General features: G+C 69.2%; 189 protein-coding genes (2 of these 189 only partly in view). 94 read left to right on the top strand and 95 right to left on the bottom strand.

What is annotated here, in order from left to right; genetic code table 11:
* Window positions 1-199, top strand: the 3' end of a protein-coding gene (locus tag ACG04Q_RS00475; RefSeq protein WP_394508820.1) for a type III pantothenate kinase. It extends 566 nt beyond the left edge of the window; only the last 199 of its 765 coding nucleotides appear in the window; its start codon lies beyond the left edge, outside the window; the stop codon is at window positions 197-199.
* 2 nt (window positions 200-201) lie between these two features.
* Here the strand turns inward: ACG04Q_RS00475 and ACG04Q_RS00480 are convergent, their stop codons facing one another.
* A complete protein-coding gene (locus ACG04Q_RS00480) occupies window positions 202-576 on the bottom strand; it encodes a hypothetical protein (RefSeq protein ID WP_394508821.1) in 375 nt (124 codons plus the stop codon).
* 164 nt (window positions 577-740) lie between these two features.
* Between ACG04Q_RS00480 and ACG04Q_RS00485 the strand changes: the two genes are divergently transcribed.
* The gene (locus ACG04Q_RS00485) at window positions 741-2,837 is read left to right on the top strand and encodes a winged helix-turn-helix domain-containing protein (RefSeq protein ID WP_394508822.1); all 2,097 of its coding nucleotides are present in this window, start codon (window positions 741-743) and stop codon (window positions 2,835-2,837) included.
* Window positions 2,838-2,872: 35 nt separating this feature from the next.
* A complete protein-coding gene (locus ACG04Q_RS00490) occupies window positions 2,873-4,246 on the top strand; it encodes a phosphatase PAP2 family protein (protein WP_394508823.1) in 1,374 nt (457 codons plus the stop codon).
* A gap of 63 nt (window positions 4,247-4,309) precedes the next feature.
* Here the strand turns inward: ACG04Q_RS00490 and ACG04Q_RS00495 are convergent, their stop codons facing one another.
* Window positions 4,310-7,087 carry a hypothetical protein gene (locus tag ACG04Q_RS00495; RefSeq protein ID WP_394508824.1) on the bottom strand — a complete coding sequence of 926 codons (2,778 nt, stop codon included), beginning with the start codon at window positions 7,085-7,087 and terminating at the stop codon, window positions 4,310-4,312.
* Window positions 7,088-7,292: 205 nt separating this feature from the next.
* Between ACG04Q_RS00495 and ACG04Q_RS00500 the strand changes: the two genes are divergently transcribed.
* A complete protein-coding gene (locus ACG04Q_RS00500; protein ID WP_394508825.1) occupies window positions 7,293-7,943 on the top strand; it encodes a helix-turn-helix transcriptional regulator in 651 nt (216 codons plus the stop codon).
* Window positions 7,944-8,024: 81 nt separating this feature from the next.
* Window positions 8,025-8,657: a helix-turn-helix transcriptional regulator gene (locus tag ACG04Q_RS00505; RefSeq protein ID WP_394508826.1), complete on the top strand. Its 633-nt coding sequence runs from the start codon at window positions 8,025-8,027 to the stop codon at window positions 8,655-8,657.
* Window positions 8,658-8,663: 6 nt separating this feature from the next.
* Here the strand turns inward: ACG04Q_RS00505 and ACG04Q_RS00510 are convergent, their stop codons facing one another.
* The 6 genes from ACG04Q_RS00510 to ACG04Q_RS00535 all read right to left on the bottom strand — a co-directional run bounded on the left by ACG04Q_RS00510 (window position 8,664) and on the right by ACG04Q_RS00535 (window position 15,163).
* Window positions 8,664-9,464, bottom strand: a complete 801-nt coding sequence (locus ACG04Q_RS00510) for a potassium channel family protein (RefSeq protein WP_394508827.1) — start codon at window positions 9,462-9,464, stop codon at window positions 8,664-8,666.
* A gap of 44 nt (window positions 9,465-9,508) precedes the next feature.
* Window positions 9,509-10,822, bottom strand: coding sequence for an ATP-dependent protease ATPase subunit HslU (hslU, locus tag ACG04Q_RS00515; RefSeq protein WP_394508828.1), 1,314 nt, complete (start codon window positions 10,820-10,822; stop codon window positions 9,509-9,511).
* Window positions 10,823-10,904: 82 nt separating this feature from the next.
* Window positions 10,905-11,474 carry an ATP-dependent protease subunit HslV gene (gene hslV / locus ACG04Q_RS00520; RefSeq protein ID WP_394508829.1) on the bottom strand — a complete coding sequence of 190 codons (570 nt, stop codon included), beginning with the start codon at window positions 11,472-11,474 and terminating at the stop codon, window positions 10,905-10,907.
* A gap of 43 nt (window positions 11,475-11,517) precedes the next feature.
* Complete coding sequence (locus ACG04Q_RS00525; RefSeq protein WP_394508830.1) at window positions 11,518-13,284, bottom strand: hypothetical protein; 1,767 nt, start codon at window positions 13,282-13,284, stop codon at window positions 11,518-11,520.
* A gap of 17 nt (window positions 13,285-13,301) precedes the next feature.
* The gene (gene dksA / locus ACG04Q_RS00530) at window positions 13,302-13,946 is read right to left on the bottom strand and encodes an RNA polymerase-binding protein DksA (protein WP_394508831.1); all 645 of its coding nucleotides are present in this window, start codon (window positions 13,944-13,946) and stop codon (window positions 13,302-13,304) included.
* Window positions 13,947-14,101: 155 nt separating this feature from the next.
* A complete protein-coding gene (locus ACG04Q_RS00535; protein ID WP_394508832.1) occupies window positions 14,102-15,163 on the bottom strand; it encodes a CobW family GTP-binding protein in 1,062 nt (353 codons plus the stop codon).
* 114 nt (window positions 15,164-15,277) lie between these two features.
* Here ACG04Q_RS00535 and ACG04Q_RS00540 point away from each other — a divergent pair, with 114 nt between their 5' ends.
* From ACG04Q_RS00540 to ACG04Q_RS00570, 7 genes are read left to right on the top strand one after another with little or no spacing between them, the layout of a single operon-like run.
* Complete coding sequence (locus ACG04Q_RS00540) at window positions 15,278-16,159, top strand: HlyC/CorC family transporter (RefSeq protein WP_394508833.1); 882 nt, start codon at window positions 15,278-15,280, stop codon at window positions 16,157-16,159.
* Window positions 16,156-17,598, top strand: a complete 1,443-nt coding sequence (gene lnt / locus ACG04Q_RS00545; protein ID WP_394508834.1) for an apolipoprotein N-acyltransferase — start codon at window positions 16,156-16,158, stop codon at window positions 17,596-17,598. The genes ACG04Q_RS00540 and lnt overlap by 4 nt, the downstream gene beginning before the upstream one ends.
* A 30-nt stretch (window positions 17,599-17,628) precedes the next feature.
* Window positions 17,629-18,555, top strand: coding sequence for a glycine--tRNA ligase subunit alpha (gene glyQ / locus ACG04Q_RS00550; RefSeq protein ID WP_394508835.1), 927 nt, complete (start codon window positions 17,629-17,631; stop codon window positions 18,553-18,555).
* A 3-nt stretch (window positions 18,556-18,558) separates the two neighbouring features.
* Entirely contained in the window at window positions 18,559-20,706 is a 2,148-nt protein-coding gene (gene glyS / locus ACG04Q_RS00555) for a glycine--tRNA ligase subunit beta (protein WP_394508836.1), read from the top strand.
* A gap of 13 nt (window positions 20,707-20,719) precedes the next feature.
* A complete protein-coding gene (gmhB, locus tag ACG04Q_RS00560; RefSeq protein ID WP_394509659.1) occupies window positions 20,720-21,364 on the top strand; it encodes a D-glycero-beta-D-manno-heptose 1,7-bisphosphate 7-phosphatase in 645 nt (214 codons plus the stop codon).
* On the top strand, window positions 21,364-22,158 hold the full coding sequence (locus tag ACG04Q_RS00565; protein ID WP_394508837.1) for a lysophospholipid acyltransferase family protein: 795 nt from the start codon (window positions 21,364-21,366) through the stop codon (window positions 22,156-22,158). The genes gmhB and ACG04Q_RS00565 overlap by 1 nt, the downstream gene beginning before the upstream one ends.
* 2 nt (window positions 22,159-22,160) lie before the next feature.
* Window positions 22,161-22,970 (top strand): M48 family metallopeptidase, encoded by an 810-nt coding sequence (locus ACG04Q_RS00570; protein WP_394508838.1) that lies wholly within the window; start codon window positions 22,161-22,163, stop codon window positions 22,968-22,970.
* 212 nt (window positions 22,971-23,182) lie between these two features.
* Here the strand turns inward: ACG04Q_RS00570 and ACG04Q_RS00575 are convergent, their stop codons facing one another.
* A complete protein-coding gene (locus ACG04Q_RS00575; protein ID WP_394508839.1) occupies window positions 23,183-24,244 on the bottom strand; it encodes an MBL fold metallo-hydrolase in 1,062 nt (353 codons plus the stop codon).
* Window positions 24,245-24,284: 40 nt separating this feature from the next.
* Between ACG04Q_RS00575 and ACG04Q_RS00580 the strand changes: the two genes are divergently transcribed.
* Together ACG04Q_RS00580 and ACG04Q_RS00585 are read left to right on the top strand one after the other, a co-directional pair.
* Complete coding sequence (locus ACG04Q_RS00580) at window positions 24,285-24,698, top strand: MerR family transcriptional regulator (protein WP_394508840.1); 414 nt, start codon at window positions 24,285-24,287, stop codon at window positions 24,696-24,698.
* A 154-nt stretch (window positions 24,699-24,852) separates the two neighbouring features.
* Window positions 24,853-25,554 carry a TonB family protein gene (locus tag ACG04Q_RS00585; RefSeq protein ID WP_394508841.1) on the top strand — a complete coding sequence of 234 codons (702 nt, stop codon included), beginning with the start codon at window positions 24,853-24,855 and terminating at the stop codon, window positions 25,552-25,554.
* Window positions 25,555-25,575: 21 nt separating this feature from the next.
* Here the strand turns inward: ACG04Q_RS00585 and ACG04Q_RS00590 are convergent, their stop codons facing one another.
* A complete protein-coding gene (locus tag ACG04Q_RS00590) occupies window positions 25,576-26,490 on the bottom strand; it encodes a LysR family transcriptional regulator (RefSeq protein ID WP_394508842.1) in 915 nt (304 codons plus the stop codon).
* A 250-nt stretch (window positions 26,491-26,740) separates the two neighbouring features.
* Between ACG04Q_RS00590 and ACG04Q_RS00595 the strand changes: the two genes are divergently transcribed.
* From ACG04Q_RS00595 to ACG04Q_RS00605, 3 genes are all read left to right on the top strand, one after another.
* The gene (locus tag ACG04Q_RS00595) at window positions 26,741-27,346 is read left to right on the top strand and encodes an FMN-dependent NADH-azoreductase (protein WP_394508843.1); all 606 of its coding nucleotides are present in this window, start codon (window positions 26,741-26,743) and stop codon (window positions 27,344-27,346) included.
* A 149-nt stretch (window positions 27,347-27,495) separates the two neighbouring features.
* Complete coding sequence (locus ACG04Q_RS00600; protein ID WP_394508845.1) at window positions 27,496-28,365, top strand: pirin family protein; 870 nt, start codon at window positions 27,496-27,498, stop codon at window positions 28,363-28,365.
* Between the two features lie 77 nt (window positions 28,366-28,442).
* Complete coding sequence (locus ACG04Q_RS00605) at window positions 28,443-29,051, top strand: DUF938 domain-containing protein (RefSeq protein ID WP_394508846.1); 609 nt, start codon at window positions 28,443-28,445, stop codon at window positions 29,049-29,051.
* Window positions 29,052-29,054: 3 nt separating this feature from the next.
* Here ACG04Q_RS00605 and ACG04Q_RS00610 read toward each other — a convergent pair whose 3' ends face one another.
* Complete coding sequence (locus ACG04Q_RS00610; RefSeq protein WP_394508847.1) at window positions 29,055-29,972, bottom strand: LysR family transcriptional regulator; 918 nt, start codon at window positions 29,970-29,972, stop codon at window positions 29,055-29,057.
* 115 nt (window positions 29,973-30,087) lie between these two features.
* Here ACG04Q_RS00610 and ACG04Q_RS00615 point away from each other — a divergent pair, with 115 nt between their 5' ends.
* Window positions 30,088-30,843, top strand: coding sequence for a glucose 1-dehydrogenase (locus ACG04Q_RS00615; RefSeq protein WP_394508848.1), 756 nt, complete (start codon window positions 30,088-30,090; stop codon window positions 30,841-30,843).
* 391 nt (window positions 30,844-31,234) lie between these two features.
* Here ACG04Q_RS00615 and ACG04Q_RS00620 read toward each other — a convergent pair whose 3' ends face one another.
* From ACG04Q_RS00620 to ACG04Q_RS00640, 5 genes are all read right to left on the bottom strand, one after another.
* Window positions 31,235-31,564 (bottom strand): hypothetical protein, encoded by a 330-nt coding sequence (locus ACG04Q_RS00620; protein WP_394508849.1) that lies wholly within the window; start codon window positions 31,562-31,564, stop codon window positions 31,235-31,237.
* Window positions 31,565-31,567: 3 nt separating this feature from the next.
* On the bottom strand, window positions 31,568-32,305 hold the full coding sequence (locus ACG04Q_RS00625) for an ABC transporter ATP-binding protein (protein ID WP_394508850.1): 738 nt from the start codon (window positions 32,303-32,305) through the stop codon (window positions 31,568-31,570).
* Window positions 32,302-34,098 (bottom strand): branched-chain amino acid ABC transporter ATP-binding protein/permease, encoded by a 1,797-nt coding sequence (locus ACG04Q_RS00630; protein ID WP_394508851.1) that lies wholly within the window; start codon window positions 34,096-34,098, stop codon window positions 32,302-32,304. Before ACG04Q_RS00630 ends, ACG04Q_RS00625 begins: the two co-directional genes overlap by 4 nt.
* A gap of 8 nt (window positions 34,099-34,106) precedes the next feature.
* Window positions 34,107-35,144, bottom strand: a complete 1,038-nt coding sequence (locus ACG04Q_RS00635; protein WP_394508852.1) for a branched-chain amino acid ABC transporter permease — start codon at window positions 35,142-35,144, stop codon at window positions 34,107-34,109.
* A 122-nt stretch (window positions 35,145-35,266) separates the two neighbouring features.
* Window positions 35,267-35,713 (bottom strand): BON domain-containing protein, encoded by a 447-nt coding sequence (locus ACG04Q_RS00640; RefSeq protein ID WP_394508853.1) that lies wholly within the window; start codon window positions 35,711-35,713, stop codon window positions 35,267-35,269.
* A 212-nt stretch (window positions 35,714-35,925) separates the two neighbouring features.
* Between ACG04Q_RS00640 and ACG04Q_RS00645 the strand changes: the two genes are divergently transcribed.
* Window positions 35,926-37,869, top strand: coding sequence for an AsmA family protein (locus ACG04Q_RS00645; RefSeq protein WP_394508854.1), 1,944 nt, complete (start codon window positions 35,926-35,928; stop codon window positions 37,867-37,869).
* A 153-nt stretch (window positions 37,870-38,022) separates the two neighbouring features.
* On the opposite strand, the gene ACG04Q_RS00650 is transcribed toward ACG04Q_RS00645, so the two are convergent.
* The 14 genes from ACG04Q_RS00650 to ACG04Q_RS00715 all read right to left on the bottom strand — a co-directional run bounded on the left by ACG04Q_RS00650 (window position 38,023) and on the right by ACG04Q_RS00715 (window position 56,429).
* Complete coding sequence (locus ACG04Q_RS00650) at window positions 38,023-38,487, bottom strand: hypothetical protein (protein ID WP_394508855.1); 465 nt, start codon at window positions 38,485-38,487, stop codon at window positions 38,023-38,025.
* Window positions 38,488-38,589: 102 nt separating this feature from the next.
* Complete coding sequence (locus tag ACG04Q_RS00655) at window positions 38,590-39,537, bottom strand: LysR family transcriptional regulator (protein ID WP_394508856.1); 948 nt, start codon at window positions 39,535-39,537, stop codon at window positions 38,590-38,592.
* A gap of 16 nt (window positions 39,538-39,553) precedes the next feature.
* Entirely contained in the window at window positions 39,554-40,327 is a 774-nt protein-coding gene (locus ACG04Q_RS00660; RefSeq protein ID WP_394508857.1) for an SDR family oxidoreductase, read from the bottom strand.
* The gene (locus ACG04Q_RS00665; protein WP_394508858.1) at window positions 40,324-41,487 is read right to left on the bottom strand and encodes a glycosyl hydrolase 53 family protein; all 1,164 of its coding nucleotides are present in this window, start codon (window positions 41,485-41,487) and stop codon (window positions 40,324-40,326) included. The genes ACG04Q_RS00660 and ACG04Q_RS00665 overlap by 4 nt, the downstream gene beginning before the upstream one ends.
* A 146-nt stretch (window positions 41,488-41,633) precedes the next feature.
* The gene (araH, locus tag ACG04Q_RS00670) at window positions 41,634-42,626 is read right to left on the bottom strand and encodes an L-arabinose ABC transporter permease AraH (RefSeq protein WP_394508859.1); all 993 of its coding nucleotides are present in this window, start codon (window positions 42,624-42,626) and stop codon (window positions 41,634-41,636) included.
* A gap of 163 nt (window positions 42,627-42,789) precedes the next feature.
* Entirely contained in the window at window positions 42,790-44,304 is a 1,515-nt protein-coding gene (gene araG, locus ACG04Q_RS00675) for an L-arabinose ABC transporter ATP-binding protein AraG (protein ID WP_394508861.1), read from the bottom strand.
* The gene (locus ACG04Q_RS00680; RefSeq protein ID WP_394509660.1) at window positions 44,301-45,272 is read right to left on the bottom strand and encodes an arabinose ABC transporter substrate-binding protein; all 972 of its coding nucleotides are present in this window, start codon (window positions 45,270-45,272) and stop codon (window positions 44,301-44,303) included. The genes araG and ACG04Q_RS00680 overlap by 4 nt, the downstream gene beginning before the upstream one ends.
* 18 nt (window positions 45,273-45,290) lie before the next feature.
* Window positions 45,291-46,187 carry an SMP-30/gluconolactonase/LRE family protein gene (locus ACG04Q_RS00685; RefSeq protein WP_394508862.1) on the bottom strand — a complete coding sequence of 299 codons (897 nt, stop codon included), beginning with the start codon at window positions 46,185-46,187 and terminating at the stop codon, window positions 45,291-45,293.
* Window positions 46,187-48,832 carry a TonB-dependent receptor gene (locus ACG04Q_RS00690; protein ID WP_394508863.1) on the bottom strand — a complete coding sequence of 882 codons (2,646 nt, stop codon included), beginning with the start codon at window positions 48,830-48,832 and terminating at the stop codon, window positions 46,187-46,189. Before ACG04Q_RS00690 ends, ACG04Q_RS00685 begins: the two co-directional genes overlap by 1 nt.
* Before the next feature lie 136 nt (window positions 48,833-48,968).
* Entirely contained in the window at window positions 48,969-51,365 is a 2,397-nt protein-coding gene (locus tag ACG04Q_RS00695; protein ID WP_394508864.1) for a beta-galactosidase, read from the bottom strand.
* Between the two features lie 25 nt (window positions 51,366-51,390).
* Entirely contained in the window at window positions 51,391-52,008 is a 618-nt protein-coding gene (locus ACG04Q_RS00700; protein ID WP_394508865.1) for a 2-dehydro-3-deoxy-6-phosphogalactonate aldolase, read from the bottom strand.
* Window position 52,009: 1 nt separating this feature from the next.
* Window positions 52,010-52,915 carry a 2-dehydro-3-deoxygalactonokinase gene (locus tag ACG04Q_RS00705; protein ID WP_394508866.1) on the bottom strand — a complete coding sequence of 302 codons (906 nt, stop codon included), beginning with the start codon at window positions 52,913-52,915 and terminating at the stop codon, window positions 52,010-52,012.
* Window positions 52,915-54,063, bottom strand: a complete 1,149-nt coding sequence (dgoD, locus tag ACG04Q_RS00710) for a galactonate dehydratase (protein ID WP_394508867.1) — start codon at window positions 54,061-54,063, stop codon at window positions 52,915-52,917. Before dgoD ends, ACG04Q_RS00705 begins: the two co-directional genes overlap by 1 nt.
* 485 nt (window positions 54,064-54,548) lie before the next feature.
* The gene (locus ACG04Q_RS00715) at window positions 54,549-56,429 is read right to left on the bottom strand and encodes a S8 family serine peptidase (RefSeq protein WP_394508868.1); all 1,881 of its coding nucleotides are present in this window, start codon (window positions 56,427-56,429) and stop codon (window positions 54,549-54,551) included.
* A gap of 122 nt (window positions 56,430-56,551) precedes the next feature.
* Between ACG04Q_RS00715 and gspG the strand changes: the two genes are divergently transcribed.
* The 22 genes from gspG (at window position 56,552) to ACG04Q_RS00825 (ending at window position 91,247) form a co-directional block, all read left to right on the top strand.
* Entirely contained in the window at window positions 56,552-56,977 is a 426-nt protein-coding gene (gspG, locus tag ACG04Q_RS00720; RefSeq protein ID WP_394508869.1) for a type II secretion system major pseudopilin GspG, read from the top strand.
* A complete protein-coding gene (locus tag ACG04Q_RS00725; RefSeq protein ID WP_394508870.1) occupies window positions 56,974-58,170 on the top strand; it encodes a type II secretion system F family protein in 1,197 nt (398 codons plus the stop codon). The genes gspG and ACG04Q_RS00725 overlap by 4 nt, the downstream gene beginning before the upstream one ends.
* Window positions 58,171-58,798: 628 nt before the next feature.
* On the top strand, window positions 58,799-60,337 hold the full coding sequence (locus ACG04Q_RS00730) for a GspE/PulE family protein (RefSeq protein ID WP_394508871.1): 1,539 nt from the start codon (window positions 58,799-58,801) through the stop codon (window positions 60,335-60,337).
* A complete protein-coding gene (locus tag ACG04Q_RS00735; RefSeq protein WP_394508872.1) occupies window positions 60,318-61,382 on the top strand; it encodes a PilN domain-containing protein in 1,065 nt (354 codons plus the stop codon). The genes ACG04Q_RS00730 and ACG04Q_RS00735 overlap by 20 nt, the downstream gene beginning before the upstream one ends.
* Complete coding sequence (locus ACG04Q_RS00740) at window positions 61,379-61,894, top strand: hypothetical protein (RefSeq protein ID WP_394508873.1); 516 nt, start codon at window positions 61,379-61,381, stop codon at window positions 61,892-61,894. The genes ACG04Q_RS00735 and ACG04Q_RS00740 overlap by 4 nt, the downstream gene beginning before the upstream one ends.
* A 133-nt stretch (window positions 61,895-62,027) precedes the next feature.
* Window positions 62,028-62,552 (top strand): hypothetical protein, encoded by a 525-nt coding sequence (locus ACG04Q_RS00745; protein ID WP_394508874.1) that lies wholly within the window; start codon window positions 62,028-62,030, stop codon window positions 62,550-62,552.
* The gene (locus ACG04Q_RS00750; RefSeq protein WP_394508875.1) at window positions 62,549-64,696 is read left to right on the top strand and encodes a secretin N-terminal domain-containing protein; all 2,148 of its coding nucleotides are present in this window, start codon (window positions 62,549-62,551) and stop codon (window positions 64,694-64,696) included. Before ACG04Q_RS00745 ends, ACG04Q_RS00750 begins: the two co-directional genes overlap by 4 nt.
* Window positions 64,680-65,159, top strand: coding sequence for a type II secretion system protein (locus tag ACG04Q_RS00755; protein ID WP_394508876.1), 480 nt, complete (start codon window positions 64,680-64,682; stop codon window positions 65,157-65,159). The genes ACG04Q_RS00750 and ACG04Q_RS00755 overlap by 17 nt, the downstream gene beginning before the upstream one ends.
* Window positions 65,159-65,536 (top strand): type II secretion system protein, encoded by a 378-nt coding sequence (locus ACG04Q_RS00760; RefSeq protein WP_394508877.1) that lies wholly within the window; start codon window positions 65,159-65,161, stop codon window positions 65,534-65,536. The genes ACG04Q_RS00755 and ACG04Q_RS00760 overlap by 1 nt, the downstream gene beginning before the upstream one ends.
* Window positions 65,523-66,035: a type II secretion system protein gene (locus tag ACG04Q_RS00765; RefSeq protein ID WP_394508878.1), complete on the top strand. Its 513-nt coding sequence runs from the start codon at window positions 65,523-65,525 to the stop codon at window positions 66,033-66,035. The genes ACG04Q_RS00760 and ACG04Q_RS00765 overlap by 14 nt, the downstream gene beginning before the upstream one ends.
* Before the next feature lie 131 nt (window positions 66,036-66,166).
* The gene (locus ACG04Q_RS00770) at window positions 66,167-67,021 is read left to right on the top strand and encodes a response regulator transcription factor (protein WP_394508879.1); all 855 of its coding nucleotides are present in this window, start codon (window positions 66,167-66,169) and stop codon (window positions 67,019-67,021) included.
* 294 nt (window positions 67,022-67,315) lie between these two features.
* The gene (locus ACG04Q_RS00775; RefSeq protein WP_394508880.1) at window positions 67,316-68,047 is read left to right on the top strand and encodes a PEP-CTERM sorting domain-containing protein; all 732 of its coding nucleotides are present in this window, start codon (window positions 67,316-67,318) and stop codon (window positions 68,045-68,047) included.
* A gap of 131 nt (window positions 68,048-68,178) precedes the next feature.
* Window positions 68,179-69,621: a hypothetical protein gene (locus ACG04Q_RS00780; protein WP_394508881.1), complete on the top strand. Its 1,443-nt coding sequence runs from the start codon at window positions 68,179-68,181 to the stop codon at window positions 69,619-69,621.
* A gap of 179 nt (window positions 69,622-69,800) precedes the next feature.
* The gene (locus ACG04Q_RS00785) at window positions 69,801-70,922 is read left to right on the top strand and encodes a PEP-CTERM sorting domain-containing protein (RefSeq protein ID WP_394508882.1); all 1,122 of its coding nucleotides are present in this window, start codon (window positions 69,801-69,803) and stop codon (window positions 70,920-70,922) included.
* Window positions 70,923-70,983: 61 nt separating this feature from the next.
* Window positions 70,984-72,633 (top strand): ShlB/FhaC/HecB family hemolysin secretion/activation protein, encoded by a 1,650-nt coding sequence (locus ACG04Q_RS00790; protein WP_394508883.1) that lies wholly within the window; start codon window positions 70,984-70,986, stop codon window positions 72,631-72,633.
* Between the two features lie 9 nt (window positions 72,634-72,642).
* Entirely contained in the window at window positions 72,643-85,098 is a 12,456-nt protein-coding gene (locus tag ACG04Q_RS00795) for a filamentous haemagglutinin family protein (RefSeq protein ID WP_394508884.1), read from the top strand.
* Window positions 85,099-85,115: 17 nt separating this feature from the next.
* Window positions 85,116-86,801, top strand: coding sequence for a DUF2341 domain-containing protein (locus tag ACG04Q_RS00800; RefSeq protein WP_394508885.1), 1,686 nt, complete (start codon window positions 85,116-85,118; stop codon window positions 86,799-86,801).
* A gap of 7 nt (window positions 86,802-86,808) precedes the next feature.
* Window positions 86,809-87,219 (top strand): ExbD/TolR family protein, encoded by a 411-nt coding sequence (locus tag ACG04Q_RS00805; protein ID WP_394508886.1) that lies wholly within the window; start codon window positions 86,809-86,811, stop codon window positions 87,217-87,219.
* 644 nt (window positions 87,220-87,863) lie between these two features.
* Entirely contained in the window at window positions 87,864-88,265 is a 402-nt protein-coding gene (locus ACG04Q_RS00810) for an ExbD/TolR family protein (RefSeq protein ID WP_394508887.1), read from the top strand.
* Window positions 88,262-88,939, top strand: a complete 678-nt coding sequence (locus ACG04Q_RS00815; protein ID WP_394508888.1) for a TonB C-terminal domain-containing protein — start codon at window positions 88,262-88,264, stop codon at window positions 88,937-88,939. Before ACG04Q_RS00810 ends, ACG04Q_RS00815 begins: the two co-directional genes overlap by 4 nt.
* A gap of 5 nt (window positions 88,940-88,944) precedes the next feature.
* Window positions 88,945-90,612 carry a putative porin gene (locus ACG04Q_RS00820; protein ID WP_394508889.1) on the top strand — a complete coding sequence of 556 codons (1,668 nt, stop codon included), beginning with the start codon at window positions 88,945-88,947 and terminating at the stop codon, window positions 90,610-90,612.
* Window positions 90,612-91,247 (top strand): hypothetical protein, encoded by a 636-nt coding sequence (locus tag ACG04Q_RS00825; RefSeq protein WP_394508890.1) that lies wholly within the window; start codon window positions 90,612-90,614, stop codon window positions 91,245-91,247. Before ACG04Q_RS00820 ends, ACG04Q_RS00825 begins: the two co-directional genes overlap by 1 nt.
* 326 nt (window positions 91,248-91,573) lie before the next feature.
* On the opposite strand, the gene ACG04Q_RS00830 is transcribed toward ACG04Q_RS00825, so the two are convergent.
* The 6 genes from ACG04Q_RS00830 to ACG04Q_RS00855 all read right to left on the bottom strand — a co-directional run bounded on the left by ACG04Q_RS00830 (window position 91,574) and on the right by ACG04Q_RS00855 (window position 110,176).
* A complete protein-coding gene (locus ACG04Q_RS00830) occupies window positions 91,574-104,128 on the bottom strand; it encodes a calcium-binding protein (RefSeq protein WP_394508891.1) in 12,555 nt (4,184 codons plus the stop codon).
* Window positions 104,125-104,520 carry a hypothetical protein gene (locus ACG04Q_RS00835; protein ID WP_394508892.1) on the bottom strand — a complete coding sequence of 132 codons (396 nt, stop codon included), beginning with the start codon at window positions 104,518-104,520 and terminating at the stop codon, window positions 104,125-104,127. Before ACG04Q_RS00835 ends, ACG04Q_RS00830 begins: the two co-directional genes overlap by 4 nt.
* 282 nt (window positions 104,521-104,802) lie before the next feature.
* Window positions 104,803-106,155, bottom strand: a complete 1,353-nt coding sequence (locus ACG04Q_RS00840) for a glycosyltransferase family 4 protein (RefSeq protein WP_394508893.1) — start codon at window positions 106,153-106,155, stop codon at window positions 104,803-104,805.
* A gap of 17 nt (window positions 106,156-106,172) precedes the next feature.
* Entirely contained in the window at window positions 106,173-107,633 is a 1,461-nt protein-coding gene (locus ACG04Q_RS00845) for an HlyD family type I secretion periplasmic adaptor subunit (RefSeq protein WP_394508894.1), read from the bottom strand.
* The gene (locus ACG04Q_RS00850; protein WP_394508895.1) at window positions 107,630-109,879 is read right to left on the bottom strand and encodes a type I secretion system permease/ATPase; all 2,250 of its coding nucleotides are present in this window, start codon (window positions 109,877-109,879) and stop codon (window positions 107,630-107,632) included. The genes ACG04Q_RS00845 and ACG04Q_RS00850 overlap by 4 nt, the downstream gene beginning before the upstream one ends.
* A 54-nt stretch (window positions 109,880-109,933) precedes the next feature.
* Window positions 109,934-110,176, bottom strand: coding sequence for a hypothetical protein (locus ACG04Q_RS00855; RefSeq protein ID WP_394508896.1), 243 nt, complete (start codon window positions 110,174-110,176; stop codon window positions 109,934-109,936).
* Window positions 110,177-110,291: 115 nt separating this feature from the next.
* On the opposite strand from ACG04Q_RS00855, the gene ACG04Q_RS00860 reads away from it, so the two are divergent.
* On the top strand, window positions 110,292-110,990 hold the full coding sequence (locus ACG04Q_RS00860; protein ID WP_394508897.1) for a hypothetical protein: 699 nt from the start codon (window positions 110,292-110,294) through the stop codon (window positions 110,988-110,990).
* 197 nt (window positions 110,991-111,187) lie between these two features.
* Window positions 111,188-115,111, top strand: coding sequence for a DUF4365 domain-containing protein (locus ACG04Q_RS00865; protein WP_394508898.1), 3,924 nt, complete (start codon window positions 111,188-111,190; stop codon window positions 115,109-115,111).
* 506 nt (window positions 115,112-115,617) lie between these two features.
* On the opposite strand, the gene ACG04Q_RS00870 is transcribed toward ACG04Q_RS00865, so the two are convergent.
* Together ACG04Q_RS00870 and ACG04Q_RS00875 are read right to left on the bottom strand one after the other, a co-directional pair.
* Window positions 115,618-116,094: an H-NS histone family protein gene (locus tag ACG04Q_RS00870; protein WP_394508899.1), complete on the bottom strand. Its 477-nt coding sequence runs from the start codon at window positions 116,092-116,094 to the stop codon at window positions 115,618-115,620.
* A 135-nt stretch (window positions 116,095-116,229) separates the two neighbouring features.
* Window positions 116,230-116,466, bottom strand: a complete 237-nt coding sequence (locus tag ACG04Q_RS00875) for a hypothetical protein (protein ID WP_394508900.1) — start codon at window positions 116,464-116,466, stop codon at window positions 116,230-116,232.
* A 59-nt stretch (window positions 116,467-116,525) separates the two neighbouring features.
* Here ACG04Q_RS00875 and ACG04Q_RS00880 point away from each other — a divergent pair, with 59 nt between their 5' ends.
* On the top strand, window positions 116,526-116,825 hold the full coding sequence (locus tag ACG04Q_RS00880; protein ID WP_394508901.1) for a hypothetical protein: 300 nt from the start codon (window positions 116,526-116,528) through the stop codon (window positions 116,823-116,825).
* A gap of 69 nt (window positions 116,826-116,894) precedes the next feature.
* On the opposite strand, the gene ACG04Q_RS00885 is transcribed toward ACG04Q_RS00880, so the two are convergent.
* A protein-coding gene (locus tag ACG04Q_RS00885) for an IS3 family transposase (RefSeq protein WP_394508902.1) occupies window positions 116,895-118,024 on the bottom strand; the annotation gives its coding sequence in 2 pieces (ribosomal slippage) (window positions 116,895-117,766 and window positions 117,766-118,024; 1,131 coding nt in all).
* A 419-nt stretch (window positions 118,025-118,443) separates the two neighbouring features.
* Between ACG04Q_RS00885 and ACG04Q_RS00890 the strand changes: the two genes are divergently transcribed.
* Window positions 118,444-119,013, top strand: a complete 570-nt coding sequence (locus ACG04Q_RS00890) for a hypothetical protein (RefSeq protein ID WP_394508903.1) — start codon at window positions 118,444-118,446, stop codon at window positions 119,011-119,013.
* A gap of 177 nt (window positions 119,014-119,190) precedes the next feature.
* On the opposite strand, the gene ACG04Q_RS00895 is transcribed toward ACG04Q_RS00890, so the two are convergent.
* The 5 genes from ACG04Q_RS00895 to ACG04Q_RS00915 form a co-directional block, all read right to left on the bottom strand.
* Window positions 119,191-119,970 carry a hypothetical protein gene (locus ACG04Q_RS00895; protein WP_394508904.1) on the bottom strand — a complete coding sequence of 260 codons (780 nt, stop codon included), beginning with the start codon at window positions 119,968-119,970 and terminating at the stop codon, window positions 119,191-119,193.
* 299 nt (window positions 119,971-120,269) lie between these two features.
* Window positions 120,270-121,589: an AAA family ATPase gene (locus ACG04Q_RS00900; RefSeq protein ID WP_394508905.1), complete on the bottom strand. Its 1,320-nt coding sequence runs from the start codon at window positions 121,587-121,589 to the stop codon at window positions 120,270-120,272.
* A gap of 56 nt (window positions 121,590-121,645) precedes the next feature.
* Window positions 121,646-123,736, bottom strand: a complete 2,091-nt coding sequence (locus ACG04Q_RS00905) for a hypothetical protein (protein ID WP_394508906.1) — start codon at window positions 123,734-123,736, stop codon at window positions 121,646-121,648.
* Window positions 123,733-124,710 carry a PDDEXK family nuclease gene (locus ACG04Q_RS00910; RefSeq protein ID WP_394508907.1) on the bottom strand — a complete coding sequence of 326 codons (978 nt, stop codon included), beginning with the start codon at window positions 124,708-124,710 and terminating at the stop codon, window positions 123,733-123,735. The genes ACG04Q_RS00905 and ACG04Q_RS00910 overlap by 4 nt, the downstream gene beginning before the upstream one ends.
* Window positions 124,711-124,934: 224 nt before the next feature.
* A complete protein-coding gene (locus ACG04Q_RS00915) occupies window positions 124,935-125,207 on the bottom strand; it encodes a DNA-binding protein (RefSeq protein WP_394508908.1) in 273 nt (90 codons plus the stop codon).
* A 114-nt stretch (window positions 125,208-125,321) separates the two neighbouring features.
* On the opposite strand from ACG04Q_RS00915, the gene ACG04Q_RS00920 reads away from it, so the two are divergent.
* From ACG04Q_RS00920 to ACG04Q_RS00935, 4 genes are all read left to right on the top strand, one after another.
* Complete coding sequence (locus ACG04Q_RS00920; protein ID WP_394508909.1) at window positions 125,322-125,717, top strand: helix-turn-helix domain-containing protein; 396 nt, start codon at window positions 125,322-125,324, stop codon at window positions 125,715-125,717.
* Between the two features lie 15 nt (window positions 125,718-125,732).
* Window positions 125,733-126,344, top strand: a complete 612-nt coding sequence (locus tag ACG04Q_RS00925) for a hypothetical protein (RefSeq protein ID WP_394508910.1) — start codon at window positions 125,733-125,735, stop codon at window positions 126,342-126,344.
* Between the two features lie 21 nt (window positions 126,345-126,365).
* Window positions 126,366-128,066, top strand: coding sequence for a TnsD family Tn7-like transposition protein (locus tag ACG04Q_RS00930; RefSeq protein WP_394508911.1), 1,701 nt, complete (start codon window positions 126,366-126,368; stop codon window positions 128,064-128,066).
* 147 nt (window positions 128,067-128,213) lie between these two features.
* A complete protein-coding gene (locus ACG04Q_RS00935) occupies window positions 128,214-128,762 on the top strand; it encodes a hypothetical protein (protein ID WP_394508913.1) in 549 nt (182 codons plus the stop codon).
* 171 nt (window positions 128,763-128,933) lie between these two features.
* Here the strand turns inward: ACG04Q_RS00935 and ACG04Q_RS00940 are convergent, their stop codons facing one another.
* Window positions 128,934-130,418 (bottom strand): RES family NAD+ phosphorylase, encoded by a 1,485-nt coding sequence (locus ACG04Q_RS00940; RefSeq protein ID WP_394508914.1) that lies wholly within the window; start codon window positions 130,416-130,418, stop codon window positions 128,934-128,936.
* Window positions 130,419-130,639: 221 nt separating this feature from the next.
* Here ACG04Q_RS00940 and ACG04Q_RS00945 point away from each other — a divergent pair, with 221 nt between their 5' ends.
* The 11 genes from ACG04Q_RS00945 (at window position 130,640) to ACG04Q_RS00995 (ending at window position 137,657) form a co-directional block, all read left to right on the top strand.
* Window positions 130,640-131,956, top strand: coding sequence for a YiiX/YebB-like N1pC/P60 family cysteine hydrolase (locus ACG04Q_RS00945; protein WP_394508915.1), 1,317 nt, complete (start codon window positions 130,640-130,642; stop codon window positions 131,954-131,956).
* The gene (locus ACG04Q_RS00950; RefSeq protein WP_394508916.1) at window positions 131,953-132,489 is read left to right on the top strand and encodes a hypothetical protein; all 537 of its coding nucleotides are present in this window, start codon (window positions 131,953-131,955) and stop codon (window positions 132,487-132,489) included. The genes ACG04Q_RS00945 and ACG04Q_RS00950 overlap by 4 nt, the downstream gene beginning before the upstream one ends.
* Before the next feature lie 36 nt (window positions 132,490-132,525).
* A complete protein-coding gene (locus ACG04Q_RS00955; protein ID WP_394509661.1) occupies window positions 132,526-132,750 on the top strand; it encodes an abortive infection family protein in 225 nt (74 codons plus the stop codon).
* Between the two features lie 63 nt (window positions 132,751-132,813).
* Window positions 132,814-132,951, top strand: coding sequence for a hypothetical protein (locus ACG04Q_RS00960; protein ID WP_394508917.1), 138 nt, complete (start codon window positions 132,814-132,816; stop codon window positions 132,949-132,951).
* Between the two features lie 239 nt (window positions 132,952-133,190).
* Complete coding sequence (locus ACG04Q_RS00965) at window positions 133,191-133,772, top strand: TetR/AcrR family transcriptional regulator (RefSeq protein ID WP_394508919.1); 582 nt, start codon at window positions 133,191-133,193, stop codon at window positions 133,770-133,772.
* Window positions 133,773-133,985: 213 nt separating this feature from the next.
* Window positions 133,986-134,351, top strand: a complete 366-nt coding sequence (gene tnpA / locus ACG04Q_RS00970; protein ID WP_394508921.1) for an IS66-like element accessory protein TnpA — start codon at window positions 133,986-133,988, stop codon at window positions 134,349-134,351.
* Window positions 134,348-134,683 carry an IS66 family insertion sequence element accessory protein TnpB gene (gene tnpB, locus ACG04Q_RS00975; RefSeq protein WP_394508923.1) on the top strand — a complete coding sequence of 112 codons (336 nt, stop codon included), beginning with the start codon at window positions 134,348-134,350 and terminating at the stop codon, window positions 134,681-134,683. Before tnpA ends, tnpB begins: the two co-directional genes overlap by 4 nt.
* Before the next feature lie 55 nt (window positions 134,684-134,738).
* On the top strand, window positions 134,739-136,346 hold the full coding sequence (gene tnpC / locus ACG04Q_RS00980; RefSeq protein WP_474103958.1) for an IS66 family transposase: 1,608 nt from the start codon (window positions 134,739-134,741) through the stop codon (window positions 136,344-136,346).
* The gene (locus tag ACG04Q_RS00985) at window positions 136,336-136,725 is read left to right on the top strand and encodes a DUF7674 family protein (RefSeq protein WP_394508925.1); all 390 of its coding nucleotides are present in this window, start codon (window positions 136,336-136,338) and stop codon (window positions 136,723-136,725) included. The genes tnpC and ACG04Q_RS00985 overlap by 11 nt, the downstream gene beginning before the upstream one ends.
* 24 nt (window positions 136,726-136,749) lie before the next feature.
* Window positions 136,750-137,430 carry a hypothetical protein gene (locus ACG04Q_RS00990; RefSeq protein ID WP_394508927.1) on the top strand — a complete coding sequence of 227 codons (681 nt, stop codon included), beginning with the start codon at window positions 136,750-136,752 and terminating at the stop codon, window positions 137,428-137,430.
* Entirely contained in the window at window positions 137,430-137,657 is a 228-nt protein-coding gene (locus ACG04Q_RS00995) for a hypothetical protein (protein WP_394508929.1), read from the top strand. Before ACG04Q_RS00990 ends, ACG04Q_RS00995 begins: the two co-directional genes overlap by 1 nt.
* Window positions 137,658-137,805: 148 nt before the next feature.
* On the opposite strand, the gene ACG04Q_RS01000 is transcribed toward ACG04Q_RS00995, so the two are convergent.
* A complete protein-coding gene (locus ACG04Q_RS01000; RefSeq protein ID WP_394508931.1) occupies window positions 137,806-138,180 on the bottom strand; it encodes an XRE family transcriptional regulator in 375 nt (124 codons plus the stop codon).
* 143 nt (window positions 138,181-138,323) lie between these two features.
* Here ACG04Q_RS01000 and ACG04Q_RS01005 point away from each other — a divergent pair, with 143 nt between their 5' ends.
* From ACG04Q_RS01005 to ACG04Q_RS01015, 3 genes are all read left to right on the top strand, one after another.
* Window positions 138,324-141,449, top strand: a complete 3,126-nt coding sequence (locus ACG04Q_RS01005; protein ID WP_394508933.1) for an HsdM family class I SAM-dependent methyltransferase — start codon at window positions 138,324-138,326, stop codon at window positions 141,447-141,449.
* The gene (locus ACG04Q_RS01010; RefSeq protein ID WP_394508935.1) at window positions 141,446-142,165 is read left to right on the top strand and encodes a hypothetical protein; all 720 of its coding nucleotides are present in this window, start codon (window positions 141,446-141,448) and stop codon (window positions 142,163-142,165) included. Before ACG04Q_RS01005 ends, ACG04Q_RS01010 begins: the two co-directional genes overlap by 4 nt.
* A 194-nt stretch (window positions 142,166-142,359) precedes the next feature.
* Window positions 142,360-143,415: a hypothetical protein gene (locus tag ACG04Q_RS01015; protein ID WP_394508937.1), complete on the top strand. Its 1,056-nt coding sequence runs from the start codon at window positions 142,360-142,362 to the stop codon at window positions 143,413-143,415.
* Between the two features lie 288 nt (window positions 143,416-143,703).
* On the opposite strand, the gene glmS is transcribed toward ACG04Q_RS01015, so the two are convergent.
* Window positions 143,704-145,569 (bottom strand): glutamine--fructose-6-phosphate transaminase (isomerizing), encoded by a 1,866-nt coding sequence (glmS, locus tag ACG04Q_RS01020; protein ID WP_394508939.1) that lies wholly within the window; start codon window positions 145,567-145,569, stop codon window positions 143,704-143,706.
* A gap of 136 nt (window positions 145,570-145,705) precedes the next feature.
* Here glmS and ACG04Q_RS01025 point away from each other — a divergent pair, with 136 nt between their 5' ends.
* On the top strand, window positions 145,706-146,185 hold the full coding sequence (locus ACG04Q_RS01025) for an Lrp/AsnC family transcriptional regulator (RefSeq protein WP_394508941.1): 480 nt from the start codon (window positions 145,706-145,708) through the stop codon (window positions 146,183-146,185).
* Between the two features lie 77 nt (window positions 146,186-146,262).
* On the top strand, window positions 146,263-147,333 hold the full coding sequence (locus ACG04Q_RS01030; protein WP_394508943.1) for an NF038122 family metalloprotease: 1,071 nt from the start codon (window positions 146,263-146,265) through the stop codon (window positions 147,331-147,333).
* On the opposite strand, the gene ACG04Q_RS01035 is transcribed toward ACG04Q_RS01030, so the two are convergent.
* Genes ACG04Q_RS01035 through ACG04Q_RS01065 form a run of 7 tightly spaced genes read right to left on the bottom strand, consistent with a single transcriptional unit; the run spans window position 147,323 to window position 154,076 of the window.
* A complete protein-coding gene (locus ACG04Q_RS01035) occupies window positions 147,323-148,504 on the bottom strand; it encodes a class I SAM-dependent rRNA methyltransferase (protein ID WP_394508945.1) in 1,182 nt (393 codons plus the stop codon). The two genes, ACG04Q_RS01030 and ACG04Q_RS01035, sit on opposite strands and share 11 nt — an antisense overlap.
* On the bottom strand, window positions 148,501-150,024 hold the full coding sequence (locus ACG04Q_RS01040) for a hypothetical protein (RefSeq protein WP_394508947.1): 1,524 nt from the start codon (window positions 150,022-150,024) through the stop codon (window positions 148,501-148,503). Before ACG04Q_RS01040 ends, ACG04Q_RS01035 begins: the two co-directional genes overlap by 4 nt.
* Window positions 150,021-150,944 (bottom strand): tyrosine recombinase XerC, encoded by a 924-nt coding sequence (locus tag ACG04Q_RS01045; RefSeq protein WP_394508948.1) that lies wholly within the window; start codon window positions 150,942-150,944, stop codon window positions 150,021-150,023. The genes ACG04Q_RS01040 and ACG04Q_RS01045 overlap by 4 nt, the downstream gene beginning before the upstream one ends.
* A complete protein-coding gene (locus ACG04Q_RS01050) occupies window positions 150,941-151,654 on the bottom strand; it encodes a DUF484 family protein (RefSeq protein ID WP_394508949.1) in 714 nt (237 codons plus the stop codon). Before ACG04Q_RS01050 ends, ACG04Q_RS01045 begins: the two co-directional genes overlap by 4 nt.
* Window positions 151,651-152,490, bottom strand: coding sequence for a diaminopimelate epimerase (dapF, locus tag ACG04Q_RS01055; RefSeq protein WP_394508950.1), 840 nt, complete (start codon window positions 152,488-152,490; stop codon window positions 151,651-151,653). Before dapF ends, ACG04Q_RS01050 begins: the two co-directional genes overlap by 4 nt.
* A gap of 9 nt (window positions 152,491-152,499) precedes the next feature.
* A complete protein-coding gene (locus ACG04Q_RS01060) occupies window positions 152,500-153,636 on the bottom strand; it encodes a cytochrome c biogenesis protein/redoxin (RefSeq protein ID WP_394508951.1) in 1,137 nt (378 codons plus the stop codon).
* Window positions 153,633-154,076: a DUF2147 domain-containing protein gene (locus ACG04Q_RS01065; protein ID WP_394508952.1), complete on the bottom strand. Its 444-nt coding sequence runs from the start codon at window positions 154,074-154,076 to the stop codon at window positions 153,633-153,635. Before ACG04Q_RS01065 ends, ACG04Q_RS01060 begins: the two co-directional genes overlap by 4 nt.
* A 145-nt stretch (window positions 154,077-154,221) precedes the next feature.
* Here ACG04Q_RS01065 and ACG04Q_RS01070 point away from each other — a divergent pair, with 145 nt between their 5' ends.
* Both ACG04Q_RS01070 and ACG04Q_RS01075 read left to right on the top strand, forming a co-directional pair.
* Window positions 154,222-154,956, top strand: coding sequence for a response regulator (locus tag ACG04Q_RS01070; protein WP_394508953.1), 735 nt, complete (start codon window positions 154,222-154,224; stop codon window positions 154,954-154,956).
* A 46-nt stretch (window positions 154,957-155,002) separates the two neighbouring features.
* Window positions 155,003-156,271, top strand: a complete 1,269-nt coding sequence (locus tag ACG04Q_RS01075) for an ATP-binding protein (RefSeq protein WP_394508954.1) — start codon at window positions 155,003-155,005, stop codon at window positions 156,269-156,271.
* Here ACG04Q_RS01075 and ACG04Q_RS01080 read toward each other — a convergent pair.
* Window positions 156,255-157,133, bottom strand: a complete 879-nt coding sequence (locus ACG04Q_RS01080; RefSeq protein WP_394508955.1) for a lysophospholipid acyltransferase family protein — start codon at window positions 157,131-157,133, stop codon at window positions 156,255-156,257. The genes ACG04Q_RS01075 and ACG04Q_RS01080 overlap by 17 nt on opposite strands.
* Before the next feature lie 130 nt (window positions 157,134-157,263).
* On the opposite strand from ACG04Q_RS01080, the gene metK reads away from it, so the two are divergent.
* Together metK and ACG04Q_RS01090 are read left to right on the top strand one after the other, a co-directional pair.
* Window positions 157,264-158,445, top strand: coding sequence for a methionine adenosyltransferase (gene metK / locus ACG04Q_RS01085; RefSeq protein ID WP_394508956.1), 1,182 nt, complete (start codon window positions 157,264-157,266; stop codon window positions 158,443-158,445).
* A 259-nt stretch (window positions 158,446-158,704) separates the two neighbouring features.
* Window positions 158,705-160,246 carry a methyl-accepting chemotaxis protein gene (locus tag ACG04Q_RS01090; protein ID WP_394508957.1) on the top strand — a complete coding sequence of 514 codons (1,542 nt, stop codon included), beginning with the start codon at window positions 158,705-158,707 and terminating at the stop codon, window positions 160,244-160,246.
* A gap of 11 nt (window positions 160,247-160,257) precedes the next feature.
* Here the strand turns inward: ACG04Q_RS01090 and glcF are convergent, their stop codons facing one another.
* The 10 genes from glcF to ACG04Q_RS01140 form a co-directional block, all read right to left on the bottom strand.
* Window positions 160,258-161,505 (bottom strand): glycolate oxidase subunit GlcF, encoded by a 1,248-nt coding sequence (gene glcF, locus ACG04Q_RS01095; RefSeq protein ID WP_394508958.1) that lies wholly within the window; start codon window positions 161,503-161,505, stop codon window positions 160,258-160,260.
* On the bottom strand, window positions 161,505-162,584 hold the full coding sequence (glcE, locus tag ACG04Q_RS01100; RefSeq protein ID WP_394508959.1) for a glycolate oxidase subunit GlcE: 1,080 nt from the start codon (window positions 162,582-162,584) through the stop codon (window positions 161,505-161,507). Before glcE ends, glcF begins: the two co-directional genes overlap by 1 nt.
* On the bottom strand, window positions 162,581-163,684 hold the full coding sequence (locus ACG04Q_RS01105) for a DUF4919 domain-containing protein (RefSeq protein WP_394508960.1): 1,104 nt from the start codon (window positions 163,682-163,684) through the stop codon (window positions 162,581-162,583). The genes glcE and ACG04Q_RS01105 overlap by 4 nt, the downstream gene beginning before the upstream one ends.
* A gap of 116 nt (window positions 163,685-163,800) precedes the next feature.
* Window positions 163,801-165,294 (bottom strand): FAD-linked oxidase C-terminal domain-containing protein, encoded by a 1,494-nt coding sequence (locus ACG04Q_RS01110; RefSeq protein ID WP_394508961.1) that lies wholly within the window; start codon window positions 165,292-165,294, stop codon window positions 163,801-163,803.
* A 21-nt stretch (window positions 165,295-165,315) separates the two neighbouring features.
* Window positions 165,316-166,974, bottom strand: coding sequence for an L-lactate permease (locus tag ACG04Q_RS01115; protein WP_394509663.1), 1,659 nt, complete (start codon window positions 166,972-166,974; stop codon window positions 165,316-165,318).
* 276 nt (window positions 166,975-167,250) lie between these two features.
* A complete protein-coding gene (locus ACG04Q_RS01120) occupies window positions 167,251-168,132 on the bottom strand; it encodes a LysR substrate-binding domain-containing protein (RefSeq protein ID WP_394508962.1) in 882 nt (293 codons plus the stop codon).
* Between the two features lie 12 nt (window positions 168,133-168,144).
* On the bottom strand, window positions 168,145-168,999 hold the full coding sequence (locus ACG04Q_RS01125) for a substrate-binding periplasmic protein (protein WP_394508963.1): 855 nt from the start codon (window positions 168,997-168,999) through the stop codon (window positions 168,145-168,147).
* Complete coding sequence (locus tag ACG04Q_RS01130; protein WP_394508964.1) at window positions 168,996-169,763, bottom strand: PhaM family polyhydroxyalkanoate granule multifunctional regulatory protein; 768 nt, start codon at window positions 169,761-169,763, stop codon at window positions 168,996-168,998. Before ACG04Q_RS01130 ends, ACG04Q_RS01125 begins: the two co-directional genes overlap by 4 nt.
* Window positions 169,764-169,792: 29 nt before the next feature.
* Window positions 169,793-170,707, bottom strand: a complete 915-nt coding sequence (locus ACG04Q_RS01135) for a TraB/GumN family protein (RefSeq protein ID WP_394508965.1) — start codon at window positions 170,705-170,707, stop codon at window positions 169,793-169,795.
* Window positions 170,704-171,189, bottom strand: coding sequence for a retropepsin-like aspartic protease family protein (locus ACG04Q_RS01140; RefSeq protein ID WP_394508966.1), 486 nt, complete (start codon window positions 171,187-171,189; stop codon window positions 170,704-170,706). The genes ACG04Q_RS01135 and ACG04Q_RS01140 overlap by 4 nt, the downstream gene beginning before the upstream one ends.
* A 62-nt stretch (window positions 171,190-171,251) precedes the next feature.
* Here ACG04Q_RS01140 and ACG04Q_RS01145 point away from each other — a divergent pair, with 62 nt between their 5' ends.
* Together ACG04Q_RS01145 and ACG04Q_RS01150 are read left to right on the top strand one after the other, a co-directional pair.
* Complete coding sequence (locus ACG04Q_RS01145) at window positions 171,252-171,707, top strand: DUF6265 family protein (protein ID WP_394508967.1); 456 nt, start codon at window positions 171,252-171,254, stop codon at window positions 171,705-171,707.
* Window positions 171,708-171,746: 39 nt separating this feature from the next.
* Window positions 171,747-172,565: a DUF6279 family lipoprotein gene (locus ACG04Q_RS01150; RefSeq protein ID WP_394508968.1), complete on the top strand. Its 819-nt coding sequence runs from the start codon at window positions 171,747-171,749 to the stop codon at window positions 172,563-172,565.
* Window positions 172,566-172,952: 387 nt separating this feature from the next.
* On the opposite strand, the gene ACG04Q_RS01155 is transcribed toward ACG04Q_RS01150, so the two are convergent.
* The 13 genes from ACG04Q_RS01155 to ACG04Q_RS01215 form a co-directional block, all read right to left on the bottom strand.
* A complete protein-coding gene (locus ACG04Q_RS01155; RefSeq protein WP_394508969.1) occupies window positions 172,953-174,203 on the bottom strand; it encodes an ABC transporter permease in 1,251 nt (416 codons plus the stop codon).
* Complete coding sequence (locus ACG04Q_RS01160) at window positions 174,203-175,510, bottom strand: ABC transporter permease (protein ID WP_394508970.1); 1,308 nt, start codon at window positions 175,508-175,510, stop codon at window positions 174,203-174,205. The genes ACG04Q_RS01155 and ACG04Q_RS01160 overlap by 1 nt, the downstream gene beginning before the upstream one ends.
* Entirely contained in the window at window positions 175,510-176,781 is a 1,272-nt protein-coding gene (locus ACG04Q_RS01165; RefSeq protein WP_394508971.1) for a TolC family outer membrane protein, read from the bottom strand. The genes ACG04Q_RS01160 and ACG04Q_RS01165 overlap by 1 nt, the downstream gene beginning before the upstream one ends.
* Window positions 176,782-176,786: 5 nt before the next feature.
* Complete coding sequence (locus tag ACG04Q_RS01170; protein ID WP_394508972.1) at window positions 176,787-177,470, bottom strand: ABC transporter ATP-binding protein; 684 nt, start codon at window positions 177,468-177,470, stop codon at window positions 176,787-176,789.
* A gap of 17 nt (window positions 177,471-177,487) precedes the next feature.
* Entirely contained in the window at window positions 177,488-178,774 is a 1,287-nt protein-coding gene (locus ACG04Q_RS01175) for an efflux RND transporter periplasmic adaptor subunit (protein WP_394508973.1), read from the bottom strand.
* 109 nt (window positions 178,775-178,883) lie between these two features.
* Window positions 178,884-179,543 carry an N-acyl amino acid synthase FeeM domain-containing protein gene (locus ACG04Q_RS01180; protein ID WP_394508974.1) on the bottom strand — a complete coding sequence of 220 codons (660 nt, stop codon included), beginning with the start codon at window positions 179,541-179,543 and terminating at the stop codon, window positions 178,884-178,886.
* 68 nt (window positions 179,544-179,611) lie between these two features.
* Window positions 179,612-179,740 (bottom strand): hypothetical protein, encoded by a 129-nt coding sequence (locus ACG04Q_RS01185; RefSeq protein WP_394508975.1) that lies wholly within the window; start codon window positions 179,738-179,740, stop codon window positions 179,612-179,614.
* Between the two features lie 479 nt (window positions 179,741-180,219).
* Window positions 180,220-181,860, bottom strand: coding sequence for a trypsin-like peptidase domain-containing protein (locus tag ACG04Q_RS01190; protein ID WP_394508976.1), 1,641 nt, complete (start codon window positions 181,858-181,860; stop codon window positions 180,220-180,222).
* A gap of 589 nt (window positions 181,861-182,449) precedes the next feature.
* A complete protein-coding gene (locus ACG04Q_RS01195; RefSeq protein WP_394508977.1) occupies window positions 182,450-183,682 on the bottom strand; it encodes a DUF1501 domain-containing protein in 1,233 nt (410 codons plus the stop codon).
* Window positions 183,683-183,687: 5 nt separating this feature from the next.
* Window positions 183,688-185,190 carry a DUF1800 domain-containing protein gene (locus ACG04Q_RS01200; RefSeq protein WP_394508978.1) on the bottom strand — a complete coding sequence of 501 codons (1,503 nt, stop codon included), beginning with the start codon at window positions 185,188-185,190 and terminating at the stop codon, window positions 183,688-183,690.
* A 131-nt stretch (window positions 185,191-185,321) separates the two neighbouring features.
* On the bottom strand, window positions 185,322-185,708 hold the full coding sequence (locus ACG04Q_RS01205; RefSeq protein ID WP_394508979.1) for a response regulator: 387 nt from the start codon (window positions 185,706-185,708) through the stop codon (window positions 185,322-185,324).
* Window positions 185,709-185,874: 166 nt separating this feature from the next.
* The gene (locus ACG04Q_RS01210) at window positions 185,875-186,624 is read right to left on the bottom strand and encodes an Hpt domain-containing protein (protein ID WP_394508980.1); all 750 of its coding nucleotides are present in this window, start codon (window positions 186,622-186,624) and stop codon (window positions 185,875-185,877) included.
* Window positions 186,625-186,639: 15 nt separating this feature from the next.
* Window positions 186,640-187,266, bottom strand: coding sequence for a helix-turn-helix domain-containing protein (locus ACG04Q_RS01215; protein WP_394508981.1), 627 nt, complete (start codon window positions 187,264-187,266; stop codon window positions 186,640-186,642).
* Window positions 187,267-187,353: 87 nt separating this feature from the next.
* On the opposite strand from ACG04Q_RS01215, the gene ACG04Q_RS01220 reads away from it, so the two are divergent.
* The 13 genes from ACG04Q_RS01220 to ACG04Q_RS01280 all read left to right on the top strand — a co-directional run bounded on the left by ACG04Q_RS01220 (window position 187,354) and on the right by ACG04Q_RS01280 (window position 201,444).
* Window positions 187,354-187,977: an HD-GYP domain-containing protein gene (locus ACG04Q_RS01220; RefSeq protein ID WP_394508982.1), complete on the top strand. Its 624-nt coding sequence runs from the start codon at window positions 187,354-187,356 to the stop codon at window positions 187,975-187,977.
* Complete coding sequence (locus tag ACG04Q_RS01225; RefSeq protein ID WP_394508983.1) at window positions 187,974-188,759, top strand: ABC transporter substrate-binding protein; 786 nt, start codon at window positions 187,974-187,976, stop codon at window positions 188,757-188,759. Before ACG04Q_RS01220 ends, ACG04Q_RS01225 begins: the two co-directional genes overlap by 4 nt.
* Window positions 188,760-188,780: 21 nt before the next feature.
* Window positions 188,781-191,264: a sensor histidine kinase gene (locus ACG04Q_RS01230; RefSeq protein WP_394508984.1), complete on the top strand. Its 2,484-nt coding sequence runs from the start codon at window positions 188,781-188,783 to the stop codon at window positions 191,262-191,264.
* 51 nt (window positions 191,265-191,315) lie between these two features.
* Window positions 191,316-194,081, top strand: a complete 2,766-nt coding sequence (locus ACG04Q_RS01235; RefSeq protein WP_394508985.1) for a hypothetical protein — start codon at window positions 191,316-191,318, stop codon at window positions 194,079-194,081.
* Between the two features lie 52 nt (window positions 194,082-194,133).
* Window positions 194,134-194,751 (top strand): HD domain-containing protein, encoded by a 618-nt coding sequence (locus ACG04Q_RS01240; RefSeq protein WP_394508986.1) that lies wholly within the window; start codon window positions 194,134-194,136, stop codon window positions 194,749-194,751.
* Window positions 194,752-194,814: 63 nt separating this feature from the next.
* Window positions 194,815-195,288, top strand: coding sequence for an Rrf2 family transcriptional regulator (locus ACG04Q_RS01245; RefSeq protein WP_394508987.1), 474 nt, complete (start codon window positions 194,815-194,817; stop codon window positions 195,286-195,288).
* Window positions 195,278-196,171 (top strand): NAD(P)/FAD-dependent oxidoreductase, encoded by an 894-nt coding sequence (locus ACG04Q_RS01250; protein WP_394508989.1) that lies wholly within the window; start codon window positions 195,278-195,280, stop codon window positions 196,169-196,171. Before ACG04Q_RS01245 ends, ACG04Q_RS01250 begins: the two co-directional genes overlap by 11 nt.
* A 17-nt stretch (window positions 196,172-196,188) precedes the next feature.
* Window positions 196,189-196,728 (top strand): cysteine hydrolase family protein, encoded by a 540-nt coding sequence (locus ACG04Q_RS01255; RefSeq protein WP_394508990.1) that lies wholly within the window; start codon window positions 196,189-196,191, stop codon window positions 196,726-196,728.
* 47 nt (window positions 196,729-196,775) lie between these two features.
* Window positions 196,776-197,444: a response regulator transcription factor gene (locus ACG04Q_RS01260; RefSeq protein ID WP_394508991.1), complete on the top strand. Its 669-nt coding sequence runs from the start codon at window positions 196,776-196,778 to the stop codon at window positions 197,442-197,444.
* Window positions 197,441-198,745, top strand: coding sequence for an ATP-binding protein (locus tag ACG04Q_RS01265; RefSeq protein WP_394508992.1), 1,305 nt, complete (start codon window positions 197,441-197,443; stop codon window positions 198,743-198,745). The genes ACG04Q_RS01260 and ACG04Q_RS01265 overlap by 4 nt, the downstream gene beginning before the upstream one ends.
* Entirely contained in the window at window positions 198,739-199,242 is a 504-nt protein-coding gene (locus ACG04Q_RS01270) for a hypothetical protein (protein ID WP_394508993.1), read from the top strand. The genes ACG04Q_RS01265 and ACG04Q_RS01270 overlap by 7 nt, the downstream gene beginning before the upstream one ends.
* A gap of 112 nt (window positions 199,243-199,354) precedes the next feature.
* Window positions 199,355-199,939 (top strand): LysE family translocator, encoded by a 585-nt coding sequence (locus tag ACG04Q_RS01275; RefSeq protein ID WP_394508994.1) that lies wholly within the window; start codon window positions 199,355-199,357, stop codon window positions 199,937-199,939.
* Window positions 199,939-201,444 (top strand): aminotransferase-like domain-containing protein, encoded by a 1,506-nt coding sequence (locus ACG04Q_RS01280; protein WP_394508995.1) that lies wholly within the window; start codon window positions 199,939-199,941, stop codon window positions 201,442-201,444. Before ACG04Q_RS01275 ends, ACG04Q_RS01280 begins: the two co-directional genes overlap by 1 nt.
* On the opposite strand, the gene ACG04Q_RS01285 is transcribed toward ACG04Q_RS01280, so the two are convergent.
* The 3 genes from ACG04Q_RS01285 to ACG04Q_RS01295 form a co-directional block, all read right to left on the bottom strand.
* Window positions 201,392-201,775: a hypothetical protein gene (locus ACG04Q_RS01285; RefSeq protein ID WP_394508996.1), complete on the bottom strand. Its 384-nt coding sequence runs from the start codon at window positions 201,773-201,775 to the stop codon at window positions 201,392-201,394. The genes ACG04Q_RS01280 and ACG04Q_RS01285 overlap by 53 nt on opposite strands.
* Window positions 201,776-201,895: 120 nt before the next feature.
* The gene (locus tag ACG04Q_RS01290) at window positions 201,896-202,399 is read right to left on the bottom strand and encodes an MOSC domain-containing protein (RefSeq protein ID WP_394508997.1); all 504 of its coding nucleotides are present in this window, start codon (window positions 202,397-202,399) and stop codon (window positions 201,896-201,898) included.
* A gap of 18 nt (window positions 202,400-202,417) precedes the next feature.
* Window positions 202,418-203,299: an AraC family transcriptional regulator gene (locus ACG04Q_RS01295; protein WP_394508998.1), complete on the bottom strand. Its 882-nt coding sequence runs from the start codon at window positions 203,297-203,299 to the stop codon at window positions 202,418-202,420.
* 222 nt (window positions 203,300-203,521) lie between these two features.
* Between ACG04Q_RS01295 and ACG04Q_RS01300 the strand changes: the two genes are divergently transcribed.
* The 3 genes from ACG04Q_RS01300 (at window position 203,522) to ACG04Q_RS01310 (ending at window position 206,279) form a co-directional block, all read left to right on the top strand.
* The gene (locus ACG04Q_RS01300; RefSeq protein WP_394508999.1) at window positions 203,522-204,283 is read left to right on the top strand and encodes an SDR family NAD(P)-dependent oxidoreductase; all 762 of its coding nucleotides are present in this window, start codon (window positions 203,522-203,524) and stop codon (window positions 204,281-204,283) included.
* Between the two features lie 108 nt (window positions 204,284-204,391).
* Window positions 204,392-205,924 carry a Do family serine endopeptidase gene (locus ACG04Q_RS01305; protein WP_394509000.1) on the top strand — a complete coding sequence of 511 codons (1,533 nt, stop codon included), beginning with the start codon at window positions 204,392-204,394 and terminating at the stop codon, window positions 205,922-205,924.
* 46 nt (window positions 205,925-205,970) lie between these two features.
* The gene (locus ACG04Q_RS01310; protein ID WP_394509001.1) at window positions 205,971-206,279 is read left to right on the top strand and encodes a hypothetical protein; all 309 of its coding nucleotides are present in this window, start codon (window positions 205,971-205,973) and stop codon (window positions 206,277-206,279) included.
* Window positions 206,280-206,313: 34 nt separating this feature from the next.
* On the opposite strand, the gene ACG04Q_RS01315 is transcribed toward ACG04Q_RS01310, so the two are convergent.
* The 3 genes from ACG04Q_RS01315 to ACG04Q_RS01325 are packed head-to-tail and all read right to left on the bottom strand — an operon-like array spanning window position 206,314 to window position 208,542.
* Window positions 206,314-206,928, bottom strand: coding sequence for a glutathione S-transferase family protein (locus ACG04Q_RS01315; RefSeq protein ID WP_394509002.1), 615 nt, complete (start codon window positions 206,926-206,928; stop codon window positions 206,314-206,316).
* Window positions 206,925-207,782 carry a bile acid:sodium symporter family protein gene (locus ACG04Q_RS01320; protein ID WP_394509003.1) on the bottom strand — a complete coding sequence of 286 codons (858 nt, stop codon included), beginning with the start codon at window positions 207,780-207,782 and terminating at the stop codon, window positions 206,925-206,927. Before ACG04Q_RS01320 ends, ACG04Q_RS01315 begins: the two co-directional genes overlap by 4 nt.
* A gap of 4 nt (window positions 207,783-207,786) precedes the next feature.
* Window positions 207,787-208,542: a class II aldolase/adducin family protein gene (locus ACG04Q_RS01325; RefSeq protein WP_394509004.1), complete on the bottom strand. Its 756-nt coding sequence runs from the start codon at window positions 208,540-208,542 to the stop codon at window positions 207,787-207,789.
* An 82-nt stretch (window positions 208,543-208,624) separates the two neighbouring features.
* Here ACG04Q_RS01325 and ACG04Q_RS01330 point away from each other — a divergent pair, with 82 nt between their 5' ends.
* On the top strand, window positions 208,625-209,299 hold the full coding sequence (locus tag ACG04Q_RS01330; RefSeq protein WP_394509005.1) for a Crp/Fnr family transcriptional regulator: 675 nt from the start codon (window positions 208,625-208,627) through the stop codon (window positions 209,297-209,299).
* Here ACG04Q_RS01330 and ACG04Q_RS01335 read toward each other — a convergent pair.
* Window positions 209,276-209,506: a hypothetical protein gene (locus ACG04Q_RS01335; protein ID WP_394509006.1), complete on the bottom strand. Its 231-nt coding sequence runs from the start codon at window positions 209,504-209,506 to the stop codon at window positions 209,276-209,278. The two genes, ACG04Q_RS01330 and ACG04Q_RS01335, sit on opposite strands and share 24 nt — an antisense overlap.
* Window positions 209,496-211,778 (bottom strand): FdhF/YdeP family oxidoreductase, encoded by a 2,283-nt coding sequence (locus tag ACG04Q_RS01340; RefSeq protein ID WP_394509007.1) that lies wholly within the window; start codon window positions 211,776-211,778, stop codon window positions 209,496-209,498. Before ACG04Q_RS01340 ends, ACG04Q_RS01335 begins: the two co-directional genes overlap by 11 nt.
* Before the next feature lie 28 nt (window positions 211,779-211,806).
* On the opposite strand from ACG04Q_RS01340, the gene ACG04Q_RS01345 reads away from it, so the two are divergent.
* Both ACG04Q_RS01345 and ACG04Q_RS01350 read left to right on the top strand, forming a co-directional pair.
* Window positions 211,807-213,147 carry a sigma-54-dependent transcriptional regulator gene (locus ACG04Q_RS01345; RefSeq protein ID WP_394509008.1) on the top strand — a complete coding sequence of 447 codons (1,341 nt, stop codon included), beginning with the start codon at window positions 211,807-211,809 and terminating at the stop codon, window positions 213,145-213,147.
* The gene (locus ACG04Q_RS01350) at window positions 213,144-214,502 is read left to right on the top strand and encodes a sensor histidine kinase (RefSeq protein WP_394509009.1); all 1,359 of its coding nucleotides are present in this window, start codon (window positions 213,144-213,146) and stop codon (window positions 214,500-214,502) included. The genes ACG04Q_RS01345 and ACG04Q_RS01350 overlap by 4 nt, the downstream gene beginning before the upstream one ends.
* Here ACG04Q_RS01350 and ACG04Q_RS01355 read toward each other — a convergent pair.
* Window positions 214,465-215,433, bottom strand: a complete 969-nt coding sequence (locus tag ACG04Q_RS01355; RefSeq protein ID WP_394509010.1) for an AEC family transporter — start codon at window positions 215,431-215,433, stop codon at window positions 214,465-214,467. The two genes, ACG04Q_RS01350 and ACG04Q_RS01355, sit on opposite strands and share 38 nt — an antisense overlap.
* 180 nt (window positions 215,434-215,613) lie before the next feature.
* Here ACG04Q_RS01355 and ACG04Q_RS01360 point away from each other — a divergent pair, with 180 nt between their 5' ends.
* The 4 genes from ACG04Q_RS01360 to ACG04Q_RS01375 all read left to right on the top strand — a co-directional run bounded on the left by ACG04Q_RS01360 (window position 215,614) and on the right by ACG04Q_RS01375 (window position 221,846).
* The gene (locus ACG04Q_RS01360; protein WP_394509011.1) at window positions 215,614-216,558 is read left to right on the top strand and encodes a serine/threonine protein kinase; all 945 of its coding nucleotides are present in this window, start codon (window positions 215,614-215,616) and stop codon (window positions 216,556-216,558) included.
* A 142-nt stretch (window positions 216,559-216,700) separates the two neighbouring features.
* Window positions 216,701-219,304: an O-antigen ligase family protein gene (locus ACG04Q_RS01365; protein ID WP_394509012.1), complete on the top strand. Its 2,604-nt coding sequence runs from the start codon at window positions 216,701-216,703 to the stop codon at window positions 219,302-219,304.
* A 10-nt stretch (window positions 219,305-219,314) separates the two neighbouring features.
* A complete protein-coding gene (locus tag ACG04Q_RS01370) occupies window positions 219,315-221,375 on the top strand; it encodes an ATP-dependent helicase (protein WP_394509013.1) in 2,061 nt (686 codons plus the stop codon).
* Between the two features lie 111 nt (window positions 221,376-221,486).
* Window positions 221,487-221,846 carry a hypothetical protein gene (locus tag ACG04Q_RS01375; RefSeq protein ID WP_394509014.1) on the top strand — a complete coding sequence of 120 codons (360 nt, stop codon included), beginning with the start codon at window positions 221,487-221,489 and terminating at the stop codon, window positions 221,844-221,846.
* Between the two features lie 7 nt (window positions 221,847-221,853).
* On the opposite strand, the gene ACG04Q_RS01380 is transcribed toward ACG04Q_RS01375, so the two are convergent.
* The 8 genes from ACG04Q_RS01380 to atpD all read right to left on the bottom strand — a co-directional run.
* A complete protein-coding gene (locus ACG04Q_RS01380; RefSeq protein ID WP_394509664.1) occupies window positions 221,854-223,917 on the bottom strand; it encodes a primosomal protein N' in 2,064 nt (687 codons plus the stop codon).
* Window positions 223,918-224,244: 327 nt separating this feature from the next.
* On the bottom strand, window positions 224,245-225,324 hold the full coding sequence (gene hemE / locus ACG04Q_RS01385) for a uroporphyrinogen decarboxylase (RefSeq protein ID WP_394509015.1): 1,080 nt from the start codon (window positions 225,322-225,324) through the stop codon (window positions 224,245-224,247).
* A 39-nt stretch (window positions 225,325-225,363) separates the two neighbouring features.
* Entirely contained in the window at window positions 225,364-226,188 is an 825-nt protein-coding gene (locus tag ACG04Q_RS01390; protein ID WP_394509016.1) for a D-hexose-6-phosphate mutarotase, read from the bottom strand.
* 2 nt (window positions 226,189-226,190) lie between these two features.
* Window positions 226,191-226,871, bottom strand: a complete 681-nt coding sequence (locus ACG04Q_RS01395) for a DUF799 domain-containing protein (RefSeq protein ID WP_394509017.1) — start codon at window positions 226,869-226,871, stop codon at window positions 226,191-226,193.
* 13 nt (window positions 226,872-226,884) lie between these two features.
* On the bottom strand, window positions 226,885-227,286 hold the full coding sequence (locus ACG04Q_RS01400; RefSeq protein WP_394509018.1) for a DUF4810 domain-containing protein: 402 nt from the start codon (window positions 227,284-227,286) through the stop codon (window positions 226,885-226,887).
* Between the two features lie 11 nt (window positions 227,287-227,297).
* On the bottom strand, window positions 227,298-227,984 hold the full coding sequence (locus ACG04Q_RS01405; RefSeq protein ID WP_394509019.1) for a CsgG/HfaB family protein: 687 nt from the start codon (window positions 227,982-227,984) through the stop codon (window positions 227,298-227,300).
* A 152-nt stretch (window positions 227,985-228,136) separates the two neighbouring features.
* Window positions 228,137-228,550: a F0F1 ATP synthase subunit epsilon gene (locus ACG04Q_RS01410; RefSeq protein ID WP_394509020.1), complete on the bottom strand. Its 414-nt coding sequence runs from the start codon at window positions 228,548-228,550 to the stop codon at window positions 228,137-228,139.
* Between the two features lie 70 nt (window positions 228,551-228,620).
* On the bottom strand, window positions 228,621-228,774 hold the 3' portion of the coding sequence (gene atpD, locus ACG04Q_RS01415) for a F0F1 ATP synthase subunit beta (protein ID WP_394509021.1). The gene runs 1,259 nt beyond the window's last position; 154 of the gene's 1,413 nt are visible here — the last part of the coding sequence; its start codon lies beyond the right edge, outside the window; its stop codon occupies window positions 228,621-228,623.

Genomic DNA, 228,774 nt, shown 5'->3' on the forward strand with positions numbered 1-228,774 from the left:
GACGGGCGGCACCTTCGCCATCACCGGCGCCATCGAGCGCATGCACCGCCTGCTGCGCCAGCGTGAAGGCCGCGAGCCGCTGCTGCTGATGACTGGCGGCGCCGGCTGGAAGGTCGCGCCGGCGCTGGATGCGCCGCATGAACTGGTCGAAGGGTTGATCTTTGACGGGTTGCTGGCGGTGGATGCGGCGCGTGGCTGACGCTATTCGACGTTGAGCAAGGCCGCCAGGCTGCCCTGCTGCATCTCCAGCCGCAGCAGCCGGTCGGCCAGCGCCACCTCCCATAGGCGCTCGCCGGCCAGCGCATCGACGTCGTCCGGCTCGCTGGCACGCCCCTCACCGAAGACGCTCAGCACCAGCGCCTCGTCGAGCCGCCGGAACTGGCCGTTGCGGCGATAGCCTCTCACGAGCGCAAAGCCCACCGGACCCTCCGGGTCCAGACCCAGCCCGAGGTCTCCGCGCGGCGACAGGTCCGTGATGCACACACCGTACAGGCAGACGCTGCGGTTCAGCGACAGCACGTCGGTCATCGTGATGCCGGCGGCGCCCGTGGGGTCCTGCAAGGGTACTCGGGCCATGTCTCGCTCCTCTCCTGATGTTGTGGTTGCTTCTGCCACGCTGCCGTCAGCGCGATGGCCTAAGCTAGGCGGGCCGAACTGGCGCGTCATCCGCATCGCTGATGACGCGCGCCTGTCCGCGCTGCGGCAGGCCACAACGAACAAGAGCTTTGAGGAGCCGTCGGGTGACACAGGTGAGGGTGTTCCAGCAATTCGAGATCCGGCCGGAGGCGCGCCAGCTGATCGTGGGTGGCGCGCCAGTGGGCATCGGCGCGCGCGCCTTTGACGTGCTGCTGGCGCTGACCGAGCGCGCCGAGCGCGTCGTCAGCAAAGCCGAACTGCTGGACCTGGCCTGGCCCGGCGTGGTGGTGGAAGAGAACAACCTGACGGTGCAGATCTCCGCGCTGCGGCGCGTGCTGGGCCACGAAACCATCGTCACCGTCACCGGCCGCGGCTACCGGCTCAAGGCCACGCCCGTGGACACGCCAGCCCCCGAGCAACCCACACCCGGCGGGCGCGACGACACGGCGCCCCGCCTGCAGCGGCGGCTGGCCGTCATCGTGCAGGCCGAGGTGGTGGGCTGGCCGCGCCTGGTGTCGCGTGACCCCACCCGCGCAGCGACCACGTGGAAGCGCATCCGCGTCGACCTGATCGAGCGCAGCCTGCCGCAGTTCGGCGGCCGCGCGATTGAGCTCACGGCCGAGCGGCTGCAGTTGGAGTTCGGCAGCGCCGTGGAGGCGGTGGCCTGGGCCGTCGAGCTGCAGGAAGCGCTGGCGGAACGCCGCCAGGCCGCGGACCCGGCAGAGAACCCGGCTTTCCATGTGCGCATCGGCATTGCTGTGGATGACGTGATCGTGGACGACGGCAAACTGGTCGGCGACGGCGTCAACGTGGCGGCCGACCTTCAACTCAGCGCCGTGCACGACGAGATCCTGACCACCCAGAAGGTGTGCGACTTTGTCGCCGACAAGATCGCGGTGAGCTTCGAGCCGCTGGGCCAGCGCGTCATGCAGAAATCGCAGCGGCCGGTGAATGTGCTGCGCATCTCGGCCGGCGCGCGGCGCCACATCGTCACGGCGCTGCGCCCGGCCGGCGTGCGGGTGGCGTCGCTGGCGGTGCTGCCGTTCGCCACGGAAGGCCCGGCTGCCGACGCCTACTTCGGCGAGGGTGTCACCGAGGAGATCATCGCCACGCTGTCCCTGAACCGCGCGCTGTTCGTCATTGCCCACGGCTCCACCCTGCGCTATCGCGGCCACGACCTGAACCCCGCTGCGATAGCTGCCGAACTGGGCGTGCGCTACCTGGTGACGGGCCGTGTGCGACGCGCCGGCTCGCATGTGCGCATCCACGTCAGCCTGATCCACGCCGCCGACCAGCGGGTACTGTGGCAGCAGCCTTTCGACGGCGTCGTCGAAGACCTGTTCGCCTTCCAGACCGACATTGCCGCCAAGGTGGCCGCTGCCGCGGCCCCCCAGGTGCAGGACGAGGAAGTGGCCCAGGCTCGCCAGCGCCCCACCGACAGCCATGACGCCTACGACTGCGTGTTGCGCGCGCTGGCCGGGATGCACAAGCTTGGCGCACCTGAGTTCGATGCTGCGGGCAGCCTGCTGCTGCGCGCCGTCGAGCTGGACCCCGGCTATGCCCAGGCCCATGCCCATCTGGCCTGGTGGTACAGCCTGCGGCAGTTCGACGGCCAGTCCAGCCCCAATGGCCGGGAAGGTCATCTGGCGCTGGAGCATGCGCTGCAGGCGGTCCGGCTGGACGGGCGCGACGCCTGGGTGCTCTCGGTGGCGGGCTACATGCTGTCGCTGCAGAGGCAGCATGACGAGGCGCTGGACTTGTTCGAGAAGGCCCTGACGCTGAACCCCAGCTGCGCGGCCGCCTGGGCGCGTAGCGCGGCCACGTTGTTTTATGTCGGCCGCGCCGAGGAGGCACTGGAGCGCCTGGACCGCGCGATGCGCCTGAGCCCGTTCGACCAGCACCTGTTCTGGCATCTCACCATCTGCGGCGGCGCCAGTTTCGTGGCCCGCCGCTACGACGAGGCCGCCGGCTGGCTCGGCAAGGCGCTGCGGCTGAACCCCGGCTTCAACGGCGCGCGCCGGCTGCAGATCGCCGCACTGGCCAGGACCGGTGAACTCGCCGAGGCGCGCGCGCTGGCCGATCAGTTGCTCATCGACTGCCCGGGCTTCTCGGTGGAGGAGTTCGGGCGCTGGTCACCGCTTCAGCGCCCGCATCTGGCCGACCTGCTGTCCGCGCTGCGCCTGGCCGGGCTGCCGGGCTGACGTCAGCACCGCTTCATTCACCCCAGGAGGAAGACATGGTTTGGAATGCCCAGAACAGTCCCTACAGCTTCAACGTGTCACCCAACGTCTCGCCGAACGTCTCTCCCAACGTGTCGCCAAACGTTTCCCCGAACGTGTCGCCCAACGTCTCCCCCAACGTTTCGCCGAACGTCTCTCCCAATGTGTCACCCAATGTGTCGCCGAATGTGTCGGCGAACGTTGGCGCCTTTGTGATGCCCTCCATGGCGGCCACCGCGGTCGCGGTGCCGGTGGCCGTGGCGGCGCACAACACGGGTGCCGGCGGCGCCACGGGCAGCGGCTTCATCGGCGGCTACGGGCAGGTGGCCCGCTTCGAGTACGCGACGCCGGCTGGCCTGTCGCCGCTGCCCTGGGTGATGGATTTCGCCGAGGGCGACGGCTGGCCATCGTTCCCCGATGCGCTGCGCATCAACCCTTACGCGTACCCTGACAAGCCGCTGGAATGGCAGCCCGGCGACTGGGACCCCGCGCTGCGCTTCTGGTCCCTGGACTTCGACCCCCAACTCACCGAATGGCTGCAGGATCTGAACCTTGGCGCCCCGTCGGTGATGGCCGCCCGCGAGTTCGCGCGCTTTCACGAGCATTGGCGGGCAAAGCCGACATCCACCGATCGCTACGCGCCGTCCGAGCCTTCGGAGATGCAACTGGAGTTCGAGCGAGACGAGGGCCTGTTGATGTGGCGCCCCGCGAAGCCTGGAGGCCGCGACGAATGCGTTGCCGCGGCACTGGTGGTCAGGCGAGAACTCGACGAGATGGTCGATCTGATGCGCGACGACCGCATGCGCTACCTGGAGGAACTGGCCCAGCAGTCGGGCCAGATCGTGCCCTACTTCGTGCACCTGATGGGCATCAACCCGGTCAACAAGCCGTGGACGATGGAGCTGATGAACTGCGCCAGCGCCATCGGCAACCTGGTGAAGATGCAATACAAGTCGCACTATCGGCGCGTGCGTCCTTCCTTCCTGTGTCCGGGGCTGACCCCGCCCTGGGGCCCGCCGCAGCATCCGTCCTTCCCCAGCGGCCACTCGACGGTGGCGCACCTGACGGCACTGCTTCTGTTGGAGGTGAAAGGCATCGCCCAGCGTTTCGGTGTGTTCGCGCCGAACGGCGGCCGAGGCGACAAGCCCACCAAGAGTGATTTCCTGGCGCTGCACTACGGCGAGAACCAGCGATCGCCGCTGCTGTGGCTGGCCTGGCGCATCGCCAAGGGCCGCGAACGCCTGGGCGTCCACTACGCCAGCGACAGCGCCGCTGGCCGCCGCCTGGCGGCGCTGGTCTGGGATCGCTGCGCCCCCGCAGATGCCGCGTTTCCCGTGCCCGCATTGCAAGCGGTGCTGGCACGCGCCAAGGCCGAGTGGCCTGAGCTGTAGCCAAGCGGCGCGATGAAAAACGGGCCCGCGGGCCCGTTGGTCGTTCTGCCGGTACCGCCCTAGCTAGAGCGGTGCCAGCGCCAAGTTGTTGTCGTGCGCCACCAGTTCCAGCACCTCGGCCCACGTCGACGGCGGCGCTTCGGCGGTGAGGTTGGACGGGTCGGCGGGCGCATGGACGCTCACCAGCACCCACGCGGCATCAGCGGTTCCAGATGGGGCCTGCAGCCTGAATTCCACATTGCCACCGCCGGCGACGGACTGCGGCCTGACGGCGCTCTTCGCGGCCACCCAGCGCACGCGGCTGGCTGAAGGGGTGTCCGACGTCCACCACCACTGCACGACCGTGCCAGCAGCGGGCTGCGCCCCGCGATTGCCCACTCTCACGAGGAGCTGCGCGCCAGCCCGCTTGATCCAATCACGGTGCGCATGCCAGCGTTCGTTTGCACCGACGCGCAGCGGCACCGGTGCATAGCCGCCATCGCCAGCGCGGCCATCGTCGCCCCGGCGGTCGGCGATGAAGACGTCCACGCGTGGCGGCTTGCCGGGCCCCTCAGCGGTGTCGCGCGGATCGTCGGTGGCATACAACCCCTGCTGCTCGAAGGCCCACCGGATGACCTTGTGCACGCGCCCGCCCTGGCGCCGCACGCTGCGAGCATTGAGGTTGAAGGGCCAGGCGGCCTCGACGTTCCAGGCCCCCGTGCCCAGATCGGCGTCGATCAGCGCACCGACGAACTGATCGGCCGTCCGCGCCGGCGCCAGTGTGTCTGGGCCCAGCAGCGAGATGCCGTGCATGATCAGGTAGACGCAGTAGTCCGATGCCGACAGGCGCGTCAGCTCGTCCTCGAGCGCCTGCGCATCAGATGCGTCCTGATCGCGCGTGTCCCCACCCAGGCTGCGGTACAGCCGGAACAGCGACGACGACATCAACTGCTCGCCGAAGTAACTGTGGTGATACCGCTCCAGTGACGCGGTGAAGTCCAGCCGCGTCAGGTTACGGCAGCCGCACCACGCGTAGCTGCCCAGCGGCGAGCGGCCATGGCTGCGACCAGGCACCTCGACCCACGGGTAGGTGACGTAACGGATCGGCGCGTCGGGATCTGCGCCGGCAGCAAGCCGCGAGATCGGGTCGGCCACGATGGCGGCCAGTGCGTCGCCAGCACTGTGAGCGAACGGAAACTCCAGCTCGCCGGTGCTGGCGAAGTTCAGCACATGGCCGAACTCGTGCCAGGCCCAGCGCGGGTCGCTGGCGACGCTGAGGTACTGGGCCTTCAGCCGGCCGACCATTGGGCCTTGGTGGCCGTCGTCGGCCGTCAAGTGCAGCTTGCGGCGGTGCACGGGATCGGCCGATCCGTAGTTCACCAGCAACTGCAAGGGATCACTTGGCAGTGGATGCCCATCGGTGCCGTTGAGGTCGCCCAGGAAAGGGCGTACTTCGGCGCTGGGCAATTCGCCGTCGGGCGCCCAGCGCATAGCCGGCCGCACCCGGTGCACCAGCGGCAGGCGTGCAAACCGAAAGTACTCACCCGGACTGAGCCCGTAGGCCAGCATGCGGCTGAACAGTTCGGCCGCCCGCAGATGGGCGTCGATCGCTGCCTGCTGGTCGGACCTGACCGGCGGTTCGGTATCGTCGCCAGCCGTGACCACCTCGCCCTTGGAGGCGACCGTGCAACCGCCCAGCCTGGCCGTGCTGCGGGCGCTGGCCGCCCGGACTTCGAAGAGCCCGGCATGATCTGCGTCGCTGAACTTCAGCAGGTCGCCCGCCACCAGCTCGGCGTCCACGGCATCCCTGAAGCTGCCGAGCTCATCGTCGCTCAAGGTGGTACGCCGCCGAGCCAGCGAATCTCGAGGGCGTTGCAGATATGGCAGGTCCGGCACCAACTTCCCGGCAGGGAGTGGCGACTCCCGGGACGCGGCATCCTGGACGAAGCAGCTCAACGTCCTCGGCTTCGTCTCGGCGACGCCGGCACCGATCACCAGGTCGCGATGAATCTCCACGAGCTTCACGGTGCGCGAGCCCGAGTCGACCGCGAGCTCGACGCGAAAGTCGTAGGTGAGCGCCCGGGCGGCGCGCTTCGAAGGCCGCCCCTTTGCCGACTGCGGCCACCGCAACGCATAGCCCGATGCAGTCAAGCGGTTGGGCGGCGCATCGGCACGGTCGGTCTTCTCGATGTTGGCAACCCAGACCGCACCCTCGCAGTCCAGCCCGCGCCCGATCTCCTTGCGTACATCGCTCACGAGGTTGAAGTCCGGCTCGCCCGCCAAGCTCTGCCACGGCACAACCTCCAGGGCACGGCGCGTGGTCAGCCCCGCCAAAGTGACACCATGGATGCGAACCTCGTTGCCCTCGTGCAACTGCATCACGATGCGCAACCCCATGTCACTGCCCACCTGCAATTGCGTCTTCGTGTCCACCGAGCCTGCCAGCAGCACCAGCAGACTGGGCGTGACGGCCGGCGCACCTGCCGCGGCACGGCGCTCGACCAAGAACGAACCTAGGGGACGACGGATGCTCTTAGGCGGCGCCAGCTCGGTGCATGGCAGCCAGCCGAAGCCACTTCGCTCGGCACTGCCCGTCTGCTCAAGCGCCTTCCGAATTTCGGGATGCAGCCACTCCCCCGGCCTGAACTGAAGCGCTGCCTGCAGAGCATCCAGGTACTCAAGCCCGATGCGACAACAACCCTCGTTGAAATCGCCAAGGACGTTGTGGACAACGTAGGGCCAGCCAGGATGGCGCACCATGCCCACCACGTCCCGCAGCGTGAATGGGTCGACGATGGTCTCGACGTGAAACGCGTCGAACGGTGGCGGACTGCTCTTGCTGTCCCATTGGCATGCGGGCATGGACTCCCTCCCTCGGTTTCACTTAGCAACGTTTAGAGCTTCCTTAGCAAGCGCGTAAGGATTATTTCGGCGCGTCGCCAGAGACTGCATGCACAACTGGTAGGAGAACTGCATGCTTGATTCGCCGACACGAACCGATGGCACCGCCCCCGCCACGACCGGCTTGCGCCCTGCCCGTCCGCTTCCAAGCGCCACCACGCCCTTGGTGCGACCAGCCGGCCTGGACACGTCCGAGTTCGCCGAGATCCTGGAAGAGCTGGACACCGGCGTCATCGTCTGCAGCGAGACCGGCCGGCTGGCCCTGGCCAACAACGTGGCGCGGCGCGAACTGCTGAGCGGGCGACCGCTGGCGGTCGACAACACTGGGCTCATCTATCTCGCGGCAGACGCCCAACCCGCCTTGCGCCAGTGGCAGGCCGCGCTGCATGCAGCCACGCTGAGCCGCCAGCGTCAGATGCTGGCCCTGAGCGACGGCACCCAACGGCTGATGGTCTCGGTGATGCCGCTGGGGCAGCAGCCCCGTTGGGCTCTGGTGATGCTGGGCCGCCGCCAGCCCGCGCCGACGCTGGCGTTGGAAATGCTGGGCAGCCTCTACGCCCTGACCGGCGCCGAACAGCAGGTGCTCGTCGGCCTTCTGGCCGGCCAGCGCGTGGAAGCGATTGCCTGCGAACGCGGCGTCGCGGTGGCCACGCTGCGCTCCCAGGTGGGGTCCATCCGCGAGAAGCTGGGCGCCGGCCGGCTTGAAGACCTGGTGCGGCTGGCCGCGGGTCTGCCGCCCATGAGCAGCGTGCTGCGCAGCCCGCCGATATGGGCAGCCGGCGTGCCTCGCGACTGCACCGAACCTCGGGCCGCCTGAGCGGCGCACCTGGCCCCGTTCAGGCGCCGCCTCATCTCAATGGACCGGAACAGGCCCAATACCCTCCTCCATGGTGGTCCCATGCTGCAAGCTCTCTACACCGACATCTCCGATCAACACCCGGCCATCCAGGCCCGGGCCCATGTCGTGCTGGGCGCCTTACCCCAGCCGCTGCTGGTACTGCTGCGCGACCGCCGCCTGCTGTTCGCCAACACCAGCGCCGAGCGCCTGCTGGCCGAACAGCTGGGCCAGGTCCGCGCCGACCACCTGATGAGCCTGGGCCAGCTCGGCGCCGCCCAGCTCGGCGAGGTGCTGACCCAGGCCGTGCAGGGCACGTCGTCCCGCACAGGCCTGTGGTTCACCCCCAGCCTCGCTACCGGCTGGCTGCATGCGGCGCCGCTGGCGCCGGCCATCGCGCAGGCCTGCGACTGGCCGCTGCAAAGCGTGCTGCTGGCCGTGCACCTGGACCAGCCCGCGCTCACGCAGGCGGCGCGCATTGATGCGCTGACCCGCCAGTGCCGCCTCAGCCAGGCCGAACGCCATGTGCTGCTGCTGTTGGCCGACGGCGAACCCGTGGACGCGACGTCGCGCCACCTGGGGCTGTGCGTCAGCACCGTGCGCAGCCATGTGCGCAGTCTGCTGGGCAAGACGCAGGCACCCAACCTGATGCAGTTGCTGCGCTGGACCGGCAGCGCAGCCCCGCTGCCGCACTGAAGCCGTCTACCGGCCGCCGGCACCGGGCGGCCCACCGCGCAGCGCCGCGATCTCGCGCCGCAGCGCACCGACCTCGGCATGCAGTTCACGCAGGATGTCGTGCTCCACGCGCCGCTCGGTGGTTTCGACGCGCGTCTCGACCCACATGGCCGCGATGGCCGCCGTGACCAGCGACAGCACCGCGTAGCCCAGCAGCACGACGAAGACAGAGAAGATCTTGGCCGCCGGTGTGCTGGGCACGATGTCACCGTAGCCCACCGTGGCCGCGGTCGTGAACGCCAGCCACAGCCCGTCGCCCAGCGTCAGGACGCGTGGTTCCAGCGCCCAGAACCCGACGCCGCAGAAACACAGCACGGCAAACGCCAGCAACAGCAGATAGACCAGGCCGCCCCGTGTCAGCCATGGGCGCAGCATCCAGGCCATGCGCACCACGCTGAGCAATGCAACAGCCAGACGCACCGCCAGGCTCAGCGGAGACGCCACGCTGGCCGGCAGCAGTGCCGAGAGCACGAAGCCGCCGATCAGCGCCAGGTCCAGCGCATTGCGTCGCAGGTGCTGGCGCGGATGGTCCAGCAGGCGGCACACCCGCCACAACGCCAACCCCAGCAGGCCGGCGGCCAGCAGGTAGATCGCCGTGGCCAGCGGCGTCGGCAACTGCTCCAGCAGCTCGATGTAGAAGGCCGGGATGGTGCACAGCAGCGCCGCCAGCACGGGCCAACGCCAGCGCTGCATCTCGCGGCTGGCGCCCGCGCTGGCCCCCGGGGGGCGCGACAACCCCCAGGCACGGGAGGGGGCTGGCCTGGTCATGCGCCCAGCCTAGCGCCGGCCGCCGTGCGACGGCTTGCGCCAGCTCAAAGGATGAAGCGCGACAAGTCCTCGTTGGCCGCCAGCGCGCCCAGCTTGGCCTCCACGGCGGCCGCGTCCAGCGACAGCGTCTGGCCCGAGCGGTTGGGAGCGTCGAAGCTGATCTCGTCCAGCAGCCGCTCCATGACCGTGGCGAGGCGCCGCGCGCCGATGTTCTCGGTGCGCTCATTCACCTCGAACGCGATCTGTGCGATGCGGCGGATGGCGTCGTCCTGCAGGTCCAGCGCGACGCCCTCGGTGGCCAGCAATGCCTGGTACTGCTTGACCAGGCTGGCATGCGTGCTCTTCAGGATGGCCTCGAAATCGGCCACCGACAGCGAGTCCAGCTCCACCCGGATGGGCAGCCGGCCCTGCAGCTCGGGAATCAAGTCGCTGGGCTTGCTGAGGTGGAAGGCGCCGCTGGCGATGAAGAGGATGTGGTCGGTCTTCACGAGGCCATACTTGGTCGAGACGGTCGTGCCCTCAACCAGCGGCAGCAGGTCGCGCTGCACGCCCTGGCGCGACACCTCCGCGCCGCCATGCTCCTGACGCGACGCCACCTTGTCGATCTCGTCGATGAAGACGATGCCCATTTCCTGCGCGTTGGCGAGCGCGGTCGAGCGGATCTCCTCCTCGTTGACGAGCTTGGCGGCTTCCTCGTCCACCAGCAGCTTCATCGCCTCGCCGATCTTCAGCTTGCGTGTCTTCTTCTGGCCGGCGCCGAACTGGCTGAACATGCCCTTGAGCTGCTCGGCCATGTCCTCCATGCCGGGCTGGTTGCCGAACGGCGTCAGCACCTCCAGGCTGGGCTTGGGCGCCAGCAGGTCCAGCTCGATGTCCTTGTCGTCGAGCTGGCCCTCACGCAGCTTCTTGCGGAAGGACTGGCGCGTCGCGTTGTCGGCGTCGGAGCCGGGCAGCAGCACGTCGAGGATGCGCTCCTCGGCGGCGTCCTCGGCGCGCGTCTGGCAGCGGCGCATGGCCACCTCGCGCTCCTGCTTGACGGCCACCTCGACGAGATCGCGGATGATGGAGTCCACGTCCTTGCCGACATAGCCCACCTCGGTGAACTTGGTCGCCTCCACCTTGATGAAGGGCGCGCCGGCCAGCCGGGCGAGGCGGCGGGCGATTTCGGTCTTGCCGACACCGGTCGGCCCGATCATCAGGATGTTCTTGGGCGTGATCTCTCCACGCAGCTTGTCGTCCACCTGCTGGCGGCGCCAGCGGTTGCGCATCGCGATGGCGACGGCGCGCTTGGCGGCGTTCTGGCCGACGATGTGGCGGTCCAGCTCGGAGACGATTTCCTGAGGCGTCATGCTGCTCATTGGAGCCCCTCGTTCGATGAGACCTTCGACCGATCCCCCAGCGGGAGGGTCACCTGCTTGGGGCGGGCCGGCGCTGCGTGACTCATTCGAGCACCTCGAGGGTGTGGTTCTGGTTGGTGTAGATGCAGATCTCGCCGGCGATCTCCAGCGACTTCTTGACGATGTCGGCGGCGCTCAACTCGGTGTTGGCCAGCAACGCCTTGGCAGCGGCCTGCGCAAAGGCGCCGCCCGATCCGATGGCGACGATGCCCTGCTCGGGCTCCAGCACGTCGCCGTTGCCGGTGATGATCAGCGAAGCGGTCTTGTCGGCCACGGCCAGCATGGCCTCCAGGCGGCGCAGCACGCGGTCGGTACGCCAGTCGCGCGTCAGCTCGACGGCAGCCCGAACGAGGTGGCCCTGGTGCTTCTCCAGCTTGGCCTCGAAGCGCTCGAACAGCGTGAACGCATCGGCCGTGGCGCCGGCGAAACCGGCCAGCACCTGGTCCCGGTAGAGCTTGCGCACCTTGCGCGCGCTGGCCTTGACGACGGTGTTGCCCAGCGTCACCTGGCCGTCGCCGCCGATGGCAACCTGCCAGCCGGTCGGCGTCTGGCGGCGCACCGAGACGATGGTGGTGCCGTGGTAGACGGCAGCAGAGGAGGAATCAGAAGACATAGGCCGTTCCAGATGAGGTTCGGCCCGAGTTTCGCAAGACCGGTCAGTTGATTCTGACTTTCACCTTGGCGTGCTCATTGATGCCCATCGCACCGAAGAACAACGCGACCAGCCGATGGGCGTCGTTAAAGACCACCGTGCGGTTCTCGCTGCGGCGCTGCAGCACCCAGTTCAGCAGATCACCGGCAGCCATGAAGTCCAGGCGGATCAGCTTGGTGCAGGAAATGTTGACAAGCGTCGCCTCGCCCACCTCGCCACCCATGACGCGCAGCGTCTCCGAGATGTCGCCGCTGAGCTGGCCCAGCAGCTCCAGCTGCGCCGCCACGTTGGCCGGCTCGTGCACGCTGGTATCGAGGAACGAAGACTGCGCCTCGGCCTGCATGGTGCTGGTGGCCGGGCTGTTCGTCGAAGAGCCCTCACCGCCGATGCGCACGCGGCACTTGGCACGCTCCCAGGACGGCGGCGAGACCTCGTAGGTCACGCAGTAGTCGATGGCGGCCTCATCGAACTGGTCCGGCCGGTTGGCCAGGCGCAGCGCCTCCAGGCGCAGCATCCACTGCGCGGGGTCGGTGTCGCGCTCGCCGACGGGGGCCAGTTCCTTGAGCTGGTTCAGGAAGTGATCGCCGCCCATCCAGCGCTGGTCGACCTGCTGCTGGGCCCAGTGGCGGAACAGCTGGCGCAGCTGGATGGCGGCCTCGATCTCGATGTCGTCCAGCGGGCTCCAGTCGAACACCCACGGCATGGGCAACGTCTCGCTGCGCTTTTGCAGCAGCGCCACGTCCTCGGCCGTCAGCAACGACGGCGCCGTCCAGCTGACCTGGCCCGCCTTGCCCATGGGCGTGCGGTTGGCCTGGCGGGTGGACTCGGCCACCAGCTTGGGCATGGAAAACCACTGTGGCGCCGACAGGCCGAACTGCTGCGCGTACTCGACGGCCAGCACCTCAAACTTGCCCTGGGCGCCAGTGGCCCGGTAGTGGTCGAACAACACCAGCCACGTCTCGCCGTGCAGGTTGCGGCTGCCGCCCGGGCGCACCAGCTCGGTCAGCGCGCGCTCGCTGCTGTCGTAGTCGGCGTTCGCGAAGGCGATGACGGCCTCGTCCAGCTCCGGGTCGTGCACGACCTCCTGCACCTCCAGCGGCGCACCACCAGGCTCGGCCAGCGTGAAGGACAGCGGCATGTCCAGCGGCGGCAGGTCGGGCAGGCGGCTGGCCGGCGAGTCGGACAGCGGCGAGATGGCTGCCCCCATCGTCACGGCCGCGGGTGGCGTGGGCGCAGACAGGCGCTGCACCTCCTGCGGCGTGGAGAACTCGCTGACGCGACCGCCGGACGCATCCATGGCCGGCGCCGCCGCCACGGTGGACGCGAACGCCACCGGGCGCGTGCTGGTCTCGAAGAAGCCGGGCTGCTGCTTGGGCACCGCCTGCGTCGTCGCAAAGCTCTCGCCCACCATCTGCTGCTCGATCTCGTCGATCTTGGCCTTCACGCCGAGGTCGATCTTGGAGCTGGGTTCGCTGATGCGCTCGTCGTCACCCATGCGCGACGGCGACGACGCCAGCGCGGCCAACTGCTCCGGCGTCAGGCCTTCGCGGCGGATGCGGCGCAGCATGTCGAGCTCGCGCTTGCGCACGAAGTCGTTGCGGCGCTTGCGCTCCACCATGGCGCGCAACTCGGCCTTGGCGAGGTCGCCCTCGGGGTCGTCCTGGCGCGAGTTAATCTCGGACCAGTCCGTCGTCGGGTTGGCAACGAAGCGCGCAACCTTGCGGAAGAAGCTGTCGCCTTCCTTGGGATCTGCGGGCTTGGACTCGGTCATGAGATGTGCTGAGGGTATCAGTCCCCGAACATCTTCTGCTTGAGCTCGCGGCGCTGTTGCGCTTCGAGCGACAGCGTCGCCGTCGGGCGGGCGATCAGGCGACCCAGACCGATGGGCTCACCGGTCTCGTCGCAGTAGCCGTAGTCGCCGCTGTCAAGGCGGGCGATGGACTGCACGATCTTCTTCAGCAGCTTGCGCTCGCGGTCGCGCGTGCGCAGTTCGAGGGCGTGTTCTTCCTCGATGGTCGCGCGATCGGCCGGGTCGGGGACGATGGTCGTGTCTTCACGCAGGTGCTCGGTCGTCTCGCCGGCGTTGGACAGCACCTCGTTCTTGAGGCCTTCCAGCTTGGCGCGGAAGAACTCGACCTGCTTGGCGTTCATGTACTCCGAGTCCGGCATGGCCATGACTTCGGCGTCGCTCAGCTCGGCACCCGGCTTGGTCTTCCAGGCATTGGCCAGCTTGGGGTCGCCCTTGGCGGCCACGCGGGGCGTTTCGTCGGCGTGGTTGGCGCCGCGCGCTGGCGGTTTCGGCGGAGCGAAGCGGTCGGCGAAGCGGTTGGCCGGAGCGGGCGCGTCCAGCGTGGCGACGTCGGCGCCGGCATCGGTCTTCTTCGCGCCCTTGGCGGGTGCGGCGGCGGTTTTGGGGGCCGGGGTCTTGCTCACAGTCTTCTCCTCGCTCTGGGGTTGCATCGGCGCGGTGTCAGACCTTGATCCCACTGCTTTTCAGCCGGCTGCCCGATTTTGAGCGCGGCGGATTGTAGCCATGTGGATTCCAGCGCCAACGCACCCCAGAAAAGTGGCCCGCGAGGGCCAATAAATCACGCCAAACAGCCTTCCAGGCCCTGCATCAGCACGTCCTTGGGCAGGTCGATGCCGATGAACACCATCTTGCTCTGTTTTTTCTCTCCCGGCATCCAGCGCGGGCCGAGATCGGAGCCCATCATCTGGTGCACACCCTGGAAGATGACCTTCTTCTCCGTGCCTTTCATGTGTAGGACACCCTTGTATCGCAGCATCTTGGGGCCGTAGACCTGCACGATGGCGCCCAGGAAGTCCTCCAGCTTGGCTGGGTTGAAGGGCTTGTCCGAGCGGAACACGAAGCTCTTCACGTCGTCATCGTGATGATGGTGGTGCGGGTGGTCGCAGTGCTCGCCATGCTCATGGTCGTGGTGATCATGGCCATGGTGGTGGTGGTGATGGTCGTGGCTGTCTGCCTTCAGGAAGTCGGGGTCGATCTCCAGCTTGGCGTTGAGGTTGAAGCCGCGCAGGTCGAACACCTTGCTCAGCGCCACTTCGCCGAAGTGCGCCGTCTGGATGGGCGCGCGCGGGTTCATGTGCTTGATGCGGTGGATCAGCGCCTCGACAGCGGCGGGCTCGACCAGATCGCTCTTGCTGATGAAGATCTGATCGGCGAAACCCACCTGCATGCGGGCTTCCTGGCGCATGTTGAGTTGCTCGTCGGCGTGCTTGGCGTCCACCAGCGTCAGCACGGAGTCCAGCAGGTAGGCCTCGGCGATCTCGTCGTCCATGAAGAAGGTCTGCGCGACGGGGCCCGGGTCGGCCAGGCCGGTGGTCTCGATGATCACGCGGTCGAACTGCAGTTCGCCCTTGCGGCGCTTGGCGGCCAGGTCGGAGAGCGTCGTGCGCAGGTCTTCGCGGATGGTGCAGCAGACGCAGCCGTTGCTCATCTGGATGATCTGCTCGTTGGTGTCCGACACGAGGATGTCGGTGTCGATGTTCTCCTCGCCGAACTCGTTCTCGATGACGGCGATCTTCTGGCCGTGGGCTTCGGTCAGCACGCGCTTGAGCAGCGTGGTCTTGCCGGCGCCGAGAAAGCCCGTGAGGATGGTTGCGGGGATGAGGCCGTTGTTGCTGGACATGGCGGGGACCGTTTCGAAGGAAGGCGACGCAGATAGGGGTTTGACGCCGGACTACAAGGGTTTGTCAAACCAATCGGCTATTCTGTCCCTTCCGCAATACCCTGACAGCTCCCCTTGAGCGAACCGCATTCAGGCCGGCCCCCAGTTCGCGGGGCCGCCAAACCACCGCCCGAGGCCCGCGGCCTGCTGGAGCGCATGCTGGAGTTCCTGCACCCCGGCCCCGACTCCAAGACCGAACTCATCGAAACGCTGGCCGAGGCCGAACAGCGCGAGCTGATCGAGCCGGAATCGCGCCAGATGCTGGAAGGCGTGCTGCGCATGGCCGAGCTGTCGGCCGGCGACGCCATGGTGGCCGCGCCGCGCATGGACCTGCTGGACATCGACGCGCCGTACGAGGAACTGCTGGGCATCGTCATCGACAGCGGCCACTCGCGCTTCCCCGTCTACGACGGCAGCCGCGACAACATCATCGGCATCCTGCTCGCCAAGGACCTGCTGAAGATGCAGCGCGCGCCGGAGCTCAACATCCGCGCGCTGCTGCGGCCCACCGTGTTCGTGCCCGAGAGCAAGGGGCTGAACGAGTTGCTGCGCGACTTCCGATCCAACCGCAACCACCTGGCCATCGTCATCGACGAGTTCGGCAACACGGCCGGCCTCATCACCATCGAGGACGTGCTGGAAGAGATCGTCGGCGAGATCGAGGACGAGTTCGACGAGCAGAGTTCCGACACCGGCATCTACACGCTGGCCGACGGCACGCAGCGCGTGGCGGGCGACGCGACCATCGCCGCCGTCAACGGCGCTTTCAGCCTGGCGCTGCCGGACGACGACTTCGACACCATTGGCGGCCTCGTGGCGCATGAGCATGGCCGCGTGCCACGACGCGGCGAGTCCGTGCGCGTGGCAGGCCTGAACTTCGCCGTCATGCTGACGCGCGGCGGCGCCGTGCGCTGGTTCAAGGTCACGCGCGCGCCCGACGACGAGTCCGGCGCGTGAGGCCCGCGGTTGCCGCGGCCACCGCGCTGGCCGCCGGGCTGCTGCACACGGCAGCTTTCGCCCCCACTGACGCCTGGTGGGCCCAGATCGCCGCGCAGGCGCTGCTGTTCAGCGTCGTCGCCCGTGCCACGCCCAAGGCGGCCGCGCTGTGCGGTGCGCTGTTCGGCTGGTGCTGGCTGGCCTCGGGCCTGTGGTGGCTGCACATCAGCATGCACCAGTTCGGCGGCATCCCGTGGCTCGCCGCGGCGCTGGCCGTGGCCCTGCTGGCTGCCTTCCTCAGCAGCTACTACGCGCTGGCGCTGGGCCTGACGGCCCGGTTCATCGCGCCGGGGCGCTGGCGGCTGCTGGCACTCGTGCCGGCCTGGCTGCTGGCGGAGCTGGCGCGGGCGACGTGGTTCAGCGGCTTCCCGTGGATCGCGTCGGGCTATGCGCACACGGCAGGCCCGCTGGCGGGCTGGGCGCCGTGGGTGGGCGTCTATGGCATCGCCGCGCTGGCCGCGCTGGCTGCCGCGGGGCTGGTGCTGCTGAAGGAGCGCGCCTGGCGCTGGGCCGCGCCGGCGCTGTTGCTGCCGCTGGCCGGCGCGCTGCTGCCGCAGGACTTCACGACATCCAGCGGCCGCGTCGCGCTGTCGCTGGTGCAGCCCAGCATCCCGCAGGACCAGAAGTTCGACGCCGCGCGCTTCAGCGCCAACCTGGACATCCTGACCCGCCTCATCGAGTCGTCGCAGGGCCAGGTCGTCATCACGCCCGAATCCGTCGTGCCGCTGCCTCTGGCCGAGTTGGACCGGGCCACGCTGGTGCGGCTGTCCCGCCCCGAGCGGCCGGCGCTGCTGGGCACCTTTCTGGGCAATGCGGACGAGGGCTTCGTCAACTCCGTCGTGGGCCTGGGCACGGACTACCACTACGGCAAACGCCACCTGCTGCCGTTCGGCGAGTTCATCCCGCCGGGCTTCGGCTGGTTCGTGCGCGCGATGAACATCCCGCTGGACGACCAGGCCCGCGGCCAGCACCAGCGCCCCTGGGCCGTCGCCGGCCAGAAGCTGCGGCCGCTGATCTGCTACGAGGACTTGTTCGGCGAGGACGTCGTGCAGAGCGCCGTCGGCCCCGAGGCGGCGACGATGTTCATCAACGTCAGCAACCTGGCTTGGTTCGGCACCGTGATGATCCAGGACCAGCACCTGCAGTTCTCGCAGATGCGCGCGCTGGAGTTCCAGCGCCCCGTCGCGCGCTCCACCAACACCGGCGCCACCGCCGTCGTCGATCACCGGGGCCACGTCACCGCGCGCCTGCCGGCGCTGCAGCGCGGCGTGCTGGAGGCCACGGTGGAGGGCCGCAGCGGTGCCACGCCCTATGCGCGCTGGCTGGCGGCGCTGGGCCTGTGGCCGCTGTGGCTCTTGTCCCTGTTGGCACTGACGGCCGTGCGCAGAGTCGCCCAATAGAATCGGCCACCCCCTGTTCTCCCCTGCCCCATGCTGACCTTCCAGCAAATCATCCTGACGCTGCAGGACTACTGGTCCAAACAGGGCTGTGCCCTGCTCCAACCCTACGACATGGAAGTCGGCGCCGGCACCAGCCACACCGCCACCTTCCTGCGCGCCCTCGGCCCCGAGCCCTGGAAGGCCGCCTACGTGCAGCCCAGCCGCCGCCCCAAGGACGGCCGCTACGGCGAGAACCCCAACCGCCTGCAGCACTACTACCAGTACCAGGTCGTGCTCAAGCCCGCGCCGGCCAACATCCTGGAGCTGTACCTCGGCTCGCTGGAGGCGCTGGGCTTCGACCTGAAGAAGAACGACGTCCGCTTCGTCGAGGACGACTGGGAGAACCCCACGCTGGGCTGCTGGGGCCTGGGCTGGGAGGTGTGGCTGAACGGCATGGAGGTGACGCAGTTCACCTACTTCCAGCAGGTGGGCGGCATCGACTGCAAACCCATCACCGGCGAGATCACCTACGGGCTGGAGCGCCTGGCCATGTATCTGCAGGGCAAGGAGTCGGTCTACGACCTCGTCTACACCGACGGCCTGACCTACGGCGACGTGTTCCATCAGAACGAGGTCGAGCAGAGCACCTACAACTTCGAGCACAGCGACGTGGATTTCCTGCTGTCGGCCTTCGCCGCGCACGAGAAGACCAGCCAGGCGCTGATGGCCGAAAAGCTTGCCCTGCCCGCCTACGAACAGTTGCTGAAGGCCGGGCACAGCTTCAACCTGCTGGACGCCCGCGGCGCCATCTCGGTGACGGAGCGCGCGGCCTACATCGGCCGCATCCGCAACCTCGCGCGCGCCGTCGCTCAGAGCTATGTCGACAGCCGCGCGCGCCTCGGGTTCCCGATGGCGCCCAAGGCCTGGGCGGATGAAGTCGTCGCCCAGATCGAACTGAAGAACAAGAAGGCGGCCTGATCGATGAGCGCAAACCTCCTCGTTGAACTGTTTGTCGAAGAGCTGCCCCCGAAGGCGCTGAAGAAGCTGGGCGAGTCCTTCGCCACCGTGCTGGCCGACAGCCTGAAGGCGCAAGGCCTCGCTGCCGCGGATGCCGCCGTCACGTCGTTCGCGTCGCCGCGCCGGCTGGGCGTGCACGTGACCAACGTCGCCGCCAGGGCCGCCGACAAGGCGGTGCAGCAGAAGCTGATGCCCGTCGCCGTTGCGCTCACCGCCGACGGCCAGGCGACGCCGGCGCTGCTGAAGAAGCTCGCGGCCATCGGCGTCGGCGCCGAGGTGCTGCCGCAGCTCAAGCGCCAGCCCGACGGCAAGGCCGAAGCGGTGTTCTGGGACAGCGTGCAGCCCGGCGCGACGCTCGCCCAAGGCCTGCAGAAGGCGCTGGACGAGACGCTGGCCAAGCTGCCCATCCCCAAGGTCATGACCTACCAGCTGAGCGACGGCTGGACCGACGTGAAGTTCGTGCGCCCGGCGCACGGCCTCATCGCGCTGCACGGCAGCGACGTCGTGTCGGTTCAGGCCCTGGGCCTGACCTCCGGCCGCACGACGCAGGGCCACCGCTTCGAGGCGGCGCAGGCCACGGTCAGCATCGACTCCGCCGACAGCTACGCCGCTCAACTGTGCGACCAGGGCGCAGTCATCGCCAGCTTCGCCGAGCGCCGCGCCGAGATCTCGCGCCAGCTCAAGGGTGCCGCTGACGCGCTGAGCCTCACGCCCATCGACGACGACGCACTTCTCGATGAAGTGACCGCCCTCGTCGAGCGCCCCAACGTGCTGACCTGCGCGTTCGAGGCCGAGTTCCTGGCCGTGCCGCAGGAATGCCTCATCCTGACGATGAAGGCCAACCAGAAGTACTTCCCGCTGCTGGACGCGCAAGGCAAGCTGACGCGCCACTTCCTCGTCGTCAGCAACATCGCACCGGCCGACGCCTCCGCCGTGACCGGCGGCAACGAGCGCGTCGTGCGCCCGCGCCTGGCGGATGCCAAGTTCTTCTTCGACCAGGACCGCAAGAAGAAGCTGGCCGACCGCCTGCCGGGTCTGGCCAAGGTGGTGTACCACGGCAAGCTGGGCTCGCAGGGCGAGCGCGCCGAGCGCGTCACGGCCATCGCACACGCCATCGTCAACCAGCTCAGCATGGCGACGCTGCCCTACACGGTCGAGGCCGACGATGAGTTCAAGGTGCTCGACAGCAAGGTCAGGCAGGCCGCCCAACTGGCCAAGTGCGACCTGCTGACCGACATGGTCGGCGAGTTCCCCGAGCTGCAAGGCATCATGGGCGGCTACTACGCCCGCCACGAGGGCCTGCGCGACGGCGTCGCCATCGCGATTGAAGACCACTACAAGCCGCGCTTCGCCGGCGACGCGCTGCCGCGCAACCACACCGGCACGGTCGTCGCGCTGGCCGACAAGCTGGAGACGCTGGTGGGCCTGTTCGGCATCGGCCAGCTCCCCACCGGCGACAAGGACCCGTTCGCGCTGCGCCGCCACGCGCTGGGCGTCATCCGCATCCTCGTCGAGAAGAACCTGCCGCTGGAACTGCCGGCGCTCATCGACGCCGCCCTGCCGACCTTCGGCGAGCTGGTGGCCAACCCCTCCGACACCCGCCAGGCGCTGCTGGGCTTCTTCGCCGACCGCCTCGCCGTCTCCTTGCGCGATCAGGGCTACAGCGCCCAGGAAGTCGACGCCGTGCTGGCGCTGGCACCTACCCGCCTGGGCGACGTGCCCAAGCGCCTGGTGGCCGTGCGGGCCTTCGCTGCGCTGCCGGAAGCCGCCTCGCTGGCCGCTGCCAACAAGCGTGTCGGCAACATCCTGAAGAAGGTCGAGGGCGAGCTGCCGACCGAGGTGAAGCCCGAGCTGCTGCAGGAAGCGGCCGAGCAGGCGCTGGCCGCTGCGATCGCCGAGGTGCAGCCCGCCGCCGACCTGCTGTTCGAGCAGCATGACTACACCGGCTCTCTGCAACGCCTGGCCGCGCTGAAGGCGCCGGTCGACGCCTTCTTCGACGGCGTCATGGTCAACGCCGAGGACCCGGCCCTGCGCGCCAACCGCCTGGCGCTGCTGGGCCGCCTGCACGCGGCGATGAACCGCGTGGCCGACCTGTCGCGGCTGGCGGCCTGAGCCCGTGCCCACGATGCGCGCCGACCACGCCCACGGCATGAAGCTGGTCATCCTCGGTCGCGACGGCACGATCAACCGCTACCGCGACGACCACGTCAAGGCGCCCGAGGAGCTGGACCCGCTGCCCGGTGCACTGGAGGCCGTCGCGCGCCTGAACCACAACGGCTGGCACACCGTGCTGGCCACCAACCAGGCCGGCATCGGCCGCGGCCTGCTGGACATGGCGTCGCTGAACGCCGTGCACCTGCGGCTGAACCAACTGCTGGCGGAGAAAGGCGGGCGGCTGGACGCGGCCTTCTTCTGCCCGCACACGCCCGAGGAAGGCTGCGATTGCCGCAAGCCGCTGCCCGGGCTGATCCAGCAGATCGGCGAGCGTTTCGACGTGGAGCTGCCCGACGTGCACATGGTCGGCGCGTCGCTGACCGACCTGCTGACGGCGCAGAACGCCGGCTGCATCCCGCACCTGGTGCTGACCGGCCCGTTCGGCAGCCTCAACACCGACGAACTCGCCAACCTGCTGGTGCAGGTGCCGGGCGCCCGCGTGCACGACGACCTGATGAGCTTCGCCGAGACCCTCATCCAGGAAGAACGTCGCCGCGTCGCCGAGCAGCGCGGCCAGGCGCTCACCCCCGATACCCAGGCCGGAGACCTGCTCTGATGTCCAACTTGCTGAGCGCCATCCGCTCGCTGATCTTCGTCCTCGTTCTCATCGTCACGGTCATCCCGTGGGCCACCGCGGTGGTCATCCTGTCCATCTTCCGCCGCGGCGATCCCATCTACTGGGCCTGCGCCGGCTGGCTGAAGCTCGCCATCTGGAGCGCGCGCATCATCTGCGGCATCCGCTGGCGCATCCACGGCATGGAGAACCTGCCGCCTGCGTCGGACCGCAAGGCCGGCGTCGTGCTGCTGTCCAAGCACCAGAGCACGTGGGAAACCTTCGCCTACCCGGCGCTGTTCAGCCACCCGCTGGCCTACGTCTTCAAGCGCGAGCTGCTCTACGTGCCGTTCTTCGGCTGGGCGATGGCGCGCATGGACATGATCCACATCGACCGCGGCCGCCGCACCGAGGCCTGGAACAAGGTGCTCACGCAGGGCAAGCGCCTGGGCGGCCAGGGCAACTGGGTCATCATGTTCCCCGAGGGCACGCGCATCGCGCGCGGCGAGGTGGGCGAGTACAAGACCGGCGGCACGCGCCTGGCCATCGAGGCGGGCCTGCCCGTCGTGCCCATCGCCGCCACGGCCGCACGCTGCTGGCCGCGCAAGAGCTTCCTGCTCAAGCCCGGCGTCGTCGACATCTCCATCGGCAAGCAGATCCGCCCCGAGGGCCGCCAGCCGGGCGAGCTGATGACGGAGGTCAAGGACTGGATCGAGTCGGAGATGCGCCGCCTCGACCCGGAGGCCTACCGCAACCCTCCGCCCGCCGGCGTGGCCGGCACCGCCAACCAGCACTAGACATGCCGCCCAAGCGCCCGGCTCCGCTCCTGCAGGACAGCCAGCTGTCGCTGTTCGAGGCCGTGGCCGACGTCGAACCGGCCGACCCCGGCGCGGCGCGTTCGCGCCGCGAGCTCTACCTGGGCCAGCACCGCATCGGCTACGAGCTCAAGCGCGCGCGGCGGCGCTCCATCGGCTTCGTCGTCGGCCCGCAGGGGCTGCGCGTCAGCGCGCCGCGCTGGGTGCCCATCCCCGAGATTGAACGCGCGCTGCACCACAAGGGCGACTGGATCCTGCGCAAGCTCGTCGAGCAGCGCGAACGCCAGCAGCGCATGCAGGCCGCCCGCATCGAATGGGTGGACGGCGGCCGCCTGCCCTACCTGGGCCAGCCGCTGACCCTGGTTGTCGCGCCCGCCGGGCGCGAGGTCATCTGGGACGAGACGACGCGGGAGCTGCGCCTGCCGCTGCCGCACGGTGCCGCGGCCGAGCAGATCCGCGACCTGACGCAGGCCTGGCTGCAAGCCCGCGCGCGGGAAGACTTCCTGCCGCGCTGCCGGCATTTCGCAGAGCAGTTGGGCGTGGCGATGAAGTCGCTGCGGCTGTCATCCGCGCAGACCCGCTGGGGCAGCGCCAGCGCCGACGGCTCCATCCGGCTGAACTGGCGGCTCATCCACTTCGCGCCGGCGATCATCGACTACGTGGTCGCCCACGAACTGGCCCACCTGCGCGAGATGAACCACAGCCCGGCGTTCTGGGACACGGTGCGCTCCGTGCTGCCGGACTTCGAGCGCTCGCGCGAGGCGCTGCGGGAAGAATCCATCGTGGTCCAGTGAGCCTCGCTTCGGGCCTGCAATTGATTGCAAGTGAATATTCCCTCGCTGGCAAGGCAATGGAGCATTCACGTTCAGCAACACTTCGGCCCGACGCTGTCACCACGGGTACCCGCCAGCTGGCCTGACGCCAGCAGCACAGAGGGAGAGAAGGTACCGGGCATGAAACAAACGCCGCCGCCGGAGCATCCGGGGCGGCGTTTTTCTTGGGGCGCTCAGTCGGCGGCCGAGAAGCGGTAGACGCCATCGTCGCCCCGCATGCGCTTCAGGCCGCCCTGCAGCCACAGCGCGTGCAGGTGGGCGATGGCCTCGCCCATCGCGAACGTGGTCTGGTGCAGGTCCAGCTTGCGCTTGAACAGCACGCCCAGCAGCCCGGCGGCATGCGTGGGCTCGGTCCGGCAGGCGGCCGCCACCTCGGCCAGCCGCTCGTCGTGGTGCTCGCGCAGTTGGTCAATGCGCTGGTGCAGGCCGGTGAAGGGCTTGCCGTGCGACGGCAGCACCAGCGTGTCGGCGGGCAGGTCCAGGTAGCGGGTCAGCGACTGCAGGTACAGCGTCAGCGGGTCGGCCTCGGGCTCCACGTCGACGACGGACACGTTGGTCGAGATGCGCGGCAGCACCATGTCGCCGGAGATCAGCAGCTTGGCCTCCTCGCAGAACAGGCTGATGTGCTCCGGTGCGTGGCCGTAGCCGGCGATGCAGCGCCAGCTGCGCCCACCGATCTCGACCTCGGTGCCGTCCATCAGCCGCCGGTAGGCAGCCGGCACGACCGGCACCATCTTCGGGTAGTAGTCGGCGCGGGCGCGGATCTTGTCGAGCGAGTCCGGGTCGGTCAGCCCGTGGCTGCCGAAGAAGGCCGCCGCGCTGGCGCCGCCCATGCCCACCGTGGAGCTGCTGGCCAGCCGGGCGAGGTTGAAGTCGGTCGCGCTCACCCACAGACGGCAGCCCCATCGCTCGGTCAGCCAGTGCGCCAGCCCCAGGTGATCGGGGTGGAAATGCGTGGCCATCACGCGCAGCACCGGCAGGCCGTCCAGCCGCTCGGCGAACACCTTCTCCCAGTTGGCCCGCGTGTCGTCGCTGGCGATGCCGCAGTCGACGATGGTCCAGCCCTCGCGGCCGTCGATGCGGTCGCGCAGCAGCCACAGGTTGATGTGGTCCAGCGCGAACGGCAGACCCATGCGCACCCAGCGCACGCCGGGCGCCAGGTCCAGCGCCTCGCCGGGAGCGGGCAGGGTTTCGCCCAGGGGGTAATGGAGTTCCGATTCGCGAGGGTTGCCCATAGCCGACTTAGACTGACGTTTACGTCAATTGAGTGTAGCCATGCCTCCCCGCAAGTCTGTCTCCGCCGCGACCGAGCCGCAGCAGTCGACCTTCACGATCACCGAGCTCGCCGCCGAGTTCGACATCACGCCGCGCGCCATCCGCTTCTACGAGGAAGCCGGCCTGCTGGAGCCGGGCCGCAAGGGCCGCAACCGCGTCTACACGCCGCGCGACCGCACGCGGCTGAAGCTGACGCTGCGCGGCAAGCGCCTGGGGCTGGCGTTGCAGGAGATCAAGCAGCTCGTCGACATGTACGACAGCCAGGCCAGCGCCGCGCCGCAGTTGCGCGCCTTCCTGGCCATCCTGGCGCGGCACCGCGAGCAGCTGGAACAGCAGCGCGACGACATCGAGGTCACGCTCGCCGAGATTCGCCAGCACGAGAAGCGTTGCCGCGCGCTGCTCGGGCCGGCGTGACGGTTTGCCGCAAACGCGCAGGAAAATGCGCGTGTCGCGGGGCAAACCCCGCTGTCACGACGCCCGGGCTTGACTAGAGTCAGCGGCCGCCCTCCCCACTCGCCTTTGTCAATCTGCCATGCGCTCCGGAACGCGTACCGCCCTAACGCTAGAGTTGACCGCCATTGCCACCGCCCTGCTGATGCTGGGCCAGCCGGCCGTTGCCCAGACGCCGGAGCCGGCCAAGCCGGGCAACGGGCTGGAGCGGGCGCAGAAGGCGGCGGATGCCGTCTTTCACTGGATCAAGCTGAACGGCGACAAGGGCGCCAACCGCCAGCCGGCCAACGCACCGCCTCCGCCGCCGCCCGCGCCGCCGCCCGCGCCGGCACCCGTCGCGCGCAAGCCTGCGGCGGCTCCGGTGGCCGCTGCGCCCAAGCCGGCTGCCACGGTGCAGGCCGCCGCAGCCCCGGTGGCTGCTGCGCCGCAGCCCGAGCCGGAACCGGCCCCGGTGCTGGTGGCCGCCGCATCGCCTACCCCGGCGCCGGCGGCGCCGATACCCACGGCCGTCGCCGCCGTGGAGCCCCCGCCCCCGCCGCCACCCGCGGTCGAGGAGGAAGAGGTGCCGCTGAAGTTGCTGTCCAAGGTCAACCCCGGCATCCCGCGGGCCATGCAGCAGACCGCCTTCCGCGACGGCTATGCCCGCGTGAAGTTCACGGTCGCGCCCAACGGCACGGTCAGCAAGGCCGAGACCATCGCCGCCAGCCACAGCCGCCTGGGCATCTCGGCCGTCGAGGCCGTGCGGCAATGGCGCTTCGAACCCATCAAGGCGCCCCGCGAGGTGGCCATCGAGTTCGCGTTCAACAACACCGACGAGTAGGGCGGCCCTGCTCCTTCGGGCTCAGGCGCCCGGCGCCGGGCACGACTGCAACAGCGCCGACATCGCCTCCAGAAACACCCGGGTGCGCAGCGGCATCAGCCGCCGCTCCGGGAACACGGCCCAGCAGCTGGAACCGGGCAGTTCCCACTCGGGCAGCAGGCGCTGCAACCGGCCCAGCTCCACCGAGTGACGCACCAGCAGCCGGTCCACGCCGGCAATGCCCACGCCGTCCAGCGCCAGTTGCGCCAGCAGGCTGGGTGAATTGGCGAGCGTGCGCTGCACCGGGTTGGCCACATAAGGCTCGGCACCGTCGCGCTGCAGATGCCAGGGCACCGGCTCGCCCGTGCGGCTGCGCAGCATCAGGCCGTGCATCGCGTCCAGCGCCTGCGGCAGCAGCGGCTCACCCACACGCGCCAGGTAGTCGGTGGACGCGTACAGCCCCCAGTGCGTCGTGGCCAGCTTGCGCGCGGCGAGCTGGCTGTCGTCGTCCAGCTGACCCATGCGGATGGCCAGATCGAACCCCTCGCCGATGACGTCCACGCGCCGCGGCGTCAGGTCCAGCTCCAGCTGCACCTCGGGATAGGTCCGCACGAACTCGGCCAGCATGCCGGTGGCCACGCGCTCGGCGAAGTCGGCCGGCATGCTCACGCGCAGCCGGCCGCTCGGCTTGCGCTGCCGGTGCAGGGCCAGCGCCAGTGCGCCGTCCACCTCGGCGGCCACGATGCGTGCATGCTCCAGCACGCCGGCGCCAAAGTCGGTCAGCGCGAGGCGCCGCGTGGAGCGCTGCAGCAGCTTCTCGCCCAGCCGCGCCTCCAGCGCCGCGATGCGCCGGGAGACGGTGCTCTTGGGCCAGTGCACGCGCTCGGCGGCCCGGCTGAAGCTGCCGGCCTCCATGACGCGGGCGAACAGCAGCAAGTCATCGGCATCGGGTTCCATACACGTTCCAAGGTTCAGTTTGCGGGCCGAGCGCTGGGCCGCTCCCGAGCCGGCCCGTCTGGCGATGTGCTCGCCGGTCGATCCGGCGAGCATCGCCGTCCCCTCGGGGGACCGGCCAAGGTATTGCCTTGGACGAGGGGCTTGATTGATCCATCAATGGAACAATCTTATGCAAATCAACAACTTCTGGTGCTGATCTAGCAATCCTAGAGTTCATCCCATCGCAACCGACCGTTTCCCGGAGCTTCAGATGAACATCCTGCAGATCAACGCCAGCGCCCGCCGTGCCACCGATGCCGAGGGCTCCGTCTCCACCCGCCTGGCCAGCGAACTGACCGCCGGCCTGCGCGCCGCCAACCCCACCGCCACGGTCACCGTGCGCGACCTGACCGTGACGCCGCAGCCCGTACTGGACGAAGCCGCGCTGGGCGCCCTCTTCACGCCGGCCGACAAGCGCACGCCCGAACAGGCTGCCCGCGTCGCGCTGGACGATGCGCTGATCGCCGAGCTGCAGGCCGCCGACACCCTCGTCATCGGCGTGCCCATGTACAACTTCAACGTCACCGCCCAGTTCAAGAACTGGATCGACGCGGTGGCCCGCGCCGGCGTCACGTTCAAGTACAGCGAGAAGGGGCCCGTCGGTCTGGTCACTGGCAAGAAGGTCTACATCGTCACCAGCCGCGGCGGCGTCCACCGCGGCCAGCCCAGCGACCAGATGACGCCCTACCTGCGCACCGTGCTGGCCTTCCTGGGCATGACGGACGTGGAGTTCGTCTACGCCGAGGGCATGGCTTTCGCGGCCGAGCAAGGCCTGGCCCAGGCCCGCGCGCAGATCTCCGAACTGCTGGCCGCCTGAACCTGAAACCCCTCGTCCAAGGCAATACCTTGGTCGGTCCCCCGAGGTGACGGCGATGCTTGCGGCATTGAGCCGCAAGCACATCGCCATGGCGGGCCGGCTCGGGAGCGGCCCAGCGCTCGGCCCGAATTCAACTGAAAGGAAGCATCGTGAGCACCGTCGCCACATCCCTGTTGAACCAACCGCGCGAGGTTGAACGCCTCGTCGCCGGTCAGCCGACCAGCGACGGTGCCGGTGTCAAGCTCAACCGCGTGCTGACGAACAACCTGCAGCGCCGGCTGGACCCGTTCCTGATGCTGGACCACTTCGGCACGGACAACCCGGACGACTACATCGCCGGCTTCCCGGACCACCCGCACCGCGGCTTCGAGACCATCACCTACATGCTTCAGGGCCGCATCCGCCATCGCGACTCGGCCGGCAACGAGGGCCTGGTGTCGGACGGCGGCGTGCAATGGATGACGGCCGGCCGCGGCGTCATCCACAGCGAGACGCCCGAGCAGACGGCGGGCCGCATGGCCGGCTTCCAGCTGTGGCTGAACCTGCCGGCCAGAGACAAGCTGCGCGAGCCCTGGTACCGGGACGTGCAGGGTGCGGACGTGCCCAAGTTCCAGCGCGACGGCGTCACCGTGCGCGTCATCGCCGGCGCCAGCCACGGCGTGCCGGGCGCCGTGCAGCGCGACGTGACCGAGCCGCTGTACCTGGACGTGCACCTGCCCGCCGGTGCGAGCTTCGAGCAGCCGCTGCCGGCCACGCACAACGCCTTCGTCTACGTGTACGAAGGCGCGCTGAAGTTCGCCAGCGGCTGCCTGCAGCCCGCGGGCCGCATGGCCATCCTCGCCAACACGGCGGGCAGCGACGGCGTGCGCCTGACGGCCGGCGAGCAGCCGACGCGCGCCCTCCTCGTGGCCGGCAGGCCGCTGGGCGAACCCATCGCGCAGTACGGTCCGTTCGTCATGAACACCGAGGCCGAGCTGGTACAGGCCGTGCGGGACTTCCAGGCGGGACGACTGGCGTGAAGTCAACAGCTCGGCGGCAACCGGGGATCAGCTCGTCGAGCTGAACCGGCGCGGCGGCGGCAGGGCAAGATGCCGCCATGGACACCCCCGCACGCCGCCACAGCCCCGCCGCCGAACGCAACGGCCCGCCCATCCTCGCCCAGCTGCAGCAGCTGCTGCCAACCGGTGGCGTGATGCTGGAGATCGCCAGCGGCACCGGCCAGCACGCGGCCTTCCTCAGCGAAGGCCTGGCCGGCTGGCAATGGCAGCCCAGCGACTTCGACGCCGCCACCCTGCCCTCCATCGCCGCGTGGTGCCAGGGTTTGCCCCGGGTGCGCCCGCCCATCGCGCTGGACGTGCTGGCCGCCGACTGGGCCGGCGCGCCGGCGCGGGCCGATGCGATCTACTGCGCCAACATGATCCACATCGCGCCGTGGGCCTGCACGGCCGGGCTGATGCGAGGCGCCGCGCGGCATCTCACGCCCGGCGGCATGCTCATCACCTACGGGCCTTACGTCGTCGACGGCGAGCCCACGGCGCCCAGCAACCTCGCGTTCGACGCCGACCTGCGCACGCGCAACCCGGCCTGGGGCTTGCGCCGGCTGGCGGACGTGGCAGCGGAAGCAGCCGCAGCCGGCCTGGCGCTGCACGAGCGCGTCGACATGCCGGCCAACAACCTGCTGCTGGCCTGGCGGCGCGCGGGCTGAGCGTCAGCCGCCGGCCAACCCGGCGGCGAGGTGGTCGCCAAACGCCTTGACCTTGCCCGACAGCCGCCGCTGCGGCGGGCTGACGAGCTGCATAGGCAAGGCCTGGCCCTGCCAGTTCGGCATGGCCAGCACCACGTCCCCACGGGCCAGCTCCTTCTCCAGCAGCCAGTGCGGTGAATACGCCAGGCCCATGCCTGCCAGCACCGCCTCGCGCACGGCCTCGCCGCTGTTGGTGCGCAGGCTGCCGGCCACGCGCACGCTGACGAGCGTGCCCGGCGGCGCATCGGCCCCCGGTCCGGCCTCGAAGGTCCAGGTCGGCCCGGCGCGCAGCTCGCTGAAGACGATGCAGTCGTGCTGCTGCAGCGCCAGCGGGTTGGCCGGTGGCGGCTTGCCGATCTGCTCGAAATAGCCGCGCCGCGCCACGACGGCCCGGCGCACGGTGCCGATGCGGCGCGCAACAAGGCTGGAGTCGGGCTGCTCGCCGATGCGCACGGCGATGTCTATGCCCTGCTCGACGAGGTCGACGAAGCCGTCGTTGAGCCGCAGGTCGATCTTCACGCCCGGGTGCGCGGCCAGGAAGCTCTGCACCAGCGGCATCAGCTTCAGCCGCGCGAAGCTGCCCGACGCCGCCACGCGCAGCCAGCCCTGCAGCCGGTGCTCGCCCGCGCGCAGCTGGCTCTCGGCCTCGGCGATCTCGGCCACCAGCCGGCGCGCCTCGTCCACGTAGCGCTCGCCGGCCTCGGTCAGCCGCAGCGCCCGCGTGCTGCGCGCCAGCAACTGCGCGCCCAGCTGCCGCTCCAGCGCAGCCACCTGCTTGCTGACGGCGCTCTGCGTGCTGCCCAGCTCGCGCGCCGCGGCCGAGAAGCTGCCCAGCTCCACCACCCGCACCAGCGTCTGCATCGCCTGCAACCGGTCCGCCATGCCCGCCTTTCAGTCCCAAGTGGAATAAATCATAGGCAGCTGCGACGGCTACCGGAGCAGACAGGCGGCAATCACAGTCAGGTCACCCAATCAACTTCTCTTTCAGGAGCTTCACATGACTGCATCCCCCGTCGTCCTCGTCACCGGCGCGCTGACCGGCATCGGCCGCGCCACCGCCCTCGCCTTCGCCCGGGAAGGCGCCACCGTCGTCGTCAGCGGTCGCCGCGACACCGACGGTCAGGCGCTGGCCGCCGAGCTGCAGGCCGAAGGCGCCGCGGCCGCCACCTTCATCCGCGCCGACGTGCGCCACGAGGCCGAGGTGCGCTCGCTCGTCGAGCAGACCGTCGAGCGCTTCGGCCGCCTGGACGTGGCCGTCAACAACGCCGGCACCGAAGGCGCCACCGGCCCGCTCACCGAGCAGGCCGCCGAAAACTACGACGCCATCTTCGACACCAACGTGCGCGGCATGCTGTTCGCGCTGAAGCACCAGATGCGCGTCATGCTGGCCCAGCGCAGCGGCGCCATCGTCAACCTGTCATCGGTGGCGGGGCTGATCGGCTTCGCCGGGGCCTCGGTCTACGTGGCCAGCAAGCACGCCGTGGAAGGCCTGACGAAGAGCGCCGCGCTGGAAGGCGCGGCGGCCGGCGTGCGCGTCAACGCGGTCGCGCCGGGCCCCATCCAGACCGACATGCTGGAGCGCTTTGTCGGCCGCAGCGAGGACGCCAAGGCCGGCATGCGCGCCGGCAACCCGGCACAGCGCTTCGGCACGGTGGACGAGATCGCTCAAACCATCGTGTTCCTGGCCAGCGACAAGGCGAAGTACCTGACGGGGCAGTCGGTGGCGGTGGACGGCGGGCTCACGGCGCAGTGAGTGGATAGCCGGTGTCCCGTTGGGGCCGCCGCTCCTAAGTTCCAGACCGCGTGGATGCTTTGGCGTGGGTGTGCGCCTCATCGCTGCATTGCCGGGAGTCCCGCCCGGCGGCGGGGTAACTTTCTTCTGCGGGGCCAGAAGAAAGTCACCAAAGAAGAGGCCCCTGAACCGCACACGATCGCTGCGCCGCCTTGAGCGGCGCGCGAAAGCAACCAACGGCCTTGCACAGGGAAGCGACCCGCTGCGCTCTCGCGTCTGACTTTGGTGACTTTTCTCTGGCGCGACAGAGAAAGTTACCCGCCCGCCGGGGCGGACTCCCGGCAGCTCGGCACCGGGTCAGGAGGCTCTTCGCAAAATTCCTTGAAAGTGCATCGCATCGCACTGCTTTTGGCTATGCGCGCCACGCACCGACTCCGGAATGCAGGACTTCAAATGTTTGCGGATGAAGGAAGAAGGCGTAGTGCTTGCCAGCGCCAGACAGCGGTTCTGGCTTGCGCTCCGAAGCCCAGAAGCTCACAACCAGCACGGCCTCAACATCCCTGAGTCCCATCTGGATGCGCTCCTTGTCTTCTTCGGCGAGTCGCAAGCGGTCAACGAATGACTTCGGTTGCTCATACACGTCACTCGCGCAGTACGCCCATCCTGTGGCCTCAGCGTGCAAAGGATGCCGCACAAGGGCTGCGAGGGCCTGCGTTTCAACCTGTTTGGCAACGCTCTGCATTGCTCATGCCTTCTTAGTCTGCCCAGCGCCCAGGTACGTCTCAATGACCCTCGGATCCGCCGCCAGCCGATCCGCCGGCCCGCTCAACCCGAACTCGCCGGTCTCCAGCACGTAGCCGTGGTCCGCCACGCGCAGCGCGGCGCGGGCGTTCTGCTCGACGAGCAGGATGCCGACGCCGCTGGCGCGCAGGTCGTCGACGATGGCGAAGATCTCGCGCACGATCAGCGGGGCCAGGCCCAGGCTGGGTTCGTCCAGCATCAGGAGCTTCGGTCTTCCCATCAGCGCACGGCCCAGCGCCAGCATCTGGCGCTCGCCGCCGGACAGCGTGCCGGCCTGCTGCGCCCTGCGCTCCTTGAGCCGCGGGAAGCGCGCGTAGACGCTCTCCAGCCCGTCGCGCCAGCGCCGGTCGCCCAGCGTCATGGGCCGCCAACCGCCCAGCAGCAGGTTGTCTTCCACCGTCATCGTGCCGAACAGCTCGCGCTTCTCGGGCACCAGCGCCAGGCCGGCCATGACGCGTTCTTCGAGCGTCAGCCGGGCGATGTCCTCGCCGGCGAACTTCAGCGCCGCGCTGCGCGACGGGATCAGGCCCATCAGCGCGCCCAGCAGCGTGGACTTGCCCGCGCCGTTGGGGCCGATGACGGTGACGACGCTCTTCTCGGCCGCCGAGAAGCTCAGGCCCTGCAGCACCTCGGCGCGACCGTAGCCGGCGTGGAGGTCGGCAACTTCAAGGAGAGCGCTCATTCGTCCGCTCCCAGGTAAGCCGCGCGCACGGCCGGGCTGGCCTGCACCTCGGCGGGCGTGCCTTCCATCAGCCAGCGGCCGAACTCCATGACGACGATGCGGTCGGTGAGCTTCATGACGAAGTCCATGTCGTGCTCCACGAGCAGCAGCGACAGGCCCTCGGCCTTCAGCTGCTTCAGCACCTCGGCGAGCGCCTCCTTTTCCTTGTGGCGCAGGCCGGCGGCGGGTTCGTCCAGCAGCAGCAGCGACGGGTCGCTGGCCAGCGCGCGGGCGATCTCCACCAGCCGCTGCGGGCCGAGTGCCAGGTTGCCGGCCAGCTCGAAGGCCTGGTCGGCCAGGCCGATGCGGCGCAGCTGGCGCATCGCCTCGGCGCGGGCCTGGCGCTCCTCGGCGCGGTCCAGGCCCAGCATGGCGGCCAGCGCGCCGCTCCTGGTGCGCAGGTAGCAGCCCAGCGCGACGTTCTCCAGCACCGTCATGTCGGGCACCAGCTTGACGTGCTGGAAGGTGCGCGACAGGCCGGCGCGGGCGATGTCGCGGCTCTCGCGGCCATCCACGCGCTGGCCCAGCAGTTCGACCTCGCCGCGGGTCAGCGGCAGCACGCCGGAGACGAGGTTGAACGTGGTGCTCTTGCCGGCGCCGTTGGGGCCGATGAGGCCCACGATGTCGCCGGCGCTGATGCGGAAGCTGATGTCGTTGACGGCCACCAGCCCGCCGAACTGCTTGCGGATGGCCCGCACGTCCAGCAGCGCCGCGCCGCGCGGCGGGTGGCTGCGCGAGCTCAGCGGCGGCGCGCTCTCGTCCACCGCCTTCGCGCCGCGCGCCGGCAGCACGCGGGCCAGCAGGCGGGACACCAGCGGCCACAGGCCGTCCGGCGCGAAGCGCAGCACCAGCACCAGCACGATGCCGAACACGATGATCTCGTAGTTGCCCGAGCCGCCGAACACCAGCGGCAGCCAGACCTTGAGCTGGTCTTCCGCCAGCTTCACGAGCGCCGCGCCGGCAAACGCGCCGCCCACCGTGGCGATGCCGCCCACGACGGCCATGAACAGGTACTCGATGCCGAACTTGATGCCGAACGGCGACGGGTTCACGCTGCGCTGCATGTGCGCGTACAGCCAGCCCGACACGCAGGCCAGCAGCGCGGCGATGACGAACATCACCAGCTTGTAGCGGAAGGTGCTGGCGCCCATCGCCTCGGGCATGGTCGCGCCGCCGCCGCGGTGGGTGTTGAGCGCGCGCATGATGCGGCCCGGCCGCGAGTCCAGCAGCCGCGTGACGCCCAGCGCGGCCAGCAGCGCCGCGCCCCAGATCAGCCAGTAGATGCGCCGCTCGCTCTGGAAGCTGAAGTCGCCCAGCGTCACGGCCGGCAGGCCCAGCAGGCCGTCGTACTTGCCCAGTGCCTCCAGGTTGCCGACCAGGTAGTACAGCGCCAGGCACCAGCAGATGGTGGCCAGCGGCAGGTAGTGGCCCGACATGCGCAGCGTCAGCGCGCCGATGACCAGCGCCAGCACCGCCGTGACGGCCAGCCCGGCCGCCAGGCCCAGCCATGGCGACAGGCCCAGCACCGTCGTCAGGTAGCCGGTGGCGTAGGCGCCCACGCCGGCGAACGCCGCCTGGCCGAACGACGTGAGGCCGCCCACGCCCGTCAGCAGCACCAGGCCCAGCACCACCAGCGAGAACAGGCCGATGTAGTTGAGCTGCGTGATCCAGAAGTCCGGCACGGGCAGCAGCGGCAGGCCCAGCAGCAGCACGGCGGCCACGGCCGCGGAGACCGGGAAGGGAGAGCGCTTCATCGTCGTCATCAATGTTCTTCGTGATGCGGGTCGACGAAGGATCGCCACAACAGGATGGGCAGGATCACCGTGAACACGATGACCTCCTTGAACGCGCTGGCCCAGAACGAGCCGAAGCTCTCGATCAGCCCCACGCCGATGGCGCCCGCCAGCGCCATCGGGAAGCTGGCCAGGCCACCGAACACCGCGGCGACGAAGCCCTTCAGGCCGATCAGGAAGCCGGTGTCGTAATAAATCGTCGTGGACGGCGCGATCAGCAGCCCCGACAGCGCGCCGATGAAGGCGGCCATCGTGAAGCTCATCGCCCCCGCTGCGTCACCGGAGATGCCCATCAGCCGCGCGCCGGTGCGATTCACGGACGTGGCGCGCAAGGCCTTGCCGGTCAGCGTGCGTTCGAAGAACAGGAACAGAGCGGCGATCAGCACCACCGACGCGGCGAAGATGATGAGCGTCTGGCCCGTCAGGCTCAGCGGGCCGACGTCGAAACGCGCCTCCCAGAACGCCGGTGTGCGGTAGCCCTCGGCACCGAAGAACACGAGGCCCAGGCCCGTCAGCGCGAAATGCACGCCGACGGAGACGATGAGCAGCGTCAGCACCGTGGCGCCGGACAGCGCGCGGTAGGCCACGCGGTACAGCAGCGGGCCCATCGCGGTGACGATGGCCAGCGTCAGCAACACCTGGACGAAAAGCGGCAGTTCCTGCGCGGCCCACTGCCTCGTGACCCCAGCGATCATCAATGGCGGAACGACGCTGCTCGAGACCCGCCTGGCGATGCGTTCCCATGACCACCGCTCACGCACGGCCTGCACTGCGTCCAGCACGGCTGCGGCCACAGCCAGCATCACCAGCAGCCACACCGTGCCCGGCACCTTGCCCGCCTGCAGCGACGCCAGCGTCAGCGCGCCGAACGCGACGAACTCGCCCTGCGGGATGAAGATGACGCGGGTGACCGAGAAGACCAGCACCAGCGCCAGCGCGACGAGGGCGTAGATGGCGCCGTTGGTCAGCCCGTCCAGGCCCAGGATGGCGGCAATCGTGAGGTCCATGGCGCGTTGCGGGGTGAAGTCGCCGCCGATGGTATCGGCGATACGCCGACCGAGCGGTCGGGATTACCCAAAAGAAAGGCGCCCGCGAGGGCGCCCTTGCCATCCGGCGAAGCCGGCGGGGGTCAGCCGTTCTTGGGCGCGACCACCAGCTGGTTGTTGACGTGCTTCACGCCGTCCACCGCGGACGCCAGCGTCGTGGCGCGCTCGCGCGACTGCGCGTCGGGCGCCTGGCCGGTCAGCGTGACATGGCCTTCCTTGGTGTCGACGTTGATCTGCGTGGCCTTGAGCTTGTCGTCGGCCACCAGCGCGGCGTTGACCTTGGCGGTGATGGCCACATCGCCCGTGGCCTGGGCCGTCTTGTCGGCGGCGCGGGCGGCGGAGTTCTCGGCGGTGTTCATGGCCTGCTGAGCGTCACGCCGGGTTTCTTCGGCGGTCTGCTTGGCCTCGGCGATGGCGCCGTCCAGGCGCTGGCCGGCCGTGCGGTCGTCTTCCTGCTTGCTGCAGGCGGCCAGTGCGGTGGCGATGGCCAGGGCGGCCAGCAGCGGCAGTCGTGCGGTGGGCTGTGTCATGGGTCGTCCTTTCGGTGGGGCTGAGGCCTTGCGGGCCGGGTCAGGCAACTGTGGCCGCCCGGCGCGGCCGGCGGTTTCGGCCCGCGCGCCGATCGCGTGTCGGACCGCACCGACAGCCCCCGCCGCGATGTGCCGCCGGGCGGCTGCGTCCTACAGCGGCCGGGGCCACCGTCCCACCCGTGGCGCCCGCACCGCCTCCCAGCATGCGGGCCATGACAAAGAACACAGCCCTCGCCGTCACTGCGGTGGCGCTCGCGGCCATGGCTGCGGTCGCGGCGCTGGACCACGCCGGCTGGCCGGGCCTGGCCCCGCGACTGGCCGAGCGCGGCGGCCCCGGCCTGCGCATGGATCCCGACACGCGGCTGCACCTGATCTGGCGGCCGCGCCTGGAGGCCGCGCAGCTGCGCGTCGTCAGCGCGCAGGGCGACACGCTGGCCGACGCACACCAGGTGCTGCTGGCCTGGCGCTGGGGCGACATCTGGGCCTGGCACCGCGGCGCGCCGCTGCGGCTGCGCCAGGTGCAGGCCGAAAGCCTGGCGCTCGCCTGGCGGCGCGACGCCGACGGCCGCACACCGTGGCCGCTGCGGCCCGGCGGCAGCGCCCAGCAGCCCGCGGCGCTGCCGCAGATTGATCAGCTCGTCATCCGCAACGGCAGCGCGCAGCTGGACGACGCGCCGCTGCAGTTGCAGGGTGACGCGCGCTTCTCCACCGCGGCGGACGGCCTCTGGAAGGCCGACGTCCAGGGGCAGCTGCGCGGCCAGCGGCTGACGCTGAGCGCCGAGGCCGGCGCCGGCATGGCGCTGCTGTCGCCACCGGACGGCAGCGCGCCGCCGGCGACGATGCGCGTCGCGCTGAGCCAGGGGCCCGAGCGGCTCACGTTCAACGGCACGGCCGCATCGCTGCTGGACGCCCGCGCGCTGGACGGCCAGCTGCAGCTCCGCGGCCGCTCGCTGGCGGCGGCGGGCCGGCCCTTCGGCATCACGCTGCCCAGCACGCCGGCCTTCGACCTCGCGGGCCGCCTGCGCCATGCGTCGGGGCTGTGGCAGCTGGACGACGTCAAGGCCCGCATCGGCAACAGCCGCCTCGGCGGCCACTACGCGTTCGACACGCGCCCCCGTCGCCCGGTGCTGACCGGCACGCTGAGCGGTGGCCCGCTGCGGCTGGCCGACCTGGGCCCCGCGGTGGGCGCCGATGCGCCGCCCAGCCGCCCGGGCCGTGTGCTGCCCGACCGCCCGCTGGACCTGCCCGCGCTGCACCAGATGAACGCCCGCGTGGACGTGGCGCTGACCCAGCTCGACCTGGGCACGCAGAACCTGGAGCCGCTGGCGCCCGTGAAGGCCCAGCTGGTGCTGCAGGACGGCGTGCTGACGCTGAGCCGGCTGGACGCCGGCGTGGCCGGCGGGCAGCTCACCGGCTCGGCCGGGCTGGACACCCGGCCGGTGCCGCCGGTGTGGCAGGCCAGCCTGGACGTCCACAACCTGGCCATCGAACGCTGGCTGGCGCCCGACGCGAAGCCGCTGACGCGCCACGCCGTGACCGGCAAGCTCAAGGCCCAGCTGGACGTGACGGGGCGCGGCCACAGCACGGCCGAGCTGCTGGCCAGCCTGAGCGGCCCGCTGCAGATGCGGCTGGAGAGCGGCAGCGTGTCGCATCTGCTGACCGAGGCCGCCGGGCTGGACGTCGCGCAAGGCCTGGGCCTGCTCATCAAGGGTGACAGCAACCTGCCGCTGAACTGCGCGCGGCTGGACGGCCGCTTCGACACCGGCGTGCTGCGCCCGCGCACCGCCATCGTCGACAACCGCGACAGCCGGCTGGACGTGGACGGCCGCGTCAGCCTCGCCTCGGAGACGCTGGATCTGCGCGTCGTGGCCCGGCCCAAGGACTTCTCGCCGCTGACGCTGCGCGCGCCGGTGCGCGTGCAGGGCACGCTGGCCGACCCGCGCGTCGCGCTGGAGGGCCGCCAGCTGGGCGGCCGGGCCGTCGCCGCGCTGGCCCTCGGCGCCCTGGCGCCGCCGGCGGCGCTGCTGGCCTTCGTCGACCCGGGCGAGAAGCTGCCGCCGGTGGATTGCAGCTTGGCACCGCGTGAAGCAGCGCAAGCTCCTAAGGCCAACAAGTCGGCACCACCTGTGCCAGGCAAGGACAACAGCCGCGGTTGATCCCCGTATTTCGGGCCGAGCGCCGGGCCGCTCCCAAGCCGGCAAGTCGTGGCGATGTGCTTGCGGCTCGATGCCGCAAGCATCGCCGTCCCATCGGGGGACCGACCAACTCGCCCGCGTTCAGCGCGGCGAGATGGGCGAGGGGCTCACAGGTCAACGGCGTTTGTGCGGCTGCTCGTGCACTGCGTCCAGGAACTCCGCCAGCGTCTCGCGGCACGGCGCCTGCGGGCACAGGAACAGGCCTTCGGCCTCGGCCGGCACGTCGGACGCAAAGCCCAGCACGCTCAGCGAGTTCACCGCCTCGCCGCACAGCGCCACGGTACGCCCACAGCGCCAGGCCATCTTCAGCAGTGCCTGCAGCCGCGCGCAGCCGGTGGGCGCGGCCCACACGTCGGAGTTCAGCACGATGAGGCCATCGGCCCAGTCAACGGTGGCGGGCGGCTGCCCGAAGTCATCGTCCAGCCGCCAGTCCACGCGGCTCACGTCGGCACGGGCCAGCGGCACGAGGTCGGGCTCGTAGCGCAGCAACGCGTCGGCGGTGCCGATGACGCAGACCAGCAACGCCGGCTTCGCCGCCGGCTCGGCCGCCGGACAGGGCTGGCAATCGGTGGTGGACATGACAGGGCTCCGCACGAGAATGATGTCGTCACTGTGCGCGCGCGATGCCGGCCAGCCTGTGAGCGCCGGGCTTGCCGCGGGGTAGGACGCAACGCTGGCCGGTCAGCCCGGGCGGCGCTGCTGCGCCTCCTCGCGCAGGCAGGTCAGCATCAGCTCGGCGCCGGGCGACAGCTGGTGGCCGCGGCGCGTGACGATGCCGTAGGCGTCCATGCGCAGCCCCAGGTCGATGTCCAGCACCGTCAGCAGGCCGGCGTCCAGGTAGGGCTTCACCAGCTCCTCAGGCAGCGCCACCACCATGTCCGACTGCGCCAGCAGGCTGGTGACGACGGGCAGCGACAGCGTCTCGACGGCCTGCTGCGGCTGGTCCAGTCCGGCGGTCAGGAACAGGGCCGTGAGCCGGTCGCGCAGGATGCTGCCGGTGGGCGGCAGGATCCAGCTCTGGCGAGCCAGCTCCTGCAGGCTCAGATCGTTGCGGCCGGCCAGCGGGTGGCCGGCGCGCACGATGAGCGCATGCGGCTCGTCGGTCAGCGGCTCGAAGCTCAGCTGCGCGGCGGACTCGCTGTCCAGCACGCGGCCTATCACCATGTCCAGCTCGCCGCCCTGCAGCTGCTGCGTGAGGATCTTGCTGGTGTCCACCGTGATGGCCACATGCACACGCGGCTGGCGTGCCTTGAGCGCCACGACGGCGCGCGGCAGCAGCGTGGCAGACGGCGTCAGCACCGAACCCACGGCCACGCGGCCGGACAGGCCCGACAGCAGCTCCATGACCTCCTGGTGACCGGCGTCCAGCTCGGCCAGCGCGGCGCCCGCGCGGCGGATCATGACCTCGCCATACCAGGTGGGCGCCACGCCGCGCGGCAGCCGCTCGAACAGCTTGACGCCCAGCGCATGCTCCAGGTCGGCCAGCAGCTTGGACGCGGCCGGCTGCGTCAGGTTGGCGGCCTGCGCCGCATGCAGGATGGACCCGTGCCGCCCCAACTCCACCAGCAGCACCAGCTGGCGCGTCTTCAGGTGGGAGCGGACAAAGCGGTCGGAGCGCGGGTCGGTCATGCCCGAATGATGCCGCCTACTCGTGATAGAGCTGGGAGCGGCCGCCGTCGATGAGGATGTCGGTCGCGTTGATGAAGCGCGCCTCGTCGGTGGCGAGGAACAGCGCCGTGTAGGCCACCTCGATGGGCTCGCCAATGCGCCTCGGCGGCAGCAGGTCCACCTGGCGCTGGCGCTCCTCGGGCGTGACGCTGTCCAGCCATTCGATGACGCGCTCCGACAGGATCAGCCCCGGCGAGATCGAGTTCACGCGCACGTTCCGCGCCGCGTACTGAATGCCCAGCGCCTTGGTCATGCCGATCAGCGCGTGCTTGGCGACCGGGTACGGGAAGGCGTCGGGAATGATGCGATGGCCGTGCACCGACGCCACGTTGACGATGCTGCCGCCGCCGCCCGCCAGCATGCCGGGCAGCACGGCACGGCTGCAGTGCAGCGCACCTTCCAGGTCCACCGCGAAGCAGCGCTGCCACTGCGCGCTGGTCATCGCCAACGGCTCGGCGAACACGTTCATGCCGGCGTTGTTGATGAGCACGCTGATCGGCCCGAAGCGCTCGGCGCCGCGCGCGGCCATGGCCTGCACGGCGGCTTCGTCGGCGATGTCGGCGGCAATGAACAGCGCGCGGTCCTCGCCCAGCTCCTGCACGAGTTCAACGCCCAGGCGCTCGTCGGCGGCCAGGCCGTTCAGGATGACCTGGGCGCCCTCGGCGACGAACAGCCGCGCGATGGCCTTGCCGATGCCCTGGGTGGCGCCGGTCACCAAGGCGACCTTGTCTTTCAAGCGCGGGGAACTCATTGCGTGTACTGCTTCCAGATGTCCAGCACGGGCAGCGCCCGGCCCTTGAAGTCGAACAGCGTCGTGTTGGAGACGACGTTGGGGCCAGGCTCGCCGGAGCCTTCCTTCAGCGCCCAGCCGACGCGGCGGTTGGCGATCATGATCGGGTCCCAGTACAGCACGCCCAGCACGCGCGGATGCGCCTTGCAAGCCGCCAGCAGCTCGGCCATGAAGTTGCGCTGGCCCTCGGGGCTGCTCATGCTGGCCGGGTACGGGCCGTTGTTCTCCAGCTGGCCGGGCCAGCCGTCGGCACGATTCGGCGCGAAGTTGAAGCCGGCTTCCATGACGAGGAGATCGCTGTCGTAGCGGGCCGAGATGGTGTCGCAGAAGCTCATCAGCTGGGCGACGTTCTTCTGCGTCCAGAACGGGTAGTACGACGGGCCGATGACGTCCCACGGCACGCCCTGCGCGCGCGCGTTGTCGAACCAGTCGCGGTACTTGGGCACGTCGCCGCCACCGTCCAGGTGCAGCACGACCTTGGACGTCGGGCTGACGGCCTTGACCGCCGCATGGGCCGCCTTCAGCAGCGCACCCAGGCGCGGCCAGTCGCTGGTGCGGCCCCAGGGGTAGAGCATCCCCATCTCGATCTCGTTGCCCAGCGACACGAACTCGGGCGCCGTGCCCTGGTTCACCAGCGCCTGCATCACTTCCTTCGTGCGCTGCTCGACGAGCGCCAGCAGGCGCTCGAAACGCGCCGTATCGTCGGGCAGCTTGCTGAGTTCGCGGCGCCAGGCGTGCGGCGGGTCCTGCGTCTTGGAATTGGTCCAGAAGTCGCTGTAGTGGAAGCTGAACTGGATCTGCAGGCCATGCGCCTTGGCGCGGCGCGCGAGCGACAGCACATCGGGCAGGTCCATCGAGCCCTCGGGCCAGTACCAGCCGTCCGCGCCCGTGCCGGAGCCGGTGCGGTCGTACAGCCGGATGCGCACGATGTTGTGGCCGTAGCGCTTCAGGATGGCCAGGCAGTCGCCGGGCTTGCCGTCGCGGTCACGGTAGACCGCACCGGCACGCTCCATCCACGTCAGCGCGGAGATGTCGCCACCGGCCAGCAGCGGCGCCTTGGCGGCGTGGGCTACCGGCAGCGCACTGGCCAGCGCGGCGGCCAGCAGGGTACGACGTTGCATAGACATCTCAGTGGTTTATCGCGGGCCGAGCGCCGGGCCGCTCCCAAGCCGGCCCGTCTGGCGATGTGCGAGCGGGGCACGCCCCGCGAGCATCGCCGTCCCCTCGGGGGACCGACCAAGGCTTGCCTTGGGCGAGGGGCTTCACGTTATGAACGGCGCTCACCGCGGGTCTTCAGTTGGTCGAGAAGGACGGCGGCCAGCAGGATCAGGCCGCGCACGAGGTACTGGTAGAACGCATCGACGTTCAACAAATTCATGACGTTCTCGACCGTGCCCATGATGAGCACGCCGATGACGACGCCGAAGATGCGCGCCTTGCCGCCGGCCAGCGACACGCCGCCCAGCACGCAGGCGGAGATGACGTCCAGCTCGAAGCCGGTGGCCGCGTTGGGCTGGCCGCTGGTGATGCGGGCCGACAGGATCAGGCCGGCCAGCGCCGCAACGACACCCTGCAGCAGGAAGATCCACACACGCAGCCGCTCGACGCGCACGCCCGCCAGGCGCGCGGCCTCGGGGTTGCCGCCGATGGCCAGCGAGTTGCGGCCGAACACCGTGTGGTTGAGCAGCACGCCGAAGATGACGAAGCACACCACCGTCATCCAGATCGGCAGCGGCAGGCCCAGCACGACGGTGTCGCCGAAGGCGAAGAAGCGCTCGTCCGCAATGCCCACGGCCTGGCCCTGCGACGCGATGAACGCGAGGCCGCGCACCATCAGCATCGTCGCCAGCGTGGCGATCAGCGCGTTGACGCGCAGGTAGGCGATCAGCACGCCGTTGCCCGCGCCGATCAGCGCGCCGGCCAGCAGCCCGCCGCCGATGGCCAGGCCCACGCTGCCGGTGCGCTCCAGCACCATCGCGCCCAGCACGCCGGCGAAGGCGATGGTGGAGCCGACGGAGAGGTCGAAGTCCCGCGAGGCCAGGCACAGCATCATGGTGCAGGCCACCATGCCGATCTGCGCGACCGACAACAGCAGGCCGACGATGTTGGCGCCGGAGAAGAAGTTCTCGACCGTCAGCGCCAGCACGACGAACAGCAGGGCGTAGCCCAGCGTCATGCTGTGCTCCTTGAGCAGGGCGCGGGAGGTGGTGTTCATGGCGGGGCGGGGCGACGCAGGGGTCGTTTGGGTGGTCGTGTTCATAGGAAGCTGCGAATGAATCCCGCGCGGCCGAGCAGACCGTCGCGGCGGCGCCAATCAAGGCGCAAAGCGGAGACGCAGCGTGTGCTGCGGCGAGCATTTGCAACGCCGAGTGGCGGCGTTGCGGCGGGATGAGCGGGTGCGTGGGGTTCGTTCACAGCTTCCCTTAGTGCAGGGGCGCGGCAGGCGCTCCGTCAGGCAGGGCCAGCGCGAGCGCGGCGGTCTCGCTGGCGTTGGCGCGGTCCAGCTCGCCGCTGATGCGGCCGTCGCGCATGACGATGAGGCGGTCGGAGATGCCCAGCACCTCGGGCAGTTCGCTGGAGATGACGATGACGCAGCAGCCCGCAGCCGCGACGTCGTGGATGATCTTGTAGATCTCGTTCTTGGCGCCCACGTCGATGCCGCGCGTCGGCTCGTCGAGGATGAGCACCTTCAGGCCCGGCTCGGCCAGCCAGCGCGCCAGGATGACCTTCTGCTGGTTGCCGCCCGACAGCAGGCGGATCTCCTGCTCGCGGTTGGGCGTCTTGATGCGCAGCTTCTTGATGAAGTCGTCGGCGCGCTGCGCCTCCTGGCCGTGGCGCAGGAACACGCCGGCGGCAAGGCCGTGGCGGCGGCAACTGATGTTGATGTTCTCGGCCACCGACGAGTGAGCCAGGATGCCCTGCTCCTTGCGGTCCTCCGGGCACAGCACGATGCCGGCGGCGATGGCGTCGGCAGGGCTGCCCGCGTCGACGGGCTGGCCGTCCAGCAGCACGGTGCCGGCGCGGCGCGGGTCGGCGCCGTACAGCAGGCGCATCAGCTCGCTGCGGCCGGCGCCCACCAGGCCGAAGAAGCCCAGCACCTCGCCGCCGCGCACCGAGAAGCTCAGCGGCTCCGCCAGCTCGTCGCCGTACAGGCCGCGCGCCTCCAGCCGGATGGGGCCATGCTGGCGCTCGCGGTAGTCGTAGATGTCCTTCACCTCGCGGCCCACCATGTCGCTGATGAGGCGGTCCCGCGGCACGTCGGCCATCACGTCATGCGTGACGATCTTGCGGCCGTCGCGGAAGATGGTGCAGGCATCGCACAGCTCGTACAGCTCTTCCAGCCGGTGCGAGATGTAGATCAGCGTGCGGCCCTCGGAACGCAGGCGCTTGACGAGGCGGAACAGGATTTCTGTCTCGCGATGCGACAGGCTGCTGGTGGGTTCGTCGAAGGCAATGACCTTGGCGTCCTGCATGACGGCCTTGCAGATCTCCACCATCTGGCGCTGCGCGATCGACAGGTCGGACAGGCGCGACGCCGGGTCCAGGTCCACGCCGATGTTGGCCAGCTGCTCGGCCACCCTCTTGCGGGCGGCCTTGTGGTCGACGAGGCCGAAGCGCGTGGGCAGGCGGCCCAGCAGCACGTTCTCGGCCACGGTCAGCTCGGCCACGTACTGCAGCTCCTGGTGGATGATGGCCACGCCGGCCGCGATGGCATCGCCGGCTGAACCGAAGTGGCGCTCCTGGCCGTCCACCACGAGGCGGCCGCCGTCGGGCTTGTACTGGCCGCCCAGGATCTTCAGCAGCGTGCTCTTGCCGGCGCCGTTCTCGCCCAGCAGGCCCATGACCTGGCCCGGGCGCGCCTCGAAGCTCACCCCGTTCAGCGCCTTGACGCCGGGGAAGACCTTGCTGATGTTGTCGAACTGCAGGGACGCCATCACAAACCCATTTGCTTGCGGATGTCCGCTTGGTTCTGGCGGGTCATCAGCACGCCGCTGGTCAGCGTGACCGCGGGCGGCGTCTTGCCCTTGGTGGCCCACTCGAAGACGGCAACGGCCGTCTCGTAGCCGTGGCGCTTCGGGCTGATCAGCACGGTGCCGAAGAAGCCGGTGGCGGTGGGCTTGGTGAACTCGTTGAGCGCCGTCTGGCTGCCGCCGATGCCGATGGCCAGCATCGCGTCGGCCTTGATGCCGCGGCCCTCGCCGGCACGCACGGCACCCAGCGCGGCTTCGTCGTTCAGGCCGAAGGCGACCCACTTCTTGAACTTGGCGTTCTTCGTGAAGGCGATGTTGGCGGCGTTGAAGGCGCTCTCGGTGTCGGTCTTGGCCTGCGGCGCGTCGATGATGTTGGCGGCGGGCATGCCGGCCGCCTTCAGCGCATCGGCAGCACCCATGGTGCGGTCACGGCCGGTGGGCAGCTGGTCGTAGGCCACGCGCAGCACGCCGACCTCGTCGAGCTTCCAGCCCCGGGCCTTGATCTCGGCCAGCAGCCCGGCGCCGACCTGCTTGCCGATCTCGTAGCCCGAGATGCCCATGTGCGGGATGTCGGCGATGGGCTTGCCGGCGCCGTCGACGAGCTGGTCGTCGACCGACATGACCTTCAGGTTGTGGCGCTTGGCGGCACGGTTGATGGCCACGCCCAGCTTCACGTCGGGCGCGCAGATGACGAAGCCGACGGCCTTCTGCGCGGCCAGGTTGTCGATGGCGGCCAGCGTCTTCTCGCCGTTGGGGATGCCGATCTTCACGAGCGTGAAGCCCTTCTCCTTGGCCGCCTGTTCAGCGAACTTCCATTCGTCCTGGAACCAGGGCTCCTCGGCCTGCTTGACGAGGAAGCCGACCTTCACCGGTTCGGCGGCCTGCAGCGCAAAAGGCGTGGCCAGCAGGGCCAGCGTGAGCGCGCGTCGTTGCATCTTCATGGTCGTGTCTCCTTAGTCTTGGAACAAAGTGTCTTCAACACCCAGCGCCTGGGGCAGGCGCAGCCCGAACAGGCTGCCGGACAGCGGCTGCGCCATCAGCGCGTCGCGGCCCAGCTCGGCGCGGGCGGTGGTGAGCATCAGCTGGTCGGCATCCTCGCCGCCGATGGCGGGGCAGCTGGTGTGGGCAGCCGGGGCGTGCCAGGCGCCCATCAACTGACCGGTGGGGTCGTAGCGTGCCACACGGCCGGCGCCCCACTGCGCGTTCCACAGGCAGCCCTCGGCGTCAATGACCGAGCCGTCGGGCCAGGCGTCGGGGCGGTCCATCGGCGTGAACAGGCGCACGTTGTCGACCTGCGCCGTCTCGGCGTCATAGTCGCATTGCTGGATGCGCTGGCTCAGCGAGTCGCAGAAGTACATCGTGCGGCCGTCCAGGCTGAAGCAGATGCTGTTGGCGATGGCCACCGCCGGCAGCGCCAGCCGGCGCAGGCCGTGCTGCAGCGAGAACTGGTAGAAGCTGGCGATGGGCCGCTTTTCCTTCGCCTCGTTCAGCGTGCCGAACACGAAGTAGCCGCGCCGGTCGGTGCGTCCGTCGTTGATGCGGGTGCGCGGCTCGGCGGCGTCCACCGGCACCAGCGTCTGCAGCTGCATCAACGCCAGGTTGTCCCCCAGCGTGGCGATGCAGATGCGCTTGGCCAGCCCCAGCAGCACGCGGCCGGAGCGGGTGTGCGCAAAGCTGCCCAACCGGTCCGGCAGGCGGCAGGACTCGGGTGCTGCCGCACCGGGCCGCCACGCATGCAGCGTGGCCGACTCGATGTCGGTCCACCACCAGCGACCGCCCTGCCACAGCAGGCCTTCGCCGAGGGTGGCGCCGAACGGCAGCGCCAGGTCGAGTTCGCCGCCTGACTGCATCACAGATCCAGATGCAGGCTGACGGCGTAGCGGCGGTCGTCCGCATACGCGCCACGGGCCAGGTCGCCCACGCCGTAAGTGCTGCGGCGCACCGTGCGCGTCAGGTTGTTGGCCTCGACGGCGAGCTTCAACTGCGGCGTGATGGCCCAGCTGGCGTAGGCATCCAGCATGCCGTAGCCCTTGATCGTGATCGGCGTCTGCGCGATGACGGTGCCGTTGCTGGGGTAGTAGTTGCTGACGCCGGCCAGGTACTTGCTGCGGTAGTTGTAGGCCAGGCGCAGCGCGAACTGCTCGTAGTCGTACATGCCCACCAGGTTGTAGCTGTTGCGCGAGAGGCCTTCCAGCTGCGTCTTCTGGCCATTGATGGGGCCGGGCGCCGAGCTGTCGACGTAGGTGTAGTTCGCCTGCAGGCCCAGGCCACGCAGCGCGCCGGGCAGGCTGGTGAAGAAGGCCTGGTAGCCCACCTCGATGCCCTTGACGCTGCCGTCCTCGCCGTTGGCGGGCGTGGAGACGGTGTAGGTGGTGCCCTGGTAGACCAGGCTCTGCGTCGCGGTCTGCAGGAAGCCGTCCACGCGCTTGTGGAAGACGGCGCCGTAGACGTGGTCGCTCTTGTTCAGGTAGTACTCGAGCGACAGGTCCAGCTGGCGGGCATGCAGTGCGCCCAGCGTCGGGTTGCCGAGGTAGCCGGTGCGGTCGTTGGCGTTGAGGCTGAGCGACGGCGTCAGCTGGTCGAAGTTGGGCTGCGTGACGACCTTGGACGCGCCGAAGCGGGCCACCAGCTTGTCCGTCAGGTCCAGCCGCGCGTTCAGGCTGGGCAGCCACTCGTTGTCGCTGGTCTTCAGCGTGGTGGGCGTGCCGGCGGCCGTGGTGTAGCGGCGCTCGCCCTGGGTGCGCACGTAGCGCAGGCCGACGTTGCCGGACAGCGGCAGGCCGGCCAGCTCGCTGTCGAAGTCGGCCACGCCGTAGGCGGCTTGCGTCTTCTCGCGGTAGTCGAACGTCTGCGCGGCGTCGAAGGCCGGCACGGTCAGGCCCATCGCGGCGCGGGCGGTGGCGGGGTCGCGCAGCCAGGCCAGGTCGTTGATCGACAGCCACTGGCGCGGCGTGTTGCCGGCGCCGGCGGTCTTCAGCAGGTCGTCATGGCCGATGACGCCGATCTTGGCGGCCAGTGCCGGCGCGGCGCCCGCGACCGGGCCCGTGGCGGTGGCGCTCCACAGGTTGTCGATGGTGTTGATCTCGGCGCTGGTGGCCTGGCGGTCCGACAGGCGCAGGCCCGTGCGCACGCGCGCCAGCACGCCGTCCAGGCGGCGGTCGCCGTCCAGGCGGAAGGTGGTTTCCTTGCCGGTGTTCTCCTGCTTGAAGTACAGCGCCTTGTCGGCCCAGTACTGCGACGGCGTCGTCAGGTCGGCGGCGCCGGCCAGCACCGGGTAGGCGGACGGCAGCTCGGTCGTCAGGTCGAAGCCGAAACCGGGGTTGTTGGTCCACACGCCCAGGCGGGCTTCCTGGTAGATGCGGCTGAAGTCGCTCTGGGTGTGGCCCAGCTCGGACTTGACCGTCCAGTCCTGCAGCTTCCACTTGCCGCTGACGGCGGCCTGCGTGGTCTTGGTGTCGTTGTCGGCGACGAAGGCCGACGTGCTCATGCTGGCGCCCCAGAACTTGCCGCTGGCCAGGTTGCCATTGGCGTCCTTCGTGACGGCACCGTTGGGCCACAGCGCGCCGAGGTTGGTGGCGGCGGTCCAGTTGGCCCAGAACGGCGAGCCGAAGAAGCCGTAGGTGTCGGTCTGCGTCTTCAGGCGCGTGTGGTGCACGTCCAGCGCGTACTCGGTGTCGCGGTCGGGGCGGAACTGCAGCGCCGCGGTCACGCCGGTGCGGTCACGCGTGCCGAACTCGTAGGCGTTCCACACACCGGTGGGCGCAAACGGGCCGGAGCCGTCGGCCAGTTGCGCCGGCGCGCCCAGCTCCTGCGTGTCGGCGCGGTAGGCGCGCTTTTGCTTGGCGAGGCTGACGAGGGCGCCGAACTGCTGGCCGCCGCCCAGGTCCCAGCGGTTGCTGGCCAGCACCGAACCCTCGAACTTGTTCTTGCGGGCGAGGTCGGCAAAGGTGTCCTTGACCGTCGCGGCGACCTTGGCGCCGGTGAAGTCGAACGGCTTGCGGGTGCGCAGGTCGATGAGGCCGGCGATGCCGCCCTCCACCTGGTCGGCCGTGGGGGTCTTGTAAACGTCGGCACCGGCCAGCAGCTCGGCGGGCACGTCCTGGAAGGACAGGCCGCGCTCCTTGCCGGCGGTGAAGATGGAGCGACCATTCAGCAGCGTCTGGGTCTGGGAGAGTCCGCGCACCTGCACGCGGTCGCCCTCGCCGCGGTTGCGCGAGATCTGCACGCCGGCGATGCGCTGCAGCGCCTCGGCGACGTTGGCGTCCGGCAGCTTGCCGATGTCGTCGGCGACGATGGAGTCGACGATCTGGTCGGCGTTGCGCTTGAGGTCCTGCGCCTTGGTCAGGCTGGCCTTGATGCCGGTGACGACGACGGTCTCCAGCGATTCGCTGGCCGGGGCGGCAGGCGCCTGCTGCGCCCAGGCCGGGGCGGCGAACAGCACGCTGGCGGCCAGGGCGAGGCGGTGGCGGGACGGGTGGGGGTGTCGGCGGGACATGCAATCTCCGGGGTTTTGTAGTTGGTGGGCTCTTGAGGCCCCTGCCGGCTCAGCGTCCGGCAGCCCGTAAGTTACGGATCTGTTTCATTCCGTACTAATCGAATATCAGGTCTTAACTATCCGAAATCCGTATAGGTCACGGCGCGATAGCGACCCGGCGCACCGTCAACAGGCGGGCGCCGCGCAATTCGGCCACCTGCGTCTGGCCGGCCGCGAACGCCGGGCGGTGGGCGGCGTCGATGTAGACGGGCGCGTCGGCGCGCAGCGGCAGCACGCTCAAGCGCAGCTCGGCGCCGGGCTTCAGGCCGAACTGCTTCAGGCCGATCTGCCAGCGCTGGCCGTTGTAGTACCAGTCGTCCAGCATCGTCGTGCCGGCGAACACGCGGCCGATGTCACCGACGAAGTCCAGCTCCAGCAGCACGTCCTCTGCGCGAGGCAGCTGGGCGGGCAGTTGCAGCGACCACGTCGCCGCCGTGGCGAACGCCTCGGGGATGGGCTGCACGGCCGCACCGGCCAGGCCGCCCTTGAGCACCTTGGGCGCCATGCCGGCCGGGCGCGTGGCGGTGATGTGCAGCGCGGGCTGGGCGGGGTCGCCGGCCACGTCCAGGCGCTGCAGCACGCCGTCCTGCGACACCTTCAGGCCGGCGGCAGCCGGCTTGGTGAGCGCGGGGAACACGGCGGCGCGCAGCGGCTGCGGGCCCACGCCGCGCAGTTGCAGGCGGCCGTCGGCCACCCAGGCCTGTTGTTCGGAGAACACCAGCCGGCGCTGGCCGGCCAGCTCCAGCACGTTCAGCTGGGCCAGTTGCTCGGGCGCCAGCAGCAGCACGCTGACGGCGCGGCCGTTGGCGCCGGTGCCCAGGCGCTGCAGCTGCGTCGCGTCGGGCTTCAGCGTCTTCAGGCCGTCGGGCAGCGCGAACTCGGCCTCCACGCCGGCCGTGGCCGCGAATACATGCACGATGCCCTGCGCACCGGCATCCACGCGCGCGACCGGCTGGGCTGCGGCGTAGCGCAGCTTCACGCCGTCCAGGTCCAGATTGACGGGCCAGACGAAGTAGGCGCCGTTGGGAATGTCCACCGGCTTGGACGGCAGCGTGACGGCGCCGCCCGGCAGCTGCACCTCGAAGCGCACGCCGATCTGCGCCGGCATGGCGTACTGGCGCACATGGTTGTTGACGAACAGGAAGGCGCTGTCGCCGTTGGCGCGCACGGCCCAGCGCGGCGTCTGCAGGTCGGCCGGGTCGGCGGGTGAGCGCTCCGGCTGGCGCACGGTCATCGTCGCGAGTTGGGCACCGTGGTCGCGCAGGAAATAGTGGAACGGGCGCAGCCGGGTCAGCACCTCGCGCTGTTGGCCGTCCGGGCCCAGCGGCGCCTGGAAGTCGTAGTTGATGCGCGGCGTGTCGTTGTAGCCGCCGCTCAAGGAGCTCTCCTCCAGGCCCGTGCCGCCCGCGCCGACCGGATTGCGGCCGCCGTGGAACATGTAATAGCCCAGCAGGTTCACGCCCGAGCCGATCTGCACCGGCAGCATGGCGGCGATGTCGTCCGGCGACACCAGTGTGCGGCGGCGGTACATGGCCGGCAGGCCGGGGCCGTACTCGGCGCCGAAGAAGGGCACCTTGTCCTTGTCGGTCTCGGCAGTGCCGGCCCCGTGGGACTTGGTCTGCGCACCGAGGTCGCCGCTGACGCGGGTGTTGAAGCGGAACGCGTGCGTCTCCTTCGGTGGCAGCTCCTTCGTGCTGGTCGCCCAGGGCTCGTCCGGGTAGCCGCCGAACACCGGCATGACCTCGCCCGACGGGTAGACGGCGCCATCCCAGCCGGTCACGGTGTACAGGGGCACGTCCATGCCGGCCTTCAGCGCGAGCTTCTTCAGCGCACTGATGTGCTCCTCGCCGCGGCCGGGGCCGCGCAGGTTGTATTCGTTCTCCAGCTGCACGCCGATGACGGGGCCGCCGTCCTTCCACAGCAGGCCCTGGATCTGCCTGCCGATCTGGCCGTAGAGCCGGTCCACCAGCGCCATGTACTCGGGGTCGTTGCCGCGCGTGGGCATGGCGTCCACCACCCAGTCGGGGATGCCGCCGTAGCGCACCTCGCCGTGGCACCACGGGCCCAGGCGCACAACCACTTTCAGCCCCGCCGCCTGCGCCAGCTGCACGAAGCGGCGCAGGTCGTGGTTGCCGCGCCAGTTGAACGCACCGGGCCGTTCCTCGTGGTGGTTCCAGAACACATAAGTCGCCACGACGTCCAGACCCGCGGCCTTCATCAGGCGCAGCTGGTCGGCCCACTGCGAGGCCGGCGCGCGCGTGAAGTGGTACTCGCCCATGACCGGCAGCCAGGGCTTGCCGTCCTTCAGCAGGTACTGGCTGTTGGCGGCCAACGTCTCGCCCTTGGGCGACGTGGCGGTGCCCAGCTTCAGGTAGCCGGTCGTCGGCGCCGGCACGGCGGCGCGGGCGTCGAGCTTGAGCAGCGTGTCGGCGCCGGCCGCGGAGGCGAGCGCCCCCAGCAGCAGCGCCGCGGTCAGCGGACGGATGCAGAACATGCGGTCTCCAGGTGTTGCTTTTTTCTTAGAGCGCGCGCCAGCCTTGGGCGAACGCTTTGGCGCGCTGGGCGACTTCGGCCGCCGTCAGGCCCGGGGCATACAGCGCCGAGCCCAGCCCGAAGCCGGCCGCGCCAGCCTTGACGTACGGGCCCATGTTGTCCGGCGTGATGCCGCCCACGGGCAGCAGCTTCAGGGTCTTGGGCAGCACCGCGCGCATGGCCTTCACGATGGTGGGCGTGATGAGCTCGGCCGGGAACAGCTTGACCGCATCGGCGCCGGCGTTCACCGCCGCGAAGGCCTCCGTCGGCGTCGCCGCGCCGGGCACGCAGAACAGGCCACGAGCCTTGGCTGCACGGATGACGTCCACGTCGGCATGCGGCATGACGATGACGCGGCCGCCCGCGGCCTGCACGTCGGCCACGGCCTGCACGCTCAGCACGGTGCCGGCGCCGACGACGGCGTCCGCCGGCATGCGGCGCGCCAGGCGGGCAATGGAGTCCAGCGCGTCGGGCGAGTTCAGCGGCACCTCGATGACGCGAAAGCCCTCGGCATAGACGGCGTCGGCAATCGCCTCCACCTCCTCGGGCTTGACGCCGCGCAGGATGGCGACGAGGGGCAGGTGTTGCAGGGCTTGGTCCAGCATGTCAGATCAGACTCGTCGTTTGCGCCAGCGCCCACAGGCCGGCCGGCGCGGTGTTGTCCAGCAGCAGCGGCGCGGGCTGGCCCAGGTGCGTCAGCGCCAGCGCGTAGCGGGCGCACAGCGCGGGGTCGCCGATGAGCGCCACGCGGGGCACATCGCCCTTCAGCTCGCTCGCCAGCTCGTGGCCGATCAGCAGGCCGGACAGGTAGTCGGGCAGCTGCTCGGCAGACAGCTGCTTGAACAGGCCCAGCGTGCGCACGGCGAACAGCTGGTGGCCGAGACCGCCGTCTTCCTTCGCGGCTTCCACGCCCTTCAGGAAGGCCTCGGGCGACGCCGGCGAGCTGCCGTCGGCCGGCATCAGGCGGTTCAGCACCGAGTGCTGGCGCAGCAGCGCGAACAGCTCGCCGGTCATGTGCGTGGCAAAGCCCGTCACGCGGCCGGCCTTCACGCGCGCCCACTTGGAATGCGTGCCGGGCAGCACGAGGCAGGCTTCTTCAGCCAGCTCGGGATGCAGCGCCAGCGCGCCGACGATCTGCGTCTCCTCGCCGCGCATCACGTCGGGCTGCGCCGCGTCGTCGACGAGGCCGGGCACGATGCCGAGCTGGTCATCCAGCGTCAGCAGTTGCGCCGCCAGCGCCGCCGCGTCGGCCGGGCAGCGCACATAGGGCGCCTCGCGCCAGCCGTACTGGCTGCCCACCATGCCGCAGGCCAGCAGCTTCAGCGCCGGGTGCTCGGCGCGCCAGTCGCCCACCAGCGCGGCCAGCGCCGCGGCGTAGGCGTCGGCCCCTTTTAGCGTGGCTGCACCGTCGTTGGACTGGCGCGTCTGCAGCACTTCGCCGCCGTCGCCCAGCAGGAAGGCACGCAGCCGCGTGCTGCCCCAGTCGAGCGCAATGAGCTTGGCTGCGCTCATCACCATTCGGCGACGCTGCCGTCAGCGTGGCGCCAGACCGGATTGCGCCAGTCGGGCGGGTTCTTGCTGGCCTCGACAACGCGTTCCTCGTCGATCTCGACACCCAGGCCCGGCTTGCGCAGCGGGTTGATGAAGCCGTCCTCGATGCGGAAGTCGTCCTTGTTCTTCACGAAGTCCAGCAGCTCGGCACCCTTGTTGTAGTGGATGCCCATGCTCTGCTCCTGCAGCACGGCGTTGTGGGACACGAAGTCCACCGCCAGGCAGGACGCCAGCGCCACCGGGCCCAGCGGGCAGTGCGGCGCAAACGCCACGTCGTGCGCCTCGGCCATGCCGGCGATCTTGAAGCACTCGGTGATGCCGCCGGCGTGCGACAGGTCGGGCTGCACGATGGAGATGCCGCCGGCCTGGAACACGCGCTTGAAGTCGAAGCGCGAGAACATGCGCTCGCCGGCCGCCAGCGGAATGGCGGTCTGCTCGGCCAAGCGCGGGTAGTACTCGGCCTGCTCGGCCAGCACCGGCTCCTCGACGAACAGCGGGCGGTACGGCTCCAGCGCCTTCAGCAGCGGCTTGGCCATCGGCGCGGCCACGCGGCCGTGGAAGTCGATGCCGAACTCGATGTCATGGCCGAAGGCCGCGCGGATCTCGGCGATGCGGGCCACCGCCTCGTCCACCTTGCGCGCGCTGTCGACGATGCCGAGTTCCTCGGTGCCGTTCATCTTGAAGGTGTCGAAGCCGCCTTCGCGCAGGCGCTTGATGTCACGGATGATGTCCGCCGGGCGGTCGCCGCCGACCCAGGAGTACACCTTCATCTTGTCGCGCACCAGGCCGCCCAGCAGCTCGTAGACGGGCTGGTTCATGACCTTGCCCTTGATGTCCCACAGCGCCTGGTCGATGCCGGCGATGGCGCTCATCAGGATGGGGCCGCCGCGGTAGAAGCCCGCGCGGTACATGACCTGCCACAGGTCGTTGATGCGGGACGGGTCCTGGCCCACCAAATAGTCCGACAGCTCATGCACGGCCGCCTCGACAGTGCGGGCGCGGCCTTCGATGACCGGCTCCCCCCAGCCGACGACGCCTTCGTCGGTCTCGATCTTCAGGAACATCCACCGCGGCGGAACGCGGTAGGTCGTCAGCTTCGTGATTCGCATGAGCTCAGCAGTCGTTTCAAAAACGATGCAAAGCTTAGGAGGGGCAGCTAGTTCCTAAATATCGTTTCTTTCGCTTCACCTATACGCAGTTGACATAGGAGAGCAGGCGCACCCTGTTGTGACACCCATATTGCACCCCCAAAGATCTAGGGTTAACCCTTGACACCATAGTGCAAACCCTTAAACTGGCGCTGCATCATCAAAGCACAAAGGGAAAGAAATGGAACTGCTCTACGTCACGCTGGCCTTCTCGGTGGTTGCCCTGGTGGCCCAATTCGGCGACTTCCTGGCGCGCCGCGCCGCCGCCAACGCCATCGGCGCCTGAAGACAGCCGGGCGCCGCGATGGCGCCCGTCGGCCCGTGGACCGGGCCTGGGATGGCGACCGCCACCCTGAAGAACTGAACGGCCTGGGCACGGAGTGCGCACATCGCGCGCTTCGTGCCCAGGCCGTTTTGCATGGGCCGCACCGCGGCCCGGGCCGGGCTCAGTCCGGCCGGCGGCGCCGCAATGCCAGTGCGCCCACGGCCAGCCCGGCCAGCCAGACGGCGGAGGCCGCACCACCACCGCCACCAGAAGGCGCCGGTGCAGGCGATGGTGTGGGAGCCGGTGTCGGAGCGGGCGTGGGAGCCGGCGTCGGGGCCGGCGCGGGCGCCGGCGGCACCGGGATGGCGGTGTTGCCCTGCAGCGTGCCGCAGCGGCTCAGCGCCGCGCTCTGCAGGCCCAGCGTGCTGCGCGTGGGCGCCGTGTAGGTCGTCGGTGTCAGCGCGTACCTGACGGCCTCGGCCGCGTCCAGCAGGCCGGCGCCGCCGGTCGTCGCGTTCAGTGTGCAGCGCTGCGCCAGCACGGACGTGGCCGGGCAGTAGCCCAGCGCATAGGCCGTCACATGCGGGCGGGCACTGGCCTTCAGGCCGGTCTCGACCTGCGCCAGCGTCAGCGCCGGGTTGGCGGACCACATCAGCGCGGCCGCGCCCGCCACCTGCGGCGCGGCGAAGCTGGTGCCGCTGACGGCGCCATAGCCCGCCGTGGACGGGCCGGTGGTGCCGCTGTTGGTCGTCGACACGATGCCGGTGTCCGCCAGGTCGGCGTCGCAACTGGCGCCGTTGTTGGCGTCGCCACCGGGCGCGGACAGCTGCACCTGCGTGCCGTGGTTGGAGTAGATGGCCTTGAAGCCCTGGCGGTTGGTGGCAGCCACGGCGAACACCCCGGCGCAGTTGGCCGGCCGCGCGACGGCCTTGCCCTCGTTGCCCGCCGCGGCCACGATGAACACGCCCAGGTTGCGCAGCTCGGTGATCGCGTCGGCGTACAGCCGCGCGGCGGCGGCCACCTCGGGCTTGGCGTCGGTCAGGCTGCACGACGTGCCCTGCACGCTGGCGAAGCCGATGACCAGCACCTTGGCCGGGTTGGGGTTGGCCGGCACGCCGGACACCGCCAGGCCCGCGGCCCAGCGCATGCCGTCCACCATGTCGGCCACCGAGGCGCCGCACTTGCCCGACACGCGCACCGGCAGGATGCGTGCGTTCCAGTTGATGCCCGCCACGCCGTTGGCGTTGTTGGTCACGGCGCCCAGCTGCCCGGCCACCAGCGTGCCGTGCCAGCTGCTCTTGGGTCGCACCACGCAGCCGTCCCACAACGCCGTGTTGGCGTTGAACTCGGCCTGCGTCAGCGCGTCGCCGGGGTCGTTGGCGCCGGCGCTGCGGCCGGTGCCGCCGTTGTTCGCGTACTCGGGCTTGCTGACGAAGTTGTAGCCCGGCAGCAGGTTGGTGTTGAGGTCGGCGTGCGACGTGACGCCGGTGTCCAGCACGGCGATGACGGGCGCGGCCGAGCCCTTGGTCGTGTCCCAGGCCTTCGTGAAGTTGGCGGCGGCGGCGTTGCCGGTGTCGCTCTGGTCGTCCAGCCACCACTGCGCGTTGGCCGGGTCGGTGGCGCGGAACAGCGAGTCGCTGGGCACGGCTGCGCGCTGCTCGTGCAGGTCGGGCATGGCGTGGGCCAGGCGCTTGTCGGCGCGCAGGCGGGCCAGCCAGGCCGTGGCCTGCGGGCCGCTGGCCGGCGCCTGCACGCGCCACCAGCCGGAGCCCAGCGGGCGGTCGGCCGCCAGCGGCAGGCCGGTGTCGGCCAGCACGCGGGCCAGCTCGGCCTGCTGCTGCGCCTCGCCGCGGCCGGCATCGGCCAGCTTGACGATCAGCGTCGTCGTCGCGGCGGCCGCCTGGGCGGAGGCCATCACCGGCTGCACGCGCGCCGCGAGGCCGATGGCCGACACGACGACGCCGGCCACCGTGGCTGCGGCGACGAACTGGTTGAGACGGAACGCCCGCGTCATCGGCTGCGACGGGCGGGGCGGCGGGGTCAGGGCAGGCAGGGTCTTCATCGAGCCGAGACGGTAGTGAGCTGCGGTGAAGGGGCCATGACATGAACCCGAAGGACCACGCCGACCGTCATGCCGCCGTCATTCATGTCGCGGTCATTGCGGCTTCCTAAGCTGCGCGGCCCATGACCTCACCTGCCCGCCCCCTTCGCCGCCACGGCTTCACGCTGCTGGAACTGCTCGTCGTCATGGTCATCATCGGCCTGCTGGCGGGCTACGTCGGCCCGAAGTTCTTCGGCCAGATCGGCAAGAGCGAGGTCAAGGCGGCGCGCGCGCAGATCGATGCGCTGCAGAAGTCGCTGGACCAGTACCGGCTGGACGTCGGCCGCTACCCGAGCACCGAGCAGGGCCTGGCGGTGCTGGTGAGCAAGCCCGCCGACGAGCCCAGGTGGGCCGGGCCGTATCTCGCCAAGGCGCTGCCCAAGGACCCCTGGGGCCATGACTACCAGTACCGTGCCCCCGGCGAGCATGGCGAGTACGACCTGCTGTCGTTCGGCAAGGACGGCCGCGCCGGCGGCGAGGGCGAAGACGCGGACCTGACGTCCTGGTGAGCACCGTGAACGAGTTCGACGTCCGCTACCTCGACGCGCAGCGCCAGCCGGCGCAGGCGCGCGTGCGGGCGGCGGACGCGGGCGGCGTGGCGGCGGCACTGGGCCTGTCGCCAGCGGCGCTGCTGGCGGTGGAGCCGGTGCAGCCCCCCGCACTGAAGGCCGCGCGCGGTGGCCGCTTCCCACGCCGGCAGTTCGCGCAGCAGCTGGCCGTGCTGCTGCGTGCCGGCATCCCGCTGCTGGAGGCGCTGCAGACGTTGCAGTCGCAGGACAACCCGCCCGCGGTCACGGCGGCGCTGGCCGGCGTCGTCGAACGCGTGCAGCTGGGCGAGTCGTTCTCCACCGCGTTGGCGTCGCAGCCGCAGGCCTTCGACGCGCTGTTCGTCGCCGTCGTGGAGGCCAGCGAGCGCAGCGGCCAGGTGGAGCAGGCGCTGGCCGAGCAGGCGAGCTACCTGGCTTGGGTGGAGCAGCTGCGCAGCAAGCTGGTGGCCGCGGCCATCTACCCGGCCATGCTGATCACGGCGGGCACGGTGGTGGTGCTGTTCCTGCTCGTGTTCGTGGTGCCGCGTTTTGCGGGCCTACTGGACGGCGTGGGCGGCGAGCTGCCGTTCGCATCGCGGCTGCTGATCGCCGTCGGCGCGTTCAGCGGTGCGCATCCGGTGGCGCTGCTGCTGATGGCAGCGGGGCTGGTCGCGCTGCCGGTGCTGGCCTGGCAGCGCGGGCTGAAGGAAGCGCTGCAGGCGCGGTTGTGGCGGCTGCCCTTGATCGGCCCCAAGCTGCACCTGCTGGCGCTGGCGCAGTTGTACCGGTGCCTCGCGATGCTGCTGCTGGCGGGCGTGCCCATCGTGCCGGCGCTGGTGAACGCACGCGGCGTGGCGGCGTCGCACCTGCGCGCGGCGCTGGACCGCGCGACCGAGGCCGTGCGGCTGGGCGAGCGGCTGTCGGCCTGCCTGCAGCGCGAAGGGCTGGCGACGCCGGTATCGCTGCGCATGCTGAAGGTGGGCGAGCACAGCGGCGAGCTGGGGGCGATGCTGGCGCAGGCGGCAGGGTTCTACGACGAGGAGCTGTCGCGGTTGTCGGAGCTGGTGACGCGGCTGGTCAACCCGGTGTTGATGCTGTTGATGGGGCTGGTGATCGGCACGGTGGTGGTGCTGATGTACCTGCCGATCTTTCAGTTGGTGGAGCAGGTGCAGTGATGAAGGCTTCGCGCTGCTTCGGGTTGGTGGCCAGTGACGTGCCGGGAGTTCGCCCCGGCGGGCGACCTACTTTCTTGCACGCGCAAGAAAGTAGGCAAAGAAAGCGCCCCTGCAAAACCGCCCACCCTTCGGGCGGGTTCCCTGCGATGCTCGAAGCCCAGGGCCGCGCCGAACTCACTTCGCTACGCTCCGTTCAAACAGGCGGCGCGAAGTCAGTCCTTGATGCGCGCTGCGCGCGCGCCCTGGGCTTCTGCGCTTCTCGGCGGTTTAGAAGGGGAGACCCCGAACAGCCAACAGCCCAACAGCCCAATGCCAAGCCCGACAGCCGGCTGGCGCCGGCTGTTCTTCACTCCCCCTTGGAGCCCGCCGAGGAGCGCAGGGGCTTGAGGGCGTGCGCACAGCGCACTTCGTCGACTGACTCCGCGCAGCTGTCTGACCGGAGCGTAGCGAAGGGAGTTCTGCGCGGGGCCTCAAGGTCCGAGCACCGCAGGGCAGCCCGCTGCGAAGCAAAGGGCCGGGCGGATCGGGGGCGACTTTTTGCCTTCTTTTTGGTCGCTCAAAAAGAAGGTCGCCCGCCGGGGCGACGTCCCGGCATGGGCCTTCCCAACAAGCAGGTGCGGCCATCCACATGAACGCCATCCTGCAACCAACACCTGACCCGCTGGCCGCCCTCCCCGCGTCCGACGCCCCCTGGACGCTCACGTTCGCCCCCTGGCCCCACGCCGACGCCCAGCGCTGGCGCGCGGTGATGGCCACCTCGGCGAACGGCCGCTTCGCGCTGCTGGCCGACCGCCCGCTGGAGCCGCTGCTGCGGCTGCGCATCGAGCAGCGCCTGAAGAAGCCCGTGCTCTGGTGGCCCTGTGAACCCGCCGACATCGACGTGCTGCTGGCCAGCGGCGAGGCCGACTACCGCGCCCTCGGTGAACTCACCGAGCACTTCGCCCACAGCACAGAGGCAGACACCGCACAGGAACTCTCCGCCCTCCATCTCGCCGAACAGGCCAGCCCCGTCGTGCGCCTGCTGGACGCGACGCTCTACGACGCGCTGCAGGACGGCGCCAGCGACATCCACTTCGAGTGCCAGCTGCGCGGCATGAAGATCCGCAGCCGCGTCGACGGCGTCATGCTGGACGTCAAAAGCATCGACGGCGTGCAGGCCGCCGAGCAACTCGTGTCGCGCCTGAAGGTCATGGCGGAGCTCGACATCGGCGAACGCCGCCTGCCGCAGGACGGCCGCTTCAAGCTGCGCGTGCAGGGCCGCGAGGTGGACTTCCGGCTGTCCATCATGCCCAGCGTGTTCGGTGAGGACGCCGTCATCCGCGTGCTGGACCGCGCGCAGGTGGAGGCGCAGGGCGCGCTGACGCTGGACGCGCTGGGCTTCGAGCCCGAGGCGCGCGCGCAGATCCGTGCGCTGGCGAAGCAGCCGCACGGCCTGCTGCTCGTCACCGGCCCCACCGGCTCGGGCAAGACGACGACGCTGTACGCCGCGATCAGCGAGGTCAACACCGGCCGCGACAAGATCATCACCATCGAAGACCCGGTGGAGTACCAGCTGCCCGGCGTCGTGCAGATCCCCGTCAACGAAAAGAAGGGGCTGACGTTCGCGCGCGGCCTGCGCTCGGTGCTGCGGCACGACCCCGACCGCGTCATGGTGGGCGAGATCCGCGACGCCGAGACGGCGCAGATCGCCGTGCAGGCCGCGTTGACCGGCCACCTCGTCTTCAGCACCGTGCACGCGAACAACGCGTTCGACGTGGTGGGCCGCTTCATGCACATGGGGCTGGACCTCTACAACGTCGTCTCGGCGCTGAACGGCGTGCTGGCGCAGCGGCTGATGCGCATCAACTGCACGCACTGCCGCGCGCCGCTGCCCGCCACGACTGCGCAGCTGCGCGAGCTGGGCCTGCCGGAGGACGCGCGGCTGCTGCACGGCACCGGCTGCAGCCACTGCCGCGGCACGGGCTACCGCGGCCGGCGCGCGGTCAGCGAGCTGCTGTGGCTGGACGACGAGCTGCGCGACCTCATCGCCAGCCGCGCGCCGCTGGGCCGCATCAAGGAGATGGCGCGCGGGCGCGGCATGCGCTCGCTGCGCGACGCGGCCGTGGCGCTGGTGCTGCGCGGCGAGTCCACGCTGGAGGAACTGGACCGTGTCACGCTCGCGGACTGAACGCCTCCTGCTCACCGCCGACGGCGCGGTCGACGCCCAGGGCAAGACCTGGCCCGACTTTGCCGCCTGGTGTGCCGCCCACCCCGGCGCACGCGTGGCGCTGCTGGCCGGGCCGGATCGCACGCACAGCCTGCGCGTGCCCGACGACCTGCCGCTGGCCGATGACGCCGCGCGGCAGGGCTACGCGCGGCTGCAGTTCACGCACTACTTCGGCCCCGCGGCGCAGCAGTGGCCGCTGGCCGCGTGGCCGCAAGGTGTATGCGCGCTGGCCGACGGCGACCTTGCCGCGTTGCAGACGACGGCGGCAGCCCACCGCGTGCGCCTCACGTCGCTGCGGCCGAGCTGGGCGCTGGTGCCGGCCGACGACGGCGACACCGCGCTGCTCGAAGGCAGCCTGCTGACCTGGCTGCGCCGCCGCGACGGCCGACTCGTGGAGCTGCAGCAGCGCCACGCCGACGACGAGCTGCTGCAGCAGCTGCAGGGCACGCGCGTCTTGCGAGCCGACGCGCTGCTGGCCGGCGCCGGCAACGACGAGGCGCCTGATTTCATCGCGCAGCCGTCGCGCGCGCGGCCGCTGATCTGGGCCTGGGCGGCGACGGCGGCGGCCGCCTGCGCGCTGGTGGCGCTGCAGGCGCAAAGCCAGCACGATGAAGCGCTGCGCCTGCAGGAACAGGCCGCCGTGCTGGACCGCCTCGCCCGCCCGGCCGTCGCGACCAAGGCCAGGCCCCCCAACCCGGCCGCGCGCAGCCGCGCGTGGGCCACGGCGCAGCAGCTCGGCACCGACTGGGCCGCGCTGTGGAGCGACGTGGAACGCGCACTGCCACCGGGCCTGCAGCTCGCCGCGCTGGACCTGGACCGCAGCGCACTGCGCCTGGAAGGCCAGGCCGCCGAGCCCGACGCGGTGACCCGCCTCGTCGACCGCCTCGCCATGACGGCCGCGCCGGGCGAGGACGTGGTGCTGACGCGCCTGCAGCGGCCCGAGGCGGCCGCTGATGCGGGCGGGCTGCGCTTCGAGGTGCAGCGCCGCAGCGGGGCCGCGCGATGAAGCGCTGGATCGCCCAGGCCCGCCGCCTCGGCTGGCCCGCTGCGCTGGCCACGCTGCTGACACTGGCCGCCATCATCGGCGCCGCGTGGCTGCCGCGCGAGCAGGCCGCGCTGGATGCGCAGCGCCAGGCCCTCGCCTCGCGCCGAGCCGCGCTGGCCAAGGCGCCCAAAGCCACAGCGGCGAGGGACGACGGCAGCGCGCTGGCCGCCAGCCTGCCGCCCGACAGCGCCCGCCAGGCCCGCACCGCCGCGCTGCTGGCGTTGGCCGGCGAGCTGGGCCTGCCGTGGCCGCGCAGCGAGTTCCGCTACCAGGCCGACCGCGAGCTGGGCCTGGCGCAGTACCGCGTGGCGATGCAGCTCAGCGGCCGCTACGGCGCGCTGCGCGACTTCGTCGCCGAAGCGCTGCGGCGCGACCCGGCCCTGGCGCTGGAGGGCGTGCGGCTGCGGCGCGAGGCCAACGGCACGCTGAAGGCCGAGCTGGCATGGGTGCTGCACATGCAGGTCGCGAAATGACGCCCCCGGCCCAAGGACTACCTTGGTCCGCCCCCCGCGGGGGCGGCGATGCTTGCGGCATTGAGCCGCAAGCACATCGCCATGACGGGCCGGCTTGGGAGCGGCCCGGCGCTCGGCCCGCGGAGGGCAGCCAATGAAGAAACCTGCGCCCCGTCAACTCGCGCTGTTCGGCGCCCTGGGCCTGAGCCTCGCGGCGACGGCCTGGGTGTCGCGCGACGACGCCGCTGCCGAGCCCGTCGTCGCCACACCGCGCCGCACGGTTGCTGCCACCACCGCACAGCCAACCGACTGGCCCGGCCCCGCCGCCAGCGAACGCGCGGCATGGCCCGCGCTCGACGCGCAAGCCCGTGCCGCCTGGGGCGAGGCCGCGCCCGTTGCTGCCGCGCCGGCGCCGCCCCCCGCGGTAGCGGCGCCGGCGGACGAACCGCCCCCACCGCCCAGCGCGCCGCCGTTCCCGTACCAGCTCGTCGGTCGCCTGACCGACGGCGCATCCCGCGCCGTGCTGAACAACGCGCAGCGCAGCGCCGTCGTCGGCGCGGGCGAGGTGGTGGACGGCCAGTGGCGCGTCGAGGCCGTCGAGCCCGCGGGCCTGCGCCTGATCTATCTGCCGCTGGGCCTGCCCCAGTTCGTCCCCTTTGCCAGCTCGCCTTCCGCATGAGTCGCCTTCTCATCGTCACCCTCGCCCTGCTGCTGAGCGCCTGCGCCACCCACCCCGCGCTGCGCGAGGCCGACACGCTGGCCCGCCGCGGCGAGCACGAGGGCGCGTGGCGGCTGCTGCGTGATGCGACCGCCACTGCGCCGCAGGACCACGAGCTGCGCGCCGCGCTGCAGCGCCAGCGCGAGCTGAGCCTGCTGGCGCTGGCCACGCAGGCCGAGATCGCCCGCGGCAGCGGCCAGCTGGACGCCGCGGCCGAGTTGCTGCAGCGCATGGAGGCCGTCGACGCGCAGGCGCCGCGCACCCGCGCGCTGGCCGCCGCGCTGCGCCGCGCGCGCGACCATCAAGTGCGCCTGGCCCAGGCCGCGCGCCAGCTGCAGGCCGGCCAGCTGGACGCCGCACGCGACGCCGTGACCCGCGTGCTGGCCGAGGACGCCGGCCAGCCGCAGGCGTTGGCCCTGCAGCAGAAGCTGCGCCAGCGCTACGCACCGCCGCCGGTGCCGTCCGCGCTCGCGGCGGCCTACCAGAAGCCGGTGAGCCTGGAGTTTCGCGACGCGCCGCTGCGCACCGTGTTCGAGGCGCTGGGCCGCGGCGCGGGCGTGAACTTCGTGTTCGACAAGGACGTGAAGGGCGACGCGCGCGTCAGCATCTACCTGAAGGACGTCAGCGTCGACGAGGCGATGCGCGTCGTGCTCAGCACACAGCAGCTGGAGCGCAAGCTGCTGAACGACAACTCGGTGCTGATCTACCCCAACACGCCGCAAAAACAGCGCGAGCACCAGGAGCTGGTGACGCGCAGCTTCTACCTGAACAACGCCGACGTGAAGCAGGCGCAGGCGCTGGTGCGCATGATGGCCAAGACGCGCGACCTGTTCGTCGACGAGCGGCTGAACCTGCTGGTGGCGCGCGACACGCCCGAGGTCATCGCGATGGTGGAGCAGCTCGTGGCCAGCCTGGACCTGCCCGAGCCGGAAGTGATGCTGGACGTGGAGGTGCTGGAGCTGGCCAGCGACCGCAGTGCCGAGGCCGGCCTGAACTGGGCCACCGATGCCACCTACGGCGCCACCGACACCGCCGCCGCGCTGGTGCCCTGGGCATCGCGCGGCAGCTTCCGCACGCTGGTGGCCAACCCGGTCGTCGCGGCGCGGCTGAAGGGCGGGTCGGGCGCCAGCAACCTGCTGGCCAACCCCAAGCTGCGCGCGCGCAACAAGGAGAAGGCCAAGATCCAGATCGGCGACAAGGTGCCCGTCTTCACCACCACGTCCACCGCCAACGTCGGCGTGTCCACCGCGGTGACGTATCTCGACGTCGGCATCAAGCTGGAGGTGGAGCCCAGCGTGCAGCTGGACAACGAGGTCATCATGAAGGTGAACCTGGAGGTCAGCAGCCTGGGGCCGAAGGAAAGCTCAGGCGGCACGCAGCCCACCAGCGCCTACCGCATCGGCACGCGCAACGCGTCCACGTCGCTGCGGCTGCGCGACGGCGAGACGCAGGTGCTGGGCGGCCTCATCAACGACGAGGATCGCAAGGGCATCAGCGGCATCCCCTACGTGTCGGAGACGCCGCTGCTGGGCCGCCTGTTCGGCGTGCACACGGACAGCCGCAAGAAGACCGAGGTGGTGCTGCTGATCACGCCGCATGTGCTGCGCAACGTCAGCCTGCCGGATGCGAGCCAGACGCTGTTCCACTCCGGCGTCGACGCCAGCCCCGGCGCCGAAGGCGTGCGGCTGCGCTCGCGCGGCAGCGTGGCGGCGCCGCTGGCCGGCGAGTCCCTGAGCGCTGCCGCGCCCACGCCGGCGGCCCGCCCGGGCGAGGCCGTCGTGGAGCTGCAGACCAGCGGCAACACGGCCGTCGGCGAGACGCTGTCCGTGGGGCTGACGAACACGGCCGCGGTGCCGGTGTCGGGCACGCTGACCTACGACGTATCGCTGTTCACGCGCGCCGACGCCGGCGGCGCCGAGGCCAGCAGCGGCAGCGTGGACGTGCAGCTGGGGCCGCAGGCGCAGAAGGTCATCGTGCTGCGCGCGCGGCCGGGCGCGTCGGGGCAATCGGGCGTCATCGAGTTCGTGAACACGCGTGCGACCGGGCCCAAGGGGGAGTCGTTGACCGTGCGCGTTGAAGGTGAGCCGAATGTCGAGGTGCGCTGACCGCGGATTCACGCTGATCGAGATGCTGGCGGTGGTGACCATCGTCGGCATCCTGGCCGCGGCCGCGCAGCCGCTGGCCGTGTGGGTGCACAAGCGCCAGCGCGAGGCCGAGCTGCGCCACGCGCTGCGCACGCTGCGCGGCGGGCTGGACGCCTACTTCCAGGCCGCCCGCGACGGCCGCATCACGCTGAAGGCCGACGACAGCGGCTACCCGCCCGACCTGGACAGCCTCGTGCGCGGCGTGCCCGACGCGAAGGACCCGCAAGGCCGCCGGCGCCTCTACTTCCTGCGCAGCCTGCCGCGCGACCCGCTGGCCGACGCCAGCCTGCCCGCAGCGCAGACCTGGGCGCTGCGCAGCTACGACAGCCCGCCCGAATCCCCCGCGCCGGGCCGCGATGTGTTCGACGTGCATTCACGTGCCGAGGGCATGGCGATCGATGGCAGCCGGTACAAGGACTGGTGATGAAGTCGCGCGGCTTCACGCTCATCGAGCTCATCGTCGTCATGGCCATCGTCGCGCTGCTGGCCGGCATCACCGCGCCGCGCTACTTCGCCTCGGTGGACCGCGCCAAGGCGAACACGCTGCGCTCGTCGCTGGCCATCATGCGCGACGCACTCGACAAGTACGCCGCCGACAAGGGCCGCTACCCCGACACGCTGGCCCAGCTGGTGCAGGACCGCTACCTGCGCCAGCTGCCCGAAGACCCGCTGACCGGCAGCGCGCAGAGCTGGGTCACGCTGCCCCCGCCCGCCGGCACCGACCTGGCTGGCCAGGTGGCCGACGTGCGCAGCGGTGCCGCCGGCCGTGCGCCGGACGGGAGCCTGTATGCCGACTGGTGACGCGGCGCCCGGCCAACGCCAGCGCGGCTTCACCTACCTCTGGCTGCTGTTCGCGCTGGCGCTGGGCGGCGTGGCGCTGGCAGCGCTCGGTGAGCAGGAGACGACTCGCCAGCAGCGCGAGCGCGAGGCCGAGCTGCGTTTTCGCGGCGAGGCCATCGCCGCCGCGCTGGGCCGCTACGCGCAGACGACGCCGCTGGGCCACCTGCCGCTGCCGCAGCGGCTGGACGAGCTGCTGGCCGACCGCCGCTTCCTCAGGCCGCAGCGCCACCTGCGCCAGCTCTACGACGACCCGTTCACCGGCCGCCCCGACTGGGAGCCGGTGCTGGGCCAGGCGGCCATGGCCGTGGAGCCCGGCGCCAGCGCGCCCGTGGGCAGCGGCATCGTCGGCGTGCGCAGCCGCTCGTCGCGCCGGCTGTTCGCCACGGCTGGCGGGCGGGCCACGGCACACGACTGGGTGTTCACCGCGCCGGCCACGGCCCCATCGACACCCCCTGAATGAGCCGTTCGGCCCATGACCTGACCAAGCCTTCAACGGCCGGTCACGCGCGCTTCCTAGAGTTTCCGCCTTGTGAGTCCGTTGCGAAGTTTTGTGACGCGCCATCCCGCCCCCTGAGACGCTCACCGCTGCCCATGCATACCAACGACAACCCGGCCGCCTCGACTCCTCCCGCCGGCGACATCCACGACCCCGCCGAGGCCATCGTGCGCGCGGCCGAGTCCGCGCTGACGGTGCGCCGCCGCTACCAGTTCTTCGTCTGGACGCAGAGCTACCTGAGCCGCCTCCTCCCGCACCAGCTGGCCGTCTGCGGCGCCTACGACCGCGCGTCGCGCGAGCTGGTGTTCGACGTCTTCAACAGCGTCAGCCTGGAGCCCGTGCTGATGGACGCGCTGGGCGATGCACGCAGCCTGCTGATGCAGCACTGGCAAGCCTGCTGGCTTGAGGCGCGCGGCAAGCCCGCCGTGCTGCAGACGGCTGATCTGGCCTTCGCCTCGCTGGGCACCGTGCGCGACGCGCTGCTGGCCGCGCAGTTCCGGACCGTGCTGGTGCACGGCGTGTCGCGCCCGCAGCGGCCGCAGGAGATCGAGAGCTTCTTTGTCTTCGCCGCGCAGGACGACACCGCGCTGGCTGCGCTGGCTGGCCGGCTGGAGCTGCTGCTGCCGCACATCCACGGCGCCTGGCAGCGCGTGCAGGCGGTGGAGCGCGACGTCGTCGGCATCAGCGCGCCGCAGCCCACGCCCATCCGTGTCGGCGGCGTCACACAGCGCGAACGCGAGATCCTGGGCTGGCTGCGCGAGGGCAAGAGCAACCAGCAGATCGCCGACGAGCTGGGCATCAGCGCGCTGACCGTGAAGAACCACGTGCAGAAGATCCTGCGCAAGCTGGGCGCCGCCAACCGCGCCCAGGCCGTGGCGCAGGCGATGACGCTGCAGCTGCTGGACCGCACGCCCGCCGCGCCGCTGCCCCGCTCCCGCGCCATGCCGTGACGGCATGCGCAATGAGCCGAACGGCGCGCATCCGAACGGCTCAGGGGGTTTGCACGTAGTCCATACGGACTGCGAACGAAATCACGGCCTGGATGCGCATGTCACCGTCGCACCGAAGAATGCCGGTTGAAACGATCTAGTCGGATCACTGCTCTTTGAACGCGGGTCTACCGACCCAGGCGCCCAAGGCCACCGCCGATTGCACGACGCGATCCAGGGGAGGCAGCCAGGCGTGACGGCATCCGGCCATCCCGGCCAGGTGTCCAAACACCACTGTCTACGGAGAAACATTCCATGAAGTTCAAGACCATCGCTCTGGCCGCTCTGGCTGCCGTTGCTGCTCCCTCGTTCGCTGCCGTGCAAGTCGGCGGCGAAATCGGCGACGCCGAGTACGTCTTCGTCGCCACCAACAGCGCCGGCTCCTACTTCCAGGATCTGGGTGCCACCACCGGCTTCATCGCCGGCAACTACGGCAAGACCTTCACGCAGTCCGTCGCTGGCGCCGAGTGGAACAAGTTCCTGGCCTTCGGTGGCACGAACACGACGTGGGCCATCATTGCTGCCCAGCCCCTGGGTGACGGCTTCAACCCGGGCGAAATCAACGCCTGGACGACCCGCAATGTGAACCAGGCTCTGGGCACCATCCAGAACAGCCAGTCCAACGACGGCACCAGCAACCTGGCCGTTTCGTTCCTGACTGCTGACGCCAAGTCCAGCCCCAAGGTCGCCGACAACCGTCTTGCCTCCGCCTTTGGCACGTCCGCCTATTTCGACAACGGCACGCTGTCGTTCAACGGCTTCTTCAACGCCCGCAACGCCGTCGGCACTCAAGCCAGCATGGTCTACCTGACCCCGTCGAACGAAGTGAGCGACCTGCCCTCGCTGTTCACCGTGCTGAACAGCACCGCCTCCTTCAACGGTTCCACCGTGACCATCACGACCGCCGTGCCGGAACCCAGCACCTACGCGATGCTGTTCGCCGGTCTGGCTGCCGTGGGCTTCATGGCCCGTCGCCGCAAGGCCTAAGGCCTGAAAGCTCCGTCGGGCGCGACGCCGTCGCAGCCCGACACCGCCCCCCAACACCGCCGTCCGACCACCCCCACGATGGGGCTGGCCGGGCGGAGCGCTGCCCGACAGCCTCTTCCGAAAGCATCATCATGAAGCTCCGTTCCTCCCTGATCGCCCTGGCGTGCCTGGCCTCCTTCGGCGCCGCCCACGCCCTCACGCCCGCCGAGATCGTCGCCGCCCGTGCCGACGGTTCGCTGAAGGAAGTCCGCCTGACCGGCGCCTCCGCGCTGCGCCTTCTGGTCGGCGCGTACATCCAGGCCGACCTGGCCCAGCCGAGCACGTTCGACGTGTTCTTCGACTCGGCCACCGGCGCCAACCACCGCGCCTACTCGTTCAAGACCAAGGTCGCCATCGGCACCTGGCCCGTTGGCACGCCGGTGCTGGTCACCAAGCGTGATGCCGGCGGCTCGGCGCAAGGCGTGACGCCGCTGGTGAACGCCGACGCGACCCAGACCCACATGCTGGTTGACGCCAGCTGCACGACCGCGGCCGGCGGCGTGTCGCCCGCAACCGACATCCAGAAGGCTGGCTTCATTTGCGCCGGCACCGTGGCCGGTCTGGCTCACGCAGGCTTCTCCGACGTCGAACCGCCCCTGCTGCAAGCCATCGTTAATGGCGGTTCCGGCCTGGACACCTCCATCCTCGACGCTGCCGGCTTCGTGCAGAACATCTTCGCCATCGGCGTGAACAAGAAGCTGTACCTGGCGCTGCAGAAGGCTCAAGGCCTGGTGGCTGCCAACGCAACGGTCATCGACGAGTCGGCCGCTGCCCAGCCCAGCATCCCCAAGTCCTTCATCTCCGGCGCCCTGACCGGCCAGCTGCTGGGCAGCTCGGCGGCCAGCAAGAAGGGCTGGAACCTGCTGATCCCTGCAACGGTCGACAGCAACATCAACAACAAGCGCATCAACGTGTGCCGCCGCACCCCGGGCTCGGGCACACAAGCCGCTTCCAACCTGTACTTCGCCAACAACCCCTGCGGTGGCAACGCCAACCAGTACACGCCGACGGCCGGCACGACCAGCGCCACGCTGGCAGTCCTTGGTTCGCTGACCACGCTGCAGAACAGCAGCACGCAGAACGTCGAGAACTGCCTGGGCACTGTCGAAGCGCTGGCTGACAGCACCGGTGGCGGCTACGCCTTCGGCGTGCTGGGCCGCGAGAACAACCCGCTGGCCAATGGCGGCGACAAGGGCTATCGCTACGTCAAGCTGAGCGGCGCCACCCCGACCCGCGCCGGCCTGATCGCTGGCGAGTACGACTTCGCCGTCGAAGCCTCCATGCAATGGCCGAAGGCCGAAGCGACGAACGCTCCGTCCGCCGAAGTGCTGGCCCTGCTGACCAAGCTGCGCGCTGAACTGGGCAAGGCTTCGATCCTGCAAGGCCTGGACGCCGACCTGCAGAACGGCCTGGCCGCTCTGCCCTCGACGGTGACCGGCGCCTGGTCTGACCTGGATGCCACGACCAAGAGCTTCACCTCGCACACGAACCGCACCAGCGCCAACAGCTGCTCGTTCGTTCGCATGACCAAGTAATTTTCCAGAGTTTCTGAAGCGCGAGGGGATTCATCCCTTCGCGCACTCTCAACGCGAGTTGCCTTTGGCATGCAGGCAGTACGTCTCTTCGGCGTCGACCCGTATGCCAAAGGAAAGTCGCAAGTTCACGCACAGCAACCAACTGCGGCTCCGATATACACCATCGCCCGCCTCAGCAAATGAATAGCCATTTCACGTTCACCGCCCTCCGCGACAGCACCTTGCGACTGACCATCTCGGCGGCTCTTCTACTAGGCGCAGCACAAGCTCATTCAGCCATACGAGTCGGCGACTCCACAGCGGAAGGTGTCGCGGCAGGCAAAACGCCGGAGCTTGTGCTCATCATTTGGGATCCAGTCAAAGAGGTTTCCTACTTCAAAGACCTAGGTGTCAATGTCTACAAGGAAAACTACGCTTCTGGTACACCTGCGACCAATCTATATGTTTACGGTCAGCAAGATACGGGCTATCAGAAGTTGTTTGACCCGCTCAACACAGACCCGAACTTCACCAATTTCCTGACCAAGTCGACTGATAGAGCGAACCAGATTTGGGCCGTCATCGGCGTGTCGAACGACCCAGACGCGCCGGCCTTCGCAAATGGCACCTCGATCTTTTCCACGCTCAACGCAAACACAGCGACTGGCACGACCAATCCGGAGTACACACGGCTCATCAATTGGACCAGCGGAGATATGTCAAATGCTGGAGGCTCGCTCGCAGGTTCTATGGGTGAAATGAGCAGTCAAGCAGGAACTTGCGCCCAAATCTCCTGTTTTGAAGACTATGCAGCCAACACGTCATACGTCTTTGTCAAGGGCCAATTAGGGTATGCCGGTGGCGTGTTCTCGGCCGGAGGCGCCATCCTCGGCGGCTCGAGCAGCGCTCCGGGCATCTTCAATTCGGTGAATCGCTCGTCGTGGTTCTACACAATGACGGTCGCCAGCGAAGTTACCAACATCCCGATCCTCGTTGACGAATTCGACAATGGCATTCTTGGCAATGGCCACGATGCCTACTGGGGCCTCGGCGTCAACGCGCAAGGCGAGTACATCCTCAGCTACACGCTCGAAGCCTCGCTGACGCAGGCCCAGACCGTCCAGGGCCAGATGCTGCGCCTGCGCACCGACTTCGCCGCGCACTACGGCAACACGCGCCTCATCGGCGCGCCCGTGGGTGACACGCTGGACCTGAGCGGCGGCACCACGATCACGCCGGTGCCCGAGCCCTCCACCTGGGGCCTGATGGGCCTGGGCCTGGCCTTGCTCGCCGGCCGCGCACGACGCCAGAAGAACGCCTGAGGGCCGCGCGGCCGCGGCCGCTTTTCACGACCGTTTCACCCGCCCTCGGGACACTGAGTTCATGGACGCCGGATCGACGCGCGCCCCGTTGCGGGCGCGCTGTTTTTTGCTGATTGCCTTCGCCCTGGCGCTATTCGCCCAGGGCCTGCCGGCCTTCGCGCAAGCCGCGCTGCAGTTCGACATCCTCGAGTTCGAGATCGAAGGCAACACCCGGCTCAAGGCCACGCAGGTGGAGGCCGCCGTCATGCCCTTCATGGGCGAGAAGCGCGACATGGCCGCCATCGAGGGCGCCCGCGCCGCGCTGGAGAAGGCCTACCAGAACGCCGGCTACCTGACCGTGTTCGTCGACGTGCCCGAGCAGCGCATCGACGGCGGCGTGGTGCGGCTGGCCGTGCTGGAAGGCCGTGTCGACAAGCTCTACGTGACCGGCTCGCGCTATTTCGACCAGGGCCGCATCCGCGCCGTCGCCACCGAGCTGGCCGAGGGCACGGTGCCCAACTTCAACGTCGTGCAGCAGCAGGTCGCCGCGCTCAGCCAGACACCCGAACGCCGCGTGCAGCCAGTGCTGCGGCCGGGCCGCGAACCCGGCACCGTGGAGGCCGAGCTCAAGGTCACCGACAAGCTGCCGCTGGGCGGCAGCGTGGAAGTGAACAACGCGGCCGCCGCCGGCACCGAGGCGCTGCGCGCCGCCGTCAACCTGCACTACGACAACCTGTTCCAGCGCGACCACTCGCTGTCGCTGACCGCGCTGACCGCGCCCATGCGGCCCAGCCAGTCGCAGGTGCTGGTGCTGAACTACCTCGTGCCGCTCGGCGAAGGTGATTCGCTGAGCTTCAGCGCCGTCAACTCCAGCAGCGACATCGACAGCCTCGGCGGCACACGCGTGCTGGGCAAGGGCACGACGCTGGGGCTGCGCTACGGCGTCAACCGCGTCGGCGCCAACGCGGCCCACGGGCTGTCACTGGGCTTCGACCTGAAGGACCTGACCGAAGACGTGCAGACCAGCGCCGGCACCGTCGGCTCGCCGCTGCGCTACGCGCCGCTGCAGGCGGCCTACAACGGCAGCTGGTGGGGCGAGTGGGGCCAGCAGCAGCTCAGCGCCAGCGCCACCTTCGGCTTGCGCCCCGTGTGGCGGCAGACGCGCAACGACTGCCAGCTGGCCGACGGCAGCTTCGGCGTGGCCGACCAGTTCGCCTGCAAGCGCCGCGGCGCCGACGGCGGCTTCACGACGCTGAAGCTCGACTGGCGCGGCAGCACGCGCATGGGCCCCACCGAATGGGCGCTGCGCGTGGCCGGGCAGATCGCCAGCCAGCCGCTGGTCAGCGCCGAGCAGTTCGCCGTCGGCGGGGCCGACTCGGTGCGCGGCTATGCCGAGTCCGCCGCGTCGGCCGACTACGGCGTGCTGGCCTCGCTGGAGCTGCGCAGCCGCAACCTCGCACCGGCGCTGCTGAAGACGTTCGAAGGCGCCAACCTGCCGCCCTTCACCGAGCTGGTGGTGTTCGGCTTCGGCGACGTCGCCCGCGTGGCCCTCATCGAGCCCGAGCCCGGCCAGCCCCACCGCAGCACGCTGCTGGGCACCGGCGTGGGCGTGCGGCTGGGCATCCAGCCCGGCCTGAGCCTGGCGCTGGACTGGGCGCGCCGCCACCGCGATGTTGCGGGCCGCAGCCTGCCCACCGAGCGCGTGCACGTGCGCGCCGCCCTGCGTTTCTGAAGCAGCCCCATGTCCAAGCCCGCCTCGCCCAAGACCGCCCTGCTGCTGACGCCGCTCGTCGCCGCCCTGGCCGCCAGCCTGCCGCTGGCCGCATTGGCGCAGGCGCCCGTGGCCGCGCCGCTGCCGGCACCCGTGCGATCTGCGCTGCCCAAGGAAGCCGCGGGTTGGCGGGTCTATGGCAACCGGCCTGAAACGCAGTCCGCGCCGAGCAGGAGCGTGGATGGCCTATCCATGGTCATCCAGCAGAACAGCACTCGCGCGATTTACAAGTGGGAAAGTTTTGACATTGGTGCTGATGCGTCCGTCACGTTCGACATGGCGCTGCCGGGGTCCAGCGCGCTGAACCGCATCGCCAGCGTCAGCCCCAGCCTGATCTTCGGCCAGCTCAAGGCCACCAACGGCGGCGAGATCCTGCTCTACAACCGCAACGGCATCCTGTTCGGCAAGGATGCGCGCGTGGACGTGGGCGCGCTGCTGGCGACGACGCTGGCGCCGAAGGACGCGGACTATCTAGATGGCTTCGTCACAGCGATCAAGGGCGATCCCAAGAAGGGAGCCCTACCGGCGCTGCGCTACGACGGCGCGGCGGCCGACTACGTCGACGCCAAGAACTTCATCCGCGTCGAGCCCGGCGCCGAGATCAGGACCGGCGAGGGCGGCCGCATCCAGCTCTACGCCAAGCGCGTCGAGAACGCCGGCACGCTGACCGCGCCCGGGGGCCAGGTCGTGCTGGGCGCGGGCGCCGAGGTGTTCTACAAGCTGCCCACCGCCGAGCCGCTGTACGCGTCTGAGGCCAACCCCAACGTGCCGGCGCTGCGCGGCCTGCTCGTCGAAGTGGGCCGGGGCGATCTCGCCACGGGTGCGGGCTCGGTGGAGAACACCGGCAGCATCAGCGTGCCGCGCGGCAACGCGACGCTGGTGGGCCTGGCCGTCAACCAGGCCGGCCGCATCAGCGCGACGACCAGCGTGTCGCAGAACGGCTCCATCCTGCTGTTGGCCCAGGGGGATGCCGGCCAGAACAGCATCGACACCGGCACCGTGCTGCCCACCTCCGACGCGGCCTACAAGCGCGCAGTGCGCAGCGGCACGCTGACGCTGGCCGCGAACAGCGTCACCGAGATCACGCCCGACAACAACGGCGCCGACGGCAAGCCGCTCACCAGCGACGACAACGCCAGCTTCACGCGGTCGCGGCTGCAGTTCTCCGGCGCGACCATCGACGTCCAGGGCCGAGTCACCGCGCCCGGCGCGCAGGCCGAAGTGCGGGCACTGGACACGCCCGACTACAACACCGGGCTCCTCACCAGCACGAAGCTCAGCGCGACAAGCGGCCGCGTGCTGATCGGCAGCGGTGCCGTCATCGACGTGGCCGGCACCACCGACACCAGCGTCAGCGCCGGGCGCAACTTCGTCACCACCGACCTGCTGGGCAGCAACGACCTGAAGGACGCGCCGCTGCAGAAGGACGGGCTGCTGTACCGCAACAAGGTCACGCTGGACATCCGCCAGGCCTCGCCCATCCTCGGCGACCTGGCCAACTACCGCGCCAGCGTGCAGCGCAGCGCCAGCGAGCGCCTGGCCAGCGGCGGCAGCCTGCGGCTGGTGGCCGGCGAGGCCGTGCTTGCCCAGGCCGGCTCCAGCCTCGCGGTGGACGGCGGGCGCATCACCTACACCGCCGCCCAGGTTGCGCCCACGCAGCTCTACAGCGCGGCCGGCACGGCCTACACGCTGAACAACGCGCCCAAGGACCTGGTCTACAGCGCCATCACCAACGCCGGCACCAGCAAGGCCCGCTACGACCGCTGGGGCCCCGTCGTCAGCTACGGCAGCATCAGCCCGGCGCGGCTGGAGCCCGGCTATGTGGAAGGCCAGGCCGGCGGCAGCCTGACGCTGGTGGCGCCCCGCGTGGTGCTGGACGGCGCCCTCAGCGGCACGGTCGTGCAGGGCGAGCGCCAGCGGCTGGGCCGCGATGCGCTGGCCGCTGCCGCACAACTGGCCGTCGGCGCGGCGCGCCACGGCAGCGACTTCAGCCTGGCCTCCTCGTATGACGGCGCCGTGCTGCGGGACTTCGAGCTGAGCGCGTCCGCGGCGCCGCGGCTGGGCGCGGCCAGCAACCCGCCATCGCTGGACGGCATCGCGTCGGGCCTGTCGCTGGACGCGCTGCGCGCCTCGGGCTTTGGCGCCGTCACCATCACCGCAGTGGGCGACGTGCGCCTGGGCGGCGACTTCGACCTGCCCGCGCTGGGCACGCTGCGGCTGCAATCGCAGAGCGGCAACGTCACGGTGCAGGGCGATGTGACGGCCCGCGGCGGCCAGGTCGCGCTGCGCAGCCTGAGGGGTGACGTGAGCGTGGCGCCGCAGGTGCGGCTGGACGTGGCCGGCGCCTGGGTCAATGCGGCGCAGGACCCACAGCTCACTGCCTCCGCGCCCGCCGCCGCCAGCGCGGGCGGCAGCCTCACACTGGAGGCCGGCCGCGACCTGACGCTGGCCGAGGCCAGCGTGCTGGACGTGTCCGGCGGCGGTGTCGCCAACGCCAACCAGAGCATCACCGGTGGCGCCGCCGGCAGCCTCACGCTGACCGCAGGCAGCATCGGCGCCGCCAACACGCCGGCGGCCACGCTGACGTTGGGCGGCGAGCTGCGCGGCTATTCGCTGACGCAGGGCGGCAGCCTCAACCTGACCGCCGCCGCGCTGCGGCTGGGCGACGCACCGGCCGGCGCCACCGACGCGCCAGGCACGCTGCGCCTGCGCGCCGACTTCCTCAACCAGGGCGGCTTCCAGCGCTTCTCGCTGGACGGCCGCCAGTCGCTGACGGTGGAGGCCGGCACGCAGCTGGCGCCGCACGCGCGGCTGTGGCGCGCCACGGCCGCCACGCGGCTGGTGCCCAGCGGCAGCACCGACTGGCACCGCGGCTTGCTGCTGGAAGAACCCGCCAGCGGCTACGCGCTGCCGGTCTCGCTGAAGCTGGCTTCCAGCGGCTACACGGCGGCCGACCCGCAAGGCCGGCTGCTCATCGCAGCGGGCGCCGCCATCACGCTGGCGCCCACGTCGCGCCTGGAGCTGTCCGCGCGCAACCAGCTGCGGCTGGACGGCCGCCTCGTCGCCCCGGGCGGCCAGGTCAGCCTGGGCCTGTCGGGCGGCGGTGCCGCATCGCAGGCCCGCGCACTGTGGCTGGGCAGCAGCAGCGTCATCGACGTGGCCGGCCTGCGCCAGCTGCTGCCGACGACCGACGGCCTGCTGACCGGCCGCCTGCTGGCCGGCGGCAGCATCAGCCTGGCCAGCGCGTCCAGCAGCACGCCCGCGTACGCGGCCAGCCTCGTCGTGCAGCAGGGCGCGCGGCTGGACATCGGCGGCGCCACGGGCCTGCTGGACGTGCGCGAACGCGCCGACGGCGGCGACCGCGTCACTCGCCAACTGCTGGGCAGTGCTGCCGGCCAGCTGAGCGTGCGCGGCAACGGCCTGCTGCTGCTCGAAGGCGAGCTGGCCGCCCGCGGCGGCGCCGGCCAGGCCGGTGGCCGCCTGCTGGCCACGCTGGAGGCCGGCTATGCCGACGAAGCCCAGCTGCCGCCGGTGCAGAACCTGGTGCTGGCCGCGGCCGACGGCCGGCTCAGCGCCGCGCTGACGCCCGAGGCCTTGGGCCGCCCGGCCGATGTGCCACCGCTGGCGCGCATTGACGCGCCGTGGGTCAGCCGCGCCGGCCTCACGCAGCTCAGCCTCAAGGCCCGGGAAAGCTTGGCCATCGAAGGCGGCACCACGCTGGACCTGGCCGGCAGCCTCACGCTGGACAGCACCGTGCTGGCCGTCACGCCGCAGGCAGGCCAGACCGAGGCGCGCCTGGCCGCGCCGTTCGTCAGCTGGACCGCCACGCAGACCGAGCCGCTGGCCATGCAGCAGCTCATCCGCCCGGCGCCCGCCCCCCTCGGCGGCACGGGCACGCTGACGCTGCAGGCCGGCGAGCGCCTGGACGTCAGCGGCCAGCTCGTCAGCCAGGGCCTCGCCAGCCTGGCCCTGCGCAGCCAGGGCGACCTGGTGCTGGGCCAGGTGCCCAGCACCACCAGCAGCCGCCTGGCCACCGCTGCGGACCTGTCGCTCAACGCCCGCCAGGTCTACCCCGCCACCGACACCGCGTTCACGCTGGACGCCAGCGGCCGCCGCATCGACATCACCATGCCCGGCGGCGACGCGCCCGACCTGCCCTGGAGCGCCGGCGGGCGCCTCACGCTGCAGGCCGCCCAGATCGTGCAGGGCGGCCGGCTGCGCGCGCCCGAAGGCAGCCTGACGCTGAAGGCCAGCGAGTCGGTGCAGCTGCTGACCGGCAGCGAAACCTCCGTCAACGCCGGCGGGCGCAGCTACCTGTTCGGCACCTGGAACGGCGAGCGCTGGCAGGCCCCCGGCAGCGCGGCCGGCGTCATCAGCAGCGCCGCGCCGGCCAAGGCCGTGGTGCTGGAGTCCCCCCACGTCAGCATCGCGCCCGGCGCCACGGTGGACCTCAGCGGCGGCGGCCAGCTGCTGGGCTGGCAGTTCGTCGCCGGGCCCGGCGGCTCCACCGACATCTTCAGCGCCGCCGACGGCAGCTACGCCATCGTGCCCGGCGTGCAGAGCAGCGGCGCAGCCGACGCCTCGCTGCCGGGCCTGCCCGCCGTGGGCCGGCAGATCAACTTCGGCAGCGCCGGCCTCACGCTGGCCGACGGCACCGTGCTGCGCGGCGCCTACACGCTGCTGCCCGCCCGCTTCGCGCTGCTGCCCGGCGCGCTGCTGGTGCGCCCTGCCACCGGCACCGCGCTGGCGCAGGGCCGCAGCATCGCGCGCGACGACGGCACGCTGCTCGTCGGCGCCCGGCTGGGCCAGGCCGGCACCTCGGTGCTGGACGCGCTGACCAGCAACTGGCAAGTCCTGACCCCGGCGCAGGCGCGCCGCTACAGCGAGATCCGCCTGGCCGGCGCCGACGCCTTCTTCGGCGCGCTGGCCGTGCGCAATGACACCGCCACGCCGGCACTGAACCGCGACGCCGGCGCGCTGGTCGTGGCCGCGCAGCAGGCCGACATCCGCGGCGCGCTGCGTGCCGCCGCCGGCACCGGCGGGCGCGGCGGCAGCGCCTACTTCGGCGCCAGCGACATCAGCGTCGGCGCCGGTGCCGGCCTGCAGCTGGACGCCGCGCAGCTCAACGGCCTCGGCGTGGCCCAGCTGGTGCTGGGCGCCGTGCCCACCGACCTGCGCCAAGCCGGCGCGCTGACCGTGACCGCGCAGACGCTCACCGTCGCCGCCGGCCAGAAGCTCAGCGCGCCCACGCTGCTGCTCGCCGCGCGCGACACGCTGGACGTCGGCGTCGACGCGAGCCTGAAGAGCAACGCCAGCGCCCAACCCGCCACCAATTTCACCGTCACCGGCGACGGCGCCGCGCTGCTGCTCAGCGCCAACACGGGCAGCCAGCTGCTGCGCCAGGGCGCCACGCAGGCCACCGGCAGCCTGGTGCTGCGCAGCGGCGCGGCGCTGGCCGCCGACGGCCTGCTGCAGCTGGACGCCACCGCCCAGGCCGGCATTGCCGACAGCGCCACGCTCAGCGCCGCCACGCTGGCGCTGGGCGTGCCCCGCCTGCAGCTGGGTGGCCAGCAGCCGCTCGCCAACAACAGCCTGCTGCTGGGCCAGAACCTGCTCGATCAGCTGGGCCAAAGCCGCGAGCTGCTGCTGCGCAGCTACGGCGGCGTGGATCTGGTCGGCAGCGTCGACTTCGGCCGCGCCACGCTGCAGCGGCTGACGCTGGACACCGCCGCGCTGCGCGCCGCCACCGCGGCCGACGTGGCCCGCATCCAGGCCCGCCACCTGGTGCTCACCAACACCACCGGGCGGCCCGCCACGACCGTGGCCGACGCCGCCGGCCGGCTCACGCTGGACGCCGCCGGCACGCTGCAGATCGGCCCCGGCGCCCTGGGCTGGAGCGCCGCGCAGACCACGCTGCGCGCGCCCGACGGCCTGGCGCTGGCCGGCAGCAGCACGGTCACCGCCAGCGGCAGCGTGCGGGCCGAGACCAGCGCGCTGCACGCCGCCAGCGGTACACCGGCCGCCAGCACCTGGACCGTGCAGGGCGGGCTGGAGCTCACGCGCGCCGCCGCGCCCGCCACCGCGCCGGCCGCCCACGGCAGCGCCGGCCAGCTGACACTGAACGCGCAGACGCTGCGCGTCGCCACCGACATCGACCTGCCCGCCGGCCGCCTGGCGCTGAACGCCAACGGCAACATCGACCTCGTGTCAGGCCGCCTCAGCGTGGCCGGCCGCAGCGAGACGCTGGGCAGCGGCAGCCAGGCCGTGCGCACGGACCTCGCCGCCGGCAGCCTCGCCGCGACCAGCCAGACCGGCAACGTCACGCTGGCCACCGGCGCGACGCTGGACGTCGCCGGCGCCGGCGACGGCGATGCCGGCCGCCTGAGCCTGGCCACGCCGCAAGGCAGCCTGGTGCTGGGCGGCACACTCAGTGCCAGCGTGTCCACCGCCGCCGTCACCGCCGCCAGCCTCAGCCTGGACAGCAAGACGGCCGTGGACCTGCGCGAGCTGGCTGGCGCCATCACCGCCGCCGGCAACCGCGCGTTCGAGCAGCAGATCGCCGTGCGCAACCGCAGCGGCGACCAGACGCTGCCCAGCGGTACCCGCCTCACGGCACACGCGCTCGAACTGAGCAGCGACGCAGGCAGCCTGACCGTCGCCGGCGAGCTCATTGCGCTGGCCAGCGCCACGCAGGGCGGGCAGATCCAGCTCAACGCCGGCAGCCGCCTCGTCGACAGCCAGCCTGTCGGCGGTGACGTCGTCATCGCCGACGGCGCCCGCCTCGTCGCCCGCAGTGCCGGCACCGGCAGCGACACCGACGCGCCCCGCGTCGCGCTGAACAGCCGCGACGGCTGGATCAAGCTGCAGGGCGGCAGCGTGGACCTGGGTGGCGGCGAGCTGTCGCTGCGCGCCCTGCGCGACGGCCACGACGTGAAGATCGCGCCGCTGCAAAGCCAGCTGCAGCAGGTGGGCAGCGTGGACATCGAGGCCGTCAAGGTCTACGGCGGTGTCAGCGAACTCGTCGACGGCCTGGTGCCGGCGCCAACGCCCGCCCCCACACCCGCGCCGACGCCCGTGCCCACACCGCCCGCGCCGTCGCCCACCCCGACGCCGCCCGCCCCGGCCCCCACGCCGACGCCGCCGGCGCCAGCGCCCACCCCGACGCCCCCGGCGCCGGCACCGGCACCCACGCCAACGCCGACACCTCCTCCTGCCCCCGTGCCGACGCCGGGGCCTGCGCCCACCGGCCCGTCCACCGGCAATGGCCCCAGCACGGGCAACACGCAACCGCCCACGCCGCCGCTGACGCCGACGCCACCTGCACCGTCGCCGACGAACCCGACCAACCCGTCCACCGGCAACGGCCCCAGCACGGGCAACACCCAGCCGCCGTCGCCGCCGCTGACGCCGACCCCGCCAGCGCCATCGCCCACACCGACGCCGCCCGCGCCGCCTGCACCGACACCCACGCCCGCGCCTAACCCGCCGGCGCCCGTGCCCACACCGCCCGCGCCGACGCCTGCGCCGGTCCCCACACCGCCGGCCCCCTCGCCCACCCCGACGCCGCCCGCACCGGCTCCGGCGCCCACGCCGTCGACCCCGTCCACCGGCAACGGCCCGAGCACAGGCAACACCCAGCCGCCCTCGCCGCCGCTGACGCCGACGCCCCCGGCCCCGGCTCCCACGCCGACGCCGCCCGCGCCGACTCCCACGCCCGTGCCCAACCCGCCGGCGCCTGTGCCCACGCCGCCCGCGCCGACGCCTGCACCGGTGCCCACACCGCCGGCCCCCTCGCCCACCCCGACGCCGCCCACCCCGACGCCGCCCGCGCCGGCTCCGGCGCCCACGCCGTCGACCCCGTCCACCGGCAACGGCCCGAGCACGGGCAACACCCAGCCGCCGTCACCACCGCTGACGCCGACGCCCCCGGCTCCGGCTCCCACACCGACGCCGCCCGCGCCGACTCCCACGCCCGTGCCCAACCCGCCGGCCCCGGTGCCCACACCGCCCGCGCCGACGCCTGCGCCGGTCCCCACACCGCCGGCCCCCTCGCCCACCCCGACACCGCCCGCGCCGGCTCCCACGCCCGTGCCCAACCCGCCGGCCCCGGTGCCGACGCCGCCCGCTCCGACGCCTGCCCCGGTGCCCACACCGCCGGCCCCCTCGCCCACCCCGACACCGCCCGCGCCGACGCCAGTGCCGACCCCGCCGGCGCCTGCGCCCGTACCGACGCCGCCCGCCCCGGTGCCGACACCCGCGCCCGCGCCGACGCCCCCGGCGCCTGCCCCGGCCCCCACGCCGACCGGCCCGTCCAGCGGCAACGGCCCCAGCACGGGCGACACCCAGCCGCCTGCGCCACCGCTGACGCCCACGCCGCCGGCGCCGACGCCGGCCCCCGTACCGACGCCGCCGGCCGCGCCCACGCAGCCGTCCGCCGGCAATGGCGCGACGACCGGCTCGGCCAACCCGCCCACGCCGCCGTTGACGCCACCGCCCGCGCCGCTGGCGGGCACGCTGGCCGTCGGCGTGGCGGACGCAACCGCCAGCCCGTCCATCCCGTCCCCAGGCAACGGCCCGACGACCGGCAACACGCGGCCACCCGCGCCGCCCGGCGGCGCGCCGGTGCCGGTGCCGGCCCCCGGCCCGATCACGCCCCCGCCCGGCCCCAATCCACCGCCACCGCCGCCACCGCCGCCCCCACCCGCCAGCACGGCGCAGCTGGGCCTGGCGCGCGTGCTGCAGGACAACAACGACTTCATGGGCGAAGGCCAGCAACACGCGCAGGCCATCGCCAGCCGCATCGCGGCCGGCCAGGCCAAGGTGCGCGTGCGCGCCGGCGTCGAGGTGCAGTCCGCCGGCGACCTGACGCTGAGCACCGACTGGCGCCTGCCCACGCTGAGCAGCGCCCAGCTGGCCGCCGCCCCCAACGCCGCCGAGGCCGCGCTGACGCTGCGCGCCGCAGGCAGCGTGGCGCTGCAGGCCAGCCTCAGCACCGGTCTGCGCGAGTCGCCGGCCGCGGCGGGCCCCTGGGTCGCCACGTCGGCACGCGCCGGTGACCTGCGCGTCGTCGCGGGCGCCGACCTGTCGGCCGCCGACGTGATGGCCACCCGGCCCCCGGTGGCCGACGCCACTTCGGGCTCGGTGCTGATCGGCACTGCCGACGCCAGCGCGCCCGCCGTGCAGGTGCGCAGCAGCACGGGCCGCATCGCCATCACCGCCGCGCAGGACATCCGCTGGCTGGACCGCCGCGCCACCGTCGCCACACTGGGCGTGCCGGTCACCACGGCACCCGCCGCGGAGCCGGCGACCAGCCCCGCGCCGAGCCCCGTGCCAACGTCCGCGCCGCAGGCCGGCGGCACCACCGTGCGCGCGGCGGACGCCGCCACCGGCACGGCCACGCAGCCCTCCGACGGCAACGGCCCCAGCACCGGCAACGGCCCCAGCACCGGCAACACGCAGCCGCCGGCCCCGCCCGGCGGCGTGCCCACACCGGCGCCCGCTCCCACGCCGGCCCCGGCGCCAACACCCACACCGGCGCCCGCGCCCAGCCCGGCGCCCGCGCCGGACACGCCGGACCCGCTGCCGACGACGCCGTTCAACTCGCTGTTCGAGAACCTCGCGCCGGCGCTGGACGGCAGCGGCCTGCTGCCCTTCACGCACGGCGGCGGCGCCATCCGGCTGAGCGCCGGGCAGGACGTCGTCGGCCAGGCGGCCGGCGCCGAGCAGCGCTACGCCACCGGCTGGCTGTGGCGCGCGCAGGGCGTGATGGACGGCACCGTCGCCTGGTTCGCGCGCAGCGACCTGTTCGCGCAAGGCGTGGCCACGCTGGGCGGCGGCTCGGTGCAGGTGCAGGCCGGCCGTGACGCGGTGCAGGTGCATGCGGCCGCGGCCAGTTCCGGCTTCCTGGCCGGCAGCGGCAGCACCAGCAGCGACCTGCCACCAGGCCTGCAGCAGTTCGGCGGCGGCAAAGTGGCCGTGCAGGCCGGGCGCGATGTCGTCAGCGGCCAGCTGCTGGCCTCGCGCGGCATCGCCGTGTCGGCCGGTGGCGCCGTGCGCACCCAGGCCGGCAGCAACACGGAGCTGGACCCAGGGCTGCAGCTGATCTACCAGGACGGCGCGCTGCGCGTGCAGGCCGGCGGCGACGCCACGCTGGCCAGCGCCCGCAACCTGGCGCTGGCACTGCCGTCCAACGCCAACACCGCGGCCCAGGGCGAGAACCTGGCGCTGCCGCTGCTGGACGCCCGCGCGCAGCTGCTGGTGCAAAGCGCCGCCGGCTCGGTCAGCTACGTCGGCGCAGCGCAGCCGCTGGAAGCGAGCGCCGGCGGCGAGCGCGCGCCGGGCAACGTCGTGCCCGTGGACCTGCGCCTGCTGGCGCCGCAAGGCGGCGTCAGTGCCAACGCGCTGTGGCAATGGAGCACGGCGGCCGACCCGGCGACGGCGCGCAGCTGGATTGCCGGCCGCGACACGGTCAGCGTCACCGACCTGCGGGTGTTGGCGCTGGGCGAACCGGCACCGCCGGCCGCAGCGTCGCTGCGCGTGCTGGCCGACACGGAGAACGGGACGCTGCGCGAGGCCCAGCGCCTGACCCGCAACACGCTGGGTCAGGCCCAGCTGGACCGCAGCCCCCGCGAGCCGGTGCGCGTGCTGTCGGCCGAAGGCGACGTGGCGCTGGAAGGCGTGGCCTCGGCCCGGCCACTGGCCGCCGTGGCGGCGCGCGATGTGCGCGTGTCCAACGCCAGCGTGCAGCAGCAGCCGGCCGCCCCCGGCAATGCCAGCGAGCTGAGCCTGCTGCAGGCCGGGCGCGACGTGCGCTTCACCAGCGGCACCGGTCTGGAGATCGCCGGCCCCGGCGACCTGCTGGTGCTGGCCGGCCGCGACGTGGACCTGGGCAACAGCACCGGCATCGTCGCGCGCGGCAACCTGTCCAACAGCGCGCTGCTGCCCGACGGCGGCGCGCGGCTGACGGTCGTCGCCGGCCTGAGCGCCGACGGCGAGGACTACGCCCGCGCCAGCGCCGCGGGCTTCCAGGTGCTGGGCGCCTCGGGCCTGGCGGGCAAGCTGGGCCAGGCCTGGGCGCTGCTGGGCGGCAGCGGCACCGCGGCGGCGTTCGACGCAGCCACGCCCGCTCAGCAGCTGGACCTGCTGCGCCAGAAGTTCGGCGCCGACGCCGTAGACCGCCTGGTGGCCGAGCAGGTCAAGGCACAGCCGGCCCGCGCCGAAGCGGGCGACCAGCGCGCCCGCGTGGCCGCGCTGCTGGGCAAGCCGGTGGACGACCCGGCCGTGGCCGACACCGTGAAGCAGCAGGCCAGCCTGCTGGAGCCGGCCTGGTCGGCACTGAGCGCGGCCAACGCGCTGAAGCAGCTAGACAAGCTCAGCGGCGCCCAGCAGTCGCTGCTCGTCAGCCGCGTGCTGATGAGCGGCCTGGCCGCGCAGCCGGTGGCCACCCGCGCCTCGGCGCTGGCCCAGCTGGCCGCCACGGCGGACCTCGCCAAGCTGGCCGACTACGTGGCGCTGATGGGCGGCACGCGCGGCTCCGACGCGGCCGACACGCTGCGCCGCTTCGAGGCGTTGCCGCTTGAGCGGCAGATCCCGTGGCTGAACCGCGTGCTCGTCGGCGAGCTGCGCAGCGCCGGCCGCGCCGCCGCGGTGCTGGAGGGCGACGAGCGCTGGGCCGCCTATGCGCGCGGCTACCAGGCCGTGAACCTGCTGTTCCCGCTGGGCGACGGCACGGCCCGCCCGGCCGCGCAGGTGCGCATGCCCACCAGCCAGATCAAGACGCTGCAGGCCGCCGACATCACGCTCGTCAACCCCGGCGGCGGCGTCAATGCCGGCGAGGTGACGGCGGGCAACAAGTCGGCCACCGAGCTGGGCATCGTCACCGTCAACGGCGGCGATGTGTCGGCCGTCGTCGCGCAGAACTTCGACGTCAACCAGTCGCGCGTGTTCACCATCGGCCAGGGCAACCTGCTGATGTGGTCGTCCGCCGGCAACATCGACGCGGGCCGCGGCGCCAAGACCGTGACCGGCGCGCCGGCGCCCGTGCTGCGGCTGGACAGCAACGGCAACCTGGTGTTCGACACGTCGGGCTCGTTCAGCGGCTCAGGCATTGCCGTGCTGCAGGCCGGCAACGACCTGGACCTGTACGCCCCCACCGGCGAGATCAACGCCGGCGAGGCGGGCATCCGCTCCAAGGGCAATGCCTTCCTCGGCGCGGACCGGCTGGTGAACGCGAACGACATCCAGGTGTCGGGCGCACGGGCCGGCGCGACGGGCGAGGTGGCCATCACGCCGCCCATCGCCGTGCCGACGACGCCCACCGGCGCCGCGCAGGCCGCCGCCGCGGCAGACAGCGACAAGGACAAGGACGAGCGCCGCCGCCGGCGCCGCAACCTGCTGCTGGAGTTCCTGGGCTTCGGCTCCTCGTGATTCAAGAAAGACAAGCCATGCGCAAAGCACTCACCGCCCTTCTTCTCGCCGCGCTGCTGCCGGCCACCGCCCACGCCTGGTGGAACGCCGACTGGAGCGAGCGCGCCAGGATCACGCTGAACACGTCGGCGCAAGGCCTGGAGACCAAGGAAACCGCCAGCGGCGTGGCCGTGGCCGTGCGCCTGCACAGCGGCAACTTCGACTTCACGACGGCCAAGGAAGACGGCAGCGACCTGCGCGTGGTGGCCGGCGACGACAAGACGCCGCTGAAGTTCAGCGTCGAGCGCTTCGACGCGGTGAACGAACTGGCCGTGCTGTGGGTGCAGCTGCCCAGCGTGCTGCCGGGCAGCGACAAAAACGTCTTCTACGTCTACGGCGGCAATGCCAAGGCCGCGGCCGAGGGCGACGGGAACGGGTTCGACGCGGCCACCGTCATCGCGCTGCACTTCAGCGACAAGCCGGCCGGTGCCGACCAGCTGGGCGCCGTGAAGCCGCAGGGCCCGCTGGTCACGGAGCCCAACGGGCTGCTGGCGGCCAGCGCCAGGCTGTCGGGCGAGGCGGTCGTCTACGCGCTGTCGGACAAGCCGGTGGTGGACGCCGGCAACCAGTTGACCGTGAGCCTGTGGGTGAAGCTGGACGACGTGCAGCGCGCGACGCTGCTGAACTGGGGCGGGCTGACGCTGAGCCTGAACGGCGGCAAGGTGGTGGCCCGCGCCGACAAGACCGAAGTCAGTGGCGGCGACGTGCCGGTGGCGCGCTGGACGCAGGTGGCGCTGCGGCTGGGCCTGGGCAAGGCGACGCTGTTCGTCAACGGCGCGCAGGTGGCGCAAGGGGACCTGGCCACGCCGGCGCTGGGCAGCAGCCTGCGCCTGGGCGAAGGCGCGCGCGGCCTGATGGACGAGGTGCAGGTGGCCGCCGCGCTGCGCAGCGCCGACTGGATCGCCGTGGCGGCGGGCGCGCAGGGGGCGGAGAGCAAGCTCGTGGCCTCCACCCGCGAAGCCAAGGACAGCCCCGAGGCCGAGGGCGAGAGCCACGGCTACATGGGCATCCTCGTCAAGAACCTGACGGTGGACGCGTGGGTGGTCATCATCATCCTGGGCGTCATGTTCGCCATCGCCTGCTGGGTGATGGTCAGCAAGAGCCTGCTGGTGGCCAGGGTGGCCAAGGCCAACCGCAGCTTCGTGCTGAAGTTCCGCGAGGCCAACGACGAGCTGCTGCAGCTGGAGACGCATGCGCCGCATCCGGCCTCGCCCATCTACCGCCTCTACCAGGCCGGCGTGCGCGAGCTGGCCAAGCGCAAGGTGGGCGAGGCGGGCGCCAAGCCACTGTCGGGCGCGTCGCTGGACGCGGTGAAGGCGTCGGTGGACGCCGACTACGTGCGCGAGAACGCGCAGCTGAACTCCGGCATGGTGCTGCTGACCATCGCGATCTCGGGCGGCCCCTTCCTGGGCCTGCTGGGCACGGTGGTGGGCGTGATGATCACCTTCGCCGCCATCGCCGCGGCGGGCGACGTGAACGTGAACGCGATCGCGCCGGGCATCGCCGCGGCGCTGCTGGCGACGGTGGCGGGCCTGGGCGTCGCGATTCCCGCGCTGTTTGGCTACAACTGGCTGGCGTCGCAGATCAAGAACGCGACGTCGGACATGCAGATCTTCATCGACGAGTTCATCACGCGCGTCGCTGAACTCTACGGGGCTCCGTGAGGCTGGCATGGCAGGCGACGTCAAGTCCGACAACCAGCCGTACGACGACATCAACGTCACGCCGATGCTGGACCTGGCCTACGTGCTGCTGGTGGTGTTCATCATCCTGACGACGGCGTCGGTGCAGGGCGTGAAGGTGAACTCGCCGACAACGCAGGCGGCCAACAACCTGGCCAAGCCGCAGACGCGGGCGATCACGATCACCGCGGACGGTGCGGTGTACCTGGACGCGTACCCGGTGGACATGACGCAGCTGCAGTCTTCGCTGGCCCAGTACAAGTCGGCGAATCCGGCGCTGCCGGTCGTGCTAAAGGCCGACGCGGCTGCGCAGTACGAGAAGGTCATGCAGGTGCTGGAGGTGGCCAAGAAGCTGGACATCACCGAGATCGGGCTGGTCACGAAGCGGGCGGGGAGTTGAGGATGACTCGTCGCTGCTGTTGGTTGATGCCTACGCCCATGCCGGGAGTTCGCCCCGGCGGGCGACCTACTTTCTTGTGCGGACAAGAAAGTAGGCAAAGAAACCGCCCCTGCAAAACCGGCCCTGCGGGCTGCCTTGCGATGCTCGGAACCCAGGGCCGCGGCGAACTCGCGCCGCTACGCTCTGCTCGAACAGGCGCCGCGAGTCAGTTCTTGAAGTGCGCTTCGCGCACGCCCTGGGTTCCTGCGCTTCTCAGCGGTTTTGAAGGGGAGCCCCAAACAGCCCAACAGCCAACAGCCAAACCCGAAAGCCGGCTGGCGCCGGCTGTTCTTCACCCCCCCTTTGAGCCCGCCGAGCAGCGCAAGGCCTTGAGGGCGCGTGCTCAGCACGCTTCAAGAACTGACTCCGCGCAACTGTTTGAGCGCAGCGTAGCGGCGCGAGTTTTGCGCGGGCCCTCAAGGCCTGAGCAGCGCAGGGCAGCCCGCTGCGAAGCAAAGGGCCGGGCGGATCGGGGGCGACTTTTTGCCTTCTTTTTGGTCGCTCAAAAAGAAGGTCGCCCGCCGGGGCGACGTCCCGGCATGGGCCTCACGCAGCAACCCAGCCCAGTCAAGACAAACCCAACAACAAAGCGGAGCGTCTGACCCATGCAAGTCAACCAAGACGCCAAACCCTACGACAGCATCAACGTGACGCCGATGCTGGACCTCGCCTACGTGCTGCTGGTCGTCTTCATCCTGATGACGACCGCGTCCGTGCAGGGCATGAGCATCACCATGCCCAAGCCCAGCAACAAGCCCAGCACCGAGAAGCACGACCTGAAGATCGTGCAGGTGATGCCCGACGGCGGCGTGCTGCTGAACGGCGTGGGCGTCAGCCTGCCCGAGCTGGAGGCCCAGCTGACGGCCGCGAAGCAGCAGGACGCGCAGATGTCCGTCGCCATCAAGGGCGATGCGCGCACGCAGTACGCCAGCGTCGTCGCCGTCATCGACCTGTGCAACAAGCTGGGCGTGAACATGGGCCTCGTCACGTCGAGGATAGGCACATGAAGACGAGCCACATCAAGGGCCTCGTCGCCGCCGGCTGCCTGCTGCTGGGCCTGGCCGTGTGGTGGGCCGTCAAGAACATCCAGCCCGAGGCGCCCAAGCGGCAGGTCGCGAAGATCGCCATCCTGCCCGACACGCCGCCACCGCCCCCGCCGCCGCCCAAGGAAGAGAAGAAGCCCGAGCCGCCCAAGGACGAGCCCAAGCAGGTGATGCGTGAGGAGCAGGTCAAGCAGGTGGAGGCGCCCAAGCCCGCGGAGTCCATCAAGATGGAAGGCGCCGCGGGCGACGGCCCCAGCGCGTTCTCGGCCGGCAGCGTGTCCAAGGACTACGCCGGCGGCACACCCACCACCGGCCCCAGTGGCGGCCCCGTCGGCAACGCGGCGGACCGCGCGCAGGAACGCTTCTACGCGAACTCCGCGCGCCAGCTGCTGCAAAGCGAGATCGAACGCCACCTGAAGGCCGACGCCGAGCAGCTGACCGCCACGTTCGCGATCTGGCTGGACAAGGACGGCGCCATCCAGCGCTTCGAGTTGAGCCCCAGCGGCAATGACGGCAACGACAGCGCCATGCGCAACGCCCTGGACGAAACCCGCCGCCAGTTCAAGCTGCCGCCGCCCCCGGCGCTGGCCCTCTCCCAACCCATGCGCTTCCGCCTCAGCGTGAGGCCGCAGGCCTGAACCCCATGAAACCCCTCCACGCCCTGCTGCTCGCCAGCGCCATCGCCGCCGCGCTGCCCGCGCATGCCCAGAACTCCGACAAGGAAGAACTCGCCCGCCTGCGTGCGACGACGCAAGCCCTCATCGACGCCCTCGTCGCGCAAGGCCTGCTGACGCGTGACAAGGCCGAGGCCATCCTGAAGCAGGCCCAGGTGTCGGCCGGCGCGCCGGTGCCACAGCCGCAAGCCGCCGATGCCACCAGGCCCAACGTGCTGCGCATCCCCTACGTGCCCGAGACGGTGCGCCAGCAGATGCGCGACGAGATCAAGGCCGAGGTGCTGGCGCAGGCCAAGGGCGAGCGCTGGGGCCAGGCGGATGCGCTGCCGGAGTGGACCAGCCGCATCAAGGTCAGCGGTGACCTGCGCGTGCGCGGCCAGGCCGAGTTCTTCGACCGCGACGCCAACGTGCCCGCCGAGGTCTACCGCGCGCAGACGGCCTCGCCCGCCTGGTCGCCCGACCTGACGAACACCACCGCGGACCGCCAGCGCCTGACGCTGCGCGGCCGGCTCGAAGTGGACGCCAAGTTGAGCGACCAGGTGCTGGCCAGCGTGCGCATCGCCACCGGCAGCACGGGCAACAGCGCCACGTCCACATCTCAGACCCTGGGCAACGACTTCAACCGCTACACGCTGGGGCTGGACCGCGCCTACATCCGCTGGCAGCCGCCGTTGTTCACCAACGGCCTGTCCGCCGACTTCGGCCGTCTGCCCAACCCCTTCTTCAGCACCGACCTGGCCTGGCCCGACGACCTGGGCTTCGACGGCGTGGCCGCCAAGCTGACGCACGCGTTCACGCCGCAGCGCAGCCTGTTCGCGACGGCCGGCGTGTTCCCGCTGGAGGAGCTGAACCTCAGCACGCAGGACAAGTGGCTGCTGGGCGCACAGGTGGGCGGCGAGATCGACGTCGCGCGCGGCGTGCAGTTCAAGCTGGGCCTGGCGGCCTACGACTTCCGCCACATGGAAGGCCGCCGCGAAAGCAGCCCGCCGCCCAGCGGCCCCAAGAACGGCGCGACGAACTACTTTGCGTCGCAGTACGCGCCGGGCCTGCGCCTGAAGGGCAACACGCTGATCAACCTGAACGACCCCACCAGCACGGCCGCGCCGACCTGGGGCCTGGCGAGCAAGTTCAGGCCAGTCAACCTGACGGCCAGCCTGCAGCTGGACGGCGTGCTGCCGGTGCCCGTGGGCGTGACGCTGGACTGGATCAAGAACACCGGCTTCGACCTGAAGGACATCCAGGCTCGCGCCGGCGTCATCGAACCGCTGGCCACCCTCAAAGAGAAGACGACGGCACTGCAAGGCCGCCTCCAGGTGGGCGCGCCCAAGCTGTCGCGCCGCGGCGACTGGCAGGCCTTCACCGCCTACCGGCTGGTGCAGCGCGACGCGTGGATCGACGGCTTCACCGACACGACCTGGCACCTGGGCGGCACCAACTACAAGGGCTGGAGCCTCGGCGGCAACATCGGCCTGGACCGCAACTTCTGGCTCAGTGGCCGCTGGACCAGCACGCGCAACCTCGACGACGGCGTGCGCTTCCTGGCCGTGCCGGGCGATGCGTCGTCGCTGAGCGGCAACCTCAGCAGCGCACCGCTGCGCATCGAGGTCTTCCAGATCGACCTGAACGCGAGGTTCTGATGAAGCAGCGCATCGCCATCGCCCTGCTCGCCGCGGCCAGCGTGGCCGCGCACGCCCAGGACGCCAAGCCCTCCAAGGAGCGCGAGGCGCTGCGCCGCGCCCAGTCCGCGCTGCGCGCCGCGCAGGAGCAGCAAAGCGCGCTGCAGGCCGACAAGGCCAAGGCCGACGCCGACGCGGCCCGCGCGAAGCAGGACGCCGCCAACGCCCGCGCGCTGATCGCCGGCCATGCCGTGAAGCTCAAGGCCCGCGAGACGGAGCTGGACGCGCTGCGCGCGCAACTGCAAGCCGCCAAGGACGCCCAGGCGCAGGCCGAGGCCAAGGCCATCGAGCGCGAGCAGGCGCTGCAGCAGCAACTGTTGGCCGCCCGCCAGGACAGCGCCGACCGCCAGCAGGCCAACCGCGCGCTGGCGCAGACGCTGGAACGCAGCACGCAGGCGCTGGCCGACGCCGAGGCCCGCAACCGCAAGCTGTACGCCGCCGGCCAGCAGCTCGCGCAGCTCTACGTCGGCAAGCCGCCCCTCGACCGCGCACTGCAGGCCGACCCGCTGCTGGGCCTGACCGCCGTGCGGCAGGAAGACCAGGCCGAGCAGCTGCGCGCCGTGCTGGAGGCGAACCGGGCCATCACTCGACCGTGACCGACTTCGCCAGATTGCGAGGCTTGTGTCATGTCGCTTCGCGCCACGACCAAACCCCGTTGAGCGGCTGCGCCGCTCAGGCCGCGGAGCGGCCCAATAACTCCAACAAATAAAGTCTGTCGGGATAGGTGCTCCTAAGTTATTGATTTTTCGTCATCGGCGCTGCGCTCGAAAGTCCGTCGAAGATTCCAAATCAGGCGGCAGCCATTGCATGGCTACAAATAAAGTCCGTCGGACATCCAGGAGGTGCAGCACAACCTCAATGTGCACCCAATGCGTCCGAGGATCTCGAGAAGAACGGGGGCCGCAGCCCCCGATCCTCTCAATCATGCTGTTCCCGAAACAGCAAGGCCGGTGTGCTGGCGCAGATGAGGCTCTGGCTCCTGAACCATCGCAATTACACCTCCTGAAGGATTGAACGCTGCCATGGCACCCACCAGCGCCTGAGCCTGCACGTTGGTCAGCACCGTTCCGTCGTTGAAGCGGAACTCTTCGACGCGGTTGTTGGCGCTCAGGTACCAGTCCTGGATCGTCAGCGCCTCGTTTGTGCTCTTGATCGTCGCCACCAGCGCGTTACCACTCTGGGTGAATCGGATGTCGCTTTGAGCGATGCCAGCCGTGAAGCGCACAACGTCCTTGACGTTGGCCGTGGCGTCGCTGTCGACAATCAAGTCAAAGCCATAGCCCAGGCCGAACCAGTAGGTATCAGCGCCAGCGCCACCGTTAAGGGTGTCGTTGCCAGCCTTGCCGTCCAGGGTGTCGTTACCAGCCGCGCCGGTCAGCGTGTTGTTGCCAGCATTGCCGGTCATCACGTTGTCGCCTGAGCTGCCTGTGCCGTTGATGTTGCCAGTCCCGGTCAAGGTCAGGTTCTCGACGTTGGCGGCCAGGCTGGCCAGCGTGACCGAGGTCATGATGGTGTCTGTGCCCTGTCCGCTGGCTTCGGTCACGACGTCGCTCGTGGAGTCCACGTAGAAGACGTCGTTGCCCAGACCGCCCACCAGGGTGTCGATGCCGGCTCCACCGTCCAGGGTGTCATCACCGTCACCGCCGCTGAGGTTGTTGGCGCCGCTGTTGCCGGTCATGACATTGGCCAGGGCGTTGCCCAGCGCGTTCAGGTTTGAGGTTCCCGTTAGCGTCACATTCTCGACGTTGCTCGCCAGTGCGACGGTCAGCGTCACGGAGGACATGATGGTGTCGGTGCCTTGCCCGCTCGCTTCGGTCACGACATCGGTGGTCGCGTCTACGTAGAAGACGTCGTTGCCCAGGCCGCCGACCATGGTGTCGGCCCCGGCTCCGCCGATAAGCGTGTCGTCACCGTCACCGCCGCTGAGGTTGTTCGCACCACTGTTGCCAGTGAGCACGTTGGCCAGTGCGTTGCCGGTGGCGTTGATGTTGGACGTTCCGGTCAACGTCACGTTCTCGACGTTGGCCGCCAGCGTCGCCAGCGTCACGCCGATCTGGATGGTGTCGGTGCCTTCGCCCGCATTCTCGGTGACGACGTCGGTCGCCACATCCAAGACGTAGATGTCGTCGCCGACACCACCAATCATTGTGTCAACTCCAGCGCCCCCATTCAATGTGTTCCTTCCCGCGTTCCCGCGCAATACATTGGCCGCGCTGTTGCCCGTCGCATTGATATCTGAAGTGCCCACCAATGTGAGGTTCTCCACCTCGACGGACAGGGAATACGTGACGCTCGATTCCACCGTATCAGTTCCTCCGCCGGAGGACTCGGTGACCGTATCCCCAGCGACATCCACCACGTAGGTGTCATTCCCTGCGCCACCGATCATGGAATCCACGCCCGCGCCGCCATCCAACCTGTTGGCTCCGCTGTTGCCGGTCAATGTGTTGGCCACGCTGTTGCCTGTGCCATTGATTGCGGTTGAACCAAGCAGTGTGAGGTTCTCAAGCTCAGGCGCCAGAACGTAGCTAATTGAAGACTCAACTGTGTCTGTACCACCACCAGCAATCTCGGTGATCACATCGCCGACTTGATCAACAACGTAGACGTCGTTGCCGCCACCGCCAACAAGCGTGTCGGCGCCAGTGCCTCCATCCAAGCGGTTCGCGCCGCTGTTGCCCGTCAGCAAGTTGTCCAGACCATTGCCCGCTCCATTGAGCGCGGATGTCCCGGCCAAGGTCAGGTTCTCGACGTTTGATGCAAGGGCTGCGAGGGTTACGGAGGAGACGACCGTGTCAACTCCCTCTCCAGCCAGCTCGGTGACAACGTCCGTGGTCGCATCTACATAGTACAAGTCGTCACCAGCACCGCCCAGCATGGAGTCGGCGCCAGCGCCACCATCAATAGTGTCGTTGCCGCCACGCCCTTCAAGTCGATTGCCTGCGCCATTGCCACGCAAACTGTTGGACAGCGAATTACCTGTTCCCGTGAGCCCCGAAGAACCAGTCAATGTCAAGTTCTCGACGTAGTCCGAGAGTTGATAGCTGACACTTGAGAGCACAGCGTCAGTCCCCTCGCCCTCGAGCTCCCGGACTTGATCGCCTGAAACCCACTCTCCGTTTGCATTGAGGACCAAGACAGAGTCCACGGTGTAAACATCATTGCCCAGCCCACCCTGCATGAAGTCACCACCAGTACCTCCATTCAGCGAATCATCACCACCAAACCCATAAAGCCAGTCGTTGCCGGCTCCACCGCTCAGCGAATTATTGGCATCATTGCCGGACAGATTGTTTTGAAGCGAGTTCCCTGTTCCATTGATTGGCGCCGTACCAATCAGCGTCAAATCCTCAACGTAATTCGGCAGGGTGAACGTGGCCGAGCTTTCAACGCGGTCGAAGCCCTCATTGCTGAACAATTCGACGACGATGTCGGCCGGATCATCGACCAGGTAAACATCATCACCGGAACCACCCACCAGGCTGTCGACACCTGCGCCACCATCAAGCGTATCCATGCCTGAGTCGCCGGTCAGCGTGTCGTTACCTCCCATGCCAAACAACCTGTCATCGTCAGAACTACCTGTGAGGCTGTCTGCCCCTTCGGTTCCTCGAATAGTATTCAGTCGCTCAAATATTTCCGAGCGCGTCCATACTGTCCCATCGGCGAAGCGAACCAGCGCCACAATGGACGACATCATTAACGAATTAACAACAAGCGAATCCGTTGCTCCAGTGATCGAAAACTTGATGTCGCCAATCTGGGATCGAGAAAGTTCTATATCAGCAGGCCTAATGCCAATATCGAATCGAATCTCGTCTGTTCCGTCACTCCAGATTCCAGCAACACTGTCAACACCATCGCCTCTGCCAAACAGATAGATGTCATCGCCTTCATTTCCTGAAAGCAGATCATTGCCAGCCCCACCCCGCAGGACGTCGCTACCGTATCCGCCTTTAAGAGTGTCGCTTCCCTCACCGCCTTCCAGCAAATCCTGACCGTCCCCACCCGTCAGCGAATCGTTACCCTGCAGACCGAACAGCGAATCATTGCCATCGCCGCCATCGAGCGAGCCACTTGCACTTAGTCGATCATTTCCCAATCCGCCGCTCAGGCTGTCGTATCCGCCCTCACCGAAAAGACGGTCTTCGCCGTCCCCTCCAAACAGGTAATCGTTCCCGAGGCCGCCATGCAACTCGTCTGCTCCGGCCTCGCCGTAGAGGTAGTCGGCGTCATCGCCACCGCGCAGCGTGTCATCGCCATCGCCGCCGTACGCTACGTTTCCACTTCCTGCACCGACGTCGATGACGTCATCGCCGGCATCACCCCGCAGGGTATCGCCACCGGCACCGCCAAGAATGGTGTCGTTGCCCATGCCCCCGTTTACAACATCCTGTCCGACGCCAGCATCAACGGAGTCATCTCCTGCTCCAGCATAGATCGTATCGTCGCCTCCCATGCCGGCCAAGGAATCTGCGGCATTAGTCCCGATCAAGAGATCCGAGCCATCGGCGCCTGGGCCTCTTCCCCCACTAGCGATCAACAGACTTATTGCGGCTTGATTAATCAGCGTCCCGTCTTCGAAAATCAGCTGATACGAGGGGCTGCGGCTATCGAAGGCGATCTCGTCTGAACCATTACCAAAGCTAAGGATAAAACCGTCTCCTACCGCGCGGGCGTTCAGATCTGAAAGGGTCCAACCCGTGAAGAAAAGATTGGCACCTCTACCACCTGTCACGCGGTCCTTGCCGTCCCCTTGACCAAATTTGATCGTCGCCGCGACGGGATCATAGAAGGCTGAATATGAGTTGACCTGATAGATGTCATTTCCGAGCCCGCCGATCAGTTCGTCGCCGCCACCTCGAGAAATTAGCGTGTCGTTCCCGTCTCCACCTATCAGCGTATCGACCACGTCCTCATAGCGACTGCCACCGGAAGTATCCTTCGCAGCCTGATCCACGAGGACGTCACCACCGGATCCACCATAGAGCACAACGCCACGACCATTGCCTTCAATCGTGTCGTCCGCCGCTGCGCCTCTCAGCGTTGACTGTCCCATGTTGTAGGCAAGGGATATCTTTTCAATATTTTCATAATTGGAAATTTCATAGGCTCCGCGCACTCCCGTCGAGAGGACAACCTTGTCAACCCCTTCATTAGCCAGTTCGGTGATGGAGTCGCCGACGCCGAGAATGTATGTATCGTCGCCCAGCCCACCTCGGAGATTGTTGGCAGCGGTGTTGGCGCTGCCGTCCAACACGTTAGAAAGCGCGTTGCCGTTTGCCTCGATTGGAGAGTTTCCGACGAGCGTCACATTTTCGAAACCGTCCGACAAGCTCCAGCTGATTGCGGTTTCTACCGTATCAATTGCGGATGCATGGGTCGATACTAGGCTGTCACCAGCCTGATCAACCACAAACAGGTTGTTCGTCTGTCCGCCAATGATCCTGTCGGCACCTGCGCCGCCATCCAATCGAACCCAGTGCGTCAACGCGGAGGCGTCAATGAAATTTGCTTGGCTGTTGCCAGCGAAAGAGTCGCGGACCTGCTCCTTCGTGTAGCTGTTCTCGAACTGATACCAGGCGTTGCGCAGAACCAAGTTCTCGATGTTCTCCTGCATCGAGTAGTCATTGGTGTTGACGAGCACCGTGTCGTCGCCCTCTCCAGCGCTCTCGATGATCGTCACACTAGAGGGGGTCTTTTGAGTCGTTGCAAAGGATGAGACAGTGATGTCGTAATAGTCATCCCCTCCACCGCCTCGCAAGGTATCCCAGCCGCCATAGCTCTTGATTTGATTGTCGCCGGCATTGCCGACGATCATATTTGTCAAATCATTGCCGTAGCCCGAAAGCGCAAGAACCCCCGTCAACGTCAGATTCTCAACATTGGCTGGCAAAAAGTAACTCACCGAGCTGACCGCCGTATCGACGCCCTGATTGGCACCTTCAACAATGGTGTCCCCTGGGTTGTCGATGTTGAAGATGTCGTTGCCAGTGCCGCCAACTAGCGTATCAACGTTGCCCGGCCCCTGTACATGCGATCCAATGTATGCCTGGTCCCAAGAGGTCCCGTCCATGAAGGTGATGGCCTCGATCTTCTGTGAGTTTGCTGCACCACTGAAGTATTGCGACACTCGCAATTGAGTCCGGCTGTTATTGATCACTAGAACGAGATCACCCCCATCGCTGTAGAGCTGCATGCTTGACGGCAATACACCACCCACGACAGAGATTCGGTCGCTGCCTGCATTTTCGACGATCAGGTCCGACCCGGACTGCGGTCCGAAAACGTAGATATCGTCACCGCTGCCTCCGTAAAGCGTATCGTTACCCGCCCCGCCGTCCAGCAGATCATTGCCAGGAAGCAAGTTTGTATCGTCGCCGTAGATGACATCGCTGCCGTCTCCGCCTATCAGCGTGTCATGGCCATTTCCACCGTACACATAGTCAGATCCCGAACCAGCCTCAACAAAGTCGTCACCACTTCCCGCACTGATGGTGTCATTGCCACCCAGGGCACTGATGGTGTCGTTCCATGCAAAGCCGATCACGTTTGCATCGTCGCCTTCGGTGAGGTTCCTTACCGGTGTCCGATCGATCACATCCGCCCTTGACCATGATGTGCCGTCACGGAAACGAATGCTCTCCACGCTATCGATGTTGGCTGCGGCAAAGTAGCCCGTCACGATGATGGGCCGAGTCCACCCGGCATCAGAAGTCAGCGCGATCCAGAGATCACCGTTGAGCTGATTCCGAATTCGAACATTCGACGGTGTCGCGCCCGTAGGCAGCAGCAAGGAGTCTATGCCTGCGTCGTCAGCAATCAGCGTCGTCGTTCCGGCCGTCGGCCACGCGTCCACGATGAAGGTGTCATTCCCAGTCCCGCCGTACATGTCTTCACCATTGACGAGGACATCGTTGCCGCCATAGCCGCGCAGCGTATCTCGCCCTGATCCGCCATCCAGGGTGTCGTTCCCATCCAGTCCTTGAAGACTGTCGGCGCCTGCTGCACCGGAGATCGAGGAGCCGCTGGGTTGAGCACGGAGGTAGTCATCACCCGATGTCCCTGCGAAAAGGCGGGCCAAAACTTCTGCACCAGTTCGACTGGACCCGTCAGCGAACTGAACATTGAAGCTGGCGAGAGTCGTTGCATCTGCGGTCCGACTCACGAAGCCCCTGAGTAGGAAGCTGTCCGTCGTTCCAGCAATGACAATCTTCAGGTCGTCACCATTCTCTGCTTTGTAGAGCAAATCGTCCGCAGTGACGCCAGGCAACATGCGAAGCGTTGTGGAGTCTCCCTCGCCGGGGTAGAAATCCATGGAGTCGGCGCCATGCCCGCGTCCAAACACGTAGATGTCGTGCCCCCGGCCGTCGATCAGCTTATCGTCACCACCGCCACCGACGATAACGTCGTCTCCTGCGCCTCCCGCCAAGGTATCACTACCCTCGTCGCCGCTCAGTTGATCATTGCCAGCTCCGCCTTCGACATAGTCGTTACCAGTTCCGCCAGACAAGGTGTCATCACCGTCTTCGCCACTCACGATATCCGCGCCGTCGGCACCGGACAGATAGTCGTTGCCACCACCTCCGTTTAGGGTGTCATTGCCAGCAAGTCCGTTGACGAACTCTGCAGCCCCTGTCCCTTGGAAGTAGTCCGGGCCGGTTGTGGTGATTGAAAGGTTTGCTGTGATCGTCTCAAGATCCCATCGCTTACCGTCTTGGAAAAGGATCTGCTGAACTCCCTGCCCACTGAAGTGTTCAACAACTTTGATGGTCTCGCCCGTGGCGATCGCCCGCACGATGAGGTCCTGGTTGACCTTCGTCAACAGAACGTCTTGAGGGCTGAGATTCGTCAGGGCCAGTACGTTGATGGATCCATCGCCCACTTCGCCAAGAACATCGCTTCCTTGGCCTTGACCCCATAGGTACGTGTCGGCACCGCCGTTTCCGTAGACTTCGTCGCTCCCCCCGCCACCAGCCAAGGTGTCGTTGCCGGCCCCACCCCAGAGGCGGTCGTTGTTGGCGCCACCATCGAGATAGTCGTCTCCGGCACCACCATCGAGGCGATTGGCGGCGTCGTTGCCCTTGAGCGTATCGTTTCCGATGCCGCCGACCGCGTTTTCAATCTGCGTGCCAAAGGCGATGAACGCTTGGCCGTCTGCGAGCATGCTGGCAGATTTCTGGCCACGATAGATCCAAGAACCAGGAGTAAGGTCGACAAAAACGTTGCCCCCCTCTGACGAGGCATCGAATCGGTCACCTGAGCCGCTGGCATCGACGATCCATCGATCGCCAAAGCTGAAAATACTGTCGTTAGAAGACTTGGTCCCCTTGTTGGCGCCGTAGAGGTACTGAAGCGCCGCAATGTCGAAAGCAGCCAACTGTGTCGCCGGTATGCCCGCCGACGTGTAAGACATGATCGTGTTGGCTGTGGTGTTCTCCGCATCAGGCAGTACGGGCGGCTCGAACGGATGCTTGAGTCCCAGCGCGTGGCCGATCTCATGCAGAAGGGTCTCAAACCCCGCTGCGCCGACACTCAGAGAGCCCCTCTTGGTGTATTCGCCAAATTCTGTCCGCACCTGCTCCGAATAGATTCGGCTGTTGAGGTGAATGCCCCCGGTCGCGGGTTGAGCGTACCCCGCGAATGCTCCCATGCCCTCCGACATCAAGTCATCGAGGTGGAACGTCAGGTCGGCAACCTGACCGTCGCCAAGCTCGGTGAACGTCAGGTCCAGCACGGAGCTGAAGCGCGCAAGTGCGTCCCTGACCGCCTGCTTCTGAGATGAATCGAACGCGAAGAAGCCCGTGACGCCAAGCTTGAAAGCATCCGCGAACGAGAACGTCAGTGCATGCTTGCCTGACGACTTGGTCTCTTCCCGAGACAACAGTGCATTGATGAAGTAGAGCGGGGCCAGACCGGCGAACGGATCCGGCTCATTCGATGGCGCCGGTGCTGGCGCCATCGAGAGGATCTGTTCCGTTCCCCAAACGGTACCGTCCTCAAAGCGAATCTCGGCGACGGCAGCCTGCGCCTCACCCTCTGACTCACCCTGACCACTGCCCGGTGATCCGAGAGCGTATGCACTCCCACCGTAGTAGCCCAGCACGGTGATCTGATCGTTCACACCGTACTTGATGAGGAGATCCTGGCCGGAACGCTCAAGCTTGCGGACGTCGCCGCTACTGAACTTGAAGGCGATGACGTTGCGCGAGCCGTCAGCGCCATCGTCATGAATGACGTCTTGACCGTCGCCCTTGGAGAACACGTACAGATCGCCCTTGCCGCCGCCGGACAGCACATCGTTGCCCGCACCGCCCTCCAGGATGTCCGAACCGGCCTCGGTCTCGGGGCCATCTCCGAATAGCTGATCGCTGTCAGCACCACCGCGCAGGTTGTCTCCACCGCTGCCGCCGTAAAGGGTGTCGTTGCCTACCCCGCCGTCAAGGATGTCGTCGTCCTCTTCACCGTCCAGGCTGTCGTTGCCGCCTCCGCCGAAGAGCATGTCTCCGCCTTCGCCGCCGAGAATCACATCCTTGTCGGCGCCGCCATCAAGGTAGTCGCCACCTTTGCCACCCACGAGCGAGTCCTCGCCGCTTTCGCCAAACCCGTGGTCATCGCCTTCGCCGCCGAAGATCAGGTCGTCATTGGTGCCGCCGAACAAATAGTCGTCGCCATGGTCGCCCCAAAGGGTGTCATTACCGGCGCCGCCTTGCAGGAAGTCACCACCCATCTGGCTCTTGTCCAAACCGGGTGGATAGTCCTTGACTTGCACCAGGTACGGAGCATCGCCGATGAGCCTGTCAGCTCCATCGCCGCCGTAAAGCACGTCCGCGCCAAGTCCACCCACCAGGGTGTCATCCTTGTCTCCTCCATCGAGAAAATCGCGGCCACCGCCACCGGAAAGCTCGTCCTTGCCATCGCCTCCGCGCAATTCGTCGTCGCCGTCGTAGCCCACAAGCAGGTCGTCGTCGGCTTCGCCGTACAGCCTGTCGTTGTCATTGGCGCCATAGATGACGTCATCGCCTTCTCCGCCGTACAGGCGTGCGCCCTCAGCACCGGTACCCGCCGGCAGCATGTTGCCGCCGTAGCCGTAGTGAAGCAAAACCGTCTTGGCCTTGCCGAACTCAGCAGTTGGCCCCTTGCCGGCCGGGAAGTTGTCGCCGCGCTCGACCCACTCACGGTCATCGCCGACAGTGAGCTTGATGTCCAAGCTGGGCTCGAGGCTTGCGTTGGACAAACCCGGGTTGTCCCACCAAAAGTACGAGGAGTAGTCGGTGTCTTGGTATAGCTTCCTCGTGAACTCGATGTTCCAGACCGCCATCTCGGGGTGCGGAACGTAAACCCTCGCCTGGTTCACGGAGTAATAGAACCGCTCCGATGTCACATCGTCAGAGAACAGGAAACCTGTCGGCGTGGGCGACCAGTAGATGGCGTCTTCACCGGTTCCCTGGACGGTGCCTCGAGACATGCTGAACGTGCCACCTGCACGCAGGATGTCGCTGCCAAGCCCGCCATAGGCAACATCCTTGCCCGCCCCCGTCAGGATGAAGTCAGTCCCGTCTCCGCCCTCAAGCCAGTCATCTCCGCCTTCACCGTCCAGGATGTCATTGCCTGTTCCACCGGTCAGCAAGCTGTCCAAGTTGGTACCGTAGAGCAGGTCATTGCCCTGACCGCCCTCCGCACTCGCCGCCGCGATGACGTCGACGAAGTTGTTCTCTGCGAGCGATACGACCGTCGCGGGTGCCACAGTGGGCCGCTGGCGATCAGTGGGGCTTCCGGAGAGCGTGATGTTGTACTGCCCTGGCTGCCAGTCTCGAAGGTAGATGGTGTTGAGTTTGTCACCCGTCTTGCTGATTGCAAGCGTCGTTGAGCCGCCCATTTCGTACTTGCGGATCTCGACGCCATCTGCAGTAACCCAGGCCAACTTTGCAGCGTCGTAGGTCGCAGCGCCCAATTCTTTCTCAGCGATGCGGATTCTGTTTGAACCCTCGCTATCTTCGAGCATGTCAACGCCGAAGCTGTCGTTCTCGTAGATGTAGTTGTCGCTGCCGGCACCGCCTTTTAGGTAATCCGCGCCCTTGCCGCCAGTGATGTCGTCGTTGCCGCCACCAGCGTCGACGAAGTCGGCGTCGTCACCGCCCTTGATGATGTCGTCGTCACCACCGCCCTTGATGGAATCGTTTCCGGTGCCACCGTCCAGCGAGTTGTTGCCTTGGCCGCCGATCAGGATGTCGTTATCAGCCCCGCCGTCCAGCAATGCGATGCCCGTACCTCCCTTGATCTCCAGCACGTCATTGCCGGCCTCGCCTTGGAGCCTATTGGTGTCGGCGCCGCCCTCGTCGAAGAGGTAGTCGTTGCCTGTGCCGCCAAAGAGCGTGTCTGCTCCCGCACCGCCATTCAGCGCATCGTTTCCATCGTCACCCTGCAAGCTGTCGTTACCTGCTCCGCCAAAGACGATGTCGTCACTCGCGCCCCCGGAGAGGGTGTCTGCCCCGGATTCACCGCGAAGCAAGTCTTGGTCGGCGCCACCGTAGATTCCGTCGTTGCCGTCACCGCCGCGAAGGGTGTCGCGGCCGGCATCACCATTCAATAGGTCATTCCCGGCATTGCCTTCGATGTAGTCGTGGCCGGCTGCTCCCGAGATGCTGTCCTTCCCACCACCGCCATAGAGACGATCGTCGTCGCCCTCGCCCTTGATGGTTTCGTCCTTGCTGCTGCCGAACACGACTTGATGATCGTGAAGACTGATGCCATTGCCATCGATTGCCAAGGTCAGCGGGTCCCCGCCTGCAATCCGGCGTTTGAGATCAACGAAGTCCCAATTCCCCTCAACGCTATTGGTATCCCAGTCCTCGTTGTAGGGCTTCGGTGTATCCCGCACCGGGTCGTCGTCATCTCGGATCCCTCGCTCATAGCGAATAAGCCAGGCCAACATTGCTGCACGGTCCTTGAGGTATTCCTCCGTCATCGTGCCGAATTCAAAGATCCTATCAAATAGATCTAGGCTCTTATCGCCGTTGTATTCGTCGTAGTTGATGCCTTCAACAACAAAGCCATTCAGCTCACGCAGCGCATATCGCCATGCATCACTGCGCTGCGCATTGGCGACCAAGTCCTCACGGGAGTAATTAACATCAACCGCCAAGGCCGTGTAGTGTGATCCAAGTTGCAGCGCCCTTGCGATCAGGTTTGGCGGAGGGGCTTCTGTAGTAATCCAGTCGGCACCGAAGACTAGGTTCCGCAGCTTATCCAGCACGTCGATACGACCATTGCCGTCTCGATCATTTAGATATTCGATGTAATCTTTAACGGCATCGCCACCAAAGAAGCCGCCCAGCAAGGCTGCACCAAGGACTAGCGCTCCGGCAATAGGGGGGCTGACGGAAACACCCGCAACTGCGGAAATACCTACTCCAATTGCAGCGATACTTCCAGAGATTTTGCTGGCAACCTCTGCTGCAGCGAACTCCACGACAAAGTCCCGCATAATGCGGACTGATTTGTCTTGATCCCCCTCCGCCATAGCCTTTGCGGACGCTTGTCCCGCCGCAAGGAATCCAAGGGCGCCGAACACAAGACCGAATCGCGCCATAGTCTTAGTCGGAAGGCGCTTGCTAAGGTCAGCCATGCCCAGTCTAGCGCTTTCCACGCCAGCCAAATAGCGTGCGTTAACTTCCTGGGAGAATATTGACGAAAATTCCAAAAGGCGAGCTTTATAGGTTTTCCCGTCAATAAGTATGCTTTCGTCGGCCAACATGGACGCCATTTTTTCAGGCGTCATCTCGGCAAAAACACCCGGATAATCCTTCTTTGCGCCGCTTAAGAAGGTCTGAGCAATGGCATTTGACAATACCTTACTCTTTTGAACTTCAACATCACCAACCGCAATAGCACTTTTGTTGACGCCATCGATCTCAAAGTCCCCAGCTTTCGCGAGAAGCTCTGGTAGTTCCGTATACATCAAGACGCTGCGATTGCTTACGTCGTACCCGGCAACTATGCGCCAGCTCCCGTTGTTGTCGCGAACATACGCTCTTGATGCGATATCCCAGAGCGAATATGGTGATGAAGCACGTTTACCTGAGAGATCCGTCCCATCCTTATATAGCGTCCATTTCTCGTCGATTATCGCAACCTGCTCAGGCGTAGCGGCAGCATACGAGACAACGCCAATTTCACGTGCAATCGCATTTCGAAGCTCGTTCTTAAACTGATCGAAGTCGACAAGCTTGCCTGCCGGACTTTCGCCAATATCCCTTATATTCAGTGATTGATTAACAATTTCTCGACTGGCAGTTGATGCATGGTTTCCATCCACCAAAGTCCCCGACTGCAGCAAATAGATATCGCCAGATCTCGCGCCGTCTACCGCCCCACTCGTTCTCTCGACGAGTTTGAACAAATCTTCAACACTTGCTGTGCCGCTGCGAATCAGATCTGCGAGTTGGAATCGCGCCTCTTGAAAGCCGATGCTCATAGCGCAGCTCCCAACTTGAGGGAAGGGAAGGTCGGCGCAAAAACGCGTGATGTTCTGACCCCACAGAATCCGTAAGTAAGAAACGCTTCCGTAACAGCCGACTTAAAATCCTCGTACTCCGTTGCAGCCGGCTCTTTATCAACGAATTCGATACCTGCATGTGATTCATTTAGAATCCTGAAGCAGAGGATTTCATTTTTCCAACAAAAGAAGAACCATTCGTATGTTCTATCGCGAACGAGAATAGGTGCCCTGCAGAGCCAGCTATCCTCAAGTTCGTCAATTGCAATGCTGCCCCCCTCGGCCACGTCCGGCCAACCTTGTCGAAGAGCAGCATTCTTCCAATTCTCCGGAAGTCTGGGAGCAACCATCCCCCAAATCTCACTCGTCATTTGCTTTAGAATATAAGCCATTTTAATACCGCGATATAATTCAACTACAAAATCAATATGTCTTCGACAATCTGCACATTATCAAAGATTGAGCATTTTTCTTGCAAAATCATCAAACCCGCAATTTATTGATCACAGCTAAGCAAATGCTTTAGCAGTCCGGTTTATTGCTGGTTATCAGAGGTTTGCGCGACATTTTCGAGGCGGGCACGTTGCCAGAGCGGGAATCGGGGTCTCTAATCTTGTAAACTCAAAATCCGGGGCTGGATCAGTGGAGACCACTCAGCGAGCAAAACTTAACTCCTGAAAATCTGATTCATGGGAGTACCTATCTACTGAGGCAATCGGTGTATTCAAAGAATCGGGACCACTCTGATCATGACCTCGAAAAATTGTCTCCAGTGCCTGCATGCCAGCCAACATGCTGTATCCGCGGGCCCGTTGTCGTGCGGCGCCGCGCAGTTGCCGCGCCCCCCTGCCTTGCATGCTCAGCGCCTCGACCGCGAGACTCGCGACCGCAGATGGGTCGAACATGTCCGCCAACCTGCCATTCACCCCATCCTCCACCACCTCCCTGACCGGTGCCGTATCCGACCCGATCACGGAGCAGCCCGTGGCCATGGCCTCCAGCATCGACCAGCTCAGCACGAACGGGTAAGTCAGGTACACATGCGTCGCTGACACCTGCAGGATGCGCTTGTAGCCTTGATAGGGCACCTTGCCGAGGAAGTGAGTTCTCGCTGGGTCGAGCTTTGAGCCCACCTCTTGCAGCATCTTCTCGCGCCAGTGCTTGGCGCCATCCGGCAAGCGCCCATAGCTGACTCCGTCACCGCCAACGATTACGGTGTGGGCGGTCTTGTGCTCGCGCTGTATGGCCGGCAAGGCACGCATGAACTGGTGAAAACCGCGATAGGGCTCCAGGTTCCGCGCGACATAAGTGATGACAGGGTCACCCGCCCTGAGCACCGTGCCGTTGGGCAACTTGATGCCTGCCTTTGCATACGGGCCGAGGTTGTCGGTGTCGATGCCCTCGTGGGCCACGGTGATCTTGTCCTGGTATACCTTTGGGTGCTGTGCCTTCTGCCAATGCGTCGGGCTAATGGCGGCGTCGCAGTTCTCAAGGTTGGTCAGATGCAGCGCATTCCACGCGCGAATGCGAGCTCTGTCATCGAAGGTGACCGGGAACTCGGGGTCGAAGCCAATATCTGCCCCGGGCCAATCCGGATCCAGTCCATTGCCTTCGGCAGGCGCGTTGTAGAACCACTCGCAGAAGTGAACCAGGCGTGCGTCGGGGAAGACATCCTTGGCGTTGAGCGTTTCACCCCAGCCAGGGTGCGCCAGGATGACGTCCGGCTTGAAACCCTTGGCCTTGAGCGCCAGCAGAATGCGCGCGACCGCCTGGCCGTGAAGCACCGCGTCTTCCATGCGGCGCAGGTAGTGGTGCTGTTCCTGATGTACGGAGCGGTGCGGCTTGTAGCGGATCAGCGTGAGCCGCTTGGACCTCTCCAGCTCGGGCATGCCGGGCGCCGTCTCGCGCCCAATGCCGACGACCTTCCAGCCGGGACGTTGGCTCCAGGCTTTGGCGACATGGCGAAACTGCCCGGGGAAGTTCTGATGAATGATGAGGACGCGCATGGATTTGGTGTGGTCGCTTAGCGTTCCTTGAGGCTTTCGTCCAAGTGCTGCTGCACCGGACTGAGCAGGTAGTCGATGACACGGCGCTTGCCGGTCTTGATCTCGGCGGTGAGGTTCATGCCGGGCGCCAACTTGATGCGCTTGCCGTCCACGTTGATGGCGGACTGGTCGAGCACCAACGTGGCGGGGAAGATGGCGCCGCGCTTCTCGTCCTGCACGGCATCAGCCGTGATGCTCTGGACCTGCGCCTGAACGGTGCCGTAGCGGGTGTACGGAAAGGTTTCAAGCTTGATGGTGGCCTGCTGACCCGCGCGCACGAAGCCGACGTCCTTGTTCTCCATCACCACCTCCGCCGTGACCTCGGCATCGTCGGGCACGAGGACAAGCAGCACCTCCGCTTCCTTGGCAACACCACCGGTGGTGTGCACGGCGAGTTGCTGCACGGTGCCGGACACCGGCGCGGTCAAGCGGGTGAGCGCGTCGCGCTTGTCCGCTTTGGTGCCTTCCTCGGCGAGTTGGCGGGTCTTGAGGCTGGCCTGGGTTTCACGCTCTTTCAGGGTGCGCAAGGTCTCGGCACGGTATGCCGTGTTGCCTTGCTCGGCTTCCGCCAACGCGGCCTTGGCCTCCTGCAGACGCGCCTGCGCGGTGGCCAAGTCACGCTCCAGCTCAATTCGTTCGCGTGTGCGGTCCTGCCCGGCATGGGTGGCAACGAAGCCCTGTGCGGTGAGCGACTGGAAGTCCTTTTCCCGCTGCTGTGCCAAGGGGAGCGTCGCATGCAGCTTGGCGACGGACTGCTCGGCAGTGGCGATCTCGGCGCGACGGCGCGCTGCCTCTGCAGCAAACTTGGCGAGCTTGGCGCTGATGTCGGCCCACTCGCCCTGCAACTGAATCTGCGCGTCGGCTCGATCTGTGGCGTTCAGACTCGCAAGCGAGGTGGCGCCGAGGCTCGGCGTGCCGCCGTGCATCAGCGCCGTCAGCAGCGCATGACTGCGCAGCGCCTCGGACGTGGCGGCGCTGCGCTCCTCGCCGAGCCGCGCGGTGTCCGCCGCCGTGAGGGTGCTGTCCAGCTCGATGAGCAAGTCGCCCGCCTTGACCTTGTCGCCATCCTTCACGTGGATGGCTTTGACGACACTGCGCTCCAGCGGCTGGATGGTCTTGCTGCGCTGGCTGACAACGACGCGCCCCTGCGCCACGGCGACGATGTCGATCTGGCCGAAGCACGCCCAAAGAAGCGCGACGGTGAAGAGCGCACAGATCGCGATGACGGCCCGTCGGGGGGCCGGGTGAGGTGGCGTTTCCTGCAACGCGATGGCCGCGGGCATGAACGCCTGCTCATCAAGCATCCGACGGGGGCCGGCAAGCTCGTCGCGACGGTCCCACGCCGCTTTGAAGATGGCACGGTAGCGCCCGAGCAGCTCGACGACGGGGTGACGAAGCTCATCGGCTTGCGCGGCCGGGTTCGTGGCCTGCGTGTTCATGCCCCGACCTCCGTGCCCGCCTGCATCTTCCAAAGATGGGCGTAGATGCCTTGAGGCTTGGCGAGCAACTGATCGTGGCTACCCACCTCCACGATGCGCCCCTTGTCCATCGCGATGATGCGATTCGCGTGGCGCACGGCGCTGAGCCGGTGGGCAATGATGAAGACGGTGCGCCCCTGGCAGATGGCGCGCATGTTCTTCTGGATGATGGCTTCGCTCTCGTAGTCCAGTGCGCTGGTGGCCTCGTCGAAGATGAGGATGCGCGGCTGGCTGAACAGCGCTCGGGCGATGGCGATGCGCTGACGCTGTCCACCCGACAGGCTGCTGCCCTGCTCACCGACGATGGTGTCGTAGCCCTGCGGCAATTCGGTGATGAACTCGTGCGCACCCGCAAGCCTCGCCACCTGGATGACGGCTTCCAGCGGCGCGGCCGGGTCGGCGATGGCAATGTTCTCCCGTACGCTGCGGTTGAAGAGCATGTTCTCCTGCAGCACGACACCAACCTGGCGGCGCAGCTGTGCCGCATCGATGAGGGCGATGTCATGGCCGTCGACCAGCACCCGCCCGCTCTCGGGCACGTACAGCCGCTGGATAAGCTTGGTCAGGGTGCTCTTGCCAGAGCCGCTGCGGCCGACGATGCCGATGACTTCGCCAGGCCGCGCGTCCAAGCTCACACCGTGCAGCACGGGCTGGGCGTCGGGCCGATATCGGAACGTCAGGTTGTCCAGCGTCACGCGGCCCTGCAGGCGTGGCAGTGGGCTCACGCTCTGGGGGGGCAGTTCGGTGCGGGTGTTCAAGATGTCGCCAAGACGCTCCATCGACAGACCCGTCTGCTGGAAATCTGTCCACATCTGGGCGATGCGCATGATGGGCTGCGCGACGCGCCCGGCGAACATGTTGAAGGCGACGAACATGCCAACGCTGAGCTCGCCCTTCATCACGAGGTGGGCGCCGTACCAGAGCGTGGCCGCATTGACGATCTTGCCGATGAGGTTGATGCCCTCGTGGCCGTACTGAGCCAGCGTCTGCGTGCGAAGCGACGCACTGACGTAGCCTGCCAGTTGCTCGTCCCAGCGCCGGGACATCTGGGGTTCGAGGGCGCTGGCCTTGACCGTCTGGATGCCGGTGATGGTTTCCACCAGCAGCGACTGGTTTTCGGCGCCGCGTGCGAACTTCTCGTTCAAGCGTCCGCGCAGCACGGGGACGATGGTGAGGCTGAGGATGAGGTACAGCGGCAACGATGCCAGCACGATGAGCGTGAGCGGCACGCTGTAGGCAAACATCACCGCGACGAAGATCACCGAGAACAACACGTCCAGCAGCAGCGTCAGCGCGTTGCCGGTGAGGAACTGGCGGATGTTCTCCAACTCACGCACGCGCGCCACCGAATCCCCCACACGGCGTGCCTGGAAGTACGCCAGTGGCAGGTTCAGCAGGTGCCGAAAGAGCCGCGCACCGAGTTCAACGTCGATGCGGCTGGTGGTGTGGCTGAAGACGTAGGTGCGCAGGACTGTCAGCACGCTCTCGAACAGCACGATGACCAGCAGGCCAACAACGATGACGTCCAGCGTCGTGACGCCCTTGTGCACGAGCACCTTGTCCATCACCACCTGGAAGAACAGCGGCGAGACCAGCGCGAAGAGCTGAAGGAACAGCGACACCAGCAGCACCTCGCCCAGCAGCTTGCGGTGCTTGACGATGCTAGGGATGAACCAGGAGAAGTCGAACTTGGCCAGCGCGCCTGCAATCGATGCCCGGCTCGTGACGAGGATGAGTTCGCCGCTCCACTGGCCGGCGAACACCTCCAGGGGCTCGATGGTGGGGCGGGCGGCCTGAGCGCCATCCGCCGCTGTTGCGGCGGGGTCCATGAACAGGACCCGCTGCCCGTCGCATTGAGCCAGCACGACGATGCGGCCATCGGTCATGACGGCGAGTGCAGGCAATGGCGCGATGGTCAGCCGCTCGGCAGCGCTCTGCGTGGCTTTCGCCTTGAGGCCAATGTGCTTGGCTGCCAGAAGCAAGTCCTGACGCGAAACCGGCTCGCTTTCGCCCAGGCCGAGTTCGTGGCGCAGTGCATGCGGTTCAGCGGCCACATGGTGCAGGCGGGCAAGGATGGCCAGCGCTTCAAGGGCGGTCTCTGATCCCGAGGCGGACTGCTTGTCTGACGGCCTCTCCTGGGCATTCTGCGAGGGCAAGGCTTCGCTCACGGACGGCTCAAGAGCCGGCCTGCTAACGGGCAGATTCATTCGAGGCGATCGCCCGTATCGACAGGCTTAACGTTTCTTGACGATCCGGATTGTCTACAGAAAGAACATCCCCCTCCCCGTAACTAATCCTCTGATCGAGGGGATCAATAGCTTAGAGCGGATGTGGTGAAGATTCACAGCGTCGGCAAGCGCATCGATAGGCAAAAACAAACCAATGATCATTGGCAATTGATCACCACACCTCGGACCGACCTTGATTTCATTCTTTTGCTGCGCCAGCTCAAGTGCGCGCATCGTTGTGTAGTTCGACCACGACGGCTTCAGCCATCCGATCACGGTAGCTCACGTGGTGAGCCAGTCGGCAAGCATGCTCACCAGGATGAAAGACCACCGACTCCTTCCTCCGGACCTCAAGACCAGGCTGCTGCTACTGGTCTCCAAGCTACTAGGCATGCCTGCCTACCTTCAGGTCTATGCAGCTTCACTGGTCGTCCTGACGCTGGCTGTGGTGGCAGGCCGAGCGGCGTTGTTCAGCAGTCCCATCCTCACGGTGACTTTGTACGTGGCCTTCAACGGCTTCGTCGTAGGCTTCGCGATGTGGGCGTGGCCTCAGGCCCAGGCGCGATGGTCGAGCCTGCTTGGCACGGCGGCGAAGGTGGTGCTGCACGTGTTCGCAGGTCTCGTCGCGACCGCTGCGGCGCGGTATCAGGTGTCTGTTGCACTGGGCCTGCCCGCGCAAGACTTTGATCTCACGGTTGGCTTTCTCGCAGTGTTCCTGTATCTCCCCTCGTGGGTGCTCGTTGTTAGCGCGGTCCTGGTGCTCAGCTACGTGATCACGATTCCGCGACTGCTGTGGTCTGTAACGATGGGGCGGGAAGTGCAAGAACGACGCTTCTTCATCGGTGCTGCGCATCTGATCGGCGCCGGCGGGCTGGCGGTGTATGGGGGGACGTTTTTTGGGTGGGCGGCCGAGGACAAGCCGGCGCTGCATTCGACGATCCTGACCCTGGCAGCCATCGTGGACTATCAGCCGGCCGCCGCATACCCGGGGCTCAAGCCCGGCGAGCGAGTGCGCCTCCACGAGAACGGCGTGGTGTCGTCAGTGGAATCCACACCGCAGGGCATCGTCTTGCATGTACGTTCGCTGTAGCCGTCGGGCACGTGGGCCGGTCCGTGACAAAGGCTTTCGGCCGGAAGACATGCAGGCCGCTTCATGCGACCACGTGACATGCTGCTGGTGAGGCAGGAAAGCAAGCGCAAGAATGTCTGCGGCGAGTATTTGATACGGCGCACCACGCCCGCGCGGGAAAGCCTGCCGTCCGAGCGCGTTTCCCCGGGGAGGGTTCCGTGAGTTCGAGTTTTCCGCAGGTCGATCGCAATCGACTGATCAGCCAGGCCTCCAAGCAACTGCTGGGGCTTCAGATGCCTGCGTCCTGGCATGAGGTCCAGATTGGCGGCGACACCGACTTCGGCTTCGACCTGCTGGTGCATGTCGCTGTGGACGGTGGCGTGCAACGCGCCTTCCTGATTCAACTCAAGGGTACGGAGTCACCGCGGTACATCGCGGACGGCGAAACGCTGAGCTATCCGCTCAAGGACCGCACGCTCAACCTTTACGCCACCGTCGGCTGCCAGGTGATGCTGGTGGTCGCCGCGGTCAAGCTCGATGCCTCCGGCAAGCTCGACGTGGCGGCCAGCAAGATCTACTGGCAGTGGATGTCGGCCGAACTTCGGGACAAGCGCGGTGGCGCATTTGAACTGGGCGAGTCGGATGGCACAACGTCGGTCCACCTACCTACGCGCCAAGTCCTGAGTCCGGATCTGGACGTGCTGCCGCACCTTGAATCCGTCGGCGACATCGTCCGAGCAGGCTTGACGCTGGAGGACATCCTGCAGCGGTCGCAAGCCTTGGTCCATGCCGGTCGCCGGCCCTTCATCTTGCAACTGGCTGAGATCGCCAGCCACAAGCCCAATGCGCTCACCGCGCTGCTTCAGTCCGGGCATGATCACCTGAGCGCCGATCTGCCGCCCGAGGCCCACGCCATCCGAGCGCTGATCCGCGCCGGCCGCACTGAACTGGCAGAGACGGAGCTGGCTCGGCTTGGGCCGCAAGGACTGGGGCCGTCGGCGTCTCAGCAAGCTGCCCTGTTGTCGTTGCGAGGCAAGACGCTGGTGCAGCGCTTCAGGCGGTCTGAGGCGATCGAACTCTTTGAGCAGGCCTACGCACTGGACCCGTTGCCTGAGCACCTGCTGCCGCTGGCGGAGATGCGCTTGCTTCGCGCGATCGACGATGGCGACCGGGCCGGCGTCGCCGCCGTGCGCGACATGTTGAGCGATGCCGACAGCGATGACGGCTTGTCGCTGCGCGTGCGGGTGCACGGGTTCTTGAACGAGTTCGCGCAAGCGCAGGCCTGTTTGGACAGGATCTCGCCAACCGAACAGTGGATGCCGCGCACGGTTTTGATGAGCGCGCAGTGCAGGTGGCAGGATGCGATCGACACCGTGACTGCCGCGGAGGCCGACGGCAATTTGTCCGCCGCAGCCCTCACGAGTGTGCAGTTGGTCGGCGCGCGTGCGGCGTGGTGCGGTGCCACGCAGGGCGTAGAGCCGCTGATGGACGGCAGCCAACTGCCGTTGTCTGGCGCGGTCGGCACAAAGCTTGAACTGGCACGCCAGGCTTGGGTACTTGCGCTCAAATGCCTCAAGGGACTGCAGACCCTAGGGTGGTCCGCGAACACGGAAGTGCTGGCGTCGACCGTGTGCGGTGTCGCGCCTCTGTTGGGACACCAGGACGAAGCGCTGGCGTTGATGAGCGAGGCCGCGGCCCATCGACCCGAGTATCCGGAACTGCAACTCAACACCGAGCTGCTGGCCGTGATGGCGCACAAACCAGAACACGCGCTGGCGGCCAATCTGAGACAGCCCGATGGCATGGATGTACTGACGCGTCGAGCGTTGCTGTTGTTTGAGTTGCAGCGTTTCAGCGAATGTCAGGAAGCGGCCCTGGCCATCGCACGGTCTGCCGAAAATCCCAACGACAAGACGCCGATGGCGCTTGCCGTGGGATGGGCTGCCGCCCATCGACTTGGCCACCTCGTCGCAGCGACTGAACTAAATCAGGCCATCGACGCACGCCCCGCCTGGGTGGAACAACGGTACTTCGCCGACTTCGTCAGGCAAACGACGCTGCAGCCCGCCGGAGAGAGCCCGCTGGATGCGCTGCGGGTAGGCCTCGTCCAGCATCCTGACTCCTGGATGCTGGCCGCCAACCTGTTTTTGAACCTGGCGGTGAGTGACGCAGCTGCCGCGGCCGAGGCGGTCGGCCTGGCCAGGATCCTGCGCCGCAACGCCTTGCTCAACGCCGATGAAGCCGCGCGTCTCGTGGCGGCGCACATCACACTTGAGAATTGGCAGGAGGCTGCCGCCGAAGCTGCGGAGGCGTTGCAGCGATTCGATGCCGATGACCGTATCTTGGGCATGGCCGCCATCGCGCAGGAGATGCTGGGCCGCACCGGCGCCGCGTTCGCGTTGCTCGAAAAAGCCTTGGCTCTCGGCACGCAGCGCCTCCCCGCGATCCACAACTACATGGGACTGTCCTTGCGCCTGGGGCGCGTGGACGCGGTCAGGGCAGCGCTCGACAAGCTGCTGGCGCTGGTCACTGACCCGGTCGAGCGGATCGAACTGATGCGTCTCAGTACGCTGGTCTATCTGCAGCAGGAACAACCGCGCGAAGCCCTGGCCGCCGTCGAGGCGCTCGGGCAACTGGTCGATCCGTCTGACGAGGAGCAAGAAGGACTGTTCATCAACGTGTTCATGGCGGCTACCGTGGGCGGTTCCGTGCCCAGCCAATCCCTGCACACCCAAGTTCAGCAGCGGATCGAAGCGTTCTGCGCGAAATGGCCCAATTCCAAGCTGTTCCGCCTCGCCACGCTGCCGGACGAGAAGGAAGTATTCAACGTCCACGACCTGCTGGACCCGTTGGTCGGCGACTCGCGGGCCCAGTTGCGCGAGTTCGAGTCGCGCGAGCGCCGTGCGAGCCGCGGCGAGTTCCCCGTTCCGTTCATCCTGCGCCCGGGCTTCGTGCTGCACTACATCGGCAGCCCGTTCCAGCTTTGGGAGGCGGCGATGCACGCTCGCGCGGAGGCGCAGCAGTTCCACCTGAACATCGTGCTTCAAGGCGAGGAGGCCAAGAGCGCCGACCCCACGCGCGAGGTGCCGATTTTGGACTTGACCGCGCTGTTGGTTCTGGACTCGCTGGGGCTCTTCGACCAACTGTTTGAAGTGTTCCGGCGTGTCGCGATTCCTCGCGCTACCGTGGCCTTCGTGAGTCATCATGCCTTGGGTGTGCTGGCGAGCGGCGCCAGTGCCAAGCGCGCAAAGTCGATCCTCGCGCGGATCAACCACTGGGTAGATCGTATCGATCAGCCAAGCGCCGGGCTGAAGTCGAAGGAAGCCGCGGTCTCCGCCATGGACGTCTGGTGCGAGTACAGCGCACTGGCCCAGCGCGCCACCTGGCTGAACTACTGCGACGACGTCGTGTGCCGCGCCATGATCCAAGCTCATGCGCCGGCGGCGCGCTCCTGTACCACCATAGACTTCCTCGATCTGCTGGACATGGGCGACGTACTGGCCGAGCAGGAGATCTCGGCCAAGTTGGCGTTGCTGGCGACCTGGAACGTCGGCATCAAGGTCTCGGACCGTTTCCTGATCGCGTCGCTTGTGGACGCATGGCCGGATGGTGAGATTGGCGACGCTTCCCGACGCGCCGACGCGTTCCGCGAGCACCCATTGTTCTCCACGCTCGCGAGGGCCATCTGGAACCCGGGCAAGTCGGTGCCGGATTTGACCAACGACATGGTCCATCTGCTGTGTGCGATGCTGATCCACCCGGGCAGCAACGCTGACAGTGCGGCCGCCGTCCTCGCCAACTGGTTCACCCGGGTTCGGCTGCTCAGGCAGGCGGATGGTCTGGGCTGGCGACTGCTTTGCTACCCGGTCTTGATGGCGATCAAGGCCATGCCTGACGAGGCGTGCAGCCGGCTTGTCAACGTCCTGATGCGCGCCGTGTCTGCCAGCGTGCCCGAGCACGCGATGTCGGTGGCTGTTGAGGGCGAAGTCACCGAGGCTCTTGGCCGCATCCTTGGTTCAGTCGGCAAAAAGGACAGATCGATCGCCGACGACCTGCTGAAGAAGCTGCACGCAGCCATGCCGGTAGGAACGGTCGATGGCGACCGGCTGACGGCGGCCTATCTAGCCGAAGTTCGACGCTGACGTCGCACGCTGGGAGCAAGCGCTGCTATGCGGTGTCTACGACATGCCTGTAAACAACTCGGTGGGCTGTTGCCAGTCTCGTGGACAGCCTCTTGGCCTGGTGGCGAGTCTGGCCGGAACAGCACAACAGCTACCTGGACTACAAGCTCAGCGTGAGTCCGGAGTTCGCGCCGGCCATTCATGCGGCGCGGCGACAGATCGCGGCGAGCTCCGAGTTACTGGCGTTGCGGGAGCGCTCGGTCGAGCACGGCACAGCCAGGACGCGCGGGCCGCGCGGCAGGACGGCCAGAAGCCGGCGCATGAGCCGAGGTGTCGCGAGTTCGCGATGGCCTGAGTGCGCTGCGCCAAGGGCGAGATTCCAACAGGGCAGTTGCCGAAGGTCTAATTGACGACGCGGTATTGGGCTCGACGACGTGTGCCGTCGAGCCCTTTCTAAGGCGGCGCCGCATGGTCCAGCGTATGTGGCCGGACCATGGCATCTTTGCAGGGACTGGCGAGGACCGTGTTCAGACTTCAGGGTCTGCTGCCGCCATGGCGCGCGGCTTGCGCGATCCGACCGACTTGGCAACTGCGCGCTTCTTGACTAAAGCCTTGGGGGGCGGCGTTGTCTTCGGCTTGGCGCGGGTCTTTGTTGCTTTGGTCTTCGCGGGCGTAGCGCCTGCGGTGTTGGTGATCAGGAAGTCCTCCAGCGCCTTGCCGGCAGCCAGGGCGTGACGGATCCACTCGGGGCGTTTTCCCATGCCGCCCCAGGTGTTGCCGTTGCCGTCCGCGTACTTGGGCGGCCTTGCGGCTTTAGCGGGTTCGGTGCCGGCCCTTGTGCGGCCCGGCTTGGGAACCCCCACCGACCCGAACAATTGCTCCGCAGTCAAGCCGTACTTGGCGATGTCCTTACGGATGCGCGTGACGACTTCTGACTGGATGGTCGCCGCCTCCTTTTGCAGGCGTTCGATCTGGGACAGGATGCTCGAGAGAGACTTGGTCATTCAATTGGTTCCGGATGCGTGATCACGTGTATTGCGCCTCGGCGCAGTTGCATGGCGAAACAATACCTCAATGCTGACCGAATCGGTCGGCATTGCCGAGTTACGCAATCCTGCTCAGAAGGCTACCGGCCTGAACTAAGACGTAGACCGAGAAATGCGGTCGCGAGTCCGTTCCAAGTGGCGTTTTAGATGTTCTTCGTACTCCGCGGCGGATTGGAAGAGCTTTTGAATCTGCTTGATGGTGGTTTGGATGTAAACGAGATCGCCGACATCAAGGACATCGCGCTCTGCCGTTATCCGGGTGCGGAGCTGCTCCATCACTGACTGTGCAGCACTGACGGTCTCGATCACTTGCATGGGGGTCGTGGTCATGATTCACTCCGCCGATCGTCGAAAAGCTGGGAAACCAACCGACATTTCAGGAGGCGGACATGCCATCACAGCGCAAGCGCAGGTCGACCATCGCCAAGCAACGTATCACGCAACGCAGCAAGCCCTTCGACCAAGAGCTTCTTTCTTGGGACGAGATGAGGCCGGTTGGTCGGGAGTTTGGCAGTCCTGACTTCGAGCGGCTGATGGCTGAAGACGCACGAGCTGGTGTCGGAGTATTCGATCCGGCCTTGAAGTTGCTGTTTCCGAAGACCCGGCGCGCCGGCGTGCTGGCGACTGGTGACAACGACACCAAGAGTCCGCCCAGGCAGGATCGGCAGAAGAACACGCATGGAGACTGAGCCAGTCATTTAGAGGTGGCCCCATCCGTTTGAACACGGAATCGGTTTCGATAAGTGCAACCTGGTCCGTCAAGCTGCCTGTTGAATCGCCGGCAGCGTCGCGAAGTAGAACTCATCCGGGGTCTTGGCGCCGAGCGCGGAGTGCGGGCGGCGAGTGTTGTAGAACTCGATGAAGCGCCCCAGCTGCTGGCGGGCGTCGCTGACCGAGTCGCAGGCGTGCAGGTACATCTCCTCGTACTTGATCGTGCGCCACAGCCGCTCCACGAAGACGTTGTCGCGCCAGGCGCCGCGTCCGTCCATGCTGATGGCCACGCCGCGCTTCTTGAGCGCGTCCGTGAAGGCCAGGCTGGTGAACTGGCTGCCCTGGTCGGTGTTGAAGATCTCGGGCTTGCCGTGCCGCGCAAACGCCTCTTGCAGCGCCTCCAGGCAGAACTTGGTGTCCATGCTGATCGAGACCCGGTGGGCGAGCACACGCCGGCTGGCCCAGTCCACTACGGCCGCCAGGTAGACCCAGCCGCGTGCCATCGGGATGTAGGTGATGTCCATCGCCCAGACCTGGTTGGCCCGTTCGATCTTCATGCCCCGCAGCAGGTACGGGTACACCGCGTGGCCCGGGTGCTTCTTACTCGTGTTGGGTTTCCTGTACAGCGCCTCAATGCCCATCTTGGCCATCAGCGTGCCCACATGCTTGCGGCCGACTTCGACGCCCTCGCGGCGCAACAGGTCGCGCAACATCCGCGCGCCTGCGAACGGGTGCTCCAGATGCAGCGCGTCGATGCGCTGCATCAGCGCCTGGTCGGCGTCCGACACAGGGCGCGGCACGTAGTACGCGCTGCCGCGCGCAATGTTCAGCAACTCGGCCTGGCGCTTGATGCTGAGTTTGTGGTCCGGCTGGATCATCTCTTTACGCTCAGCAGTCCGGCCTTGCCGAGCGCGCTGGCTAAAAAATCGATCTCCAGTGCCTGTTGGCCGATCTTGGCGTGCAGCTCTCGCAGATCGGTCTTGGGCGGCTCGGCCGTCTCGCCGCCGAACACGCCTGCGGCCCGCTCCAGCAACTGGTTCTTCCAGTCGTTGATCTGGTTGGGGTGCACGTCGTGCTGCTTGGCCAATTCGGCCAAGGTCTTCTCGCCACGGATGGCGTCCAGCGCCACCTTGGCCTTGAACGCCGGTGAGTGGTTCCGGCGCGGTCTTCTGCTCATGCTCTGTTCCCTCACGGCCCCGCTCCTCGGGGCCGATCAATGGACCGAGTTTCCACTCATCGCCGTGTTCAGAATTCCGGCGCCACCTCTCTCGATCCTGGGGCAGACGTTGACGATCGGCGCAGCGCGGGGCCTTCGGATCACTCAATCGCGATGCACATCACGACCGGCGACCCGTGCCAATGCGAAAGCGGCGCTCCGGATAAGCTTGGCCCGCGCGGCGAACAGCCAGCGCCACATGGCCCAGCCATCGCTGAAGCCTCTCCGGAAGCTGCTCACAGCAGAGTCGAACAACGTTATCCGGCCTGCTTTTCCGTTATTTTTTGATGAATGGACGTGTTGCCATAAGGCACCAGCGCACGGATAGGACACCCATGGACCGACAGATACAACATCAGATTGGGCGCCTACTAGATGACGTGCTCCATGAGATCCTGACCGAGAAGCCTGATGTTCTGGCTCAGCGCCGGATCCGTCGCCGATCCATGATGGGAACGACACTGCTGGGGCTCGCGGCTATCTCTGGCGTCACGGCTGCCCTTTTCCCTGTCGTGCCGGACCTGGTGGCTGTGCGGTTCGTGCTCGCGGCGACAGCATTCGTCCTGCTGGGTGCAGGTGGATGGCTGATCAATCGCTCTATCAGCGAAGAACTGCGCAACCATCGACGTCGTCTGGCTGACGACGTTCACCGTGCGTTGGCCGGAACCCTTGGTGTCCGCTCGCCGATTGAGATTCGCCGTCAGCAGAAGTATGGCAACGGCATGCTGGTCTTGGGCGCATTCTGTTTATGCGTCATGGCAATGCCAGTTCCGCACAAGAAGCCGTTGGATAGCGTGATGTGGGCCGTCTTCACAGCCTCGGTCATTTGGGTGGGCACCTTGCATCGCTTGCGAGCCATCAAAGAGATGGCACGTGCGCGGGCAATGCTGGAGGCGGATCTGAGCAGGCAAACGGCGAAGGCCGGTAGGCACCTGCAACGCATTCAGTAGCCGTCCGACCATCTAGCACAACGCTGACTTTCAACGGTTGCCACATGGACGTAAACGTTGTGCGATCAATCCATCAACCTGATTTCCCAGGGACCGAGGGCTCAGGACGAGGGCATTGGTACAGAGATCACGTGGTCCCGCCAGCTGAGTCGTGGTTTCCTTTTTGCTTTGGAACGGTCAGAGCGGCGCACTAAGGTCCCGCAGCGCGCTCCGGGCTGACGGGTACAGCACGGCCAGAGCCAGGCTGAGGTGCGGTGAAAGGGCTTGATATTTGCTGTAAAGCACCCCGTCGACGGCACCAATCCCAAGACCACGCACCTTCTTGCGAAAGCTAGGGAACCTGTGGGCCAAGAAGCTCGACGGGAATGTCGTGCAGATCTCGTCGGATAGGAGTTCGCCGCCGGACTTCTTCGCTAGTTTGATGTGGCGCCCTCGCGCACGCTGTCTAAGCCGCGCCCACACCCGATGGCGCGGCCATCGGATGCCTGCCCGCAACAGCGCCTCCGATATCGAGTCCAGCCGCTGCACAGCCTCTGATTCCAGCCATGCGGCCTCAGCCGCTATGGGCACCCAGTCGCCCGATTCGAGAATCGCTGCCGGGTCCTCTGCATGGGCACCACCGCTGCGTGCGCGCAGCAAGGGGATGTCATGCACGGCGCATCTGAACCGATACGGCAGGTGATCGAGCCTGCGCCACACCGCAAATGAGCGCTGCTCAAGCTGAACTTCCACGCAGCGGCGACAGAACACGGCCTGCTTCATTGGCGCGGCGAGCAGGCTGTTGTGGAACGACTCGGGCCAGCCATACGCGTGGATACGCTCGGGCTGGTTCACGCTGTCGACGCACTCGCTAAACGGAAGCATCGAGTGCCTGGCGACGTAGTCGTGCGCATCGATTTCACATCCGTGCGCTACCGCGCTGGGCCAGCTCATTGCGACGCCGAGGCGATCCGACACTCTGCGCTGCACTGCAATGGCTGTCTGCTCTAGGGAGCCGGATATTTCGCACCACTTTCTGACCCGTCCGAGATGCCCGAGTGCGAGCTCACCCTCTGATTCGAGCGGTCGTGGAAGAGTCATCGATACGCGAGGCAGCTTCGCCGGAGTACTGATGCGCTCAGATAGGCTGCTAAACGAGTAGTCCATATGTCTGCTCAAGCTCCGTTTCCTTGTTGCCGAAGTCCGGGGCAATGCCAACCATCATCTGGGGCGCTGCGCGAAGGCAGAGGCCGGCTTGTTGCCGCCTCGGCAAAGAACTAGCGCTTCGCGCCTTGTTTCTTGGGCCGACTGGCCATGAAGTCCTGCCCCGCTTCGAGCAGGCTGTCCAGCGTCCGCCGCTGTCGCTTCGGCCGCTCAAGATGCACGACTTTCCCGGAAGGTGCAGGCGGCTCCGCGGCTTTCTGAATCTCCTCCACCGCGCGACGCTCCTGCGCATTCATAGAGGCGAGGATCGCGGCGTTCGAAACGGTCTCCCGCCGCGCCTCACGCAGCTTCGCTGCGTACACCTCGGTCTTGTTCCGGATCTCGGGGCCGTCGAACGGACACCGCAAGTCCAGGCGAAGAACTCCAGACTGACCTGCGCAAGCGATCAGCCGGTTGACGTCTTCTCGGGCGACCGAGTACTTGTCAGATTCAAAGGCCTTGATCACGTGATCCCACCGCATCACGCTGGCGCCGTCTGAACGAGCCTTTCGATAGGCCAACACCACCAGCGAACGCAGCTTGCGCTTCAGGCCAGCGCAGTAGTTCCACAGCTCGATGGGATGGTCCATCAGCTTGAATCCAGCCGCGGGTCCAAGGACCACCTGGTACTCTTCGAGCAGACGCTGCCAATCCGCCGACTGCGGCGCATCAGGAAGAAGGACAACCGGATCTGCGAGCAGCCGCTGCTGCGCCTCAGCGGGTCGACGGTTCCGCAGCTTCCAGATCAGGGAATAGTTGCAGATGACGAACCACGGCACCTGCAACTCCGCCAGACCCAGCAGGACCTTGGTGACCAGCGCGGAAGCACTCTCTGACTGGGCCATGAACTGCGTCTCGTCCACGCCAAACAAGCAAGTGCCGCACATCCGGAGCCACCTCGAGCATCTTTGGGGCATCTCTGCCTGGCTGACCTTCACGTGCCCGGCGGCAATCTCCGGGCTGGCCAGCGTGCGCAGGACGCCCGACAGGCTCGACTGCTGCTTGACGACGCACTCGGCAAACGCGACGTGCGGAACGGGTGGGTGCGTCTCGTCGATGCAGATCATTCCCTGATCGAGCAACGTCCTTTTGAGGGCGGTCCGCATCGCCGATTTCCCGACGCCAGCGGGGCCCGTGATGAGCGTCGGCACGACACCATCTTCCGCCGCCAAGCCGTTGTACGCGGCCTTCAGCGCAGCGCGCGGATCCTTGTAGACCGCCTCGGCATGCGCCAGTGCCCGCTGGATCTGGCCCTTGATGATCGCTTCTCCCTGTTCGGTGACAAGGACGACCGCCTTGAGCGCCATGCCCATGGCGAAGCAGGCTCCTTCGATATCCAGTGCAGCAAGATCACCCAGCGCAGTTCCGCGCGTCTCCCCGCGCGCCTTGATCACGCCTGGCTGGAGCGCGTCTTCATACGGCCTGGTCCACGTCGAAGCATCGACGCACCTCATGCGGCCTGCCGTCCTGCCGCGGTCTCCTTGGCCTCCTTGGCCTCCTGACGAGCAGCGGCACCACCGCGCTTGGGCCGGCCGCGCGTGCGCGTGCCGGAGTTCAGCGACATGCCAGTCTGCGCCTTGAAGTCTTCCTCGATGTGGGCATGGGCTGCCCGCCGGTGGTTGTCGTGGGCCGCGATGCGCGCAGCCATGTGCTGGTGGTACTCCAGCGCCTCGGCCAGCGACATGTCTTTCACCAGCCGCGACACCGCGATGGGGTACCGAACGTCGAGCTGGATGAGGTGATGATTCCACTCAAACCAGACATGCCGAAGGCAGCAGGACAGCACGTAGACCTTCACCTCCGTCTCCTGCTTCTCCGCCACGGAACCCAGCGCCTCCTGGAAGGCGTCCGCCTTGGAGTAGTACTTGCGGCCTGCAACCATCAAGCCGCCGCGCGTCAGCACCGCAGGGACGAGGTCGAGATACGCGCGCACGGCCTCCTCGAATGCCACCAGCACCGCATCGTTGCGCCCCACCGAGTCGAGAGCTTCCCAGATGCCGTTCGGGCTCAGCCTGGGCACCTTGTGTTCGAGCTCAGGATCGACCCGGCTTGCGACATTGGTGGCCTCGTTGAATTCGAGAAGCTTGCCCAGTTCGCGGCAGGCCAGCTCGATCACCGTCAGCCCAGACCTTCGGAAGGAAGGTGCTTCGTCATCGGAAGGTGTCTTTGGGTTCGAGGTCTCGACGATAGCCTTGGCCTGCCCGCTGTGCGACTGGGTCCCTTCGCGGATCACCGGACGAAAAGCGGGATCACGCGACAGCGCCGTGGACGTAGCGCCCGGCCCTCTGTCGGTGATTTCGTGGGGCGACAACCCCTTGCTGCTGTCCTTGATCCTGAGGCCCAGCAGCAGTGCGAATGCCTCGAGCCCAATGGCCATGCAGAACTTGGCCATCCGATAGGCGGACCCCGTCTCTCCGCCTTGGCTGAAGCCGATCCCCACCTTCTTTCCGGACGCGGTGTCCCGGCACACGACGACGGCCAGCGGCGGCAGATCGCTGCCCTCGATGTAGCCGCGCGGAAGATCGACCACAAAGTACGCGTCGGCCTCGACGCGCTGCAGCAGGTTCCAGGCCGATTCGGTGAACGTGCCGAGGAATGGCTTGATTTTCGAGCGCGCGCGGTTCCTGCCAAGACGCGTCGCTTGGACGAGATGCGGGCGGAAGAACTTGTTGACGTAGTAGAAGTAGGCACCCTTCTGCGGGAAGGGCTCACCGAGGGGGTGGTACCAATCGAGCGTCTCCTCGTGCCCCCGCTTGAACCAGCGGGTCTTGCAGCCGAAGTCGTGCGTCAGCGCGTCTTCGTAGATTTTTTCGTCTGTGGCGCCCACTTCGGCGCGGCGCGCGTATGAGCTCTTGATCTTCTCGACCATCTCAGCGGTCGCGTTGTAGCCGTGCTCGGCGCCCTTGACGCCTGGGGCACCGCGCTTAGCGTCATTCGCGTGCTCGGCGCTCAGTCGGTCCCAATGTCCGATCTGGTGGGTCGGGTAGTGCAGTGCGTTTCGGTTGCGACCGAAGGCGATGTAGACGAAGAAGTTGAGCCGCAGCCGCGTCTCGTTCTGAGGCGGCATCTGGTTGCGAGCATGGCGATTGATGAGCTTCTCGGGCTCGTCGTTGTCGAGAACGTTCTCGGCGTCGTTGACCAGCGCGTGGATGCTGAAGACCTTCCCATCGACCCGGTCCTGATGGGACTTCACCACGTCCTTGCGAGCTGCATCCAATGCGACGAGATCGACGCCCTCGAGCCCCTCCAGCCAAGGCGGCATCGACTTCCTATCGCCGGTGAGCACCTTGCCGGCCCAGATGGCATCCTCCCAGTCGCTGCGCAGAAGACGCGTCAACACGGGCAGCGGCAGCTGCGCGACCGTCCTCTTGGGGATCTTTGCCTTGGCATAGACCACCTCTTTCGGCGGCCTGACGACGAAATCCACCAGCGTGACCCGTTCGGTCTTGGGGCTGCTGCGGAGGAAGTAGTAGGTGACGCCGGCTGCGAGGTTCTTGAAGCCCTTCGGCGCAACGATGGGTGTTCCGGCGGCGATGCTCATGCTTCCCTCCGAAACCAGTGGCCGAACACCTCCCTGGCGTCTTGCCGTTCCGGGACCATGGGCTTGTCGATGAAGATGTGGCTGTCAAAGAGGTCGAGGCGCACCTTCCTGTGGAAGACGCCCTGCATCAGGACAATCCTCTGGTCGTACATGGAGACGCGCTGGTCGAGCTCGACCGCCGCGATCACTTCCAGCGGCGAGGCGCCGACCTCGAGGCCCTCGTTGAAGGCATCGAGCACGGCCTGCTCCTGCTCAGGCGTCAGCGCGTGGCGATGCTTTTGCCAGCGCAGCAACTCCAGGAGGTTGGCGACGAGGATCGAGGGAATCTCCTCGGTGGCCACTTCGATGGTGCGGATGTCGATGTCCGCGTAGAGCTGCTTCTCGACCTCGTGCCGCGCCGTGTTTCGCGCCGTGGCCTGCGACAACCTGGTCTTGACTGTCACGCCGTAGCTGGGCACGGTGAACTCAGTGCGCGTCTCCTTGATGTTGAAGTTCAGGCAGAAGGCCCCTTGAGCATCGATGAAGAAGCCAAGGTAGTCCCCGACCCAGCAGCCCGGTGCATTGCTGGCGGCGCCGTCCTTGTTCAGTGTGATGAAGGGATGGAACGAAAGATGATGCAGCTCGTTGGCGACCATCAACGTCCCGCGAAATTGCTTGAGCGACAGGCCGATAGCCCGGGGGTGCCCTTCAAGTGGGTGCGCCGCCGGCGAGAACGGCAGCATGCGCTGCTCTTGCAGCTCAAAGAGTCCGCATTCGCAGTACAAGAGCAACGACAGGAAGGCGCGCTCCGGCGTGGACAGGGTGTGCACCTCCCGTCCGAGCAGTTCCGACCAGACCTGCGCAAAGCGCGACCCCGCGGGCGCCTCCTCACGGCACGCCTTGATCGACGGCTCGTAGCCTGTGCCGAAGGTGGGCGGGTTCTGACGCCGAAGGATCTCGGTGAGCCTTGCTTCCGATAATTTGAGATCTGCCATAGCTGTCTCCTGGGGCCGGCCGAGGGCCGGCGGGGCTAGGATCGGGACAGCACGACAGCGCTTCCGGCCCAGCGGGGCCGGATTGACACAAGTGGCGCTTTGTCAGAAAGTACAGGCAGGCGCTTACCAAAGTCTGCTCGCACATTCCAAACACGCCCCTGAACCTTTGCCGAGGTTCAGGGGCGTGGTGCTTTTGTCCCACGGATTCTTGGGTGTGGGTCAAGTCATGGGGCGCTCCTTGTTCCGTGAGCGACAGCCTGAGCTGGCGCGCGGGGCGTACCTGCCAGAGGATGTTCTTCGCCGTCCTCAGGAGGCGAACGCAACCCGAGGGCGACGGCGGCGTGGTGCGCCTCTCCCCAGTTGCCCTGGGACCTGCCCGCCAGTAGCGCGGCCACGATGGCCGGCTTGAAGCCGTTGGCGCGTGCCCACTTGCTGATCGTCACGCCGTGACGCCGGAGCCACGCACGCGCCTCGATGGGGGTTCGAAGGGTGGTCATGCTTGAATCGTCACAGCTAAGCCGTCAAATGTCAACGTGGGTGACATTAATCATCTATATTGCCATCCGTCGCCATTGGTCGACAATGGTTAGGCTTTCCAAGGATGCGCATACATGTTCGGATTTCGTCTCGCGGCAGAGCGAAAGCGGCTGAAGCTCAAGCAGCAGCAGCTCGCTGACCTGCTGAAGGTTAGCCGCAGCGCCGTCGGCATGATCGAAACGGATCAGTCGTCCCTGGCGGCCGAGCGCCTGCTTGAGCTGGGATCGCATGGATTCGACGTGCTCAAGGTTCTGACCGGCGAACCCGGCGCCACGGCTGCCGGCCGACTGCTGAACTGGGAGCTGTGCCTGGCCATCTCGGACCGCGTGGACGCTTGGGCGCGGTCACGCGACATCACGCTGACGCCCGAGAAGAAGGCAATCGTCGTCAAGCACCTCTATCTCAATTTCGCGTCGCAGGATCGGATCGACGAGGTCGCGCTCAGCGAGACCCTCTTCATGGCCGCCTGATCGATGCAGCCGCCTGTGGATCGAGAAGCCCTGGGGTCGATCGATGCGCTGCTGGACGAAGCGCTGCACGACGTGGTGGCGCCGCCGCCCGATGTGCGCACTGAGGAAGCGGCCCGCCGACGTCGCATCGTGGGCATCTCGTTGATGGCGATCGCCAGCGCTAGCATCGCTGCCCTAGGACTGCTGGCCGGGCAAGTCGGCCCGGCGGGCATGCTTGTCGTGTGCGCTGTGGCTATCGCGCTGCTGACCACCGGCGCCTGGCTGATCGACCGGGCAGTAAAGGATGAGCTGCACCGTCACACTGCCCTCCAGGCGGACGCCGATCGTGGCGCGCTGGGCGAAGCGCTGGATGCCATGACGTTGGCCGTCGCCCGCCGTCGCAGGCACTTCGGTATCAGCATGCTTGTGCTGGCGTGCTTCTGCATCTGCGTCTTCAGCGCGGGGCTGCCCGGTGGAGGATCGTTTTTCAGGCTGATGTGGGGCGGCTTCTCCATCCTCTTGATCGGTGTGGGTGCCTGGCAGATCGAGAGATCTGCGAAGGAAGCCCTGCGGGCCCAGGCGATTCGCGACGCCGCGCTGCACCGCAAGGCCGCCCAGGCCGGGACGCACATCCGGCGCGTTCGATAGTTCGAACGCTTCTACGCTGTGGTGACGACGCTGGACTCCTTTCAGCTTGGCTTGCCGCAACGCTGGCTGCCCGATGAGACCCTGTTCAGCCTATGCAGCCGCTACCACGCAGCGAGCGGCAACAAGCTGCCTTCGACAACATGCAGCCAGCTCTTCGGGCACCCGAGGCAAGGCTGCGCCCATGACTTCCCCGCCCGACTCGACCACTTCCTCTGCGTGGCTGGGGACGCCTTGGGCACGGCAATGAGCATCGTGGAGAAGCACACCGTGCTGCCGCTATACCTGCGCTTCGCCAGCGCGGAGATGGTCGACGCGACCCGCAGCGCCGCGGCGCAGAGTTCGTCAGGCCGGCTGAAGTTCCAGCTTGGTTTGCTGACCAGTCGGTTCAGGGCCAACCACCCGCTGAAGGCCTGCCGCGCTTGCATGCAGGAAGACACCTTGCAGCACATCACCCCGTACTGGCATCGCGAGCACCAGCTGCCAGGCGTCTGGGTCTGCCGCCGTCACGGGTCCTGGCTGCAGGCTTCTGACCTTAAGGCGACCGGGGTCGGCAGGTTCAGCTGGCTATTGCCGGCGCCGTCGCAGTTCCTCACAGCGCCGGCCGCGTCGCCACCGGCCAGCGTCATGCAACTCGCACGCATGGTTGCAGGCCTGGTGGCCAAGCCAGGTCTGCGGATCTCGACCCACCGGATGGGCCAGGCGCTTCGTGCTGCGCTGGCGGACCGGGGCCTGCTGGCGGGCACCGCGCAGCGCCTACGGCGCGTCGCCGCCGGCGACGCATACGCTGAGTTCCTGAGGCCGTTGCTCGCCTTGGAGCAGATGGGGCAACTGCCCGCGTCGAGCGATGAAGCCTATGCCGAAATAGCACGGCAAATCTCGGCCCGGTCGGCCGGCGTTCATCCGCTGAGACGGGCGGCGCTCGCCGCCTGGCTGTTCGATGACCTCCAGGACCTGCTGGCCCGCATGGGGGCGGGAGGCAACGACACCGTTGCACCGGCACCGCCGCCCACGGCTCAGCTGCAGGATGACCCGCGCCGCGCGCGCCTGGTGGCTCTCATCAGTTCCGGACGCTCAACGTCGGCCGCCGCGAGGGAGGTGGGCATCGACACGACCACGGGCATGGTGTGGGCAGCGGCCGCCGGCCTCGCCACGCCGCGGCGGCCGAAGTTGCTCAAGGGCGACTTGAGGGACCGGCTCATCGCGCTGCTGCGCAAGGGCATCGCCAAAGAGGAGGCCGCGGCGTACGGCGAGGTCTCGCTGCAGACGGTAACGACGCTTCTAAGGACTGAGGTGGGCTTGCACGAGGCCTGGCGCCAAGCCGGCTTCGAGAACGCCAGGCGCCGCAACCGCAGGGTTTGGGCGCGGATCACGGCGGCGAACCCACTGTCTGGCGTGAAGGCCGCGCGCATGGCCGAGCCGGCGGCGTACGCCTGGCTCTATCGCAACGACCGCGACTGGCTGGCCGAGAACACCGCCGAGATGGCGCGGGCGGTGCGCGTGCCGCCGGCCCGCGTGAACTGGGACGCGCGGGACCGGCAGTTCGCCGACCAGGTGCGCCAGGCCGCGCTGCAGATGGTCGAGATGCAAGGCGTTCACCACGTCAGGCTGTCCCAGCTCTACCAGCGAATCCCGGAACTCAAGGCCAAGATCCTCAGGCTGGATCGCATGCCGCTCACGCGCGCGGCGGTCTTCGCCGTGGTGGGCAAAGCCAGCACCGGCTAGCGCTCCGACGGCAAGCGGACCTCGTCAATCGGTTGGATGACGAAGCTGCCCAGTGGCTTCGACACTGCATGCACCGTGCATGGGTGAGCGCGGAGGACGATCGTGATGGGCATGTATGTCAGTCGGCTCAGGTCAGTGCCTGTCGGGATGTACCAGTACTACACGTACCTGCTCGACTCGTCCGCCGGTGGTTCGCACACCGCCGCGATAGACCGCTTCTTTGACGGGTTCGCCAGGAGCTCCGGTGTCGACGCCGTCATCGTTCGCGGGCCGGGGGATTTCACGTCGGACCTGTTCAACTTCCTCGCAGACCACACCGACCAGCTGGGACCGCTGGAGAATCTTTTCCACGAAGCCACCTGCCTCGTGATCTGCGAGGGGGCCTTGCAGACCACGGACAAGCCGGTTTTCATCCTGCCGCTGCGCCTGCCCGACGACGCCGATCCGGCATTCGCCGACGCGCTGCTGTCGGCGCTCTTGAACGCCATGCGGGAGCACCGGCTTTCCGAGTTCGTCGACTCGCTCGGTGCACTGTCGGTCGAGCTCAAGGGCAAGAAGGGCGGGATGTTCGTTTCCAACCTTCGTGCCGCCAATCAGATCCTTGGGCTCAAGCCCGGGATCTTCGGGTTCAGCCTCAACATCAACGCCTTGGTCGACAAGTATCTGGGGCCCGAGCAACGCAAGCTGCGAACGTAGCCCTCTGTGCGCGGCAAGGCCCTTCCTTCCCTGTTCGTTCAAAAGAAGTGCAGCGCGCCCGCCTGGTGCAGGCTGCGCGCAATCCGGAGAAGAAGCCTACCGAGGGTGCCCTGGAGAGCCAGCGCATCGCCACCAACATGATCGAGTTGGCCCGTCTCGATATCGCTCTACCTAGAATGAGCCGTCATCTGGCGACCAGTGCCTGTGGCTTCGGAAGCGATGCACGTGCTCCGCCGGCGCATTGATCGCCACGGACTGGACCTCATGAACCGTCACGGACTGGGGATCGACCCGAAGCGCCGGGGCTCGCGACTGGAGCAGTCGAGGCGGAATCGGTTCGGCCGCGTTGAGGGGATCGAAAAGGAAGTCCACCAGTTCTAGCTGGCCTGCAGGGGGACTCGGTGGCACGAGCGCGGCAGGGAGAACCTCTGCAACGGTGTAGTGAGGCTCGGGCCCGTCCTCGGTTTCCATGTGGGTGCTTGCCTCCAGCCGCGTTCCGGGCGGCAGCTGAATCGGCTCGACGGAAGACGCATGGTGGAACAGCACCACGTTGAGTCCCTCGGCATCGCCCGCCTGGACCGAGGGAAACACGATGCCGTCCAGCGGCGGCTCGTTCATCGTCGCCAGGAAGTCAGCCACGGCCTGGGTCGGCAGGTAGTCGATCGCTTCATCGCCTGGCATCACCGCGCGCGCCATGCGCCGCCCCAGCGTGCGCAGGAAGGCAACCCGCTCCAGCCGGCTCTTGAATGTCGGATCGAAGATGCTGCCCAGGTCCTGCGCCGACGTCAGCGCCGTCAGGTCGAGAAGGCGGACCGGGCGGATGATGGAGAACTCGGCGACGACGACCCGGCTGCCCACGGGGGGACGCACCTCGGCCAGCGCCACCGCGGAACTGGTCGCGCCGTAGAACACCGAAATGCCCTGGGCATTCATGCGCCCGGCCTTGGCCACCCTGGCTGGCGGCGAACCCAGTTGCGCGTCGGGATGCGCGATGGCTTGCTCTATCTCTTCGTCGACGTAGAACACTCGCGCCCGGGACAGGCGGTGAATTCGCTGCCCTGGTCCAGCCTCAACGACCAACGAGCCGCCGCCGTGCGAGCTCAGCTCGTGGATGCGGTTGAAGACCGACGCCAGGTGATCGCCGGCAGAGCGGCTGAAGAAGCGCGCCTCGGTTTTCAGGCTGTGCTCGAACTGCTGCCAGGCCGCGCGCCAGGCGCTGGCGTCCGAGTCTTTGAACTCGTAGTGCGCCTCGCTGTCGAACTCGCATTCCTCGCCCATCGTCGCGGCTTCGAAATCGACATGGCGCTCGGTCAGGATGCCCAGGATCTCAAGCGCGGGCTCTTCGTCGATGCCTGCCGCTTCCTGGATCGCATCACCGGCGGGCTGGCCATCGCGGTCCCATTCGTAGTCCGACTCCCTGTCGGCCAGCATGCGCTGCTGCATCGAGTCGGGATTCGGCGAGGTCCGCACGTAGTGATCGTCGAAGGCCTTCTCGATGCGGTCGGCGAGCTGCTCCAGGGTCAGCGCCGGCCTGATCTCGTCGCAGAAGCTGCACCTCATCCGGTCGCCGGTGCACTGGATCTCCCGCGCGAGGTAGGTCTCTCGGACGCATGCATGGCAAAGGCAGCGGTCGGTATCGTCGTCGTCCAGGGACATTTCGGTGATCTCTTTCTCCCATCGCGCCTCCTGCCATCAGGTCTGACGCGTTTGCTTGTGCGCTTATTTTGCGGAATCCACGACCCGGCGGCGGCGACGCCCGCGGCGCTGTCGCAAACGCTAGTACTTATGCTGAGATACCTAGCCATCACAACACGCCCCACCAGCCGACTCCGGGAGGCCGCTGACCGAAAATAACAGGCATTCCGCTGCACCAGCCCATGACGACACCCGGAAGCCCCGCGCGCCGATTCATCAAGAACGGCGTACTGCTGCCCGGCGACATCGTCCTCACGACGACTCCCGCGAAGCTCAGCGCCACGATCCGCAAGGTCACCAGCGCCGACATCTCGCACGCGATGCTGTGCGTCGCAGACGGCAGCATCATCGACTCCACCGGCGATGGCGTCCACGCCCGCAATCCGCAATGGATGGTGATCGAGCCCGGTTGCGCATTTCACCTGCTGCGCCTGCCCGCGCCGGTGACGCCCGAGCAGCTGCAGACGCTGATCCGATACGCCCGCGAACAGATCTCCATGCCGTACACCAAGGTGGGTGCGGTGCAGGCGCTGCTCAAAAAGGGCAGGATCACCCGGCACCAGTTCTGCTCACGCTTGGTCGCTCAGGCCTACCGCGCCGCGGGGATCCAGCTCGTGCCGGATGCCGACCGGTGCACGCCCGCCGAACTACTGCAAAGCCCTTTGCTGGTCGAGATCCACGACGCGCTGCGCGAGCTCACCCCGGCCGAAGAAGAAGCGCTGGCCTCCCGCGTCGACCGCACCCAGTTGATGCGCGACGTCACCAACGACCTCATCGCCGGCGCGCGTAAGGTCGCGCCCGGCATCGACACGCTGAACGACATCGACCTGCATCTGCAGTCGCACCCTGAGGCCGACGCTGCGCTGTGCCAGGTCTTGATCTCTTCGGGCTACCTTGATGTGTGGCGCGGCGAAGAAATCCGCCACCCCTGGCAGTACAGCGTTCGCGAGATGGACCGTCTGCCGCACGCCGGCATGCATCAGTACTGCCTGGGCGTTATCAGCGACGAGACGATCGGCACGAACCGCTTCGTCTTCAATCGGGCGGGCTACCGGACCTTGCACGCCGAGTTTGGGCTGGAATACTTCAGGTTGAAGATGGAGCTTTATTCCAACGTCGCGGCGCAGCATCTGCAGCGCGTGAAGACGGCCGCCGACTGGCTGGTGAAGCACGGCTACATGCAAAAGACCGCGCACATCCGGCCTCGCCCGCACACGCCCGAGTGGTTCGAATCGCTGCGCAGCTGGGATCCCGTTCAGGCAGGCATGACGCAGATCACGATCGAGGCCGCCGGCAGCGCCGAGGTCTGCACGGTCTGTGGCGACGATCCCGCGTGCGACTACTTGCTCGTGCATCCGGCACCGGCTGGACCCGGGACCATCCGTTTGTGCGAGGACTGCTACGAGATCCGCTCGCCCGACGAGCCCATGACGCCGCTGCCCGGGACGGCGGGTGCCGACGGCGCTACAGCTGGCGGGCCAGCGGAGGGAACGCCATGATCCAGCTCTATTTCGGCAGCGGCTCCACAGAGATCGAGCTGCTGGATGATCGCTTCTCACCGGGCGACTGGCAGCGCCTGAAGGCCAAGGCCGTGCAGTTGCTCAGGCTCAAGGGCAGCGAGCTGGTGGCGCAGTTCCTGGAGTCTCGGGACTTCGAGTTGCGGCGCGGAACGAACAGCTTCTGCGACGAGTTCTGCTTGCTGTACCAGCGCTTGCCGATGGACAACTACGTGTGCGACCTGGACCTGGCCCAGGACATCCAGGCAAAGGAGTCGGCGTCCGTCATCGCCCGGGCGGTGCAGGAGGTGACCGGCGAGCACGTGCAGTTCGTGGCCCTGGAGCTCGACAGCTCGGACGCGCCGCAGCCCGTCGCGCCGCCCATCCTGGAAGCCACGTCGGAGACGGTGGAACGCGCGCTGAACGACGCAGCGCGGCTGATGTCCACCGAGGGCTCCACCAGCGCCGTCGATCGCGTGCACACCGCCCTCCATGCCTACCTGCGCGTGCTGGGCAGCAGGGCCGGGCTCCCGTAGGGCGACAACGACGGCATCACCGATGTCTACAAGCTGCTGCGCACCCAGCATCCGGCCTTTGCGGCGACCGGCCCGAACCAGGCGGCCGTCGACAAGGTGATGAAGGGGCTGGCTAGCGTGATCGACGCGCTGAACCCGCTGCGCAACCATTCCAGCATCGCGCACGCCAACGAGGAACTGCTGGCCGAGCCGGAAGCGACGCTGGTCATCAACAGCGTGCGCAGCCTGCTGCACTACTTCAACGCGAAGACGCGAATCTAGCCCTGGATTCCGCATGACCGCGCCCCGATTGTCTTTGAGCGCTGCCCGGGCTAGGCTGGAGCTATGAACGGCTTCGTCTTCCTCACCATCGTTCTGGCGCTCGGTGTCCTGATCCTGAGCGAGCCGTACGCCACGCCGTGGCTGAACCGCACGATCGAGCGCCTCGAAGCGAGACGACGCAAGTTGTTGAGCGACGAGTAGCGTAAGCCGCGTCGCGGCCTACGCGACGGGTCGGACAGGCCACTCGCTACCTGGTCAGCTGATCAAGGGGCCGGCAAGCGCGCGAGATGCTGCCGCACGGGCCGATCCACTACGGGCGCATCAAGCACCTGTGCCCCTGGGCGGCTCGCCGCCCCAAACAACGCGGACGCTGACAATCTTGCGATCGCACGCCACCGGAAGGCACCGTTCAAAAAGGGCGGAGCCGGCTCAAACGCTACATGAAGGTCAAGAAAGAACGAGCGAGGGAGAACTTCCAGGCACTGCTTGAAGCGGCCGGTACGTTGTTTCGCCGGCACGGCATTGATGCCGTCAGCGTGTCGCGCATCGGTCAAACCGCAGGTCTGTCTCACGGCAAGTTGCACGGCAAGTTCGAGTCAAAAGAGGACCTGGCGGCAGATGCGCTCTCTTACACCATCCACACCGTGAATTGCTTCATCGCGGACGGTGCGGGGGCAGCGGCTCCCAGCCTGTCGGGGCAACTTGACCATTTCCTGTCGCTGGAACATCGCGACGATCCGGCTTCGGGCTGTGCCATGACCGCGCTGGCGAGCGAGGTCGGGCGTATGGGGCCGGAGGTAAGCGAGCGCTTTGCTGAAGGCTTCACGGAGCTCGTCGACATCTTCCAGGAGAGCATGTCGGGCGGCTCTGGTGATACGGAAGACCGTGGGACGGCCATGACGCTCGTCGCGGCGCTCATCGGCTCGGTGAGCGTTGCAAGAGCCGTCGCCAAGGGCGATCCCAAGCTTTCTGAAGACCTGCTGCGTCACGCGCGCCGCGTGCTCGGGGACCTGGCGGAGTAGTGCCGGTCCTTCTCACTACTGACCTGCGTCTCGGGCGTGTAGCCGGCAGGCTGACCATGGTCAGCGTCGCCACGACCGCCAGAACCAGGCCGGCCGCCCACGTCATCGGCCTTGCGTAGTGGGACGGTAAGCGTCCTGGCAAGTCATGTTGATCCGCTGAACCGTGCCTAGGATGCTCGTATCCATCAACGACTTGATGGATACGTACGCACTATGGACCAAGCAGCGCCAGGCCGCCGGCGGCGAGTTCACAGCGCCGAGTTCAAGGCGCAGGCAGTGCAAGCATCTCAGCAGCCGGGCGTCTCGATGGCCGCTGTGGCGATGGCTCATGGCATCAACGCCAACCTGCTGCGGCGCTGGGTCCATGAGAGGACTCTGTCTCCTATTGACGCAGTCACCGTCAGCGAGAAGCCTGTTGGCTTCATCGAGCTGCCGATGCCGGCGCCACCAGCGCCGCCAACGCCGAGCGCTGAGCCCATCCGCATCGAGGTCCGCCGCGGCTCGACCATCGTTGCGGTGACCTGGCCGGCAGGCGCTGCCGATGCGTGCGCAGCCTGGATGCGCGAGCTGCTGCGTTGATCCGCATCGACGCCGTGTGGCTCGCGACGACGCCGCTGGACATGCGCGCCGGCACCGAGACCGCCCTGGCCCACGTCGTGCAGGTCTTCGGCGGCGCCAAGCCGCACCATGCCTACCTGTTCGCCAACCGGCGTGCCACGCGCATGAAGGTGCTCGTGCATGACGGCATCGGTGTGTGGCTGGCAGCGAGGCGCCTGCATCAGGGTCGTTTCGTTTGGCCTCGCGACGTCACGCTGGAGCAGTTGCCTCTGACGCAGCCTCAGTTGCAGGCCCTGGTGCTGGGCCTGCCGTGGCAGCGCGTCGAGGACGACGGCGCGATCCGTTTGCTGTGACGCAATCGGTGCTCGCGCCGATGCGCGCTGCTGGCGGACGCTCCACACTGCCGTCATGGCAGTCGCCGCGCCCATCAGTGCCGAAGACATCGCCTCGCTGGAAGCCGCGGGGCTCGGGCACATCGGCGCCAAGGTGCAAGCGCTCTTGGATCGCCAGGCACACGACCGTCACGAGATTGAGTGGCGCGACGCCAAGATCGAGAAGCTCACCTTCGAGATGGCGCAGCTGCGCCGGGTGAAGTTTGGCAAGAAGAGCGAGCAGCTCGACGCTGGGCAGAAGGCGCTCTTCGACGAGGCGGTCGACGCCGACCTCGCCGCCCTGGAAGCGCAGCTGGCCGAGCTGATGGCCGCCAAGCGCAAGGACACCGAGCCCGCGCCTGAGCGGCCCAAGCGCGCCGCGTTGCCGCCCCATCTGCCGCGCGTGGAGCGCCACCACGAGCCCAGCAACACGACGTGCCCCTGCGGATGCCGGATGACGCGCATCGGCGAGGACGTCAGCGAGAAGCTGGACTACACGCCCGGCAGCTTCACCGTGGAGCGCCATGTGCGCGGCAAGTGGGCCTGCGCCAAGTGCCGCACGTTGACCCAGGCACCTTTGCCGGCGGAGGTCATCGACAAGGGCTTGCCCACCTCGGGCCTGCTCGCCCATGTGCTGGTCGCCAAGCACTCGGACCACCTGCCGCTGTATCGCCAAGAGGCCATCTTCGAACGCGCTGGCCTGGCCCTCCCACGTTCGACGCTGGCGGCCTGGGTGGGCGTGTGCGGTGTGCGCCTGCAGCCGTTGGTGGACGCTATGAAGGCCGACCTGCTGCGCCTGCCAGTGCTGCACGCCGACGAGACGCCGGTCGCCATGCTGGCGCCCGGCACCGGCAAGACGCATCGGGCCTATCTCTGGGCCTACGCCAGCGGCGCCTTCGAAGACATGCGCGCGGTGGTCTACGACTTCACTGAGAGCCGCTCGGGCCAGCATCCACGGTCGTTCTTGGGTCACGGCACCGGGAGCGCCTGGAAGGGCAGCCTCGTTTGCGACGACTACGCCGGCTACAAGGCGTTGTTCCTCGACGGCGGCATCACCGAGGTGGGCTGCATGGCCCACGCGCGCCGCAAGTTCGTGGAGCTGCACCTGGCCAACAAGAGCACCCTGGCGGCCACCGCCATCGAGTTCATCGGGCAGCTCTACGGCATCGAGCGGGAAGTGAAGGACCTGCCAGCCGAAGAGCGGCTACGAGAGCGACGAACGCGCGCGACGCCATCGGTGCAGGCCCTGCACAAGTGGTTGCTGGAGTTCCGGCCTAAGGTGCTGGATGGTTCGGCCACTGCCAAGGCCATGGACTACAGCCTGCACCGCTGGGCGGCGCTCACGCGCTACCTTGGCGACCCCGCACTACCCATCGACAACAATTTCGACGAACAGCAGATCAGACCCTGGGCCACCGGCCGCAAGAACTGGCTCTTCGCCGGAACGCTGCTCGCGGGGCAGCGCGCGGCGGCCATCATGAGCCTGATCCAGACGGCCAAGCTCAACGGGCACGATCCTTACGCTTACTTGCGCAATGTGCTGGAGCGCCTGCCGACCCAGCCGGCCAGCCGGGTCACAGAGCTCCTCCCCTACCGGTGGCAGACTGCACGTCAACGTACTGAGCAAGAGAGAAATGGACGCTGATGCGGAAGCACGAGAGCTGGTGGAGCGTACTCGGACCAGATTTCCCGAAGAGGCATTGATAACGGATCAATGGCTGCGGGAGCGCGGATGGGCTCCTGATGAGGTGACCTTCGTTTGGATCGAGGCCTTCGCTGACAGAACCTCCGAAGCCGTCAAGCGGCATGATGAAGCAGTTATCAAGGCTCATACGGAGTTCATGGCCACAGAGCATCGCCAGGGGTCTGAGTCGGTGCGATCTCTAGTCGATGTCGCCTATGCGGAGAACCTGATGTGGGACCTCGACGTTTCGGACCGAGTTTGGGCATGGCCCCATATCGCGCGAACGGTGCGAGCGCTGTACGAGGCCATGTGGGGAGTTCCCAAGAATGCCAATACGTAGCCAACACTTGAGAGCCTTGGCTGAATGACGCACCTTCGCCTCCCCGGTGGGACAGACGTTGCCGAGATGGCGCTCTTCGATATCGACGCGCTGCCTGCAGCGAGACCAGATGATTCGACTGTCGCAGCGCTAGAGGCATCCAACCGATTGGTCCGTTTCCCTACAGGCGGCGATGGGGGCTACCTGCTGCACCTGTATGTGGACGAACCGATCCCGGCCGAGCTCCAGCGCTACTGCCTCGCCGATGACAAGCTCACCGGGGCATTCCGCACCGAACAAGGCAATGTGGCCTTTGGAGGCATCGAATCCACGTTTGTCGGCTTCAAGCCGAACCGCCACATCAGAGCGGATGGAACGATCCCACCAGGCGAATACCGTTACACAGCGTTCCACACCGAGTTCCCTGACGAGCTGGTAAGCCGAACCCTCCGGGTCGAGGCGAATTCCGGCGAACTCTGGCTTTCACGCGCTCCGGTAGTCGTATCGCTTGCAACGATCGCACTGGCCGTGGCGCTCGCCGTGACGCAGCGGTTCGCTATGGCGGGTCTTGCTCTGCTGTCGGGCTACTTCGCAGTGAAGTTTCTTCGCAAAACCCGGGCATATCAGACGCTCATCGCTAAGCGTGACGCAGCGCAGCTTGACCTGCCCAGCATCGCAGTGGAGTTGCGCTCAGCAGCCGCTTCGCAGTTGCCTCCAGCTGTCTGATGGGCCATCTGTTTGTCTCGTCCGGCGTCAACCTGACTTCGCGGAACGCTTACGTGGGACGGGCTGATGCGATGTCCGAGGCGTCCGATGAACAGCTGGAAGAACTAGTGCGCCTGGCGTGGGAGTGGGCCGCGCACGAACGAGCAATGGCGGACGCCGAAGTGGTCGCCCGCCTGCTGGCCTGGGCTGCGCACGTGGCGTCATCAGAGGTGCCCATGATTAACTAGCCCCTGATCAGGGGGGGGCGCACTTGGGGGTGGATCGCGTGGTGATCCACATGGCACCCACGATGCCCCATGCCCGCCGATCTCGTCCCGATCCAAGCCCTCACCTTGCGCGGTGGGTACTGGGCGCGCGCGAAGGTGGCGTCGCGGCCTACTTGGCCTTCGGAGGCCGGCCCACTCGCTTGGGCTTCATGTGATCCAGCATATAGACGAACGCCCGCCGCAGCTCGGCGTGCTCGTCACCCTGCAGCTCCGACTGGATGCGTTGCGCGATGGCGGTGGCCGAGTACTCACGCGCCTCCTCCCGCGCCTGCAGCAGCTGCATGCACGTCTCGATCACCTTAGACGGCGGATCGACGGTGCCGGCCTCGTAGCGCGACACCAGCGCCTGGTCGACCCCTCCAAGTAGCTCGCCGAACGCCTTCTGCGTCGCCGTGCCCCGCGCAGCGCGGACCAGGCCGCGCACGGTCTGGACCGCGGGCGCGCTGCCGTGCGCAGCAACGGTCGCTGATCGGGCCGATTTCATGCCGCTGGCATTGAAGGATTTGACATCACCAGTAGAATCATAAGTTATGCGCCAAGTGCATTTTAGAATCGACACCATGACGGGCAGCCAGATGGCGCAAACCACGATGCGTCGGGTGGTGGGGCTCCACTAGCATGTCGGCCATGCACGATGACCTGAGCCGCAGGCTGACCGCCTTTGGCGCAGCACCAAGCGAAATCCATTCGCTGAAAGACAAGTCGGCCGCGACGATCGAATTCCTGGACCTGCAGCGCGAGCAATCTGGACGCGCTGATCTGCCGTTCATCGCGCCGGATGCCGTCGTGCTGGTGAACGGCCAGCCGCTGCTGTACGCCGTTAACGTGGAGTCGCTGCCGCCCCTGGGCGACGTCGAAGTCGGCCTGGTGTCGCTGCGGTCTGCGCTGGCGTGCCGCGGCGAGAAGAGTTATCTCGCCATCGTTCATCCTGGCCAGATCGAGCTGGTGTCGGCCCACTACGCGCCGGACCTCGCGGACTCGCTGCTCGTGCGGGCCGGGGATAAGCGCGCTGACTTCCTGATCCGTGACCTGGCCGCGGGCGTTCCACCCGGTTCGATCGAGCGCCAGCGGTGGGAGAAGGCGACACGCGACAGCGACAAGCGCGCGGTCCACGATCTGCTGTTCGGTTTGCTCGATCACGTGACGCAGGCCCTGCGCAAGACCGGGCCTCTCCAGGGCCGCGACGGCGAGATCCTGTCGCTGGTCGGACGGGTCCTGTTCACCTGCTTCCTGCTGGACCGCCGGCTGCTGACCCAGTCCACCTGCCCGGAGCTCTTCAAGAGGGACATGGGCAGCCCGTTCGGAAACGCCCGCACCGCAGCACTGTGCTGCAACTGGCTGGACGAGACCTTCAATGGTGAACTGCTGCCGCTTGACTGCGACGACTACGATAAATACTTCGCTTCACTGAACGACGAGACGGGTTCCGTCTTCCGCGAGCTGTCCAAGATCATCGATCGGACGACGCCGCTGGGGCAGATGTTCCTCGACTGCTCGTGGATCGATTTCTCGCACGTGCCCGCTGACCTGCTCAGCCAGGTGTACGAGAGCTACGCGCACAAATTCTTCGGTGACGACGCCGACCAGGAGAGCATCCACTACACGCCGCGCTACATCGCAGAGTACATGCTCGACCAGGCCTTTCCAGGCATCGACACCGTGCCGCTGGACGAGGTTCGCGTGCTGGATCCCGCAGCGGGCGCCTGCATCTTCCTCGTGCTGAGCCTGCGCCGCCTGGTCCAGGAGCGGTGGCGGCGCACCGGCAAGCGGCCGCGCACGAAGGAAATCCGCCGCATCCTGAACGACCAGCTGCGTGGCTACGACATCAATGACCATGCGTTGAAGCTCGGTGCATTGAGCCTGTATCTAACCGCCCTCGAGCTGGATCCCGAGCCGATGTCCGGCGAGAGCATGCTGTTTGAGCCTCTGCTCGGCACCGTGCTGTTCAACACCCGGCTGGAAGACGAACAGCGTCCGTGCGCGTTGGTCGTCGGCAGTCTCGGCGCCGTCCTGCCTGACGATCCGAAGGGCAACCAGTACGACCTGGTGATCTCGAACCCGCCCTGGACGCCATGGAAGGCCCAGAAGGGGCAGGAGGGTTCCCAGAAGCGGGCGGATGCGATCAACAAGCGGGTCTCGCTCATGATCCGCAAGATCGCGGGCGAGCGGTCGCCGCTGCTCAAGGACATCGCCGACGATCACGAGAATCCCCTGAAGGCACCGGATGTCCCCTTCATCTGGCGTTCCATGCTGTGGGCCAAGCCCCAGGCCGTGATCGCTTACGCGGTGCACGCTCGCCTGCTGTTCCGCCGTGCGGACGCGGGAGCATCGGCGCGCGAAGCGCTGTTCCGTGCGCTGCGCATCACCGGCGTACTCAACGGCACGGCGCTGCGCAAGGAGGAAGTTTGGCCCGACGTCGACGCGCCGTTCTGTCTGCTTTTCGCCCGCAATGAAGTGCCTTCGGCGGCGGACCACTTCTATTTCGTCAGCCCAGAGATCGAGCGTGGCCTGAACCGGCGGTCGCTCTGGCGCACCGACTACGAGAGCGCGCAGCCCATTGAATCCGGCGTGCTGGTCTCGAAGCCGCATCTGTTGAAGACCCTGTTCAGGGGCACGCCGCTGGACGTTGATCTGATCGATCGCCTCGAGGCGCAGCTTGGCGGCGACCGACCGAAGATGGTCCGACTCGCCGACTACTGGACCGAGGAGCGCGGCCTCTTCAGCGGGCAAGGATTCATGGGACCGGGCAAGGAGAAGGCCGAGTTCATCGCTGACATGGGCGCGAAGATGCTCAGCACCCGCGACGCAAGCGGGCGGTATGTCGAGACCAGTCGGCTGAAGCCATTCACGCTCGCCAAGGTCGAGCGCCCGAGGCGACCGGAGATCTACCGCACGCCCCTCGTCCTCTTCAGCCAGACCCCTGGTGCGAAGGCCACAAGTCATCCCGTCCGCATCACTCTGGACTCGACGCCCGTCGCTTTCAACTATTCGTTCTACGGCTACAGCACCGCAGGCCATGCCCATCCCGCGGAGCTGGCGTGCTATCTCTTCGTCATCGCAAACAGCTCGCTGTTCAGGTATTACACGCTGATGACCAGCGCGCGCTTTGGCGTCGAGCGAGACACGATCTATGTCGAAGACGTCAATCAGTTTCCGCTGGTGCCCTTCGAGCAGCTCAACCGGGGCCAGAAGATCGATGCCTGCAAGTTCGCCGAGGCCTTCTGCAAGGCGACGGCGGACGAGGACAGCCTGGTGGAGCGCATGAACCGCTGGGTCTGCAGCGTGTACGGGCTGTCTCGCGCCGATGGCCAGCTCATCGACGATGCGCTGGCGGTGAGCTCGCCCGTGGCGGAGTCCAAGAACCTGGCGCAGTCCAAGCCCACGCGCCAGCAGGTCCGGAGGTTCGAGAGGGATCTCGCAAGCGAGCTGCGTGAATATTTCGATGACGACGAGCCAGAGCCCATCGCGACTGTGTTGGACGACGGATCCGACAGCTGGATGTTCCTCGTTGTCGATTTAGCGGGCGGGAGATCGTTCGAAGACAGCGGCGAAATGCTGCGCAAAGCGCTGACGGCGCTTGCCGATCGAGAGGGTGCGAGCCGCGTTCTGATGCCCTTGGAAAACGGGAAGCTGTGCATCGGAATCCTCGCGCAGTACCGCTACTGGACGAGCAGCCGAGCGCGGGCCCTGGCAATGGACATTGCGGGTATGCCTGGCAGCCTTGTCGCCGGAGAACTGGAGCATTCAGCTTGACCGCCGGCTTCCTGGCGAGGCGCGCCCTGGCGACGCAAGGCAACTATCGGCTGCCGCCGTTCGGTGCATTGCAGATCAGGGCGGTCGAGCGAGCCTTGAGGCTGGCTTGGCAAGAGCTGCGTGCCTCTCCTGCGGTGTACGGGGTTCAGCTCGCGACGGCCAATGAGGTCGCCATCTCGGAAGGGTTGTTGCGCGTGGTGGATCTCCTGCGCAATCAAGGATCCATCCGCGCCTTCACCAAGGATTTCGAGACCCCGCACTCTGACGGCGGCCTGAGCAATTACAACGGCCAGAAGCTGGCCAAACGTCCCGACCTGTCCTTCAAGCTCAAGGTCAATCCAGCGCCTGGCATCCACGGCATTCAGCACCGCTTGTTCGTCGAAGCAAAAGTCTTGAACGGCGGCAAGCAAACCGTCGGGAAATACTGTTCTGATGGCCTGTCGCGCTATGTCGTCGGCGACTACGCTTGGGGGATGCCCCACGCGTTCATGCTCGCGTACGTGAAGAAGCCGACATTCACACTCCCTGCATCGCTGGACACCCACCTCGCCAAGAACGGGGGGGCCTACAACGTCAAGGGCGCCAAGGCGGTCAAGTGCACGTACACGACCGTGAAGCCGGATGCTTTCCACACGACGCATGGGCGCACCTGGACGTTCAAGGACGGCACTAGCCCGGGCGACATTCAGCTAATCCATCTTTGGCTCAACGTGTGACATGGATGGGCCGGCCGCGATGTGCGTCGTCGAAACGCCCTGGAGCAATACGGACAAGAGAAGCATTGCTCGTGGCCAGTGAAAGGCTCGAACTCCTGCATGAACGCATCGACGTGACCGCGCAAGAAGCAATAGCGGAACTAGCGCAATGCGATGTCGTAAGCTAACTTGAAAAACATGCACATAGAACGACGATGCCGACGCTCTACGGAATGCGACTCCCCGAGCCCTCGGGTTGGGAGGAGTTCGAGCTCATCACCAAGGATGCAATGCAGCTCAAATGGGCTAGCCCTACGCTTCAGCGAAATGGGCGCTCTGGGCAGAAGCAGAACGGCGTGGACATCTTCGGCCCCGACCAGTTGGGAAGGCCCGTCGGTATTCAATGCAAGAACACGGTCAAGCAACTCACGTTGAAAACCATCCAGGAGGAGATCGACAAGGCCGAAGACTTTGATGTCGATCTTTCTGCCTTGTTCATCGCAACCACAGCCAAGAACGACAAGGTGCTTCTAAAGGAAGTTCGCGCACTTTCCGAGAAGCGCATCCAGGAAGGCAAGTTCGCTGTCGGCCTGCTGTTCTGGGACGACATCTACTCTGGCTTGGCGCTCGATCCCACCGTGCTGTCGAGCCACTATCCGGGCCTCATGATCAGCACCGGCACGACGTCAGGCAGCGCAAGTTCGGATCGCCTGTCGGGGCTCGTCCTGGGCTACTACGGCGGGTTCTTTTGGCACTTCATTGAACTTCTGTTCAGTGAGGTCGGTGAGATGGCCGGGGAGGACCCAGAGCAGCTTCGCACGCTGGTGCGCATGTTGAAGACGAATTCCCGCGTGCTAACGACTGACGATGCCGCAGACATCACGAAGTGGTGCGCCGAGGTCGAGGAGCTCATCTTCAATGTCTCGACATCGCCCAATGTCAAGGGACGCTGGCGGCAGACCAAGGAGCTGGCGAAGGGGGTCGAACAGAAGGTCAGACACTTGCCGAACCTGGTGGCAGACCGCGGCGCTGCGGACGCGATTGAACTCGGGCTCGCTCTCGGTCGGATCAACCATGCAGATGGCGAGTTCACCTTCGAACGGTCCAAGGCTCTTCACAGGATGTTCGCGGCAATGCTGCCTCACTCCGAAGGTCCTCTCATCGAGCTCTTGGGGAGGCTTGAGGGCAAGGACAACTACAAGGCTGGTCCTGCTCTATATGCTTTTGCAGACTTGGAGATTCGCTTTCCGTCCAGGGACGGATCGACCTGAGGTCGGTGAACATCAGGCAGTCGATCAATCCGATGCAGTTGCGCGCGTGAGCCGCCCACCGTCTACGCCTCGACGCTCCCGTCCAGGCATCTGATCACAGCGACTACTCTCGGCGCCGCGCAGGCCCGCCAGCGGTTTCCGTTCTCAGGCGCAGCATTCAGCGCCGCCACGTGAGGCGTCTGCCCGGCGGACCCCAGCTCTCGCAATGCGGAATATGCCCGACGGACTTTATTTAGGTCCGACGGACATTATTTGTTGGAGTCACCAACCTGGTTGCGCGCCTGCCCGTCATTCGACGGTCACGCTCTTCGCCAGGTTGCGGGGTTTGTCCACGTCCGTCCCCCGCGCACAGGCCGTGTGATAGGCCAGCAGCTGCAGCGGCACCACGTGCAGGATGGGTGACAGCGCGCCGTAGTGCTCGGGCATGCGGATGACGTGCAGGCCGGCTTCGCTCTCGATGGCCGTGTCGCCGTCGGCGAACACGTAGAGCTGGCCGCCGCGGGCGCGGACTTCCTGCATGTTGCTCTTGAGCTTCTCCAGCAGCGCGTCGTTGGGCGCCACCGTCACCACCGGCATCTCGGCCGTGACGAGCGCCAGCGGGCCGTGCTTGAGCTCGCCCGCGGCGTAGGCCTCGGCGTGGATGTAGGTGATCTCCTTGAGCTTGAGCGCGCCTTCCATCGCGATGGGGTAGTGCAGGCCGCGGGCCAGGAACAGCGCGTTCTCCTTGCGCGCAAATTCCTCGCTCCACGCGATGACCTGCGGCTCCAGCGCCAGCACGGCCTGCACGGCCACCGGCAGGTGGCGCAGGTCCTTCAGGTGCTCGGCCTCCTGCGCCTCGGTCAGGTGGCCGCGCGTCTGCGCCAGCGCCAGCGTCAGCAGGAACAGGCCCACGAGCTGCGTCGTGAAGGCCTTGGTGGACGCGACACCGATCTCCACGCCCGCACGCGTGATGTAGGCCAGCTCGCACTCGCGCACCATGGCGCTGGTGGCCACGTTGCAGATGGTCAGCGTGTGCGGCATGCCCAGGCTGCGCGCGTGCTTCAGCGCGGCGATGGTGTCGGCCGTCTCGCCGCTCTGGCTGATGGTGACGACCAGCGTGCGGGGGTTGGGCACGCTGTCGCGGTAGCGGTACTCGCTGGCGATCTCCACGCTGGTGGGGATCTTGGCGATGCTCTCCAGCCAGTACTTGGCCGTGGAGCCGGAGTAGTAGCTGGTGCCGCAGGCCAGGATGAGGACGTTGTCGATCTCCTTGAACACGCGGTAGGCGCCGTCACCGAACAGCTCCGGGCTGATGCTGGTGATGGCCTCCAGCGTGTTGGCGATGGCGGTGGGCTGCTCGAAGATTTCCTTCTGCATGTAGTGGCGGTACGGGCCCAGCTCGGCGGCGCCGCTGTGGGCGTGCACGGTCTTGACCTCGCGCTGCACGGCGCCGTAGCGGCCGGTGGTGGCGTCCTGGCGGCTGATCCAGTAGCGGCCCAGCTGCAGGTCGACGACGTCGCCCTCTTCCAGGTAGACGATCTGGTCGGTCACGCCGGCCAGCGCCATCGCGTCGGAGGCGACGAAGTTCTCGCCATGGCCCGCCCCCACGCCCAGCACCAGCGGCGAGCCCTCGCGCGCGGCGACGACGCGGTGCGGCTCGTCGCGGCAGAACACGGCCACCGCGTAGGCGCCCTTCAGGCGCGGCAGCGCCTGCTGCACGGCGTCCAGCAGGTCGCCGTTGTAGAGGTGGTCGACGAGGTGGGCGATGACCTCGGTGTCGGTCTGGCTGGAGAACACATAGCCGCGCGCCTTCAGCTCGGCGCGCAGCTCGTCGTGGTTCTCGATGATGCCGTTGTGGACCAGCGCGATGCGACCGACCGATTGCGCCGTGGCGCCCGGGCCGGTGGAGAAGTGCGGGTGCGCGTTGTGCACGGCCGGCGCGCCGTGCGTGGCCCAGCGGGTGTGAGCGATGCCGGTGCCGGCGGCGATGCCGTCCTGGTCGGCCTGGTGCTGCAGCTCGGCCACGCGCGACGTGGAGCGGGCGCGGCGCAGCGCGCCGTCCTGGTGCACGGCCACGCCGCAGGAGTCATAGCCGCGGTATTCGAGCCGCTTCAGGCCTTCGACGAGGATGGGAACGATGTTGCGCTGACTGACCGCGCCGACGATGCCGCACATGGATGGGTCTCCGTTCGAGGAATGGCGTGCATGCTAGGCAGTCAAGCGCGGCATATGCGTGCAATATTCTTCTTCTTGTGGACGAAAATTTCTCCATTCATCGATATAGAAATATTCATTCAAAACAGCGCAAATCATGAATGAAATCGACGCCATCGACCTGCGATTGCTGGACGCCTTGCAGGCCGATGCCTCGCTGACCAACCAGGACCTGGCCGCACGCGCGGCCGTGTCGCCGGCCACCTGCCTGCGCCGTGTGAAGCGGCTGGTGGACGCCGGCATCGTCGAGCGCCGCGTGGCCATCCTGTCGGCGGACAAGCTGGGCGCCGGCCTGTCGGCCATCCTGGAGATCACGCTGGACCGCCAGGGCGCCGAACACCTGGACGCCTTCGAGGCCCAGGCCGTGCAGGACGCCGCCGTACAGCAGTGCTGGCGCGTGTCGCCGGGGCCGGACTTCGTGCTCATCGTGCAGGTGGCGGACATGCCGGCCTATCACGCGCTGACGCAGCGGCTGCTGACGCAGCACGCCAACGTACGCAACATCAAGGCCTTCTTCAGCGTGAAGCGGGCCAAGTTCGACACCCGCATCGGCCTGCCGGCGCTTGTCACCGGTTGAGGCGGCACGCCGCTGCTGCTTCTGTCGCGGAAGCCGCCCAGAATCCAGCCAGGCCACGTCCGGCCCTGGAGCACCGCATGCAATCCCGCTTCTTCCGCACCGCCGCCCCGGCCCTGGCGTTGGCTGTTGCCGGCCTGGCCGCCCCGGCGGCGCAGGCGCTCGACATCGTCTTCAGGGACGTCGGCCCCACCCCCATGAGCAGCGCACAGTTCGCCGCCTTCGAGAGCGCAGCCAGCCTGTGGAAGAGCAAGCTCAGCGACCACCTCACCGTCTACATCGACATCGGCTTCGACGACCTGGGCGGCGGCACGCTGGCCACCACCACCTGGGCCCAGTACGGCCTGAGCTACGGCGATCTGCGCTCCCGGCTGGCGGCGGACGCCACGTCGGCCGCCGACACCAGCGCCGTCACGCATCTGCAGGCCGGCACGTCGCTGAGCTTCATGGCCACGCTGCCCGGCAACGTGCGGCACCTGGACAACGATGGCTCCGCCAACAACCGCCAGTTGCTGCTGACGACCGCCAACGCCAAGGCGCTGGGCGTGCTGAACCCCGGCACCAACGAATCCAGCCCCGACGCCCGCATCCGCTTTTCCAATGCCTACGCCGGCAACTTCGCGTACAGCCGCAGCGGCGGCGTGCCCTACGACAAGATCGACTTCATCTCGGTGGCCGAGCACGAGATCGGCCATGCGCTGGGTTTCGTGTCGGGCGTGGACGCCATCGACTACTGCCTAGACCATGCGGCGCAGTGCGGCACGGCCGGCGGCTTCGAGGCCGGCAGCTGGTACTACTCGCTGGACCTGCTGCGCTACTCGGCGCCCGGCACGCTGGACGTGGCCGTGGGCGGCGCGCCCTACCTGTCGCTGGACGGCGGCGCGACGGCGCTGCAGGGCTTCTCCACCGGCGCCGCCCACGGAGACGGCAGCCAGGCCAGCCATTTCCTGAACGGCAGCAACACGCTGATGCGGCCCATCGTGCCCTGGGGCCAGAGCTTCACGACCACCGACGCCGACCTGCTGGCCCTGGATGCCATCGGCTGGAACCTGACCAACCCCGTGCCCGAGCCCCAGACCTACGCGCTGCTGCTGAGCGGCCTGGCCGTGCTGGGCTGGGCCCGGCGGCGCCGTGGCGGCGTCAGCGCTTGAGCAGGCCCAGGCCCTTCAGGTAGTCGCCCTCGGGGAAGCACACCGTCTGCGGGTGGTCGGCCGCGGCCGACAGGCGCTCGACGATGTAGCCGTCCACGCCCGCATCCAGGCCCGCGCCGGCAACGATCTTGTGGAACAGGTCGGGCGCGATGCCGCCCGAGCACGAGAACGTGTACAGCAGCCCGCCGTCGTTCAGCAGCATGAAGGCCAGGCGGTTGATGTCCTTGTAGGCGCGCGACGCGCGCTCGGCGTGCGCGGCCGTGGGCGCGAACTTCGGTGGGTCCAGCACGATGGCGTCGAAGCGCCGGCCTTCCTGCAGGCAGCGGCGCAGCGTCGCGTTGACGTCCGCATCCCAGGCCTCGTGTCGGCCGGCGTCGAAACCGTTCAGCGCCACGTGCGCGGTGGCACGCGCCAGCGCCGGGCCCGACGAATCCACGCTGACGACGTGACTCGCGCCGCCCGCCAGCGCCGCGACGGAGAAGCCGCCGGTGTAGCTGAAGCAGTTCAGCACCGTCTGGCAGCCGTACTGCCTCACGGCGTCGGCAAAACGCTTGCGGCTGTCGCGCTGGTCCAGGTAGTAGCCGGTCTTGTGGCCCTCGGCGACGTCCAGCGTCAGCTGCCAGTCGTGCTCGCGGATCGTCAGCGTCGTCTCGCCTTCACCGCGCAGCCAGCCGGTCTGTGCGGGCAGCCCTTCCCACTCGCGCGCCTGCGCGTCGGAGCGCTCGTACAGTCGCGTGAGGCCGGTCTCGGCCAGCAGCGCGTCGGCGATCACCGCCTTCCAGCGCTCCGCGCCGGCGCTGCCGAACTGCGCCACCAGCGTGTCGCCGTAGCGGTCCACCACCAGCCCGGGCAGGCCGTCGGCCTCGCCGTGGATGAGCCGCCAGGCGTCCGACGCGATCGCCAGCCGCCGGCGCATCGCCACCGCCTGCGCGATGCGGCGCTGGAAGAAGGCCGCGTCGATGCGCTCGGCCTCGTCGAAGCTCCACGCGCGCAGCCGGATCAGCGACTTGGGGCTGAACGCGGCCCAGGCGAGAAAGCGGCCGTCGGCCGACTCCACGCGCACCGTCTCGCCGGCGTCGCCGCCGCCGCGGGCGATGGAGCTCTCAAACACCCACGGGTGGCGCTTGACGAGCGAGCGCTCCTTGCCGGGGCGGAGGGTGATCTTCTTCATCGCTGCAATGCTCCGAAGGCGTAGCTCAGTTGCAAGTGAGTCAGCGGCGTGGACTGGTCGCTGCCGCGGATGGTGCGGAACTGGCCCACGCCGGCGCGCAGCCGCAGCCGCTCGGCCAGCTGCCATTGCGCCCACACCTCGGCCTGCGTCACCGCGCCGCCGCCCACCTTGACGCCGCCGCCGCCGGCCGCGCCGACCAGCCATTCGGCGCCGAGGCGCAGCTTGTCGCCCCACAGCGGGTCGCTCTGCACGCCCAGCCCGAACAGGCCGAACGAATAGGCGCCCGCGCTGCCGGCAGCCGCACTGCCCGCCTGCGCCGTGCCGTACAGGCGCGGCGAGAACTCGCGCGACATGCTGACGGCCAGGTGGCTGACCGCCTCCTGCCGGCCGTCCTTGAAGCGCATGCGCGGCAGGTGCATGACGCTGGCGCCCAGCTGCTGCACGCGCACCGTGCCGCCCGGGTCGTCGCCGATCAGCGTGGGCGTGCGATCCAGCGGCATGCTGAGTGCGGCGCGCACGAAGGGCGCCGTGTACGAGCCGCTGGGCGCGTGCGTGAGGCCGGCGTCCAGCCGCAGCGTCGGGCCCCAGGGCGTGACCCAGCGCAGCGTGGGCCCGGCGCGCAGCAGCCAGCCGTTGCCGGTGTCCACATTGCCGCCGCCGCCCAGGCCGGCGCCCAGCTGCCCGCCCACGCGCAGCCGCGGGTTGCCGAACAGCGCCCAGTCCTGGCCGATCTGGCCCAGCACTTCCATGTAGCCATCCACGCCGCCCTTGGCCGCGCCGGCGGCCTCGACGCCCCACCAGCTGCCGTCGGCGATGTACTGGCGCAGCTCGGCGCCGGCCTTGCCGACCTTGCCCGCGTACGGCGTGCCGCCGCGCGTGCGGCTGGACGGGCGCGGCTTCTCGAAGCCGCCGATCAGCGTGATCTCGTCAAAGCCCAGCCCGGAGCGCCGGCCCGAGCGGCCGGGCCGGCCGGCGTCGTCTGGCGAGAAGCTGGTGAAGTCCATCGCGCGGCCCACCGTGAACGCCAGGCCCACGCCGCTCTTCACGTTGCCGCTGGGGAAACGGATCTGCGACAGGCCCACGCCCGTGTACCAGGGGCCGCTCTCGGTGCGCAGCGACAGCTCGGGGCGCAGCATCAGGCCACCGCCGAAGCGCATCTGGGGGCTCGACAGGCCGCCGCCCGCACCCACGTACAGGCTGGCCGCCAGGTGCGTGTTGCGGCTCAGGCGCCAGCGCCGCTGGCCGGTGAAGCCGACGGTGAAGATGCCGCCGTAGTTGCCCTTGGCCGTGCCGTAGAAGCCGGGGCCGAAGCCCCAGTCGTCGTCGAACGCCATCATGTAGCTGACCGACGCGAACGCCGTGCGGCCGCCGTCGGGCATCTTCATGCGCGTCCAGTTGGCCTCCACGGTGGCGGGGCGCAGCGTGTTCAGCCGCGCCGGATTCGAAAAAGGCGCGTCGTCAGGGGTGGCCAGCGCACAGGCCGGCAGCAGCGCCATGAGCGTGGCGAGTCGAAGGGTCATTTCTTGGCCCGGGGGTGTGCAGCGTCGTAGATGCGCGCGAGATGTTGGTGATCCAGTTGCGTGTAGACCTGGGTCGTCGTGATGTGGGCGTGGCCCAGCAGTTCCTGCACCGCGCGCAGGTCGCCGCTGGACTGCAGCAGGTGCGACGCGAAGCTGTGCCGCAGCATGTGCGGATGCACGTGGGCGGGCATGCCGGCGCTGACCGCGCGGGCGCGCAGCATGGTGCGCAGCGTGGAGCCGGCGACGCGATGGCCGCGCGCGCCGACGAACAGCGCCGGCTCGCCGGGTGCCGCCAGCTGGCCGCGCACGGCCAGCCAGGCCTGCAGCGCCTCGGCCGCGGCGCGGCCCAGTGGCGTACTGCGGCGCTTGCCGCCCTTGCCCAGCACATGGACCTCGCCGGAAGGCAGGTCCACCCAGCCCTCGGCGGCGCCGCTGGCCTGCGCGTCCAGGCCGATCAGCTCGGCCGCGCGCAGGCCGGCGCCGTACAGCAGCTCCACCATCGCGCGGTTGCGCGCCTCCAGGCGCGAGTCGGCGATCTCGTCCGGCACATGGCCGGCCAGCTGCACCGCGTCGTCCACGCCCAGCGCCTTGGGCAGCGGCTTGGCCGCCTTGGGCGCCTTCAGGCCGTCGAAGGGGTTCAGCGGCACGCGGCCCTGCTGGCCCAGCCAGCGGTAGCAGCTGCGCCAGACCGACAGCAGCAGCGCAATGGACTTGGGCGCCAGGCCCTCGCGGTGCAGCAGCGCGGCCAGCCGCCGGGCTTGCGCCAGCGTCAGCGCGCGCGCGTCGACGGCCGCGTCGGCCAGCATGCGCTGCAGGCGCTCCAGCCCGTCGGTGTAGATCGTCAGCGTGCGCGGACTGAGGCGTTGCTGCACGCGCGCGTGCTGCAAGTACTCGCCGAAATCAGCGCACAGCTCGCTCATGCAGCGAGCAAGCCCGCCAGCCCGGCGCTGGCGATCTCGCCGACGCGGGTCAGGAAGTCCGTGCCCATCTCGGCCGTGTAGCGCGTCGGGTCCGGCGAGCCCAGCACCAGCAGGCCGAAGGGCTTGCCCTCGTTGACCTTGGCCAGCGACAGCGGGATCAGCGCCAGCGACGTCGCCGTGCCGCCGCTCTCGCTCAGGCCCAGCCAGCGCGCCGCCTCGAAGCCGGAGTTCACGCCGCAGTAGGGCTGGCTCAGGCTGGACGCGAAGCTGCGCACATCGGCGCTGACCGACGCCGCGAACTCGGCGGCCTCGTGCTCGGGCGCCACGCCCCACAGGCGCAGGCTGGCCTGCGGAATCATGAACTGGTGGCGCAGCTCGGTCAGCAGCACCTCGGGCAGCTCGGCCGGCGTGCCGGCGGCGCGCATGACGGCCAGCGTCCAGCGGTGCAGCCGGTCGGCGATGGCCACGTTGTCCTGGCCATTGCGGATCATGTCGACGATGCGCAACTCCAGGCCCTTGATCTTGTCGCGCAGCATCTCGGCCTGGCGCTCCTGCAGCGACACGGCGCGCGCGCCATGCGGATGCTGCAGTTGCACGGTCGCCAGCAGCGCCGCGTGGCGCTCGAAGAAGCCGGGGGTGGCCGCCAGGTAGTTGGCGATGTCGGTTTCGGTGATGCCTTGCACCGCGTCCGCGGCCGGGTTGGAACTCACAGCGTGATCTCTCCGTCAAAAACCTTCACGGCGGGGCCGGTCATCAGCACCGGTGCGTTGCCGCCCGCCCATTCGATGCGCAGCAGGCCGCCACGCGTCTGCACTTCCACCGACCGGTCCAGCCAGCCGGCGCGTATGCCCACGACGACGGCCGCGCAGGCGCCCGTGCCGCAGGCCAGCGTCTCGCCGGCGTCGCGCTCGAACACGCGCAGCGCAATGCGGTCGCGCGACAGCACCTGCATGAAACCGGCGTTGACCCGCTTCGCGAACCGGGCATGGCGCTCGATGGCCGGCCCCTGCGTCAGCACCGGCGCCGTCTCGACGTCGTCGACGCGCTGCACCGCGTGCGGGTTGCCCATGGACACCACACCCAGCTCGGCACCCTCGACCGGCCACAGCTCGAAGCCGTTCTCCAGCCGCGGCGTCAGGCCTTGCGCATCGAACGGCAGCGCGGCGTGCTCGAACACCGGCGCGCCCATGTTGACGGTCACGCGGCCGTCGTCCTGCAGCGTCAGCAGCAGGCGGCGGTTCATCGTGTCGACGTGGATCTCGCGCTTGTCCGTCAGGCCGGCATCGACGACGTAGCGCACAAAGCAGCGCGAGCCGTTGCCGCAATGCTCGACCTCGTCGCCGGTGTTGTTGAAGATGCGGTAGCGGAAGTCCGCGCCGGCGTCGGTGCTGGGCTCGATGACGAGGATCTGGTCGCAGCCGACGCCGAAGCGGCGGTCGCCCAGCAGGCGCATCTGCTCGGTCGTCAGCGCCAGGGGCTGCTTCGTCGCATCGATGACGACGAAGTCATTGCCCGCGCCGTGCATCTTGGTGAAGCGCAATCTCATGGGGCGCGATTATCGCAACACCCCCTCGATGGCCGCGACGAGTTCCGCCTCGCCGCCTTCTCCCTCGTGGCGGTAGACGATGTGGCCGCTCTGGTCGACCAGCCAGGCCGCCGGCCAGTAGCGGTTGCCGAAGGCGGCCCACGTGCGGTAGTCGTTGTCCTGAACGACCGGATAGTGCAGGCCCAGCCGCCGTACCGCGGCCTGCACGCCGGCGAGTGGCCGCTCGTGCGCGAACTCCGGCGTGTGCACGCCGATGACAACCAGCCCGCGTGACGCGTAGCGCTGGTGCAGCCGCTCGATGATCGGCACGCTGCGCAGGCAGTTCACGCAGTCCCAGGTCCAGAAGTCGATCAGCATGGCCTTGCCGCGCAGGTCCTGCGCTGTCAGCGGCGGGCCGTTGAGCCAGGCGCCAGCACCCGGCAGCCCGGGCGCCGGCCCGCCGACGGGCAGCGATGGCGGCGACTCGGCCGGCCGCGTCAGGGCCGCCACCCAGGCCGAGCTGACATCGGCCAGGCTGGCACCGGCCAGCACCACCATCAGCACGCCCACGCCCTGGCGCAGCCGCGCCGCCGCACCGGCCCAGGCCCGCAGCCAACGCGCCAGGCGCTGGCCGCCGTAGGCCACGGCCAGCATGGGCCCGCCGGCCCCGGCCGCATAGGCCAGCAGCAACGCCGCCGCCTGCCCGCGCTCGGTGGCGCCGGCAACCAGCGCGAGGATGCTGGCCAGCGCGGGCCCGGCGCAGGGCGTCCACAGCGCGCCCAGGCTGGCCCCCAGCACGACGGCGCCGACCCGCCCACCGCCTTGGCCGGCACGCTGCGCCAGGTCCGCCACTCGCCCCAGCGGCAGCGACAGCCGCTCCCACAGCGCAGGCCACAGCAGCAGCACGCCCGCCAGCAGCAGTGCGATGGCCGCGGCGTCGCGCACCGTCGCGGCCGACAGGCCCAGCACCGTTGCCGACGCCCCGAAGGCAAGCGCGAGCGCGCTGAACGCGCCGACGAAGCCCAGCACCACAAGCGGCGGCCGCCACGGGTCGGGCCGCCCCCAACTGCTGCCCAGCAGCGCCGGCAGCAGCGGCAGCACACAGGGGCTGGCCACGGTGGCCAGCCCGGCCCCGAAGGCAGCCGCCCACGTCAGCGCGGCGCTCACTGCGCCTCCTGCGAGAGGCGCCGCCAGGCCTGCGTACGGCCGAACAACGGCAGGCCCACGTAGGCGCGCAGCTGCAGCTCGCCGGCCGGGCCCAGGGACATCAGGCAGTCATAGGTCTTGCCGTTCTCGCGGTTGAAGAGGCGGCCGCGCCATTCGGTGGCCACGCGCTCACCGTCGGCCGTGGCGCGATGTGCCGACGGCACGAAGTCGCTGAGCAGGGGCATGCCCGCGTACGCCGGCTGCGCGTCGGCAGACATGGCCTCACCGGGCCGGCTCATGGACTGGTTGGCGAGCACGCGCGCCACGTTGCCGCACAGCGCGGCGCCGCAGGGCTCGATGCGCACCTCCAGGTTGCCGCTGGCCGTGAGCCACAGGCCACGCGGGTCGGCCTGGGCGGCACCGGCGGCCAGCACGGCGAGAAGGACAAGGACGTTTCTCATGGATCACCTCGTGCAGTGGAAGAGCCGCCATTGCAGCGGGCCGCGGTATCGCGACGATGTCGACACGTCGCCGCCGGACACGTGCCGGCAACGCAGACAAAGAGCGATACAAACAGGCTGCCCGGCTGGGCTATCGTGCGCCGCCATGGAACCGCGTCCCGACCATCTGCTGCTCGTCGACGATGACCGCCAGCTGCTGGCCCTGCTGGCCGACTACCTGCGCGCCGCCGGCTACCGCGTCAGCACGGCAACACGAGGCGCGGAGATGCGAGCCGCGCTCGCCCGCGAGGCCATCGACCTTGTCGTGCTGGACCTGATGCTGCCCGGCGAGGATGGCCTGCAGCTGTGCCGCGACCTGCGTGCCCGCGAGGCCGAGCCGCTGCCCATCCTGATGCTGACCGCCCGCGGCGATGAGGCCGACCGCGTGCTGGGCCTGGAGATGGGCGCCGACGACTACCTCGCCAAGCCGTTCGCGACGCGCGAGCTGCTGGCGCGCATCCGCGCCGTGCTGCGACGCACGCGCCAGCTGCCACCACGGCTGAGCCCGCAGCGCCAGGCCCGCCGGCTCGCCTTCGCCGGCTGGACGCTGGACACCACCGCCCGCCACTTGCTGGACGGCGACGGCACGCTGGTGCCGCTGACCGGCGGCGAGTACCGGCTGCTGCGCACGCTGCTGGACCATCCGCAGCGCGTGCTCAGCCGCGACCAGCTGCTGAACCTGACGCAGGGCCGCGACGCCGACCCGTTCGACCGCAGCATCGACCTGCTCGTCAGCCGCCTGCGCCGCCGCCTGCGTGACGACGCCAAGGAAGCCCGCCTCGTGAAGACGGTGCGCAACGAGGGCTATGTGTTCTGCGCGGACGTCGAGGCCATCCGATGAGGGCGCCTCCCACGCGGCCGGCCGCGGCACGCGGCGCGCGGGCGGGATGACGCTCGCCGGCCGCATCGCCACGCTGCTGGTCGTGGGCCTGCTGCTGGCCTACGGCCTGGCCAGCCTGGCCTGGATGGCCGAGCGCCGCGAGGCCATGGACCGCATGCTGGGCAGTTACCTCGCGCGCGACGTGGCCGCCGCCGTCGCGGTGCTGGACCACCTGCCACGGGCCCAGCGTGCGCACTGGCTGGGCCGGCTGGCACGGCCGCACCACCGCTACGACCTGGGTGCTGCGCCGGTGGACCTCGCCGCCGCGCCCGCCGCCACGGCGCTGGCCCGCACGCTGGCGCAGGAGGTGGGCGCCGCACGCATCGCCGCCGCGGGCGCGCGGCCCGACGGCGAACTGGTGTTCGCGCTGACGCTGGCCGATGGCGCGCCACTGGCGCTGCACGTGCGGCCGCCGCCGGTGACGCCGTCAGCGACGACGTTCGCGCTGCTGGCTGCCCAGCTGGCCGTGCTCGCGCTGTGCGGTGCCGCGGCCATCCGGCTGGCGACACGGCCGCTGCGCCGCCTGGCAGATGCGGCCGAGCGGCTGGGCGACAACCCCGCCGCGGCGCCGCTGGCAGAGACCGGCCCGCGCGAGGTGGCGTCCGCCGCCCGCGCCTTCAATGCGATGCAGACGCGCATCCAGGCCCATCTGCGCGAGCGTGCGCACATCCTCGCGGCCGTCACGCACGACCTGCAGACACCGCTCACGCGCCTGCGGCTGCGCAGCGAACTGCTGGCCGACGCCGCGACGCGCGACAAGCTGCTGGCCGACATCGACGCGATGCGCGCCCTCGTTGACGAAGGGCTGCACTACGCAGCCAGCGCCCATGCGGCCGAAGAGGCGCCGCAGGCGGTGGACCTCGTCGCGCTGCTGGACGGGCTGGTCTGCGATGCGCAGGACGCCGGCCAGCAGGCCAGCCTCGAGGCGCCGCGATCGCTCACCGTGACGACCCGGCCGCGCGCGCTGCGCCGCGTGATCGGCAACCTGCTCGACAACGCGGTGAAGTTCGCCGGCGCGGCCGAGGTGGTCGTCGGGCTGGCCGGCGGCCGCGTGGAGATCGCCGTGCTGGACCGCGGGCCCGGCATCCCGGCCGACCAGCTGGAAGCGGCACTGCAGCCCTTCGTCCGGCTGGAGGCATCCCGCAACCGCGACAGCGGCGGCACCGGACTGGGGCTCGCGATCGCGCTGCGCCTGGCACAGGCGCTGGGCGCGACGCTGCAACTGACGCCCAGGGAGGGCGGCGGGCTGGCAGCCCGGCTCAGCCTTCCGGCGTAGGCGGCGCGGCGCCGATGTCCAGCCCGCGCGGCTGCTTGTAGCGGTGGTAGCCCCACATGTACTGGCCAGGCGCACGGCGGATGATGCCCTCCATCGCCGCGTTGATGACCGCCGCGGCGTCCTCGGCGGACGCGTCGCCGGCGATCTCCGGCGCCGGCAGCACGTGCACGACGAAGCCCTCACCGCCCGGCAGCCGCTCGCCCCAGATGAGCAGCAGCGCCGCGCCGGTCTGCTGCACCAGCCGCGCCGCCAGCGTCATCGTGTAGGCAGGCTTGCCGAAGAACGGCGCCCACACGCCCAGGCCGTCGGGCGGCACCTGATCGGGCAGCAGGCCGATGACCTCGCCACGGCGCAGCGCGCGGATCATCTGCCGCACCCCGGCCAGCGATGCCGGCGCCGTGGCCAGGCCCGGTCGCTCGCGCGAGCCGGCCATCACGTCGCGCAGGCTGGCCTGGCGTGCGGGCCGGTACAGCACGGTGATGGGCGACTCGGGCGTCGTGAACCGCTCGGCAATCGCCTGCGCGCAGATCTCGAAGCAGCCCATGTGCGGCGTCAGCATGACGAGGCCACGCTTCTCGGCCAGCGCGGCGGCGATCAGCTCGCCGCCGTCCCAGCGCAGCTTGCCGCCCAGCGGCTCGCGCTTGGTGGCGACCCACAGCCAGGGCAGCTCGGCAGCCATGCGCCCGGCCGCCGCAATGGCCGGGCGCGCGCGGCCCCAGGCGATGCCCGCCTGCGCGACGTTGGCCCGGAAACGCCGCCGGTAGGTCGGCGAGGCGGCATAGACCAGCCAGCCCAGCAAGCCGCCCAAAGCGTGCAAAAGCGCCAGCGGCCAGCGGGATAAAAAGCGAAAGACCCAGCCCATGTTTTCTATACTGCACGAATCGCCGAGTTACTGAACTACTTGCGGGGCGATTCACAAATCCCGCTAAAGCGTTCGCCGCACCTCCTGGGGCGTCGGCAACGCCGATCAACAAGCTAACCGGAGTTTAAAAGTGGCGAACGACTTCCTCTTCACGTCTGAGTCTGTTTCCGAAGGCCATCCCGACAAGGTGGCGGACCAGATCTCCGACGCCATCCTGGATGCGATCTTCGAGCAGGACCCGCGCAGCCGCGTGGCCGCCGAGACGCTGTGCAACACGGGCCTCGTCGTGCTGGCCGGCGAGATCACGACGAATGCCCACGTCGACTACATCCAGATCGCTCGCGACACGATCAAGCGCATCGGCTACGACAACACCGAATACGGCATCGACTACAAGGGCTGCGCGGTGCTGGTGGCCTACGACAAGCAGAGCAACGACATCGCCCAGGGCGTGGACCACGCGTCCGACGATCACCTGAACACCGGCGCCGGCGACCAGGGCCTGATGTTCGGCTACGCCTGCGACGAGACGCCCGAGCTGATGCCCGCGCCGATCTACTACGCGCACCGGCTGGTCGAGCGCCAAGCCCAGCTGCGCAAGGACGGCCGCCTGCCGTTCCTGCGTCCCGATGCCAAGAGCCAGGTCACGATGCGCTACGTGGACGGCCGCCCCCACAGCATCGACACCGTCGTGCTGTCCACCCAGCATGCGCCGGAGTACTCGCTGGGCGACCGCATGACGGACGAGTTCTACGAGGCCATCCGTGAAGAGCTGATCAAGCCCGTGCTGCCCAAGGACTGGCTGACGGCCGACACCAAGTACCTGATCAACCCGACCGGCCGCTTCGTCATCGGCGGCCCGCAGGGCGACTGCGGCCTAACCGGCCGCAAGATCATCGTCGACACCTACGGCGGCGCCTGCCCGCACGGTGGCGGCGCGTTCTCGGGCAAGGACCCGTCCAAGGTCGACCGCTCGGCCGCCTACGCGGCGCGTTACGTCGCCAAGAACGTCGTGGCCGCCGGCCTGGCCCGCCAGTGCCAGGTGCAGGTGGCCTACGCCATCGGGGTGGCCCGCCCCATGAACGTGACGGTCTACACCGAAGGCACCGGCGTCATCCCCGACGACCAGATCGCCAAGCTCGTCAACGAGCACTTCGACCTGCGCCCCAAGGGCATCATCCAGATGCTGGACCTGCTGCGCCCGATCTACTCCAAGACTGCGGCCTACGGCCACTTCGGCCGCGAAGAGCCCGAGTTCACGTGGGAACGCACCGATAAAGCTGCAGCCCTCAAGGCTGCTGCCGGCCTGTAAGGCCGCCGCGCGAAGCGCGGTTCGGTGCGTGGGCGAAGTTCATATCGCGTAGCGATGTGAACGGCGCCCAACGTACCGATACAGCTGTCGCCCCCAAGGCAGCAGCCCGCCGGCAACGAGCGCCACGCTTTCCGCGAAACACCGCCCACCGGGGCGGTGTTTTTCTTTGTGCACCCCTCGCCTGCTCGGCGTTAGAGTCCACGCACCGGCAGGGTGCGCCACCGGCCACCCTTGTGAGCGGACAACCACGGAGGCGGTGATGAACATGCAATCCCTGCGCATCGGTACCCGGCTGGCGCTGGGCTTCGGGCTGGTGCTGCTGCTGTTGGCGGTGGCCGTGGGCCTGAGCTACCAGCAGATGTCCAAGGTGGGCCCACACATCGACCTGCTCATCGAACTGCAGCGCCGCCAGGACGTCGCGCAGGACTGGCGCACGCAGACCCAGCTCAACGTGACGCGCACGGATGCCGTTGCGCGGGCCGGCGGCTCGGGCCCGGTGGCGGAGTTCTTCTCCCCGGTCATCAAGACCACCAGCGGCAAGATCACGGAGCTGCAGGAGAGCCTGGCCAAGGCCGAGGACACCGACAAGGGAAAGGCGCTTCTCGACACCATCGCCAGCTCTCGCAAGGCCTACGTCGACATCCGCAACGGCGTCTTCGCACAGCTCAAGGCCGGCGAGGCCGAAGCGGCGCTGCAGGTGCTGGAGGGCAAGATGCGGCCCGCATCCGACACCTACGTGAAGGCCATCTCCGACATGGCGGACTACCAGGGCGAGCGCGTGCGTGACTCGACGCGCGGCGTGCTGGAGGCCGCCAGGCGCACTCAGGTGCTGATGGTGACGCTGTGCGCAATCTGCCTGAGCCTGGGCGTCGCCGCCGCCTGGCTGATCACGCGTTCCGTCGTGCGGCCGCTACGTGCGGCCATCCATGAAGCCAAGGAAGTGGGCCAGGGCGATCTGTCGCGCGACATCCGCTCCGACGGCGCCGACGAGACGGCGCAGCTGACGCAGACGCTGGCCAGCATGCAGCAGTCGTTGCGCCACCTGGTGGGCTCGGTGCGCAACAACGCCGACGAGGTGTCCACGGCCAGCGCCGAGATCGCGATGGGCAGCAACGACCTGTCGGCCCGCACGGAGCAACAGGCCAGCGCCATCCAGCAGACGGCGGCGTCCATGGAGCAGCTGTCGGCCACCGTGAGGCTCAATGCGGACAACGCCGGCCAGGCCGACCAGCTGGCCGCCGACGCCACCGAGGTCGCGCGCCAGGGCGGCGAGGTCGTCGGCGAGGCCGTGCAGCGCATGCGCGGCATCGAGGAGAGCTCGCGCCGCATCGCCGACATCATCGGCACCATCGACGGCATCGCGTTCCAGACCAACATCCTGGCGCTGAACGCGGCCGTCGAGGCCGCCCGTGCCGGCGAGCAGGGCCGCGGCTTCGCGGTCGTGGCCGGCGAGGTGCGCACGCTGGCGCAGCGCAGCGCCGAGGCGGCCAAGGAGATCAAGACGCTGATCGGCGACAGCGTCGAGCGCGTGGAGCAGGGCTCGGCCCTCGTGAACCGCGCCGGCGAAACCATGCAGCAGGTCGTGACCTCCATCGGCCGCGTCGCGCAGATCGTGCGCGAGATCAGCTCGGCCAGCCGCGAGCAGAGCACCGGCGTCAGCCAGGTGGGCGAGGCCATCTCGCTGATGGACCAGGCGACGCAACAGAACGCCGCGCTCGTCGAGGAAAGCGCCGCTGCCGCCGAGAGCCTGCGGCATCAGGCCGATGCGCTGGTGAAGCTGGTCTCGACCTTCAAGACCTGACCGGGGGCGCCCTACACGCCGCGCAGCGCGTCGTCCAGCACCTCCACCCAATGCCGCACCGGCTGGGCGGTGCCGCTCTGCAGATGCTGGATGCAGCCGACGTTGGCCGACACGATCTGCTCGGCCTGCAGCGGCGCCAGCGCGGCGAGCTTGCGGTCGCGCAGCTGTTTTGACAGCGCAGGCTGCAACACCGAGTAGGTGCCGGCCGAACCGCAGCAAAGGTGGCTGTCGGTGGGCGCGCAGTCGATGGCAAAGCCCAGTTCGCGCAGCGCCGCTTCCACGCCGCCCTTGAGCTTCTGGGCATGCTGCAGCGTGCAGGGCGGGTGGTAAGCCAGGCGCTGGCCGGCGCCGGCGCGGTGCAGGCGGGGCTTCAGTGCCGGCACCAGCTCCGGCAGCAGTTCACTGAGGTCCTTCGTGACCGCGCTGATGCGCCGTGCCTTGTCGGCGTACGCCGGGTCGTCGCGCAGCGCATGCGCGTAGTCCTTCACCGTGGCGCCGCAGCCCGACGCGTTCATCACCAGCGCCTCGACGCGCTCGCCTGGCCCCGCCACCAGCGGCCACCAGGCGTCGATGTTGCGGCGCATGTCGTCCAGCGCGCCGCCGTGGTCGCCCAGGTGCTCGCGGATGGCGCCGCAGCAGCCCGCCCCGTCGGCCACCACGCTCTGGATACCGGCGGCGTCCAGCACGCGGGCCGTGGCGCTGTTGATGTTGGGCGCCATGCCCGGCTGCACGCAGCCCAGCAGCAGCAGCACCTTGCGGTTGAGCTGGCGCGTGGGCCAGTCGTGGGCGGTGGCCGGGGCCTTGGGGGGCACCTTGTCTTGCAACGCGGCCGGCACCAGCGGCCGCAGCGCCTGCCCCACACGCAGCGCGGGCTTGAACAGCGGCGATGTCAGCCCCTCCTTCAGCAGCCAGCGCACACGGCGCTCGCCGGCGGGCCGCGGCACCTTGGCGTCCACGACGCGCCGGCCGATGTCCACGAGGTGGCCGTACTGCACGCCCGACGGGCAGGTCGTCTCGCAGTTGCGGCAGGTGAGGCAGCGGTCCAGGTGGGCTTGCGTCTCGCGCGTGGGCGTCGCGCCTTCCAGCACCTGCTTGATCAGGTAGATGCGGCCGCGCGGCCCGTCCAGTTCGTCACCGAGCAGCTGGTAGGTCGGGCAGGTGGCCGTGCAGAAGCCGCAGTGCACGCAGCGGCGCAGGATGGCCTCGGCCTCGGCACCGTCGGGCGTGCCGGCGAATTCGGGAGCGAGCGTCGTTTGCATCAGAGCTGGGGGTAGAGGCGGCCGGGGTTGAAGACGCCGTGCGGGTCAAAGCTGGCCTTCAGCCGGCGATGGATGGCCGCCAGCGGCGACGACAGCGGGGCGAACACACCGGGCGATTTGTCCAGGGCGCGGAACAGCGTGGCATGGCCACCCACCGCGGCGGCGGCCTCGCGCACGCCGGCCGGCGCCATGGGCGTGACGACCCAGCGCTGCGCACCGCCCCACTCGATGAGTTGCTCCCCGTGCAGGTTCAGCGCCGGCGCGGTGCCGGGCAGGCTGAGCCGCCACAGCCGCGCGCCGCCGGCCACGGCGCGTTCGGCGCCCATGAAGAACTCGTCGCGCTGGTCGCGCAGGCCCAACCAGAACGCACCGGCCAGCTCGGGCGGGATCACATCGCCGCCCAGCTTGGCGCAAGCCGCCTCGACGGCCGCCTGCGCGCCGGCCAGGCGCAGCAGCAGCGCGCCGTCCCACCACGCGCTGGCCTCGATGGGCAGCGGCTCGCCGCTCCAGCGGTTCATCGCCATCAACGCGGCGGCCTGGTCGAACTCGAAGCGCAGCGTGGTGACGGCAGCCGGCAGCGGCATCACCTTCAGCGTCACCTCGGTGATGAGGCCCAGCTGCCCCATCGACCCGGCCAGCACGCGGCTGACGTCGAAGCCGGCCACGTTCTTCATGACGGTGCCACCGAAGCTGAGCAGCTCGCCGCGACCGTTGATGAGCACGGCGCCCAGCAGGTGGTCGCGCACCGAGCCCAGCGCCGCGCGGGCGGGGCCCGACAGCCCCGCAGCGACCATGCCACCGATGGTGCCTTTGCCGCCGAACCGGGGAGGCTCGAACGCGAAGCGCTGGCGCTGTTGCGCCAGCAGCGCCTCGACGTCGAACACCGGCGTGCCGGCCAGCACGCTGATGTACAGCTCGCTGGGCTCGTAGGCCGTCACGCCATTCAGCGCCAGCGTGGACAGCGGCTCGCCGGTCGGCGCCTCGCCGTAGAAATCCTTGCTGCCGTGGCCGGTGATGCGCAGCGGAGTCCCGGCAAGCACGGCCTCCCTCAGGCGTTGCAGATCGTCCGCGGCGCTCACGGCTTGCGCTCGAAACTCGCTGCGCGAAGTTGCAGCAAGCGCGTGACGTTGAAATAGCGCTGACTGGCGGCCCCTTGGGCATCGACGACATCCAGCACGTCGAAAGACTGCGCACCACGATGCACCAAGGCCTGCTTGCCGTGCTTGAGCTTGCGATCGCTCAGCCAGTCGTACTCCATCTCGACAAACGGAACCTCCACCGCCGTCTCGAAGCTCATGCCGTCGCCTGTTGCGGCAATCGCCTGCTGCAGGCCGAACAGCTGCCGCCTCAAGCGCTGCTGCTCTGCCCGCAACCCCAGATCGCCTGAAACCACACTCAGGCGCATCAGGAACGGCACATGCGGAATCTCGTCCAGCGGACGCACAGCGGCCACGGCCTGCAGTGCTTGCATGGCCTCCGCGGGCTTGCGTTGCGTGATCAGCACGTCAGCCGCATCCACCGCGCGTCTCAAAGCATCCTCAAGCTTCAGAAGGTCGACGGTCTTGTCGGCGTAGAAGCGGGCCAGCAGTCGCTGGTTCTCGGCCAGCGCGGCATGCAGGTCTGCCGGCATGTCGGGCGTCATCAACACGCTGTAGCGCGGCGGCATCGTCCGAGCGGCCAGCAGCGCAGACGTGTCAAGGTAGCGCGTTTTCTGCCCCTGAGGATCGTTCTTGAACGTCAGCGTGATGAGGCTGCCGCCCCCCTGGGCGGGCTGCGTACGGGTGTCTTGAACCTGCCCCCCGCCGAGCGACACAACGTCGCCCAGTTGCACCATGTGCTGCAAACGCAGCGGCGCCTCGGGTGTCAACCCTTGCTGGAACAGGCTGGCCAGCGCGCGCGCGTGCGCAGCATGCAGTTCGAACTGCGCGCCATCCCCCAGCAGGCGGTAGGCCTCCGCCTGGAAGGCCTGGACGCGGTAGCTGGGGAAGGTCTTCAAAGGCTGGAAACGCGCCAGAGGTGCGAGCGCATCGAGCGTCGCCCGGCCGTCGTTGCGCACGATGGCCAGAATCGCCTGATTGCAGGCCTGGGTGACGGCGCTGGCCACCTGCTCTCCCGGGCCCGCCGCGTGCAGCCTGCGCAGGCCCAAGTCCAGCAAGTCCTTGAGCAGGCCCGGCGACATCCGCATGCTCCCGGGGGAGGAGGCCGCCACCGGAGCGACCTCCTGGGCAACGCCAGGCAGAGAAAACGCTGCAATGGCGAGTGCGGCCAGCCAGCCATCGACTCTTGCTCTGTTCGTCAAAATCTCTCCAATTCCGGAAAGGCCAGCAGCCCGCGCTTCACATGCATGCGCCCGTACTCGGCGCAGCGGTTCAGCGTCGGGATCTGCTTGCCGGGGTTCAAGGTGCCGGCGGGGTCGAAGGCGGCCTTCAGCGCCAGCATCTGCTCGCGCTCCTCGGGGCTGAACTGCACGCACATGGAGTTGAGCTTCTCGACGCCCACGCCGTGTTCGCCCGTCACCGTGCCACCCAAAGCGACGCTGCGCTCCAGGATCTCGGCGCCGAACAGCTCGCAGCGGTGCAGCTGGTCAGGGTCGTTCGCGTCGAACAGGATCAGCGGGTGCAGGTTGCCGTCGCCCGCATGGAAGACGTTGGCGCAGCGCAGGCCGTACTTCTTCTCCATCTGCTGGATGTCCAGCAGGATGGTGGCCAGGTGCTTGCGCGGGATGGTGGAGTCCATGCACATGTAGTCGGGGCTGATGCGGCCGCTCGCCGGGAAGGCGTTCTTGCGGCCGCTCCAGAAGCGCAGGCGCTGGGCTTCGTCGGCGCTGACCTGGCAGCGCGTCGCGCCACTGGCCTGCAGGACGGCCTCCATGCGGGCGACTTCCTCGGCCACCTCCTCCGGCGTGCCGTCGCTCTCGCACAGCAGGATGGCCTCGGCGTCGAGGTCGTAGCCAGCGTGCACGAAATCCTCGACGGCCGCCGTCATGGGCTTGTCCATCATCTCCAGACCGGCCGGGATGATGCCGGCAGCGATGATGGCCGCGACCGCGTCGCCCGCCTTGCGCACGTCGTCGAAGCTGGCCATCACGCAGCGCGCCAGCTGCGGCTTGGGCACCAGCTTCACGGTGACTTCGGTGACCACGGCCAGCATGCCCTCGCTGCCGACCACCAGCGCCAGCAGGTCCAGGCCAGCGGAGTCCAGCGCCTCGCTGCCGAACTCGACGGGCTCGCCTTCCACCGTGAAGCCGCGCACGCGCAGCACGTTGTGCAGCGTCAGGCCGTATTTCAGGCAGTGCACGCCGCCCGAGTTCTCGGCGATGTTGCCGCCGATGGTGCAGGCGATCTGGCTGCTGGGGTCGGGCGCGTAGTAGAGGCCGTACGGCGCGGCGGCCTCGGAGATGGCGAGGTTGCGCACGCCGCACTGCACGCGCGCCGTGCGGGCCAGCTTGTCGATGGCGAGGATCTGGTTGAACTTGGCCAGCGCCAGCGTGAGGCCCGCTTCGTGCGGCATGGCACCGCCGCTCAGGCCCGTGCCGGCGCCGCGCGCAACCACCGGCACGCCCAAGGTATGGCAGGCCTTCAGCACGGCGCCCACCTGGGCCTCGGTCTCGGGCAGCGCCACGGCCAGCGGGCGCTGGCGGTAGGCGGTCAGGCCGTCGCATTCATACGGCGTGGTCTGCTCGGCCTGATACAGCAGCGCGTGGGCCGGCAGCAGCGGCGCCAGCGCGGCGACGAGCTGCTGCAGGCGGGCCTGGCGGTCCAGGCCGGGGGTCTTGTCAGGGGCGTTCATCGCCGGGGAACTGTAGCCCGGTCAGTGAACCAGCCAGGTGAAAGGCGGCACATAGGCCTGCAGCGTGACGAAGATGCCGACGAGGCAGGCCAGCGCGATGGAGTGGAAGAACACGTAGCGCAGGATGGGACCCTCGCCGTTCTGCCAGCGCGTGGCCGTGGACGCCACGACGATGGACTGCGCGTCGATCATCTTGCCCATCACGCCGCCTGAGCTGTTGGCCGCGCCCATCAGGTTGGGGTTCAGGCCCAGCTGCTCGGCCGCCACCTTCTGCATGCCGCCGAACAGCACGTTGCTGGCGGTGTCGGAGCCCGTCATCGCCACGCCCAGCCAGCCCATCAGCGTGCCGAAGAACGGATACAGCACGCCGGTGTTGGCGAAGGCCAGGCCCAGCGTCGTGTCCAGGCCGGAGAAGCGCGTCAACGTGCCCAGCGCCAGCATCAGCACGATGGTCAGCAGCGACGTGCGCACCAGCCACACGGTCTGGCCGAAGCACTTCACGAGCCCGCCGAAGCGGTAGCCCATCACCAGCCCGCCGACCACGGCCGCCAGCAGGATGCCCGTGCCGGTGGCTGACAGCAGGCCGAACACGTACTCGGCCACCTCGGCCGTGGGCTTGGGCACCACCGGCGCGACCTTCTCCACCAGCTTGTGCAGCCCGTCGATCGGGAACTTGGGCGCGAAGATGCCGTTCAGCGCTGCCTTGGTGGCCGGCAGGCCCCAGACGAAGACGAACACGGTCAGGATGACCCAGGGCGTCCATGCCTTCACGACGGCCGCGCGGCTGTGGACGGTGGCCTTGCGCGCGGGCTTGGCTTCCGGGCCCTCATGCTCATGGTTCTTCAGCGATACCGACGTCCACACGCGGCGCGGCTGCCACACGCGCAGGAAGGCCACCAGCGCCACCATCGAGCTCATCGCCGCGATGACGTCCACCAGCTCCGGGCCGATGAAGTTGCTGACGAGGTATTGCGGGATCGCGAACGACAGGCCGGTGACGAGGATGGCGGGCCAAATCTCCCACATCGCCTTGCGGCCGGCGAACGCCCAGATCAGCCAGAACGGCACCAGCAGCGAGAAGAACGGCAGCTGGCGGCCGATCATGCCGGAGACTTCCATCAGGTCGTAGCCATGCACCTTGGCCAGCGTGATGACCGGGGTGCCGAGCGCGCCGTAGGCCACCGGCGCCGTGTTGGCGATCAGCGACAGGCCCGACGCCGCCAGCGGCGAGAACCCGAGGCCGATGAGGATGGCCGCCGTCACGGCCACCGGCGTGCCGAAGCCGGCCGCGCCCTCGAAGAACGCGCCGAACGCGAACGCGATCAGCAGCAGCTGCAGCCGGCGGTCCTCGGTGATGCCGGCGATGGAGTCCTGCAGCACCTGGAAGCTGCCGTTCTTCTCGGTCAGCTGGTGCAGGAAGATGATGTTCAGCACGATCCAGCCGATGGGCAACAGGCCGGTCAGCCCGCCCAGCACCGCCGCGCGCCCGGCCATGCCGGCCGGCATGCCGAACGCGAACACCGCGATCAGGAAGGCGCTGGCCAGTCCGGCCGCGGCGGCCACATGGGCCTTGAGGTGGAACACGCCCAGCCCCAGCAGCATGACCACCACCGGAACGGCTGCCACCAGCGTGCTGAGCAGCATGTTGTCGAAAGGGTTGTAGACCTGTTGCCAGACCATCGTCGTCTCCAGTTTTTGTGAGTGCTTGAACTGGGGCGCGATGGTGGGTGCGCAGGCCATGGGGCGGCGTGAATCCTCCTGCGCTGTCGCGTGAAGAAATTTCAGCCGCGGAGTCCGACACAGGGTTGGCACGGGGGCCGAGCGCCGGGCCGCCCCAAGCCGGCCCGTCTGGCGATGTGCGAGCGGCTCAACGCCGCGAGCATCGCCGTCCCCACGGGGGACCGACCGGACTCGCCCGCGTTCAGCGGCGCGAGGCCGGGCGAGGGGCTGAAGGCGCTACGCGAGAGCTCGCGCCAGCCATTCGACGAATGCGGCGCACTCCCAGCGCTCCAGCGTGCCGGGCTTCCAGCAGATGTAGTGGTGGAAGCTGGACGGCACCGTGCGCGGCGACAGCCGCACCAGCCGGCCGGAGTCCAGCCACGATGCGCCCAGCTTCATGCGCATCAGCGCCACGCCGAAGCCGGCCGCCGCGGCGTCCAGCACCAGGCCCAGGTCGTTGAACTGCGCGCCGCCGCGCGGCTCGTCCATCTGCAGGCCATGGGCCTCGAACCACGTGCCCCACGGCGCCAGCGGGCTGCGGATGAGGTGCACGCGGCGGAAGTCGGCCTCGTTGTCGAAGCCGTCGAACGGGCCGTGCTGGTGCAGGTAGTCGGGGCTGCAGACGGGGCTCAAGTCGTCGGTCAGCACGCGACGGCTCTCCAGCCCCGGGTACTCGCCGCTGCCGAAGCGGATCTCCAGGTCGGCGTCCTCGGACTTCACGTCCGCCAGCGGGATGGCCACCTGCATGACCAGCTCCACCTCCGGGTTGGCATGGCGGAACAGCGCCAGCCGCGGCAGCAGCATCTGGCGCGAGAACGTCGGCGTGACGGCCAGCCGCAGCCGCGCGCCCTGCGGCCGCACGCCGTCGGCGCCGGGGATCTTCTGCAGCGCGGCCAGCCCCTGGCGCACCGACGGCAGGTAGGCCCGGGCCTCGTCGGCCAGCGCGAAGTCGCGCCCGAACAGCTTGAAGCCCAGTTGCGACTCCAGCTGCCGGATGCGATGGCTGACCGCACTGGGCGTGACGGCCAGCTCCTCCGCCGCACCGCTGACGCTACGCAGCCGCGCGACGGCCTCGAAGGCCTGCAGGCACTGGATGGGTGGGATGCGGGGCGGGGCCATGGCGTGGCGACTCTAGCCGCCCAGCACCAGCCACAGCGCCTGGCGGTGCAGCGGCGTGGCCGCCGGCAGCAGCGGGTTGCGAAGCGCCAGCCGCACACGCTGCGCCAGCCGGTGGCGGGCGATGAGGTCGCCGTAGTGGCGCTGGAACAGGCGCTGGAAGCTGCCGTCCGCCACCGCCGCCTCCAGGCCGCGCGCCAGGTCGGCCGCGAGCTGCGGGCGGTTGGGGCGCACGAACAGATAGGACGCCGCCGGGTAGTGCAGCAGCACGTGCGGCTCGATGGCCAGGTCGTGCGCCAGCGGCGTGGCGGCCTCGTCGTCGATCTCGATGACGGAGCGCGGGAAGTAGTCGATGCGGCCCAGCCGCAGCATCTCGAACAAGGTCTCGTACCGGCTGGCCGTCTGCACCCGCAGGCCGTTGGCGCGCAGCACCTCGGTGTCGGGCCAGTCGTGGCCCTGGCCGGCCGTGTCGCCCGCCAGGTCGGCCAGCCGGCGCACGCCGCGCCAGCGCTGGGCGTCGGCCGCGCGCACGAAGGCCAGCCGGCAGCCGATCAGGCCGCGGTCCACGGGCACGCGGATGGGCAGCAGCTCGGCCTCACGCTCGGGGCTGGTCATCGTCCAGGCCAGGTCGGGGTCGCCCCGGCCCTCGGCCAGCTCGCGCATCACGCGGCCCTGCACCATCGCCTGGCGCGACTCCACCAGCTCGTAGCGCATGCCGCTGCGCTGGATGGCCAGCTTCAGCACATCCTGCAGGTAATGCCAGGCGGGGATGCGGTCGGGGTCGTGCAGCGGGTAGACGACGCGCTCGGCCGTGCCCCCGGCGGACGCCGCGCCGCCGGCCAGCGCCAGCAGCAGCGGCCGCCGCCTCAAGGCTTGCGCCGCGCGCGCGGGGCGGCCCTGGACGGCGCCTTGGCAGCAGGCCTGGCCGCGGGCTTGGCGACCGGCTGGCCGGCCGACAACCCCTTGGCCACGCTGCCGACGACGGCGCCGGGCATGGTGGCGGCCTTGCGCAGCGTATCGCTGGCCGCGTCGAACGACTGCTTGACGAGGTTGCCGGCCAGGTTGCGCGCGGCGTCGGTGGCGCTGTCCTTCATCGCCGACGTGGCCAGCTGCGTGAACTGCTGCGTCAGCGCCGTCCACCACTGCGTCGGGTCCACGGCGGCGCCGGGCAGGCCGGCGGCCTTGGCGGCGTCGCCGGCCGTCTTCACGGTCTTGGCGGCCACCTTGGCCGTCTTGGCTGCGCTCTTCACGGCCGTCTTGGCAGCGGCCTGCGCGGCCGGCGCCGCAGCGGCCAGGATCTCCGGCGGAATGGCCGGCCAGGCCGGCGCGTCGGCCCCGGTGGGCAGCTTGAGGCTGTCGCGCAGCTGGGCCAGCGGCACGTTCATCGTCTGCAGCGTGGACAGCGTCATGCGCTGCACCTCCAGCGCCTGGATGGTGGCGGCCAGCATGCGCGCGTTCTGCTCCAGCCAGAACTGCACGGTGCGCAGCTCCTCGATGCGCTTGCCCAGCTCCTCCGGGTTCAGCGTCGGCGCCACCCACTGGCCGATGCCCGGCAGCGCCGAGCCGGCGTTCTTCACAAGGCCCTGCAGGAAGTCGAATCCGGGCACGAACTTGGTGAAGCTGTTGTCGGTCATGGGCAGTCTCCTGGGCGTTGACGGTGATGCTACTTCGCAGGGTGCACGGGCTCGACGGTGAAACCCTGGGCCGCCAGCAGCTTGGGCAGGCCCTGGGGCCCGGTCATGTGCAGCGCGCCCACGGCCACCAGCAGGCGCTGGCCGGCGCCGTGCAGCGCGGTGATGCGCTCGGCCAGCGCCAGGTTGCGGTCGTCGTTGAGGCGCTTGAACCAGGCGCGCTCGGCCGGCGTGTCGGCGCAGCCGCACCAGCGCGCGTAGTCGGCCAGCGTCTTCATGTCGCCACGCACCCAGGTGTCGGCCAGCTTGCGCAGCGGGGTGCGCATCTGGCCGCGCTGCAGCTGCTTCAGCGCGCCGTCGACGACCTCGGGCAGCTCGGCCGCCGTGGGCTCCAGCGCCGCCAGCTGCTCCTGCGGCGTCTCCAGCGACTGCACCGGCCGGCCCTCGGCCTTGGCGCGGTTCAGCAGCATCAGGTCCTGGCCCCAGCCCACGTCGAAGCCGTCCCGGCGCGCCTCCAGCAGCGTCAGCGTGCTGAGCTGCAGCATGACCGGGAAGGCGGCCAGCACGCCGGGCGGCAGGCAGGCCACGCGGGCCTGCGCGTCCACGCGCCGCGCCAGGCCGGGCGGCAGCGGCGCGGGCGGCGGCAGCGCGGCCAGCGCGGGGGCGATGTCGGCCGGGTCCAGCTCCACGGCCAGCACCTCGGTCTCGTCCCAGGCCCGCCGCAGCGCCGGGCCGGGGTAGGCCCAGTCGGCCTTGCCGATGTGCAGGCTGCCGAACAGGAAGCTGCTGTGCCCGCCGCGGCTGATGCGCCACAGCGGGCCGCGGTCGGGCGCCGCGGCGGCCCAGCTGGCCGTCTGCGCGGCCGTGGGCAGCGCGGGGGTGGGCGGGCAGTCGGCGCGGGCAGCGCCGGCGACCAGCGAGAGCAGCAGCAGCAGGGTGCGGGTCATTCGTTGGGCTCGATGCGGAGTTCGCCGGGTTTCTGCGAGAAGTGCAGCCGCCCGAGCACATCCATGCCCAGCAGCGGCGCATGCAGGTTGGGCAGCACGGCCACGGGCAGGCGCTCGGCGCGCACGCCGCCCTCCAGTGCGACGTCGGCGCGCGCCGCGAAGCCTTCGGCGGCGCCCCCGGCCGTCTGCGTGCGCACGGTGCCCAGCGGCTTCAGGCCGGCGCGCTCGGCCAGCGCCTGCGGCAGCGCGGTGGTGGTGGCGCCGGTGTCGACAAGGAAGTCCACCTCCACGCCGCCGACGCGGCCGGGCCAGTGGAAGTGGCCGTCGGGGGCGCGCGTCAGCACCACGGTCTGGCCGGCCAGCTGGAAGCGGCTGGCCTCGCGCTCGCGCTCCCAGGCCTTGAAGACGAGGAACAACGCCAGGCCGATCAGCAGCCAGACGGTCATCAGCTTCAGCGTGGTCGGCAGTTCGGAACGGGACACGGGCGTGGGGTCAAGGGTTAGCGCGGGCACCAACGATAACCGCGCGGCACAGAATCGACGCCATGAAGCTGCTGGTCACCCTGCTGTTCGCCGCCAGCCCGCTGGCGCATGCCGACCCGCTGGCGCCACTGGCCTGGCTGGCCGGATGCTGGGCGCAGCAGGGCCGCGAGGCCGGTTCGGTGGAGCAGTGGATGGCCCCGGCCGGCGGCGTCATGCTGGGCATGGCCCGCACGCTGAAGCAGGGCCGCGTCGTCGAATTCGAGTTCATGCAGCTGCGCGCCGGCGCCGATGGCCAGCTCGTCTACATCGCCCAGCCCCAGGGCCGCCCTCCGACCGAGTTCAAGCTCAGCAGCCAGGGCGAGGCGCAGGCCCAGTTCGACAACCCGGCGCACGACTTTCCGCAGCGCGTCAGCTACCGGCTGGTGGCGCCCGACAGCCTGGTCGCCCGCATCGAGGGCACGATGAACGGCAAAGCGCGCGGCATTGATTTCCCCATGCAGCGCACGGCCTGCCCCTAGGGCACCCACGCCGGGCACGCCGATTGCCGACGCCGGGTCATGCTCAAGCGCCTTGCCTCCCTGCTCTCACTGGCCGCCCTGCTGCTGCTGGCCGGCTGCTCGAGCCTCACGCTGGCCTACCAGCAACTGCCGCTGCTGGCGGGCCTGTGGGCCAACAGCTACCTGGACCTGGACAACACCCAGCGCGCCCAGCTGAAACAGCAGCTGCAGGCCTGGCAGGCCTGGCACCGACGCGAGGAGCTGCCGCACTGGCAGGCGCTGCTGGCCCAGGCCCGCGCGGCGCTGGACGGCGGTGTGACGGCCGACGAGCTGTTTGCACTGGAGCGCGGCGCACGCGCCAGCGCCGAGCGCAGCCTGCAGCATGCCGCGCCGCTGGCCGCACCGCTGCTGGCCGGGCTGCGCGCCGAGCAATGGCAGCACCTGCAACACAAGCTGGACGAGAAGAGCGCCGAGTGGCGCGACAAGCAGACCGGCCCCGACGGCCCCGCGGAACGGGCCAAGCGCTACACCACCAATCTGGAACGCTGGCTGGGCGACCTGGACCGCAGCACGCGCCGCCAGGCACGCGCCGACGCGCTGGCCTGGCACTTCGACCTGGCCACCATGGCCCAGGGCCGCGCGCTGCGCCAGGCCCGCACCGTGGACGCGCTGCGCGCCTGGGCGCGCCACGACCTTGCCGGCGGCACCGCGCTGGCGATGCAGAACCTGCTGCCGCTGCCCGCCGAGCAGGGCTACCGCGACGAGATCGTCGCCAGCCTGGTGAAGCTGCTGAACGGCCTGACCGCGGAGCAGCGCGCCGCCGTCCGCAAGCACTGGGCCGACTGGGCCGCCGACCTGCGAACGCTGCAGGCGGGCTGACGCGGGTCAGAGGCCGACGTTGTTGCATTGCTGGCCCGCACGCGAGTGCGGGCCGCGCGCTGCGCCTGGATTGGCCCGAGGCGGCGGGCCTTCGCGCGCCGTTGCCATGGCGTTGGCAAGCCCTCGGCGACCGCAGCAGCCAGCGCCAGCGGAACGTGGACACGACGTCGGGGATGAACGTGACGCTGCCCTCGACGATGAGGCCGGACTCGCCGCCCACCTGGCTGGCCCGGTTCACGGCGCTGGCGCCGCCCGGCGAGTGGCCGAAGATGAGGCGGCGCGGCGGGGTCGGCCAGCGAGACGACGCCGGCTAGCCGGCGCCGTGGTGCCCGTCGATTCATGCGCGCATGGCGTCAGCGCCGCAAAGCCCTGGCCCTGCCGCGGGCCTCAGCTGCGCAACGCGGCCACCGGCGACAGCCGCGCCGCGCGCCGCGCCGGCACCCAGACGGCGCCCTGCCCCAGCAGCCACAGCGACAGCGCGCCGGCCGGCAGGTACGCCCAGGGCAGCCGAGGCACCGCGTACTGCTGCATCAGCAGCTGGCTCAGGCCCCAGGCGCCGGCCAGGCCGATGGCGATGCCGGTGCTGGTCAGCAGCAGGTTCTCGACCTGGAAGTAGCGCAGGATCTGCCCCTCGGTGGCGCCCAGCGCGCGGCGCGTGCCGATCATGCGGGTGCGCTGCTGCACCCAGAAGCTGGCCAGCCCGACGATGCCCATCGCCGTGACCAGCAGCAGCGCCACGCAGACGCCGCCCATCAGCCAGGCCATCGCGCGGTCCTGCGCGTAGAAGCGCGAGCGCATCTCGGCCAGCGACGTGGCCTGCGTGACGACGCGGCCGGTGTCCGCCGCCTCCAGCGCGGCGGCGGCGGCCTTGATCTGCGCGTCCAGCTGCGCGGGGTCGGCGCGGACGATGTAGAAGCCCGCGCCGCGCAGCGGGAAGATGATGGACAGGTTCTCGTCGCCGTTGTTGCTGCCGTCGTTGCGGCCACGGGTGACGAAGGGGTGGGTCAGCTTCTGCACGACGCCGACGACCACCGACGGCGCGTCGCCGAACACGTAAATGGACTGGCCCAGCGGGGACTGCCCGGGGAAGAGCTTGTCGGCGGTGGCCTGGCTCAGGATGACCTGGCCGATGCGCGGCTCGTCGGCGCGGAACACGGCGTCGGCGTCCAACACCTCCTCGGGCAGGAAGTTGCGGCCCGCCACCAGCTTCAGGCCGAAGGTGGCGAGCAGGTGCTCGTCACCGGCGTACTGCGACGCCACCATCAGCCGCTCGGCCTGCGTGCCGGGCTGCAGCCGCACGCCGCTGTTGTTGCTGTTGTAGGCGTAGGCCACCTGGTTGGCCGTCGTGGCGGCCTGGATGCCGGGCAGCGCGCGCAGCCGCGCCATGTCCTCGGCGGCGATGGCGGCGCCGCGGCCGGGCGGCGTGGCCTTGCTGTAGCGCACCTGCAGCATGGCCATGCCGGGCTCCACCATGCCGCTGTCGGCGCCAAGCGCGTCGAGCCGCGTCTCGATGAGGTGCAGCGCGTTGGTGACGATGGCGAAGGTCAGCGCCACCTCCAGCACGATGAGGCCGGCCGCGATGCGGTGGCGGCGCAGCGTGGACAGGATGGGGCGCAGGTCGGAAAAGAGGCTCGTCATCACTGCACCTTGAGTTGAACGGCGGGGGTGACCAGCGCGGCGCGCCAGGCGGGCAGCAGGCCGGCGCACAGGCTGGCGAAGATGGCCAGGCCCAGCGTCAGCGCCAGCATGGGCGCGTCCAGCTCGGCCAGGCGGGCGTAATCGTTGGGGCTCTGGCGCACCAGCCACAGGCCGGCGTTGGCGAACAGCAGGCCCAGCACGGCGCCCACCAGACCCAGCAGCCCGGCCTCGACGACGAACTGCGCAAAGATGGCGCCGCGCGTGGCGCCCAGTGCGCGGCGCACGCCGATCTCGCCGGCGCGGCGCAGCGTCTTGGCCAGCAGCAGGCCCACCATGTTGACGATGCACACCAGCAGGAAGCCGAACGCCAGCCAGGCCTGCAGGCGCACGTCGGCGGGCAGCACCTTGCGCGCGTCCAGCCAGTCCATGACGTTGCGCAGCCGCACGTTGGTGGGCCGCTTGAAACGGCCGGCGCTGCGCTGCGCCTCGGAGTAGGCGACAAGGTAGTCGCGGTAGGCGGTGGCGTCCTCGGGCTTGTCCAGCTCCACCCAGTACTGCACCCAGGAGCAGGTGGCCTTCAGGTCCAGCGCGTTGCCGCCGCTGGGGCCGTTGCCCCAGCAGTCCATGTTGCCCCAATGGCCCACGCCCAGCGTGATGGCGGTGGCGAACGGCAGGAACAGGTCCTCGGTCTCGGCGTAGCTGCCCAGCGTCATGTCGTAGAAGTGCGGCTGCACCTGCCAGGGCTTGAGCACGCCGATGACGCGCAGCGCCTGGCCGCGCACCACCACCTCGCGGCCCACGCTGTTGGCGCCGCCGAACAGCTTCTCGTTCAGCGCCGCGGACAGCACCGCCACGCGCGCCTCGGCCTCGTCGTCGGCGGCCGTCCATCCGGCGCCGTACTGCCAGGGCGCGTCGAACATCGCGAAGAAGTCGCTGGTCGCGTAGCGCGTGCTGGAGAAGATGGGCTTGACCTGCGCGTCCTGCACGCCCACGGCGGTGTTGGAGCCGCTCATCATGGCCTGGCGCTTGCCCTTCCGGTCGCGCAGCAGCGCCACGGCGTCGAAGCGGGTCAGGTCGAAGGTGGGCTCCTCGCCGGCCTTCCAGCCGACGAGGTCGCCGGCGTCCAGCTGCACGTTGAACAGCCGCGCACTCTTGGCGGGGATGGGGTCGCCGGACAGCACGTGGTAGACGGTCAGCGTCGTCATGCAGGCACCGATGCCCAACGCGAGCGCCAGCACCATCAGCGCCGTCAGGCCCTTGGAGGCGCGGGCGCTGCGGGCGGCGAGTTCGAGGTAGTGAAGGAACATCAGTTTGGCTCCAACAGGGAGTTCACGGCGGCCAGTTCGGTATCGCCCAGCGAGCCGGCGGCCAGGTGCAGGGCCAGCAGCGCCAGCACGTGGCGGTGGCGGGCCTGGGTCTGCGCGTTCTGCGCACCGGCCAGCGTCTGGATGGCCAGCAGCAGGTCGGTCGTGGAGCGCGTGCCCAGCGTCAGCCCGGTGCGGGTGGACGCCAGCGCGCGCTCGGCGGCTTCGACGGCGGCCTGCGTGGCCTGCAGCTGCGCGGCGCCCTGGCTGACGGACAGGTGCTCGGCGCGCACCTCGCGCAGCACCGCGCGGCGGCCGGCTTCGAGCTGTTCGCGTGCGGCGTCGCGCTGGAAGCCGGCGCGGTCGGCCGCGGCGGCGGTGGCGCCGCCGGCGAACAGCGGCACGGTCAGCCGCAGCGCCAGCTGCGTGGGCGTGCGGCCGGCGTCGAAGGCCGACACGCCGTCGCCACGCTGGCGCTGCGTGTCCACGCCCAGGCTCAGCGTCGGCAGGTGGCCGGCCCGGGCGGACGACACGCGCTGGTCGCTGGCCTGCAGTTCCAGCTGCAGCGCGCGCAGCGCGGGGTTGGCGGCCTCGGCGCGCTGCGCCCAGGCGTCGGCCGTGTCGGGCAGCGGCTGGGCCGCGAGCTGCTGGCGCAGCGGCTGCAGCGTGGGCGGCGTGCCGCCGGTCAGCTGCGCCAGCGCCTCGCGCGCATCGGCCACGGCGGCCTCGGCGGCCAGCGTGCCGGTGCGGGCCAGCTCGCGGTAGGCGCGCGACTGGTCGGCCTCCACCTGCGCCGACAGCCCGGCCTGGAAGCGCGTGTCCGCCTCGGCCACCTGGCGGGCGAACGCGTCCTCGTTGGCGCGCGCGGTGGCCAGCTGGGCCTGCGCCGACAGCAGGCCGAAGTAGGCCTCGGCCACGCGCAGCCGCGCGCCCTGCTCCGCCGCCTGCAGCCGCGCCGACTGGGCCGACGCCTGGCTGCGGCCGGCATCCCAGGCACGCAGCGCGGCCAGGTCCACCAGCGGCTGCGTGATGCTGCTGGTGGTGCTGTTCCAGCGGTTGCCGCCGGTCTCGCGCAGCTCGCTGCGCTGCAGCTGCCACTGCGGCAGCAGCGCGGCGCGGGCCTCGCGGGCGGCAGCCTCCTGCGCGCCGTCCAGCGCGGCGGCCTGGCGCAGCAGCGGGTCGGCCGCGCGGGCCTGCGCCCAGACCTGCAGCAGGTCGTCGGCATGGGCGGCCGTGGCCGCGCACATCACCAAGGCAAAAAGCAAGGGACGCATCACGCTCAAGCGGTGAGTTCGGCGGTGAGGTCGACGACCTGCCCGTCGATGACATGCACGTTGCGCTGCGCGCGCGCCGCCAGCTGCGGGTCGTGCGTGACCATGACGATGGTGGCGCCGTCGCGGTGCAGTTCCTCAAGCAGCTCCATGACGCTGCGCGCCATCGCGCTGTCGAGGTTGCCGGTAGGCTCGTCGGCCAGCAGCAGGCGCGGCTCGCCGGCCAGCGCGCGGGCGATGGCCACACGCTGCTGCTGGCCACCCGACAGCTCGGCCGGGTAATGCTTGCCGCGCGCCGACAGGCCCACGCGGGCCAGCGCCTCGGCGGCGCGCTTGCGGCGCTCGGCCGCGCCGAAGCCGCGGTAGCGCAGCGGCACCTCGATGTTGTCCAGCACGTTCAGGTCGGGGATGAGGTTGAACGCCTGGAAGATGAAGCCGATCTTCTCGTTGCGGATGCGCGAGCGCTCGGCGTCGCCCATGCGGCTGACGTCGATGCCGTCGAGCTTGTAGGTGCCGGCGCTGAAGGCCTCCAGCAGCCCGGCGATGGTCAGGAAGGTCGTCTTGCCCGAGCCCGACGGGCCGGTCACGGCGACGAACTCGCCCTCGTGGACGGTGAGGTTGAAGTCGCGCAGCGCATAGGTCTCGACCATCTCGGTGCGGTAGACCTTCTGCAGTTTTTCCATCTGAAGCATGGCGGGTTCCTCGACGATCAGTCAGCGATGAGCACGCGGTCCGCGCCCTTGAAGTTCTCGGTGCCGGAGATGACGACACGGTCGCCGGCGGCCAGGCCCGACAGCACCTCCACGCGGTCCAGCGAGCGGGCGCCCAACTTGACGGCCACCTTCTCGGCCACGCCGCCGCGCACCACGTAGGCATAGCTGCCGCCGCCCTCGTCGACGAAGCTGCCGCGCGTGACGCCCAGCACCTGCTCGCGGCGGTCCAGCAGCACGCGCACCGACAGGCGCTGGTTCTGGCGCAGCTGCTCCGGCTGCGGGCCGGCAAAGCGCAGCCGCGCCGCCACCTCGCCGTTGACGACCTCGGGCGACACGGAGCTGACCAGCCCCTGCCAGCGCTGCGCCGCGCCCGAGCCGCCGCTGATCTCGCCGGGCATGCCGGGCGCCAGCTCGCGGGCGAAGCTCTCGGCCACCTGCATCTGCACCTCCAGCGCCGACAGGTCGATGACCGACAGCAGCTTGGCGTCGCGGGCGACGTTGCTGCGGTCGGCGATGAAGAGCTGGCCCACCTGGCCGTCCACCGGCGAGCGCACCTGCAGCTCGGCCACCTGGCGCTCCAGCTCGGCGGCCAGCAGCTGCTGGCGCGACAGCGCGCTCTGCTTGGCCTGCACGTCCAGCTTCAGGCTGTCGGTCTTCAGGCCGCGCAGCGCCTGCGCCTGCTCAAGCGCCAGCCGGGCCTTGGCCAGCGCGTCCTGCGCCCGCTCCACCTGCATGCGCGCCGTCGCGCCGGCCTCGAAGGCCTGGGTCTGGCGGGCCAGGTCGTTCTGCGCGGTCTGGTGGTCGATGCGGGCGTTCTCGTAGGCGCTTTGCAGCGCGGCGCCCTGCTGGCGGGCCTCCACCTCGGCGCGGGCCAGGTCGGCGCGCAGCGCGTCCACCTGGCTGCGCTCCTGCGCGAGGCGGTTGGTGAGCTCCGGCGAGTCGACGCGGGCCAGCACCTGGCCCTGCTTGACGGGGTCGCCCGCCTTCACCAGCAGCGTCACCGTGCCGCCGCCCTGGGCATACAGCGTGGGGCTTTGCGCGGCGACGACGCGGCCCTCGCCGGCCACGTCGCGCGTCAGCGGCGCCACGGCCACGGTGGCGATGCTCAGCCGCGAGGCGCTGACGGCACTGTCGGCAGACAAGGCCTGGCGGATGCGGCCGCCAGCCAGCACGGCGATGGCCGCCACGAGGACGACGCCGCCGCCCAGCAGCAGCGGCCAGCGGCGGGCCCGGGGTGCGAGCGGGCGGTCCTGCTCGGAGGTGTCGCGAAAGCGGGTGTTCATGCCCGGTCATTTCGCAAGCCATGTGCCAGGCCTGCCGGCCTGATGAATCAAGCACTTGGCGCCGCGGACGGTGTCCGCGGACAGTGCGCGGACAGTCCGGCGCGCCCGGTCAGCCGAGCCGGGCCAGCAGCGCCGCCTCGGTGGCCGCGTCCCAGGCCAGCGGGTACAGGCAGCGCGCCTGCGCCAGCAGCTCGGGGCGGCCGCCCCATCGGGCGATCTGCGCGCTCACGGTCGCGAAGTCGAAGCTCATCAGCACGGCCGGCGCGTTCACGCGCGGGTTGTGCCGCGCGGTCGAGTACGGCAGCCAGCCCAGCCAGCGGCGGTAGAAGGCCACGTGCCGCGGGTTCACCTCGATGACGCCGCGCTCGCAGCCGGCCAGCCGGTGCGCGTGCAGATAGGCCAGGTGGAAGACCTGCGACAGCAGCCGCCGCGCGTCATGCGCCTGCCGGTCCACGGCCAGGCTGCCGAACTCGCACAGCCTGACGCCCGCGGCCCGCCAGCCGGCCAGCTCGGCGGCGAACAGCAGGTCGGCATGCAGGCCGCCGGCGCCGTCGAAGCGCACCGTCAGCGTGCCCAGCAGCCGGTCGCCGTCGTGCGCGGTGCAGACGATGTCGCGGTCCCGGCTGCGGCTGCCGAAGCGCTCGCCACCCAGCGCCAGGCCGCGGTCCGCGTACCGGCGCGCCACCAGCTGCAGCGCTTCGCCGTCCAGCCCGCCAAAGCCGCTGTGCAAGGCCAGCGGGGCGGGGTCGGGGTCGGGGCGGGCTGGCATGGCGGGGTTCCGTGGGGAACCCGCACTGTGCGCCGGCGTTGTTTCAGGCTGCCTTCAGCCGGCAGTCGTCAGGTTGCGTTTGTTTCAGTGCCGCCGGCGCCGCCCATCCCTGGCGCGCCACCTTGGTTGCATTGGCGCGCAAGCGCCGAGAAGCGCTTCGCGACGACCGCGCCACAGGTTTGGTCGAAGGTGGCCATGCGTTGGTGTGACTGGCCTATCGAGACGCCGAAGTTTCTATGCTGCGGCTCTGCGATGGTTGCGCGCCCCAGGAAGGGAGGCACGCAGTCATTGCTCGTGAAGCACTCCGTGGCGCAAGAAGCTTTCAAGCCGATGCTCTCGGCTGACCGCAACAGGCTGATCTGAGTCATTCCCAAGTCAAGTTCTGCGCGACCGCTTGCCAGAAAACCTGCCACTGGTGTGCAACGCGCCTTACTCGCAGCAGCACCGTCCATACGGGTCGCTCGACAGCGACGCTCGTTTCGCGAGGCGAACTTGATGGGGCTCATTGCGGCGGGCTTCGTCTTCTCGGCTTAGCGGAGGACTGATGCTTGCCCATGAAAACTGACATTCGCGAAAGCATCCAAGGCAACTGGCCGCCCACATTGGCACGTTTATCTCTTACCACGGCAGGTCCTAACGGCCAACAGCGCCGTCGCTGCGATCAACGCTGGACGGCCTAAGCCAGCTTCAGATTCGTGATCTCTCTGATGGAAACGCAGGAGTTCATACCGGCCGTCACCGATGCTCCTTCCACTACACCCCCCACGACCCGGTAACTTAGATCGAAGACAGGGCCACCGCTATTTCCCTGCACGATCTGCTTATCAATCTCGATCCTGGCGACGCCACTCACCGCTCTAGTCCGTACGACGTCAGTCCGCATGAACGCCGGGGGTTGATTTTCTACGGAAGAAGGAAAGCCCATTACGCCGAGCGTCTCGCCAGCCGTGACGGTTGCTTCGGACGGTACGAAATAGGGGAGATCACGGGGAATAGGCTCGAGCGGAAGGGGGCGAAGAATTGCGAGATCTCGGTGCCAATCGACATCCACCACTCGAGCGAACACTTTCTCCCCGGTTCGTCTAGTAAGGACGATTGTAGGAAAGGCCGTGCGCACCTTGAGACTGCCGATGCAATGAGCGCAGGTAATCCACACGTTGCCGCGATACCGGAAGGCCGTGCCATTCACTACGTCGTAGCTCCCCATCAGCGGACCGTCAGCAGTTAGATACCAAGTTGCCTTGTCTGCGTCGGCAGACGTCCTCACCTCCGGCTCAATCTTCAAAGCTTTGCTCGCAATGCCGTCCCGGCGGGCGAGTTCGTTGAAGTGCCTGCTCAACCTCTGAAAATTGCTCCCGGACCGGCCTTCAACTGAAGCCAACCAATTTAGCTTCCCCCTGATCAGCGGTACAAATGAAGGTATGGCTCCGGAAGAGTAGTTGCGGGTATGCAGCACGGGTGCTGCATTCTTTTCAGCTTCTGCAAGGCCGTGCTTTCGCCACATGTACAACGCTCCTCGTATGGAGTCGAGGTACTTACGCGGCACGCTCAGTCCGTCATTCACCACAATGCCTGTCACGACCTGACGGTGTTCCCGATCCACGCCGCGTGTCTTATTCGCGTTAATGATGAATCCTTGCTTGGCAACGATTTCCGCCACCAATGGACCTGCTTCGACTACCGCTCGGCCATCAACAAAAGACACCGCAAACATCTCCTGAGGAATCTGACTTAGAGACTGCGACGGGAATGAAAAATTGAGGTCGTCGGAATAACGGGAGTACCGTGCCTTGTAACGTCGAGCCAGCTGCCTCAAACGCCGATCGAGAGCTAGGCAAACGAAATTTGAGATTGGTGGGCTGGTGGGGGCGCCTTGCGGTAGCACGCCTTCATGGCAGCACAGATGGGCAAGAACCGTGGAGACATCGTCAGGAAGATTGAAGGGCGGCGCAAGGAACACGCCTTTCACCCTACCGAAGTGGATCTGGTGAAAGAAGTCCTGCAGATCTACGCGGACGACCGACTTGCGGCCGACGTGCACAAGCGCGTTCGTAACGACGCTCCTTCCCAGCACGAACCCGTGCGCAGCGGAGCTCAAATTGCCAAAGATCGCAGTAAGGTCGCGGGATAGCTTCTGCTGATGCTGCTTCAGGCGCCTCTTGGGAGCATCGATTGTTCTAGTCCCTCCGGATCGCTTCGGGATATCGAACGTCGTGTACAGAGGCTTTGGATAAATCAAACCCTTAAGCTTCTCGTAATCGGTATAGCCAAAATAGGCCGCAAGATCGTTGAGGGATGCGACTGCGTTAAGAAGCATAAGATAGGTGCCCCCTAGCTTGCATTACAACAAGTCGCCACATAGAGCGTAATGAAGGTAGATAGGCTACGGTCCCGATGGACCCTTTAACCTTGGCTGACCCGAATACAGGTCAGAAGATAGCTAGGGGGCGCGGGCGATGCTAACCGAAGCTCGTCCACATCCGCCCGCTGGGATGCGTGCTGCTTCGGGTCAATTTGCGACGGACATGAACCCGTGTAGTGGTCGCTCGAACGTCATGCGCGCAGGCGTCATCATGAACGACCGGGCTCACCGGCAGACCGGTTGGTGGAGCTGAACCGGCAGGCGCCGGAATGACCGCAATGGACTGAGAACCGGTCTCGACACGCGAAGCGCCGACCGACCGAGATCGCTGCAACGCGCTCACTCCCTGGCTCAACGCGCTCGTCGCCTCGCCAGATACAAACAGGCCAGTCGCAACGTCTTGGCGTGAGTCGCCACTGGTTTGGCGCCCTACCCCATCGCCACCAGGACGCAATACGCCAGCACGGCCACCACCAGGCACAGGCCCACGGGCGAGAACGGGATGCGTGTCATGTCCATCTCCCTTGCGTTGGGCCGATGCGCGTCAGGTGCGCATCAGCCGGTCGGCATGACGCCAAGTCTGCGGTGACTGCGGAAACACTGTCGCCAGCGCGGTTTCCGACAGCCCCAGGTGGCGGCGCAGCACGGCGGCGAGCACCTGGCGGAAGTCATTGGCCACGGCCAGGTCGCGGCCGTCGGCCAGCGCGGCGGTGTCCAGCCCCGGCCAGTCGCCCAGCACCTGCCCGCCCGCCACCGGGCCGCCCAGCAGCCACATGACGTTGCCGCGGCCGTGGTCGGTGCCGCCGTTGCCGTTCTGGCGCAGCGTGCGGCCGAACTCGCTGACGACGACGATGACGGTGTCCCGGTACGCATCGCCCAGGCCCGCGGCCAGAGCGTCCAGCCCCTCGCCCAGGCTGGCCAGCCGGTTGGCGAGCTGGCCGCGCGCGGCGCCCTGGTTGACGTGGGTGTCCCAGCCGCCCACGGCGGTGAAGGCGAGCTGGGTGTGCGGGTCCTTGCGGATCAGCGTGCCCAGCCGCCGCGCGTCGGCCGCGAAGCTGCGGGCAGACGGCGCACCGGCGTCGGCGCTGGGGTCCATGGAGCGCGGCTCGGCGGCGGCCATGCTGCGCGCCATCTCGCCGCGGCCCTCGGTGGTGTCGCGCAGCGTGCTGCTGAGCTGCGCGTCGTTCGCGTACAGCTTGGCCAGGCCGGCCTGCATCTGCGGGTTGTCGATGGCGCGGCGCTGCATGGCATTGGGTCCCAGGCCCAGGCTGGCGACGCTGGCGGTGCCGGCAAAGATGCGCGGCGGCGTGCTGCCCTGGCTGATGGCGCGCGTCGGCGCCGGCTCGCCGGGCAGCACGGCCAGCAGCCGGTTCATCCAGCCGTCGGGCGTGGACTTGCGGCCCGGCGTGCCGGATTCCAGGTAGTCCTGCGCGTCGAAGTGGGAGCGCGTCGGGTCCGGCGAGCCGCTGGCATGCACGAAGGCGAGCTGGCCGCCGTCCCAGTGGCGCTTCAGCGGGCTCAGCGCGGGGTGCAGGCCGAACAGCGAGTCCAGCTTGAGGAGGCCGTCCTCGGCGCCCGGATTCGGCAGCGCGATCTGCGGCCGGCTGGCGGCGTACTCGCGCTCGCCGTAGGGCGCGACGACGGACAGGCCGTCCACCGCACCGCGCAGCATGACGACGACCAGCTTTTTCTGGGCGCCACCCTGGGCGCGCACGAGGGACACAGGCAGGCCGCCCAGCGTGAAGGCGCCGAAATGGAGGAGTTGACGTCGCAACATCGCAGTCACCTTTTCATGAAGTCGGGCGAGGCCAGCAGCAGCGCCACCTGCTGCGCCGCCGGCTCGGCGGCCAGCGTGCGGCGCGTGGGCTCGCTGACCGACGCGCCCAGCGTCGTGCTGAGCTGGATGGCGCTGACGCCGCTGCGCTGGCCCAGCGTCGTGGCCAGCTGCACGCGCTGCGTCAGCGCCTCGGGGTTGCGCCAGGCGGCAGCGGTGTTCTTGTAGCCGTCGGGCGTCTGCGCGCCGAACAGCGGCTGGCCGGCCTGCTGCAGCGCCTGCAGCAGCGGCTGGGGCTGGGCCAGCGGCAGGTCCAGCGCACGCAGGCTGGACAGCAGGTACTGGTAGGGCGTTTTGAACTTGGCCTGGTAGGCCTCGCGGCTCCAGAACTCGTCGGCGCGGATCAGCGTGCGCGTGAACTCGCGCAGGTCGCCGCCGGTGGCGCGAAAGTTGTCGGCCAGCCGGGTGACCAGGCCCGCCGGCGGGTCGTCCGCCACGAAGGCCTGCGCGAACTTGAACGCCAGGTGGCGGGCCGTGGCCGGGTGGGCGGCCAGCACGTCCAACGCGCGCGTGCCCTCGGACTGGCCGCTGCCCGCGATGGCCTGGCCCAGCCAGGTCTTGCCCCCTCCGTCGTGCCGGCGGGGGTTGAACTCGAACACGTCGCCGGTCGTGGCGCGCAGGTCGATACCCCAGCCGGTCAGCATGCGCGCCAGCTCGGTCACGTCGCGCTGGGTGTAGCCGCCGTCCACGCCCAGCGTGTGCAGCTCCATCAGCTCGCGGGCGTAGTTCTCGTTCAGGCCGCTGCGGCGCTGCGCGCCGGGCCGCCCGGCGCCGGGCGCCACGCTCTGCGCGTTGTCCAGGTAGATCAGCATGGCCGGGTGCCGCGCCGTGGCGCCCAGCATGTCGCGGAAGCGCCCCAGCACATGCGGGCGGATAGCGCGCTGCTCGTAGTCGGCCACCAGCACGCCCACGGCCTGCTTGCCGGCGAAGACGTTGAAGTGGTTGAACCAGAACTCGGTCAGCACCTCCTCCAGTTGCGCCGGGCTGTGCAGTGCGCGCGCCAGCCGCGCCGTGGCCGCCTGCTGCACCAGCGGGCGCACGTTCTCGCGCACAGCGTTCAGCGCGTCCATGCTCGGCGTGTCGCCCTTGGCCTGCTCGCGGCGGGCCTCGCGGGCGGCCTTGACGGCCTCGCGGTAGCGGGTCAGTAGCTCGCCCTGGCTGAGGTGCAGCACCTCCAGGCCTGCCAGCCGCTCGGTCAGCGCGGCGGGCTGCGGCAAGCGGCGCGGCGCCAGCTGCTCGTCGAGAAACCTGTCCAGCCAGCGCTGTGCGCCCTGCTCGGCGATGGCCGCGGCGTCGCCCGGGCGCGGCCCGTAGCCCAGCCGGTTGAGTGCATGCAGTGCGCGCTCGTCGGCGCTCAGCGCGTTGGCAGTGGCCTGGCTGCGCCGGGTCAGCAGCCCCAGGCCCATCAGGGTGGCGGCGCTGCCCAGCATGAAGCGGCGTTGCTTGTTCATCGACGGTCTCCGTTCCTGGAACGCAGCATGTCGCCAAGCAGGCGCCGCCATGTGGCGCGAGCGCAAAGATTTGTGTCAAGCGCTGACAAAGCCCCCGGCAGCCGGGGTGCGGCCGTCGCGGCCGCTCGGCGTCAGTGCTCGCCCAGCCAGCGCTCCAGGCTGCGCAGCGTGGCCGCCACGTCCAAGGGCTTGCTCCAGAAGCCGTCGAAGCCGCCCCGGCGCGCCAGATCGGCGGCCACGTACTCGGCCTCGGCCGTCACCAGCAGCGCCGGCACGTCGGCCGCCAGTCCGGCCTCGCGCAGCTGGGCCAGCAGCGCATCGCCCGCCACGTCGGGCAGGCGCAGATCGCACAGCAGCAGGTCCACCTGCTGCCCGGCGACGACGCGCCGCGCCTCCGCGCCGCTGCGCGCCACGAGCACGCGGCAGCCGGGCCGCAGCTCCACGATGCCCTGCATCAGCATCGCGTTGACGGGATCGTCCTCCACGTACAGCACGTCGTGCATGTCGACCTCGCTCAACGGGCTCGCCACAGCGGCGGACGGGACTGTGACGGCACAACAACGGAAAGAGACATCATGGGGAACTGCTGGAATCGTTTGGCAGCGATTATCAAATTTATTGATAGCGCTGCCAGCCCCTCCCCCCCAAATCCGGTAGGCGGCGGTGGATTTGCCAAATATTGCGCTATTGCGCCCGCTGGCGAGCGGCGCCCAGCGCCACCAGGCCCTGCGCCAGCTCCGCCCACGCCGCGGCGAGGCCGGCCAGCTCGGCGCCACCGGCCGCCGCGTCTTCCAGCAGTCGCGCCGCCGCAGCCAGCCCGGGGTGGCCGATCAGCGCCAGCACCGCCTTCAAACCATGGGCCACGCGCCGCAGCGCGGCCGTGTCACCGCCGGCAATGGCGGCGTCGCCCTGGGCCAGGTCGTCCGCAAAACGCTGGATGCAGCCGTCACGGAAGGTCTCGAACAGCACGCGGTCGCCACCGAAATGGCGCTGCACCGGGTCGTCGTCCGCCGCGGCGGGCGCGGGCGCAGGCGCCGCCACGGCACGGCCGCGCAGCAGCTCGGCCACGGTGTCCAGCAGTTCCAGCAGCGGCACCGGCTTGCGCAGCGTGCGTGCGACGCCGCGCGTGGCCAGCGCGAGGTGGCGGTCGTCATGCACGCCGGCACTGAACACCAGCCAGGCGGGCGCGCCGGGCGCCAGCGCGAAGCCCTCGGCCAGCAGCGTCTCGGCCGAGCCGTCGGGCAGCATCAGGTCGCTGATGACGAGCTGCCAGCCGCCGCCAGCCAGCGCCTCGCGCGCCTGGGCGACGCTGGCGGCCTGCTGCAGCTGGATGGCCGGCGCGGCGGCGTCGTGGCCCGGCAGCTCCTCCAGCGCCAGCTCGACGAAACGGGCGATGGACGGGTCGTCCTCGATGAGCAGCACACGGGCGGCCACGGCGACCCTCGGCGCTCAGGCCGGCTGCGCGGCGGTGGCCCGGGCCAGCACCACCGGCAACTCGGTGACCAGGGCCGTCTTGTGCACCAGCGGCACGCCTTCCAGCGCGAAGCGGTAGGGCTCGCGCTGAGCCTCGTCCAGCGCCGTGACGACGATGAGGCGGCTGCGCGCGAACTGCGGGTGTGAGCGCAGGCTGGTGATCAGCGCGGCGCCGTCGATGCCGGGCAGCAGGATGTCGATCAGCAGCACGTCGGGCTCCAGCCGTCCGGCCATCGCCAGGCCGGCAATGCCGTCGGAGGCCACGTGCAGCTCCGCACCGGGCAGCTCGCGCTTGACGATGAGGCTGATGAGGTTCTGGAAATGCACCGAGTCCTCGATCAGCAGCAGCGTGACGGGCCGCTCGCCGCTGCCGGGCACGAGCGGTGCCGGCGCGGCTGCCGGCGCGGCGCTGCCCCGGGCGGCCAGCCAGGCGTCCAGCGAGCTGCGCAGGATGCGGCGATGGCCACCCGGCGTCTTCCACGCCTGCAGCTCGCCGCGGTCCACCATCAGCTGCACGGAGCGCACGGCCATCCCCAGCCGCTGGGCGGCCTCGGTGGTGGAGCAGGTATCGGGCACGGGGCTGGTGTGATTCACACGCGACATTTTGCCGAATTCGCGGGCTGGTGTTTCGAATAGCATATTTGATAAAAACGGCGCCATTGGAAAATCCAGCTCAACCGGAGCACAGACATGCCTTCCCCCCTCTCCCTTTCCACGCCCGCGGCGGCGCGCCGCGCGCCCGCCTCGCATGCCGGCGAAGCCGAGGAAAACCGCGCGCACCGCGTCAGGCTGGGCCACCTGTCCGAGGCGCTGGCGCGCCACCTGGGGCTGGACGCCGACACCGCGCAGCTGCTGCGCCTGGCCGCGCCGCTGCACGACGTGGGCGAGTGCCACCCCGGGGATCCCTTCGAGCCGGACTGGCCGCTGACCGCCGCCGAGGAGCGCCGCCGCCGCCAGGCGCAGCCCGAGCGTGGCGCGGCGCTGCTGCGCGGCTCGCAGCTGCCGCTGTTCGCGCTGGCCGCCGAGATCGCACTGCACCACCGTGAACGCTGGGACGGCAACGGCTACCCGCACGGGCTGCGCGGCAAGGCAATCCCGCTGTCGGCCCGCATCGTTGCGGTGGTGGACTACTTCGACGCGCTGACGATGCGCCGGCGCTTTCGGCCCGCACGCGCCGACGATCGCGGGCTGGCGATGCTGGCCGAGCAGGCCGGCAGCGCGTTCGACCCCGAGATCGTCGCGGCCTTCCTGGCCCACGCGCCGGCGCTGATCGCGCTGCGCGACCGCATCGACCCGTCGCGGGGGGACGCATGAAGCGGCTGGCAACGGCGCTGCTGGCCCTGCTCGCCACGCTGGCAGCGGGCGCCCAGCCGACGGTGGCGCAGCGCGTGCAGGCCAGCGGCGAGCTGCGCGTGTGCATCTGGCCCGACTACTACGGCATCTCGCTGCGCAACCCGCGCACCGGCCAGCTGTCGGGCATCGACATCGACCTCTCCGCCGCCTTCGCGGCCGACCTCAAGGTCACGCCGCGCTACGTGGATTCATCCTTCGCGACGCTCATCGACGACGTGCTGCAGGAGCGCTGCGACGTGGCCATGTTCGCCGTCGGCCGCACCGCCCAGCGCGAACGCCAGCTGCGCTTCAGCCGGCCCTATCTGGAGAGTGACATCTACGCCGTGACGACACGCAGCAGCCGCGTCGTGCAACGCTGGGAAGACCTGGACAAGCCCGGCGTGCGCATTGCGGTGCAGGCCGGCACGTTCATGGAGCCCGTCATGGCCGGCGCGCTGAAGCGCGCTACGCTTGTTGTCGTGCGCCCCCCGGACACGCGTGAACGCGAACTGGAGGCCGGGCGCGTCGATGCCTTCATGACCGACTACCCCTACAGCCGCCGCCTGCTGGACAACGCCGACTGGGCCCGCCTCGTGGCGCCGCCCACGCCGTTCTTCGTGCTGCCGTATGCCTACGCGGTGAAACCCGGTGACAAGGCCTGGCTGGACACCGTGGACGACTTCGTCGCCCGCATCCAGCGCGACGGCCGGCTGCGCACGGCCGCCGAGCGCCACGGCCTGGGTGACATCATGAGAGCGCGCTAGCCGCCCTTGGCCGCCCCCAGCATGCCCCACCGCAACCGCTGGCGCCCCAGTGTCATCACCGCGGGCGCCGGGGTGCTGCTGGCCGCCGCGCTGCTGGCCGGCGCCGCGCACAGCCTGTGGCGCGAGCAGCGCGAGCTGGCGAGTCAGGCGGCACAGCGGCAGGCGCTGCTGGCGCGCGTGCTGGAAGACCACGCCAGCCGCAGCCTGGACGCCACACAGATCGCGCTGGCCGGCCTGGCGGACGTGGCCGCGCGCAACGTGCCGCCCGACGTGCTGCAGGCGCTGCTGGACCAGACGCAGACCAGCCTGGGCTTCCTGCGCGGCGTGGCGCTGGTGGACGAAAGCGGCCAGGTGCTGGCCGCCGCGGACCCGGCGGACCGCGGCGCACGCATCGAGCTGACGGCGCTGGGCCGCTGGCCCGACACCGGCCGCGACGCGGTGGGCGGCTTCGTCGCCGCGCGCAGCCTGGCCGGCCTGGGCCAGGCCGACGCGGTGGTGCCCCCCGGCGTGGGCTTCATCCCGGTCATGCGTGGCGCCCGCCTGCCCGACGGCCGCACGGCCTTGCTCGTGGCGCTGCTGAACCCCGATGCGCTGGCCAACTTCCAGCAGCTGACGCTGAACGACCCGCAGGCCGCCGCCGCGCTGGTAAACATGGACGGCCTGCTGCTGGCCGCCACCAGCGGCGCCGAGCGCCTGCCCGGCGAGGCGGTACCGCGCCTGCTGGCACCCGGCGCCCCACTGGCGGGCGTGCGTGCCGGCGCGGACCTGGGCCGTTGGGACGGCCCCGGCCTGCGCGACGCGCCCCAACTGGGCAGCTACCGCGCGCTGCGGGCGCGGCCACTGGCGGTGCTGGTGGAGCTGCCACAGGCGGAGCTGCGCCGCCAGTGGCTGTTGACGGTGCGTGACGCTGGGGTGCCGGCCGTGGGCCTGGCCGTGGCGCTGCTCGTGCTGTCCGGCGTGGGTGCGACGGCGCTGCGGGCGCGCGAGCGCGCCGCGCTGGCACTGGACGACGCCCAACGGCAGGTCGCTGCCCGCGAGCGCGAGCTCAGCGCGATTTTCGGCAGCGTGCAGGACATGCTGTTCCGCACCGACGCGGCCGGGCGCGTGACCTTCATCAACGAAGGCTATGTGCAGCTTTCCGGCCAACCCGTCGAGCAGTTGCTGGGCCGGCCGCTGCACGAACTGTTCGGCGGCGCGCCGGCCGTGGCCGCGCTGTTCGACGCCTGCGATGCCGACAGCGCGCAGCCGCGCCAGGTGCGCGCCGAATGGATTGCCGGCGACGGGCAGGCCCGCGGCTTCGAGATCCACCTCGTGCCGCTGCGCCACGGCGCGGGTGCGCTGGAATGGGTGGGTAGCGCTGCGGACGTCAGCGGGCTGATCCTCGCGCAGGCCGAGCTGAGCGCGCAGCTCGGGCTGGCGCGCTCGCTGCTGGCGGGCAGCCCGCTGCCGATGTCGGTGCTGGACGGTGACAACCGCTACCTGGACGTCAACCGCGCGTGGGAGCAGTTCACCGGCCGCCGGCGCAGCGACGTGCTGGGCCGGCGCGCCGCCAGCTATCTGCGCCCGGAGGAGGCCGCCGTGCACGACGCGCGCGACGCCGAGCTGCTGGCCCGCGGCGGGGAGATGAGCTACGAGACCGTCTGGCACAGCCCCGACGGCCGCCGGCGCGACATCTTCGTCAGCAAGTCCACCTTCCCCGACACACAGGGTCGGCCCATGGGCATCGTCGTGTGCTTCATGGACATCAGCGACTTCCGCGAGGCCGAGCGCGCCACGCGGGCCGCGCGCGACGCGGCGCTGGAGGCCTCGCGCGCCAAGTCCGAGTTCATCGCCAACGTCAGCCACGAGCTGCGCACGCCGCTGCAGTCCATCCTGGGCTTCTCGGAGATCGGCGCGCTGCGCGCCCGCCACGAGCTGCTGCTGGCCGAGCTGTTCAGCGACGTGCACCGCGCCGGCCAGCGCATGCTCAGCCTCGTCAACGACCTGCTGGACCTCAGCAAGATCGAGCGTGGCAACGAGCCGCTGCACACCGAGCGGCTGGACCTGTGGCCGCTGGCCGCCGAGGTGGCGCGCGAGCTCTCGCCGCTGCTGGCGGCCCGCGGCCTGCAGCTGGACCTGGCGCCCGGGCCCGGCCAGCTGGCGGTGCTGGGCGATCCACTGCGCCTGCAGCAGCTGCTTCGCAACCTGCTGGCCAACGCGATCCGCTTCTCGCCGCAGGGCGGGCTGATCGAGCTGCAGGGCGGGCACGATGCCGACGGCCAGGTGCGCATCGCCGTGGCCGACCGCGGCCCCGGCATTCCCCCGGACGAGCTGGAGAGCATCTTCGACGCCTTCGTGCAGTCCAGCGCGACGAAGAACGCCGCCGGCGGCACCGGGCTGGGCCTGGCCATCTGCCGTCGCATCGCCGAGGCGCACGACGGCCGCGTCTGGGCCGAGAACCGGCCGGGCGGCGGCGCCGTCATCTCGCTGCGGCTGCCAGCCGCGCCGGCCGTCACCCCTCCCTAGAATCCGCCGCCACAAGCCCCGCCACGACGAGCGGGCCAGGGAGGATGGGCAATGACGACAAAGTTCATGAGCCGGGCTGCGGCCTGCGCAGCCGTGTGGCTGCTGGTGGCCTGCGGCGGCGGCGGTGGATCGGGCGGCTCCGCGCCGCCCCCGGCGCCGGTCAACAGCAGCGTGAGCCTGCTGGCCATCGCGCCGACCGAGCCGGTGCCCGGCGGCGGCAGCGCGCAGCTGGCCGTCAGCATCACCAACAGCGGCAGCGTGGCGGCCACGGGGCTGGTGTTCACGCCCAACCTCGCCACCGGCCTGACGCTCACCAGCCTGGGCTGCACCGGCAGCGGCGGCGGCGCCTGCCCCGCGGCCACCACCGGCACCAGCTTCGCGCTGCCCGACCTGCCCGCCAAGGCCAGCCTGTCGCTGACGCTGAACGTCAAGGTCGCCGCCGGCAGCAGCGGCGCGCTGACCAGCATGCCGGCCGTGCAGGCCGGCAACGACGCCGTCGCCAGCGACAACACGGCCGCCGCCAGCATCAAGGCTTACTCGGCCGACGTCGGCATCAGCGGCAGCGGCCCGACCGCCCCGGTGCCCGCCGGCAGCACGACGGCCTACACGATGACCGTCAGCAACGCCGGCCCCGACGAGGCGCGCGACGTGCAGATCACCAACACGCTGGGTAATGCACAGACACTGGGCACGCTGAGCTGCAGCGCCAGCGGCGGCGCCACCTGCCCCACGGCCATCGGCCCGGCCATGCGCGTGCCGCTGCTGCCCAAGGGCGGCGCGCTGGTGTTCACCGTGCAGGCCACGGTGGCCGGCGGCTTCAGCGGCGGCATCGCCAACGTGATGCAGGCCAGCGCGGCCGGCGACCCGCTGGACACCAACAACGCCACCGGCGTGCAGCTGACGGCCTACGCGCCGGCCACGGGGCCGGCACCGGCGGGCCAGACCACCGTCGCGCTGCAGAGCGACAACGGCGACTACATCGGCGCCGGCCGCAGCTACAGCTACTCGCGCGCCACCGCCAACGTGAACGTCAGCGCGGACGGCGCCCGGCTGCAGGTGCAGGTGGCGGGCGACGACAACTGGAACGCGCAGTTCCAGCTGCCGGCCGGCTTCAACAGCTTTGCGCCCGGCACGTACAACGGGCTGCGGCGCTTCCCGGAAGCCGGCAGCGGCGGCGTCGACTGGGGCGGCAACGGTCGCGGCTGCAACCAGATCACCGGCAGCATGGTGGTCAACAGCGTCACCTACGTGGACGGCCAGCTGAGCGCCATCGACTTCAGCTTCGAGCAGCATTGCGAAGGCCAGGCGCCGGCGCTGCGCGGCCAGGTGCGCTGGTTCGCCAGCGACACGACGGCACCGGCCGGCCCGCTCAACCCGCCGCCCGACACGCTGTGGGCCCCGCCCGCCAGCGCCCTGCCCGCCAGCGGCAACTACGTCTACCTGACCAGCGACAGCGGCGACTACATCGGCGGCGGCGCCACCGTCACCCACACGCAGGCCGACGCCATCCTGGACGTCACCGCCGCCGGCGGCCGCGCCACGGTGCGCGTCACGGGCGACCAGAACTGGCGCGGCGAGTTCCAGGGCATGCAGGGCCTCAACACGCTTCAGGCCGGCCAGTACGGCAGCCTCAGGCGCTACCCCTTCCACAACCCGGTGCGCGGCGGCCTGGACTGGAGCGGCAACGGCGCCGGCTGCAACACGCTGACCGGCTGGTTCGTCGTCGACCGGGCGACCTACATCGACGGCGCGCTGACCGCGCTGGACCTGCGCTTCGAGCAGCACTGCGAGGGCGCCACGGCGGCGCTGCGCGGCAAGGTTCACTGGGAAGCCGGCGACCGCACCGCGCCGCCCGGCCCGCTGCAGCCGCCGCCCGTCGGCCTGTGGGCGCCGGCCAGCGGCGCCACGCCGACCAGCGGCAGCTACGTCTACCTGACCAGCGACAGCGGCGACTACATCGGCGGCGGCCGCACCACCGCCTACACGCGCCGCGATGCAGTGCTGGGCGTGAACCTCAGCGGCCGCAAGCTGACCGTATCGGTGACCGGCGACGAGTCCTGGACCGGCACCTTCGAAGGCATGAACAGCCTGACCGACCTGCAGCCCGGCTACTACGGCAAGCTGCAGCGCCACCCCTTCCACAACCCGACCCGCGGCGGCATGGACTGGAGCGGCCAGGGCCGCGGCTGCAACCGGCTGACGGGCTGGTTCGTCGTCGACAAGGTCAGCGTCAGCGGCGGCCAGCTGACCGCGCTGGACCTGCGCTTCGAGCAGCACTGCGAGGGCGGCACGGCGGCGCTGCGCGGCCAGATCCACTGGGACGCCAGCGACCTCGGCCAGCCGGCCGGCCCCGTCAACCCGCCGCCCGCCGGGCTGTGGCTGCCGGGCGCGGGCAGCACGCCGGCCAGCGGCAGCTACGTCTACCTGACCAGCGACAGCACCGACATCATCGGCAACGGCGGCACCTACACGTACACGCCGGCGAACGCGACGCTGGGCGTCACCAGCAACGGCCGCCGCATCAGCGTGACGGTGAACGGCGACCGCACCTGGACCGGCGAGTTCCAGGCCATGGACGGGCTGGCCCAGCTGCAGCCGGGCTACTACGGCGGCCTGCAGCGCTACCCCTTCCACAACGTCGCCAAGGGCGGCATGAGCTGGGCCGGGACAGGCAGCTGCGGCACGCTCAGCGGCTGGTTCGCCATCGACAACATCAGCTTCGTCAACAACCAGTTGGTGGCGCTGGACCTGCGCTTCGAGCAGCGCTGCAACGGCGGCACCGCGGCGCTGCGCGGCAGGGTCCGCTGGGCGCCGTGAGGCTGCGGCGCCGTTCCCAACGCGACAGACGCGCACGGCGCCGCTGCACAGAATGGGCGCCCTGCCCCGCCGACGGAGACCTGCCGTGACCGCACGCGCCACCTTCACCCGCATGGACGCCAGCACCCGCGAGGACTGGGCGGCCATCGTGCCCGAGGCCATGCAGATGGCGCGCACGCTGCCCGACCGCGTGCTGGCCCACCTGCGGCTGCTGGACGGCGACTTCGGCGGCTTCCCCGTGGACCGGCTCACGCACTGCCTGCAGACCGCCACGCTGGCCCACCGCGACGGGCGCGACGAGGAGTACGTCTGCTGCGCGCTGCTGCACGACATCGGCGACACGCTGGGCAGCTACAACCACCCGGACATCGCCGCGGCCATCCTCAAGCCCTTCGTGACCGAGGCCAACCTGTGGATGGTGCAGCAGCACGGCATCTTCCAGGGCCACAACTTCTTCCACCACATCGGGTTGGACCGCGACCTGCGCGAGCAGTTCCGCGGCCACCCGCACTTCGAGCGCACGGCCGAGTTCGTCGAGCGCTACGACAACCCCGCGTTCGACCCGGCCGCCGAGGCGCTGCCGCTGTCCTTCTTCGAGCCCATGCTGCGCCGGCTGATGGCCGCGCCGCGCCAGTCCGTCTACAAGGCGGCGATGGCCGACCCGGGCTGAGGCGACCGGCACCGCAAGCCCCCTGCGCGGGCGGGGCTTCTTTCATGGAACTAATAATGTTGCATGAAACAGAACAGCCAGCTGTCCGACGTCCTGCACGTGCTGCTGCACATGGCCGAGGACGACGGCCCGGCCACCTCCGAAGCGCTGGCCGCGGCCATGCAGACCAACCCCGTCGTGCTGCGCCGGCTGATGGCGGGGCTGCGCGAGGCGGGCCTCGTCGCATCCGCCAAGGGCCACGGCGGCGGCTGGGTGCTGAGCTGCCCGCTGGACCGCATCACGCTGCGTGATGTGCACGCGGCGCTGGGCGCGCCGGCGTTCGTGTCGCTGGGTTTCCGCGAGGACCGCCCCGCCTGCCTGGTGGCCCAGGCCGTCAACGAGGCGCTGGGCGCCGCCGTGCGCGACGCCGAGGCACTGCTGCTGGCGCGGTTGGGGGGCGTGACGCTGGCCGCGCTGTCGCAGGACTTCCACCGCCGCCTCGCCCAGCACCGCGGCGCGGCCCCGCATCGACTCGAGGAGCACCCTCATGCAGATTGATTTCGCCGTCATCGGCGGCAGCTTCGCCGGCCTGTCCGCCGCGCTGCAGCTGGCCCGCGCGCGCCGCCGCGTGCTGGTGGTGGACGCCGGCCGGCGCCGCAACCGCTTCGTCGACGAGGCGGGGCTCACGTCGCACGGCTTCCTGACCCAGGACGGCCGCGCGCCCGCCGCCATCGCCGCCGACGCCAAGGCCCAGCTGCTGCGCTACCCCACCGTGCAGTGGCTGGACGGCACGGCGGACGACGCCCGCGTGGCCGCGGACGGGCGGCTGGCGTTTCGCGTCGGCAGCGTCGAGGTCAGCGCCGGCCGGCTCATCCTCGCCACCGGCGTGCGCGACGAGCTGCCGCCCGTGCCGGGCCTGGCGGAGCGCTGGGGCCGCAGCGTCTTCCACTGCCCCTACTGCCACGGCTACGAGCTGGGCGGGGGCGACATCGGCGTCATCGCCGCCACGCCGATGGCACAGCACCACGCCGTCATGCTGCCGGACTGGGGCCGCGTGACGCTGTTCCTCAACGGCGTCTACACGCCCAGCGACGAGGAGCGCGCCGAGCTGGCGCGCCGCGGTGCCCGCGTCGAGGCCACGCCGGTGGCCCGCATCACCGGCGAGGCCGACGTCGAGCTGGCGGACGGCCGCGTGCTGCGCATGGCCGGCCTGTTCACGCAACCGCGCACGTCCCTGGCCAGCCCGGTCGCCGCGCAGCTGGGCTGTGCGATGGTGGACGGGCCCATGGGGCCGTTCATCCAGGTCGGCCCGACGCAGGAGACCAGCGTGCCCCACGTGTTCGCCTGCGGCGACGCGGCGCGCGCGGCCGGCAGCGTGGCGCTGGCGGTGGGCGACGGCGTGATGGCCGGCTTCGGCGCGCACCGCTCGACGATGTTCTGAGCGCTTAAGCTCGCGGCATGCCCGTGCTTCTCCTCATCGACCTGCAGGTCGGCATGACCTGGCCCCGCAAGCGCAACAACCCGCAGGCCGAGGCCTGCATCGCCCGGCTGCTGGCCGCCTGGCGCCGCGCGGGGCAGGCTGTGGTGCACGTGCGCCACCTGTCGCGCACGCCGGGCTCGCCGTTCTGGCCGGGCCAGCCGGGCGCCGAGTTCCAGCCGGCGCTGGCGCCGCTGGCGAGCGAGCATGTCGTCGACAAGAACGTGCCCGACGCGTTCACGCACACGGGGCTGGAGCGCTGGCTGCATGCACGCGGCCACCGCGAGCTGGTCATCGCCGGCGTCAGCACCAACCACTCGGTGGAGGCCACGGCGCGCAGTGCCGGCAACCTGGGCTTTCGCACCCACGTCGTCGGCGACGCCTGCTTCACGTTCGACCTGACCGACCTGCGCGGCCTGCGCCACCCGGCCGAGGAGGTGCACCAGATGTCGCTGGCCAACCTGCACGGCGAGTACGCCAGCGTCATCGACACCGCCGCGGCCGAGCGGCTGACCGGCTAGCGCCACGGCTGCCGACACAATCCGCCGCCACGCCCAGCGAGCCCACAATGCGACTGCTTCTCGTCGAAGACGACCCCATGATCGGCGACAGCCTGCGCGAGGCGCTGCGCCGCCAGGGCTTCGCGGCCGACTGGGTGCGCGACGGCCAGGCCGCCGAGGCCGTGCTGGCCAGCGGCGAGCGCTTCGACGCCGTGCTGCTGGACCTGGGCCTGCCCAAACGGGGCGGGCTGGAGGTGCTGCGCGCGCTGCGCGGCCGCGGCGACGCCACACCGGTCATCGTGCTGACGGCACGCGACGCGACGGCCGACAAGGTGGCCGGGCTGGACGCCGGCGCCGACGACTACCTCGTCAAGCCCTTCGAGCTGGACGAGCTGCTGGCGCGGCTGCGCGTCATCGCGCGCCGCCAGAGCGGCCGCACCGACACGGCGCTGGCCGTGGCCGACCTGCGGCTGGACCCCGCCACGCGCGAGGTGACGCGCGCCGGCCGGCCCATCCTGCTGTCGGCGCGCGAGTTCGCGCTGCTGCAGGCGCTGCTGGAGCGGCCGGGCGCCATCGTGTCGCGTGCGCAGCTGGAGGACCGGCTGTACGGCTGGGGCGAGGAGCTGGAGAGCAACGCGATCAGCGTCTACATGCACCAGCTGCGCAAGAAGCTGGGCGCAGACCTGCTGCACACGGTGCGCGGCCTGGGCTACTACGCCGGGCCCGAGAAATCATGACGTGGCTTTCCACGCTGCGCGGCCGCCTGTTCGCGCTGCTGGCCGTGCTGGGCGCCGTGACGGCGGCGGCCGTGGCCGGTGCCACCTACGTCAGCGTGCGCGCCGAGGCCGACCAACTGTTCGACTACCAGCTGCGCCAGACCGCGCTGTCGCTGCGCGACCAGGGCCGCGTCGCGCCCGACGAAGCCGCCGCGCTGGCCGACCCGGGGCTGGACTACGTCGTGCAGATCTGGTCGGTGCAGGGGCTGGAGCTGTATTCCAGCCGGCCGCAGGGCATGACCGAGCCACTGCCGGCGCGCGCCGTGCTGGGCTACTCCGACCTGCATCTGGGCGGCAAGGACTGGCGCGTGTTCAGCGCCGCCACGCCACTGCGCGTCGTGCAGGTGGCGCAGCCGCTGGCCGTGCGCCAGAAGCTCGCCGCGCTGGCCGCGCTGCGCAGCGTGGTGCCGGTGGCGGTGGCGCTGCCGCTGGTGGCGGCTGCGGTGTGGTGGCTGATCGGCGTGTCGCTGGCGCCGCTGGCGCGCGTGACGCACGCCGCCCAGGCCCGCGGCGCGACGGCGCTGGACGCGCTGCCCACCGCCGGCCTGCCCGGCGAGGTGGCGCCGCTGGTGGACGCCTTCAACGGCCTGCTGGCCCGGCTGGCCGATGCCTTCGACGCGCAGCGCAGCTTCGTCGCCGACGCGGCTCACGAGCTGCGCTCGCCGCTGACGGCGCTGAAGCTGCAGCTGGGCCTGCTGCGCGACTCGGCCCCCGGCGAGCAGCAGGACGCGGCCATCGCCCGCCTGCGCAGCGGCATCGACCGCGCCGTGCGCCTGGTGGAGCAGCTGCTGGCGCTGGCGCGCGCCGAACCGGGCGCGGACACCGCCGCGCTGCCGCTGGACCTGGCCGACCTGGCCCGCCAGGCCGTGGCCGACGTGCAGCCGCTGGCCGACAAGGCCGGCGTCGCGCTGACGCTGCACGCGCCCGATCCGCTGCCGCTGACCGGCGACCCGCAGGCGCTGCGCGGCGCCTGCCGCAACCTCATCGACAACGCGGTGAAGTACGGCGCCACCACCGTGCAGGTCGCCGCGCTGCGCGGCCCGCGCGGCGCGCCGCTGCTGCGCGTGGACGACGACGGCCCGGGCATCCCGCCCGACCAGCGCGAGCGCGTCTTCGACCGCTTCCAGCGCGGTGAGGAGTCGAGCGTTGAAGGCAGCGGCCTGGGCCTGGCCATCGTGAAGGCCGCGGCGCGGCAGCAGGGTGCGACGGTGCAGCTGGCGGACTCGCCGCTGGGGGGGCTGAGGGCGGAGATCACATGGTGAACCTGCTGACACGCCACCTCATGGTTGCCGTACTGGCGCCAGTGGCAGCGTGCTGTCACGCGCATCTACCACCGGCTCCGCCTCCGGGAACGCGCGAGCCGGTCCGGACCTGCAACCTCGCACAGACGGCCTGTGCCGTCTCAGACCCGCGCATCCCGTCGATCACCATCACGCCGGCACGCGACCCTTACGCGCGATGGACCTTGCCGCTCCATGCAGCGCATGTGCTGGTTTCGAAAGGTGGGGGCACCCTTGCCGTGTTCGCACCACCTCGGATGGAAGCGACCGCAGCCACCCCGTTCCTCACAATCTATCGGCGCAGCGGCGCCAAGATCGAGTTCGACTACGGGCGGCTTTACCCGGAACTACTCAAGACACCGGACACACTCTTCCCACTCAAATGGGGCAGCGTGGTGGAAGTGAACGACAACGACGACATTGCGATCCGCTCCGCCAGGGGCGAGCTGTTCAAGTTCTCCATGAAGGACGAAGACTGAGCTCGCTCTGGCGCGCCGGCTGGCTGTATGAGTGCCGGCGCTGATACAGCACGCCGCGCGCCCCGCCCCGCTGTCCCTTCCCGCCCGCCCCGGCAGCCGCTGCAATGGCGGCATGAACGAACTGCTGCCGCTGCTGACCTACTGCGCGCTGATGTCCGGCACGCCGGGCCCCAACAACATGATGCTGGTGGCCAGCGGGGCCCACCACGGCTACCGGCGCACGCTGCCGGCCATCCTGGGCATGGTGACGGGCGTGGCGACGCTGACCTTCGTGACCTGCCTGAGCCTGGGCGCCGTGTTCGCCACCTGGCCCCTGCTGCACGACGCGCTCCGGCTGGCCGGCACGGTCTACATGCTGGTGCTGGCGTGGAGGCTCGTCGGCAGCCCGGCCACGCGGAACCGGGCTCCGGAGCGGGTGGGCTTCGCGCAGGCCGCGTTGTTCCAGACCGTGAACCCGAAGAGCTGGATCCGCGCCGTGACCGTGGCCTCGGTCTTCATGCCTACGCAGCTGGGCGTGCCGGCCGGCGCGCTGCTGGTCAGCGGCCTCGGCGCTGTCGTCGGCATCCCATGCCTGTCGACCTGGGCGCTGTTCGGCACGTGGATAGGCCGCTTCCTCGGCGACCCGACGCGCCGGCGCATGTTCAATGCCATCATGGCCGCCTCGCTGGCCGTGCTGGCCCTCTTGTTGCTGCGCTGATGTTCTCGCTGGACCGCGATTCCTCCACCCCGCTGGCCGACCAGATCGAGCAGCGCCTGCACGCGCTCATCCAGAGCGCGCAGCTGCCGCCCGGCGCGCGGCTGAACTCCATCCGCCAGCTCGCCGCGCAGCTGGGCGTCAGCCCCAACACGGTCGTCAGCGCGTACGACCGCCTCGTCGCCGCCGGCCTCATCGACTCGCGCGGCACCGCCGGCTTCTTCGTCGCCGACAGCCCCGCCAACGCGATGCCCGACGCCACGCGCGTGGAGGCCGGCGAAGAGCAGGAGGCCGTGTGGCTGGCCCAGCAGGCCAACGACCAGAAGGCCGGCTTGCTGCTGGCCAGCAGCGGCGCGCTGCCCGCCACGTGGCTGGAAGACGCCGTGCCCGCCGCCGCCGTGCAGCGCGGCCTGGCGCGGGCCACGGCCGGCATGGCCTCGCGCTGCCCGCCGCAGGGCCTGCCGGAGCTGCGCGAGCGCATCGCCATGCTGCTGCGCGGCCAGGGCGTGGCGGTGGACGCCGGCCGCGTGCTGACGACCTACGGCGGCACCCACGCCATCGACCTGATCTGCCGCACCTTCCTGCGCCCGGGCGACACGGTGGCGGTGGAGACGCCCGGCTACTTCCTGCTGTTCGACCGCCTGCGCCAGGCCGGCGCGACCATCGTGCCCGTGCCGCGCCGCCACGACGGCATCGACCTCGACGCGCTGGATGCTGCCTGCACGCAGCACCGCCCGCGGCTGCTGTTCATCCAGAGCGTGCTGCACAACCCCACCGGCTGGGGCAGCAGCGCCGCCAACCTGCACCGCGTGCTGATGCTGGCGCAGCGCCACCATGTGCTGATCGCCGAGGACGATGTGCAGGGCCACTTCCACCCCCAGACCCCGCACCCGCCGACGCGGCTGGCGCAGCTGTCGGGGCTGGACGGCGTCATCTACTACTCCAGCTTTGCCAAGGCCATGAGCCCGGCGCTGCGGTTGGGCTACATCGCCGCCGAGCCCGAGCTGCTGAAGCCGCTGATGCGCGAGAAGATCCTGTCGGTGCTGACGACGGCGGCGCTCAACGAGTTCGTCATGCTGGAGGTGCTGGCCGCCGGCCGCTGGCGCAAGCACCTGGACCGGCTGCAGCAGCGGCTGGGCGCCGCCCGCGTCAGCGCCGCGCGCCAGCTGCGCGAGGCCGGCGTGCAGCTGGAGCACGCGGGCGAAGGCGGCCTGTTCCTGTGGGGCGCACTGCCGGCGGGCGTGGACGTGGACGGGCTCGTCAAGGAGGCGTTCAGGCGCGGCATCCTGCTGGTGCGCGGCGCCACGTTCGCGGCCGACGGCGCGGCCGACCCGCACCTGCGCTTCAACGTCGCCTTCAGCCAGCAGCCACGGCTGGCGGAGTTCCTGCGCGAGCAGCTGGGCGCTGCCACCAGCGCGCGGCTGGTGCTGGAGCGCGCCCGCGGCCCGCTGCCGCTCAGCGCACCGCGGCCGGACGCCGCCGACGCTGCCAGTCCTCGACGGCGCTGACGACGCCCTCCCACGCGCTGCGGTCGTAGGTCACCGCGGCAAACAGGTTGTCGGCCGACGGCTGCTGCCGCACGGCGGTGCCGGCCAGCTGCTCCAGCGGCACCCGCGCGGCGGCCACGCAGCCCGCCAGGTCGGTGAACGTGGATGCCACGCGGTGGAACAGCACGCCGCGCTTGAGTTCCGTCGCCTTCAGCGAGGGCGCTTCCATCGCACGCAAGAAGATGCGCGCCCGGCCGTCGCCCAGCAGCTCCACGCACAGCTCACGGCGCCAGCCGGTCAGCGTCTGTTCGGGCGTCAGCGGCGGCAGGGAGTCATCGATGTCCAAGGTCATCGGGCCAGTCTGCAACAGCCGCGTGACCGCCCGGCGACGGATGTATCGCGATGCTTCGAGAGGCGCGGCAAAGGGGCCCGCTGAAACCCGCGGCTGCGAACGTTGCGCGCTGTTTCGCCGTCAGGCCGCCGGCGGCGCCACACTCACCGCGTCGCCCACGCGGATGGCGCCGCCCTCCAGGATGCGCGCCGTCATGCCGCCGTGGCCGCGCATGGCGGCATAACCGCCCGGTCCGATGACCTCCTCCATGCGCGAGCACGGCGCGCAGGGGCCGACGAGCTGGATCAGCGCGTCGCCGACGCGCAGCCGCGCGTTCTTCAGCGACAGCAGGTTGATGCCCGACACGACCAGGTTGCGCCGCAGGTCGACGGGGTCCAGCGGCCCGCTGCGCGCGAACGCCGCGATCAGCGGCAGGTGTTCGTACTGGATCAGCGTGACCTGGCGCGTCGACAGCTCCGCCTCGCCGCGCTGGCCGAGGCGGTCGTCGGCCAGGCCGATGCCGGCCAGCGCCATCGTCTGCGGCACCAGCCGCGCCCGCTCGCGCGGCGCGCCGCGCACGACGATGGCGTCGATGCGGCCCTGGATGTGGGCGGGCGGGGTCATGAGGTCGCGCAGGGTCTTCATGCCGCGACGCTACCGCAGTCAGCCGCCCGTCGTGGCGCGCTGGCCCAGCCGCGCCTTGTCGCGCCCCGGCGGCGCGCCGAACAGGCGGCTGTACTCGCGGCTGAACTGCGACGGGCTGTCGTAGCCCACGCTGTAGCCGATGGCGGCCACGTCGCCGGCGTCGGCCAGGATGCGCGCCCGCGCCTCCTGCAGCCGGATGAGCTTCTGGTACTGCAGCGGGCTCATCGTCGTCGCGCCGCGGAAGTGGCGGTGGAAGGACGACTCGCTCATGGCCACCATGTCGGCCAGCATCGGGATGGAGATGGGCTCGGTGTGGTGCGCGCGGATGAAGCGGATGGCCCGCCCGATCTGCGACAGCCGGCTGTCGGCCAGGCCGATCTGCCGCACCATCGCGCCCTGCGGCCCGTGCAGCAGCCGCCACACCAGCTCGCGCTCCACCAGTGGGCGCAGCACGTGGGCGTCGCGCGGCGAGTCCTTCAGCCGCAGCAGCCGCACGACGGTGTCCAGCAGGTCGGCGGGCGCATCGCTGACGGCAAAGCCGGTGGCCTCGGTGGCGGCGATGTCGGCCGGGGCCATCTCCAGCAGCAGCGACGAGATGATGGACGCCTGCAGCGTCAGGCCCGCGGCGAGGTAGGGCAGCTCGGGGCTGGCCTCGGTCACGCAGCCGGCCACGGGCAGGTCCACGCCGACGACGAGGAACTGGCCCTCGCGGTAGTCGAAGATCTGGTCGCCCAGCATGGCGCGCTTGGCGCCCTGCGCCACGACGGCGAAGGCCGGTTCCAGCACATGGTGCTGCAACTCGGTGGGGGCCTCGGCGGCCACGGCAAACACGTCGACCTTGCCCGCCACGGGGCCGGCGTGGCGCCGGATCAGGTCTTTCAATTCTTCGAGCGAGCCCATGGCGGCACGCTACCTGCTGGGCCGGGCTTGCTCAAGCGTGCGGCGCCCGGATTGAGCGATTTGTGCAAGAGGCTGACGCTTTTGGGCTACCCAGCCCGGCGCGCCAGCCGCGGCGCGCCGGGCTGGGCCGCAGCCTGCGAGGATCGTGCAATCACATGACCGGATTTGGCTGCCCGAAATCGGCGCCGGCCGCTTCAATGCGGGCCTCGCAAGGAGGTCCCCATGAACATGCAAGGCAACACCATCCTCGTCGCCGGCGGCGCCCGCGGCATCGGGCGCGGCGTGGCCGGGCTGCTGCTGCGGCTGGGCAACGAGGTGCTCGTCTTCGACGCCGAACCGGGCGCGGCGCAGGCCGCCGCCCAGGCCTGCCCCGGCCTGCAGGCGGTGGAGCTGGCGCTGGCCGACCCGTGGAGCGTCGCCGCCTTCGCCGAGCAGGTGGCCGCGCGCTGCCCGGGCCTGAACCTGCTGCTGGACATCGCGATCGCCTTCCCCGTGACCCAGCTGCCCGGGCTGCGCGCGCTGCTGGACGACGACACGGCGGCGCACCGCGCGCAAGCCCACCGGCTGGGCATGCAGCACCTGGCCGGCGCGCTGATGCCGCACCTGCGCAAGCGCACGCACAGTGCGGTGATGACGCTGTCCGTCGGGCCGGCGGCACAGCCCCGGACCGGCGGGCTGGCCGCCTGGGCGGCGGCCAGCGGCGGACTGCACGCCAGCGCCCTGTCGGTGCGCAAGGGCTGGGCCCGCGCCTGCATCGAGGTCATCGACGTGGCGCGCCCGTCCCGCGCCGAACGCCTGAGCGCCGAGGCCGCGGCCCGGCCCGACGCGGTGCCGCGCACGCAGTTCGTCACCAGCCTGGCCCACCTGCTGGCCGAGGGCCTGCACGAGACAGCTGCGCTGGCCCGGCTGCAGGCGCTGTGGGCCGCGCCCCGCCCGGCGCCGCGGCGCCTGCGCGACGACGGCCTGCTGTCGGAGGTCCACTGAGCCGTAGGCCCTAACTTTCGCCTCACCTTCGCCTCATCGAGCGCTCACCTGGGCTTCCTAGAGTCCAGCGCATCGGCTGCACCGCAGCCTGTTGCCCAAGGAGCCGACATGACCCAGACCGCCAAGCTGACCCTGACCGCCGCCGCCGCCGCGCTGCTGGCCGCGGGCGTGACGCTGACCACCACCGCCTCCGGCTGGACGCTGCCGGGCCTGCAGAAGTCGCCCGCCACCGAGGCCGCCCCCGGCAGCGCCGCGCCGGCCGCCGTCGTGCCGGCGCCCGCGGCCGCCGCCACCCCGGCGCCCTCACCCGCCGCCGCGCTGCCCCCTGCGCTGGTGCCCAACTACCGCGCCATCGTGCAGACGCAGGGCCCGGCCGTCGTCGGCATCACCGTGGCCGGCCTGCACAAGGTGGGCAACGACGATGACGACGGCGACGCCGGCCCCGCCGCGCGTGGCGAGGACCCGTTCTTCCGCTTCTTCCGCGGCGTGCCAGGGCTGCGCCTGCCGCAGCCGGGCGCCCAGCCGTTCCGCGGCCAGGGCTCGGGCTTCATCATCAGCGCCGACGGCATCGTGCTGACGAATGCCCACGTCGTGCGCGACGCCAAGCAGGTGACCGTCAAGCTCAGCGACCGCCGCGAGTTCGCCGCCAAGGTGCTGGGCAGCGACCCGGCCACCGACATCGCCGTGCTGAAGCTGGACGCCAAGAACCTGCCCACCGTGCAGCTGGGCGACCCCAAGCAGGTGCAGGTGGGCGACTACGTGCTGGCCATCGGCGCGCCCTACGGCTTCGAGCAGACGGCCACGCAGGGCATCGTCAGTGCCAAGGGCCGCTCGCTGCCGGGCGACAGCGTGGTGCCCTTCATCCAGACCGACGCGGCCGTGAACCCCGGCAACTCCGGCGGCCCGCTGTTCGACGCGTCGGGCCGCGTCGTGGGCGTCAACGCGCAGATCTATTCGCAGAGCGGCGGCTTCCAGGGCCTGGCGTTCTCCATCCCCGTGGACGTGGCGCTGCGCGTGAAGGACCAGATCGTCGCCACCGGCAAGGTGGAGCACGCGCGCCTGGGCGTGACGCTGCAGGACCTGTCCGCCCCGCTGGCCTCGTCATTCGGGCTGGAGGCGCCGGACGGTGCGCTGGTGTCCAGCGTGCAGCCGGGCAGCGCGGCCGCCAAGGCCGGGCTGAAGGCGGGCGACGTCATCACGGCCATAGACGGCGAGCCGGTGCGCATCGCCGGTGACGTGTCCAGCCGCGTGGGCCTGGCACGGCCGGGCGACAAGCTCAAGCTGGACCTGTGGCGCGACAAGAAGCGCAGCAGCGAGACCGTGGCACTGGGCCGCGCCGACAAGGAGGCCCAGGAAGCCAGCGCCGCGCCGCAGGGCGCCCAGCTGGGGCTGGCACTGCGCCCGCTGGCGCCGCAGGAGCTGCGCGGTTCGGGGCTGGACCACGGCCTGCTGATCGAGCGCGTGGGCGGCCCCGCGCAGCTGGCCGGCGTGCAGCCCGGCGACGTGCTGCTGGCGCTGAACGGCAAGCCGGTGAAGGACGTGGACGAGGTGCGCGCGGCGATGAAGGACGCGCCGAAATCGGTGGCGCTGCTGGTGGCGCGCGACGGGCAGCAGATCTTCGTGCCGGTGCGGCTGGGCTGACCGTCTCGGGCCGGCGCCGCCGGCCCGCTTTCTTCAGGAGTTGCCGATGAACACGCGCCGTTTCTCCCCCGCCTTCCTGCTCGCGCTGGCGACCGCCGCGGGCGCTGCCCCCGAGGCCTCGCCCGCCGTCACGCGCTCGCTGGCCCAGGGCCACCGCATCGACGTCGCGCTGCGCCAGGGCCGGCTCAGCCTCGCCCAGGCCAACGCGCTGCAGGACGCCCGCGCGCTGCAGGAGCAGCAGGCGCGCAGCCTGGCGGCCGGGCACAAGGACGTGGCCGCGGCGTTGGTGTTGAGTCACCAGCAGGACCGCCTGGACTGGGCGATCGTCAGCGGCAACCCGCAGCTGTTGTCTTGAGCCGCCGACGCCTGTGCGCGTGGACGGCCGAGGGTCAGGGCATGCCGTTGCCGACCAGCTCGGCAAAGCCCGGCCGGCTGCTCAGCCGCTGCATCCACGCCGCCACTGCCGGTAGCTCGACGCGCTCGATGGGCGCGTTCATCCAGCGCTGCGTGGACAGGCCCAGCACGATGTCGGCCAGCGTGAAGTCGTCGCCCACGACGTGGGCGCCGGTGCGCGCCAGCTGCGCGTCCAGCATCGCCATGTGGCGGTTCCAGCCTGCCACGCTGGCGGCAATGGCCTCGGGCGTGGCGGGCTGGCCGCGCACCAGGGCCATGAAGGCCACGCGCCAGCTGTTGTTGAGCTCGCCCGCCTGCCAGTCCATCCACTGCTCGACGCGGGCGCGGGCCTGCGGCTGGGCGGGCAGCAGCGTCTTGGCGCCGGCCTTGGCGGCCAGGTAGCGGCAGATGCTGTTGCTCTCCCACAGCGTGAAGTCGCCGTCGACGAGCACCGGGATCATCCCGTTGGGGTTGAGCGCCAGGTACTCGGGTTCCTGCGGCGAGCGAAAGCCCGCGCCCCAGTCTTCGCGGGGCAGGTCCAGGCTGAGCTGCGCGGCGGTCCACATGACCTTGCGCACGTTGATGGAGGTGAGGCGGCCGAGCAGTTTCATGCGGCCGAGTGTCGCCTCAGCCACAAGCCGAACAGCAGTGCCGTCAGATACATGCTGACCGAGTACAGCGCGGCGGGTAGCGCGACAGGGAACTGCTGCAGCACCCCGAGCGCGAGGTACAGCGCTAGCGTCGAGTTGTGCACACCCACCTCGAAGCCGATGGCGATGCACAGCGGCCGCGGCAGCCGTGCGACGCGGCCCACGCCGTAGCCGGCGGCCAGGCTCAGCACATTGAAGGCCAGCACGGCGCCGCCCAGCTCGCCGGCTGCACTCATCAAGGCTTCGCGCTCCTTGGCGATGGCCGCCACGGTCAGCACCACCAGCAGCACGGCGGACAGTGCCTTCACCGGCTTGTCCAGCCGCGCAGCGAGGTCGGGCCGCGAGCGCCGCACCGCCATGCCCAGCAGCACCGGCACGGCGATGACGCCGATGACCTCCACCAGCTTCTGCCACGGCAGCGGCACCACGTGCCCGCCGCCGGCGTAATGCGCGATGGCCCAGTTGGCGATCAGCGGCAGCGTGCCTAGCGACAGCACGGTGTTCAACGCCGTCAGCGACAGGTTCATCGCCACATGCCCGCCGAACAGGTGGCTGAACAGGTTGGCCGTGATGCCGCCCGGCGACGCGGCCAGCAGCATCAGGCCCACGGCGTACAGCGGCGGCAGCTTGAACGCGGCGATGACGGCCACGCACACGAGCGGCAGCACGATCACCTGCAGGCCCAGCGCCAGCACGGCGGCCAGCGGGTGGTCGCGCAGCCGGCGGAAGTCGTCCAGCGTCAGCGACAGGCCCAGACCGGCCATGACGACGGCGAGCACGCCGAGCAGCGCGTTGGTCAACACGGCAGCGGTCACGGCCTCAGTCCCGGAAGTTGCTGTTCAGGCGATCCAGCTTGCGCAGCAGCGCCGGCCACACGAAGGCGCCGCCCAGGCCGCCGGTCTGCACGCGCATCGCCTCGGCGGTGCCGCGCAGGATGGCGGGGTCCACCTGTGTGAGCGCGCCACCGCCGCTTTGCGCTGCGAGCTGGATGCGGCAGGTGGCCTCGAAGGTGTGCATGGCCAGGAAGGCATCGGCCACCGACCGGCCCACCGTCAGCAGGCCGTGGTTCTTCAGCAGCAGGAAGGTGGCGGCGCCCAGGTCGGCCTGCAGGCGCGGGCCCTCGTCGGGGCGGAAGGCCACGCCCTCGTAGCCATGCGTGGCCAGCGAGGCCAGCACGAAGGTGGACTGCTGCGATATGGGCAGCACGCCACCTGCCTGCGCGCTGACCGCCACACCGGCCGTCGTGTGCGTGTGCAGCACGCACTGCACGTCGGGCCGCGCCGCGTGCACGGCACTGTGGATGACGAAACCGGCCGGGTTGACCGGGTACGGCGAGTCGATCACCTTGTGGCACTGGCCGTCCACCTTCACGAGGCTGCTGGCCGTGATCTCGTCGAACATCAGCCCGTAGGGGTTGATGAGGAAGTGATGCTCCGGGCCGGGCACGCGGGCGCTGATGTGGGTGAAGACGAGGTCGTCCCAGCCCATCAGCGCGACGAGCCGGTAGCAGGCGGCGAGGTCTTCGCGCAGCGCCCATTCTTCGGGGCTCACCTGGTCACGCACGGTCGAGGTCATGGCTGTCTCCTTCAAGTGGTTGTGCGGCGATTGGGGCATGCGCGGGGCCTGGCGATCTGTCCGAAACCGGACAATTCAGGGCATGCCCGAATACCAGGCCCTGCGTGACAACCCGTGGTTCGCGTCGCTGCCCGCCGCCCTGGCCGATGCGGTGCTGGCCAGCGGCCGCCTGCAGCGGCTGGCCCACGGCGAGGTGCTGTTCCGCCAGGGCGACGCGCCGGGCGACTGGCATGCCGTGTGCAGCGGCGCCATCAGGGCCAGCAGCACGGCGGCGGACGGCACCGAGTCCATCCTGGCCGTGCTGGAGCCGGGCAACTGGTTCGGCGAGATCTCGCTGCTGGACGGCGGCCCGCGCGTGCACGACGCCACCGCCGTGGGCGCGACGACGGTGCTGGCCGTGCCGGCCGAGGCCTTCGCCCGGTTCATGCAGGACACGACGTTCGCGACCGCGCTGGCGCGGCTGATGGCCGGCCGGCTGCGCACGCTGTTCGGCATCGTCGAAGACGCCACGCTGCGCCCCACCCGCGCGCGGTTGGCTCGCCGGCTGGCGCTGCTGGCGCGCGGCGATGCCACGCTGGCCACCGAGCCGCGCCGGCAGCTGCCGGTATCTCAGGAGGCGCTGGCGATGATGCTGGGCCTGACGCGCCAGACGCTGAGCAAGGAGCTGGGCGAGCTGGCCAAGGCCGGTGCCGTGAAGCTGGGCTACCGCAGCATCGCCATCGTCGACGCGGCGCTACTGGACCGGCTGGGCGAGTAGTCGCACCGTCCAGCGGCCGGCGTCGTCACAGGCCAGTTGCACCAGGCCCGGCCCGGGCACGCCGCCCACGCGTGCATCGCTGAGCGCGGTTAGCTCGCGCAGCAGCACGCTGACGCGCTCGTCCAGCCGCTTGGCCAGCCGCGTTAGCGCGACGGTCTCACCGGCCGGCGCCAGCTCGCGCAACACCTGCAGCAGCTCAGCCTGCATGCCGCGTCAACACGACCGGGATGGACTTGCTGGTGGGCGTGCGCGCCGTGATGGAGAAGCTCTCCAGCGGCACCAGCGGGTTGGTCTCGGGGTAGTAGCTGGCCAGGCAGCCGCGCGGGATGTCGTAGGCCACCAGCAGGAAGCGCTTGGCGCGGCGCTGCTGCACGTCGCCGCCGGCCTCGCCGATGTAGAGGCTGGTGATGTCCACCCAGTCGCCGGCCTTCAGGCCCAGGTCTTTCAAATCATCGGCGTGAATGAAGACGACGCGGCGGTGGCCGTAGACGCCGCGGTAGCGGTCGTCGTGGCCGTAGATGGTGGTGTTGTACTGGTCGTGCGAGCGCAGTGTGGTCAGCGTGAAGACGCGCTGGTCCCGGTGGCGCTCGGCCACGCGCTCGGCAGCCAGGTCGGTCGGCAGCGCGTGCGTGCTGAACTCCGCGCGTCCGCTGGCCGTGGCCCAGACGCGCTCGCTGGCCGTGTTGCGCAGCCGGAAGCCGCCCGGCGCCTTGAGCTTCTCGTTGAAGCCGGCGAAGTCGGGCAGCACGGCTGCTATCTTGTCGCGAATGGCGGCGTAGTCCCCCGCCAGTGCCAGCCAGGGCGTGCGGCTGTACTGCAGCGTGGCGGCTGCCATGCGCGCCACCACCATGGGCTCGGACAGCAGGTGCTCGCTGGCCGGCGCGTTCATGCCGTGCGACAAGTGCACCATGCTCATCGAGTCTTCCACCGTGACGCCCTGCGGGCCGGTGGCCTGCACGTCGATCTCGGTGCGGCCCAGCACCGGCAGCACCAGCGCCTGGCGGCCATGAACGACGTGGCTGCGGTTGAACTTGGTGGTGATGTGCACCGTCAGCCCGCATTGGCGCAGCGCGCGCCAGGTGGCCGCCGTGTCGGGCGTGGCCGCGGCGAAGTTGCCGCCCATTGCGATGAACACCTTGCCCCGGCCGTCCAGCATGGCCTGGATGGCACCGACCGTGTCGACGCCGTGCGCGCGCGGCGGCGTGAAGCCGAACACCTCGCCCAGCTTGTCGAGAAAGGCGGGCGCGGGCTTCTCGTAGATGCCCATCGTGCGGTCGCCTTGCACGTTGCTGTGGCCGCGCACCGGGCAGGCACCGGCGCCGGGCCGACCCAGGTTGCCGCGCAGCAACAGCAGGTTGACGATCATCTGGATGGTCGCCACCGAGTGCCGGTGCTGCGTGATGCCCATGCCCCAGCAGGCGATGACGCGCTCACTGCTGGCATAGAGGTCGGCCGCCTGCTCGATCTGTTCTTGGCTCAGGCCCGAGGCGTCGACGAGCGGTTCCCATGGCTGCTCGCGCAGCTCGGCGACGAACGACTCGAAGCCGGTCGTGTGCTCGGCGATGAAGGCCTCGTCCAGCAGCCCGCGCTCGACGACCCGCTTGCACATGCCCTTGAGCAGCGCGAAGTCGCCACCCACCTTGAGCTGGAAGTAGTGGCTGCTGATCGGCGAGTCGCCCAGCGTGGCCATCTCCAGCGCGTTCTGCGGGTCGGCAAAGCGCTCCAGGCCCCGTTCGCGCAGCGGGTTGAAGCTGATGATGCGCGCGCCGCGCTTGCGGGCCGCGCGCAGCTCGCCCAGCATGCGCGGGTGGTTGGTGCCGGGGTTCTGGCCGAACACGAGGATGCAGTCGGCCTGTTCGAAGTCCGCCAGCGTCACCGTGCCCTTGCCGACGCCGATGGTGGGCTTGAGCCCCGAGCCGCTGGGCTCGTGGCACATGTTGGAGCAGTCGGGGAAGTTGTTGGTGCCGAACTCGCGCACGAACAGCTGGTACAGGAAGGCAGCCTCGTTGCTGGTGCGGCCCGACGTGTAGAAGATGGCCTCGTTCGGGTCCGGCAGCGCCCGCAGCTCGCTGGCGATCAGCGCGAAGGCGGCGTCCCAGCTGGTGCGCTCGTAGCGGTCCGTCTGCGGGTTGTAGGCCAGCGGCTCGGTCAGCCGGCCAGTGGCCTCCAGCTCGTAGTCCGACACCTCGGCCCACTCGGTCAAGGTCTTCGCGGCGATGACCTCGGGCGTGGCCCGCCGCGCCGTCGCCTCGGCGGCCACGGCCTTGGCGCCGTTCTCGCAGAACTCGAAGGTGGAGCGGTGGTCGCGGTCCGGCCACGCGCAGCCGGGGCAGTCGAAGCCGTCGGCCTGGTTGGCATGCAACAAGGTCTTGGCGCCCTTCACGGCCACGCCCTGCTCGTGCAGGTGGTGCGCCACGCTCTTCAGCGCGCCCCAGCCCCCGGCGGGGCCGTCATACAGCTCGATCTTCTGTTCGCTCATGGCGCCAGCCTACTATCCTCCGCCGCCTATGCGACGAGTCCTGATCATCGACGACCACCCCGGCGTGTGCCAGGCGCTGGAACTGCTGCTGTCCCTGCACGACATCGAGGCCAGCGTGGCGGCCAGCCCGGCCGAGGGCCTGGCGCTGCTGGAGACGCGGCCGTTCGGCCTCGTCATCCAGGACATGAACTTCACGGCCGACACGACGTCGGGCGAGGAAGGCGAGCAGCTTTTCCGCGCGATCCGCGCGAAGCGGCCCGACCTGCCCATCATCCTGCTGACCGCCTGGACGCGGCTGGACGCCGCCGTCGCGCTGGTGAAGGCCGGCGCGGCCGACTACCTCGCCAAGCCTTGGGACGACGCCAAGCTGGTGGCGACGGTGGAGAACCTGCTGGAGCTGGGCGAAGCCAGCCGCGAGGTGGCGCAGCTGCGCGAGGCGCGGCGGCAGCGCAAGGCGTCGCTGGCGCGGCGCCACGACCTGGCCGGCCTGGTGTTCGACGCCGACGCCATGCTCAACCTGCTGGAGCTGGCCGGCCAGATCGCCGCGGCGCCGGTGCCGGTGCTGATCACCGGGCCCAACGGCGCGGGCAAGGAGCGCGTGGCGGCTTTCGTGCATGCCAACTCGGCAGCGCGCAGCGGCCCCTTCGTCGCGCTGAACTGCGGCGCGCTGCCGGCGGACCTCATCGAGGCCGAACTGTTCGGCAGCGACAGCGGCGCCTACACCGGCGCGGCCAAGGCGCGCGTGGGCCGCTTCGAGGCGGCGGATGGCGGCACGCTGTTCCTGGACGAAATCGGCAACCTGCCGCTGGCCGGCCAGGTGAAGCTGCTGCGCGTGCTGGAGACCGGGCAGTTCGAGCGGCTGGGCAGCAGCAAGACGCGCCAGACCCGCGTGCGCGTGCTGAGCGCGACGAACGCCGACCTGCGCGCGATGGTGAAGGCCGGCGCCTTCCGCGAGGACTTGTTCTACCGCCTCAACCTCATCGAGCTGAAGCTGCCCGCGCTGGCCGAGCGCCGCGACGACGTGCTGCCGCTGGCCGAGCATTTCCTGGCCGGCCGCGCGCGGCTGGGCGACGCGGCGCGCGACGCGCTGCTGGCGCACCGCTGGCCGGGCAATGTGCGCGAGCTGAAGAACGCCGTGGAGCGCGCCGCGCTGCTGGGCGGCGGCGGCGAGATCACGCCGGCATTGCTGGGGCTGGACGACGCGCCCGGCGGCGGCGCCGCGTACCGCAACCTCGACGAACCCAGCCGCGACGCCGTCGTTGCGGCGCTGGGCGCGGCCGCCGGCAACGTGAGCCGCGCCGCGGCGCAGCTCGGGCTGTCGCGCCAGGCGCTGTACCGGCGGCTGGAACGCTACGGCATCGCGCCGTGAACGGCCTGTCGCTGCGCACCCGCGCGCTGCTGGCGCTGGCCGTGGCCGCGGTCGTGCCGCCGCTGGTGATCCTGGGCGTGCGGCGGCTGGGGCTGGGCGACGCCGCAGCGCTGGGTGTGGCGGTGGCCGTCATGCTGCCGCTGCTGGCCTGGCTGGCGGCCCGCTGGCTGGCACCGCTGCAGCGGCTGACGCGGGCGCTGGAGGGCGCCGTGCTGAGCTACCGCGACGGCGACTTCAGCTTCAACCTCGCGCCCGACGGCCCGCGCGAGCTGGCCGCGCTGGCGCGGCTGCACGCCGACATGGGCCTGGCCCTGCGCGAGCAGCGCCAGCACCTGGCCCAGCGCGAGCTGCTGCTGGACACCGTGGTGCAGAACACGCCCGTCGCGCTGGTGCTGACGGCGCCCAGCGAGCGCATCGCCATCGCCAACCTGGCCGCGCGCCAGCTGCTGGGCGACGGCCGCAGCCTGGTGGGCCTGGACTTCGCTGCCGTCATCGCCGGCCTGCCCGAGACGCTGCGCGAGGCGCTGGCCGGCGACGGCGACCGCCTGTTCACGGTGACGCTGCCCGACGGCTCGGAGGAGACCTTCCACCACAGCACGCGCTCGTTCCGGCTGCAGGGCCAACCGCACCGGCTGCGGCTGCTGCGCCGCATGACGCGCGAGCTGTCGCGCGCCGAGGTGGCGACGTGGAAGCGCGTCATCCGCGTGTTGAGCCACGAGCTGAACAACTCGCTGGCGCCGATCTCGTCGCTGGCCCACAGCGGCGCCGAGCTGGCCCGCCGCGGTGACACCACGCGGCTGCCGCAGGTGCTGGCCAGCATAGCCTCGCGCGCGGCGCACCTGCACGGCTTCCTGAGCGGCTACGCCAGCTTCGCCAAGCTGCCGGCGCCGCGCCGCGAGGCGGTGGACTGGGCCGCGTTCCTGCAGCGCCTGGGCACGCTGGCCGAGTTCCACGTCGACGGTGACCCGCCGGCCGAGCCGGGCTGGTTCGACGCGGCGCAAGTGGAGCAGGCGCTGCTGAACCTCGTCAAGAACGCGCACGAGTCGGGCAGCGACCCGGGCGAGATCGCGCTGCGGCTGAGCATGGCGGGCGGCGAGCAACGCATCGAGGTGCTGGACCGCGGCCCCGGCATGAGCGAGGCGGTGCTGGCGCAGGCGCTGCTGCCGTTCTATTCCACAAAGCGGTCGGAGCCCGGCTTGAATGGTGAAGCCAGGGGCGGCACGGGCCTGGGCCTGGCGCTGGTGCGCGAGATCGCCGAGGCGCACGACGGGCGCGTCGCGCTGGCCAACCGCGAGGGCGGCGGGCTGCGCGTGGTCGTCAGCCTGCCGAGATCAACAGCGCCGCCAGCCCGCTGAAACTCAGGAAGGCCAGCGCCGTGGACGCGAGGATGATGCGCGCGATGCGGCCGTTGTCGGCGCCGTAGCGCTCGGCCAGCAGCGACACATTGCTGGCGCCGGGCAGCGCGGCCGCCAGCGTCAGCGCCACCACCTGCCCCTGCGACAGCGGCGCGCCCACCCACCGGGCCGCCGCCGCCAGCGCGAACACCAGCGCCGGGTGCACCAGCAGCTTGATCGCCGCGACCGGCAGGTACAGCGACGGCGGCGTGACCCGCCCGGCCGCACGGTTGGCCCGGCCCGAGCGGCTCAACACCGCGCCGATGGTGAACAGCGCCACCGGCGACGCGGCCTCGGCCAGCATGGCCACCGTCTTGTTCACCGGCCCCGGCAGCGCCAGGCCCAGCCCGCCCACCACGGCGCCCACGCCGATGGACCACGGCAGCGGGTTGGAGCCGGCCGCCTTCAGCGCCTGCACGAAGGCAGCGCGCTCGGCGCGCAGGTTGGTGCCGGCCTGGGCCAGCGCGATGCACAGCGAGCTGGTGACGAACAGGTCGGCCAGGATGGTGCTGACGACGACGCCGCCGGCCGGCGCGCCCAGCAGCGCGACGATGAGCGGCACGCCCATGAAGCCGGTGTTGGGGAAGGCGGCCACCAGCGCGCCCAGGGCGGCGTCCTTCATCCCCACGCGCGGCGACAGCGTGACGGCCACCGTGAAGAACACGATCAGCAAGGCCGCCACGAGGTAGACGCCCAGCAGCGCCGGGTTCAGCAGTTGCAGCAGCGGCGTGTCGCGCCCGAAGCGGAACAGCAGGCAGGGCAGCGCGAAGAACAGCACGAAGCCGTTCAGCCCGGGGATGGCGCTGTCGGGCAGCCAGCCGCGCTCGGCGGCCAACCAGCCGCACAGCACCAGCGCGAAGAACGGAAAGGTCGTGGCGAGGACGGCGAGCATGAGGGGGTGGCCGGGTACGGGTATTGCGAGCCCGGGCTCAGTATCCCGGAGCGCTGCCCGCCCGGCGTTCGGCCTGGGGCCGTGCCGGCATCGCCGTGAGCGAATGCGCGCAGCCCCCGGCTTTGTGACAGCGTGGGATGGCGGGTCACTCCGGGTCACCCCTAATATGTGGTGATGCGCATGCCCAACCTGTCTCTGCCGCCACCTGCCGCCGCCGCCCCGCTGGACGAAGGCCAGGCGCTGGGCGTGTGGCGGCTGGAGAAGCCGCTGCCGGACGGCGAGCAGGCGCACGCCGGCCAGTGGTACAGCGCGCACCACGGGCGGGCGGCCGAGCAGAAGGCGGCCGTGCTGGTGCTGGACCGCAGCGACCAGGGCGCCGGCGTCATGCTGCGCTATGCCGACCAGGCCGGCGACCTCGCCTCGCTGCAGCACCCGCACATCGCCGTGCCCAGCGACAGCGGCGTCACGCCCGACGCCCATCCTTACCTGATCATCGAAGGCTCGCACGGCGAGCCGCTGCTGCCGCAGCTCCACCAGCTCAGCCTGCGCCAGCGCGTGGAACTGCTGGTGCAGCTGTGCGAGGCGCTGCGCTCGGCCCACCAGCAGGGCTGGCTGCTGGCCGAGCTGGACCCGGCCATGATCTGGCTGGGCCATGACGGCGACGTGCGGCTGATGGGCCTGGGCCTGGCGCGCATCCCCGACCCCACCGACCCCTTCGACCGCGGCCTGAGCCTGGGCGCGGCGCCCGCCTTCGTCGCGCCCGAGCGCCGCGTCGGCGAGCCGCCCAGCCTGGCCAGCGAGGTCTACGGCCTGGGCGCCTTTGCGCGCGTGCTGATCTGCGGCTGGGAAGACACCCCCCGCGGCCTGGCGCCGCTGCGCGGCAGCGCGGGCGACCAATGGCCCACGCTGCGCGAGTCGCAGCAGCTCAAGCTGGACGCGCTGCTGCGCTCCGCCACCGCGGAGTCGCCCGAGCTGCGCACGCGCGGCGCGGAGGGCATGGCCGACGAACTGCGCGACTGGTTGGGCCAGAGCCCGCAGCGCAGCGTATCGGCGCCCGTGCCGCTGGCCGAGCCCCGCCGGCCGCGCCCGTGGTGGAAACGCTGGCTGGGCGCCGCGCAGACCTGACCGGGCTTCCTTGGATGCGCCGGCCACGGCGCTGGGCAACAATGCGGCCCCCACTCCTGGAGGCTCCCATGGCCCGCCCTTCGAGGCCCACCCGGCAACCCGCCGCCCTGCCCCTTGCTTGCGCCGCGCGAGGCTGGCGCTGATGGCTGCCATCGGCGCGCAGCCCGCAGCCCCGGGCCTGCTCGGCTTCGGCGAACTCAAGCTCCACCTGCCCGCCACGCGGCTGCAGTGGCTGGCGCTGGTCATGTCGCTGGGCCTGGGCGGCATCGGCGCCGAGCTGGCGTGGCACCACCCGCTGTCGGGCCCGCTGGCCCTGGCCGCCTGGGGTGCGGCGGCGCTGCTGGCGGCGCTGTTCTGGATCAAGACGCCGGTGCTGCTGTTCGCGCCGCTGCCGCTGATCGGCCTGGCGCCGTGGAGCGGCTGGATCTCGTTCGAAGAGATGGACCTGCTCGTCACGGCCTGCGGCTGCGGGGGTTATCTCGCCTACGCGCTGCAGCTGAATGCGCGCGACCGCGCGCCGGCCTGGCGGCATGCGCTGGTGTATTCGCCGGCCGTCGTCGTGCTGATCCTGGGGATGGCCGCGATGGCGCTGCTGAGCATGCTGCGCGGGTTTGCGGACGCCGGGGGTTTTCGCTTCGGCTGGTTCCACGGCTACCACGAGGCGATGAACTCGGTGCGCAACGCCAAGGCCCTGTTCCTCGTGCTGGCGCTGCTGCCGCTGTGGACGGCCGCGGCCGCCGCGCGTCCCCGGGGCTTCTCGCGCGGGCTGCTCCTGGGCCTGGTGCTGGCGCTGGCCGCCGGCAGCGCCGCCGCGCTGTGGGAACGGCTGGCCTACACGGGCCTGCTGGACTTCTCCACCGACTACCGCACCACCGGCCTGTTCTGGGAAATGCACGTGGGCGGCGCCGCGCTGGACGGCTTCCTCGTGCTGACGCTGCCGTTTGCGCTGCTGGCGCTGCTGCGCACACGCTCGCCGTGGCGCTTCGCCGCGGGCCTGGGCGTCGCGCTGCTGGCGGCTTATGCCTGCCTGACGACGTTCTCGCGCGGCGTCTACCTGGCGCTGCCGCTGGCGCTCGTCCCGATGGTGCTGCTGGCCGACGCGCAGCGCCGCCGCGCGGCGGGCTCGGGGCCGGAGAGCAGCCACATCGACAGCACGCTGGGCGCCGTCGACGAGCCGCTGCCGAGGCTGGCCAAGCTGGGCGCGCTGGCCATGGCCGGCGCCTTCGCGCTGGCGGCGGCGCTGGTGTTCGGCGGCGGCGGCTACCGCGGGCTGCTGGCGCTGTTCTTCGTCATGGTCATCCTGCTGACCATGCCCGCCAGTCTGTGGTTGCCCGGCTTCGGCCAGCGCCTGACGGCGGTGCTGATGGGCGGCCTGCTGGCGCTGCTGCTGGGGGCGCTCAGCTGGGCGCTGTCCATGGCCGTGCCCAAGGCGGCCTATGTGCTCAACGTCGTCGCACTGCTGTGCTGCGCGGCACTGCGCTGGAAGGACCAACCCGGCCAGGCCCGGCCGTTGTACGTGCTGATGGTGACGACCAGCTGGTTCTGGCTGCTGTCCACGATGGTCATCGTGGCGGATTACTGGGGCGGCACCGCCGGCCGCTGGACGGCGCTGGCCGCCGGCCTGACGCTGGGCGGCCTGTGGGCCGCGATGCTGCTGCAGCCCCGGCTGTGGCCCTTGCAGGGGGCCGCCAGTGCCGGCAAGGCCGGCTGGCGCAAGCGCGCGCTGCTGGTGGCGGGGCTGCTGCTGGTGATGTCCATCGTGGCCGCGTTAGGCGGCGGCGCCTACCTGCGCGACCGCGTGGCCACGTGGAAGGAAGACGGCCAGACCCGCCTGAGCCATTGGCGCGAGGGCCTGCGGCTGCTGCACGGCCCGCAGCAGTGGCTGCTGGGCAAGGGCGCGGGCCGCTTCGTCAGCAGCAATCTGTACGAAGGTCCGCCGGACTCGCAGATCGGCGACTACCGGCTGCGCACCGATGAGACCGAGGCCTTCCTCGCGCTGACGGGCGGCAAGCATGTGCTGGGCTATGGCGAGCAGTTCCGCCTCAGCCAGCGCATCGCGACGCCAGCGCCGGGCCCCATCAGCATCACGCTGGTGAGCCGCACGGCCACCGGCGCGGCGCTGTCGCTGCAGGTCTGCGAGAAGAACCTGATCTACATGGAGAGCTGCACGGACCTTGAGGCCCACCTCCAGCCCTACCGGGCCGAAGGCGCCGCCGCCGACGCCCCGAGCGGATGGCAGACCCATCAACTGAAGCTGGGCGCCGTGGGTGCGATGGGCGGCGACTGGTGGGCGCCGCGCTTCGTCACGTTCTCGATGGCGCTGGCCTCCAACGGGGCGCGCGTGGACATCGCGCGCATTGCGTTGCAGGACTCGCAGGGCCGCCCGCTGCTTGTCAACGGCGACTTCAACCGCGAGATGGCGCACTGGTTCTTCTCCAGCGATCGCTACCACATGCCCTGGCACATGAAGAACGCGGCGCTGCACGTGCTGTTCGAGCAGGGTCTGCTGGGCCTGGCCCTGATGGGCTCGGCGTTCGTGCTGGTGCTGGTGCGGCTGAGCTTCGGCCGCGGGCGCGACCATCCGCTGGCGCCAGCCATCGTCGCCGCGCTGATCGGCTTTGCGACGGTGGGCGCGTTCGACAGCCTGCTGGACGTGCCGCGCGTGGGGCTGATCTTCTTCACGCTGCTGCTGCTGGGGCTGGGATTGCGGGCGCTGCCCGGTGAAGGCGTCGCCCGAGTGGCATGATGCGCGCCCCATGTCCAGCGCCCCACCGTCCGCCGGCCTCAACCCGGCCCAGCTCGCCGCCGTCCACCACCTGACGGGCCCCTGCCTCGTCATCGCCGGCGCGGGCTCGGGCAAGACCAAGGTCATCACGACCAAGATCTGGCAGTTGCTGCACTCGGGCTACCGCGCCAACCAGATCGCCGCCATCACGTTCACCAACAAGGCCGCGCAGGAAATGCGCGAGCGCGCCCAGCATCTGGTGGGCAAGAAGGCCGCCAAGGACCTGGCGATCTCCACCTTCCACAGCCTGGGCGTGCGCCTGCTGCGCGAGGAAGGCACGCGGCTGGGGCTGAAGGAGCAGTTCTCCATCCTGGACAGCGACGACGTGCTGAACGTGCTGAAGGATGCCGGCGGCACGACCGACGCGAAGCAGGCCCAGCGCTGGCAATGGACGATCTCGCTGTGGAAGAACAACGGCATCGGCCCGTTGCAGGCCGCGCAGATCGCCGCGGACGACGATGAGCGCGCCGCTGCGGCCGTCATGGTGCGCTACCAGGAGCGGCTGGCCGCCTACCAGGCCGTCGACTTCGACGACCTCATCACGCTGCCGCTGAAGCTGCTGACCACCGACGCCGAGGCCCGCGAGAAGTGGCAGAACAAGCTGCGCTACGTGCTGGTGGACGAGTACCAGGACACCAACGCGGTGCAGTACGAGCTGTTGAAGGCGCTGGTGGGCGAGCGCGGCATGTTCACGGCCGTGGGCGATGACGACCAGTCCATCTACGGCTGGCGCGGCGCGACCATCGAGAACCTCAAGAAGCTGCCCACCGACTACCCGGCGCTGAAGGTCATCCCGCTGGAGCAGAACTACCGCTCCACCGGCGCCATCCTGCGCGCGGCCAACAACGTCATCGCGCTGAACCCCAAGCTGTTCCAGAAGAAGCTGTGGAGCGAGTACGGCGACGGCGAGCCCATCGCGCTGCTGGAGGCCGACGGCGAAGAGCACGAGGCTGAGCGCGCCGTCGCCCGCATCCAGCAGTTGCGCGCCGACGGCAAGGGCCCGAACTTCAAGGACTTCGCCATCCTGTACCGCGCCAACCACCAGGCGCGCGTGTTCGAGCAGGCGCTGCGCCGCGCGCAGATCCCCTACAAGGTGTCGGGCGGCCAGAGCTTCTTCGACAAGGCCGAGATCAAGGACCTGTGCGCCTGGCTGCGCCTGCTGGTGAACCAGGACGACGACCCCGCCTTCCTGCGCGCCGTGACGACGCCCAAGCGCGGCATCGGCCACACGACGCTGGGCGCCCTGGGCACGTTCTCGGCGCAGTGGAAGTGCAGCATGTTCGAGGCGCTGTTCTCCGAGAGCCTGGCCACCGCCGTCACCAAGCGCGGCCTGGACAGCCTGCACGAGTTCGGCCGCTACGTGAACGAGCTGCAATACAAGGCCAAGCACACCGAAGGCCACACCGCCGCGCACACGATGCTGATGGAGTGGCTCAAGGAGATCGGCTACGAGGCCCACCTCATCGACAGCGAAGAGAACGAGAAGGTGGCCCAGGCCCGCTGGGGCAATGTGCTGGACTTCGTCGACTGGGTGGCCAAACGCTGCGGCGGCCAGCAGAGCGAGGAAGGCGGCGTCAGCTTCACCGAGCCCAAGCAGAGCGTGCTGGACGTGGCACAGACCATCTCCGTCATCCTGTCGCTGGCCGAGCGGGGCGATGAGCAGGATCAGGTCACGCTGACCACGCTGCACGCCTCCAAGGGGCTGGAGTGGCCGCACGTGGTGCTGGCCGGCGTCAACGAGGGCCTGCTACCGTTCAAGCGCGAGGAGGCCGAGCTGACGCCCGAGGCGCTGCAGGAGGAGCGCCGCCTCATGTACGTGGGCATCACGCGGGCCCGCACGACGCTGGCCGTCTCCACGTTGCGCCGACGCAAGAAGGGCCGCGACACGGTCGTGGGCATTCCCAGCCGCTTCCTCGCCGAGATGAAGCTCAACGAAGGCGGCACCCGCGAGGATCCGCGCGAGAAGCTAAAACGGATGCGGGACGAATTGGCCGCCAAAGCGGCCGCGCGTGTCGATCCGACGACAGGCTGAATCGCCCATTCGAGGGGGCACCCCTCAAGCGCGTGAAGTCTTCACACCCCGGCCACGCTAGGCTGGGAACAATGCGCTCCAGCCCTTTCCCTTACCGGTGAGCCCCGCATCATGAAAGCCTTGGTCATAGCAGCTGCCTTCGCCGCCCTGAGCGCCACGGCCTTCGCCGGCGCGACCCGTGAGGCCCAGGCAAAAAGCGACACTGCGGTCACCGTCATCGCCGACGCGGGCCGGCTGTCCTCCACCGGGTTGACCGCGCTGCACGACGGCAGCCCCTGGGCCGGCGCCAGCCCCACGCCCGCCACCGGCGGCGATTTCGACACGCTGACCAGCCAGATCGAACCCGGCCACCTGCTCGTCGCGCTGTGTGTGCTGGGCTTCGCGCTGTCGCGCCCGCTGGGCCGGCTGCTGCGCCGCCACGAACAGCAACGCCGCGCCAGCGCGCTGGCCAGCACGCTGCCGCGCCGCTGATCGCGAATCAGATCGCCAGCGGGTCCACGTCGACCGCCCACCTCAGCACGGCCCGGAATTCGGGCCGTTCGCGTTTCAGCGCGATCAGCGCCGGCACCCAGGCGCGCAGAAAGGCCTGCAGCCGCCCGCGCTGGCCAGCCTCCACCAGCATCTGCATGCGCTCCACGTCCGCCACGCGCGCCACCGCGTGCGGCACGGGCGGGTAGATCAGCACGCCGTCGCCCTGCAGCAGGGCTGCTGCGGCGTCCAGGAAGGCCTTGGCGGCCTCCGCCGTGCGGGCCTCGGCGCGCAGCAGTGCCAGGTGCGAGAACGGCGGCAGGCTGGCCGAGCGGCGCTCGTCGAGCTGGGTCCTGGCGAAGCGCACGTAGTCGTGCCGCGCCAGCGCCTGGTACAGCGCATGCTCGCGATGCCAGGTCTGGACCCACATCTCGCTGGGCGATTCCCCCGCGGCATCGCGCCCGGCGCGGCCGCCGGCCTGCATCAGCAGCGCGAACAGCCGCTCGGGCGCGCGGAAGTCGCTGCTGAACAGCGCGCCGTCGGGGTTCACCGCGGCAACGAAGCGGATGCGCCGGAAGTCGTGGCCCTTGGTGATCATCTGCGTGCCGACGAGGATGTCGACCTCGCCGTCGTGCACGGCCTGCAGCTGCGCCTCCAGCTCGCCCTTGCGGCGCGTGGAGTCGGCATCGATGCGCAGCACGCGCGCGCCGGGCAGCGCCTCGGCGAGCTGCTCCTCCAGCCGCTCGGTGCCGCGGCCTATGGGCGCGATGTCGTGATTGCCGCAGTTGGGGCAGGCGCTGGGCACGCGCTCGGTGAAGCCGCAGTGGTGGCAGCGCAGCGTGCGGTCGCGCTTGTGGAACACGCGCCAGGCGCTGCAGTGCGGGCAGTCGCTCTTCCACTGGCATTCGCCGCAGTGCAGCACGGGCGCGTAGCCGCGGCGGTTCAGGAACACGAGGCTTTGCTCGCCGCGCGCCAGCCGTGCCTTCAACTCGGCCAGCAGCGGCGCGGTCAACGCCGTCGTCACGCCGGCCGTGGCGGGCAGCGCCTTCATGTCGAACAGCTTCACGCGCGGCAGCGCGCCGCCGCCGATGCGGGCGGCCAGCGTCAGCCGGTCGTAGCGGCCCGACTCGGCGTGCTGCCAGCTTTCCAGCGACGGCGTCGCCGAGCCCAGCACGACGGGGATCTTCAGGTCGTGAGCGCGCCAGACGGCCAGGTCGCGCGCGGAGTAGCGGGCGCCGTCCTGCTGCTTGTAGGACGGGTCGTGCTCCTCGTCCACGACGATGAGCCCCAGGTCGGGCAGCGACGCGAACACCGCCAGCCGCGTGCCCAACACCAGGCGCGCCCGCCCCAGGTGGGCGGCCAGCCAGTTCTGCAGCCGCTGCGCCGGCGTCAGCGCGCTGTGCAGCGACACGATGGCCAGCGGCTGCGGCAGCAACGCCGCGAAGCGCTCCGTGAAGCGCGCCTCCAGCTGCGGCGTCAGGTTGATCTCGGGCACCAGCACCAGCACCTGGCGGCCAGCCGCCAGCGCGGCCTCGGCGGCGCGCAGGTAGACCTCGGTCTTGCCGCTGCCGGTCACGCCGAACAGCAGCTGCGGCCGCGGCGCCGCGCTGGCCAGCTGCGCCTCGATGCGGGCGACGGCCTCGGCCTGCTCGGGCGCCAGCTCGGGCTTGACCGGTGGCGACGCAGCGGCCCCCGCCTTCTTCTTCTCCAGCTTGCGCAGCCGCGCGGCCAGCTGCTCGGGAGACAGCTCGCGCAACTGCGGCGGCAGCACGGCGCTCGCCAGCTCGCCGACGCTGCGCTGGTAGTAGCCGGCGGCGAAGTCCAGCAGCCGGCACCAGTCCGCCGCCAACGGCGGCAGCGCGTCGAACACGGCCGCTACGGGGCGAAGCGCGGCCTCGGGCGCCCCCTGCGCCTCGCCGGGCCAGACGACGCCCAGCAACTCGCGCTTGCCCAGCGGTACCCGCACCAGCGAGCCGGAGGCGAGCGCCTGCTCACTCGCATAGTCAAGCGGCGCGTTGAGGCCACTGTGCTGCGGCGCGTCCACGGCCACACGCACGACGACACCACCCGCCATCTCAGCCACGTCCAGCTCCGTGCATTTTGTGAAGCAGCGGTTCAGGAAACTCTGCCAAGTTCATGATTTGCAAGGCTTCTCGGGTTGCCCACAATTTCTGTGGATAAGTTTGTGAGCAATTGGGCCGGAGCGGCCGCTGGCCGCCCTGGCGCCGAGCGCCATGCCCAAGCCTGGCACCTCGCCCCGTTTTGCAGCATTCCTTGCAAATCAATCACTTAGCGGCGCACCGGGAAAACGCTTATTTGCGCCGCACCAATCTTCAACGCGCCGCGTCGCCCCCTATTTTTTGGGGATAACTCGCGGGGCAAATGCAGAAGTGATGCCGGTTCAAGCCGCTGCACGCAGCCGGCGCGAGTGGCTGTGGACCTCGTCCACGAGGGCCGTGACGCTGTCCGGCGGTGTGAACTGGCTGATGCCGTGGCCCAGGTTGAAGATGTGGCCACTGCCGGCCGCCGGTCGGCCGAAGCTGTCCAGCACGGCGCGGGCCTGGGCGCGCACGGCGTCGGGCGGGGCGAACAACACGTTGGGGTCGAGGTTGCCCTGCAGTGCGACGCGATCGCCCACGCGGGCGCGGGCGGTGCCCAGGTTCATCGTCCAGTCCAGCCCCACGACGTCGGCGCCGGCATCGGCGATCTCGTCCAGCCACAGCCCGCCGCCCTTGGTGAACAGGATGCGCGGGATGCGAACGCCCTCATGCTCGGTCTTCACCGCGGCCAGCACCTGGCGCGAGTAGGCCAGGCTGAACTGCTGGAAGGCGCCGTCCGCGAGCACGCCGCCCCAGGAATCGAACACCATGACGGCCTGGGCGCCGGCTTCGATCTGCGCGTTCAAGTACGCGGCGACCGCACGGGCGTTGATGTCCAGGATGCGGTGCATCAGGTCGGGGCGCGCGTACATCAGGCTCTTGACGAGCCGGTAGTCGTCGGAGCCGCCGCCTTCCACCATGTAGCAGGCCAGCGTCCACGGGCTGCCGGAGAAGCCGATCAGCGGCACGCGGCCGTTCAGCGCGCGGCGGATGGACGTGACCGCGTCGAACACGTAGCGCAGCTTGTCCAGGTCGGGCACGTCCAGCGCCGCGACGGCGGCCTCGTCGCGCACGACCTTCGCGAACTTCGGCCCCTCGCCCTGCTGGAACGACAGGCCCAGGCCCATCGCGTCGGGCACGGTCAGGATGTCGCTGAACAGGATGGCCGCGTCGAGCGGGAAGCGTTCCAGCGGCTGCAGCGTGACCTCGGTGGCGAAGTCCGTGTTCGTCGCCAGCCCCATGAAGCTGCCGGCCTTCTCGCGCGTGGCGCGGTACTCGGGCAGGTAGCGGCCTGCCTGGCGCATCAGCCAGATGGGCGTGTGCTCGGTGGGCTGGCGCAGGCAGGCGCGCAGGAAGGTGTCGTTTTGCAGGGGGGCGAACATCGCCGGATTATCGGCGGCGCGCCCAGGCCGCCGTCTGATTCACAGCAAGGCGAGGCTTTGTCGACCCACCCAGCTTTCACCTGGCGGCAGCTCGATGGGGCGGCCGATGTTGGCGGCCTCCAGGCAAAGCATTTCGCTCCAGCCGTCGGGCGGCATGTCGGCCAGCTTGGCGCAGCGATCCGGGCCGGGGTTCCACACGACTGCGTCGTCGAAACCCTGGTGGGTGAACACCACCTGGCGCCGCTCCTCGGTCACGACGAGCGGCCGCTCCTTCACGCCGAAGTAGATGCGGTCCAGGTCCAGCACGCCCTTCTCGCCGGTCAGCAGCAGGTCCATGCGCTGCAGCGCCTCCGCCTGCTTGACGCTGTCGAAATAGCGCAGGCCCGAGAGCCCCTCGACACTGACCGCATCCAGGTCCGCCACGCGCAGATAGGTGTGCAGCGCCGTGGTGAACTGCAACGGCGCGTCGCCGAGGTTCTCGCAGGCGAGTTCGATGTCGATGCTGCGGCCGCCGACGCGCACGCTCAGCTCAAGCTCGAAGGCGTGAGGCCAGTGGGCGCGTGTCGCATCGCTGTCGCGCAGGCGCAGCACGACCAGCGCGTCGTCCCGGCCCTGCTCCTGGCTGACCAGCTCCCACGGCAGCGTGCGCGCGAAACCGTGCTTGGGCAGCGGCCCGCGCTCCGCGAACTGCGGGAAGCACACCGGCACGCCGCCACGGATGGCGCGGCCGGGAACGAACTCACTGCGCGGAGACAGGTAGAGCTGCTCGGGGGCGCCCGCCGGCCGCCATGACAGCAGATGGCCGCCATGCAGGCTCAGGGTCGCGCGAGCGCCGTCCGGCGCGGTGAGTTCGATGGTGCTCATGCTCAGGGCTTGCCGTAGTTCGGCGAGCGGGGTCCGTAGAGCAGGCCATTTTGCCGTCCGGCCACGAGCAGGCGCTGGCTGGCGATGCCGGCCATCGGATGGCTGCGGTCGGTGGACGCCGAGATGATCTGGTCCACCACCGCCTTCACCAGCATGCCGATGAGGCCGCCCTGGCTGTTGTTGTTCTGCTCGGCGCTGGACGCGCTGGCGCTGCCTTCCCACAGCAGCTTGCCGTTGCGCAGGTCGACGAGGCGGGCCTCCAGCGTGACGGCGGTCTCGCTGTTGACGACCTTGTAGACCGAGCCGTAACGCGTGACCTTCACGTACAGGCCGGCATCGGCGCCGAAGATCTCGCGCAGCTTGGCCACAGGGATCTGCTGCGCGTCGTCCGGCGTGTGCATGCCGTTGCTCTTGAGCGTCTCGTCGACGAGCGACACCGGCAGCACGTAGTAGCCGGACTCGGCCAGCGGCTCAGTCAGTTGCGCCATCACGCTGGGCGTGGCCTGCACCTCGGGCGTGCCGTTGATGGGCGGCAGCACGAGGATGGACGCGGGCTTGGCCTCCTTGTAGGCCGTGTAGTCGTAAGGCGCGGGCGGCGTGGCGCAGCCTTGCAGCACGAGCAGCGCAGCGCTGCCCGCGAACAGCCAGGCACAGCGCTGGGCGCGCTGGATCAGAGCTTTCATCTGGTGATCTCCCTCAGGTCTTGGATTGGCTGGCGGCAGGCGCCGGCGCGGCGGCCGAGCTCTTGCCGGCCTCCTTCTTGGTCTTCAGCAGGAAGTCCACGTACGCGGCGGACTCGGGGAACTGCGCGCGCTCGGCCTCCAGGTGCCGCTGCGCGGCCACGTCGTCGCCCGTCTTGGCGTACAGCAGCGCCAGGTGCGCGCGCATGCCGGGAGGGTTGGCTTCGTTGGCCACCTTGTTCTTCTCGATCTGGGCTTCAAGCGCGGCGATCTGCGCGCCGGGCTCGGCCCCGTTGGTCTTCAGGTGCTGGTAGAGCGCATTCTGGTAGCCCGCCCATTGGTACAGCGGCTTCGGACCCGGCTGGGCACAACCGACGAGCGCCAGCACCGCGACGAGCGCCGACATCTTCTTCATCATGGCGGGGCTCCTCAGCGGACAGGTTTCCAGGCGCCGCTGTCGACGCCGGCGGTCAGCGCATTGACGGCTTCGCGGATGGCCAGGTCGAGCACCTTGCCGTTCAGCGTCGCGTCGTAGCTGGCGGTGCTGCCAAAGCCCAGCACCTCGCGCTCGGACAGGCTGTACTCGCCCGCGCCCTGCACCGAGTAGACGACCTCGGACGTGGCCGGGTTGACGATGTTCAACGTCACCTTGGCATAGGCCACCTGCGACTTGCCGCGGCCCAGCAGGCCGAACAGCTGTTTATCGCCGACGTCCTTGCGGCCGAACTCGCTGACCGCGCCGGTCACGAGGTAGTCGGCGCCCTTGATGGTCTGCGCATTGCCCTTGAACTGGGCTTCTTGCTTGGACTCTTCGAGGTTGTCACGGTCCAGCACGCTGAAGCGGTTGGTCTGCTGCAGGTGCGAGACCAGGATGGTGCGGCTCTGCGCGCCCAGGCGGTCGATGCCGTCCGAGAAGATGCCGCGCTGGTAGCTGCTGCGGTTGTCGAACTTGCCGACGGCGATGGGCGCACGGACGCCCTGGTAGGCCGGCGCCGTGGCGGCGGCCACCTTGGGCACTTCGAGCGAGCGGGATTGCTCGGTCGTCGCGCAGCCGGCAAGCGCCGTGCCGAGGGCCATCACGGCCAGCATGCCTGTGGCGTTCTTCGGGTTCTTCATGGGTTCCTCCCTGGTTTGAAGCGGCGCGAGTGTAGCCACGCGGCGCGGGCGCCCGCCCCGTCACAACGTGCAGAAGTTGGAGTTGCGCGTCCAAAAGACAAAGGGCGATGAGATGGCTCTCATCGCCCTGGCCGGTCACGGGGACCGTGCGATTACTTCTTGAGGAACTTGCGCAGCGCGGCGATCTGGGCCGCCTGGATGGCCAGCTCGCTCTGGGCCTTGGCGAGGTCGATCTCGCTCTTGGCGTTCTTCAGCGCTTCCTCGGCCAGCTTCTTGGCTTCGGCGGCCTTGGCCTCGTCGAGGTCCTTGCCGCGGATGGCGGTGTCGGCCAGCACGGTCACGCGGTTGGGTTGCACTTCAAGGATGCCGCCGGCGACGAAGACGAACTCTTCGCTGCCATCGGTACGCTCGATGCGCACGGCGCCCGGCTTGATGCGGGTGATCAGCGGCGTGTGCTTCGGCAGGATGCCGAGCTCGCCACCTTCGCCCGGCAGGGCGACGAACTTGGCCTCGCCGGAGAAGATCTGCTCTTCGGCGGAGACCACGTCGACGTGGAGGGTTGCCATGTTCAATCTTCCTTAGCGAATGTTGAAGAAGGAGATCCGGGAGACGGGGCGCTGAGCACCCCGGTCAACCTCACTGGATCTTCTTGGCCTTCTCAAACGCCTCGTCGATCGTGCCGACCATGTAGAAGGCCTGCTCGGGCAGCGAGTCGCACTCGCCGTTGACGATCATCTTGAAACCGCGGATGGTTTCCTTCAACGGCACGTACTTGCCCGGGGTGCCCGTG

Source organism: Pelomonas lactea (assembly GCF_043555885.1).
Lineage (GTDB): Bacteria > Pseudomonadota > Gammaproteobacteria > Burkholderiales > Burkholderiaceae_C > Pelomonas > Pelomonas lactea.

What these genes read in the sequence shown, in the direction of transcription:
- ACG04Q_RS00480 (WP_394508821.1), bottom strand. Translation starts at nt 576, where the DNA reads ATGGCCCGAGTACCCTTGCAGGACCCCACGGGCGCCGCCGGCATCACG.
- ACG04Q_RS00490 (WP_394508823.1), top strand. Translation starts at nt 2,873, where the DNA reads ATGGTTTGGAATGCCCAGAACAGTCCCTACAGCTTCAACGTGTCACCC.
- ACG04Q_RS00495 (WP_394508824.1), bottom strand. Translation starts at nt 7,087, where the DNA reads ATGCCCGCATGCCAATGGGACAGCAAGAGCAGTCCGCCACCGTTCGAC.
- ACG04Q_RS00505 (WP_394508826.1), top strand. Translation starts at nt 8,025, where the DNA reads ATGCTGCAAGCTCTCTACACCGACATCTCCGATCAACACCCGGCCATC.
- ACG04Q_RS00510 (WP_394508827.1), bottom strand. Translation starts at nt 9,464, where the DNA reads ATGACCAGGCCAGCCCCCTCCCGTGCCTGGGGGTTGTCGCGCCCCCCG.
- hslU (WP_394508828.1), bottom strand. Translation starts at nt 10,822, where the DNA reads ATGAGCAGCATGACGCCTCAGGAAATCGTCTCCGAGCTGGACCGCCAC.
- hslV (WP_394508829.1), bottom strand. Translation starts at nt 11,474, where the DNA reads ATGTCTTCTGATTCCTCCTCTGCTGCCGTCTACCACGGCACCACCATC.
- ACG04Q_RS00525 (WP_394508830.1), bottom strand. Translation starts at nt 13,284, where the DNA reads ATGACCGAGTCCAAGCCCGCAGATCCCAAGGAAGGCGACAGCTTCTTC.
- ACG04Q_RS00535 (WP_394508832.1), bottom strand. Translation starts at nt 15,163, where the DNA reads ATGTCCAGCAACAACGGCCTCATCCCCGCAACCATCCTCACGGGCTTT.
- glyQ (WP_394508835.1), top strand. Translation starts at nt 17,629, where the DNA reads ATGCTGACCTTCCAGCAAATCATCCTGACGCTGCAGGACTACTGGTCC.
- glyS (WP_394508836.1), top strand. Translation starts at nt 18,559, where the DNA reads ATGAGCGCAAACCTCCTCGTTGAACTGTTTGTCGAAGAGCTGCCCCCG.
- gmhB (WP_394509659.1), top strand. Translation starts at nt 20,720, where the DNA reads ATGCGCGCCGACCACGCCCACGGCATGAAGCTGGTCATCCTCGGTCGC.
- ACG04Q_RS00565 (WP_394508837.1), top strand. Translation starts at nt 21,364, where the DNA reads ATGTCCAACTTGCTGAGCGCCATCCGCTCGCTGATCTTCGTCCTCGTT.
- ACG04Q_RS00570 (WP_394508838.1), top strand. Translation starts at nt 22,161, where the DNA reads ATGCCGCCCAAGCGCCCGGCTCCGCTCCTGCAGGACAGCCAGCTGTCG.
- ACG04Q_RS00575 (WP_394508839.1), bottom strand. Translation starts at nt 24,244, where the DNA reads ATGGGCAACCCTCGCGAATCGGAACTCCATTACCCCCTGGGCGAAACC.
- ACG04Q_RS00580 (WP_394508840.1), top strand. Translation starts at nt 24,285, where the DNA reads ATGCCTCCCCGCAAGTCTGTCTCCGCCGCGACCGAGCCGCAGCAGTCG.
- ACG04Q_RS00590 (WP_394508842.1), bottom strand. Translation starts at nt 26,490, where the DNA reads ATGGAACCCGATGCCGATGACTTGCTGCTGTTCGCCCGCGTCATGGAG.
- ACG04Q_RS00595 (WP_394508843.1), top strand. Translation starts at nt 26,741, where the DNA reads ATGAACATCCTGCAGATCAACGCCAGCGCCCGCCGTGCCACCGATGCC.
- ACG04Q_RS00605 (WP_394508846.1), top strand. Translation starts at nt 28,443, where the DNA reads ATGGACACCCCCGCACGCCGCCACAGCCCCGCCGCCGAACGCAACGGC.
- ACG04Q_RS00610 (WP_394508847.1), bottom strand. Translation starts at nt 29,972, where the DNA reads ATGGCGGACCGGTTGCAGGCGATGCAGACGCTGGTGCGGGTGGTGGAG.
- ACG04Q_RS00615 (WP_394508848.1), top strand. Translation starts at nt 30,088, where the DNA reads ATGACTGCATCCCCCGTCGTCCTCGTCACCGGCGCGCTGACCGGCATC.
- ACG04Q_RS00620 (WP_394508849.1), bottom strand. Translation starts at nt 31,564, where the DNA reads ATGCAGAGCGTTGCCAAACAGGTTGAAACGCAGGCCCTCGCAGCCCTT.
- ACG04Q_RS00625 (WP_394508850.1), bottom strand. Translation starts at nt 32,305, where the DNA reads ATGAGCGCTCTCCTTGAAGTTGCCGACCTCCACGCCGGCTACGGTCGC.
- ACG04Q_RS00630 (WP_394508851.1), bottom strand. Translation starts at nt 34,098, where the DNA reads ATGAAGCGCTCTCCCTTCCCGGTCTCCGCGGCCGTGGCCGCCGTGCTG.
- ACG04Q_RS00635 (WP_394508852.1), bottom strand. Translation starts at nt 35,144, where the DNA reads ATGGACCTCACGATTGCCGCCATCCTGGGCCTGGACGGGCTGACCAAC.
- ACG04Q_RS00640 (WP_394508853.1), bottom strand. Translation starts at nt 35,713, where the DNA reads ATGACACAGCCCACCGCACGACTGCCGCTGCTGGCCGCCCTGGCCATC.
- ACG04Q_RS00645 (WP_394508854.1), top strand. Translation starts at nt 35,926, where the DNA reads ATGACAAAGAACACAGCCCTCGCCGTCACTGCGGTGGCGCTCGCGGCC.
- ACG04Q_RS00650 (WP_394508855.1), bottom strand. Translation starts at nt 38,487, where the DNA reads ATGTCCACCACCGATTGCCAGCCCTGTCCGGCGGCCGAGCCGGCGGCG.
- ACG04Q_RS00655 (WP_394508856.1), bottom strand. Translation starts at nt 39,537, where the DNA reads ATGACCGACCCGCGCTCCGACCGCTTTGTCCGCTCCCACCTGAAGACG.
- ACG04Q_RS00660 (WP_394508857.1), bottom strand. Translation starts at nt 40,327, where the DNA reads ATGAGTTCCCCGCGCTTGAAAGACAAGGTCGCCTTGGTGACCGGCGCC.
- ACG04Q_RS00665 (WP_394508858.1), bottom strand. Translation starts at nt 41,487, where the DNA reads ATGCAACGTCGTACCCTGCTGGCCGCCGCGCTGGCCAGTGCGCTGCCG.
- araH (WP_394508859.1), bottom strand. Translation starts at nt 42,626, where the DNA reads ATGAACACGACCACCCAAACGACCCCTGCGTCGCCCCGCCCCGCCATG.
- ACG04Q_RS00680 (WP_394509660.1), bottom strand. Translation starts at nt 45,272, where the DNA reads ATGCAACGACGCGCGCTCACGCTGGCCCTGCTGGCCACGCCTTTTGCG.
- ACG04Q_RS00685 (WP_394508862.1), bottom strand. Translation starts at nt 46,187, where the DNA reads ATGCAGTCAGGCGGCGAACTCGACCTGGCGCTGCCGTTCGGCGCCACC.
- ACG04Q_RS00690 (WP_394508863.1), bottom strand. Translation starts at nt 48,832, where the DNA reads ATGTCCCGCCGACACCCCCACCCGTCCCGCCACCGCCTCGCCCTGGCC.
- ACG04Q_RS00695 (WP_394508864.1), bottom strand. Translation starts at nt 51,365, where the DNA reads ATGTTCTGCATCCGTCCGCTGACCGCGGCGCTGCTGCTGGGGGCGCTC.
- ACG04Q_RS00700 (WP_394508865.1), bottom strand. Translation starts at nt 52,008, where the DNA reads ATGCTGGACCAAGCCCTGCAACACCTGCCCCTCGTCGCCATCCTGCGC.
- ACG04Q_RS00705 (WP_394508866.1), bottom strand. Translation starts at nt 52,915, where the DNA reads ATGAGCGCAGCCAAGCTCATTGCGCTCGACTGGGGCAGCACGCGGCTG.
- dgoD (WP_394508867.1), bottom strand. Translation starts at nt 54,063, where the DNA reads ATGCGAATCACGAAGCTGACGACCTACCGCGTTCCGCCGCGGTGGATG.
- ACG04Q_RS00715 (WP_394508868.1), bottom strand. Translation starts at nt 56,429, where the DNA reads ATGAAGACCCTGCCTGCCCTGACCCCGCCGCCCCGCCCGTCGCAGCCG.
- gspG (WP_394508869.1), top strand. Translation starts at nt 56,552, where the DNA reads ATGACCTCACCTGCCCGCCCCCTTCGCCGCCACGGCTTCACGCTGCTG.
- ACG04Q_RS00730 (WP_394508871.1), top strand. Translation starts at nt 58,799, where the DNA reads ATGAACGCCATCCTGCAACCAACACCTGACCCGCTGGCCGCCCTCCCC.
- ACG04Q_RS00740 (WP_394508873.1), top strand. Translation starts at nt 61,379, where the DNA reads ATGAAGCGCTGGATCGCCCAGGCCCGCCGCCTCGGCTGGCCCGCTGCG.
- ACG04Q_RS00745 (WP_394508874.1), top strand. Translation starts at nt 62,028, where the DNA reads ATGAAGAAACCTGCGCCCCGTCAACTCGCGCTGTTCGGCGCCCTGGGC.
- ACG04Q_RS00750 (WP_394508875.1), top strand. Translation starts at nt 62,549, where the DNA reads ATGAGTCGCCTTCTCATCGTCACCCTCGCCCTGCTGCTGAGCGCCTGC.
- ACG04Q_RS00755 (WP_394508876.1), top strand. Translation starts at nt 64,680, where the DNA reads ATGTCGAGGTGCGCTGACCGCGGATTCACGCTGATCGAGATGCTGGCG.
- ACG04Q_RS00760 (WP_394508877.1), top strand. Translation starts at nt 65,159, where the DNA reads ATGAAGTCGCGCGGCTTCACGCTCATCGAGCTCATCGTCGTCATGGCC.
- ACG04Q_RS00765 (WP_394508878.1), top strand. Translation starts at nt 65,523, where the DNA reads ATGCCGACTGGTGACGCGGCGCCCGGCCAACGCCAGCGCGGCTTCACC.
- ACG04Q_RS00770 (WP_394508879.1), top strand. Translation starts at nt 66,167, where the DNA reads ATGCATACCAACGACAACCCGGCCGCCTCGACTCCTCCCGCCGGCGAC.
- ACG04Q_RS00775 (WP_394508880.1), top strand. Translation starts at nt 67,316, where the DNA reads ATGAAGTTCAAGACCATCGCTCTGGCCGCTCTGGCTGCCGTTGCTGCT.
- ACG04Q_RS00780 (WP_394508881.1), top strand. Translation starts at nt 68,179, where the DNA reads ATGAAGCTCCGTTCCTCCCTGATCGCCCTGGCGTGCCTGGCCTCCTTC.
- ACG04Q_RS00785 (WP_394508882.1), top strand. Translation starts at nt 69,801, where the DNA reads ATGAATAGCCATTTCACGTTCACCGCCCTCCGCGACAGCACCTTGCGA.
- ACG04Q_RS00790 (WP_394508883.1), top strand. Translation starts at nt 70,984, where the DNA reads ATGGACGCCGGATCGACGCGCGCCCCGTTGCGGGCGCGCTGTTTTTTG.
- ACG04Q_RS00795 (WP_394508884.1), top strand. Translation starts at nt 72,643, where the DNA reads ATGTCCAAGCCCGCCTCGCCCAAGACCGCCCTGCTGCTGACGCCGCTC.
- ACG04Q_RS00800 (WP_394508885.1), top strand. Translation starts at nt 85,116, where the DNA reads ATGCGCAAAGCACTCACCGCCCTTCTTCTCGCCGCGCTGCTGCCGGCC.
- ACG04Q_RS00805 (WP_394508886.1), top strand. Translation starts at nt 86,809, where the DNA reads ATGGCAGGCGACGTCAAGTCCGACAACCAGCCGTACGACGACATCAAC.
- ACG04Q_RS00810 (WP_394508887.1), top strand. Translation starts at nt 87,864, where the DNA reads ATGCAAGTCAACCAAGACGCCAAACCCTACGACAGCATCAACGTGACG.
- ACG04Q_RS00815 (WP_394508888.1), top strand. Translation starts at nt 88,262, where the DNA reads ATGAAGACGAGCCACATCAAGGGCCTCGTCGCCGCCGGCTGCCTGCTG.
- ACG04Q_RS00820 (WP_394508889.1), top strand. Translation starts at nt 88,945, where the DNA reads ATGAAACCCCTCCACGCCCTGCTGCTCGCCAGCGCCATCGCCGCCGCG.
- ACG04Q_RS00825 (WP_394508890.1), top strand. Translation starts at nt 90,612, where the DNA reads ATGAAGCAGCGCATCGCCATCGCCCTGCTCGCCGCGGCCAGCGTGGCC.
- ACG04Q_RS00830 (WP_394508891.1), bottom strand. Translation starts at nt 104,128, where the DNA reads ATGAGCATCGGCTTTCAAGAGGCGCGATTCCAACTCGCAGATCTGATT.
- ACG04Q_RS00835 (WP_394508892.1), bottom strand. Translation starts at nt 104,520, where the DNA reads ATGACGAGTGAGATTTGGGGGATGGTTGCTCCCAGACTTCCGGAGAAT.
- ACG04Q_RS00840 (WP_394508893.1), bottom strand. Translation starts at nt 106,155, where the DNA reads ATGCGCGTCCTCATCATTCATCAGAACTTCCCCGGGCAGTTTCGCCAT.
- ACG04Q_RS00845 (WP_394508894.1), bottom strand. Translation starts at nt 107,633, where the DNA reads ATGAACACGCAGGCCACGAACCCGGCCGCGCAAGCCGATGAGCTTCGT.
- ACG04Q_RS00850 (WP_394508895.1), bottom strand. Translation starts at nt 109,879, where the DNA reads ATGAATCTGCCCGTTAGCAGGCCGGCTCTTGAGCCGTCCGTGAGCGAA.
- ACG04Q_RS00860 (WP_394508897.1), top strand. Translation starts at nt 110,292, where the DNA reads ATGCCTGCCTACCTTCAGGTCTATGCAGCTTCACTGGTCGTCCTGACG.
- ACG04Q_RS00870 (WP_394508899.1), bottom strand. Translation starts at nt 116,094, where the DNA reads ATGACCAAGTCTCTCTCGAGCATCCTGTCCCAGATCGAACGCCTGCAA.
- ACG04Q_RS00875 (WP_394508900.1), bottom strand. Translation starts at nt 116,466, where the DNA reads ATGACCACGACCCCCATGCAAGTGATCGAGACCGTCAGTGCTGCACAG.
- ACG04Q_RS00880 (WP_394508901.1), top strand. Translation starts at nt 116,526, where the DNA reads ATGCCATCACAGCGCAAGCGCAGGTCGACCATCGCCAAGCAACGTATC.
- ACG04Q_RS00905 (WP_394508906.1), bottom strand. Translation starts at nt 123,736, where the DNA reads ATGAGCATCGCCGCCGGAACACCCATCGTTGCGCCGAAGGGCTTCAAG.
- ACG04Q_RS00910 (WP_394508907.1), bottom strand. Translation starts at nt 124,710, where the DNA reads ATGGCAGATCTCAAATTATCGGAAGCAAGGCTCACCGAGATCCTTCGG.
- ACG04Q_RS00915 (WP_394508908.1), bottom strand. Translation starts at nt 125,207, where the DNA reads ATGACCACCCTTCGAACCCCCATCGAGGCGCGTGCGTGGCTCCGGCGT.
- ACG04Q_RS00920 (WP_394508909.1), top strand. Translation starts at nt 125,322, where the DNA reads ATGTTCGGATTTCGTCTCGCGGCAGAGCGAAAGCGGCTGAAGCTCAAG.
- ACG04Q_RS00935 (WP_394508913.1), top strand. Translation starts at nt 128,214, where the DNA reads ATGTACCAGTACTACACGTACCTGCTCGACTCGTCCGCCGGTGGTTCG.
- ACG04Q_RS00940 (WP_394508914.1), bottom strand. Translation starts at nt 130,418, where the DNA reads ATGTCCCTGGACGACGACGATACCGACCGCTGCCTTTGCCATGCATGC.
- ACG04Q_RS00945 (WP_394508915.1), top strand. Translation starts at nt 130,640, where the DNA reads ATGACGACACCCGGAAGCCCCGCGCGCCGATTCATCAAGAACGGCGTA.
- ACG04Q_RS00950 (WP_394508916.1), top strand. Translation starts at nt 131,953, where the DNA reads ATGATCCAGCTCTATTTCGGCAGCGGCTCCACAGAGATCGAGCTGCTG.
- ACG04Q_RS00960 (WP_394508917.1), top strand. Translation starts at nt 132,814, where the DNA reads ATGAACGGCTTCGTCTTCCTCACCATCGTTCTGGCGCTCGGTGTCCTG.
- ACG04Q_RS00965 (WP_394508919.1), top strand. Translation starts at nt 133,191, where the DNA reads ATGAAGGTCAAGAAAGAACGAGCGAGGGAGAACTTCCAGGCACTGCTT.
- tnpA (WP_394508921.1), top strand. Translation starts at nt 133,986, where the DNA reads ATGGACCAAGCAGCGCCAGGCCGCCGGCGGCGAGTTCACAGCGCCGAG.
- tnpC (WP_474103958.1), top strand. Translation starts at nt 134,739, where the DNA reads ATGGCAGTCGCCGCGCCCATCAGTGCCGAAGACATCGCCTCGCTGGAA.
- ACG04Q_RS00985 (WP_394508925.1), top strand. Translation starts at nt 136,336, where the DNA reads ATGGACGCTGATGCGGAAGCACGAGAGCTGGTGGAGCGTACTCGGACC.
- ACG04Q_RS00990 (WP_394508927.1), top strand. Translation starts at nt 136,750, where the DNA reads ATGACGCACCTTCGCCTCCCCGGTGGGACAGACGTTGCCGAGATGGCG.
- ACG04Q_RS00995 (WP_394508929.1), top strand. Translation starts at nt 137,430, where the DNA reads ATGGGCCATCTGTTTGTCTCGTCCGGCGTCAACCTGACTTCGCGGAAC.
- ACG04Q_RS01000 (WP_394508931.1), bottom strand. Translation starts at nt 138,180, where the DNA reads ATGAAATCGGCCCGATCAGCGACCGTTGCTGCGCACGGCAGCGCGCCC.
- ACG04Q_RS01005 (WP_394508933.1), top strand. Translation starts at nt 138,324, where the DNA reads ATGCACGATGACCTGAGCCGCAGGCTGACCGCCTTTGGCGCAGCACCA.
- ACG04Q_RS01015 (WP_394508937.1), top strand. Translation starts at nt 142,360, where the DNA reads ATGCCGACGCTCTACGGAATGCGACTCCCCGAGCCCTCGGGTTGGGAG.
- glmS (WP_394508939.1), bottom strand. Translation starts at nt 145,569, where the DNA reads ATGTGCGGCATCGTCGGCGCGGTCAGTCAGCGCAACATCGTTCCCATC.
- ACG04Q_RS01025 (WP_394508941.1), top strand. Translation starts at nt 145,706, where the DNA reads ATGAATGAAATCGACGCCATCGACCTGCGATTGCTGGACGCCTTGCAG.
- ACG04Q_RS01030 (WP_394508943.1), top strand. Translation starts at nt 146,263, where the DNA reads ATGCAATCCCGCTTCTTCCGCACCGCCGCCCCGGCCCTGGCGTTGGCT.
- ACG04Q_RS01035 (WP_394508945.1), bottom strand. Translation starts at nt 148,504, where the DNA reads ATGAAGAAGATCACCCTCCGCCCCGGCAAGGAGCGCTCGCTCGTCAAG.
- ACG04Q_RS01040 (WP_394508947.1), bottom strand. Translation starts at nt 150,024, where the DNA reads ATGACCCTTCGACTCGCCACGCTCATGGCGCTGCTGCCGGCCTGTGCG.
- ACG04Q_RS01045 (WP_394508948.1), bottom strand. Translation starts at nt 150,944, where the DNA reads ATGAGCGAGCTGTGCGCTGATTTCGGCGAGTACTTGCAGCACGCGCGC.
- dapF (WP_394508950.1), bottom strand. Translation starts at nt 152,490, where the DNA reads ATGAGATTGCGCTTCACCAAGATGCACGGCGCGGGCAATGACTTCGTC.
- ACG04Q_RS01065 (WP_394508952.1), bottom strand. Translation starts at nt 154,076, where the DNA reads ATGAGAAACGTCCTTGTCCTTCTCGCCGTGCTGGCCGCCGGTGCCGCC.
- ACG04Q_RS01070 (WP_394508953.1), top strand. Translation starts at nt 154,222, where the DNA reads ATGGAACCGCGTCCCGACCATCTGCTGCTCGTCGACGATGACCGCCAG.
- ACG04Q_RS01075 (WP_394508954.1), top strand. Translation starts at nt 155,003, where the DNA reads ATGACGCTCGCCGGCCGCATCGCCACGCTGCTGGTCGTGGGCCTGCTG.
- ACG04Q_RS01080 (WP_394508955.1), bottom strand. Translation starts at nt 157,133, where the DNA reads ATGGGCTGGGTCTTTCGCTTTTTATCCCGCTGGCCGCTGGCGCTTTTG.
- ACG04Q_RS01090 (WP_394508957.1), top strand. Translation starts at nt 158,705, where the DNA reads ATGAACATGCAATCCCTGCGCATCGGTACCCGGCTGGCGCTGGGCTTC.
- glcF (WP_394508958.1), bottom strand. Translation starts at nt 161,505, where the DNA reads ATGCAAACGACGCTCGCTCCCGAATTCGCCGGCACGCCCGACGGTGCC.
- ACG04Q_RS01105 (WP_394508960.1), bottom strand. Translation starts at nt 163,684, where the DNA reads ATGTCGCCGGGCCTGCTCAAGGACTTGCTGGACTTGGGCCTGCGCAGG.
- ACG04Q_RS01110 (WP_394508961.1), bottom strand. Translation starts at nt 165,294, where the DNA reads ATGAACGCCCCTGACAAGACCCCCGGCCTGGACCGCCAGGCCCGCCTG.
- ACG04Q_RS01115 (WP_394509663.1), bottom strand. Translation starts at nt 166,974, where the DNA reads ATGGTCTGGCAACAGGTCTACAACCCTTTCGACAACATGCTGCTCAGC.
- ACG04Q_RS01120 (WP_394508962.1), bottom strand. Translation starts at nt 168,132, where the DNA reads ATGGCCCCGCCCCGCATCCCACCCATCCAGTGCCTGCAGGCCTTCGAG.
- ACG04Q_RS01130 (WP_394508964.1), bottom strand. Translation starts at nt 169,763, where the DNA reads ATGACCGACAACAGCTTCACCAAGTTCGTGCCCGGATTCGACTTCCTG.
- ACG04Q_RS01135 (WP_394508965.1), bottom strand. Translation starts at nt 170,707, where the DNA reads ATGACCCGCACCCTGCTGCTGCTGCTCTCGCTGGTCGCCGGCGCTGCC.
- ACG04Q_RS01145 (WP_394508967.1), top strand. Translation starts at nt 171,252, where the DNA reads ATGAAGCTGCTGGTCACCCTGCTGTTCGCCGCCAGCCCGCTGGCGCAT.
- ACG04Q_RS01150 (WP_394508968.1), top strand. Translation starts at nt 171,747, where the DNA reads ATGCTCAAGCGCCTTGCCTCCCTGCTCTCACTGGCCGCCCTGCTGCTG.
- ACG04Q_RS01155 (WP_394508969.1), bottom strand. Translation starts at nt 174,203, where the DNA reads ATGACGAGCCTCTTTTCCGACCTGCGCCCCATCCTGTCCACGCTGCGC.
- ACG04Q_RS01160 (WP_394508970.1), bottom strand. Translation starts at nt 175,510, where the DNA reads ATGTTCCTTCACTACCTCGAACTCGCCGCCCGCAGCGCCCGCGCCTCC.
- ACG04Q_RS01165 (WP_394508971.1), bottom strand. Translation starts at nt 176,781, where the DNA reads ATGCGTCCCTTGCTTTTTGCCTTGGTGATGTGCGCGGCCACGGCCGCC.
- ACG04Q_RS01170 (WP_394508972.1), bottom strand. Translation starts at nt 177,470, where the DNA reads ATGCTTCAGATGGAAAAACTGCAGAAGGTCTACCGCACCGAGATGGTC.
- ACG04Q_RS01175 (WP_394508973.1), bottom strand. Translation starts at nt 178,774, where the DNA reads ATGAACACCCGCTTTCGCGACACCTCCGAGCAGGACCGCCCGCTCGCA.
- ACG04Q_RS01180 (WP_394508974.1), bottom strand. Translation starts at nt 179,543, where the DNA reads ATGCCAGCCCGCCCCGACCCCGACCCCGCCCCGCTGGCCTTGCACAGC.
- ACG04Q_RS01185 (WP_394508975.1), bottom strand. Translation starts at nt 179,740, where the DNA reads ATGGCCACCTTCGACCAAACCTGTGGCGCGGTCGTCGCGAAGCGCTTC.
- ACG04Q_RS01190 (WP_394508976.1), bottom strand. Translation starts at nt 181,860, where the DNA reads ATGCTTCTTAACGCAGTCGCATCCCTCAACGATCTTGCGGCCTATTTT.
- ACG04Q_RS01195 (WP_394508977.1), bottom strand. Translation starts at nt 183,682, where the DNA reads ATGTTGCGACGTCAACTCCTCCATTTCGGCGCCTTCACGCTGGGCGGC.
- ACG04Q_RS01200 (WP_394508978.1), bottom strand. Translation starts at nt 185,190, where the DNA reads ATGAACAAGCAACGCCGCTTCATGCTGGGCAGCGCCGCCACCCTGATG.
- ACG04Q_RS01215 (WP_394508981.1), bottom strand. Translation starts at nt 187,266, where the DNA reads ATGTCGCGTGTGAATCACACCAGCCCCGTGCCCGATACCTGCTCCACC.
- ACG04Q_RS01220 (WP_394508982.1), top strand. Translation starts at nt 187,354, where the DNA reads ATGCCTTCCCCCCTCTCCCTTTCCACGCCCGCGGCGGCGCGCCGCGCG.
- ACG04Q_RS01225 (WP_394508983.1), top strand. Translation starts at nt 187,974, where the DNA reads ATGAAGCGGCTGGCAACGGCGCTGCTGGCCCTGCTCGCCACGCTGGCA.
- ACG04Q_RS01230 (WP_394508984.1), top strand. Translation starts at nt 188,781, where the DNA reads ATGCCCCACCGCAACCGCTGGCGCCCCAGTGTCATCACCGCGGGCGCC.
- ACG04Q_RS01235 (WP_394508985.1), top strand. Translation starts at nt 191,316, where the DNA reads ATGACGACAAAGTTCATGAGCCGGGCTGCGGCCTGCGCAGCCGTGTGG.
- ACG04Q_RS01240 (WP_394508986.1), top strand. Translation starts at nt 194,134, where the DNA reads ATGGGCGCCCTGCCCCGCCGACGGAGACCTGCCGTGACCGCACGCGCC.
- ACG04Q_RS01245 (WP_394508987.1), top strand. Translation starts at nt 194,815, where the DNA reads ATGAAACAGAACAGCCAGCTGTCCGACGTCCTGCACGTGCTGCTGCAC.
- ACG04Q_RS01250 (WP_394508989.1), top strand. Translation starts at nt 195,278, where the DNA reads ATGCAGATTGATTTCGCCGTCATCGGCGGCAGCTTCGCCGGCCTGTCC.
- ACG04Q_RS01255 (WP_394508990.1), top strand. Translation starts at nt 196,189, where the DNA reads ATGCCCGTGCTTCTCCTCATCGACCTGCAGGTCGGCATGACCTGGCCC.
- ACG04Q_RS01260 (WP_394508991.1), top strand. Translation starts at nt 196,776, where the DNA reads ATGCGACTGCTTCTCGTCGAAGACGACCCCATGATCGGCGACAGCCTG.
- ACG04Q_RS01265 (WP_394508992.1), top strand. Translation starts at nt 197,441, where the DNA reads ATGACGTGGCTTTCCACGCTGCGCGGCCGCCTGTTCGCGCTGCTGGCC.
- ACG04Q_RS01270 (WP_394508993.1), top strand. Translation starts at nt 198,739, where the DNA reads ATGGTGAACCTGCTGACACGCCACCTCATGGTTGCCGTACTGGCGCCA.
- ACG04Q_RS01275 (WP_394508994.1), top strand. Translation starts at nt 199,355, where the DNA reads ATGAACGAACTGCTGCCGCTGCTGACCTACTGCGCGCTGATGTCCGGC.
- ACG04Q_RS01280 (WP_394508995.1), top strand. Translation starts at nt 199,939, where the DNA reads ATGTTCTCGCTGGACCGCGATTCCTCCACCCCGCTGGCCGACCAGATC.
- ACG04Q_RS01285 (WP_394508996.1), bottom strand. Translation starts at nt 201,775, where the DNA reads ATGACCTTGGACATCGATGACTCCCTGCCGCCGCTGACGCCCGAACAG.
- ACG04Q_RS01290 (WP_394508997.1), bottom strand. Translation starts at nt 202,399, where the DNA reads ATGAAGACCCTGCGCGACCTCATGACCCCGCCCGCCCACATCCAGGGC.
- ACG04Q_RS01295 (WP_394508998.1), bottom strand. Translation starts at nt 203,299, where the DNA reads ATGGGCTCGCTCGAAGAATTGAAAGACCTGATCCGGCGCCACGCCGGC.
- ACG04Q_RS01300 (WP_394508999.1), top strand. Translation starts at nt 203,522, where the DNA reads ATGAACATGCAAGGCAACACCATCCTCGTCGCCGGCGGCGCCCGCGGC.
- ACG04Q_RS01305 (WP_394509000.1), top strand. Translation starts at nt 204,392, where the DNA reads ATGACCCAGACCGCCAAGCTGACCCTGACCGCCGCCGCCGCCGCGCTG.
- ACG04Q_RS01310 (WP_394509001.1), top strand. Translation starts at nt 205,971, where the DNA reads ATGAACACGCGCCGTTTCTCCCCCGCCTTCCTGCTCGCGCTGGCGACC.
- ACG04Q_RS01315 (WP_394509002.1), bottom strand. Translation starts at nt 206,928, where the DNA reads ATGAAACTGCTCGGCCGCCTCACCTCCATCAACGTGCGCAAGGTCATG.
- ACG04Q_RS01325 (WP_394509004.1), bottom strand. Translation starts at nt 208,542, where the DNA reads ATGACCTCGACCGTGCGTGACCAGGTGAGCCCCGAAGAATGGGCGCTG.
- ACG04Q_RS01330 (WP_394509005.1), top strand. Translation starts at nt 208,625, where the DNA reads ATGCCCGAATACCAGGCCCTGCGTGACAACCCGTGGTTCGCGTCGCTG.
- ACG04Q_RS01335 (WP_394509006.1), bottom strand. Translation starts at nt 209,506, where the DNA reads ATGCAGGCTGAGCTGCTGCAGGTGTTGCGCGAGCTGGCGCCGGCCGGT.
- ACG04Q_RS01340 (WP_394509007.1), bottom strand. Translation starts at nt 211,778, where the DNA reads ATGAGCGAACAGAAGATCGAGCTGTATGACGGCCCCGCCGGGGGCTGG.
- ACG04Q_RS01345 (WP_394509008.1), top strand. Translation starts at nt 211,807, where the DNA reads ATGCGACGAGTCCTGATCATCGACGACCACCCCGGCGTGTGCCAGGCG.
- ACG04Q_RS01355 (WP_394509010.1), bottom strand. Translation starts at nt 215,433, where the DNA reads ATGCTCGCCGTCCTCGCCACGACCTTTCCGTTCTTCGCGCTGGTGCTG.
- ACG04Q_RS01360 (WP_394509011.1), top strand. Translation starts at nt 215,614, where the DNA reads ATGCCCAACCTGTCTCTGCCGCCACCTGCCGCCGCCGCCCCGCTGGAC.
- ACG04Q_RS01365 (WP_394509012.1), top strand. Translation starts at nt 216,701, where the DNA reads ATGGCTGCCATCGGCGCGCAGCCCGCAGCCCCGGGCCTGCTCGGCTTC.
- ACG04Q_RS01370 (WP_394509013.1), top strand. Translation starts at nt 219,315, where the DNA reads ATGTCCAGCGCCCCACCGTCCGCCGGCCTCAACCCGGCCCAGCTCGCC.
- ACG04Q_RS01375 (WP_394509014.1), top strand. Translation starts at nt 221,487, where the DNA reads ATGAAAGCCTTGGTCATAGCAGCTGCCTTCGCCGCCCTGAGCGCCACG.
- ACG04Q_RS01380 (WP_394509664.1), bottom strand. Translation starts at nt 223,917, where the DNA reads ATGGCGGGTGGTGTCGTCGTGCGTGTGGCCGTGGACGCGCCGCAGCAC.
- hemE (WP_394509015.1), bottom strand. Translation starts at nt 225,324, where the DNA reads ATGTTCGCCCCCCTGCAAAACGACACCTTCCTGCGCGCCTGCCTGCGC.
- ACG04Q_RS01390 (WP_394509016.1), bottom strand. Translation starts at nt 226,188, where the DNA reads ATGAGCACCATCGAACTCACCGCGCCGGACGGCGCTCGCGCGACCCTG.
- ACG04Q_RS01395 (WP_394509017.1), bottom strand. Translation starts at nt 226,871, where the DNA reads ATGAAAGCTCTGATCCAGCGCGCCCAGCGCTGTGCCTGGCTGTTCGCG.
- ACG04Q_RS01400 (WP_394509018.1), bottom strand. Translation starts at nt 227,286, where the DNA reads ATGATGAAGAAGATGTCGGCGCTCGTCGCGGTGCTGGCGCTCGTCGGT.
- ACG04Q_RS01405 (WP_394509019.1), bottom strand. Translation starts at nt 227,984, where the DNA reads ATGAAGAACCCGAAGAACGCCACAGGCATGCTGGCCGTGATGGCCCTC.
- ACG04Q_RS01410 (WP_394509020.1), bottom strand. Translation starts at nt 228,550, where the DNA reads ATGGCAACCCTCCACGTCGACGTGGTCTCCGCCGAAGAGCAGATCTTC.